The following is a 230,686-nucleotide window of genomic DNA, read 5'->3' on the forward strand; positions in this document are numbered from 1 at the left end:
AGAAAAGAAGTCTGGGAGCCGAAGCAACAGATAAATACGATGAAAACATGGATCAGGAAATGTTTAAAGCTAAAAATGGCAGGACTATAAGCTTATCGGTTAACTACTCATTTTAAGCAAATGTAAAGCTGCTGTACATTTTAAATCAGGCAGATTAAGAAACCGTTAACAATAAAAAAAGCGATGATATTTTGAACTTTGAGAAGCTAATATATATAGTTGTGAGTATTGGATTTCTTTTTGCTTAGTGCATGAAGCAAAAAATAAAAAAATACTTTAATAATGTTCTTTAATAATTTCTTCAAAAGAATAAGAGTACTTGTTTTAATGAAAAAAATTAAAAAGATGGAAAGCAAACCTTTCACTGCGTTAAAAAAAGCCTATGAGTGAAAGAAGGAAAAGTAGGTATAAACCCTGATGGTAAAGCAGGAATTGTTTATTAGAAGATTTTACCAAAAAAGAGAAAGACCTAAGGAAAGATATTTTGCTGCTCTCTCCAAAGGCCTCATTTGTAATAGCAGCAAATATAGTAATAATTAAATTATCATGAAAAAATTATTTATGTTCGCAATGGTAGCTCTGGTTATGGGTTCTTGCCAAAATGATGATGCGTCATCTACGGATTCTTCTTTTTCAATGAAAGCATCCGGTGCTGATTATTCCGGATATCCTGCAACAGTAGAAACTGTAAGTGGTGATATTACAACAAACACTACCTGGACAAGCAACAAAGTTTGGGAGATTGATGGTGTAGTACGTGTAAAATCTGGTGCTACATTAACAATCGAAGCAGGTACTTTTATTAAAGCAAAACCATTAGCTGCCGGAGTTGCTACAGGAGTGCTTGTTATTACTAAAACAGGTAAAATCGATGCTCAGGGTACAGTAAATGCACCGGTTATTTTTACAAGTTATAATTTATTAGATGGCAATGTTAATACCGTTGCTGCTCCTGGTGATTTTGGAGGTGTTGTTATTTTAGGGGATGACCCGGTAAACAATGGTCTTGCTACTAATATTGTTGAAGGATTAGGTGATCAGCCTAATGTATCTGATTTCTATTACGGAGGGACTAGTAATACCCACAATGCCGGGGCATTACATTATGTTCGTATCGAATTTGCAGGACGTGTTTTGTCTAATGATGTCGAAATAAACGGTTTAACTTTTGGTGGAGTTGGTGCACTTACAGTTGTGGATCATATTCAGGTATCGTACGGTAAGGATGATTCTTTTGAGTTTTTTGGAGGAAGAGTAAATGCGACTCATTTAGTTTCCTTTGCAGCTGACGATGATAACTTTGATTTTGATCTTGGTTATACAGGAACAATTACAAAAGCGATTGCAATTGCCAACAGCAGTTCTACGCATAGTACAAGCGGTACTCCTGCAGTTCCGGATTCTAATGGTATTGAATTAGATAATAATCCTGGAGGAACTACTACCACAATTATCACACGTCCGGTTCTTAATCAATTATCTATCATTGGGGTAAGCTCTACTACAGTAGCAGATGTATACGAAAATGCCATACATGTACGCAGATTAGGACAAATTAGCCTTACTGATGCAACCGTTACAGGTTACAACTCTGGTATCAGATGGGATAGCCCATCGTTACCAAGTGGTTCATCATGGACTAGAATTTCTATTCATGGTTTTGATAATCCTGTATTGCCTGCAGGTACTTCAATTGCTGGATTAGGAAACAGTACATCAACTGCAAACCCTGCTACTGCATGGGGCCTTACTCAGCCATTTTTTAATAATGGGACCTTAGATTTTACAGGATCAACAGGTGCATTTAAAACTGAGGCTAACTGGACTAATACCTGGACTAAGTTTACTAATTTTTAATAATTGGTTAATTAATTAAATATTTTAATTCAGCATGGGCAGAATTTCTGCCCATGTTTTAAAAATAAAAAAATGAAAAAAATAATACTTTTTGGCATGTTTACTATAATTTCTGCAATTTCATCGGCACAGACAACGGTATGGGTTGACGATTTTAATGATGCGGATATATCCGACTGGACATTATTGGACAGGGATGAGGATGGAATAAAGTGGATAGCCAGACAAAATGTAAATCTGGATGAAAGTGGCAGTACAGTTGTAGATGGCGATTTTAGTATTTTAGGAAATTACGTAACAGATCTAAATACGCTTGAAACAATTAGTCGTTTTGTAGATAACTGGGCTATTACACCTGCTGTTAATTTATCTCAGCATGCAGGAAAAAAAGTAGAGCTTGTTTTAAATGCACAAACCATGATTTATGATTCCAATCAAAATGTATTGGTATATGGATCTACTTCGACAGATCCGGATACATTTACACTTTTAGGTACAGTTACTTTATTAAGACAAACGGTAGATGAAGAAGAGTTTCAGGATTACACGGTAGATATTTCTCAATTTGCAGGAGAGGCAACAGTTTATATCGCAATAGCAAATGAACCAGCTGAAAATTCTAACTTTTTCGGATTAGAAATAGATAAAGTTACCATAACAGCCGGAGGAACCTTAGGAATAGGAGAGCAAATAGTGGATAAAAATGCTTCGTTCCTGAAACAAAATCCTGTAACAGAAAATTTAGAATTGCAATTAGGCGATCAGTATGAAGCTGGCACCACTTTTGTACAAATTTATAATGCAGGAGGAACTTTGGCAAAGCAAACAGTTTATAATAACGAAAACATTTCTGTAGGCGATTTATCGCAGGGATTATATTTTCTAGTTTTAAAAAACGATACAAAGTCAGAAACAATAAAATTTATTAAAAAATAAAATAGGCAGGACTTTATTTAGCATAAGCTGCCATAATTAAAATTCATGATATGAAATATAGCATTGCAAGAGTATTTTTCTTTTCCCTTATACTGGCTGTTTTAGGAGCCTGTGCAAATGACGAACTGACTCCTTATTACGATCAAAGAACGCAAGAGCCCGGCAAAGTAGTGATACAAGGCTATAATGCCATGATCGATTCTGTTCAGATTGCCGTAAATGGTAAATTTATTGAAATAGGAAAAGCTAAAAACAATACTGCTTTCGTAAAAAAAATAGAAAAAAATTATGAGTTTGTTTTTTTTGAAAACGAAGTAAAAACATTTGTTATTACTAATAAAAGAACCAAAGTGATATTAGGTACTTATCAATTTACGACTCAGGAACCCAACAGTTCACTGTATTTCTATGTCAAAGAAGATTTATGGTTAGATAGTGCAGAATTTTTAAAACCGGGTACATTAAGTCAGTCCGGTTATGCCGGTTTTAAATTTATTTTTCCATCAGTAAATAAATATTCTGCATCGGGATATACCGGTTCGCTTGATGGTATAATTACAAAAAATAATGGTCAGTTATTAGGGGTCGCAGAAAATATCAATAAAAGCACCCCAAGCTCTTTTATTGAATTTCCGTATAGCACTCCTACAGGTATAAAAATGGAGCTCGTTAAGCATGGTACCACAGAATCTTACATCCCTGGCAAAAAAGTGATTGTATCGCTGACTATGACAAATAATAAATCCAAATATATTGTTCTCGAAGAAAAACAAGATCTAAATGGTGCATTCTCCGGTGTAGAAGGGGTGATCAATTTAGCGGACTATTTTAGTTTTTAATTAGCGACCGGATTTACTGAATCAGATATTACTTTGTAACAACGCTTTAAAATGAAATACTCATCTCAGATTCGAATACTTGCTTTTCTTTTCCTGATCCTTTCCATTGTTTCCTGCCAGAGTGATGATAGCCCGGTTTCATACGAAAAGGGAAGCAATCAATACACAAATATGTGGATTTACGAGCAAATGAAAAAATACTATTATTGGAATGATGAGGTGCCATTTTTAACCAATTTATCATTAGGTCCAAAAGAATATTTTCAAAAGCTTTTAAAGACTGATGATGTGTATTCATATGCTTTACACCCTGAACTGCCAGAAACCGTACCACAAAGTTTAAGACAGAAATTTGGATTCGATGTTTCGTTTATGCAATATGAAGGCAGGGTTTATGGGGTAATTTTATATACATTATATGATTCTCCAGCCAAAAATAACGGATTATTTAGAGGTCAGTTGATAACTAAGGTTGATGATGTAGAATTGAATTTAAGTAATTACGATAATATTTACAAAAGTATGAGAGGAGCAGGGCAACTAAATTTACAAGTTGTTTCATATTCAGCTCAATCCGGTTTTTCTAAAGCAAAACAAATTTCTTTATTACAGGGTTTTTCGTTTTCTCAGCCTGTTTTGCATCAGGTAATTACAGAAAATAAAATTAAGATTGGCTATGTAGAAGTTCCACATTTTGATGTGGGTCAGGCAAACCTTTTTAGTCAGATTTTTCAGGAATTAAAAAATCAGCAAATAACAGAACTGGTTTTGGATTTACGTTACAATGGAGGAGGAGATATTTCTTCTGCTACGGCATTAAGTATAATTTTGGCTCCAAATATAAAATCGGGTGATCTTTTTATTCAGTTTGAAGGTAATAAAAATGGCGGTATAGTAAAACAGTCTTTTCAACAGTCTTTGGAAAGTAATGAATCCAGTGTAAGTTTTGATGCCCTTAAAAATGTACACCCCAATATTCAGAGACTATATATTCTTTGCGGAAACCGAACTGCATCAGCCTCAGAAATTATCATTAATAATCTAAAGCCTTTTATGGAAGTTATCACAATAGGAGAGAAGACAGTTGGTAAAAATATGGCGGGGTTTCCTATTGAAGATGACAGACTATTAGGTAAAAGAGGTTGGATTTTATATCCTTCTATCTATAAATTATTCAATTCAAGACATGAAGGGGATTATTCTAAAGGTATAAATCCTTTAGTTAATAGAGATGAACTTCAGAATCCTGAAATTTTTCCCTTGGGAAATCATTCTGAAGTTTTATTAAAAACAGCAATAAATACAATTTCAGAAAATAGTGAAAAAGTAAAAAATACGGTCTCAAAATCGTTACCGTTATCTAAAAATTACACCGATGTCGATCCGTTATTAGTTACTCCATAAAAATTATTTTTTTTTAGAATATCAGAATATATGTTATGCAGGGAATAAACTCAAAAGAGCATCGAATTTTATTGGCAGCATTTCACAAATTTGAATATATGTCAAAAATGGCAGCCGAAAAGATTGAACAGGAAGAAGATGCAGAAACGCGAAAAGCAATGAAAGAACTGGATGCATTATATGATAGATTTCAGGTATTATTTGCCGAATTGGAAAAATGTACCAGAGATTATGAGATCAAAAAAAAATCCGTACGCAGTATGATTAGTAGAAGTATTCGAAAATTAATACAGCAGTGCAAAAGTGACAATGGTATTGTATTATAACCTTTAAAATAAATCACTCCTTTCTGTTGATCTTCCTAAAAGTAAGGTTAATTCTCGGCAGTACCTCTCTCGCAGTTTTAGGGATCTGATGCTGCCAGAAACTGTTTGTATTTCCGGCCATAAGTAAAAAAGAGCCATGATGAAGAGGAATCTCTAATTGTGGGATTTCCTTTCTGAATTTATGACGAAGTCTGAACATTCTGGTTTCCCCAAAAGTGACCGAAGCGATATTCATGTTTTTATTACTGCTCACAGTTTTGTCACTATGCCATCCAACTCCGTCTTTTCCATTTCTGTATAGATTAAGTAATACGGCATTAAATTGTATTTGAGTTTCATTTTCAACACGCTGGCGAATGGTTTGTAGTTCTAATGGCCAGTTTAGATGGGGGTGGCATTCGTCTAAATCATCATCTCTGTACCATGAAACCATTCGGGGGGCGGTAACTATTTTATCGTACATCGGCATATCATATTCTTGCCATTGGGTTTCGTTCAGCAGTTTATCATAATAGTAATCTGATTCTTGTTTCGTGAAAAAATTGTCGATTAACAGTAAGTCAGCATCAGGAACGTCAAATACCTTTTTCCCTCCTGTACCGGTCGAAAATAATTCAGTATCATTAAATAGTCTCATTTTCTTTGTTTTTGAGAGAAACAAAATTAGTTCGGATAATAACAATTTTTAATATATTTGTTGTTATAAATTATAACATAATTAATTATGTCGCTATTTTCAGATAATATTAGAACCTTACGGGTAAAGCAAAAAATTTCACAGGAAAAACTGGCAGAGAATTTAGGGATAACCAGAGGCAGGTATGTTAAATACGAAGATGGAACCTCAGAGGCACCTTATGAAATTTTAAAAAAGATAGCACAGCATTATCATATCAGTATCGACTTATTACTTTCGGTCGATATACGTAAAATTAGCGTAGAAGATTTATTAAAGCTGGAAGACAACAGATTAGTCCTGCCTATACAGGTAGACCAGCAAGGAGAAAATTTCATTGAAGTAGTTACTCAAAAAGTAAAAGCAGGGTATTTAAATGGTTATGCAGATCCTGAATACATCGAAAATCTGCAGCAAATCTCATTGCCATTTTTGGGGCCTGGAAAACACAGAGGGTTTCCTGTAGAAGGAGATTCAATGCCCCCTCATGAAGACGGAAGTATAATTATTGGCCGTTATGTAGAAAGGTTAGGAGAAGTACAGGACGGCAAAACGTACATACTGATTACTAAAAATGAAGGAATGGTATACAAGCGCCTGAACAAAAATAAAAAAAATGCCTTGGTCTTAGAATCCGATAACAGTTTTTATCCTCAATATGAGGTAAAAGTTTCTGATATTATCGAAATTTGGGAATACAGTTGCAGTATCGGTCGTACAGATAAAAAACAGGAATTAAACGAAATAGAAATCATGAAAGAATTACTTCTGGAAGTAAAAAGAGAAGTAATGGAACTGAAAAGTAATAAATCATAAGGTTAGTTCGATATATTGACTTTCTCGAAGTCTCACGACTTTGATTTTTATGAACAGATTAAAATCTTCTGCAAAGAAGTTATTTACTAGAATATAGAAACCAAATAAAATCTATTGATCTGTCAAGTTTATCAAAACATCTTCCTTAATCCATTTAACTTCATCATTTTCTAAAACAACAATCATTTTATCGCCATCTTTCACTTCTCCGGAAATTATTTTCTTGGCCAGTGGTCTTCGTAAATGACTTCTGATGATGCTTTTTATTGGTCTTGCACCATATTTTGCATTATATCCGTTTTCGGCAAGATAAAGTTTAGTTTCCATCGGGATTTCAACTTCGATTTTCATATTTTTGAGTAAATCTGAAAACTCTTTTTTAAGATGGATTTCAAATATTTTTAAAGCATTTTCTTTGCTGATAGGCGCAAAAGGTACAATTTCTGTCAATCGGCCTAAAAATTCAGGTCTGAAATAATTAGCCATGATTTCCATTAGTGAAGATGAACCCGGAATTTGACCATTATTGAACGTTTCTACAATATGATCTGACCCAATATTTGAGGTAAAAAGAATAATAGCATTAGAGAAATCACCTTCTTTTCCAAGTCGGTCATGTAATTTTCCTTCGTCCATAATTTGAAGGAATACATCATAAACAGAGGCATGTGCTTTTTCAATTTCATCAAATAATACAATAGAATACGGTTTTTGTCTTATTTTATTGACCAGCAATCCGCCTTCTTCATAGCCTACATATCCCGGAGGAGCTCCGTAAAGCAATGCTGCCGAATGTTCTTCTTTAAATTCAGACATATCAAAACGAATAATGGCATTTTCATCCTGAAAAAGAAACTCCGCCAGACTTTTGGCTAACTCTGTTTTTCCTGTTCCTGTTGGTCCTAAAAAAAAGAAGGATGCAATAGGTTGTCCCGCTTTGCTTAATCCGGATCTTGATTCTAAAATTGATCCTGCTACTGTTGCAATACAATGATCCTGCCCAATTACTCTGCGGTTTAAAACATCTTCAATATTATTTAGTTTTTGTTTTTCTTCTTCATTTAATTTCCCTGCAGGAATACCTGTTTTTTGAGCAATTATAAGAGATAAATCAAAAGCCTCAATATGAATACGTTTGTCCAGTGCTCTTTCTTCAAGAGTATGGATAAGGTTTTCAATATGTTTAATGATAGCTTCAGAAGTTTCAAAAATTTGTGGCTCATTTTCATCAGCAGCAATCATTAAAAATGTCATTTTACTGATTAAATCAGAAAGGAACCAATGGCATTCTTTTAATAATTGATCTTCAGGCAAATCATTATCATTTTGTTTTAAAATCGATAATTTATCCAAAAGAGACTGCTTTTCCTTTAAATAAGTTTCTCCCGATGTCTTTAAAACTGACATGGTATGATCAATAAGATTAATAGCAGATTCCGGTAGGCTTTTCTCTTTTAAATACCTTCTTGATAATCGTATTGATTCTGTAATGGTTTCATTATCAATTTGTATTTTATGATGCTCCTGATACGGTTTTATCGATTCCCGAATCATTCGGAACAACGTTTCATCATTCGACTCTTCTAATTTTACAATTTCAAACATTCCGGAAAGTCCCTGTTCTTTTTCGATTCTTTTGGAATATTCGTCGATTGTAGAAGTAGCAATGATGTTTAATCCTTTTGCTAATTCCCCTTTCAATACGTTGGATACACCTGAATCTCCTCCGTTTTTATCTAATAGTGTGTGAATTTCTTCGATAATTAATATTGCTTTAGGAAATTGTTTTAATTCCTGAATACAATTTTTTAAGCGGTCTTCGATTTCGCCTTTGTAGGATGCACCGGCTATAAGAGTAGATAAATCCAGTTCAAAAAGCTGTACTTTATTTAAAACCTCAGGAACCTGATTCGCAATTACATTTTGAACAAGCGTATCGATCAATATTGATTTACCGATTCCTCTGTCGCCAATTAATAATACATTGGGTTTAGAAAATCGGCAAAGAATTTCCTTCATCGTATTTAACTCTGTTTCGCGGCCAATCGCCAGAATTCTTTTTTTCTTTTTTTCAGAATTTTTATGGATGCAATATTTACTTAAAAAACCTTTTTTTACTTCTTGATGAGGAATGTTAACGTTAGGCTCAGCGATTGCAAGATTTTCTAATAATTCGTTTCGTGAAATAGGATACGTCTTCATTTGGTCGAAGTTAAAACCTACTCCTGTAGAGCTCAAAGCGACTAATATGGCATAAAGACTAATTTCGTCTTCATTTAAAATTATACGGACCGATTCTGCTTCTTTTATAATTTCATCAATCAGATCACCTGGCTCCGCATCTGAAATATTTGTAGTTTTTGGTTCATCCTCCATGCGGACTTCCGACCATTCATCAAGATAGTAAACATCCTTGCCCATAGCCTCAAGACGTTTTAATAGAGATAAATCCCTGTTAAGGATGGCTTTTAGCAAATGTGATGCAGAGTAAAACTTATTTGAATTGTTTTTGGCAATTTTTTTAGCAATTTCAAGTGCACTGAGTAATTCTGTACTGAAAATATTTTTTTCTTCCATCCTTATTTAATCTTTAGACCAGATCAGGTATTTTTTTACTTTATAACTAATGTTTAATCCCTTAATACAATTGTTTTGTTTGTCTTTGTTAAGACGGATTGATTCGATCCTTATTTTCTTTCCTTTAATGGCGGAGCATAGTTGGGAGAAAGTCAATAAATCACTGTCATTTTTTACAATTGGGATATCTAAATCATCACATAAATATTCAGAAAAATCATCTTTTACCTTGCTTCCTTCAGCTACTTTGTTAAGCAAAATTTCAAATTGGTCTTCAGAAATTTTGGGTGCTTTTTTTATTGGTATAATGCTGTCTTTTTGTGTTTTAGTTTTAGGAGCTACAGGAACATATTGTAACATATCTTCAAGAGGATCTTTTTTTGCGGCGCCTCTTGGCAGTGAAAAGGCTTCTGCTTTCTTTTCGTACTCATAAGAAGTTATATCAAGAGGATTTGTTTTTTTTATTACTTTGGGATGTACATAAATAATCTTCTTGGCTACTAAGCCAAAGTTTCCGTTTACGACAAGTGTAACTGTTTTTTCACCGGGTGTTGAAAATGTATAAACCGGATTAGCAGATGTGTCATCAATCCCTTTGTTCTCTCCAAAAGCCCATTCCCAGGTTTTAGCATCTTCAGAAACAGAATTAAAATAAGTAGGCTGACCAACTGTAATTATTTTTGAAGTAATTATTTTAGGAGTTCCTATTTTATCAATTTGATATTTGTCTGTAAGTATAATCTCTTTGTTATGGATGCATTCTCCGTTTATAGTCAGGGTTATTAAATATTTTCCGGGATTTTTATAAACGTGAAAGGTATGTTTTCTTAAATCAGGTTCTGAACCGTCTCCAAAATCCCATTTCCATGATTTTGCATTTGGCGTCTTATCAAAAAATTCTATAGATTCTTCGGTTCTTGAGTTTTCTGTTAAAACATAAAATCGTACATCTTCGCAATCAACATGATTAAAAAGTTGAATTAAAAAAGCAATAATTCCAATTAATAGTAGGATTACAAAGAAAAATATAACCCTGATATCGATATTTTTTTTATTCATGTTTTTCTAAAGGCTAATATTAAGTAAGATATTTTCTATAAACACGCTGGCAAAAATAGTTTTTATTATTTTATAATTGTAAAAATAATTAGTATAATTTTTATAAATTTCATAACAATTCTTACAGAATAATTTCTTACGTTTGCGACCTCAATGTTTGTGAAGTATAATTCATGAATAAAAAACATAATAACTGATAATACCACTACAGTCAGTTTTTAATCCAAAAGATTAATAGGTTTAAGATGATTTCATCATTGCCATAAAATAAGAATGGCAAAACAATAAGTATTTTTTTATGAATAAAACAATTGTATTAGTACTCATAATGCTTTTAGGCATAGGCTGTGGTAGTAAGAAATATATTTCTCAGGTTCCTTTTAAATATGATTATTCTTTGGAAGCATTGAAAAAACAGGCTAAAATGGAAGAATCAGGCTTGAGCAATAAAACAGTTGTAAATGATAATTCAGAAAATTTGAGCGATGCTGTTTTGGCTTTAAAAGAAAAATATTCGATAGTGCTGGGAGTAGTACCAAACAAGATTACAAATTACAAACTATATTCATATCTGGATCCCTGGGTCAATACGCCTTATAAAGAAAAAAGCTTTTCGGATAAAGGGATTGACTGCTCTTATTTTGTTCAGTCATTGTATAGTGAAGTTTATAAAGTTACACTACCTAAGGATCCTGCCGGAATGTGGAAATCAAAATCGATACAGATTTTTACCGGGCGAAATTTTTTGGCAGAAGGAGATCTGATTTTTTTCAGATACGATAAGGATCATCCTATTTCGGATGTTGGGATTTACCTGCATAACGACAGAATTCTGGCCTGTACAAATAAAGGATTGGCCATTTATAATTTTAATGACGAATATTTTCAGTTACGCTACATAGGAGCAGGAAGAATCAATGAGGATACAAAGAAAAAATAATATGAGTCTTGAAGATCTTGTTCAGGAAATAGCGAATATTTCAGACGACATAAGAGCCGAGGTAATTGCTAATGAGCTTCTGGAGAATACCTCTGTTGCTCAGGATGAAATTATGATTTCTAATCAGGGGCAGTTTTCACGGGCTTTCAGAAGTGATATTTTAGGAGCAGGTATTAAGGATGATAATTACGATAAACGTGAATATCTTAATATACTCTTGTCGAGAGACAGTATTTATGATACCCTGCCTGAAGGATATATACACAGTTTAAAAGAGAACAATGCTGATAAATCTGTTCAGCAGATGATCAGAGAGCATAAACACCAGAAAAAACAGGAAGCAGAAGCGCGTAATTTTTTTAGCCCTTTTGAGAATGAAATTTTTCATTACAAAACTAAAATAGAAGGTGTTGAAAGAGATTTTTTATACAAACTCAATTCAGGTAAGTCGTTAGAGTTTTTCTATGATTTTTGGGGTCTGCCTCATATTTATCCGGCAGTGTTAGTCTCAAAATTCATTCGGCTTTTGCCTTATGCATACAAAATTGTTGGAAATATTGATTTGGCATGTAAGTGTTTATCAACTATTATAGATGAAAAAGTAAGTTTTGAAACGACAACATCAAAAGAACTTAGTGAAGAAAAAGAGCAGATTGTATTAGGCGAAAACAGATTAGGAGTCGATTTTATCAGCGGAAAAAATTATACGGATTATTCTATGAATGTAACCATAGAAATAGGGCCAATAGTTAATCAGCCTTTTCATAATTATATTAACGAAGGAGATATAAAAAAGTTTATAGATTGTTTTTGCGAACATTTTTTTCCGATGGAAGTAGAGGTAAAAATAATTTTATTGATAAATAACGAAATAGAAAAGTTTAATTTTAATAATGAGCCTGTGTTGGGCTATACAACACGACTTTAGAAATGGTAAAAAAGCATTTAGGAGCACTTATTGACGTTAGGCTCATTGTATTTTTGGTTGTAATTATAGCCGTAAGTGTTTTACTTACAATGGTTTTTAGTGATAAAGTAAAAGAATTTGCAGTAAAATATAAAAAGAAATTTTATATCTATATTTTCTCAGCTGTACTTATTTATGCGCTGGTTGGGTTTTTAGGCTACAACAAATTATTTACTGAAATATCTGATGAGTTTCTTTTCTACCAGATCGCTTCCTTACTATTCGGAACGCTGCATGTTTACCTGTACCGCATTTATTTTAATGAATTCAATCAAAAGCTGGTTGCTAATGAATTGCTGTTTGCATGTTTGATAATGCTTTATTCAAGTGTATTGTTCATCATTATTTATACAGCATTAAGTGGTATTGGACTTACTTTTTTAATGTGCTCACACTTTTTGGTTTTTATAGTCCCTACCGGAGTTTATGCAGTGTTCAATTATATGCTGCAGATACCTCCAAAAGAATACGTTACATGGAAAATTCCGGAAAGAGAAGACCCTTTTCCGGTTATAGAGAATGTAGAAATGAAAGACCTTTTACTGATTACTTTATTGATTCAAAAAGATGCTGATAGTGAAACCTACACTTCCCTTAGATCAAAAGGACCGGTAAGAATTGATTTTGGTGCTTTGTTTTACCATACCGTTACGGGTTACAATAAACACAATGCCGAGAGTAAGATACAATTAAAATATAAAGGAGAAAATTGCAACTGGGTATTTTTCCTTCAGCCAAAATGGTATCAGGCAGCCAGATACGTAGATGCAAAATATACATTAGGAATGAATGGTATTACAGAGAACTCGGTTATAATCTGTAAAAGGCAAAAAGAAAAAAAGGTTGAAATAAGCAAAAAAGATAAAACAGAAGATCCGGAATTTGTATATGGTGCAAATGCAGGAATGAATTGATAAAATTTAGATGTATCTGAACAAATGTATTATATAGAAGAGGCAGAAGTTTCATTTCACGGTAGCCACCGTACTTATAAAGTTAAAAAAGGAGATACGCTACAGAGTGTTTCCCTTGAACTTGGTGTTCCTGCCAGTGAACTCAGACGCTATCATAATATATATTGTGACATTCCTGATCTAATCGAAGCAGATTTTAAAAGACATTTAGAGTTTTTGATTTTGGCTCCGGAAAAAAGTGAAGCTTCTAAAAATGATATAATTGATGAAAAACCCAAGGAAGTCACTTTAGGTAAAAATTACAGATTACCCTTTACACCGGAACAAGTCGACCAAAGTTACAAAGTAAAATATACTTATGAAGGTGAAGCTGAGATTGATGTTACAGAAATGCAGATCAATGTAAAATGGATTGCTGCTGATAAAAATAAGTATCATCTGTTTGAAATTAACAGAGCATCTGATATTTATATAAACGGTAAAATTCCGGACACCATGATGGACGGATTGGCAGCTAAAACCGCAGAAGTTTTATATCCGTTAAAAATTGTTGTGGATGAATTTGGTAAATGGATTGATATTTATAACCATGCTGAAATAGAAAGCCGTTGGGGTAAGATTAAAAGTGAAATTTTAGATTATTATGAAGGTGAAGTAGTTGAAAAGTATATAGAGCATGTAGAACGTACACTTGAGAGCTCAGAGAGAGTGTTGAGTTCACTTCGTTCTGATTATTTTTTGAGGGCTTTTTTTAATGGTATTCATGTAGGGTATACAGCTGATTATGAATTTGAGAAAGATTTGTCATTTCCGTTACAAAAAGAAACAGAATCTGTATTTAGAGTACAACATAAAATGGCTCCCAATTTAGATGACGCTGGTTATATTAGAATAGAGCAAAAAGGAAATTATACAGATTCGGGGTTTGGTTTTTTATATGGGCATGCTCATTTGAAAGTGAATTATAATGCCGTTTACTTTCTAAATTCGGATGCTTATACTATAGAAAAAATGAATCTGGAATTCAATATTGATAAAGTTGAACCTGTAAGAACAACGATTGAAATTGACCTTTTGAAAATTGAAAAAGGAACAAAGTAATTGAAAGTTAAATGGAGTAATTTTTTAACATCTAAATAAGGTAAGGTTATGAGTGCAAAACATGTAGTGGTACAGGGAGCGACCGTAAAATGTAAGTTTAGTGTAGAACCTAAGTTAGATAAACTTAAGGTAAAAACACATAGTAAGCATTATGCGAATGACAAAGATGCAGCAAATAAACTCATAGCAACCGATAAAGAAATTGGGCAGACATTAGAGAAAAATACTTTTGGTAAATGTAAAATGCAGCCCAACGGAAGCGGCGATTACCTGCCATGTCAGGCAGTAATTACCAAATGGAGTAGCTTTTATGAAAAAGTTACCTTGTCTAATAAAGGAAAAATATTACTGGAAGACAGCAAAGCCACCTGTCCTATTGGAGGTGCTGATTGTATCACGGTTGACAAACACGGGCAAAAAGCAGAAGTGGGTAAACAGAATGTAAAGAATGCCAAACCCGAAGTCCAAAAGCAAATAAACCCGATGGTAGATATAGAAAATCTATTTGCAAGGGAGCATACAGACGAAGGAATAATATATAGTTAAAAAGTAATTTCATTATTTTCTAAAAACATAGAAATGGCAAAAGGGGTAAAAAAAATAAAGAAGTTATCAAACAGCTCTATATCTGGTGATTATTATAAAAGTGGCGATATAATTTGTATAAATCCAAATCAAGAGGCTTCTTTTGTCGTTGGCGAATGGTTTAATGAAACTACTGAGGAAGAAAGAAGAAATATCAACTGGCTGTGGATGGATCATAATAAGATAAAAAGTTTTAAAGAAACAAGAAAACCAGCAGGAGAACCTTATGGCCTTACCTTTCCTAAAAAACTATGTGGGAGTTATGCCTACTACTTAGAAACCAGTTTATCTGGTGAACATGATCCAAGAAACACTGGGGTATATGTATTTGGTAAATGCGAAAAAAAAATAACTTCTGCCTCTTGGAGTAAAAAACAAAATACAGCAGATAATAGTGAAATAAATTATGGACAGGACTTATTTATTACATTAGAAACAGAGGGTTTAAATGGTGACACATTAAAATTAGAATTGTATAGTCAAAAAGAGTCTAAACTTATAGATACTATAAAAGGAAATTGCACTGATGGGATTTTCAAAGGTAAGTTCAAAACTATATCTTATAGGAAATTTCCAGGGTTGCCTGGAGTTGTAGAAAATTTTTATGTAAAAGTAATTAATATTGAAAATGAGTATATTAAAAATGCAAGTGGAAGTGACAAAATACTTTCGTTTAAAATAATAAAAAGGAACAGTATAATTACAATACCCGTATTTGAAGCACCAACTAATACAGCTCCTTTGACAGTGGATGAAATCCCTGCAGTGGAAGTAGTGAGAACAGAAGGTATTTTTGCTGCTTATTTTGCTAAAGAAGAATTTTCGTTGGAAACTGCAGAGACTGCAGGTCAGCATACATACATATTTAAAAATCCATATACTAGCATTAACAAAGATGTAATTGCTCCAATCATCAAAAAAAGAGTAGATGCAGAAGTAAAAGCAGATAAAAAATATGCCAAACTTGATGATATTAAAAATGCACTTACAACCGGTCCTTATGCAATTGGGGATCCTGTTTCTTTTAATTTGTGCAAGTTAGGAGCAAACTATATAAAAATAAATAATGCCCCACTAGAAGAGGAAGTATATGTTGTTGCAAAAACATTTTTATTAGATGGAAAAGAAGTATCGATTACGATAAAAGAAAAAGAGGCTGTTTTAGGTGAAACCGATGCAGATTTGGCTGTCTTAGAATCAAAAGAAGGAGGTAGCGATATTACCATATTGAAAGCCGTAGTTGAGAATGGAATTGCCAAAGTAAAAATAAAGCTTCGCCCAAAAGCCGATGAAGATTTAAAAGTATGGAAAGAAAAACTGCTTAAAGGAAAAAAAGAAGAATCTTATACCTATACATTTAAAAGTGAAGAAACAACTATTACAGATGACAACAAAAAGGAATTTGCAGCAATAATACTAAAAAATGCAAAAGAAGGAAAACAAGGAAATACCAAGATAGCAGCCGGAAAAACAGCTTTTGTCGACGATGTAGAAAAAGCATTACAAAAGGGAACTTACGGCAGAGGTGCCACAATTAGTTTTGATACCTACAAAACACAAGCCGAAAGCCTTTGGTTAAAAGCAGAATGCCAGGGTGAAACTATAAAACACGAAAAGGAGTTTTTGAAAAGAGATGGGGAGTATTTTGTGATTGGTAAAGGGAAGTGTACTAGATGCGGTGTATTAACACTTGATGAATTAGACCTCATCTTTACTAGCGCAACTAAAGCTAAAAAAGAAGAATTAATGAATGCTTTTAATTTGGCAAGCAGCAAATTTGGGTTAAATACATGTCAACAAAAAGCTCATTTCTTTGCTCAAGTAAGAGAAGAAGTTGGACTAAGTATTGATATAAAAGATGGAGAAGGCCTAAATTATGCTGTTGAAAAACTAACAGAAAACTATGCGCGATTTAGTACAACAGGATTATTAAATGGTCCACCTAATGATTTAGCTTTTACTTATGGGAGAATTGATAGTAATAATATTGCTTTTTTAAGGAACACATACAATAGGCCTAATTTAACTCAGCATTCTGCTAATTTGCAAATGATTGCAAATATTGCTTATTCTAATAGAAATGGAAACGATGATATTGCAAGTGGTGATGGATGGAAATATAGGGGTAGAGGTATTATACAAATTACAGGAAAAGATAAATACATTAAAATAAATAAAAGAATTGATTCTGATTATGTAGATTTTACTACAGATATTGATGCAAATAATATCAATAATATCAATGAAGGAACTGTTGCTAGCATGGCGTATTGGAAAGAATATAAGTGCATGGATGAAGCAAATAATGGATATGAAAAAGGACATTTAGATAAGATAGTAGATATAATAAATAGTAAGACACCTACAAGAAATGCAAGATGGGAAAATCTAAAAAAAATGATTGAAATATTTAAGGTAAAAGAATGTTCTAAAGATACTGCTGCTAATGAATCGACAGAAGGACAATCTGAATATTATATTTATAAAACTGGAAAAGTTAAACTTAAGAAAGGAACCCAAAAAAAACATGCTTATTATGTTGAAAAAACGGAAGGAGAATTTAAACTACTTTATTGTTTAGATGAAAATGAGTATGGGATGGTTCAGATACCAGCTTCAGGCAATGGTTTTAATAGATATTCAGATATAGATGCAGGGGGAACTTCAGGAGGTGAGATAGTAGGACAAGGGGATCATTACTTGCTACCTAAAACAGCATCTGCGTTATTTGGTATTATCAATGATGTTAATGAAAAAGGATGGGAAATTCATTTAGGAGATATGTCTTCGAAAAATGGTAGCGATCCGTGGGAACCTGGTTCGTTTCATCATGCTGGGCATGGTCATAATGGCACTAGGAAAGGTTTAGATTGTGATTTTAGATATTTAAATACCTTAGGGAAAAGCTATCAAGGTTTAAATACCAGCTCAGTTTTCGATGGAGAAAAAAATAAAACGGTTTTTACTTTCGCTTATAAATATGGCTTTAGAAAAAACTTTTGTGCTAATCCAGTTACAGTTTTAGGAAGTACTGTTTCGGGTGTAATACACCAAAGGGATCATGATGATCATGGTCATATAGGATTAACAGATTTAGATTTAGAAGAAGTTTCGTCAATTAATGTAACAACAATATGAAAAGAATTTTGATGCTTTTATGGAGCCTATTCTTAATAGGATGTAGTGGTCAAACAAAGAAAAATAATTTAGACGAGAAAGCTGATATAATTAAATTAAATTTTAAAAATGCATCTGTAGCTCTTGCAGGAATTAATAGTGTAAATGATAATGTTAAAGAAGATTTTAATATTAAAAATGATGGAACGAAAATTTTAATGCAACCTGCATTTTTAGAAAGTGACTTATTGGACGGGAAAGAATTAGAGTTTTCAAATAACAATGTCAAAAATATCAAAATAACGTTTAGTTATGATGCAGTTTTTTATGGTGAAGAAAAAAATAAAACTACACTTGGATTCCAACGAGACACTACAATAGTTTTGAAAATTGAAAATAAAAAAGTTCAAATTCCAATTTTTGAAGACATAAAAAAAACTGTATTTAAGAAATTTGAAAAGAAAGAAATATATGATGTAGCATATTTAGTCAATCGAAATTATTTTAATAAAATAGTTGAAAATTATGAAGTTTATGGAGGTAAAGATTCTCCTGATTATAAATTAGCTGTAGCTTTTTTAAAAAGTAATAAGAAATCTCAAAAATTAGAAGATTTATTCATAAATATTGACTACATAAAATTTAATATTGAGTTTGAAGATAATTCGAAGTTATATTCTTCTATAGTTTTTGATAGAATGTTCCAAAATTATGTTTTTTCAGAAAAAGAAAAAAAGTCAAATATCGATGGAAGAATTCCTAAAGGATTTTATGTTCTAGATAGTACTGTCATTAACTTAAAAAAAAATGGCTTTAAAATATTAGCATTAGAAAAAGATGGAATAAAAAATAAGGACAATGCTCAACACAATTCTAACCCTATAATTATTTTACAAAAAAAAAGTAATCAATATCAAAAAGTAAATGATAATTATAATTTGATTTTTAAATATGATGATAATTGTCCTGCTGATGGATATGGAGGTATTGTAAGTAAAAATAATTATTTTACTGTTCAACAGATATTTTGTGTAGATTTTTTATTTGTTAACTCATATACAACATTTAAAATAGATGAAAATACAGGAAATATAAATCTTCATAAATATGGAGAAGAATACACTGATAGAAGTAATACGATGTTAAAAATTCCTTCAAAAACATGGTCAATAAAAGATTTTGGTATTGTCAAATTTGAAAGCGTAAATGAAGGTTTTTTAATTAATCTTAGAAATAAGAAACCATTAAAATAAATTAATAAATAGAATAAGTTCCTTGAAATATTGAAAAAAAGCCTTAGCTAGCATAGGTGTTATGCTTTTTGTTAGCTGAGGGAATTTTATAAAATGAAAATTTAATATTCCAAGGAGGAATGGAAAAATTATAAAGGTTAAGCTGTAGTGACGGAGCAAAAATTATAATAACTTAAAACGATGTATAAATATTTGATATTTTTATTTTTAATCCTGACTTCATGTAAATTAGAATCTCAAGAAAGTCTTATTTCAATTACTGAATTAAAAACTGCTTATTTAAAAAAGGATGATCTTTTATTTATTAAAAAGTTCCCTAAAAATTATAAACAATTTGTTAGTTATTTTGGTTGGAATGAAAGTCTGGATAAACCTAATCCATTGTATAATGACAGTGAAAAATATATTAATTTATTCTTTTTAATAGTTACAAAGAAAGAAAACAAAGAATCACTAAAACTTATTGTTGATATTGGGATAAATGGGAACTATCAAGCCGATGCGGTTAGTTATTTTAGAAGAAAAACGGAAGAGCTATTTATCCAAACTCCTAATTTAGCATGCAACTTGCTTAAAAATAGAAGCATTCAAGAAGTGGATAGTTTTTGGCATTATTATTTCGACTCCCCTCAACCAACTAAAGTTATTCCAAAATATTTTAGCAATTTAACAAATGAATGTAATTCAATATATAAATCTATAGATAAACAAATCAAACTAATTCAAAACGAAAATATTATTTCAGAAGCTACTAGTATTAGTCAAACTAACAAGTTAAAAAAAATAACAGACTTTATACCAAAAGATTATTTTGTTTTAGACAGCTTGTCTGGGTATATAAATAAAGACAATTTCCAAGATAAAATAATAATATTAGCAAGCGAAAAAGAATACAAGAACAACACTCCAAGAACACTAATTATTCTGATAAATGACGGTATTGGAGGATATGTTTTAAAAATCAAAAATCAAAATGTTATACCATGTTTAAGATGTAGTGGGGGGACTGGAGGAGAAGACTCTTATAATGATTTATTATTCAATAAAAATTTATTTTCTTTTACTCAGTTAAGAATAAATGATTCCGAATTAATTGAAAATAAATATACTTTTCAAATTATTGAAGGAGAAGTTATACTTGATAATGTTATCATAAGTAAATCGGGTCTATACAATGATAAAGTTCCAAAAGAAAGGAAAACAATCAATAATTTAAAGGTAAATATTAGTGATTTTAATTATAATGATTTTAAAAATAATTTTACAATTAGGTTAAAAATCGCTGATCCCGACGGATATACTAATTTAAGAAAAGAAAAGAATTCAACTTCTTTTATTTTGGAAAAAGTAAAAACAGGTGAATTTGTTGAAGTTATTAAACAATCAGGAGACTGGTATTTAGTAAAAACAAAATCGGGTAAAGAAGGATATATTTTTAAAACAAAAGTAGTTTCCGAATAAACCCCGAATAGCATGGATTTGCAATCCGTTCTCACGAGTTACAGATCCATTGTAATTAATGGAAGAAAGGAAAAACATCTCTTCAAATTTAGAAAATATCAAATAAAAAAAAGAATAAGGCTTTTTGAATATGATTAGGATAATTTGCGAATAAATTATTTTTTTTAAGGTTAAACTTGTTTAATTAAAATAATTAACCCAAAAAATCTTTAAATGATACGATTAACATATATAATAACATAAGTAATTTTAATAAAAAAGTATAAATGAAATTTAAATTAGTAATCCCTTTTTTAGCTCTGGTTTTTAGTAATAATGTAGGCGCACAAGATATATCTGTACAGGTATTGTCAGCAGTCGAAAAAGATAAAGTGATTAGTAATGCAGAAGTAATGATTCAGAGAAATGGCGAATCATCGGCAAAAAGTTTGACAAATAATCAGGGTAGAACTACAATTAATAGTGGATTTCCGGATGATTCTAACACATTATTAATTATCAAAAAAGACAACTATTCAAGTTTGGTGGTAAAATGTCCATGTAATGATATGACATATGCGCTGAGTCCGTACATGAAAAATCTGGATGGAATGCGAATAGTGCTGAACTGGGGTAAAAATCCGTACGATTTAGATTCGCATTTAACTTTTCCGGGGAATCACATCTATTTTCAGCATCAAAAAGGAGCTTCCTCAAATCTGGATGTAGACGATACAGATAGTTACGGTCCGGAAACGATAACAATTGAAAATAAAAGGTTTGGAGAGACCTATCATTATTTTGTTCACGATTTTAGCAATAAGGATAATCTCAGTTCAAATAAATTGTCAGCCAGTGGTGCAAAAGTCTTTGTATATGTAGGACAGTCGTTAGTAAAGACCTATTACATTCCTAAAAATAAGACAGGGAATGTCTGGAATTTATTCAAAATAAATGAAAATGGAGAAATTGTCGATATTAACAATGTTATTTCTAAAACTACCCAGGATATAGGAATCAATTACGCTGATAATGACAGAGAGGAAGAAGTATACGTTTCAAATGAAGATAAGAAAAGAGCACTTCAGTTAAACAGAAAAGGGGATCAGGCCTATCAAAATAAAGATGTTGATGCAGCTTTGGAATTTTATAAGCAAGCGATAGAATACTATCCAACATTTGGTCAGGCATACGGAAATTTAGGTCTTATGTATATCAAAAAAGGGTATAAGGCAGAAGCGATTTACGCAAACAGAAAAGCAATAACGTATGCATCGGGCAATTCAATAAACACTACAAAAGCCAGTGCTTATTATAATATTGCTAAAATTTTTGAAAACGAAAATGATTTTGAAGAAGCCTTAAACTACTACAAACTCGCCAAAGAATTAAAAGAAAATACAGTTTATGATAATGCCATTATCAGAGTTAGAAATAAAATAGCACAATAAAGCTTTGTTTAAAATATATACATAAAAGATATGATAGAAAAATTAAATCATTTTCCCGTAAACTGGATTGACGGGATGAAAATAAACAAAAGCCATTTCTTATCCATGCAGGACAATGTTTCTGAATTGGTAAATGATGCAATAGGAATTCATACCACACCTATGAGTTATGGATTACTGGATTCCGGAAATCAAAATAAGGAGGCTACAAAAATCACGCTCGGAATTGACAATCACAAATTACTGCGCGTTAGGGTAGAAGAATGTCATGCCATTACGCCAAACGGTTCAAGAATTGAAATCAGCAGGAGCAGTACAGACACATTAGACCTTCAGGTTCCATATCCGGAGGATACTTATGAAATCAAAGAAGGAGAACAATTGGTATTGCTGGCATGTATATCGGTTAATTCTAAAAAAAGAATTCCGTTTGGAGAGCCCGATCCTGAGGAAGTTCCGCCAAGATATCCATACACGCAACCCGAATATAAACTTCACTTAATTAAAGCAGAGGAGTTTCGTTCCGGAATAGGTTACGGAGGTTTTTATCTGGCTATAGGTAAAGTTTTAATAGGCGATACGACTATCCTTGATGAAAATTATATTCCGCCATCAGTAACTGTTGCCTGCCATCCAAAACTGGTTGATATGCATGCGCAGATTGCACGTATGTTTGGACAGATAGAAATTTACTCGGTTCAGATTTCTCAAAAGATTAATCGTATTCAGCAATCTGGAATTTTGCCTCAGACTGTAATTCAATTGACAGATACAACCAGTTATTATTTAGGAAGTTGTCTTACGCAGTTTCGTTGGTTCTCGCTGCATCAGCATCCTGCCGCAATGCTGACTACCGTTGTATCATTTGCAAGAGTCATCAAAAACTTTATTGATTCAAAATCGGGAGCGGGTAAAGAGGAACTGTTAAATTATTTTGCCGAATGGTGCGATATGTCGCAAGGAGAGTTAGAAATGCTTTTTACATCCCTTATTAACTCCGGATACGATCATGTACATATTGATAAAACGACAACGCTGGTCATGAACTTCCTGATTAAAATTGAGAAGTTGTACGAAACCTTGAATAAACTGGATTACATAGGTAAGAAGAAAGAAAATATCGAATTATTTGTTGCTGAAACAGATCAGAAAGATATTGTTCATACTTCTAAACGACACAGTTTCTTCATTAAAGATTAAAAAATAATTACGAATAATAAATATGGAAGTATTAAATAAACAAGAACGTCAAAAAGCATTTATAGCTTTTTTAATAGCCTTTATCCTCACTTTTTCAGTGATGTTAATTGCAGTATCATTTAATTTTTATATGCCAAAAGCAGAAAATAAATTGCTTAAGGCAGAAAACGAAATGATGAAAAGGGAATACGATTATCAAACCAATTTTTCGGTAAAAATTGACAGTATCAGAATGACTATTGATTCGATCAATTCACCAAAAGTAGATAATGATTTTCAGCAGCGTCTGGCGAATGTTATGATTGCGAATATGTATCAGAAAATTCCAAAAGACACTACAGACAATAAAAAGCTGTATAACAATATTATTCTAGCATACAAGAATATTATCGACTATAAAAAACAGATTAGAAGCCTTACACACAACTCACACCTTATAGACAGTTTGAACCAATCGGCAAAAACGTATAAAGAAGAGTTGGAAAAAGTAAGCAGGGATTTGGACGTCTGCCGTCAGATTTATCAAAATCAATAATTAGAATTTAGAGTAAAAAGAATTAATAGAATAATCACTAAAATTAAAAATTATGTTATCAAATTATGGAATTGGAGGTAATGAAGTAAAATTAGATGCTGATGAAGCAATCATTGCTATCCCTCAAAACAGAACACTTGTTGCTCAGAAATTAACAGTTGATGCACCTATTAAACCAGAATTGGTTGAAGGAATTACAAGTATCGAAAAAGCATTTGAACACTTTAAGCCAGAAGTAAAAGTAAACTTTGAAACTGCTGAAGGTGCAACAAAAGTAGAAGCTTTAAATTTTAAAAACCTGGGAGATTTTGGAATAAAAGGAATTACATCACAAAGTAATTTCCTGTCTGAACTGGAAACAGAAAAAGATCAGTATCAAAAAATCATCCGTCAGTTAAAATCAAACAAAATCCTGAAAGCGGCTTTAGAAGACGGAGAAGCAAAAAAAGCTTTATTAGAAAGTCTTGGAACACTTATCAATGAACTAAAACAAAATAAATAAAATTTTAAAAATACGAAGAGATGTCAAATAAAGAAGCATATAAAAATAACGACAGCGATACTGCAGTATTAGAGCCTAGAGTAATTGCCGGAGCAGGTTCAATTGAAAAAAATGTTGAAAAACTGGCTAAATACGGTGGTTTTGATTTATTGGAAATGTCAATTGAAGGAATTCAGAATCTTAATCCGGAGAGAAAAGCAAGAAGAAAAATTTTCCTTGGAGAAGTAAATAAAGCAAAAGAAAGAGAAACACTTTTAAAGACTTTAGAATTATGGTCTTCAGTTTTAAGCAGCAACGATGCTTTGACTGATATGGTGGCACAAAGTGAAGACAAAAGCAAAGAGTCTGAAGCATTGTTGAAAAAGAACCTGGCGAAAGCAGTTGAGGATACAAGAGAAATCGAGGCAGCTTACAGAACAGTTGCATTGTTCTTCAAAAACACAGAAACTGATAAAGTAAAAAATGTGACGATTGTAAATGCTGATTTAGAGCAATTAAAAGATCTTGACAATACACGTTTTATCGATGCAATTCACTCTGAACTCGTAGATAATTACGATCGTTTAGACCTTAAAAACAACTACGGTATTTTGGTAATTCCTGGTTATTTAGGTTCAAACAAAGTAATCGAAAAATGGGCAAAAATTGCACATGAAAATAAAGTAATGCTGGTTACAGATTTCGAGCACCTTGATGAACCGGATGATGTAATGGAAATGTTTGATGCAGCTTCTTTAACAGGTGGAGATGTGTACCGTTCTAACGTAATTATGACTTGTAACTGGTTAGTAGGACGTGGCAGATTTGACCAGATTGGAGAAAATGAAGATTTACACATAGCACCTTCTGCAGCACTTGCAGGAAAAATTTATAAAACGTTGATGTCTCAGGTTACAGCCGGTAAAAAATTCGGTGGAATCAACGAAGTTGACGGAGTAAAATTTGACCTTAAGAAAAGTGAAATCGCAAACCTTGAAAACTTAGGATTGGTTCCTATGGTAAATGAGTACGGAAAAGTAATGGCTTTCTCTGCCAAAACATTATTCAGCGGTGACAATTTAGGATTGCAGACCTACTCAGTTGTTCGTGTTTTTGATTACGTTACCAAAGTATTAATGGATTTCCTTAACCGTCGTGCTTTCGAAAACTTTACAGCAAAAACGCGTAAAGAAATCATGAATCAGATTGTGGCTTTCCTTGACGGAATCACAGGTCCTGACAAATTGATTGAAAATTTTGAAATCCGCAGATTCGAGCAGGATCCAATTCAAAAAGACAGAATTTATATGGATATCCATATGAAACCTTATTTCCCTGCAAAAAACTTCCTTATCAAAATGGATGGACACAAAGGAGATGACGGAACTGAATGGGATACAGATTACGAACAAAAATAATAGTAATAGCTCTATAAAAAGGAAACATATTTTTATGTTTCCTTTTTAAACAAAACATTGATCTTTTGAATGGTCAAACCAAATAATTCAAATTTATGAACCTACTTAAAATTTTCCTTGCAATCATTGTATTGTTAACAGCTTCAAATTCGGTTAAAGCTCAAAAAATGCCTGTATTAAGTGAAATAAACTGCCCTGTTTCGCAAAATGACTTATTGCTTTCGGGGAAACTTTTTGCAAGTGCACCTCCAATTTTGTTAAGAGTTTTTAATGAAGATTCTGAATACGCAGTATTGCAGCTTGGGAAAAGAAAAAGTAGATTGTATCTATACTTCAAAATATTCACAGATAATGTTTGTGTAAAGCAGGAACAGCCATTAGAACTTTATTTCAAAAATGGAGACATGTATGTTTTAAAGAATTCGTTTGCAGTAAACTGTGACGGTACAGCTGTTATGGAACTCACAGGTGCAGATATAAAAAAGCTTAATGCTAATACGATTAATTCGATAAAATTTTACACTCTTAAAAGAGATTATGAGTTTAGTCCTAGTGCTGCCGATAATCAGAATTTCAAACACTATCTCAATTGTTTAAAAGTGTATAAGATTAGAAAAAAGTAGCGTTAGTTTAAAATTTCAAATAGTTTATGGACAAACTCTTTTTTCAAATAAAATTTAAATTCATCACATAAATAGCTAAAATATGCCATTTCCAGAATTAAATCTTTCATTAGGACTTACAGATAACAAAGGTTCTGTTTTTTATGCAGGCAGCGGAGAAGGCGATGTAGTTGTCAGAACAGATTCGGCTTTAAAGAAGCATACGATAAGTATCATAATTTCAGAGCAGGAAGTGGGAACAGTAAATCTCAAAACATTTTTTGAAAGCTCTGAAATTCCTGTAGAAATTGAAGTTCCAACGTATCAAATGATTGTAACTGATGATAAAACCAATGAAAAAGAAATATATAAAGTTACACGTGATACATTTTTCTATAAAGAGAAAACCACAAAAAAAGGAATTTGGAGTTTTTTTGGACTGAAATTTTTAGCTCCAAAGAATTTTCTTTTTGAAAATATCCCTTTTGAACCTTTAAAAGAAGAAATAGAAGTGTTTGATATTTCAAAATACAGAAAATTAAATGACGAAGAACTCTGTTATACTTTTCAAAAAGAAAATCAAAACATTCAGTTTTTTGCCGGAGACATCAATACACTGAAAATTGAAAAAGGAACGAGCTATTTTATTATTGTTGACGAAAATAAAGGCAAACGTTTTATTGGTGATATTTTGTATCGTGAGAAATTTTTGAAACTTACTCCAAAAGTAACACTTAGTATTATTAAGCGAAAAAAAGTTTCTAAAGCTATAGAAACAGGATATAACGGAAAAACGGACAGGGTAATTTATATTTAAATTGAGGAGAATATGAAAGGAGCTTTTTATAAACTGCCGATAGATTTTAATGCTATCATTCAGAAAAAAGAATTAGAAAAAACATCTATAGAACATTCTATTGCCCAACAAATAATTTTGCTGGCCACGACGACATTTGGAGAATGTAAATTTGATGAAACTTTTGGATCTAAAATATGGGAAATCGATTTTGATTTGCTGATGAATGAAAATACATTGAAAGAAATAATCTCCAAGACGATGAAACAATCCCTGCTGTTTCACGAAGTCAGAATAAAACTTAATGATCTCAGGGTAGAATTGTCAGAAGAAACTTTTTATGTAGATGATATGAGCAGAGCCAAAAAACGGGTCGATATCATCATCGATGCAACAATTAAAAGTACCAACAGAAATTTTGATTTTAGAGGATATTTCTTTGTTGGACCCTTATCTTATAAATAAAAACACAAAGTAAATAAAATTGTATTAAAATGTTTTTAATTGTAAGAATTATTTTTATATTTGCTACATGAATAAATAAATTAATAATTAAAAAATTTTATTATGTCGTTTTTAACATCGTTGTCAGTAGCCGGAAAGGATTACAAAGTATTAAATGTGAGTTATGATTTAGCTCAGGAAACAGATGCTTCAGGGCGTCCATCTACGGTAACACGTGGAGGAAGAATTATGCTTGAAGTAGAATCTACAGGAAGTACTGAATTGTTTGAGTGGATGACCAATAATTTCGAAAGAAAAGATGGTTCTGTAAAATTCATCAAGCGTGATTCTAATGCTACTTTAAAAGAGCTAAAGTTTACAGAGGCTTACATGGTTAAGTACAAAGAAAACTTTGATCATAACAGTGCCACTCCTTTAACGGAGACTTTTATGATCTCAGCACGCAAAATTTCGATGGGCGGAGGAGAATTTGATAATGCATGGGTTTAATCCTTTGGACTTTATCAAACTTTTTTAAGCTTGAAACTATTAAAGGAAGTCCTGCTATGGGACTTCCTTTTTTGTTTAATAAGCACTAAATCTATTTTCATATCTTTTAATAACCTAACAAAATCTAAACATGAGTTTTTTATCTAAATTAAATATAGACGGAGAAGAATATAATGTACTTGAATTCAATGTAAGCTTCAAACAGGAAATTGACAATACGAGCAAACCTACCGGAAATGCCAAAGGCGGAATTATAAAAATGATTATCGAAGCTACTCAAAACAGCAATTTTCTATCCTGGATGTTAAACGGAGATTTAACAAAAGATGGTAAAATCATTTTTTACAGAAGAGATGCCATGAGTAAAATGAAAGAGCTTACGTTTACTAAAGCATTTTGTATTGGTTATGACGAACAATTTACGAGTACTACCGAAGTACCTATGAAAATTACTATAGAATTAGTGGCTAAAGAATTGACTTTTGGTGATGCTAAATTTTCTAACAACTGGATTGCCTTAAGCTAATTGTAAAGAACCAATAAATAGTAGTATTATGGGACATTTTTCAGAACAGGTACATATCAGCATAGGGAGCTTTACCCAAAATGTTGTTTATCATAATTTAGAACTGTCACAAAAGATGGCAGATCATCATCATTTTTCTTTTGTATGGCAGTATACAGGCAAGGCGATCATAAATCCCGCAGATCAGGCAAAGGCATTGCGAACGTATCTTGGAGATGAAGTTATCTTTACCTTTAAAAGCCTCACCGGAATCCGGTTGATGAGCAAAGGAATCATAACAGAATTATCTTCTATAGATCTTCATGGCAGCGCCGAAGGATTACATGTCAAAGGTATCAGCCATACTATCGTTCTGGATGACATGAAAAAATCAAGAACCTACCAGCAAAGAAGTATGAATGATATCGTGTTGGATATTTTAGCCGAAGGTCCTGGAGAATTCTACGAAAGAGATGCTATAAAATCTACCTATCTTCAGGAATTCAAATACATGGCTCAGTATAATGAAACCAATTTTGATTTCTTAAAACGATTGGCAAAACGTTACGGCCAATGGTTCTATTTTGACGGAATGCGAATGCAGTTCGGACAAACCAAAACCAGTAAAATAAAACTCATCAACGGATCTTCGCTGCATGGTTTTAAAATACAGACCAATATGGCTTCTCATAAAATTTCTTTGGGAGGGTATGATTACAATGGTGCAGCCAATATTCGTAATTCGGCAGCAAGAACATCCTCAGGAAGCAAAGACAGTTTCGCAGCCGTTGTGGGGCATAACCAGGGAACTGTTACCCAAAACGATTTGAATACTGGAGCTTATACCACCAATGCCCAAAGCAGTGACGAAATCCAAGAAATGGTAAAACTGCAAACCGCAGGCAGCGATGCCAATAGTGTATATTACAGCGGAATATCATATTTTCCGTTAGGTCTTGGTCAGGTTTTTAGCATTATAAACCAAACCGTAGAGCATGAACTGATTGTGACAGAAGTGACACACCTTTCGCAAGTACACGGAAACTATTCCTGTAATTTCAAAGCCATTCCAGCAGATGTTGCCGCACCATATTATACAGATGTCCATGCCTTTGCCAAAGCCGAAACACAGTCTGCCAAGGTAAAAGACAACAATGATCCAGAAGGATTAGGGCGTGTAAAAGTACAGTTTAACTGGGCAGGCGGAAACAATTCAAGCGAGTGGATTCGAATGATACAGCCGCACTCAGGTTCAGGCAAGGGATTTTATTTTATTCCCGAAATCGGCGAAGAGGTTTGGGTAGGTTTTGAAGGAAGCAATGCGCAGAATCCGTATGTTTTGGGAACGCAATATAATGGAAGTCAATCCAGCGGTTATGCGGATGGTCAAAATAATGTTAAGGCGATTCATACCCGTTCAGGAATCAAATTTATTTTGAATGACGGTGAAGGAAGTATTTTAATTGAAGACCCGAGTGGAAATACTTATCAAATGGATGGAAAAGGCAATATCAATGTTAATGCACCAAATAGAATTTCTTTTAATTGTACTGATATGGATATTAATGTTTCTAATAATTTATCAACTTCGGTAGGTGTTAACAAAACGGAAACTGTGGGTGTAGATGCCATTGAAACAATTGGAGGCATAATGACAGAAGTCGTTACAGGAAATAAAAATAGCACAATTGTGGGTAATTTTATAGAAAGAGTAGAAGGTAATTTAGAATCTCATACAGTCAAGGAACTTATATTTAATGGTGATAAAGATGTCGTGATTTCTTCTGTCGAGGAATTTACAAAGCATTCACAGAAACAGATCATTCATAATAGTTCAGAACCTAGTAATTTCTATTAGTATGAAAGAGAGAAATGTAAGTGGTAAAACACAAATTACTTCCGATGGTAAAATCACTTTTTATTCTAATGGAAGCATTATTACAAATGCAAAAAAAATAAAAACAGTTGGAGAGCAGGACGGTGTTAAACTAGATGTAAAACCAGAGAAATTAAAACTAGAAACCTTTGATAAAGATGATCATGTAAATGTGTATATAGGTATGTTTTTTGACGGTACAGGGAATAATATGGGAAATTCTGATTCCATGTACTATACTAAATTACAAGATGGTATGATCAAATCAAAAGACATACCACAAGAGTCAAAACACAAAGTCACTGTTTTAGAAAATGGCAACACAGTAACAAAAACTATTGATATTACAGACAGGGATAGTTATTGGAATCCTTATTCTAATGTGGCTAAACTGTTTCAGTTGTATCAACAAAAGTCTATGGATTTTGATGATAAATTAGGAGGTAATTATTTAATACTTAAACAATATGTTGAGGGTATTGGTACTAAAGAAGGAGAACCGGATGATATTATGGGATCAGGTTTAGCGAGAGGATCATGGGGTATCTTGGGGAGAGTCGAAGAAGGAATAAAAAAAGTGGTTGAGGAGCAAATTAAAAACAGTGTAAAAGGCAAAAAAGTAAATAAAATTGTCTTTGATGTTTTTGGCTTTAGCCGTGGCGCAGCAGCAGCAAGGCATTTTTGTAATGAAGTCAAAGAAAAAGCACAAATACAGGCGAAAAGAATCAAAGATCCTTATGACTCAAAAGGTGTTATTTTATCGCCTACAGAAACAGAAGTGGTAAAACATGCAGGAGGTTATTTGGGCAGTATGCTTGCAAAAAACAATATCAAACCGGCAGCAGAAACTTATACCATTGAGATTCGTTTTTTAGGTGTCTTCGATACTGTCGTTTCTGATATGGTTGTAAAAGATAACTTAGGTTACAAGGCTTCTGTTATATTCGGCTTGCTACCGGCAATTTTTCAGCTAAGTTTAGATAAGGTAAAAACTAATATTTCAGGTTTAGGTATACAATCTGCTTTCCATATAGTTGCCAATGATGAATGGAGAGAAAATTTTGCTACAACGCCCATGGAGACTGGCTATACTATAAAACTTATAGGGGCTCATTCAGATATAGGGGGAGGCTATGCCGAATTGGATAAGTATGAGCCTGTGATAGATTATTTTGACTTAGCGGTTAATGATAAAACAACCATGTTAGAAAAAGAAAAAATAAGGCAGTTTTATATTAATAACTATTTTTGTAAAGAAGAGGAAATTAAATTTATTAATACTTATGATCATTATGAAAAAACAGTTTTTTTAGGTAAAATGTATGGTGTTTTTCCAATATATGGTAAAATGGAAGTTAGGACAGTTCCTGATTTCTATCACAACAATAAGGCACCACAAATATATGACCCAAAAATAGGGCCGCTTATTATGGATAAAGAATCAGATCATTTTGTCATTAAAGATTCCAGATACATTAGCAACAAATACAGTCTGGTACCCATGAATATGATGCTTGAAAAAGCAATTGAAAATAAAGTGCCGTTTTGTAAAGATGTTAATGAAGCTAAATCAAAAGGTTTAAAAGTATCAGAACCTGAAGAGTATGATTTTTCTTCAGAAAAAATATTGGTTGAATATTTAGACTTGATGAAAAAAGTAATAAAAGAGCAAAAAGGTGGTACTTATCAATTTCCTGGCAATAATATGTTTGCGACTTTAAGAAACAAATACGTTCATCTTTCAGCCCATTATGGAGGATTAAAAAACGATTTTATAGATATTGCAACAGGTGATCATCATATATTAAGTAGTGTAGCTTTTGTAAACCAGCCTGTTAAATACAAGATAGAAGGAGATACAGCAAATTATAAAAGAGAAATATATGCAAACAAATAAAATATGGCTTCTGTTTCTTTTTTTTGGTTTATTAGTTTCCTGCCAGCCCAAAGAAAAATTTGATTGGGAAATTGGTCTTTCAGCACCAAAATTTTATTCAAGTTCTCCTTCTGTACGTTTTTTTTATAAAGGAAAAATGGTTCACAGTGCGGCATCAAATATTGGAATTCAACCTGGATGGGGAGAAACTTCCGGGGGGTATGCAACTGGTAGTGAACCCGATGAAGTTCCCGATAGTTTGCATGTAGAATGGCTTTGTGGAACAGACAGGTACTATTATGAAGGTAATTTTAAACTTCCACGAGAAAAAATGCTTGAATTATTTCGAAACCCTGTTACTGATACTGACGGTACAGTTCGTCCTTACAGTTTAATAATTGTAGGTACTGCTCCGGGGGGTAACATAACCGTTTGGATGCGAGCAGTGAGTGTATTAACAGAAGTTGCAAAATTTAAAGCACAAAATAAAGGGATATGGAAAGAAAATGATCTAAAGTATAATAAGTATTGGGGTGATGAAAAAGAGAATTCAAAATATAAAAATACTGAATATAACATCTTTCATTATTTACACGGTATTCCTTATTTGGTATGGGAAAAAGGAGAAAATGAATATGATTACGATGTTGGTTTTACAAGTGAAGGAGAGGATACAAAACCATTAATTACAACTTTTTGCACAAAAGAAGGAAGCTGGTATCAGTCATTTACTGGAAAAGAAAGTGAATCAACTATTGATTTATTTAAATGGGATGATATACATTTTCTAGATAATAATAATTTAATAAGAAAAAGAAAAATTCCCATACAAATTACTTTAAAATGGAGAGCGAAAAAAACGAATAAGGTATTATTTGCCGAAGTAGTAATGCCGCAAAATTTACAGTCTTTAATGAATTTGGGATATACTGATAGTATTACAGGTAAAAAAGAGTATTACAACAGAATAGTTATAGGAGCTAAAAAAGAGAGTATTAAAGGAATAGTTTGGCTTACTGGAAAGAATAAAAAAACAAAATTATTAGATTTTATCTCAGATGATATTGAAAATAAAAATATAAAAAATCATATTTTATATTCCCTTCCAAAAGTATTCAAGTTTCCAAAATGGGAAGGCAGGGAAAAACTAATAAAACCAGATGTCAAATTTTGGCAGGAGGAATAATGATTATAAAAAGTAAAAATTAAGAGTATTCCGGAAAAGGGTTTTATTTTATTCCCGAAATTGGTGAAGAGGTTTTAGTAGGCTTTGAAGGAAGCAATGCACAGAATCCGTATGTTTTAGGAACACAATATAATGGCAGTGAAACCAGTGGTTATGCGGATGGTCAAAATAATGTAAAGGCGATTCACACGCGTTCAGGAATCAAATTTATTTTGAACGATGGTGAAGGAAGTATTTTGATTGAAGACCCGAGTGGTAATACCTGGAAAATGGATGGTCAGGTAAATATTGATGTAAATGCGCCAAAGAATTTTACTATAAATGCAGGTGGTGATATTTCTATGACAGTTGGAAAAAACATCAATTCATCAGCGGCTATGAATATTTGTGAAAGTGCAGGAGTTGATAAAACTACTATGGTTGGCATGTTGTATTCTACAAATGTTGGTGGTGATCATATGTTGAATGTTACTGGGAATTTTATGGAAAATATTGAAGGTAATTTAGAATCGCATAGTGCCAAAGAACGACAGGAAGTTGCAGTAAAAGGAATTGAGACAAGTAGCGAAGGCGCAATAAATAAACACTCCAAAAAAGAAAGTAGGTTTGTCAATAACAGATTGGGATAAATTAAAAAAACTTAAAGGAATCATAATGTTTAAAGTTTCTGGTTGGGGGAATGCCTCAGGACATTTTACTTTATGGGATGGTAAGAATTTAATATATCCTGGTGGAGCACAACACGATGATCCATTAAGTGAATATTACTATTTTAATATGAAGTATGAGGTATATCATCCTGTTAAGAAAAAAAATATTGTTGTACAAACTGATGAGATAAAATTATGGGAACTAAAACAGAAAAAGCAAATTATATCTTGTTAATATTGTTAATTTCACTAAAATGTCTAGGACAGAATAAGGTTATAGAATTAAAAAAATATGCCTTTAGTAAATGTTTAGATTATAATTATCAGAAAATTGATTCAACTTTTTATAAAATTTATAAAGATGCTTCAGCAGTTCAGATATCAATTGATGGCAATTTTTTAGAAGATGATGAATTAAAGAATAGAATAATAAATTATACTATTTCTGTAACTGAGAAGTATTATTCTCAAAAGAATAATTTACACTTTGAAACAGGTGATAAAAACATTGTTTTTTGTAACTGTATTAATTTTTATGAATCAAAAGAACTAGATAAGTTTATTAAAAAAGTATTAAATAAATAACTGGCTTGTTCCTGATGATGATAAAAAAGTGTATAGAAATGCTATTGTTGGAGAAGTAGATATAAAACACAGAATGACTATCGAACTTTATTTAAACCCAAAAGGATTAGGAAGTGTAAAAGTGCAATTCAACTGGGCAGGCGGAAACAATTCAAGCGAGTGGCTACGAATGATACAGCCACATTCAGGCTCAGGAAAAGGATTTTATTTTATTCCCGAAATTGGTGAAGAGGTTTTAGTAGGTTTTGAAGGAAGCAATGCACAGAATCCGTATGTTTTGGGAACGCAGTATAATGGAAGCCAGTCTAGCGGTTATGCAGATGGTCAAAATAATGTAAAGGCGATTCATACCCGTTCAGGAATCAAATTTATTTTGAATGACGGTGGAGGAAGTATTTTAATTGAAGACCCGAGTGGCAATACCTGGAAAATGGATGGTCAGGGAAATATTGATGTGAATGCGCCAAAGAATTTTACAGTAAATGCCGGAGGTAATTTTACTGTTACTGCAGGTAAGAATATATCGTTAAGTGCAGGAGAAAATATTGATAATTCTGCAAATAAAGATATTTCTCAAACAGCGGGTCACGATATTTCTCAAACAGCAGCTGGAGATTTTACTGAAAGTGCTAATAATAAAACGGAGATTATTGAACAAAAACATATTCGAAGTTCATTAGAATCTACTCAACATGGAGAGAAAGTAAGTGTCTTTAGTACTAAAGAAAATATGCTTCTGGAAAGTAGTCAAAAAACTGTTGAAGTAAACAGTGCAGAAAAATCAAATATGTTTTAATCTTTAAAAAATCATTTTATGGCAATCAATAAAACCGCAAAGAATTTATATGTTAGAATTAAAGGGAACTACATTAGTGAAAGTAAAATCTTTCTGGAAACAGCCGAAAAAGTGGAAATTGTAGCTACAAAAGAAAATTTGAAATTGATTTCAAATAAAAAAAATCAAATGAAAGGTAATAAATAAATACATATGGCAAACGTAGAATTCGGAAAACCTAGATTTCAACCACCAGTAACGAATGGTGAAAATATGTCAGAAGTAACTGCTGTATATTTTGCAAAAAGAATATTAACTCCTGTTTATGAAAATACTGAAGAAATTATTATAGCAAAAAAAGAAGAAAATAAAAAAAGATAAAAGAAAGATTTGTTACAGAACATAAAATAAAGAAGGAGGACTTAGTCAATTATGAAGCCGAAACAACTTTTGAAAAAGCTAACGGAGGAGAAAAAGCAACAATTACTTATAAAAAGAAAGTAAGAGATTCAATTTCATTCAAAAAAATCACAAAAGCCAAGATAAAAGAAAAAGTATGGGTAGTTGCAACTTGCAATGGAACAACAGGAAAGCTATCTGTTGAAATCAATGAAAACAAACTTACGAATACTGAAGCGGTTTGTGATAACCCTGTAAAATTCTTGGTGGAAGAAGAAGAAAAAACAAAAATTGAGTTTGAAATTTACAAGGATATAATTGTTACTCCTAATACTTATGCTAAAGAAATTACGCTTCAACCCAAAAGTAAAGAAGATGTAAAAGCTCTGATAGATAAATTTGATAAACGAACAGATAAAAATGCTTTCCTTTATTTTAAAGCTGAAAATGCTGACCCGGCGTATGAAATAAAAATTTTTGAAGAAAATAAGGAATTTATAAACAAAGATGGGGACAGACTAGAGGTTAAATATTGTAATTGCGGTGAAAAGTATCGAGAAAAAGTTGAATGTACTAGATATGGAAGTGTATATGGACCAGCTTATTGGGGTGAATTACCTTTAAAAGATTTTCCTAAATAGGATGATTTGATAAGAAATAGTAGTGTAACACCAGATGAAAAAGCAATTTTAATAGCAATGTCAGAAAATGAAGGTAAGCTAGATTCTATTCAGTCTTATGATAGTGAAATTCTAACAGCCGGTGCTATGCAAAAGACTATTAATCCTGATGGATATGGTGAATTACCTATTCAATTTTGGGAATTCAAAAAAACATATCCTGATAAATATATATTATATTTAGAAAACTGCAACTGGAAAGTTGTTGAAGAAAAAAAGGAAAAAAAAGACAAAAAGGGAAATGTAATAAGCACTAGTTATAAATACGAAGCGACATATAAAGATTTATCAGGTAAGGAGCTTAAGGATAAAATTCGTGAAGGTTTTCAAAAAAGTAGATTTAAAACAAAAGTTAATTGCGAACCCATAGAACCAATTATAAGTTTAATGAAAGATAATGATTTTCAAACTATACAAATAAAAGATTTTATTAAGCGATTAAATAGTTCATTAGAAAAAAAAACCGGTTGGCTACTCATTAAAAATATCGGCTTTTGTTACTTCTAACTTAGGAAAAGCTTTAGTTTTAGATAACGATGTTAATAGACCTGGACAAGTTGATGATTGTTTTGGAGAAGCTTTAGATTCTTTTTTAAAAAAAAAATCTGAAAGTATCAAAAACACCTTCAGAGTGGGGTGCCAATTTTTCAACTTATGAAGATGAAATATTAGATATTTATGGACCATTAAGAGGTGAAGGGGCTTATACTATGACAAGTGCAACCAAAAGATATAATGATTTAAAATCTAAATTATGATAAAAAAACTTTTTTTTTAACAATATGTTTGTTACTTTCAAATCTTTTATTTTCACAAAAAAAAGATGTAGCTAAATATGTTCTTTCGCAAAGAATAAGTAGTGACTATGAATTAGTCTTCCTTAAATATAATAAAGACTATAATTTGTATTCAAATCCTAGAATATTATACAAAGGCAAATTAAAAACTGTTTCAGGTTTTGATGAAAACAATTATAGTGGAGCAAAAATAAATATTTCAAAAAATAAAAAATACTTTGTTCTGGATAATATCATTAAAGGTTATGCATACGTGCAGAATGATAGTGTTTTACATGAAAATTACAATTGTGTAATTATTGATATTAAAAAATCAAAAATAGTTTATAGAATGCAATCTGATTGTGGGGGGAAATGGAATAAAAAAAATCAATGGGTCTGCAAAAATGAAATTTTATTTTGAAAATTTCGATCCACAAAAAGGAAAAATAGATTTAATAAAACATTATAATGCAGATTTAATTGCCAAACAAGATATACCTGTTGAGGTTAAAACCGAAAAAAAAGATAGTTCTATAGCATTTAAAACAGAATCAAGAAAAAAATTCAACGAAATGCTAAACGCAATTAATCAAGGGACGGATGTTGAAGAAAAGAAAAAAGAGGAAGCTAAACCAATACCAGGAAGTGTCGCTTATTTAGCAACCGTTTCGCATGGATTAAGCCATACCCAATTTTGGAAAGAAGTGGAAGAAAAATTAAGAAGTTCATTTAGTTCAGGTATAAACCTAGGTTATAAACAGAAATAATTATGAAAACGATTTACAAATTAATATTCTATAGTACTCTAATTTTAATCATTTCAGACATAGGTATTACTTATTGGTATATTTCCGATCATCTTTTATCAGATGTATCAGCCATGGATACTCAATCCATTATGAATATTGCAATTAATATCGGAATAGTTGGTGGTTTAATTCCTACTTTTTCATTTTTGATTCTTAATTTTTTAATAAAAAAAATTAAGAATATTTGGTTACTCGCTATTCTAATAATTATTTTAATAGCATTGGTTATAGCTATAGTGTATTGGTTTGTTTTATGTGCGGTATTTCAAGATTCGGATAATCCACAATATTTTTTGTACACGTTTTTAGGCTTGTGATGAACAGAGAAAGAATATTGCAAGTTCAATTATTAATAATCAAGACGAATATTTAATTATATGCTTGCTGATACTCAGTATTATTAGGTTTTGATGAGATAAACTTAATTACATTAGGACAAAGAAGTTTGTGTTTTAACTTAAAAATAGTAAGGTAAACTTAGGAAGGACATTGAATATATTGTTTAATAGCCAGTGATAATATTCAAAAAATAATTAAAAATTAAAGTGCAGATTACAGGTAGGGGTTAGAAAATTATAAAAAATATCAGATTTCAACGAACAATAATGAGACAAGAACGAATAAAAGACAGAGTTTTAAAAAGAGCGGCCAGATCGTGGGGCTTTTCAGATGTTGAGATGGAAACTTCATTTGATCCTGTTGTGTCCATGATGCTAAATGCATTATCGTATGAATTAGAAAAAGTGGCACACGAACTTGAAGATTCTAAAACACGGGTAGTCGAAAGAGTTCTGGAAATTATGTTTCCTGAAGTTGCTGCCGGTGCTAAACCGGCCAGAGCAATCATGTATGCTTTGCCAATAGATAATAATATGAAAATTTCTCTGCAGAACCAAATGACGGTGAGCAGAAGGCTGCACAATATTTATAATCCTTTGGCACCTATTACTAAAGAAATTGTTCTTTCGCCAACCCTGGAAGTAAAATTATCTTCTTGTGAGGTTAGATATGTAGCGTACGAAAGAAATCTGTATGAGGTTTCTAATCTGTTTTATAAAGATGCGGTTAGAGATTACAAACATTCACTGCCCTCCGGAGAGGTATTTTTGGGTATCGAATTAAAAGATGCCAATGTATTTGAGTTAGAGGATTTGATGCTATACATTGATATTAAAAATATCCACCAAAAAGAAATGTTTCATTATTATCTAAAGCAAATGAAATGCTATCATGATGATATAGAAATTAAAGTAAAAGAGGGGTATAATGTTCCGGTAAACAGTCTTGATATCGAAAACATAATAAACCGCAACTATACGCACCTGAGTGAATTGATGCAGGAAGTGAATGAGTTTTATTTTGATAATTTTTATACGCTAAAAGGAGTATTAAAACATAAAAAAATAAACGAATATAATCCTGAATATAAGTTTTTTGAGAATATAACGAAGCATAACGGAAATCCTGTTATTTGGATAAAAATGGTTTTTCCGGAATCTTTAATTCCTCAAATATTAGATAATGTTTCTTTTACGGCAAATTGTTTTCCGGTAATTAATAAAAAGCGTCATGTTATAAACAAAACTCTTGGAGGATTTTTGTCGTACGTAGCATTAGACACAGGCAACGATATTTATCTGGATGTAGATGCGGTTGTGGATACATATGCTAATCATTATGAAATTAAGGATTTTAGTGATGGTGTAATCGAAGAAGGAAATGCAGTATTACGTTCAGGAGGAGTTTCAAGATTTGATTCAAGATCAGCTTCAGAACTGCTTCAGAATGTATTGGATTTATTAAAAGATGAAAGTTCTTCTTTTGCAGGTTTGGGTAAAGATTTTATGAATAGTTCTTTGATAGAAATTAATCAATTGTTGGCCTCTGTTGAACAGCAAGCCAAAGAAAGTAATTTTTCTAAAAACAATGATCCTTATTTAATGATCAAACCTAAAGTGAATGAATCTTCAGGGAAAACATTTACAATCAGTTATTGGTCAACTTGTGCAGAGGACGGTAATGATATTAAAGCCGGGACAGTTTTGGAAGCCAAAGATGATTTGTTTTTTATGAGCAAGGAAACAATATTACTTACCAATACAGTAGGAGGAACAAACAAACAAAACAATAAAGACAGAATTTTAGAATACCGAAATGCTTTATTGACAAGAGGAAGAATAGTGACTTTTGCAGATATAAAAGCATTTAGTTTTAATCATTTTAAAAGTTATATCAATGACGTTAAAATTGAAAAAGGAACCCGAAAAGAGATTTCAAGTAAAGCCGGTTTTAGTCGTACTGTAGATATTCATATAAAAACGAATCAGATAGAAAAAGAATCCTTATCTGTAACAGAATGGGATTATTTGTGTGAAAGCTATATGAAAAACTTAATAAATAAATCTTCAAACGTATTTCCATATAGATTATTTATAGAAAACTAATTTGTAAGTATTAAAAAAAATAAACTGTTGAAAATCCATTTTGCAATTTGTAAAATAGATTTTGTTCTTATAAAAAAAAGCATGATTTAAAAAATCATGCTTTCCGGTTAATTATTGGTTGGTTTTAAAGAGGTTATATTTCATCAAAAGTATTACCTTTTTTAATGTCACCGGTAGTAAATCCTTTTTTAAACCAGTACATTCTTTGTTCAGATGTACCATGGGTAAAAGAATCCGGTACTACATGCCCCTGCATTTTGCTCTGAATGGCATCATCGCCAACAGCGTTAGCAGCACTTAAGGCCTCTTCGATATCGCCGGTATCTAGGTTTTCTTTATTATAATGTGTCCACACCCCCGCGTAAAAATCTGCTTGTAGTTCTAATGCAACAGAAAGTTTATTGGCTTCCGCTTCACTCTTGCCTTCCTGGTCACGACGCATTTGCTCAGAGGTTCCCAGAAGGGTCTGGATATGGTGACCAATTTCATGGGCTATTACATAAGCGATCGCAAAATCTCCACCTTTAGCCCCAAATTTAGTTTTTAACTCTTCAAAAAAAGCAAGATCCATATATACTTTCTGGTCGCCAGGACAATAAAAAGGTCCGGAAGCAGAGGAAGCTCCTCCACAAGCTGTTTGTACAGAGCCTCTAAATAAAACCAGTTTAGGTGCTTTATAGGTCATGCCGTTTTCAGTAAATATTTTCCCCCAGATATCCTCATTATCAGCAAGTATAACGCGAACAAAATTTCCCATTTCTTCATCTTCAGCACTAAGTGGTGCGGCTGTTTCTGTCTGGGGTTGGCCTCCCTGTAGCTGCTCGAGCACTGGAGTAATAAGTTTGGCATTTTCTCCTCCAAAAACATTAACTAATAAAATAATAATACCAATAATACCGCCCCCAACAACTGCTTTGCCGCCCGATATTGAACGTCGGTCTTCAACATTGTCACTTTGTCTTCTGCCTAGCCATTTCATAAAATAATGTATTTAAGTTAATTGGGATTTGGTTAACACGAATTTATATTTTTTTTAAATAAATGGCTAATAAAAACTGCGAATTATTTTAACCATTTTGTTAAGGTCTCCTCAACAGCACCTTTCATGATTGGTTTTGGAATATAATCGTTCATTCCTGATGCGATACATTTATTCCGTTCTTCTTTTTCTGTACCGGCAGTCACAGCAATAATAGGGATTTGTTTCCCTTTTGCAGAGTTTCGTATTGCTAATGTAGTTTCATAACCATTCATGATAGGCATTTGTATGTCCATAAAAATCATGTCGGGATTCATCTTTTCAAATTCTTTTACAGCTTCGTAACCATTTTCACATTCATGGATTGAGGCATTGGAATATAAGTTTTTGATAATCGTTTTTAAGAGCAGCATATTTACCTTATTGTCTTCCACAATTAAAAAAGTAAAGTTGTTTTTTAAAGTGTTGTTTGGTAAAAAGACAGATTGGGCATTCAAAATTCCATAATCAGCGGTGTACTTTTCGATGGTGTTTTTATTACTGGTTTTAAGGGTCAAATCAAAATAAAAATTACTTCCCACATCTATTTTACTTTTAAGCTGAAGACGGCTTTCCATAAGTGCCAGCAACTGGTTGGAAATGGTTAGCCCTAAACCGGTTCCTCCAAATTTTCGGGTTGTAGAGCTGTCTTCTTGCGAAAATGCTTTAAAAATTTTCTTCTGGTTTTCCTTTAAAATTCCAATTCCGGTATCCACTACAGAAAACCTAATGATGCAGATGTCATTCTCTTTTTTTTCTAAAACAGAAACATTAAGTGTAATAGAACCTTGATGTGTGAATTTTACGGCATTAGATAATAAATTAATTAAAATTTGTTTGAGCCTTACAATATCTGTCCAGATGTATTGGGGTACTTCAGGAGTTATCTTTAATTCAAGCTTCAGGTTTTTTAAGTTGGATTCGTATAGGATCAGGTCAAATACCTGCCCTAATATTTTATTAATGTCATATTGGTCAATAAATAAATCTAATTTTCCTGCTTCAATTTTAGAAAAATCAAGAATATCATTTATAATTTCTAATAAAGAATGTGCCGACTGATTAATTGTGGTCATATACTTCTCCTGAATTTCTTCAAGTTCAGTTTTCATAAGCAGGTGCGTAAAACCAATAATGCCATTAAGGGGTGTTCTGATTTCATGTGACATATTAGCAAGAAAATCCGATTTTGATTTATTAGCAGCCTCGGCAAGTTGTTTTGCTTTTATGGCATCTTCTGTTTGCTTTTTATTGGTAATGTCAAAATAAATTCCACCAACAAATTCAATTTCGTCTCCTTTTTTAATAACATCTCCAAATTCTTCAATCCATATATATTCTCCTGTTTTTCGCTTAATTCGATAAGTGTTGTGCAGTGCTTTTCCATTTTTTAAATTTTGAAATTGATTGTCAATAACTTCATCTTTATCATCAGGATGTATGAGGGATAAAAACGAAAGTTTATTTTCAAGGAATTCAGCTTTTGAATAGCCTGTAAGATTGGAAATTTGGTCATTCACAAATATTTTCGTGGAAAATGCATCAAACTTTGACAGATAAACTGTACCGGGAATATTATTAGCTATTAATTTAAACTTTTCTTCGCTTTCGATAATTTTAGTCTGATTACGATTTCTTTCTAAAGCAGATGAAATATTATTGGCAAGGGTTTGGAAAATGTAAATTTCTTCTTCAGACCATCTGTGCTCATTATGGCAGTCATCAAACCCAATGAATCCGCTAAAAACATCATGAACATACAAAGGCAGGATTAATATCGATTTTATATTATTTGTGAGAAGTAAGTTTTTAAAAAAAGTGTTTTCAAGTTGTTTGGTCAGTGTGTTTAGGATTTTCTTGTTTTGTGCTTTTTCAATTATCTCTTGTAGATCAGTTTCTGTAAATTTTTGAAGAATGATGTTTTCATCCGGATCTTCCTGTCTGGACCATTTGTATTTTTGGCTGATAGTATTGGTTTCGAAATCTTTTTCGTAATAGTACATATGGTCTGCATTGGCAACTTTTCCTATAATGTTATAGGTTTCCTGAAACATTTCTTCTGTAGTCTTACTTAATAAAAATTTCTCTGTACAAAGGGCCAATGCAGATAGTGATTGACTTTTGAACTCAAGTTTCCGTTCTGCTTTTAAACGCATTTGCGATGAGATTGCAAGCGATATAACATCTGAAATGGTACGGGCATAATTAATATCCTCATTATCCCATTCTCTTTTTTCTTCAGTGCTCTCAAAACACACTACCCCGGCCAATTTTCCACTAAAAAAAATAGGGACATCCAACATGGAGAGTATTTTGTTTTTGATGAAATAGCCTTTTTGAAACTCAGAGGTTTCCAATTTATTAAAAACATCGCTTGCATTTATGATTGCCTTATTTTTTAAGGTTTCGAAGTAAATGGGATAAGAGGCTTTATCAAGAATGTTTTTATAATAAAAATCGTTTTTATCTTTACTGTAAAGATTTTTACAGACAATGGTATCATTTAAATATTTCCAAAAACTGATTCTGTTTGCTTTTGAAACAGCGGCCTCCTCTATGATAAAATCAATTACGCTGTTTAAGTTGTCATAATGACTAAAGTCGGTGGTAGATAATTTTTTGGTGGAATTGTTGTAAGACTCAATTTTTTCAAGTCTGACTCTTTTTTCATTTTCATTATTCTTCAATTCGGTAATATCCCTTGCTATACCTGCAAAGCCAATAGTTTGTCCTAAATCGTTTTTGCGTATAATTACCTTTTGTGAAATCCATATAGCATCTCCTTTTTTCTTTAGAATAGGAAATTCAATAGTATCATGGTTAAATTCCTTTTCTTCAAGGTTTTTATAAAAATCGGCAACCTTTTTTCGGTAGTCAGGGTGAATGAAGTTAGCATAATGTTTTGAAATGACTTCTTTTTCGGTATATTCTAAAACAGAAAAAGCAAATTCATTTATAAAGGTAAAATTGCCTTCGGTGTCAATTTCAAAAATAATATCTGCCGCTGTTTGAATCAGGTTTTTATACTGGTCCTTTATTTTAACCTGCTCTGTAATATCTTGTCCGATTCCAATAACTAAATCTTCAGAAAAACGTTTGTCTTTCCATTGAATGTATTTGTATTCGCCGTTTTTGCATTTTAATTTTCGGGTGTACAAAATATTATCCTGATAGTCATCAAAAAAAAGATCACCAATAAAATCAGGATCTTCAGTAAGGTTCCAAAACCCCATTCCCATAACTTCTTCGGTTGAATATCCTAATATTTCAGTGATAGATTCACTACAGAAAATCAGTTCACCTTTTTTGTTACAGGCAAGGGTAAGTGAGCTTCCTTTGTGAACTATTTCATTTGTAAATCTGAAATTATCACGAGTATTTAAAAAGATAGCATATTTAACCTGATTAATAACAAAAATCACCAGACAGTAGGTGATGAGTAAAACAGAGGATTTTATAGGAATGAAATCAAAAGCCAGGTTAATGATATGAAAAATGAATGCTCCGGTAATGAAGTACCAATAAATTTTTATTGGTCTCAAAACGCTGTAAGAGAAATAAAAGGTGATCAAAAAGGCAATAATTGGTACAATATCATTAGGATGAATGATAATGTTTCGGGCAATATAGGCTGTGAATAATAAAAATACGGAAATAAAAACGATTGAAATTTTACTTCTTAAATATTCGATCTTAATCGATAAAAAATAAAATAATAATATCGAAAACCCAATTGATAAATTGACATACAAAAGACTCTGCGGTCTTATTTTAAAAATTTCATTAATGATTTCGATTACAATAATAGTAATACTAAAAAACAAAAGATATAGCTGATATTCTTTATGTGAAACTTCTTTTTCTTTGTTTTTTTCGATGAAAGAACCAATTTTGGTTTTGATTTTAAAAAATTGATAAACCAGTAATCCTATAAAAGCAATCAGGCATAACTCTAACATGATTAATTTAGGACTATTGTAGAAAATAAGATTGGATTTAAAAACAATATAGTTTATCCAAAATGATTTCAGGGCACTGCCAATAAAGGTAATCCCCGTAACCGAAAAATGTAAAAAACTATAGCTGGATACCATAGAATTTGAGTATTGGTTTTAAATGATCTTGTTTTATTCCGGATCTGACTGGCCAATTGAATCGATTGAATCGGGACTTTCTATTTCGATAATAGCACTGTATATCGCATATTTTACAGAATAAGTAACGGGAATTGTAAATACAACACCAATACAGCATCCAATAAAACCAATTGCAGAACCTATTCCGGCTACAATAAATAATAAAGCTATAATAAGTGGTTGCTTGCTAACAATCACAATACTTGATTTTATTGCATCTGTTATATTTAAATTTCCAAAAATAATAAGCGGAACTGTCAGGGATGTAAATAATGAAATTAGTATGGCAAAAATACTGTCAATAAATGTAATCCCAATAAAATTGAAAGCCACAGAAATTAGTCCGCTGGTTAAACCAATCAATAAGGTAGAAATAAAAAGACGTCCAAAATAATGAGCTTTGTAATAAGTAAAAACAGTAGAGAAATTAAGCGATTCCTCCTTGTCGGCATTATCTGCCATTTTTAAAAAACCTGCCGTAAAAGGACTCATAATAGCAGTTACAAAAGTGATTGCAAATGTATAAATAAGTAAAGTTGTTCCTTCTGGCTGTTTGTGCTGCAAACTCTCAAAAAATTGTTTGTTGAAATGTTCAGCTCCATATAAAGAAATTAATATTCCTCCACCAAGAAAAAAGCAAATTATAGAAAAGAATAATAAAATAAGCCCTGCATAAACGGCAATTTTTTTATAATTTTCAAAAGCATGATTAAAAACATCTGAAAAATCTAAAGAGTAGCCATTGTTTTTTATGTATTCGATTTGATTGAGTGTGGATTTCATATTTAGCAGAATTGTTTTATACTTTAAGATTTAAGTTAACTATTCAAACGTAAATATAGTATTTTTAATCAATTTCATTTGAAAATCTGCGAAATAGTAAGGACCATTTTGTTTTTTACATCCAGTCTAATAAACGCTTAATGGCTTTTAATTTATCCTTATATGGAGCATAGCGCATAGGAAGATCCAGCCAGTTGGCTTTTTTTACAATTGCTTTATGATGGGAGAAAATATCAAAGCTCAGTTTTCCATGATAAGCGCCCATCCCGCTATGCCCCACACCTCCAAAAGGCAATCTTTTGTTCGAGAAATGAACAACAGTATCGTTGATGGAACCACCTCCAAAGGAATAACGCAAAATCATTTTTTTAATAAAAGAATGATTTTCGCTGAAAACATAAAATGCAAGAGGCTTTTCATATTTACTGATTACAGCATCAATGTCGTTTTCAGATTCATAAACTAAAATAGGCAAAAGAGGACCAAAAATCTCTTCTTTCATTACCAGACTTCCTAATTCAGGTTCATCAATAAGAGTAGGGGAAATGTAAAAATCGCTGGCATCTGATTCTCCGCCAAAAATCAATTTTTCCCCAGCAATCATACCTGTTAAGCGTACCCAGTTTTTACTATTTATGATTCTGGCATAATCAGGAGAGTTTTTTATCTTTTTGCCATAAGCCATAATGATTTCTTCAATCAGGAAAGTTATAAATTTGATCTTCATGTTTTTTTGAACCAGAATGTAATCGGGTGCAATACAGGTTTGTCCGGCATTGATGAATTTTCCCCAGACAATACGTTTTGCGGCAAGTTTTAAATTGGCAGTTTGATCAATAATACAAGGATTTTTACCTCCTAATTCTAAAGTTACAGGAGTGAGGTGTTCAGCAGCAGATTTGGCTACAATTTTGCCAACTGAAACACTTCCGGTAAAGAAAATATAATCCCATCTTTTTGCCAGTACCTCCTCAGAGACCTCAATGCCCCCCTGAACAACCTCTACATGGTTGATATGAAACGATTTTTCGATGATTCTGGCAATGAGTGCAGAAGTATTCGGGGTAAGTTCTGATGGTTTTAAAACAACTTTATTTCCTGCAGCTACAGCAGCAATTAAGGGACATAAAGCCAGTTGGAACGGATAATTCCAGGGAGCAATGACCAAAACATTTCCGTATGGTTCCTTGTAAATAAAATCGGTCGAAGGAAAATTAAGCAGAGAAGGGAAAACTCGTACTGGTTTGGCCCATTTATCAATGTTTTTGATCGTGCTTTTTAATTCTGAAATAACATAATTAGTTTCTGTTAAAACAGCTTCAAATTCAGGTTTTTTAAAATCATCAAACAAGGCATTTACAATTAAATCCTCACTTTTTTGAATATTAAAAAGTAATTTTTTAAGTGTTTCTTTTCTGTACTTTATATCGTTTTTATAGTCCATTTTAGTGAAAACTTAAATTTTGGCTATGCAAGTTAACAGATATAAAATGAAAATCTGACAATTAAATCATAAAAATCATACAGCATTCCAAATCGTTTCATCTGGGGTTGGAGCCGTTATGGTGATATTTTCTTTCGAAACCGGATGGATGAAAACTAATTTTCGTGCATGCAGGTGAATACCTCCGTCAGGATTACTTCTGTCAGCACCATATTTTAAATCCCCTTTTATGGGAGAACCAATAGCAGATAACTGAGCACGTATTTGGTGATGACGGCCCGTATGAAGATTAATCTCTAAGGCGGTATAATTTTGAAGCTCTTTGATGATGGTATAATCCAGACTGGCGAGTTTGCTGTCCGAAACTTCTTTTAAATGTGCTTTTGAAGTATTGTTCTTTTCGTTTCTTTTTAAGTAATGAACTAGTTTGGCAGCAGCTTCCTGAGGTTTTTGCTTTACAACCGCCCAATACGTTTTTTTAGTTTCGCGATTGCTGAACAATTCATTCATTCTTGACAAGGCTTTACTGGTTCTCGCAAATACTACAATCCCTGTTGTTGGGCGATCCAGACGATGAATAACGCCCAGAAAAACATCACCGGGTTTGTTATATTTGTCCTTGATGTATTCTTTTACAATATCAGATAAGGGTTTGTCACCTGTTTTATCGCCCTGTACAATATCTCCCACACGTTTATTGACCACGATGATATGGTTGTCTTCGTGGAGGATTTGGAGATTATTTTTGTTGGAAACAATTTTCATTTAGACTTAATTAGATTTTAGACTGGCTTAGACTTTTTAGATTTAATTTATGGGGATTATAGCAAAGTTGCTCTGAATCTTGAAGTCATTTTAGTTATTTCTTCCAGTAGATTTATTAATTCTATTGTGTTTTCTTCATTAATAAATCCTAAATCAGATGAAATTAAAAGTTGAGTTTCTACTTCGTAAGCAGAACCAATTGCAATTTCTAAGAATCGTGCAAAATCTTTATTAGAATTTCTTGAAGACCCTTCAGCAATGTTTGAAGGAATAGAAACAGTAGCTCTTCGCAATTGATTTGTAATTCCAAACTTTTCTTCATTAGGGAAAGAAGCAGTTACATTGTAAATTTTAGAACAAAACAATCTATTTTTTTTCCAAATTAAAAGTTCTTTAAATTGATGCATATTCTTTTTTAGATTATTAGAATTTTAGATGGGTTAAGACTTCTTAGATTAATTTTAAAATTTAGCATTCAATCTAAGAAGTCTAATGTCTAAGAAGTCTAAAATCTAATCTAGTATTGTTCTCTCTCATTAGGAAAATCCGTCGATTTCACATCAGCGGCATACTGGCCTATTGCTTTGGTCATTTCTTCATACAAATTCAGATAGCGACGAAGGAAACGTGGACTAAATTCATTGTTCATTCCTAACATATCATGAATAACCAAAACCTGTCCGTCTACACCGCCACCAGCTCCAATTCCGATAACCGGGATTGAAATACTTTTGGCTACTTTTTCGGCTAAATCAGCAGGTATTTTTTCAAGAACCACGGCAAAACAGCCCACTTTTTCAAGCATTTTGGCATCTTCAATCAATTTTTCAGCTTCTTCATCTTCTTTGGCACGAACACTGTAAGTTCCAAATTTGTAAATAGACTGAGGTGTTAAACCTAAATGGCCCATTACAGGAATTCCTGCATTTAATATTTTTCGGATTGACTCTTTAATTTCTTTTCCACCTTCAAGTTTCACGGCATGTCCGCCACTTTCTTTCATGATTCTGATAGACGAACGCAAGGCCTCTTTCGGATCAGATTGATAACTTCCAAAAGGCAAATCTACGACAACCAATGCTCTGTCAACAGCACGAACTACGGATGATGCATGATAGATCATTTGGTCCAGCGTAATTGGTAAAGTCGTTTCATGACCTGCCATAACATTCGAAGCAGAATCTCCCACTAAAATTACGTCGACACCTGCGGTATCAACAATTTTTGCCATCGTGTAATCGTAGGCCGTTAGCATAGAGATTTTTTCTCCATGGTTTTTCATTTCGATTAACGACTTTGTAGTGATTCTTTTATAATCTTTTTTTGCTACTGACATTTTTATTTTTTTTTGAATGTAAAAGTATTGAATAAATATAAATTTGGAATCAGCAATAGAAGAATATTTCGATTGCAAATAGCTTTCCATCTCTGAATTCAATTCCAAATTGGCTGTATTCAGTAATGATTGAATAATGGTGTGGAGACTTTATGGAAGCATCAATATAAGTTCCATATTTTTCAATAAATGTTTTTTCGGATATTGAGCGGTCTAATATATGATTTGGGCTGATTATCAATTTATTGTTTTCATTTATAAAAACTTTCACTATTTCGGCTTTATTATTCTTTTCATCTACAGAAACTTCCAAATCCGGATAATAGTAAAATAAGTCGCTTAAATAAATCCCGCAATCATCACTAATAGTTGTTTTTTTAATAGGTTTTCCAAATGTACTGACCAAGGTCTTTTGGGATAAATACAGAGCTTTTGTCATTGTTCCTTTTAAAACAAATTCAGCTTTTTTAGAGAAGGCAATGATTTGTTCAGGTGATTTGTGTTTTGCCAGGCCTTTTGCTAAAGCTATATTTAATTCCGTATCAGTAAGAAGTTTTGGATCGTTTAATTGTTTTACAACTTCATAATATTTTTCATAAGCTGGCGGTAATTTTGAATAATCACTATTCCACGCCAACTCAACAATACGTTCGCTTACCGTTTTACGTTCTGTAATATTATTGAAGTCTAATTTTTCAAAGTTTTTAATTAAAACATTCAAATCAGGTCGTTTGCCGACAAATTTTCTTAGTGTAAACGTGGCATATTCTTCATTAATACTACCGGATATGTTTACCCATTCATCTTCATTTTTTGGAAGATAACCAATAGTAACAGCGTCGCCGGTAAATAAAACTTCCCTTATTTTTGAATTTTTATCAGGTAACGCTCTGGCTTTTAACCCTGCGGCTAAAACAAAAAGGTGATTGCTGCCATGATAATGATCCCCACCATAAATAATAGGATTTTCGTTATCTAAAGTTTTAACATCTCTGGCATTTAATGATTTAGATATGAATTCGCCACGAACATATCCTTCATTAAAATTATCAGCTTGTACTTTATACCAGCCATTTTGATTATCAGATAATAAACGAACTTGTGCACTATATTTAAAATAACCCAAAAATTCAGAAGAAGTATCGGCTGATGTATACAACCTTGTGTCTGAATTGATAAAATAACGATCTTGAGAGTATAATAAAGCAGAGCAAAACAGTAAAGCTATAAAGTAATATTTTTTCATATAATAAGTTTTAGCAATCGGCCATATTTACTGCAATTGCCAGTCCGCCTTCAGAAGTTTCTTTGTATTTTGAATTCATATCCTTTGCTGTTTGCCACATCGTATTGATCACTTTGTCTAATGGTACTTTGGCATTTTTAGAGTCTGTTTCTAAAGCCAGTTCGGCTGCGTTTATGGCTTTTATGGCGCCCATTGTATTTCTTTCGATGCACGGAATCTGAACCAGTCCGCCTATTGGGTCACAGGTTAAACCTAAATGATGCTCCATGGCAATTTCTGCAGCCATCAAAACCTGTGCAGGCGTTCCGCCCATTAATTCGCAAAGCGCTGCAGCAGCCATCGAGGACGAAACACCAATTTCAGCCTGACAGCCACCCATTGCGGCAGAAATTGTAGATCCTTTTTTAAAAATACTTCCAATTTCTCCGGAAACCATCAAAAATTGTTTGATTTCTTTTTCACCGGCATTATGATTTTCAATTACCAGATAGTACATTAATACCGCAGGAATTACACCGGCGCTTCCGTTTGTGGGTGCTGTAACCACACGACCTAAGGATGCGTTAACTTCATTAACAGCAAGTGCAAAACAACTAACCCATTTTAAGATTTGACGAAATTTTACTTCCGTTTTTCTAATTTCTTCCAGCCAGGATTGCGGATCATTATAATTTGATAAGCCAATTAAATTTTGATGCATATCAAAGGCTCTTCTGCGTACATTCAATCCTCCGGGAAGAACCCCTGCTGTATGGCAGCCAATGTACATGCATTCAAGCATAGTATTCCATATACGCATTAATTCCGAATGAATTTCGGTTTCGGGACGCATGGATTTTTCGTTTTCATAAACAATTTCCGAAATCAATTTGTTCTCTGAAATAGTATAATTTAAAAGCTCAACAGCATTTTGAACCGGAAAAGGGAAATCACATTTTATGACTTCTTTTATTTTGGCATTCGTACGTTCCTCTTTAACCACAAAACCTCCACCGATAGAATAAAAAGTAGATTCATATTCAGTATTATCGGTTTTATAAGCAGTAAACTTTAATCCGTTAGCATGAAAAGGAAGAAAGTCTTTGTTGAAAACAATGTCCTGAAGAAAGTAGAACGGAATTGTGAATTGATTGCCCAGAATAATCTCATTTTTGGTTTCTATAGTTTTGATAATTCCGTCTATATTTTCGATTGGGATATATTCAGGATCCTGACCGCTTAATCCCAGCATAACAGCTAAATCAGTTGCGTGGCCCTTTCCGGTTAATGAAAGTGATCCGTATAAGTCAACCTTAACTCGGGTAATTTCTTTTAATACAGACTGGCTTCGTAACTCTTCTAAAAAACGTTCAGCTGCCCGCCACGGTCCTAATGTATGTGAACTAGATGGGCCAACCCCAATTTTAAGCATATCAAAAACAGAGATACATTCTTCCATTGTTCAAATTTTATTAAAACAAAGATAATTGAATAATGCAAAGAAGCTTCGTTTTTGTTTGTTAATGTTGCAGTTTTGTTAAAAAATATATTAAATATTAATGATTTGTCAATGAAATAAAATTAAATGCTTAATATAGGCCTTTAATAGAAAGTTCGGCCTTTTTTTAGGTATTTTTGTAGAAGAAATATTTGTTCAAGAAACTGATCTTTTTAGTTTTTTAATAATCAAAATAAACTGCGACTTTTGGGTGTTTCGCCTTAAATTCTTAAAATATTCTTTTGAGAAACAGATCAACTCACAGTAGCTAAAATTACATTATGATAGAATTCTTCAGGCATTTTATAAACGAATTTGAATTACCGCTTAACAATCCCGTATTGATTTTTTCGTTGATACTTTTCATCATTTTATTATCCCCTATTTTATTAAAAAAAATTAATATTCCCGGAATTATTGGTTTGATTATTTCAGGGGTTATCATTGGCCCGCATGGACTTAATATTTTGGCTAAAAATTCTGCAGTCGATTTGTTCTCTACTATCGGATTACTTTATATCATGTTTATTGCAGGTTTAGAGCTGGATATGAATGAGTTCAAAGCGAATAGAAATAAAAGTTTGCTATTTGGCTTTTTCACTTTTATTTTTCCACTAACAATAGGATTTCCGGTTTGTTTTTATCTTTTGAAATATGATTTTAATGCCAGTTTTTTAACAGCAAGTATGTTTGCAACACATACTTTGGTTGCTTACCCTATTGTGAGTAAATTGGGAATTGCCAAAAATCAGGCTGTTGCTATAACCGTAGGAGGAACGATTCTGACTGATACAGCCGTATTAATTATTCTGGCCGTTATTATGGGTAGCAGTCAGGGAAATTTAAATCAGGCTTTCTGGATAAAATTAGGAGTTTCACTGGCCATTTTCTCTGCGATTATGTTTTTGGTTATCCCGAGAATTGCAAAATGGTTCTTTAAAAAACTGGAAAGTGAAAAACATGCCCATTATATCTTTGTACTTTCAGTGGTTTTCTTCGCCGCATTTTTAGCTGAGGTAGCAGGAGTAGAGCCAATTATTGGGGCTTTCGTGGCAGGTTTGGCTTTAAATCCTTTAATTCCGCACTCATCAGCGTTAATGAACAGGATTGAATTTATTGGTAATTCTTTATTTATTCCGTTTTTCCTAATTTCTGTGGGAATGCTGGTTGATATCAGTGTTATTTTAAGCGGTCCAACAGCCTTAATTGTTGCCGGAACGTTGAGTGTTGTGGCTATTTTTGGAAAATGGATTGCTGCATTTTTTACCCAGATTGTTTTTAAATATACCAAAACTGAAAGACAGTTAATTTTCGGATTGAGCAGTGCACACGCTGCTGCAACTCTAGCTGTAATTTTAGTTGGATTTAAAGCAAAAATTCTCGATGAAAATATATTGAACGGAACTATTATCTTAATATTGGTAACTTGTATTGTAGCTTCTTTTGCTACCGAAAAAGCGGCTAAAAAGATTGCAATCTGCGAGGAAGAGGTTTCTCATGAAGATGCGAATAAAGACCAGATTTTAGATGAACACATTTTGATTCCGTTAGCGAAAACATCAGCTACAGAACCGTTATTGGATTTCGCACTTTTAATAAAAGATAAAAAATCGGCCAATCCCGTAACATTATTAACGATTGTGCCTAACAACGATCAAGCCGAAATCAATATTTTAAAATATAAAAAAGCAGTTGATAAGTTTGTTATTCAGGGATCAGCTTCTGAAATAAAAATTAATACAATTGCCAGGATTGACCATAATCCGGCTAGTGGAATTGCCCGAACTTCCAAAGAGATCATGTCAGATATAGTAATCATAGGCTGGCCAAGAAAAACTGGATTTCTGGATAAAATTTTTGGAGAAAATGTAGATTCAATTATCAATAATGTCGATAAAACCTTGTTCATCTGCAGGTTTCAAAAAACGTTTATTGAAGAGAAAAGATTGGTTTTTATTTGCCCGCCTTTTTCTGAAAGAGGCGTTGGTTTTCATCTCTTATTGCAGAAAATATCCAGATTATCGCAGGAATTAAGTATTCCGATTGTAATTTATGCCGAATATAAAACGCATCAGGCTATTCAGCAAATTGCGAATAGTTTAAAATTGAATGCAAAATTAGGTTTCAAAGGCATTTTAGAATGGGATGATTTTGAAGCTATCTCTGACGAAATTAAACCAACCGATTTGATTGTGTTTAATTTATCCAGAAAGGGCTCTGTATCCTACCAGTCTATTTTTGATAAATTACCTCAGAAATTTGAAAAATCATTCAGTGACAATAACTTGATTTTAGTTTATCCTCAAGACGATAATAAAGTAACTTCTATGGATGCCTACGAAGATTTTAGTGCTACACCGTTAACAAAAGGCCTTGAAGCGATTGAACAAATTGGTAGAGGTTTAGGAAATATTTTGAAGAAGGGATAGAAAGATTTTTCAACTATGAACGAGCATTTGCAATTAATTTTTGACAAATATGATTTCCCTAAAAATAATCAAAACTCTTTTGTCACAATTAGAGAATTGGAGGAATATTCAAATTTAAAGCTCCCTGATGATTATATTTTTTATTTAGAAAATTATACAGGAATTGATCAGTTTGTTGGTGCTGAGTTTATAAAATTTTGGGGTTTAGAAGAAATTATTGAAGCTAATAAAAGTTATAATATTTTTAAAGAATTACAAAGGACTATTGGAATTGGTACAAATGGAAGTGGGGAATTTATTGGAATTGTGTTTGATTCAAATAACGTCGCAAAAATAATTATTTCACCTTTTGTTGATTTGAATGCTAAATATCATACTGAAATTGGAGTTTCATTTACAGATTTCCTTATTCGACTTGATAAAGGAATCGAATGGTTTTTATAAAATGCAATCACTTTTTGAAATTCAACTAAAAATACTTCAGATAAAGATCACACAGATTAATAGTGTTTTTTTCACGCTGATACCAGTCATTATAAACCAATTCAATTTTTTCAACCGTAAATTTTCCAAAATTGTGGTTCCTGAACTTCTCAACGACTTCAATTAGTTTTTTTTGATTTTTTAATTTTTTTTGAAAACGCATCACTGTCGAATGGGCTGTCGTAATACTATAACGGCTGTCGATACTTTGTTTTAAGGAAGAATTTTTGAAATTATCACGAAGCTTGTCACGTAAAATATTTAATGAATCATCAGTCGGAAACCCCTGGATCATTACCGCATCTGGAGATAAGGTTACGCCCCGGTAATCAATTTGAATTTTATTGACATCTACCAGACTTTTTTCAATGATTTCAACATACTTTGATGTAGAAAATTTATCCAGTTTAAATCCTTCGGTGCAAGAAATAATAGACATAGTGGTTACATGAATATCAGAGCTTGGGTAATAATACTGATCCGGCTCTATATTTTTTAATTCTTTCAGAAATTCCTGTACATTGGCCTTAATTTCTTTACTGGGACGGACAAGTAAAGTAACTCCAAATCTTTTATCAGAATCATTATTAATCTTTGGGTCGATGGTATAATTTTCAGATAAAATGAGTTCAGATGATGTTTTGAAAAGCTCATTATAATGTTCAGATAAATTCATATTTGATTATTTATGTTTTACTTTTTCAAGATTTGTACTCTGAATTTTACAATTTTAGTTATTAAATCGAATGGCATGGGCTGATTTAATGGGAATTGTACGTAACCTTTGCCTGATTTGTATTTAGAGAGTGCTTCTTTAAATTGTTCATGACCGCTTGGCAGTGCATAGAGCCCAATATGATTTTTAAAAGCTGCAAATAAACAACGATTCCGTTTTGTTCAAAAGCTGGCATTGAATAACTGATTTTTTCTTTTGCATCAGGTACAGCTTCATGAATTGTCATTCTCACTTTTTCTAAAATTTCCTGTATATCATTTGGAAAACTTCCAATGTATTCATCAATATTAACAGGTTTTGGAATTGCTGCCATAATAATTATTTTTAGAATGATTAACTCAGGCCTTTTGGAAATCTGTCCAACACTAAATTCAACTGTATCTGATGCTCTAAAAAAGCTTTGGCTCCGGCTAAAACCAGTGTAAAACCTTCTGTAGAATTTCGAACCTCAGAAAGTATTTTGTCAGTATCGCCCTTAAAATTAGAATTGGTAATGCTTACAAAAGTTTCTTTTTCATCCAACGAGTTGAAAACCCATTCTATAATCGTTGCTTCTCCGCTATTTCCCCATTCTATGACAATTCGTTTGTTTTAGTCAATTACCTTAGTTAAAACAGTAAGCGAAAAACCATACATTTCCCAGGTCCACACAGTCGATTTCCCTTCTTCTAATTTGTCTGAACCCATGGTAAACCAAAATTTACTCGTTATTTCAGGATTAACAAATGCTTCAAAAACTTCTGAAACGGGTTTTCTGATCAGCATTTCGGCTTTTGCAAAATTATTATTTACTGTTGCCATACTAACGGATTTTGAAATGTTATTTACTGCTAAAAAAAGGTATGTTGTTGTAAATTACGATTTGAAATTGATTACGTCCTGTTTTTTCCTGAATCTGTCTCATAAAACCGGCTTCAACTCTGAAATTCTTGTTGATCACATATCCTAATGCTCCATATAAACGGTCACGATCAAAAGTTGGTGATTCTGCGTTTAGAAATATTTCATTATAAGCGGAAATATAAAATGCATTTTCTTCCATTTTAGGCTTGTTAATTGGAACATTCAAAGCTAGAAAATAGCGGAAACGCATTTGAAAATCATCTTTTAAAAAGCGTTCTTCCACACGATAACGATGTTGCAAATAAAACCTGCCAAAATTTTGACGTGTTATAAACTGCTGATAAATGCGGTGTTCATTACTATGTGCTTTATCATCTGTTCCAGGAATATAATTTTGTGAATTAATAAAACCGTAACCTAATAAAATGTTATTATTGTTTTCAGTAAGATTGTATCCAATTCCGGTTCTTAATAATAATTGTTGTGTATCGCCGGCAAAATTATAATTACGATATTGTACTTCGTTGTGCCAGTTCCATTTTTCATTGATGGCCTGATTTCCAAAATAAATGAACCAGTTTCCGGTATCCGTATCTTGTGCGTTTGTAAAATTTATAGATAAAATAAGGGTGAATAAAAGGTAAAAGGCTTTTAAGTTTTTCATTTTTTAATAAGCGAATTTCAGTTTTTTTTTGAATCACAAGATAAGAAAGTTATTCTGTAAATTATGTTAAAAATAGAAAATCAGGATGTTGAAAAAATTAAACTTCTCGTTTATCAATCCATTTTCCAACGGTTGGCGCTTTATAATTATTCATTTTATTCAATAAATCATCAATATCATCACTCACCAAAAGCATTTGCTGATTAACATCTTTCAATAAACCTTTACTAACCATGACTTCAGTTAATTGTATTAGAGAATCATAAAAACCATTAATATTCAAAATAGCGATTGGTTTTTTGTGTAATCCTAATTGAGCCCATGTGATCATTTCGAAAAGCTCTTCTAACGTTCCAAAACCACCCGGAAGCGCAATAACACCATCACATAAATCATTCATTTTGGTTTTTCTTTCGTGCATGCTTTCCACCAAAATAAGTTCTGTTAAGCCCAGATGCGCAATTTCTTTTGATCGCAAAAAATTGGGTAAAACACCAATTGCTTTTCCGCCGTTATTTAAAACACCATCTGCAACAGCGCCCATTAAACCTACATTAGCGCCGCCGTAAACTAATTCTATATTTTGTTTTGCAAATGTTTCACCAAGTAATGCTGCCTGTTCTTTGTAAATTTTTTCAGTACCAAAACTGGATCCGCAAAAGACTGTAATTCTTTTCATTTTTTTGTTTAAGTTTTAATTTATGAGCAAAGATTATGAATCATAGATCTAATTATTCATTAATTCCTAATTTACGAATTCTTTTTTTAATTCGTATTCAAAGTGAAGTATTCCATCATTAATCGGAAAAGTCATTTCGTTTATTTTTATGGCACCCAGTTTTAGAACTGCTTTTTGCGAACGAAAATTTTCTGCACCGACGTGAAAAAGTATAGAATTTACATTTTGAAAAGCATAATCGATAAGTAATTTTTTTGTAGATCGATTATAGGGTCCGCCCCAAAACTTTCTTCCAATAAAAGTATAACCAATTCCAATATTTGATTTCTCCGGGTTATAATCATAAAATCGGGTAGTGCCAATAACTTCATTTGTTTTTTGGTCTAAAACTAAAAAAGCACCTTTCGAACTCACAGCAGTTTCAAAAAAAGGTTTGAAAACATTTTTTTGATATCGGTCTTTTATGGGATGCTGCTCCCAAATTAAAGGATCGGATGCTACTTCATAAAGAGCTTCAAAATGATCTTCCTGAAGCGGAATTAATTTTATAATTTCATTTTCTAAAATCTCCGGCTGTAAATTGAAATTTGCACTTGTCATTTTTGAAGAGTCTTAAGATTATTGTATCTTTTTGATCTGAACGCAGGAAACATTTTCCATTTTTATTTCATTTCCGGTCTTTTTGAGTAATCCTGTTTTTGGGTTTCTTTTAAAAACAATCACATTACCGGAATTTACATTTGTCGCAATCAAAAATTTCCCCGTTTCATCAATGGCAAAAATTCTGGGATGATTTCCAAAAGTTGATTGATAACCGATATTTTTCAAAATTCCGTTTTTGGCAATAGAGAAAATAGCTATGTTATTTTCTTTTCCACGGTTTGAAGCATATAAAAATTTTCCGTCAGGAGAGATGTGAATGTCAGAGCTTTCTAAAACGCCCTTTGTTTCTCCTGAATATGTATTGATGCGCTGTATTTTTTTCAAACTACCACTTTCATACTGATAAACACTTACGGAACCTGACATTTCTTCAATGCAATACCCGTATTTTTGATTTGGATGAAAAGTAAAATGTCTTGGACCTGCTTCTAAATCAGTTTTTGTAAAAGTAATTTGTGTTTCTGTTAAGGGCTGTTTTTGGGTTTCATCAAAACGATAACATCGTATTTTATCAGCACCTAAATCAGGTAAAAAAAGATAATCAAATTCAGGAGAAAATATAGCAGAATGTACATGGGAGCGGGTTTGTCTTTCTTTATGAACACTTCCGTCAGTATATTGAAAATTTTGAGCAATTGAATCTATTTTTCCATTTTCTAATAAAGGATGAACAGATACGCTGCCTTCTGTATAATTAGCGTTTACAAGCCATTTACCACTTTTATGAACCGAAACATAGACAGGGTTTTCACCACCGCTTCCCTTTTTGTTTAAAAAAGTCAACGATTTATTTTGCGGATTAAATTCAAAACTGCTGACACTTCCTGAATTTGGTGTCTTTGTATCTGTGCAGGCATAAACATATTTTCCGTTTGGAGAAACAGTCAGATAGGATGGATTGATAATATCTTTTGCCGAAGTAATTTTAGTTAAATTTCCATTTAAAGAATCCAACTCATAAACCTGAATTGACTCTGCAGTTTTATCTTTATTGTAAGATCCTAAAAAAACATATGTATTTTGCGAAAAAGCATGAAATGAAGCAAGAAATGCAAGTGAGAAAAAAGTAATTTTTAATTTCATTTTTTTAGTTTCAGATTTTAGTTCAATCTTGTCATTTCAATGACGAAGTAGACGTTTTGCAGTTTCATATTTAACAAAATTATTATTTAACTCCTTTCCACCATTGTGTAAACTCCTGTTTTTCATTTTTCAGTTCGACTATTTCTCCAATCATTGGAGTAATTAACGGAATCGGATTTTCAGACAAACTATTCAATTCGGTTACTTTAATTAAAGGTTCATCCCAGGAATGAAGAGATAAAGGAAATTTTGAGTTATGTACCGGAAAGACTCTTTTTGCTTTTAAGTCTTTCATCGTTTTTATTATATCTTCCGGCAAATTGTGAATATATTTCCATGCCGGATTATATTGTCCATTATCAATAAGTACAATGTCAAAAGGACCATATTTCTCGCCAATTGTTGCATAATGGGAATCGTAACCGCTGTCTCCGCCCAAATACATTTTGAAATCTTGGGTTTCTAAAATAAAAGAGGTCCAAAGTGTATTACAGCGCTGGATGCTTCTGCCGGAAAAATGTCTTGATGGAGCAGTATAAAGCGTTAAATTTTGATTTAATTCTATTTTTTCGTGCCAGTCTTTTTCGATAATATTTTCTATTGAAAAGCCCCAAAATTCAAAATGCGAACCAACGCCAAGTGCCGTGATTACTTTTTTTATTTTTGGTTTCAGTTCCATTATGGTTTTATAATCTAAATGATCATAATGGTCGTGCGTTATCAGCAAATAATCAATTTCAGGAATATCATCATAGGTATAAATATCAGTTCCTTTAAAGGCTTTTGTTGTTCCGTAAATAGGAGAGGCGTTGCCACTGAAAACAGGATCAATTAAAAAACGTTTTCCTTCAAGCTGGATATAATAAGACGAATGCCCAAACCAAACTAAAACATCCTGATGTAAAGAAAGTTCCTTTAAATTCGTTTTTACGGAAGGAATAATATCAGTTGGGGTTTTTCGGTGAACCTTCTTAAATAAAAATTCGGTTAAAACATCATAATAGCCATAACCTTCAGCCAGTTCTGGAGTAAAATTTTCATTTTCGAATTTTCCGTTTTTGTATTGAGGTGATTTTTGTATTAAAGCCAGTCTTTCTCCGGAAGGTTTTTTTCCGAATCGGGGGTGCAGTAAGAAATACAATAGAATTGGAAGTAAAAGAACACTTATTGTGGTAATCATGAGATTTTAATTTGAAGGATATAATTTTTTTAATTCGTTTACAGATGCTGAAATCATTTTTCGGAGTATATCACTATCAATATCTGCCAGTTTTTTGATATAAACACAGCCTTTACCTGCTTTGTGTTTTCCGAATTTTAAAAGTAATTCGTCCTTATTTTCAGATGGTAAATAGAGATAAAGTGAAATTGCTGCTTTTCGTGGTGAGAATCCTGCCAGTGGTGCATCACCTTCATGACCGCTGTCATATTTGTAATGATAGTTTCCAAAACCAATAATGCCTGGGTCCCACATTTTTGGATCAAAACCAGTTACGTTCTGCATTATTTTGATAAGCTCAAAAGCGTCTGCTCTTTTTATGTGATCTTCAACCGTATTGATAAAATCAATTACACTGTATTCGGTTTCTGTGGTTTTATTCTTTGCCATTTTTTGACGGTCTTAGTTTAAAACATTCCGTTTTCATTAATAGTTTTTTTAGGAATTGACTGTCCCAAGTCCCAAAGTTCGACTATTTTCTCCGATTCAAATCTAAAAATATGAACTACAGCAGTACCTAAATCGGCTGAATTTTGTTTGACATGCGAATGAACTGCAACCAAATCACCATCTCTTAAAACATGGTGAATTTCAAAAATCTTATTAGGATTGGTTCTTGCAGATTCTTCCATAGCCAACATCAAAGTGTCTGCATCTCCTTTAAAATAGGCATTATGATGCTTGAAATTTTTGCCTGTGTACAGCCTAAACGCTTCATGTGAATGTCCTGTGGCAGCGAGTTTTAAAAAGTTTCGGGCTATAGATTTCTTAGTCATGATTTATAGCTTTAAAAGAAATCTAAGTTATGAAATTAAAGTGTTCATTCCTTACTTTATCTGCCTAAAAGCAGGAAAGGTAAGGATATATGGATTTCGTTAAAACATAAATGTTGAAGTATCTATGGTTATCAGGGTGTTATATTAAACCCAAATTGCAGGTTGTTGTTAATTTGTGTGGTTTTGTTTTTGTCTGTTGACTACAATTTCATTTAAATCAAAAGCAGCTGCCTAAGGACAAAAACAGAATAGTCAAGAGGTGCTTTTAAGCTTGTTGAAAATATCATTGCTAATGCGAACATTCGTTATTCCTGCCATTTTATTTCAGTTCTTAAGTCATATGAGTTAGTTAATTCGGTATTATCGTAATTATTGTGTAAATATTTTAATGCTTTTTTCATTTGCTAATTCAATTAGTATTATAAAAACGTTTATTTAGTAGTACTTGGCGTGTCGGTAAAAGTTTAGTCGTAACCGTTTTTTTAGCGCAGCGGATTTGCCGTATAGCATAAATATAAAAATGAAAGCCCTGCAACTTTTTGTCGCAAAGCTTTCATTCAAAAATCATTCGTCCGCTACTTCTTTGCAATTAATAAGTTAGAAGAACCTATAAAGATTGAGCTGTCGCGAAGATAAGCTGTAATCCAAATTAATACCAATGGAATTGCCGGATTAAGCATTGAAGCTTCTCTGGATAACTCAGTAGCTATTGCACCAGCAAAATAGCAGCAAAGCAGAATGAAACCTATTTTTATTGTTTTTGGTATAGCAAATAAGATAATAAACGCCATTTCCATTAATCCTAAAATAGTTGGATTATATTTTTCCAAACCTGCTACCGACCAGGGAAGATGAATAAATTTCATAAGACCGCTTACAAATATGATTGTCGTTGTCAATACTGTTAACGATGTGGTAATAATTTTGTTTGTTTTCATTTTTAGTATTATTGATTTAAGGTTCTTGCCTCTATAATCATAAAATAGCCAATTCGGTCTTTTATTAGCCACTTACCATCCTGAAATACATAGTTGTCTTCATATTTTACGCTGTAATCAGTTAATACATCTTGCCCTTCTACTTCTCTTATCATTTTTAATTGGGAAAAGGACAAGCCTGTTGCAGTAGTACCATCGATTTTTACAGTATGCTGTCCATTCATTGTAAAATAGGTTTTTACAAGGGCAGCGTGTACATTAAAGTCTTTTTCCATGTTTTCTCTTCCCGAAACATCGGCCACAAGATTACCTCCCATATATACCTTGTAATTAATATCTTGCGTAAATAAATCCATCACTTCCGGGATTTTTTTTTCATCACCTAAATAGGCGTAAGCATCAATTAAATCTCTTAATTCTTCTTTTGCTCTTAAAGTTTCCAATGTCATAATTTTTTAATATTTTTTGTTTCTATTATTTTCCAAAAGTAATGTACATTTGCTAACAAATTATTAGTTGTTACTTAAAGGTTAGCGACTAACAAAGAGATTAGTTATGTTAAAAGAACAAGAGAATCAAACAGATAGTAAGGGATTTACAGAAGAATGTAATGCTATTTTAAGGGCAGTTTCAGACGCTCAATATGTAATAGGCGGCAAATGGAAATTGATGGTTATCATTTCAATGGCGAGAGGAAACAAGCGATTTACGGAAATTCAAAAACAGGTAAGCGGAATTTCGGCAAGGGTGTTGTCAAGCGAACTTAAAGATTTGGAAATGAATGGTCTTATTGTAAAAAAAGTCGAAAATGGTTATCCTGTAACTATTGAATACGAATTACTGCCTTATAGTCATACGCTGGAAGAAGTTGTGGGAGCGATGACAAAATGGGGAATGCAGCACCGTGAGAAAATTATGTCTGAAAGAAAATCATCGTCTGACAAAATCAACAAAAAATAATAGCTGCTGAATTATGTTTTGTTTATTTTTTTCTTTTATAATTAGAGTGTCGGCAATATGAGGAATATACCCATTAAAGTTATCTCCATAATTTCGATTGACGTATTTATCAATCCCAAACCTATATTAGCCGACGTTCCGTTTTTTCCACAAGCTTCTCATTAATGGTGTTATTCTCCAACAATCTTCCAGGTTTTCATTGTCAAAACATGACCAATAAAATATTGAATGCTCGTGTAGTTGAAAGTTTTCTGAAAGCAATTTTTGAACAATCTCTGAATACTTTACAAAATCATTATCTTTTTCTTGTTCTTCAATTGCTTGAATTATAATTTCCATTAACGCAAATTTATTATCGTCGTCAATTTCGAAATTGTAATGTTTAATATACTTTTCTATGTTCTCTGATTTCCCAACAATAAATTCCCAATCCTGATAATCCTCCAAATCAAATGCAAAATTTAAATCTCTCGTCAATTCTTCAATCGCTTTTTGAGTTACAAATCTCAGTTTTGGTTTTTTCATGATTTTTTTGCTTTTGGATTCGGTTTTTAAGTAATGTTAGTTAACTTCAGTCTAGTACGGCCTGATCTTGTTCAATAATGTAATAAGTACTCTTCACAGACGAGTACCAGATTGGAGAACTATTACTTTTGATTTTGAAGTTTTCTTGTATTAGGATTTAAGTTTCCTTTTAAAGCCTCTTTAATATCGAGCTGCAGCTGAGCAAAGTCAATATCCTCTTTGTATGTGTATGCATAGAGTGTTCCGCTGGATTCGTTTTGAGCGGTTTCGATTTTTTTTGTCAGTACATAATCGAAATTTAAGTTACTCCCATGAAACATTAAAACATGGAATCTATAAAGCTGGTCTTTGTCGTTACCATTTTCGTCTGTGCTGTAAACGTAATATACCACTTTTGTAAACGTACTGCTAAATCTGTCTTTTGGTAATGGATGAAACCATTCGTAAGCCCAAATTTTTTATTTTCGAACCTAAAAAAGTCAAAATTAAAGCTTTCATCTAATCCTTCCGGAAGTTCTTTTTTTTCTTTTGCCTGGTATAATTTTTCTTTCCATTTTTTTCCTTCGTTAAAATCTCCTAAGCCAAAGTTTGACACAACAATGTTTTTGATCATAAAATATTTGCGTTTGGCAAATTCTGCATCAAATAAAGGGATTCCTTTTTCGATAGCTGCTAATGCTTCAATGCCCAATTTTAAAGATTTGTCAAATTTTTCATTGAGTCTGTTTTCGTATTCCAATTGACTTGTAGTCAGTGTGTAATACCACAGGGAGTATTTGTAAAGGGTATCGGTTTTGGGAATTGTCTGTTCTAGTATTTTGAATTTGAAGTATGCCGAATCAATATTGTTAGTTTTTAAAAGAATGTCTGCCTTTTGAAAATCGGATATCAGGCTTTTTTGTGCATTTACACAAAAAGACAGTATAATGATGGCTAAAAAAGTTAATTTTTTGATCATAATTTATTTGTATTTTGAATAGTAGTATTGGGCTTTGTAAAAGTTTCGTAATTTCAATCAACGTATTCTCTGTTTTACGAATATAGAATTTAAAACGATAATTCTACTAAATGTCCACGAAAGCTGTTAGTATTGATATCATTTTACTTCAGCATTCTTTTCAGCTATAATCCTTAGTACGTCAATTAAATTTGGATAAACTGAGTTTACGATTGCGCAGTCCCAGTTATCTCCTGAACACATAGGATAATCTGTTAAACCACCTTTGGAAAGACCAATATTATCTTTGGATAATAAAATTTCATTTGTTTTAGCTGAATACAATTCAATATTTGTCTGTACTTTAAGTTCACCCTTTTCTTTGTAAAACTTCATTTTAGGGAAATTTATAATGAAGAAGTTTTTTTTGTTATTTGCAATCTCTGAATATTGTTTCTTATCTGAGGTTGAGGTTATCGTTGATACCAATATAATTCTTGGTTTTATTTTAAATGGTTTGTAAAGCCTGTATGCAATATATTCCCTAACAATCGTTGCAACATAATTATCAATGGTAAGGCTGTCGTAAAAATTAAGTTCGTTCTCGAACATAACTTTTGTGTAATCAGGCTGTTTGTTAAATTCTTCTATGTTTGCTTGTTTGTCTTTTGTTTTTTGCTCTTTTAGAGCACTGCGATTTTCTAATATTTCTTTTTTTAATTTATTATATTCAGTCAAATAGTTGTCGGCAACCTCTATTTTATATGGTGACAAGACGATTACTTTTAGGGTGTCAATTTGCTGTGCGAATGAATTATTGAAAAATAAAAGCCCAATGATTATCTTGAATGTGTATTTCATAAAATTTTATTGCTAACGTTCTTGTTAGATGTGGTTTATTTAAATGTCTTTTTTTGTCCAAACAAAAGTTGCTTCTGTAACCATTTTATTTAGTTCAAAATGTAAATGGTTATTTACTTATTTCAATTTTATATTCCCAGACTTCAGTAGTGACTCACCCTACAAGGCAAAAGTCTTGTTTTTACTAAAAACGAGTTATTTAAAGCTTCATACAACAACTAATTTTTATCCCGAGAAATTAGCAGCCTAAAAAAAGTGATTCAATATAAGGCTTTATTTGAATTACAGTAGAGTAAAATCTAGAGGTTTTAACTGGAAAAGGAGGTTTTTTCACAGCCTGACGTCTTGGCACTACAGCGGGTTTGGGACTAAATTAAGCCCATTCTTCGGTTTTGCCAAATATTCCAAATACAAGCCCATTTTTCCATTAAGCCAAATACCCAAATCCGTTGTAGTGGCTGTTATAGCCAGTGGTTCTACGCTTATTTTAATTATTTTCACTTTCTCTTTGTAAGTCTTCACATTCATCATCATCCATGTTATCACTCGGGTAAAAGTCAAACCAAACTTGAACTAAATAATCGTGGAAACCCCATCCAATTCCACTTGTGTCATCTACTATTTTTTCTACCCGTTCTTCAAACGCACTTAGAAGATTTTCTTTGTCCATCATTTTCAAAGCATCAACGAATGTTGTTGATAAGCTATTGTAGAATGCTTCATTTACGTCACCAAAGTCATTCGTAAATTTTACACCTGACTCAACATAAAACAGCATAAGGTTGGCTAATAGTTCCGTAGCTGGTTCAAGTTTTTTGAAGTCACTAATTGCTTGTTTGCCGTCTTTGAGTTTATAGCTGTAACCACGTTTAGGGAAAAATGCTTCGAAAACTTTGTTTCGATATTTTTTGAACAGTTCATTCTCGTCAGGACTTACATAAAAATCTAAAAACTCTTTTACCGATTTGTTCTTTTTATACAAGTCAGCAATAAGGTCGATGAGTTTTTCTTTTTCGAGTTTCTTTAGTTCTTTTTTAAGATCTGTAAGTCCCATATTTTGTTATTTATTACAATCGTCCCACCATTGGCTATAACGTCAGTCTGTGAAAAAACTTCCGTTTTGTTGTAAACAAATATAGGGAAGTATTGTTTAAAAACAGGATTTTTCGTATTTTTCGTAATGCAACATATACAAGGAATTTCCCGCCAACAAATGCGTTTTTCAAGTTTAGAAGATGCAATATCTGCCGATAATCAGGTTCGTTTTATAGATGCTTTTGTAACCTTTTTAGATTTGGAAAAACTTGGTTTTGCAGTTACTTCTATTAAATCAGAAGGTCGACCGAGCTATAATATCAAAGTGTTTTTGAAAATCTATTTATACGGCTATCTCAATGGATTAAGAAGTAGCCGCAAACTGGAAAAAGAATGTTTTAGAAACATTGAAATGCAGTGGTTGTTAGAAGACATTCGACCGAACTACCACAGCATATCTGATTTTAGAAAGAACAATCCTGCAGCATTAAAAAACTTGTTCAAACTCTTTGTCGTTTTCTTGAAAGATGCCGATTTAATAGCAGGGGAAACCATTGCTATTGATGGAACTAAAAGCCGAGCGCACAATAGCCGTAAAGCTAATTTCAATCAAAAGAAAATAGATAAACATTTAGAGTATATCGAAATCAAAACCCAGCAATACCTTGATGCTTTGGAAGAAAATGATGCAAAGCATAACCCTGAAAAAATCAAAAACATCAAGCAGAAAATTGAACGTTTAAAACAAAACAAAATCCGCTATGAATTACTGGAAGAAAAACTAGAAGCAAGTGGCGAACCTCAAATAAGCACCACCGATAGTGATGCCAGAGCCCTATTAGTGCAAGGGCAAGTGGTTGAAATCTCATTTAATATGCAGGCTGCAGTCGATGCCAAACACAATCTTGTGGTAGCCACTCATACGATCAACAAGAACGATCGTAGCGCTTTATCTGCCATTGCCATAGAAGCCAAAGAAAATTTAGGAATTGAAACTTATACTGCATTAGTGGACAAAGGCTATCATAATGGCAAACAAATAGAAATCTGCAAAAAAGCGAACATCACTACAATTGTAGCACAGCCCGAACAGGGGAAAAATAAAGAAAGGATAGCTGAGGGTTATTTGATCTCGAAGTTCCAATACGACCAAACCACCGACACCTACACTTGCCCTGAGGGAGAAACGCTTAAAACCACAGGTCACTGGCACAAGAAAACCGATAGCGATAGTTATGAATTCAAGAGATACCGAACATCCAAGTGCAGGGAGTGTTCCGTAAAGCAGTTATGTACCAGCAGAGTGGCTGGACGAGATATAGACCGCAGTCAATATGCTGATGCCGTAGAAGAAAACAACAAACGTTATCACGCAAATCCACAGCTCTACCGCAAGCGTCAGGAAATCAACGAGCATATCTTTGGGACTATCAAACGGCAATGGGGCTATAATCACACTAATTTAACAGGATTGGAAAAAGTAAACGGAGAACACAGCTTAATTATGTTGGTCTATAACATCAAACGCAGTATCAATATACTGGGCGTTCCCGAACTTATTGCAAAACTCCAAAAATGGAATTCACCCTACAAGACAAAAGTCTTGTTTTTAATAAAAAGGAGGTATTTAAAGCTTAATACAACGTATATTTTTTATCCAATGAAATTTGCAGCCTAAAAAAATACCCTTCTCAGAAGGCTTTATTTGAATTGTAGTGTCGTTAATTTTTATGGGAATAATGAAAAAAGGAGGTTTTTTCACAGCCTGACGTTCTGGTACTACAGCGGGTTTGGGACTAAATTAAGCTCATTCTTCGGATTTGCCAAATCATTCCAAATACAAAACCATCTTCCATTAAGCCAATTGCCTAAATCCGTTGTAGCATCTGTTATAGGCGGTTTTTATTTATCTTTTACAAATACTTCTTTTTCAAAATATTGACTTTGAGTAAAAATTGTAGCATCTGCAGAATCGTTTGAAATTAATTTGTAATGCAAATATTTTTCTAGGATTTTTCCTTTTATTTTCATTTTTCCTTTTTTGTATGCGTTAACCCCAAACCAAGGATTAACTCGTCCATTTTTAATATCGTTTCTAAAAGTGTCTTTTTTAATTTCATCTTTCGAATATTTATTATCAATTATAATTAAAATAAAATGAAAATTACGATCTCCTTTTTTATCAGTGAAATATTCGTTTGTATCAATTAAATTTTTACCAATTTTTAGTGTGTCTGGAATTTTGAATTTAAAAAAAGAACTTTTAGAATAATTGATTTTTCCATTTGAGTTATAGAGAATATATTGATTTTTAGATGCACTGTCATTAAGCTCATAATACTCTTCTTCTTTCAATATTTTATTATTTTTATCAAAAACTTTCCACCAATTTTGTCTGTGTCCATTGTAAAAAACACCTTTTTCTCGAACCGAGCCATTTTCGTAATATATAAACACTGAATCGCTTACTATTCCTTTGAAATATTTTCCTTTTCCTTTTAGTTTTCCACTTTCGTAATATTCTTCAAATTCCCCATTTCGGATTCCCTTATTGTCTAAAGCAATTTTTAATTTTAGATTTCCATCTGGGTAAAATTCTTTATAAAACTTTTTATTATTACAAGAGAAATTCAGAATTACTATTATTAGCAGGAGTGTTTTCTTCATCTATATTTTCGTTTGTAAAATGCCTGCTAACGTCAGTCTGTGAAAAAACCTCTTCAAATTTAGAAAGTATTCGGAGAGCTACCGGAGAAAAATCTCAAATATGAGATTCTCAAGACGTTGATTTTAGTTTTTTCACAGCCTGACGTCCCGCAGCTTGGCCTTTACTTTGTAAAGCATAAATTTTGTAAATTTCTCAAAGGAAAGCAGAAGTGAACTACGCGCTTGGCCAGACTCATGATCCATACCTCGCATTAGTCTTCTGCTCCTCCTTGAGTTTTGTTGAATGGCTTCAAATAGAATGATAGACAACGGGTCTAATAAAGGCTTTAAAGCAAATTCAACTTTTTATTTCACTTAAAATCAAATGTATGAAAAAGTATTTATTTTTTGTAGGGATTGATGTTTCTAAGTCAAAATTAGACGTCACTTTTCTTGAGAAGCCATTAGGAAAGAAAATAGTTCACTTTGTGGTAAGTAACGACAACAAAGGAATTAAAGAGATTGTAAAGCAGCTAAACAATCGAAAAATTGCTTTAGAAGAGGTGTTGATCAGCTTTGAAGATACGGGTGTTTATTCACTTCCTTTGGGATGTTATTTGACACGGTACAAGATCGATTATTGGATGATTCCCGCCATTGAAATCAAACGCAGCAAAGGAATCTCCAGAGGGAAAACTGATAAAAATGACTCTAAAGATATTGCATTTTATACCTTAACACATTTGCACAAGTTGCGATTAACACAGCTTCCAGAGTTATCATTAATGGAACTTAAATTACTTTTTACAGAACGTGAAAAACTACTTAAAAGCTTGCGTATCATTGGAAGTACCAGTGAAGGAATCGGTTATATTCCCAAAGAAGCTATGGGTGATGTTTTAAAAATTAATAAAGTAGTTATTAAACAACTTCAAAAAGCAATCGAAAAAGTAGAAAGGAAAATGAAAGAAATCATTCAATCCAATGAGCAGCTCAAATTGCAGAACGAGCTCATTCAAAGTATTCCAGGGGTTGGGCCACAAACTGCCTTGTATATTATCTTAGTTACCAAATCGTTTCAATCCTTCGAAAACTGGCGACAAGTGGCTTGTTATGCTGGAGTGGCTCCATTTCAATACAGTTCTGGAAGTTCTATAAAAGGAAGGACAAAGGTCAATCATCTAGCAGATAAAAAACTAAAATCGTTACTGAATATGTGTGCTTTAAATAGCAAAAAACACGACGCGGAACTCAAACAATATTATGCACGGAAAGTAGGCGAAGGGAAATCGAAAATGTTGGTTTTAAATAATATAAGATGCAAACTATTGGGGCGAATTTTTGCAACTATTAACCGCGGAACACCTTATGTAAACATTCAAAAATTTGCAGCATAATTTTAGCGTTTTTTACTTGGATTTTGCCATAGAATGCGAGGTTGCGAGCTTCGGAATCGATTATTTTCTGTTAAAGATAAAATTTCTTGCGAGAAATAAACGTGAATTCACCACAAAATTCGCAATCTTGCCAAACGCCTGTTAGCCGTTCGGTTTTTTTATTAATTTACCATTTTCATATTTACATTCATTTTTTTCTCCATTTTTGTTTATTGAAAAAACAGTTCCGTTTTTCTTACCATTTGAATAAGAGCAACGATAAATTAAAATTCCATTTTTATAATCTTCTTCAAGAATTTTATTTCCATTTTCATCATAATATTTATTCCAATTTATTTTATGGTCAAGTGAATATCTTATTTTCCTTTCTAAGTTTCCATTTTCATTATAATATTCTTCATCTGAAACAATTTGCTCTTTTCCATTGAAATAAATAATATATTTTCTCAATATTCCGTTTATGTATTCTCTTTCTAAAAGTAAATGATTATTATTTTTAAAACTTTGAGTCTTGCCAGTAAAAAGTTGTGAATTTTCAGTTTTATAAACTAAATTATCTTGTTTAAATACTTCAGAATTTTTCAATACTTCTTGTGAGTAAATTTTACCACATAAAATAAATAATAGGATAATTAAAAATCTCATAAATTGTTTTTTTATTTACTTTTTTTCTCACGCTCCACCAAACTGACGGCTAACGTCAGTCTGTGAAAAAACCTCTTCAAATTTAGAAAGTATTCGGAGAGCTACCGGAGAAAAATCTCAAATATGAGATTCTCAAGACGTTGATTTTAGTTTTTTCACAGCCTGACGTTCCCGCGCTACAGCGGGTTTGGGACTAAAATAGCGTTATTTTTCGGATTAGCCAAATCTCCCAAATACAAAACCAATTTTCCATTAAGCCTATTGCCCAAATCCGTTGTAGCGTGTGTTGGTGGTTCGGCTTTATTTTCGGTTTCGTGTTTCCACCGATATTAAGTAAACACAATTTTAATTTTTATGTTATGGCTTATTTTTTAAAGAATCTATTTCTTTTTTTAAAGAAAGTATTTCAATGCTCTTATCGTTCAGACGTTTTTGAAAACTATCACCACGTTCAGCTTTGTCGGATGCCAATTTATGCAATTCTTTTATATATTCTTTTGAATTATCTGGTTGTGCCAACGTTACTATTCCTCCGATCAATCCACCAATAAAAACATATATTATGTTATACAGAATATCATATTTTAATCTTTTACTTGTTAACTGTTTTATCGTAATATCTAAATCTTTTTCAGAACTATTGTTTGATAAAAATTTTTCAATTCCTCCATCATTAAAAACATATATTGCTTTTTCTGATAGTTCGTACTGCTTACCATTTGTTGAAAGATTTATCAAGTTTAATGCTTTACATAGCCTGATTGATTTTTTTCTTAATTCAGTATTTTCTTTATTGTCAGAACAAGCATTACCTTTTAGTAATTCTGTCAACATAAAGTCAATTTCTGACTTTAATTCTTTTTCTAATTCCATATTTTCGGTATTTCGTTCCTCGAAGCTGACCACCAACGTCAGTCTGTGAAAAAACTTCCGTTTTGTTGTAAACAAATATAGAAAAGTATTGTTTAAAAACAGGATTTTTCGTATTTTTCGTAATGCAACATATACAAGGAATTTCCCGCCAACAAATGCGTTTTTCAAGTTTAGAAGATGCAATATCTGCCGATAATCAAGTACGTTTTATAGATGCTTTTGTAACCTTTTTAGATTTGGAAAAACTTGGTTTTACAGTTACTTCTATTAAATCAGAAGGTCGACCGAGCTATAATATCAAAGTGTTTTTGAAAATCTATTTATACGGCTATCTCAATGGATTAAGAAGTAGCCGCAAACTGGAAAAAGAATGTTTTAGAAACATTGAAATGCAGTGGTTGTTAGAAGACATTCGACCGAACTACCACAGCATATCTGATTTTAGAAAGAACAATCCTGCAGCATTAAAAAACTTGTTCAAACTCTTTGTCGTTTTCTTGAAAGATGCCGATTTAATAGCAGGGGAAACCATTGCTATTGATGGAACTAAAAGCCGAGCGCACAATAGCCGTAAAGCTAATTTCAATCAAAAGAAAATAGATAAACATTTAGAGTATATCGAAATCAAAACCCAGCAATACCTTGATGCTTTGGAAGAAAATGATGCAAAGCATAACCCTGAAAAAATCAAAAACATCAAGCAGAAAATAGAACGTTTAAAACAAAACAAAATCCGCTATGAATTACTGGAAGAAAAACTACAAGCAAGTGGCGAACCTCAAATAAGCACCACCGATAGCGATGCCAGAGCCCTATTAGTGCAAGGGCAAGTGGTTGAAATCTCATTTAATATGCAGGCTGCAGTCGATGCCAAACACAATCTTGTGGTAGCCACTCATACGATCAACAAGAACGATCGTAGCGCTTTATCTGCCATTGCCATAGAAGCCAAAGAAAATTTAGGAATTGAAACTTATACTGCATTAGTGGACAAAGGCTATCATAATGGCAAACAAATAGAAATCTGCAAAAAAGCGAACATCACTACAATTGTAGCACAGCCCGAACAGGGGAAAAATAAAGAAAGGATAGCTGAGGGTTATTTGATCTCGAAGTTCCAATACGACCAAACCACCGACACCTACACTTGCCCTGAGGGAGAAACGCTTAAAACCACAGGTCACTGGCACAAGAAAACCGATAGCGATAGTTATGAATTCAAGAGATACCGAACATCCAAGTGCAGGGAGTGTCCCGTAAAGCAGTTATGTACCAGCAGAGTGGCTGGACGAGATATAGACCGCAGTCAATATGCTGATGCCGTAGAAGAAAACAACAAACGTTATCACGCAAATCCACAGCTCTACCGCAAGCGTCAGGAAATCAACGAGCATATCTTTGGGACTATCAAACGGCAATGGGGCTATAATCACACTAATTTAACAGGATTGGAAAAAGTAAACGGAGAACACAGCTTAATTATGTTGGTCTATAACATCAAACGCAGTATCAATATACTGGGCGTTCCCGAACTTATTGCAAAACTTCAAAAATGGAATTCACCCTACAAGGCAAAAGTCTTGTTTTTAATAAAAAGGAGGTATTTAAAGCTTAATACAACAACTAATTTTTATCCCGAGAAATTTGCAGCCTAAAAAAATACCCTTCTCAGAAGGCTTTATTTGAATTGTAGTGTCGTTAATTTTTATGGGAATAATGAAAAAAGGAGGTTTTTTCACAGCCTGACGTTCCCGCGCTACAAGTAGTTTGGGACTAAATTAAGCCCTATTTTCGGACTTGCCAAATCTTCCAAATACAAACCAATTTTTCCATTAAGCCAAGTACCCAAATTGCTTGTAGCGTGTGTTAGTGGCTGGCTTTTCTGTTTCTTAATGTATTTGTCAATAATGTTTTGCTACTTGGATTGGTCAGGATAAATTCATAATGGGGGTATTTCTTTCCAATTTTGAGCAAACAACATCTTTTAAATTTCTTACCTGAATTGCAAGTGCAGAGGTCATTTCTACCAACATTTTTGTAATCTACAATTTTCGACTCCTTTTGGCTTATTTCTAAATCCCAAATTTCATATGGTGAATTGATCATCTCAAATAAATAATCAAGAGTGTCGTAATTATATTGGTCGATTTGTTCATTTGTCTTTTCGTCTTTTAAAAACATTACAGAAAATTTATTTCCTGGGTTTTCAACAATCGAAATGCCTAATATTTCGCATTCTGTTACAATTCGATGGCACATTTCACCATTATAAATTTCCCCTACAATATGTCCACAAAAATTTCTAATTGAAATTTCTTTATCGCATACACTACATATTTTTTTCTTTTTTAAAATTTCGGAACTTGCAAAAAGTCTATATGGATATAAAATCTGTAGGTTTTTAGTGCATTTTTCTATATGCCATAAAAAATATTGCTCTTTGTTATAGGTAAAATGTTTCTTTAAGCTATGAATCGTTATTTCAATTCTTTCCAATTGACACCAAGCTTGATAGTATGATTTATTTTTAACTAACTCAAATGCATTTCTATAAAGTTTATGAATTTCAAGAATAGTCTGATTAATCCATAATAATTTAGCCTCATCTTGTTTTCCTTCTGCTACAAATATTAGTTTTTGATTTTGTATTTCTTCGTCCAAGTCTTCTATAGAAAAGTTTTGAAGATGAATATTATTCAGTTTGTCTACAATTTCATTATTCTTCATATTTTTTCAATGATTTTAATGCGGTATCAATTTCTGATGCTGGACCTTCATAGCTTATATTTTTTGAAGTTCCTGCGGTATCAACAACTGTGACAGAAAATTTAACATGAGTTGGTTCTAAAAACTTTTTTTCTGTCACTTTACTAACTGGATTATTTATTGTTGTATGTGTAGAATTGTCAATTGTTGTATGTGTAGAATTATTTATTATTTGTATTTGTGGTTGAGAATTGTCTTCTTTTATATAATTATCATAAACATATGAAGATAAAATAGTAACAAAAATTGGAACAGCTACAGCTGTAATAATAAAATTACCAATTCTTTTATAGTCACTATAAAAAGCAAATTCTTGATAATCTTCGTCTGTAATGCAAATGTCAATAAAATGTTCTTGCGGTAATTTTTCTTTAAAATATCTTAGAATTTCTTCTGTCCCAATTGGAAATAGTAAAGGATTTGTTGTCTCTCTAAGATTTTCAAAAGGAACAATTAGAATTGAAGCATTTGAAATTAGTTCTTTCAATTCTTTTGTAACAAATTCTTTATTTAGCCAACTTTCAAAGTTGTCATTTGTATCTGTAATAGTTATTTCCATAATATATCGTGATTTTTTTCTTCTTTTCTTGTCCGCTTGCCACTAACGTGTCGCCGCTTCACGAAGTTGCGGATTTTCAACACTGTTGATTATAAATATAAACAAAATTTAGTTTAAAAAATTACCAATTCTGATAAATCCCAAACCCCGCAATTTCGTGAAACGGCTGTTGTGCGTTCGGTTTTTTATTCAGTCTTTGATAATTCAGAAAAGTTTTCTTTTGAATTCATTTTTTTTGTTTAGTTGACTTTTTAATTTTTGATTAAATTCCAAAAAAATAATTAAAATAACTTTTATTCTGTTCTGTAATTATCTCTTTTCCAACTTCTACATAATTTCCGTTTAAGTCTTTTCTCATTACGATTATTTCATTTAAACTTTTACGAACTACATCTCCAACTTTTATTTCCAAATCTTTACATTCACTGTCGTAAAAATATTTATCATTTTCATAGTATATTTTGTTTCCTCTACCTTCTGTTATTTTTAAAATTTCACCGCTAAAAGTACTGCTTTTAAATTCTTTACTTTTTTCATAATATTCAGATTTGGAGTTATAAACCACAAAACAAAAAATTGAAATTATTATTACAATAGGAATTATTTTTCTCATTTTATTTTAGTTTTCTTTCGGTTTTCTGTCGCTCCAAACTGACGCACAACGTCCCCGCGCTACAAGCAGTTTGGGATTAAATTTTGCCTTATCTTCGGATTTGCCTAATCATTCCAAATACAAAACCGATTTCAAATTAAGCCTAATACCCAAATTGCTTGTAGCGTGTGTTATAGCCAGTTTATTTCGGTTTTAGAACAAGCATTTTATATTTAATTGCAATATTGTCACCATCTCCATCATATATTCTTTTTAGACACCAACCATAAGGAAACAGAGTAGAACCATTCCAATAGAATGGAAAGGTATCTTTACCAATGCTTTTATCATCGCGTTCAAGTTTTCCTTTTCCGTGATTCTTCTCAATAACAGCTACAATGTAAAAACTAAATATAAGTGCAATCCCTCTTAAACCTTCTTCGTTTTTGTTTTTGACATATTCGCTATTTATATCACTGAGAATACTTTCCACATTATTTATTGATTCGTCTGAATAATCTAAAGAAAAGTTATAAGATTTGCCGATTTCAATTGCATTTTGAAGCATTTTTTCTTTAACCTTTTCTAGATTTTGACTTTCTTGAGCATCCATTTGTAACGGAATAAAAATCATGCTAATAATTATAAATATAATGTGCTTCATTTTAGCTGATATTTGTTTAAATTGGCTATAACGTTCCGGCGCTTGGCCTTTACTTTGTAAAGCATAAATTTTGTAAATTTCTCAAAGGAAAGCAGAAGTGAACTACGCGCTTGGCCAGACTCATGATCCATACCTCGCATTAGTCTTCTGCTCCTCCTTGAGTTTTGTTGAATGGCTTCAAATAGAATGATAGACAACGGGTCTAATAAAGGCTTTAAAGCAAATTCAACTTTTTATTTCACTTAAAATCAAATGTATGAAAAAGTATTTATTTTTTGTAGGGATTGATGTTTCTAAGTCAAAATTAGACGTCACTTTTCTTGAGAAGCCATTAGGAAAGAAAATAGTTCACTTTGTGGTAAGTAACGACAACAAAGGAATTAAAGAGATTGTAAAGCAGCTAAACAATCGAAAAATTGCTTTAGAAGAGGTGTTGATCAGCTTTGAAGATACGGGTGTTTATTCACTTCCTTTGGGATGTTATTTGACACGGTACAAGATCGATTATTGGATGATTCCCGCCATTGAAATCAAACGCAGCAAAGGAATCTCCAGAGGGAAAACTGATAAAAATGACTCTAAAGATATTGCATTTTATACCTTAACACATTTGCACAAGTTGCGATTAACACAGCTTCCAGAGTTATCATTAATGGAACTTAAATTACTTTTTACAGAACGTGAAAAACTACTTAAAAGCTTGCGTATCATTGGAAGTACCAGTGAAGGAATCGGTTATATTCCCAAAGAAGCTATGGGTGATGTTTTAAAAATTAATAAAGTAGTTATTAAACAACTTCAAAAAGCAATCGAAAAAGTAGAAAGGAAAATGAAAGAAATCATTCAATCCAATGAGCAGCTCAAATTGCAGAACGAGCTCATTCAAAGTATTCCAGGGGTTGGGCCACAAACTGCCTTGTATATTATCTTAGTTACCAAATCGTTTCAATCCTTCGAAAACTGGCGACAAGTGGCTTGTTATGCTGGAGTGGCTCCATTTCAATACAGTTCTGGAAGTTCTATAAAAGGAAGGACAAAGGTCAATCATCTAGCAGATAAAAAACTAAAATCGTTACTGAATATGTGTGCTTTAAATAGCAAAAAACACGACGCGGAACTCAAACAATATTATGCACGGAAAGTAGGCGAAGGGAAATCGAAAATGTTGGTTTTAAATAATATAAGATGCAAACTATTGGGGCGAATTTTTGCAACTATTAACCGCGGAACACCTTATGTAAACATTCAAAAATTTGCAGCATAATTTTAGCGTTTTTTACTTGGATTTTGCCATAGAATGCGAGGTTGCGAACTTCGGAACCGATTATTTTCTATCAAATATAAAATTTCTTGCGAAATGTAAACGTGTATTTACTACAAAATTCGCAATCTTGCCAAACGCCTGTTACCAACTGGCAAAATTTGTAGTTTTATTATTCCAGTTTTATTATTACCCAAACTTTTTCACGTTTCTACAAATTAGTGTTTTTCGCCGAGTTTATATCAATTTAGGTTTCTCTTGATTTTTGAATTTTCCGCAAACTTAATTAGTTATATTTTTCATTTTCTAGGTAAAGTTTGAATGAAACTTTGTTTTTTATTTTTCCACAAACTTTGAAAGTCTAGTTGTTTTTAAGTCAACTTTGAACGTTTTTTATTTTCTCAAACTTTGAAAGTCTAGTTATTTTTAAATCAACTTTGAACGTTTTTTTATTTTCTCAAACTTTGAAAGTCTAGTTATTTTTAAGTCAACTTTTAATGTGCTTTTGTTTTGTTAGAATACGTTTAATTGACTGAATTCTTGATTCTTGCGTTTTTTTTTATTGCTTGTTGGTAACGTCCCGGCGCTTGGCCTTTACTTTGTAAAGCATAAATTTTGTAAATTTCTCAAAGGAAAGCAGAAGTGAACTACGCGCTTGGCCAGACTCATGATCCATACCTCGCATTAGTCTTCTGCTCCTCCTTGAGTTTTGTTGAATGGCTTCAAATAGAATGATAGACAACGGGTCTAATAAAGGCTTTAAAGCAAATTCAACTTTTTATTTCACTTAAAATCAAATGTATGAAAAAGTATTTATTTTTTGTAGGGATTGATGTTTCTAAGTCAAAATTAGACGTCACTTTTCTTGAGAAGCCATTAGGAAAGAAAATAGTTCACTTTGTGGTAAGTAACGACAACAAAGGAATTAAAGAGATTGTAAAGCAGCTAAACAATCGAAAAATTGCTTTAGAAGAGGTGTTGATCAGCTTTGAAGATACGGGTGTTTATTCACTTCCTTTGGGATGTTATTTGACACGGTACAAGATCGATTATTGGATGATTCCCGCCATTGAAATCAAACGCAGCAAAGGAATCTCCAGAGGGAAAACTGATAAAAATGACTCTAAAGATATTGCATTTTATACCTTAACACATTTGCACAAGTTGCGATTAACACAGCTTCCAGAGTTATCATTAATGGAACTTAAATTACTTTTTACAGAACGTGAAAAACTACTTAAAAGCTTGCGTATCATTGGAAGTACCAGTGAAGGAATCGGTTATATTCCCAAAGAAGCTATGGGTGATGTTTTAAAAATTAATAAAGTAGTTATTAAACAACTTCAAAAAGCAATCGAAAAAGTAGAAAGGAAAATGAAAGAAATCATTCAATCCAATGAGCAGCTCAAATTGCAGAACGAGCTCATTCAAAGTATTCCAGGGGTTGGGCCACAAACTGCCTTGTATATTATCTTAGTTACCAAATCGTTTCAATCCTTCGAAAACTGGCGACAAGTGGCTTGTTATGCTGGAGTGGCTCCATTTCAATACAGTTCTGGAAGTTCTATAAAAGGAAGGACAAAGGTCAATCATCTAGCAGATAAAAAACTAAAATCGTTACTGAATATGTGTGCTTTAAATAGCAAAAAACACGACGCGGAACTCAAACAATATTATGCACGGAAAGTAGGCGAAGGGAAATCGAAAATGTTGGTTTTAAATAATATAAGATGCAAACTATTGGGGCGAATTTTTGCAACTATTAACCGCGGAACACCTTATGTAAACATTCAAAAATTTGCAGCATAATTTTAGCGTTTTTTACTTGGATTTTGCCATAGAATGCGAGGTTGGGGATTAGGGAAGCCTTAATTATCGGTTAAAGACTAAACTTTGCTAGTACAAGACCATCTTTAAATTAAGCCTAAAACCCCAATCTTGCCAAACGCCTGTTACCAGTAGTTGCTATTCAGGATATGTGCCTCCGTTAATAATCCAATTTTCTACTTTTTTCTTTCTAATCATTTTCGATTCATTGTCAACTCCATATCTATAATCAAAATAATTAAAATCTTTTGGAAAGTCTGTTTTTCTTGCGATTATAGAATTTGGAAACCTAACTCTGTATGTATTATATTCTCTAACGTTTTGATTATAATTGTCTAAACTCAAATTTATTTTTTCATTTAGTGTTGAGTTTAAACTGTCCGACATAACGAATTGATTTATTTTGTATTCATTAAATTCAAGTTCTTTTGAACATTCAGTCAAAGTAATAGATTTAGCCTTATTCCAATAAAATTTCAGACTGTCGTTTTTAAAATTCTGCTTTGATAATTCTGCGTTTCTTTCTTTTAAATTTTCTGTATAATTAGTCCAACTCTGTTTTACGTTGCTATTTGAACTTTCCAAGTTATTTATGACACTATTTTTAAATAAAAGATATCCAATGAAACTTATTCCAATAAATATCATCAATGTGATTAAACAACCTTTTAGAAATTTCATTTTATGTTTTTTACGTTTTTTTTCGGTGCAATTACTGGTAACGTTCCTGCGCCTCTAGCTGTTTGCAGCTTATGAAACAGAGTATTTTCGGCTAAACGAAAATAGGAATTAAAAACGATAATTCCACTAAAGTTGCAAATAGCTAGAGACGTATGTTGTGCGAGGTTGCGACACGTAAAGTGAGCAAGTTCTGAAAATCGACAACAGTTCGGTTATGCGGTTTCAATGTTATTTTCTGCTTTCAGATTTCGATTTTCCAGGTTCCAATTTTTCGGCTTTAGTTTGTCAAAATCCAGCTTTAAAGTTCTGATTTTCAGATTCAAAATTTTCAAATTTCGGTTCGTCAAAATCTAGCTTTCAAGTTTCTGCTTTTTAGATTCCAATTTTCCGCTTTCCAATATTTAGTTTTCCAATTTCGGCTGTCAATTAGTTTTCGGTTTTCCGCTTTCCAATTTGGGAGCAATCACGCACAACGTTCCCGCGCTACACGCAGTTTGGGACTAAATTAAGCCCATTATTCGGATTAGCCAAATCTTCCAAATACAAAACCAATTTCAAATTAAGCCTAATACCCAAATTGCTTGTAGCGTGTGTTAAGCGGGGGTTGTTTAGTCGGAATTACTATTAAACCGCATTTTTTTCACGCTTCTGTATTTCGGTTTGCTATTTTCAACTTTCACGTTTGCTTTTAGTTTTCAGTTATTTGGTTCCAATTTTCACGCTTGCTTTTTCCAAGTTTCTATTGTCAGATTCCAATTTTCACGTTTCCAATTTTCACGCTTCTGTTTTCCGAGTTTCTGTTTTTCCACTCCAATTTTCACACTTCTGCTTTTCAGGTTTCAACTTTCCAGCTTCTGTTGGCGCTTCCGTTTTTCACGCTTCAGCTTTGTTAATTTCTTGCGGAAACAAATGCTTGTTTTCTAATGGATTTCTTCTGCGTAATTTCGGCTTTCAACTCCCGCTTAACGTTCTCGCGCTACAGCGGGTTTGGGACTAAATTAAGCCCATTATTCGGATTTGCCAAATCTTCACAAATACAAAACCATTTTTCCATTAAGCCAATTGCCCAAATCCGTTGTAGTGGCTGTTGTGCGTCGCTTTTTTTTATTTTTCTCTTTCTATAAAACTTAAATTCATTATAAATTTCCGAGGAACATTATCGTTCATATTTTTGAAATCCCAATTAGGTGCAGATTTATAATGTTTAAAAAAATCCCAAAATTTTTCGAATTCTTTTTTTTCTACAAATTCTAATTTGTCTTTACTTGATTTGGGAATTATAAAAACAAAAGTTAAAAATGTAAACCTAAATTCGGCAACTGCATACGGTAAATCTGGATCTTCTTCTTTTTGAATATAGACAACTAATTTCGGATGATGTGAAAATAAATCGTATGATTTTAACATTGCAACTTTCGGCAAATTGTCAAAAGATATATCTTGATTAATCCATTTAATTGTTTCAGTGAAATTTTCTAATTGTTTTTTATCAATAACACTTAATGCGTATTTTGCTAATGTTCTATATATGTTTTGAGAAACTAAATCTTGATTAGTTTCAAATCTTACTTTAAAATCATCATGATTTGGGTCATTTTCCTCTTCTTCGTTTAAGTAATGCTTAATTTCAATTGTTCCGTTGTTTTCGATTTCAAAATTTTTCCCTTTCAATTTAGGAATGCCATTTTTCCCTTTTATGCCAAATATATTTCGATATAAATTTAAATAAAGGATTAAATCGTTTTCTATTCCTGTTCCAAATCTTTCATTGCAAGAATCACATTCATCATTTGTTACTATTTTTTTATTACCCAAAGCTTCGGAAATTGAATGTGCAACTTTTCTAAACGTTACTTCTCCATTTGTTTTACCACAAAATCTGCAAACTCTTTTTGATTTATTTGGTTCTCCTATTTTATTTCTAGTGTTTTCATCAAATGCAATTATTTCATATTTTTCTCTTAAAATTCCAAACAAATCATCTATTTTTTTAGTAAGTTCTTCAAAATCTTCATTACTCTCTTTTGCAATCAAGTAATTATAGTATTGAGAACTCTGTTCAGTTGAAATGTTAGTATTCGGAAAAAAGAAAAAGTATTCATCATCTTTTAAATCTTGAAAATATGAATTCAATTGTTGAATTTTTGGTTCACTAGATTTATATTTCTTAACTAAATCATCTATTTTTTGTTTAAATATTTTAGTGTTTTGTTGCAAAGGTTCAATACTAATTTTATAATTGTCATAATCAATTTCTTTAGCAAAAATGTAAATAAAATCACTGATTATTGTGTCCAAATCTGTTTCTGATTTTATTTCTAAATTGGTACTTCGAGATAATGCTAAAAATGTAATTGTAAAATTCTTCATGTATTGGTTATTTCTTGTTTTTTGGTTAAAGTGACGCACAACGTCAGGCTGTGAAAAAACCTCCTTTTCCAGTTAAAACCTCTAGATTTTACTCTACTGTAATTCAAATAAAGCCTTATATTGAATCACTTTTTTTAGGCTGCTAATTTCTCGGGATAAAAATTAGTTGTTGTATGAAGCTTTAAATAACTCGTTTTTAGTAAAAACAAGACTTTTGCCTTGTAGGGTGAGTTCCATTTTTGAAGTTTTGCAATAAGTTCGGGAACGCCCAGTATATTGATACTGCGTTTGATGTTATAGACCAGCATAATTAAGCTGTGTTCTCCATTTACTTTTTCCAATCCTGTTAAATTAGTGTGATTATAGCCCCATTGCCGTTTGATCGTACCAAAGATATGCTCGTTGATTTCCTGTCGCTTGCGGTAGAGCTGTGGATTTGCGTGATAACGTTTGTTGTTTTCTTCTACGGCATCAGCATATTGACTGCGGTCTATATCTCGTCCAGCCACTCTGCTGGTACATAACTGCTTTACGGGACACTCCCTGCACTTGGATGTTCGGTATCTCTTGAATTCATAACTATCGCTATCGGTTTTCTTGTGCCAGTGACCTGTGGTTTTAAGCGTTTCTCCCTCAGGGCAAGTGTAGGTGTCGGTGGTTTGGTCGTATTGGAACTTCGAGATCAAATAACCCTCAGCTATCCTTTCTTTATTTTTCCCCTGTTCGGGCTGTGCTACAATTGTAGTGATGTTCGCTTTTTTGCAGATTTCTATTTGTTTGCCATTATGATAGCCTTTGTCCACTAATGCAGTATAAGTTTCAATTCCTAAATTCTCTTTGGCTTCAAGAGCAATGGCAGATAAAGCACTGCGGTCGTTCTTGTTGATGGTATGAGTGGCTACCACAAGATTGTGTTTGGCATCGACTGCAGCCTGAATGTTAAATGAGATTTCAACCACTTGCCCCTGAACTAATAAGGCTCTGGCATCGCTATCGGTGGTGCTTATTTGAGGTTCGCCACTTGCTTCTAGTTTTTCTTCCAGTAATTCATAGCGGATTTTGTTTTGTTTTAAACGTTCAATTTTTTGCTTGATGTTTTTGATTTTTTCAGGGTTCTGCTTTGCATCATTTTCTTTCAAAGCATCAAGGTATTGCTGGGTTTTGATTTCGATATATTCTAAATGTTTATCTATTTTCTTTTGATTGAAATTAGCTTTACGACTATTGTGCGCCCGGCTTTTAGTTCCATCAATAGCAATGGTTTCCCCTGCTATTAAATCGGCATCTTTCAAGAAAACGACAAAGAGTTTGAACAAGTTTTTTAATGCTGCAGGATTGTTCTTTCTAAAGTCAGAGATACTGTGGTAGTTCGGTCGAATGTCTTCTAACAACCACTGCATTTCAATGTTTCTAAAACATTCTTTTTCCAGCTTGCGGCTACTTCTTAATCCATTGAGATAGCCGTATAAATAGATTTTCAAAAACACTTTGATATTATAGCTCGGTCGACCTTCTGATTTAATAGAAGTAACTGCAAAACCAAGTTTTTCCAAATCTAAAAAGGTTACAAAAGCATCTATAAAACGTACTTGATTATCGGCAGATATTGCATCTTCTAAACTTGAAAAACGCATTTGTTGGCGGGAAATTCCTTGTATATGTTGCATTACGAAAAATACGAAAAATCCTGTTTTTAAACAATACTTTTCTATATTTGTTGCTAATCAACGGAAGTTTTTTCACAGACTGACGTTCTCGCGCTACAGCGGGTTTGGGATTAAATTAAGCCCTATTTTCGGATTTGCCAAATTATCCCAAATACAAAACCAACTTTCCATTAAGCCAATTGCCCAAATCCGTTGTAGCGTGTGTTACCTGCCGTATTTTTCTTTTAGTTCAAGCTTTTTTATTCTCGAGCGAATTGCTCCATCATTTCTTTTCAATATTTCTCCTAATTCTTTTACTTTTTTTCCCTCACAAAACATAATTTCTAATTTTTGATCATCTTCAGTTGTCCATTTTTCGTAGGCATTTCCATTTAGCAATTGTTTGGCAGATTTTGTATATTTTTTTTCGGCTCCACGTTTTCCTTTTATACTATATTTAGGCTGAAATTTGTCGAAAAGTCTTTCTTCTAATTCTTTTCTGCCTAACGACAAAACAATATATGACAAAGTTAGATCCGTTTCGATTTTTTCGTTTAGTAGAATTTCAATTTCTTCACAAAATCCTTTACTTGACGAAGGCTTGTCATAGTTTTCAAATTCGTAAAAATGAGTATTTCCAAAATTTCTTCTGATTGTATGATTTTTTGTATTCAAAATGTCATTCATTCTACCTTTTAAACTACCTGTTTCTCCAACATAACATATTTCGTCATTTTCACGAAATAGATAAACTGCGGATTCATTCGCAAATGAATTTGCCCAATTTCGATTCAAAAAAATTGTATGCCTTTCAGATTCGAAAAGTAATATGTTTTCGATTTTTTCTAAATAGTTTTCAATTTCTGTTTTTGTCATTTTCTTGATTTTTGGTAATATGGCAGGTAACGTCCCCGCGCTACAAGTAGTTTGGGACTAAATTAAGCCCATTATTCGGATTTGCCAAATCTTCCAAATACAAAACCATATTTAAATTAAGCCTAATACCCAAATTGCTTGTAGCGTGTGTTAGCGGTAGTTATTTTTTCTCTTCAATGTCGGGCAGAAAACTTAACTCTTTAGGGTACTTTTTAAAAGATTTTACTTTTTCTTTACCTTGGGCAAAATATTTATCATCAACATAAACCGTATTTAAAACATCCCACTTTTTTTTGACTTCTTTTATTCGCAAATCAATTTCTGTTTCTGTTTGTTCTTTGGTTAATACGATTTCTATGTTATGTCTTATTTTCTCATATTCCAAACCAATTTTTCTGTGATTCTCTGCTTTTTCATTTGGTTTTAAAAAAGTTTGCAAACCGGTAAGTAAAGCAACAACAAGAAGTATAAAAGGTAGTAAATATTCCTTTTTTAAAAAAAAGAAATAAGTATTGAAACAAATATTTTCAACTGCTGGGAACCTATATGAGAAAGCAACTAAAGTTGATAATACAAAAGCAGATATTCCAATTCTTTTTTCAAGTTTACTGTAATACAATGATTGAAAACAATGGGCATATTCTAATTGATGAATTTTTCGCATCCAATCAAGTAACATCGTTTTTTTTTGATCCATTTATTAGTTGTTTAATTGGTTATCTATTTTTTCTAAAAGATATAAAGGATCTATAATCATTTTTCTATTTACTTCTGATACCTCTATTTCTCTAGGACCAATTACAATTGATTTATCTAACCCATCTTTTCCAGTAAATGAAAAAAAGGTTGCTGAAACAAATGGAGAATTTTTATGGCCAGATTTGTGTAATTTACCAGGTTTTATTTCATAATATCCTTTTTCAAAATGAATTTCTTCTGAAGTTTGAAATAATTCTACATTTATCTTTTCATTAATAGCTAGAGAAGTATGCTGATTTACTTCATTTAGCGAATCATTGTATTTGACTTTAAAAAATGAATGTTTAGAATTTTCTGAATGCAAAATATAATCGTATCTATTGTTTATTATTTTACCAGTAATAATCCAGCTTTTTGCAAAAAAGGTATGAGTATGAACTGAAAAATCTTCACATTTTTTTAAATCCATTAATTCATTTAGAGAATCGTCAAAAATATGTAATCTAATAAAATCAAATGTTTCTAAAGTTTCATCGTACTTATACAATGGAATAGATAAAAAACCTTGCGAGCCAATCGAAGAAATATTGTAACAACTAGGGATAATCTTTATTGATTTTGAAATGTATGTCCAAACCTCTTTTATATTAAGGTTTTTATTATCATCTCTACAATGTATAATTTCTTTTACTGCAATTAATCTTAATAGTAAAGATTTAATAGCATTGTCTGTTATTTCATCAATATATTTTTCTAAATCTTCAATTTCAATAATTTCATTATTCTTAAATAAGTTTTTAACTAATTCATCATGTCCTACGATTATATTTTTAAAGTCTTCACTATAACCTTTAATTAGAGAATTATAGAATACGGTAAATTGAGATTTTGATAATTTTGTGCTTTCTGCCATTTTTTTAGTAATGAGAAACGTTCGTTTCACTTTTTTATTTTTTTACAATTCAACAAAGATAAAATTTATCATTTGTTGCGTTAGATTCCTGACTCTGCGGGATAATTACCGCTAACGTTTTGCGGCTACACGAGGTTTGGGACTAAATTAAGACTAATTTTTCGGTTAAACACTAATTTTTCAGATACAAAACCAACTTTAAATTAAGCCTAAAACCCAAATCTCGTGTAACCGCTGTTAGGCGGGGGTTGTTTTGTCGGAATTACTATTAAACTTCTAATTTTTAACGCTTCTATTTTTCAATTTTTTGCTTTTCAGACTCCAACTTTCACGTTTCCGCTTTTCAAGTTTCTACTTTTCAGATTCCAACTTTCACGTTTCCGCTTTTCACGTTTCCACTTTTCAGATTCCAACTTTCACGCTTCCGCTTTTCAAGTTTCTACTTTTCAGATTCCAACTTTCACGTTTCCGCTTTTCACGTTTCTGTTTTTTAGATTCCAACTTTCAACTTTTAGCTTTTCAGATTTTCGTTTCTAAATTCCAACTTTCACGCTTCTGCTTTGTAAACTTCTTGAGGAAACCAATTCATTTTCTAATTGTTTTCATCTGCGTAATTTCGGCGCAACTCACGCCTAACTAATTTATATGCGAATAAATTTAGCCTGTTTTATACTATATTGGCATGTTATGCGCATGTTTTTTTGCGTTTTATTGCATTACAAAAATAAAATTATTTCTTACATATCGAAGGGATTGATGATTTTTTGTAATGAATTGCTTGATACATGTGTGTAAATCATAGTTGTTTTTGGACTGCTATGTCCTAATAAATCCTGAATATATCGTAAATCAGTTCCTGATTCTAACAGGTGAGTTGCAAAACTATGCCGTAAGGTATGCAAACTAATCCGTTTTGTAATTCCCGATTTTCGGGCTGCTATTTGTAAAATGGCTTGTGCGCTTCGGCTGCTATATTGTTCTTTAAACTGACCTTCAAACAAATACAACTGAGGTTTGTATACACTGTAATATTCTCGTAACAAAAGAAGAATTTTATTGGATAATAATGTATAACGGTCTTTTTTCCCTTTCGCATTTTTGATGTGTATTAGCATGCGCTGACTATCAATGTCAGTAAGTTTCATATTGATGGCTTCACTGATTCTAAGTCCGGCAGAATAAATTAATGCCAATAATGTTTTGTGTTTTAGGTTGGTGGTAGAATCGATAATTCGCAATACCTCTTCTTTACTCAAAATGTTGGGTAAAGTTTTTGCATTTTTAGGACGAAAAATTTCTTGAGGGATTATTTTTCGGGATTCAATAATTTTAAAAAATAATTTTAGAGCGTTGATGATTTGATTTTGATAGGAAGCCGAAAGGTTATTTTTTAAAATGTAATCGTTATTATATAGTATGATATGATCATTTGTGATTTCGGAAATGAGAAGTTCCCGATGAAAAACCAAAAAGGACTTTAAGGCCTCAGTATATGTTTTTACAGTATTGTGACTATAACGTCTGGAAGTAAGCCAATTACTAAATTTTTGGATGGCTAAAATCCCTTCCTCTGATGGAAATGATAAATAGGCAGCGGGTATTTTAAAATGAATTCGGTTCTGTTCATTGTCCGGTAAATGCCAGACTTTTAAGGTTTGGCTCCATTTTGCGCCTTCGAATTGTTTGATGCGCGCAATCAATTTTGCTTTTTTTTCAAAGTAAATTGCTATTCGGAGTTCTTTTTTATGGATGATTAATTTGGATGACCAATTCATTTTTTTTAAATTAAAATACGAGGTAAATATAAGAATATTCTGCTTTATTTTAATTTGGATTGATGTTTATAAATTTAATTTTGAAAACCTTTTTGTATTGAAAAGTGAAGCTTATTATGAAACCAACTGCCGCATGAGGGATAGCAGCGGTATCTTTTTGTGAAGAGAAACGGAACAAAAAATTTAGCGAATAGCCCGACCCGCTTTTTCTGCGGGGCATGCTATAAAAAATCCGATCTGCTTATCGCAAATCGGATTTTGAAATAGTGTTTGTTAGTTTTCGCTTACAGTTGTATTTTGCTTTAAATATAAAAACACCGTTACTACGTTAATGACCGCCAGAATCCATAATAAAGGATTGCTGAAAAAGGTCTGATAACTACTTCCTTTTGGAATTTCGATAAGCGGAACCGTTACTAAAACGTTCAGAACCAATGCGGATCCGTTGATGATGATTCCCACGAGAAGCCCAGATTTTTTTGCTGCTTTTTTATAATACAACCACTCGGCAAACCAGGCATAAAACATAATGGTAAAAGCGGCAATGAAGGCCTGAGCTGTCGTCGATTTTTTTAAAAAGGGAATGTATTCCAGAACATAAAAAGTAATCACAACACAAAGCCATGCAATAACGCCCGCCAGGAAAGCTCTTGGATAATTCATGGTGTTTCTGCAAGTTTAGGAGCATCCCAGACTCCTGTTTGCGCCGTTTCTTTTACGTAGTCGGTAAAATCTTTGGCTTTTCGGCCTAAGACTTTTTCAATATCGTGCGTGACGCTGGAATTTCGGCCATCTAACACTTCAGTGAAAAGATAGTTTACCAGCCAAAGTTCATCTTCGGGAATCTGATATTCACGCAACATACCGATGTATTCGTCTACAGAAAGTGACTGAAACTGAATCTCTCTGCCTGTAATCTGGGCTATTTCGGCAACGGCTTGTTCAAAACTGAGTAACCTCGGACCGGTAAGTTCGTATGTTTTTCCGTTGTGTTTTTCGTTTAAAAGTGCTTCTGTTACCACAGCTGCAATATCATCGGCATCGGTAAATGGTTCTGGTGTTTTAGCACGTGCAATGGCTACGTAACCAGCCAGAATAGGTTCTAAAAAGATACTTTCGCTAAAATTCTGACTGAACCAGCTGGCTCTTACAATCGTCCAGTTTTTTGCAGTCGATTTTACAATTTCTTCGCAAACCTGTGCTTCTTTTTCACCTCTTCCGGAAAGGAGTACGATTTTCTGAACGCCGTTTTGTGTGGCCAAAGTAGTGAATTTCTGAATGGTTTCCGGTGCTGACGGAATAGCCAGATCAGGCTGAAAAGTGATATAAACCGTATCAATCCCTTCGATTACCCCAAGCCAGGTTTCGGGATTTTCCCAGTGAAAAGGAGGGATGCCATTTCTGGAACCGACATAAACCTCGGCGTCGCTTATTTCTTTTAACAGTTTCGTTACTCTGCGCCCGGTTTTTCCGTTTCCGCCAAGCACTAAAATTTTCTGATTTTCCATTTTTATATGATTTTAGATTAATGATACTGCAAAGTTGCACAGCTCATAACCAAATCATTTGTCGGAAAAGAATTAAGATTTGTTTGAAAGGAATTGTTTTTTTACTTCGTTGGGTCTTGAATTAAACTTTTTCTGAAAAGCATTGGAAAACGAACTCAGGCTTTCGTATCCGACTTCCCAGGCGGCTTCCTGAACGGTTTTTTCGGTTTGTGAAAGCAATTCATATGCTTTGTTCAGCCGCTCTTCGTGAATGTATTTGTAAATCGGAATCCCAAATAACTCCTTGAAGTTCTTTTTTAATTTGGTACTGTTAAGTCCGATGAGCCTTGACAATTCTGAAATAGTAGGCGGTTTCGAATATTGCGTGCTCACGATGTCTTTTGCCTGAAAAAGTTTCTCTTTGTCCTTGTCGGTCAGTTCCACTTTTTTATTATCAGACAAAAGGGCAAAGTAATGCGACAGTAATTCGTTGACCTGACTTTTTAAAAATAACAGTCTTGTATTGCCGGAGTAGGAGGTATTGAAAATCTTCTGAACGGCCAGCTGCATGTCGAGAGTCATAAAAAAAGTGGGGCCTTTTACAAAATGCTCTTTTGGATTTAATAACTCAGGCAGGTGTTTTTCGAAAATTTCTTTTTCGACCTGTGGCAATGTATGCAGCTTTTTAAGTTTCGTAAAAATACTGATGGATTGTAAGGGTTTGTCGGGTGCAATTTTATGGGCAAATGCTACTTTTTGATTGCCAAAAAATGAAATCGCCAATCCGGTAGTATTGGTTAAATATTTGGTCTGCTTGTTATGTTTGATTTCTAACTCGACATTGCCGGAACCATAAAAAGCAAAACCAACCGCATCACCGTCGATCTCACATTTCTGTACAAAGGTTTTCTCTGCATTAGAATGCTCGATCAGGACGATAAAATTATTTAATTCTATGATGTCGGTGGTCATGTAGCAGTGCGATTTTGTATTGGTAAAATTGTTTTAAATCAAATAATTTTTACTTCTGGTGAATTTCATTAAATTTTACTTCCATTACTTTTGATTTATTATATTGATTATTTTTATCTACTTCAAATAATATTTGTTTATCAGCAATAATGAATTTATCAGTGTTCATATATTCTTTCAAATCCTCATTTATAAATTCATTGGAGTTTTTTTCGATTATTATTGTATCTCCCGAAATATGATATTTTTCATTTAAAATTATTCCTGTTTTACTATTCCCAACATTAATTTCAATATTTGCTTTGTCTAATAAATCTATTTTACAATAGTCTGTTCCATTTCGGTACTCAGCAGATAGTATTTTATTATTTTCCCTTTTCAAGTTTTCTTTAACAGTTTTTGGATCTTTGTGTCCAACAAAATCAATATTTATAAAAAATATATAAAAAGCACCAAAAAATAACAAGAAAATGCCAATTACCGTAATCCCAACTATAGCTGCTCTCTTCATAAATTGATTTCTATTTGTTTGCTATATTTATTCTGGCCTGTAATTGATTTAGATACTCTCAATCACACTGTCCAATAATCTTCTCGATTTTGGCATCACTTCGATTCGGTTAAAATCATCGTCAGCGCCATAACCAACCGCCATAGCAAACAACGGTTTAAAATCAGACATGTTAAGAATTTCTTTGTATTTGTCAGATTCGATACCTTCCATAGCAGTAGAATCAAGACCTAAAGCAATACTGGCAGTCAAACCAACTCCCAGAGCTATGTATACTTGTTGGGACAGCCATATTTTTAAATCCACTTCAGGCTTACTTGCTTTCATTTGGTTGTACCAGTTTCTGCGTGCTTCCGTGAACTGAGTATCTACTATTTGCTGAAAAGCATCAAGATCATCTGCAACACTAAAAACAACTACCAGCTGCGCCTGATTTACTTTTTCCTGATTGTGCATCGAAACCGCTGCTAATTGTGCCTTAACTCCCGTATTTTGAACAAAGGTAAATTTCCATGGCTGTACATTTATAGAAGAAGGGCTTAGGTATAAAATCTCTTTCAAAGCTTCGATTTTTTCCTGCGGAATTACTTTGTCAGCGTTGTACTTCTTAGCAGAGTATCTTTTTTTCATTAATTCCAAAATATTCATAATGCTGTATTTTAACGTTTTTACTTTTATAAACTGCAAAGTTAAGCTGATAAGCTGAATATTTCGGCAATTGTAAGCGCAGTTTTGTAACGGAGTACATTTTATTGTTGTTTTTTAAAACAGCATTATTCGCCGGCACTTAGTTTTCTTTCGTTTTCGGTCTGGGGTTTTCCGCTCGCATTCGGTTCGCCTTTGCCTGTCGTTATCAGTTTTTTTAAGCTATTCTGAATGTAATTGGTCCACGAATCCCTGCAGATATCAAAACATTCGTAGTCGGGAACCAGACCAACGTGTGTAAACCTAAGCTCTGTTTTTGCGTTTTTCTCCGTTATTTCAAAAGTGGGTTTTGTGCCAGTCCATTCGGTTTCATCTTCTGTAAACTTAAAATAGTTTTCTTCCACCAGCCAGACGATTTTCCGGTTCGGAATGACCTCAGTCAATCTAACTTTACAACGGTGAATATCTTCATAATGATAATTGAATTCATCATTGAGTTTTGCCGAATCGCCTTCAATTTCTTCTGACCACCAGCCACGAACGTTTGTTACGGCATTAAAAACGGCTGACGGAGACTGGTCAACCTTTACTACTGTACTAAAATCTGATGCACTCATTTTATGTTTTTTAAAAAGTTACGAAACAAATTTAAAGCTTAAATATCAATAGGTTAGGGGTATAAAAAGACAATTTTAGTATCAATCCGGACAATTTATATGATGAAATTGAGAAGCAGAACTATCCATTTTTATCAGAACCCTTTGTCCTGCTCTGCGCTATATCTCTGCCTGCAAACCCTGCAGCCAGAGGATACCGCTTCGATCAGGGCTAGAGTAGAGGTTTCGTTTTTATAAGAATTTAAAAATGAGAAAAAGTATCATTCTATACGTTCATATTCAGATGTAGAGCAATCAACACACTCTTGTCTTAAATAGAGTTTTTTGCCAATAATTTCAAAAGACTGATCAAGGAAAGCCTCAGCAGTATCTGAATTCCCTTTATCGATTACAATTACTTTTCGCTTGCCGCCAAAAATTGATGGTTTGCTCTGAATTGAAAATTTTTGGGTTTTAGACAGATTGTCATTTATATAAGTTTTTAAAGAAGTACCTGAGAATTCAATAATCATTGTTTGATTTAGCTTTTCAGGAGTTAATGATCCGCCACCAAAACCTCCGGAGGTAAGAATCCAGTTCCATCGGCCGTTTAAACTATTTTTAGACGATACATCTTTATCATCATTACTGCAGGAAATAAGGACTGCGAAAATCAATAGTAAAGTAAACTTTTTCATGGGTTAAAAATTTAGGATAGTTTACTTAAGAGATACAGGTTTTGTTAAAGGGTTGCTTAGTAGTTGATTAAAAAGACTGTCATTAAAATAATCCATGTCAAAATCGGGATCTCTCCAAATTTCAAATCGTTTTGCAGAGGCCTTAAGCTTTTCTTTGTCAAAAGTATTTTCATTCCAGTCTGTTGTTCTGTAATCGGCTATTTCTGCAGCTTCTGTAATGATGATGGCGGAATAAAAAACAGATGTGAATAGAATAAATGTACCATTATTTTCTGTTTAAATCTGTTATTAACAATGGATTGTTTTCCTTTAATTTATTTACAAGTGCTTCTGCTGTTCCGGGATTCTCTAAAAGGGATTCATATTCTGACTTCGTTATGCCTACTATCTGCAAAAATGAAACTTCTCCGTGAGGTGTTAGTTTTTTAGGGATTTCAGGATCTTCAACAAAAACCAAAGCTGTAATATCAGTGTCAGTCTCCAGCCGTATTGGACCATTGGCAGGCATGAAATGATACTCTTCAAACCATTTTCCACTGCTAAAAACGTACTTTGCAATATTCTGCAAAAGCGCAATTGCCCACGAAGGGTTTCCGTTGTCTTTTTCAAAAGGTTTTAATCTAAAGGTGAGTTCAAATCCCCATTTGCTGAATTCGCCTCCTGCTTTTTCTTCATCATAATACAATTCCGAAAATCCATAAGTGACAAAGTGGAAATGGTATGTTTGTTTTTTACTTTCATAAACGCTGACGCCATCAAGCGGATTATCTCCTCCAAGCATATAACTGATTGCCGGGGCATAATGTTTCGGTTCCTGACCTGGATAAAGGCGTTCAAACTCTTTGTCTATTTCGAGCCATCCGACAGCATCGTCTTCTGTAAACTGCTTTTTGTAATCTTCTAATGTCATAATGTAGCTGTATCTGTTTAAAAAAGCGAAATTAAATGTTCCCAGTTTAGTTGTCTGGCAAAATCGAGTGCTGTTTTGCCGTTATTGGTTTTTGCATGAATGTCGGCACCTGATTTTAGCAAAACTTCAACAGACGTTCGGTTTCCGGCAATTGTTTCCCGATGTAAAAAGGTGTAGCCCAATTCATCTTTTGAAGTAAGCTCCATAGGATTGTTTTTGATGAAATCTTCCAGACTTTCTTTCATATTGATGCTCATAGGATGTTCAGTTAAATTTTGAGGGTTTTCCTTTTGTTCATATACAACCAGAATATTATTAAAATCTCCAAAATCCATACCCCAGGCATCGTCATGTTCTTCTTGTTCTGTTTGAGTCATTTCGGAACGCATCGCCTGGATGGAAAATCCTCCATATGTTTTGCCTTGCGTTGCAAATAACCAGTCGCTTATCTGATTGAACGGAATTTCTACTTCGTCGCCATTATTTACATTTGTTAATTCGTTAGGGTCATTAACCAAAATACCATATATTTTTTCGCCATCAAAATTGATGTCATTGATCCACATATGCTCAACGATTGTTTCATTCTCAATATCCTGTGTAAAGGCCAGTTTTACGCAGGCTACTTCTAATGCGGGAATAATGCGCCGATATTCCCAGGATAATTCTCTCCAGAAATATTTAAACGTTTCCTGTGCTTTTTTGAAGGCGTCAATCATTTTCGGGCTTTCGCCGTCTGCAAAAAATATAGGTGTGCTTTCCATAATGTATTTTAAATTTTATTTGATATTGTAAATATATTTTTTTTATTACAAAAAAGCAGTTTACCATTTCTGAAATTTATCAAATTAACAAATAAACCCGTTGGGTGAAATTGATTTAAAAAACTGATTTGATTATAAAAAGTATAAATCGGGAGTAAAACATCATTTATGACTTAAGGAATTGATGTCATCCTGAGCGGAGTCGAAGGCTTTTGAACACGAAAGGGCTTTGACTAAGTTTATCCTGAGCGAAGACGAATGGACTCAGCCTGACACTCATTTTTAATTTCACCAAACGGGTTAAATAAATATAATTATTTCACTATGGCATAAAAAAATCCGACTTACTTTCACAGATCGGATTTGATATCAATAGTAATATTTTACATTACCAACTTATTTACTTTCTTTTTTGTCTCTCACTGTCATCAGGATTGTTGTTAATGCAAAATATTCATGCAAAGCTTCGTCAGAAAGCCCTGGTGTAGTTTTTTGTCTGGCAATTCTTATTTTATCCAGATCTTGTTTATCCAGCATTTTACAGGCTGAACCTGTCAATTCCTTATTTCCGGCAAATCCAAAAAACTCTTTTTCAAAATTATAAGGGACATCGTTTAGTGATTCCAGAATTTCAGAGCGGCTTTTGGATCCTTTTGGCTTAATGATAAAGGTTTTTCGGTCTTTCATTATAAATTGAATCGTGAAATCTTCAAGCTGTTTTCTTTCAATCAATGAATTTAGAAATTGGTCTCCGTTATCTGTCGCCATTAAATTCAGTAGTACAGCAGCATTATGCTTTGCAGTTGAATTGCCACTTGATATAGCTGAAATAAGCGTTTTTTCTGCGGTTTCAGCACTCATATTGTTGAACAAAAAGATACTAGCATCAATAGCATTTAGCGTTAGAAAATGATTAGACAGAAAAATTTTAGCATCCGGAACACTAATTAATTTTGTGGCCAGTTCAGTAATATCTTGTTTCCGATAGTTAAGATAAAAACAAATTTCGAGATAGGTTGAAAGTTGTAAATCATTCAATTCACACTTTTTAAGACCTTTAATTACTGTTGGTAAATAAGTATCAGTACTATCAAGCCTTATTAAAAGTGATGAAGCGTCAAAACAAAAATAAGAATCTGCAGTTTCATTATCAATTAGTGTTTTTAAGCAGGGAGCTGCCTCTTTTGGATTGTTTCTTGCTGTTTTCCAAAACAGGTCGAGATCATTGTTTTTCAGGCTTTTTAAAGTATCAGTCAATTCTGAAGGCTTGAATCCGTATACTTTCTTTTTCAAAAGCTGCAGACTATCGCACGTTTGTGAAAAAGAAATAAGGCTTGTAAAGAGTATTGCAAATAAGAATATTTTTTTCATTAAAATGTATTGGTATTATTTTAAGCTTATTTATTTTCTCACCAAATATATAATAATTGTCTTCATAAATTGAAGTGTTTTGTGAAAACGGTATTAATAAAAAATCCGCTTTGCTTTCACAAAACGGATTAATTTTTGGTTTTAAAAAAGATTTTAGAACTCTACATCATCAGCAATATTTCCGCCTTGTTCTGCGGCGAATTTTGCTGCATATTCTTTTTGTTTTTCCTGCTGGTAATTTGAAAACTCCATAATCTTTTCTGAGTTCCAGTTTTGATTCTGTTCTGTCATCCACTGCATGGCAACCGACTGGAAATCGGCCAGATTGATTCCGTAGTTATCCAGAATCCATTGCGCTCCGTCGATTCCGTATTCGTAAGCAGCCTGTCTTGCTCCGGCAAGTTCTTCATAGAAATAACGATCAGTTTTGATTTTTTCAAGATTTGCCAGACCTTCTTCTGAAACTTCTGCCTTGACATTTTCTAATTGCGGAACGGTAACATTTTCTGCATAATACTGACCAAATAAGGTTGTAACAGTAAATGAAGTGTCTTCGCCCATACGCTGTGGCCAGATCGTATTTAGTTCTTCCCAGATTACAGACTCGATACCCATTGCTCTGCAAACTTCATTATAATCTACTCCGGCGCTAATCTTTAAACACATCGCAGTATAATCTCTCAATGAAATACCGTGTACAGGTTCAAGAAACGGATTGTTATCATCAACTTTTACAAATCCTGAAGTCTGAATGCCGCTGTATTTTAATGAATTAGCATTTTCAAACCGAATCATTTGGTCAGAATCGCAGTCATTCCATTCTTTATAGACTTCTCTTCTGTAATTGGTATAAATGCTTTTAATATCACTGTCTCGTAAATTTTCGCCGCTATCACGTTCGTCTTTAATCCAGGCTTCAGCTCTTGTTTCAACTTCATTATCAAAATCTTCAACATCGTAATGCGTTCCATGCAAAGTTTCAGGATCGTATTCTGTTTCCTGATATTCGTTTTCATACACATTTTCATAATTATCATTTGAAGTTTGTGCATCAATCTGATTTTCTTGTTTGTTGTCTCCGGTTAGGGAACCAAAAAGTTTTTTAAACATTTTTCTGTTTTTAAGGGTTAATAATTTATTGGTATTATGAGTGATTCTGATACATTCTTTCGTTGTGCTCTTTTAAATCGGGTGTAATTTTATTCCACTCGTCATACATGGCTCTTAAATAAACCTGATATAATTTTGGGGCATTTTGGATTACATTTTGCCTGTCGATTTCCAGCTGATCCATTTTGGTGTTCATTTCATTAACGACTTTACTGTCTGTTTCATGTATCTTACTCAGGCTTAATTCATGACGCTGGTGATACAATTCGCGTTCTTTGTTGTTTTCAGTTTCAAAAGCTTCATACAAATGAACTGTTCTTTGTTCTGCAAGACCCCGTGCAATATTTTGTAACATTCTGGCTTGAGTGCTGGGAGCAAAAGTGTTTTGCGATTGACAATAAGGGCATGATATATAAGTTTCTATTAAAAAAATCTTATCAATAGTGATATTTCCTCCACATTGTTTGCAGCTGAATTTATCCTTAATGGTTTCAAATTCATTGAGAATTTTTTGGTACTCAATTTCGAGGTCACGTTCCTGAGTTTTTTCGATTTGATCACTCCAGTGTTCAAATTTTCTTTCAAATTCATTATGTCGGTCGGAGCAGGCTGTTCTAAAATCAGAAAGTAAATCATGATGTTTGCTTAAGACAGAAACCTGAGAATTTAGATCGTAATAAATACGGTTTATTTTTTCTTCGTAAGTATCTCTGGCTTTTTCTCTGATGTTGTTTAATTGGCCTCTAACTCCTGCATATACTCTGCGAAAAGTTCTTTTATAAAGGTCTTCATCTTCTTCTAAAAGCTGTTTCAATTCCGGGATAGCAGCAGTTGTCAGCTCTTCCATTTTGACCTCCAGTTTTTCTAAAAAAGCAAACCATCTTTGCTGTGATTCCTGAAGTTCTGCATACCATTCAGGAGTGGTTTCTTCCTCTTTTTCTTTATTAAATAGTCCGAACACGTTACTTGTTTTTTAAATTGAATTATCTTCTTTTTTAATATAAAATCCGTCTGTAAGTTTGACTTGTATGAATTCATATCCGCAATAGGCGCAATTTGTCAGCCCGTCATGTTTGGCTCTTCCGGCTCCGCAGTTTGGACAATCTTTAAGACTCATTTGGGCATCGGTAATTTCAGTTTCGCCTCCATAATTGGATTGTTTTTGCGCCTTTTCTTTTAGTTTATCCAGAAAGGACATTACTTTTTTCTCTTCCATTATAATTGGCTTAATAATTCCGTTTTCTTGGTTTTAAATTCATCTTCTTCGATTAAACCGGCATCAAACAATGATTTCAGTTTTTGAAGTTTTGAAGTCAAATCGTCCTTCGGTTCTTCTTTTGGAGTTTCTTTGTTTTGTTGCAGCTGGTTTAAAAGAATGCCCATACTTAAGGCATTTTGGGTTGCATCGTGCATTGCGGTTCCTTTTTCACCAATTGCCGTTGCGGTATTGAATTTGGTAAATTTATCCATATCGGTTACCATATTCATGTTCGTTATTTTATCGTAGTGAGCCGTAACTTCTTCTGGTAAGGTTACACTGGTAATGACAAACTGTGCCAATTCAATTCCTAATTGAAGAAAATAAGGTTTTAGATAAGGTTCTATTTTTTGACCTAATTGTGTAATATTTCCGGCAACATCTGTAATGGTGATGTTTTCATTTGCCAGAACTTCTCCAAACTTTGGAGCTACAAAATCCCTTAATTGGTTTTGGAGTTCAAAAATAGTAAGCTGTTCATAAGTACCGGCATATTGACGGAAGAATTTGGCAACATCAATTATCCTGATATCAAAGCTTCCAAAAGCCCTAACCCTGATTTGTCCAAATTGCGGATCATGGAGCAGGATAGGAGCCGGAGTTCCCCATTTGTTGTTGATAAACTGGTGTGTATTAAAAAAGTAAACATCCACTTTAAATGGACTTTCAAATCCGTATTTCCATCCTTTGAGGGTACTCAGGATAGGGATGTTTTCTGTTGAAAGGGTGTGAAGTCCGGGTAAAAATACATCCGCAAGCTGTCCTTCGTTTAACAGCATTGCCTGCTGGCTTTCGCGAACCGTTAGTTTTGCCCCGTTTTTTATTTCTTTGTCTTCATCATGGAATTTCCACATTAACAAATTTGGGTTGCTTGTTGTGGCTTCAATTATTTCTATAAAAGGTAATTTCATACGATATTTTTTGCAGGAATAAAAATAAGAATTTTAATACATCACAAAAGCTTTTTCTATGAAATTTTTAATGATTTTTTGTTAATAAAGAGTGTTGAAAATAAAAAAAAACTTGCTATCGAATTCAAAGATATATCTGAGCATATTAGCTTTTATTCTATTGCTTCTATTTTATTATTTGCTCTCTTTTTAATAATTCAATAAACTTTTCACATTCACTTTTTGTCTCACCATAAATATGTATATAAAAAGAATGTTCATGTAGCCAAATCCCTTTCTTTATTATCAAATTTTGAGTGCTTATCCATTTATTAAATTCATCATTTGAAGAATTATGCATAAAATAGTTTTTAGTTAGTTCTTCAAAACGATTATTTTCTATTAAGTTAAAATAGACAGGACATTCATATTTTTTATTTTGATTTATTAAGTCAATGAAAGCATAACTCTCAATGAATTTCTCAAAAGAAGAATAAATGATATTTACAGTTTCATCATTATTATCATAAGTGCATATTTGTCCTTTTTCACTTATTACAAACCAAAATTGAGCAGTTTCATGGTCACCACAAAAAAAATAATATCTGTTGTTAACTATTAAATAATCAATTACTGCATTTTTTAAAATATTTTCCTTAGAAATTAGAAACGCATTAAATTTTGAAGAGTTTTGATTTTTAATTGTCAGCTCCAGTCCTGAAAAATCCATTTGAAATTCAATGATTTTTTCAAATTCTGGGATATTATGTTTTTTAAAATAATCAACTAATTGCTCGCGACTAACAACAAATTCGTTGTTCCGTTTTAATTTTGCCAGATATTTTGAGGCGTTATGTGAAAATCTCATTTTTATTAAGTTTCTTAAGCGGGTTTGGAATTAAATTAAGCCCATTCTTCGGATTTGCCAAATAATCCCAAATTCAAAACCATTTTTCCATTAAGCCAATTGTCCAAATCAGTTGAAACTGTTATAGATAGTTTTTTATGCTACTTTAGTCTTTATACTGTCACCAATTGCAAGTAGTAGGTTTTTAGTTGAAGCTTTGTAAATACCATTCTGTTTTAAGATAAAAACGATACGAATTAATTGTCCCATTCTTTCTCTGCTCGTATAATAATAGTATTGAGTTTCGTTATCAACTTTGAATGCCTGATAAACATAATTATTATTAGCTTCTCTGTCGTCAATCGGTTCATAACCACCTTCAGTTACAAATTTTTGAAAAAGTTCAAAGGTTTCAGCTTTCAACTCGTCAAGGGTAAAAGGATTTTTTGGGTCTAATGATTTTCCATAATTTGTTATAGAGAAATTGATACTTTTAGTTTTGTTTATAGCCCTAAAACGATCGCTTTTATACTGTGTCCAATCTTCAGGTATATCAATTAGATATACGTTATCAATACCAATGTTTTTAAATTTAGCTTCGTTTTCATTTTGATTTTTACTTTTAAAAATGTCAAATATTCCCATGTCTATTGTTTTATAGTGTTGTTAAAATTGCCTATAACTCATTTATAATAGTTTCAAAATTACTATTAGGCAGCAGCCGACTTAGCTAGTAGTGATAAGTATTATTCTTATAATTCTTTCAAATATATAAATAATGTTTAGAAATTTCTTAAAAGGACTTTATTCTCTCCATCCTCAAATTAAATTATGAAACCCGATGCCCGCATGAGGGATAGCAGCGATATCCTTTTGTGAAGAGAAACGGAACAAAAGATTTAGCGAATAGCCCGACCCGTTTTTTCTGCGGGTCATGCCATAAAAAAATCCGATCTGTTTGCACAAATCGGATTTTTGAAATTGAAATTATATATAACCGTAATTGATATATTACAAGTGAATTACTTCGCCATAAGCATCTGCAACAGCTTCCATAACAGCCTCGCTCATAGTTGGGTGAGGGTGGATCGATTTAAGGATTTCATGACCTGTAGTTTCCAGTTTACGGGCTACAACAGCTTCAGCAATCATGTCTGTAACTCCGGCACCGATCATGTGGCATCCTAACCATTCTCCGTATTTAGCATCGAAGATTACTTTTACGAATCCGTCAGCATTTCCGGCAGCTTTTGCTTTTCCCGAAGCTGAGAATGGGAATTTACCAATTTTTAATTCGTATCCTTTTTCTTTAGCCTGTTTTTCTGTTAAACCTACAGAAGCAATTTCTGGAGTTGCATACGTACAACCCGGAACGTTTCCGTAATCGATTGGGTCTACGTGTAAACCTTTTATTTTCTCCACACAGTTGATTCCTTCTGCAGAAGCTACGTGAGCCAAAGCCTGTCCCGGAGTAACATCTCCAATTGCATAGTAACCAGGAATGTTGGTTGCGTTGTAAGCGTTTACTAAGATTTTATCACGGTCTACAGCAATACCCACTTCTTCTAAACCTATATTTTCGATGTTTGTTTTGATTCCAACCGCAGAAAGTACGATGTCAGCTTCCAAAATTTCTTCTCCTTTTGCTGTTTTTACAGTAGCTTTTACACCAGCTCCTGAAGTATCTAATTTTTCAACAGATGAGTTAGTCATTACTTTGATACCTGCTTTTTTCAAAGATTTTTCAAATTGTTTTGAGATATCTTCGTCTTCTACCGGTACAACGTTTGGCATAAATTCTACAATTGTAACATCAGTTCCCATTGAGTTGTAAAAGTGTGCAAACTCAACTCCAATTGCTCCAGAACCTACAATAATCATAGATTTTGGCTGTGTTGGCAATGTCATCGCCTGACGGTAACCAATTACTTTTACACCATCCTGAGGTAAGTTTGGCAACTCACGAGAGCGGGCTCCTGTAGCAATGATGATATGGTCAGCGCTGTATTCTGTAACTTTATTCTCTTTATCCGTAACGTCCAGTTTTTTTCCCGGTTTAAGTTTTCCGAAACCTTCAATAACGTCGATTTTGTTTTTTTTCATCAGGAAAGTAACCCCTTTGCTCATTCCTTCAGCAACACCACGGCTGCGTTGTACTACAGCAGAGAAATCTTTATCAAACTCAGAAACTGTTAATCCGTAATCAGAAGCATGTTTAAGATAATCAAAAACCTGAGCCGATTTTAATAATGCTTTTGTTGGGATACATCCCCAGTTTAAGCATACACCACCTAAGTTTTCTTTTTCAACTACAGCTACTTTAAAGCCTAATTGTGAGGCTCTGATAGCTGTTACATATCCGCCGGGACCACTTCCTAAAACAATAACGTCGTATTTCATTTTTTGCTTATTTATTTGTTATTTGAAAAAAAATGCAGTCGGCAAAAGCCTCGTGTCATTTTAAATTTTTTTAATTTGTTTTTAATGCTAAAATGCAGTCGCTAACGCTCGTGTCATTTTTTTTGTTTTTTAGTTTTAATATTGAAATTGAGGCTTATTTTCCGAAACTCTTTTCCAATTATTCACGATTATTTTGTGTTTGCGAATTTAAGGATTTATTTTAAAAAATAGTTCAAAAATTTATTTTTACCACTTAAGGTTTTGGTCTTTTCACAGAAATCTAATGAATTGTTAATTGTAAATTGTGAATTATGAACTGTATATTGAAATTTTGAAGATAAATCTGAAAAATGAAGTGTTTCCCAAAAAAAAAGTCCAGGAACTTTGATAGTTCTTAGACTTTGCTCAGCGTAAAATTATTAATAATTGACCATTAACAATTCACAATTCACCATTAAATTTTGACATGTCCCCAGTTTTCACCGCTGGCAATGCGTCTGATCTGCATTTCGCTTACACCAAATTGTTTGGCAATCATCTTAAGGCGTGTTTTTTGTTCAGGGCGGGCTAATATTTTTTTGATAAGCATTACTTTTGTGGTGGTTAACTTTCTACCGTCTGATTTTATATTGTGTTCGATCAGGTTCTTTTTTGCCTGAATGACATGCGGACTTTTACGGCTGTGTGCAATCATTTCTTCTCTTGTAGCCCAGCGAAGATTGTTAACATCGTCATTGTTTCGGATATAATCTAAATGAAGTACGTAAGTTTGCTCTTCGGATTGTTTCGGAATAAAATACTGGGCAACTAATTTGTAGAGAAAAATGTATTTATTGACAATTTTATCATCTTGTCTGACTTTAAACCTAAAGGTAGGATATCCGTCACTCAGACCTCCTTTTAGCAGGCGTCCGTTTTGTATATCATCTGTAAAACTTATCAGTCTTCCTTTGTTTGAAATGGCATATCTAAATTGTAGGGATTCATTAATTTCTATTTCTTTAAATTCCTCATTTGGATAAAATCTAATCTGTTGCATGTTTCTTTTTCATTTGAAATTCTAATATCTCAAAGATACAATTTCAAAGAAAATAATACTATCTGCTTGATTATGAAGTGCGAATTTTATGATTATTATAACGCTATTTTAACTTTTGAAACATTTTTCATCACTTTAGATTCGTTGAAAGGCTCAAATTAACATTAATTCACCTCTTTAAAATTTTTTACTCAGACCTTTTAGGTTAAAAAGGTTCTCAAGCTATTGGTCGAGCCAGTTTTTAAAATTATTTATCTCTTTTTTGCTAAGTATAATGGGATCATTTTCGACTGCCGGAACAGTAAGAATCAATTCGATTTTTTGAGTGGAGTGTTTTACGACCTCTTTTATACTATTTCGGTTTACAATGTATTTTCGGTTAATCTTGAAAAAAATAAACGGATCCAGATTATTTATAATATCGGTTAGTGTATTATTGTACAAATAGCTGCTTCCTGATTTGAGATAGATGAACAAATGTTTTCCGGATGCGGCAAAATAAGTGATTTCGGCTTCGTTTACTGATATTAGTTTATAGCCATAATTGACTAAAAAATGACGTTGTATTTTACTTGTTTCCGGATTTTCAAGCGCAACAAGTGATTGTAAAGTGTTGTCTGAATTAAAGCTATCCTTGATTTTTTTAAATTTGATTAAAGCTTCTAATAATTCTTGTTCTTCAAAAGGCTTTAAAAGATAATCAATCGTAAAATGTTTAAAAACAGATATAGCATAAGAATCATAGGCCGTAATGAATATGACAGGGCAGGAGACAGTTGCTTTTTCGAAAATTTCAAGACTTTTTCCGTCGCCAAGGTGAACGTCCATAAAAGCAAGGTCGACATTGTTTTGGGTAAAAAAGGCAACAGCTTCTTTTACAGATTTTAAAAGCGTAATTTCGGTAATCTGTAAAATATCCTGTTGTTCTAAAATAGATTTCAGATAACTCGAAGCAAGGTATTCGTCTTCAATAATGGCAATTTTCATTTTTCCTTTCAGCTATAATAAAAAGTTTCATTTTTAGGAATGAATCTCTAATTTGATTTTGCAAATATAACGGACTCAGATTTTTTTACAATATGTTTTTTTAGGAGTTTAAAGAATTCTTAATTATTTAAATTTTGTTTAGTCTTAAAAATAAAAAAGACCCAGTTGAAAAACTGGGTCCTTTTACAAAAACAATAGGTATTATAGATTGGGATTGTTTAATCTCGCGTTTGACGGGTAAATAATGGTATAACGAGGATCGTTTTGTATTAATGTATAACTGTCACCGTCAAATGTGTGAACGATTTGTTTTTGAGAAGTTCTTCTCAAATCAAACCAACGGTGCCCTTCAACAGCAAACTCACGATGTCTTTCTTCTAAAATAAAGTTTGTTAAATCTACAGCATTCATCCCATTAACATCGCTTTCAAGCTGCGTGTAAGCAGCTGCTGTGTATCTGTTTTTGATGAAACTTAAAACAGTTGTCTTAGCATCAGAAATGTTATTCAGTTTTAATGAAGTTTCAGCTTTTGTCAGATATAATTCAGAAGTTCTGAAAGAACATTTTTGCTCGTCATTAGCTCCTTTTTGAATTCTGAATCGGCTTCCGCTGGCTACAAAGTAAAGAGGAAAACGTAAATCTGAAGTTTTGTTATAAGAATTGATTAAATCTGATGAAGCATAAGAAGTAAGTTTAAGACCATTGATATATCCGTCTTCAAGAGCTAAAACAGACTCTACAGAATTGTATTTTGTAGCCAAAACCGGAGTTGCTTTTAGGTCAACCAGTGTATTGTTGATTACTAAAGCTTTATTTGCTGCATCAAACGATTTTTGCCATTGCTGCTGGTATAAATAAATACGGCTTTCTAAACTATACAATGCTACTTTGGAAAAACGATAGTTTTTACCAGTTGGCTGTGAATTTAAATTGATTAATTCTTCGGCTTTATTGGTGTCAGAAATAATTTGATTGTAAATTACTTCAACACTTTTAGGAACAAAAACCTGCTCAAGGTCAACTTGTAAGGCTAATGGAACTCCCTTGTCAGAAGCCGCAGTTGTAGCATTATAAGGTTTTCCGAATAGGTTAATTAGGTCAAAATAGGCCAGTGCTCTCAAGGCGTGGGCTTCACCAATTAACTGGTTTTTCTCAGGAGAATCAGCCAATTTAGACGATGCATCATTGATGATTACATTCGTGTAAAAAATTACCGTGTACAAATCCTGATAGTGAAAAGTTATTGTAGAACGATCCGGATTAGCATCTTTCCAGATATAGATATCTTTGAAGAGATTGATTTCATCTCCAAATTCATTCATGGTTAATTCATCAGTACGAACAGCAGTTAATGATTTGTGCTCAGGATAGGCATCATATCCTCTGGTTAAAACTGCACGATATTGGTCTAATGTTTCCGGAATAACTCGTCCAACCGGAGTAATGTCTAGATAATCATCACAGCTGCTTACTGCAATGGCTGCAACGAAAAGTACTATATATTTTGAGAATTTTTTCATCTTTAATGGTATTAGAAAGTTACATTACATCCTAAAGTAAATGACTTAGGAACTGGTTGTGCATAGATGTTTCCGAAAGTTTCCGGGTCAAAGTAACCTTTGTAATCAGAACTAATTACGAATAAGTTTCTTGCCTCAACATTGAATCTGATGCTCGCAATATTGATTTGATCTGTAAATGCTTTAGGGAATGTATAACCTAAACGCATACTGCTTAATCTCATATAACTCATTTCACTGGCCCATGTATCTAAATAATTCATTGTTGGGATTGCATTTCTTCCTGAAAAATACTGATATGCCATCCATGAATCTCCTGTGCCTGATGTTTCACTTGTAATCCCAGGTAAATTAGAAGAAGTATTTGTCGGTGACCATGCATCTAAGATATCTCTACTGTAATTTTGTCCTCTGTCAACCTGAGTTCCATTATAAGGTGGATTTTTTACTACAGTTTGTTTTAAATTAAAAGATGCTGCAATAGTAAGATCAAAATTCTTTACTGTAAACGTATTGGTAATACCACCTGTAAACTTAGGATCTCTGTCTCCTAAATAAACAAATAAATCTCTAAATTCAGCCGCAGTTAATTTTGTATCAGAGAATGCTCCAGGGAAAAAATCTGCCCAGACATCATATAATCCGAAGAAAGTCTGTGCATTTACTGTTTCTCCTTGTTTGTTTACAAATAGAGGATATCCACTTTCGTCAATTCCTTTTGTTCTAAATCCAAATACAGCATTTACAGGACGTCCTTCTCTGTCTGGCATATAGTCACTATCGCGTACTTGTACGCGGTCTATGTTACTCTTGTTGTGAGAAAAGTTGATGCTTGTATTCCATTTAAAGTTTGGAAGTTCAATATTCTTTGTAGACAAAGTGATTTCGTAACCTTTATTGCTTACCTGTGCCCAGTTCATGTTGGTGAATTCAAAACCGTTCTCTAACGGAAGTGCTCTTGAACCAATTAAATCTGTACTTTTTCTTCCGTAGAAATCTGTTACAATGCTGATACGATTGTTAAAAAGACCTACATCTGCACCTAAGTTAACATTGGAAGTTTTTTCCCAACGTAGTTTATCGTTTGGAGGGCTGGTTACCGAAATAGTAGGCTCTGATTGTCCCGGAAGAATAATTGCTGTACCGTTAGTACCTACTACATATGGCGACGTATTTTTATCTATGTTTCCTTGTAAACCGTAAGAAGCACGAAGTCTTAGGTTTGAAAGTGTTAAGTTTTCTTTTAAGAAGTCTTCTTCAGAAACTGTCCATGAAGCAGAAGTTGACCAAAGTGGCAAATATCTATATTTTGGATCCACTCCAAATAAATCTGAACCATCGTATCTGACACTTCCAAATATACTGTACTTTCTATCGTATGTGTAAGATGCTGTTGCAAAGAAAGAAGCAAAAGCATTTTCATTTTTAGCTTTAGCGTATGCTATCCAATCTGATTCTTTTGCGAAACCTGCATTTGGGAAAACAATTTGTTGTGTTGTTAAATTCTTTTCGTCAAAACCAAACCCTCTAGTTGCAATAGATGTTGAATAATTTCTTCTTAACTCATTACCAACCATTGCTTCGATTTCGTGTTTTTCGCCTATTTTTTTAGAGAAATTCGCCATTGTTTTCAGGTTGTATTGAAAAAAATCTGTATTTAAATTTTGAATAACACCACCAACCGGAAGGAAATACAGCTGATTTCCACCACTAAAATAGCTCGATTTTTCTCTTAGGTTTCGGGTATAATAAGTGTCTTTACCAGCAAATTTTTCGCTAGCTGAATTATCTAATTGTAAACCTAACTGAGAAGTTAATTTTAAATCCGGAGTAATTTTGTACTCAGCATCCAATAAGGCTTTTATAGCTCTTGTCTTTAATTCGTGAGAAGTATTTTCTCTTTCTTCTAAAAAGTTAAAAGGTACTTTACGCTCTGAATAACCTACAATATCATCATCGTATTTATAACTTCCGTCAGCATTATATGGAGTTAAATATGGATTTACGTTTCTGGAATAAGTTGAAGGGCTTGTAAATGCATAAGAATCTGTTAGGTAAGAAGTATTTTTGCTTTCAGAACCAAAAATACCAACACCAACTTTGAATTTGTCTGTTATTTCAAAGTTATTTTTTAAGGTTAAGTTGTAACGTTTGAAACCAGTTCCAACCGTTGTTCCTTTTTCGTCATAGTATCCTAACGAAAAATAGTAATCAGACTTTTCTCCACCGCCTGATAAGCTCAAACCGTGCTGCGTATTCACTGCATTTTGGTATAATAAGTTACCCCAGTTTGTATTGTTATTTCTTAAATCATTGATAGATTGTTGTGTAGCAGGACTCAAAGAAGAGAATCCGCCTGATCTGAAAGCTGCTAATTCATTTGATCTGTTAAGGATACGCGCGATCTCTCCTCCTGAGTCTCTGTAATTCAAATCAGAACGGCTCGCCATGTTAAGTTCTAAATCAACTTTTTCACTTGCATTCATTAAGTTTAATTTAGCAAAGTCAGGTCTTTGTGTAATAAATACGTTGGTGTTAAAATTAACAACCATTTTACCCGCTCTACCTTTTTTAGTAGTAACAACAATTACCCCATTTGCAGCACGTGCACCATAAATAGCTGTTGCAGCGGCATCTTTTAAAATGGTAATATCTTTAATGTCATCAGGGTTTAAACCAGAAATAGAGTAGTTGTTTAGTACATCGATGTTATCTTTGTCAAAGTTTTTAGGAACTTCATTTCCTTCTAATGGCAATCCGTCAAGTACCCATAACGGATCTTGTGTACCGCTAAGAGAAGCTGTACCCCTGATTCTGATTCTGGCAGGCGCTCCAGGCGCTCCGGATGGTGTACTTACAGCAACACCGGCAATTTGTCCCACCAATAACTGGTCAATACTCGAAACCCCTGTTTGCTGAATCGCGGCCATATCAATTTTGGTAACGGCAGCAGTAAGTTTTCTTTTCTCGATTTTTTGATAACCGGTTACTACAACCTCCTGAAGTTTTGCTGTTTCAGATTTTAAATTGATAGTATAATCTTTTTGGGCAGAAAGATCTAAAGTGTAAGAAACATATCCCATAAAAGTTACTCTCAGGGAAGTTACATTTTTTGCTATTCTTAATTGAAATTTACCGTCAAAATCAGTAGTAGTTCCGATAGTGGAACTCTCGATAATTCCAGCCATTGAAGTTTTGTTGGAAATCGAATTGTTTTCGACAAAAATAGAAGCTCCCGGAATAGGGGACTTATCACTCTCGTCCAGTATTATTCCCGTAATGGTTCGGGTTTCCTGCGAGTATCCTGCGATGGCCAGGAACAGCAGTAAGGCATGTAAAATTTTTTTCATGTTTTTGGATTGGTATTTATTAAAAGGTTGTATTATTCAGGGCTTTTTCGATTCGTTGTATCAAATCGAGGTAATGGTTTTGGGTGGATAGATCTCCTGTACTCTTTTTTAGTTTTACTAACTGTAGCACTTTTGTTAATTCTCCTTTTTTATCTGAAGTTACTTCTGTAACTCTTTTTAAGAAAGAATTATTAATGTTTCTCGCCATATGTGCATCATTTAAAGAACATAAATGAGGCATTTGTAATGTTTCTTGTATTTGGATTGTTTTTTTAGCATCCGTTTTTTCAAATAATTTATTTGTCGAAACAATTAAAACATCTACATAATTCTTTTGTGTCATACGCTCCAGAATAGTAAGTGATTTGTTTTGGATAGTTCCTAAAAATACATTCTGATGCATTTTTTTAAACAACTCATTTACGGTAAAAACTTTCTCATTGGTTTTATTTCGCTGGTATAACTCATTTTCTGTCATTCGAAGCAAACGATCATCACTGAATAAACTATAGATAACATCATATTGTAATCCTCTTGACAGTGTGTATGGCGTGTACTCATAAGGCCCAAGAGGAGAATCTTTCAGAGGATTTGTTTTGTCTGTAATGTCATTGAAAAACAACCACTGCGGAATCGTAAGTACATTTTTAGCTAAATAATCGGCTGCTCTTTTTTGCATTGCTGCAGGAACCGGAACATAACTTTGTTTGTTATCGCCGTGAACAGTTGTGTTTAAGTAAATACCGCCAATATTGGTCAATACATGACCATTGTACGTTTGCCATTGTCCGATAGCTTCAATATATAGTTTACCGGTTTCGTAGTAAGACTGATCTTTATCGTAGGTCCAGTTTAAGATATTATCTACAACACGTTTTAAGTTTTTCAAACCGTATTCGCTTGCTTTTACAGCATCGTTTCCTAAATCTTCAGACTGTGAACGAGGGTCAATTGCAGCACCTTGCTGCTCACCATAAAAATAAATCGGGTCGTTTTGATGTTTTGTAATAGCTTCGTTTAGTCTTGCCGTTTCATTTTCGTTCGGACCGTACCATCTGTAGCCCCATTCGATTGCATACTTGTCGTACTCACCAATTTTTGGGGTAATTACAGTGACGTTATCTTCCGGCTGTGCTACATAATTGTATCGGGCATAATCCATGATAGAAGGAGCAGTGCCGCCCATTTTTGCCGTAAATTCTTTAGAACGTAAAGACTCAACATCATAAGCAAAAGAAGCACCCATATTGTGTTTTAAACCAAATGTGTGTCCAACTTCGTGAGACGATACAAAACGAATCGCTTCACCCATGTGTTCATCACTAAATTTGTTTCCTCTTGCTTTTGGGTCGATTGCCCCAGTCTGAATACGCATCCAGCTGTGAAGCGAAGTCATAACATTGTGCCACCAGATAATATCGGCCTCGATAATTTCACCGCTTCTTGGATCAACTACAGATGGTCCCATAGCATTCGCTTTTGGAGATGCGGCATACGTAATAACCGAATAACGTACATCATCAACGTCAAAATCTAAATCTTGCTTAGTAGGTTCTTTTGCTGTGATAGCATTTTTAAAACCGGCTCTTTCAAAAGCGGCCTGCCAATCGTGAACTCCATCAATAATGTATTGTCTCCATTGTTTTGGAGTAGACGGATCGATATAGTAAACGATTGGTTTTTTCGGCTCTACTAATTCACCTTTCAAATAACGTTCTTCATCTTCTTTCTTTGGTTCTAAACGCCAGCGGGTAATCAATTCTTTTTCAAGCATTGCCTGCTGTGCATCGGAAAAATACCAATGCTTTTCGGTAAAGAAGCCAATTCTGTTATCAGAAAAACGTGGTTTCATTGGAGTTTTATCCAATAAAATAATATTACTTGTCACACCAAGCGTAATCGGTAATGCCGGTCCGCCATCACTGATTGAAGTTGTAAGCTGCGATTTTACAACAATGTTTTTAGGAAAAGATTTTAATGCTTCGATATAGGAAAGTTCAGATTTAACAGAACTGCTAAGACCAATGTTGTTCAAAACATCGTTGAAACTTTTTTGTTTTCCGTCGAAAATCTTGTTTACTTTAATAACGACTGCACTCGAATCGTTGTTTTTGGTTTCAATGTCAAAAACTTCGATTATAGATTCAGAGAAATTATCAATTACAGATGCTGTGATGGCATCTTCTTTAGGAGAAGAAACTTTAGGAACATACGATTTAACCCAAACTTTCTTTGCAATAGTATCTTTATAAAAGGAAATGACTTTATTTTCGTAATTCATTCCTTTGTTTAATCCGGATTCGTTGATTTGAAAAGGAACCTGAGATAATTTGTTTACAACCAGGAATTCTCTTTTAAATAAACTATCCTGAATTTCAAAATAGACATCGGTTTTAACCTGAATAATATTGAATAGTCCTTTTTTAATTGTACCCTTTTTTATAAGGTCACTGTATTTTTTTCCTTTTTTTGAGTCAGTAGAATCTTTTTTTATGAGTTCTGTCTCTGCGTCTTTTTTCTTTTTCTTTTGTGAAAGAACCGTCACAGGAATGAACAATAATAAAATTAATAAACAGAATAATTTTACATGATGCAGGAATGCCTTTTCCCTCATTTGTTGTTAATTTTAGGTTAATTTTAGCGCGAAAATATTTCTTTCGTACTCAAATAAAAAAGGAAAGGGAGTGAATGGCTTATTTTTCGGAGTGAATGGATATTAATGGCAGAATACATACGAAATTGCCGTCTTTTTCTGAGGTTTCAAAATTGGTTCTGGAATAAAATGTATAGACACTCGACAGGTATTTTAAGCCAAAATTAGCGCTGGGTTCACTGTGAACCTTTTTTTGAAGATTGTTACTAATAATAACCTGATCTTTCTGAATTAAAATATGTGTAGTCAAAGGATTTTCCTGTGTTGCCATATTATGCTTAATAGCGTTTTCGACCACTACCTGAAAAGCCAGATACGGAATAAATTTTTCCAAAGCCGGTTCGTCTTCAATTTTTATAGAAAAAAACAATTCTTCTTTAAAACGGGTTTGCTGTAAAAAGATATATTTTTCGATAAATAATAATTCATCTTTTAACCTTACTATGTTTTTGGCAGGAGGGTCAATTAAGTAGCGGTAAATGCGGGATAAATTCAGGGTGAATTTCTGCGCGGTTTTAACATCGCTTACCATTAGCATATATAATGAATTGAGCGAATTAAACAAAAAATGCGGATTGATCTGCTCCTTTAATTGCTGAAGCTGGATCAGAGCTTTTTCTTTTACAATTTTTTCGTTCTCAACAAGCAGTCTGTTTTTTTCTTTAATGGCGATTCCTTTTTCCCTGTAGGCACGTCTGTTGGCATAAGAGAATAAATAAAATATTAGCAAAAGCATTACAGTTGTAATCGAATAAATCCAAGTCGAATATTTTTTTATCAGCGTCACATTTTCGTCAATAACATTTTTTGGAAAATTAACGCATATAAACCAATTTGAATTTTTAAGATCTAGTTTTTTTGTAAATCGTATAACATGCAGTCCTAAATATTCAGACATCGTAACTCTTTTTACAAAATCCTGCTTTTTATTAAAAATGGTGTCAATTGATCTGGTAGAAGAAATCTCATAAATATTTTTTCCTATAAAGTTAGATTCCGGGTGATAAATACATCTTCCTGATTTATCAAAAATGAAAGCATAATTTGTTGCCGACCTGGACTTGTCTATTTTAGAAAAATAATCGTGAAGTTTTTTTAAATTGATATCACAACCATAACGAACTACTTTGTTCTTGGAAGTGAGTTTAAAATAAATTCTCCAAACCCATTCTTTTCCCTGCAGAAAAACAGTATTAATATGATGAGTGTTTTTGTTGTTAAGGATAAAGTTTTCGACATCTTTTTTTTCAGTATCAGAAATAGAATCAGTTGCGAGCTGAATTTTTTCATTGTTAATCTGAAACCAGTTATTCACTATCAAAGAATTGGTCGTCTGTACCGAGGATAAAACCTTTAAGTTAGAAGATAAATTCTCCGGATTACTAATTTTTAAAACACGCTTTATTCGGTTTTCCTGCTCCAGCAGTTTTGAAAACTCCTGCGAAAAGAATTCCTGTTTTTTAAGGAAGTTACGCTGCGCTGTCTCTTCATTTGCTTTTTCGGTAAGATCAGTAATCAAATTACTCAATATATACACAGAAGAGACCGTAATAAGAATAGAGACGACTAAGTAAATTACGAAAGCACGTCTGGATGTTATTTTTTTTAATTTAAATTTCAAAAGAAGTATATATAGGAGTGTTCTAATTTGCAACCGAAAATTGCGAGTCGTACAGGTTTTTATAATAACCATTAGCTTTAGTTAATAACTCCTGATGTGTGCCTTGTTCTACAATCATCCCTTTGTCCATAACAACAATTTTATCTGCATTAACAATAGTTGCCAGACGGTGGGCAATAACAATAGAAGTCCGGCCTTTGGTAATGGTTTCTGTAGCGCGCTGAATCAATTCTTCAGAATAGGTGTCGATTGAAGAGGTAGCTTCATCCAAAATCAAAATACTCGGGTTACTCACATACGAACGCAAAAACGCAATTAGCTGCCTTTGTCCGGATGAAAGCATTACACCGCGTTCCTTTACATCAAAATCATAATTATCCGGCAGGCTCATAATAAAATCGTGAACGCCAATTTTTTTGGCAGCATCCAGAACCTGCTCACGGGTAATTTCCGGATTATGCAAAGTAATATTATTATAGATAGTATCAGCAAACAAAAATACATCCTGCAAAACCACAGCAATTTGTTTACGTAAAGATGCCAAGGTATAATTTTCAATATTTTCCCCATCAATAAAAATCGTTCCGCTATTAATTTCGTAAAAGCGATTCAACAGATTTATTATAGTTGATTTTCCGGCTCCGGTCGATCCTACAATGGCAACAGTTTGTCCGGAAGCTACAGACAAATCAATACCTTTTATAACTTCTTCTTCCGGAATATAGCTAAAACGAACTTTCTTAAATTCAATACTGCCTTCAAAAATAGGAGCTTCCAAAGTTCCTGTGTCCTGAATATGATCCTGCGTATCGATAATATCAAAAACACGATTGGCAGCAATCATTCCTAATTGCATCTCATTGAATTTATCCGCAATCTGACGTAACGGATTAAAAAGCATACCTATAAACATGGTATAAGAAAATAAATCTCCAAAAGTGGTAAAATGATCTCCGTTTAAAATTTTAAAACCCCCAAAAACCACAACGAGACCTAAAGCAATCGACGAAATAATATCGGCAATCGGAAAGAAGATTGAGTTGTACAAGATTGTTTTAATCCACGCAACTCTGTGTTTGTCATTTATAGCTCTGAAATTTTCCGCTTCAATTTTCTCCCGGTTAAATAGCTGAACGATTTTCATTCCCGTTACACGTTCCTGAACAAATGAATTCATGTTGGCAATCTGCGTTCTTACTTCCTCAAAAGCTACTTGCATTTTACGCTGAAAAATTCGGGTAACATACACCAGAATCGGCATAGCAACCACAACAATCCAAGTAAGTTTCCAGTTCATATAAAACATAAAAATCAGTACAACAAGCATTTTCATCAAATCACTTATAATCATAAATAATCCCTGACTGAAAATACGCGCAATTGATTCAATATCCGAAACAGATCTGGTAACCAGTTGACCCACAGGGACCAAATCAAAATATTTCATTCTAAAGCTTAAAATGTGTTTGAAAAGCTTATTTCGAATATCTTTTACAATATCCTGTCCCAGCCAATTAGCCCAAAAAACAAAATAAAACTGTGAAAAAACCTCCATCAAAAGTACAGCACCCATTAAAATTATGTATAGAAGCAAGCCCTGCTTATCATGCGTTTTGATATAGCCATCTACAGTTTGTTTCAGTAAATAGGGGCGAAGCGCCGCAAAAACCGACAGCGAAACCGCAAAAATAATAACGCCGTAATAACGCCATTTATAAGGTTTGGTATATTTTAAAATCCGTTTGAATAATCCGGTATCAAATGCTTTTGCTTTCATTTATTTTTAAGCTTTAGGCTTTAAGTTTTAGGCTTTAGGCATAAAGTTGAAGCTTATTGCCTAAAGCCTACAGCTTAAAGCTATATATAGTCGTAATAAATATCAGTTAAATATAATCCATGTGCCGGAACTGAAAAACCGGCTTTTTCTCTGCTTTTGCTGGCAATGATATTTTCAAAATCTGCCAGTGTAATTTTATGTAAACCTATATTAATTAAAGTTCCGACAATCGCCCGAACCATATTTCGTAAAAACCGATTCGCCGAAATGGTAAAAACCAGTTTGCTTTTTTCCTGCTTCCAGTACGCTTCAAAAACCGTGCAATCAAATGTGTTAACATCGGTATTTACTTTCGAAAAACACTGAAAATCGGTATGTTTCAGTAAAATCTGTGCAGCCTCATTCATTAAATCCACATCCAGTTTCTGATTTACATACCAGCTTAATCCTTCTAAAAATGGATTTTTAACCGTATTGATATGATATTCGTAGGTTCTTTTAGTGGCATCAAATCGGCAATGCGCATCATCATGCAGCAATATAATGTCAAAAATTGCAATATCCTTGGGTAAATACGAATTGAGTTTGTGCACCAAAAGCGGAACTTCAATAGGATTTTCAAAATCAAAATGGCCATACATTTCAGAAGCATGAACTCCCGTATCTGTTCTTCCGGCGCCCATTACATTTATTGTAGAATTCAGTAAAACAGAAAGCCCTTTGTTTAAAGTTTCCTGTACTGAAGGGGCATTGGGCTGAAACTGCCATCCATGATAATGGGTGCCGTTATAAGCAAATTGAATAAAATATCTCATTTTAAGGTAGAGGTTCTGAGGTGCAAAGGTACAAAGGTTTTTTCTTTTTAGAGGACAAAGATGCAAAGGTTCAGAGATGCAAAGGTTTTTCGTCTCGTTTATTTTGTAGAGGAGTACAGTAGTGTGTCTAACCCCAGATTAGAAAATCACACTTATATAGGTATAATATTTTGATATAAATGAAAAAATAGATTAATATCAATCAGAATCAAATCCAAAAACAAAAATGGATAGCCATAGTATTTTAGAATCTCATAAACTTTGTTAAAATCCTTTAAAACCTAAAATGCAAATCATAGTTTGTTTGGCTAAAAATCGTGTCAGAAATTGACAATTCCAACGATATAATTAAAACCATTTTTTAACATTTTTAAGCATAAAACGCCAAATGTTAATTTTAAAATTTTTTAATTTTAACAGGAAATATTTCTGTTATGTTTGTAGTCTAAATAACTAATAATCATGAATGAAATTACTTCTTACTGGTGGATAATTTTAATTTTATTTGCCATTGTTTTTTACAAATTTATTTTGCGTGTTTTCTTCGGAATGGTTATCGTTCCAGAAGACAGAATTGGTTTAGTGACCAAAAAATTCGTTCTGTTTGGTGCAGACAAATCATTGCCGGATGGCCGTATAATTGCCACAAAAGGCGAAGCGGGTTATCAGGCACAAACATTGGCTCCGGGTTTGTACTGGGGAATGTGGATCTGGCAATATTCAATCGATATGACCGGATTTACACTTATTCCGGAAGGTAAAATCGGATTGGTTTTAAGTAAAGACGGAAAGGAAATTCCAACCGGACGAATCCTGGCCAGAAAAGTAGAAAGTGACAATTTTCAGGATGCTACAGCTTTCCTGAACAATGGAGGTCAAAAAGGGCGTCAGACGGCTTTTATTACCACAGGGTCATATCGTATTAATACTTTCCTGTTCGAAATTGTAATTGCAGATCAAATCAAGATTTACGAAAACATGATTGGTATCGTAACGGCACTTGATGGAGAGCCGATCCCGCAAGGGCAGATTGCGGGTAAATTTGTCGAAGGACATAATAACTTTCAGGATTTTGATAAGTTTCTTGAACATGGCGGAAATCGTGGTTTACAGCCTCAGGTTATGCTGGCAGGTTCTTATTACATCAATACCTGGGGAATTTTAATTGAGCAAAACCCAATGACTGATGTGCCGATTGGTTATGTTGGTGTAGTGATTTCATATATTGGTGAAGATGGTCAGGATGTTACCGGGGACACTTTCAAACACGGAAATATTGTTTCAAAAGGGCAGCGAGGTGTCTGGATGGAACCTTTTGGACCGGGAAAATATGCCTTGAATAAATATACCACAAAGCTGGAGCCGGTTCCGACAACAAATTTGGTTCTAAACTGGGCAAACGCACGAAGCGAATCGCATGATTTAGACAAAAATCTTTCTACAATTACGGTTCGTTCAAAAGACGGTTTCCCTTTTAATCTGGATGTAGCACAAATTATCCACGTTCCTGCAGCTGAAGCACCAAAAGTAATTGCGCGTTTTGGAAGCATGAATAATCTGGTTTCTCAGGTTCTGGAGCCTACTATTGGTAACTATTTTAGAAATTCGGCTCAGGACAGCGATGTGATTTCGTTCCTGACAACCAGAAAAGAGCGTCAGGAATCTGCTAAAAACCATATAAAATTAGTACTTGATGAATATAACGTAAATGCAGTTGATACCTTAATTGGAGACATAGTTCCGCCAGATTCGTTGATGAAGACTTTGACGGATAGAAAACTAGCCGAAGAAGAACAAAAGACGTATCAAACCCAAAAAATGGCACAGGAACAGCGTCAGGGTATGGAAAAAGAAACTGCGATTGCAGATATGCAGAAAGAGATTGTTCGTGCTTCTCAGAGTGTCGAAATCGCACAAAGAACTGCCGATGCAACCGTGAAAAAAGCAGAAGGGGATGCAACCAGTTTGAAACTGAATGTAAACGCTGAAGCCGAAGCTACAAAAATGCGTGCAAATGCTGAAGCCGAGGCTACAAAAGCCAGAGCAGGAGCACAGGCCGAAGCAACTAAACTAAATGCCAGTGCAGAAGCCGAAAGAATCTCAAAAACAGGTTTAGCTGAAGCCGAAAAGATTATGGCAATTGGAAAATCAACAGCTGAAGCGTATCAGCTTCAGGTGAGTGCAATGGGTGGAGATAACTTTACCCGTTATAAAGTGACCGAAGAAATTGGTAAAGGAAACATCAAAGTAATTCCGGACGTATTAATTTCCGGAAGCGGAGGATCTGATGGTTCTATCAGCGGTTTATTGGGTTTGAAACTAATGGAAATGATGGATACTAAAGACACGAAAGATCTGAAAGACGTTAAAAAGCCAAAGTCCTAAAAAGCAATAATTTATTTTAGGATATAATGTAGAGATGTAAAGCAGTAAGCCTAATTGAATCGTCCTATAAATATAAAAATCCGATTGTAAAAGCAATCGGATTTTTTTGTTGAATAACATAGTATTGAAAATCTCAGTATCTTAGTACCCCAGAATCTTAGTTTCTCAGAATGAAAAAAATCCTCCTTCTTTCCGATACGCACAGTCATATTGATGATACTATTTTAAAATATGTCGCCCAAGCCGATGAAGTATGGCATGCGGGAGATATTGGTGATTTGCATGTTACAGATACCATAAAAAAAATAAAACCGCTGCGCTGCGTTTATGGTAATATCGATGATGCACAGGCACGGTTAGAATTTCCGCTCCACAATCGTTTTCTCTGCGAAGAAGTTTCGGTTTGGATTACGCACATAGGAGGATATCCCGGAAAATATAATCCTGCTATTAAGGAAGAAATGCAAAACAATCCTCCCAAATTATTCATTTGCGGGCATTCGCATATTTTAAAAGTAATGTTTGACAAAAAAAATAATCTGTTACACATGAATCCGGGAGCAGCTGGAAAAAGTGGTTTTCATCAGGTAAGAACGATGCTGCGTTTTGTAATTGAAGGAGACAAAATAAAAGATCTTGAAATTATAGAGATTGATAAGAGAGTTTAACTCAAAACACTAGTTTTTATTACTAATTAATGGGAATCGTTATTTTAATAGAGGTCCCTTCGTTTATTTTTGATTTTACATTAAAATGCCCATTCAGATTGTTTATTCTGGCTTTTATCTGATTAAGGCCAAATCCTTCAACAAAATTAAAATCCTTAATATCAAAACCTTTTCCGTTATCAGTAATTTTAATAACTAATTCATTAGGTTTTTCCGATAACGAAACTTCAGCCCTAGTAGCATCACTATGTTTGATAATATTATTGAGAAGTTCTGAAATGATAAAATAAAGTCTCGTTTCAAAAGTTTCGGTATATCTTTTTTTGTTTGAAATAGTATTAAGGTATTCAAAGTGCAAATTCGAATTTGAGTATTTTTCACATAAATCGTCCAAGGCATATAACAAACCGAAACGAACCAAAAGTGTAGGCAGGAGATCATGGGATAGGTCCCTTACCTTGTCATGTGTTTCGTCCAGGATAAACTTAGTTTTTATGATTTCATCAGGGACAACGCCATTTTGGGATAAAAACACATTTAAGTGCATTCCTGCTGATGATAAGGAGGCACTGATGGTGTCGTGCAAAAACAAGGCAATTTTTTTACGTTCACTTTCCTGTCCGTCTATACTGGCATTAATTATATTTTGGTGTATTTTATTTTGGATATTTTTTATCCTGTTTTTTTGTTTCAGTTTTGTATATTGATAAAAAAAGTAAAAAAGAACCGTTATAATAAGAAATAAAACAACAATTATGGTGAAAATTTTTTTATGACGGGACTGTTCTTCCTGCAATAATTTTTGTTTGTTTTTGTATTCTGTTTCTATTTTATCAACTTCTCGTTTAAATTCGTCTAATTCAAGGTTGACCCCAATCAATTTTGTTTTTTTCTGTTTTGCTAAATCAGTAATTTCATTGGTAAGACGATTAAACTCTAATATGTTTTCATAAGCTTTTTTGTAGTTTTTGTTTTTAAACAAAAAAGCAGCATATTTTTTATGTGTTATGGATAAATCAAATTTTTCATGATTCTTATTGCCTGATTCAATCCCTTTTAAAAAGTATGAATTTGCTTTTACAGTATCATTTATATGATCATTATATACTCCGTTTAGCATGTTTAACGTAACCTCTGTAGATTCATTCCCATATTGTTTAAATTGATTTAGGAATTTTAAATATTGAAATCCCCTGTTAAAATTATTAATCTCAAAGTAGGCCCAGGTAATATTAAGTTTTCTAAAATAAATTACAGATGTGTCAGATGAAATATTGCTGTGCTCAAGAGCTTTTTCATAATGGTATATACCTTTGCTGTATTGTTTTCTGTCGAAAAAATAAATATTCGCCAGATTATTGTTAATCTTAGCTTTATATATATTGTTGTCTGTTTTATTAATATAATATAACGCTTTAACGTAAAATCCTAATGCTTTATCAAGCATGAATAAATCATCAAAATTCGCTCCTATTAAATTGTAACTTCGTCCTATTAAATTATTATCATTGATTTTGATGGCATACTTTAATGCACTTCTCGATTTTGTCAAAGACTTCTCGTAGTTTTTAAGCTTAAAATTTTGGGTAGCATCGTTTAATAAGTTTTCAATACCATCTTTGGATAGCTGTTTATCTTGAGAATAAGTGCTGGTACTGAAACAAATTAGTATAATAATCAATGAAATAATTCGGGTAATATACATTTATGATAGTTTGAAGTGCATTTTTTTAACATTTGTTCAAATGTAATAATAAATTTATTCTTACTAAAAAAAAGTTGTTTTTGTGTAACTATTTAATATTATATTTGTTATAGAAGGTTTTGATTCAAGGTGTTTTTAAACTTAAAAAAAATGATTCAGAAGTATTAACTAAATTTAAACCAAAAATTATGTCAAAGAGATTTTTAGAAGTAGACGAAGTAAGTGATTCCTTCAAGTCAGAAGAAATAATTTTTCTTTTTGCAGATGAAGATGCTGAGGAAAAAAAGAATACAGAAGAAGAAAATGAAGAGGAAACAAAAATTGATAAAGGAGGAAAAGTTGATGTCTAAAATTATATCAGTTAATGTTCCTGCAAGGTCTCAAAAAAGATCTTGCAGGTATCTTATCATCAGTATTCATAACTACAAGGTTCAAAAATCCTTACAGGATATATAATAAATAACAAGTTATTGAATAATCGAACTCAGGTCGAAAAGTATTTTTTTTTTAGTTTTTAAGAATGTGTAAAAATATGAATTCAGTTTTTTGCCATTTCAACAATATATGAACCGGAAAAGAGATTCGTTTAAGCATTTACAGGAACATTAATCATAACAGAAGTTCCTTCATTGATTTTTGATTTTACATCAAATTGGCCATTCAAATTATTTATCCTTGCTTTAATTTGATTAAGACCAAATCCTTCAACAAAATTAAATTTGTTAATATCAAATCCTTTTCCGTTATCAGTAATTTCAATAATCATTTCATTATTATTCTCAATCAATGAAACCTTAGCTTTACTGGCCTCACTGTGTTTTATGATGTTATTTAAAAGTTCTGAAATGATAAAATAGAGTCTTGTTTCGAATTTTTCAGTATATCTTTTCTTTATTGGGATAGTATTGAGGTATTCAAAATGTAAAGTTGAATTTGAGTATTTTTCACATAAATCATCAAGAGCATATAATAATCCAAAACGTGCCAATAATGTAGGGATAAGATCATGTGAAAGGTCTCTGACTTTATCATGTGTTTCGTCTAAAATTAATTTTGTTTTAGTAATTTCAGGAGGAAGGCCGTTGTGTTGGGATAAAAAAACATTTAAGTGCATTCCTGCCGATGATAAAGAAGCACTAATGGTGTCATGTAAAAACAAAGCAATCTTTTTTCGTTCGTTTTCTTGTCCGTCGATACTGGCATTGATTATATTTTGATGTATTTTATTCTGAATATCCTTAATTCTGTTTTTTTGTTTAAGTTTTGTATTTTGATAAAAAAAGTAAAATAATATAAGACTGATTAGAAACAAGGATAAGATGATAGTTGTCATCTTGTTTTTACGGGCGCTTTCAGAATGGAATAATTTTTCTCTTTTTTTGCTTTCAATCCCCATCTTGTCAATTTCACGTTTATATTCATCGATTTCAAGATTAATTCCTGCAATTTTTGCTTTTCTGGCTTTTTCTTCAAGACTGATTTCTTCAGTTATTCGCTGATAAGAACTTAGATTTTTGTAGGCAGTTTCAAAATTTTTATTTTTGAATAAAAATTTTGAATATTCCTGATGTATAAAAGATAAGTCGGTTTTTTCATCATATTTTATGGCATTCTTTATCCCTTTTTTAAAATAGTAATCCGCTTTTAGATTATCTTTTTTATAAGAATAATACATCGCATTAAGCATATCAGTAACGGCAATAGTTGTTTTCATGCCGTATTTATTCTTGTACTTATTGATGTAATTTAGATAAGGATATCCCTGAGCGAAGCGCCCGATGTCAAAATAAGCCCAGGCAATATTAAGTTTGGTAAAAAAAACCTGTGAGGAATCCTTAATTGCCCTGCTGTAGTATAATGATCGTATGTAATAAGAAACTCCTTTTTCATATTTCTTTTTGTCAAAGCAATAAATATTACCAATATTATTGTAAAGCCAGTTTTGAAGTTCTAAATCATTAGATTTTTCTGCATATATTAGGCTTTTTTGATAATAAAACAAGGCTTTTTCAGGTTCGGATATCCCGTCAAAATTAGCGGCAATTATATTATACGCTTTTCCAATTAAATTGTTATCATGTGATAGAAGTGAATGATTTAAAAGTAATCTGGCTTGTATTAACGATTTTTCGTAATTTTCTTTATGAAGGTTGCTAGTAGCTTCGTTATAAAGTTTTAGTAGTTCAATTTTTGTAAAACTCTTTTTTTGGCTTGTAACAGGAATACAAAAAAGTAATATCAGGAAGGCAGTTATAAAATTGCGAAAAACCAACATATTAAAAAATTAGGGGATAAAAATACTGTTTATAAATTTTAAAATCAAGTTACCAAATAATTTAGTGAATTGCTTTCTGAATAATAAACTGATTTTTATTTTAATCTATAAAATTAACTGTGTTCTGATGAATGTTTTTGATTTTGTTATACCTTGAAAAGTGAAGGATTGTATGATTAAGAAATAATTTAAGACTTAATTAAATTATTTTTGATAGCATATTTAACCAGTCCAATAGTATTTTTTGTCTGTAGCTTTTTCATGATGTTTTTACGATGTGTTTCTACAGTATTGGTGCTGATAAACAATTGTTCACTAATTTCCTTTCCGCTGTATTCAAGTGAAATTAGAGTTACAATTTCTAATTCACGTGATGTTAAAATGGAATTTTGAGTGATAAAAGTTTTGTTTAATTTAGGATTGTTTTCTGTAAAAGTGTTGAAGATTTTTTCTCGTACTGAATTGCAAAAATATTCTTCTCCCTGATTAACCACTTCAATGGCTTCAATTATATTTTCGCCTGCACATTTTTTTGTAAGATACCCGCTGGCACCTAAATTCATTACCTCCCTGATAATTTTTAAATCATCATAGCTGGATAAAATGATAACCTTGCAAGGGTATCCTTTTTGATGAAACTCTTTTAAGACTTCTATACCGTCTTTTTCGGGCATACTCAGATCCAGTACCAGGATGTGCGCATTATTAGCTGTTACTTCATCAAAAATATTCAACCCGTTAGAGGATGAGCCTACAATTTCGAATTCAGAAACAGTACTTAATAAATTTGTCAATCCATCAATAAGTACTAAATGGTCATCAGCTAAGTGTATTTTTATTTTATGTGTCATAAATAAATTGAAATAACAAATGCTAAATTATGAAAATTCTACTTATAATATCGAATTTCTGAAATTTATTTTCTTTGTTTGATAGTAAATGTAGCGAATTTTACACAAAAAAACCCGAATCATACAATTCGGGTTCTCTTCGCGCAATAAACTAAGTTTATAGGTTTATCTCAAACGGTCTACAGATTTTACAAGATCTTCGTCCTTTTTGATGGCCTTATTAGCTAGAACTAATAACACGATAGCAACAATAGGAAGAAACATCCCAATACCTTTCTCAGAAGCAGTAGCTGCTTCTCCAGATAAATTTAGTGAACGGTAAACAAATAATCCTAATAAAATTAAATTTAATATGATGTTCAGTCTGCCCATAACAAACTGATTTTGTCTTTTTTTGTATGATATAATACTGATAATGGTTAACATAGTACTTAGGCCTAATAATACAGTATAAACCTGATCCTGCATAAAATAAAACGGCTTCCCATTTATTGTCCAAAGAGGAACAAAAAAAAGTAAAACTCCGGTTACCAAAAAGGTGAGTAGTAAATATATGGTTTGAATTCGTTGTATCATGACCTAAAATTGTTTTACAAAAATATATTTTCTTTTTTATAAATACTATTGTATGATAAAATTTTATTCGTATTATTGCATCATAATACCGTAAGCACTTCATACTGCGGTCAATTCAAAATAATTATCTACCTATTCTTTATTACAGTATTTTCCTTTAAAATAATTAAATTCATAGAACATTCATGTTTGATATTTCTGCATTAAAAGAAATGAAGCTTTCTGAGCTTCAAGAAATAGCTAAGTTAGCTAAAACTATAAAGTTTAATGGTGTCAAAAAAGATACTTTGATCAGTCAGATTTTAGCGCATCAGGAAACGACTTCAGAGCCGCCTGTGCCAGCTGTTGCACATGCAGAAATAGTTGATGAAAAACCAAAGAGAGCAAGAATTGCCCCTGTTAAAAAGGCAGCATCCAGCAGAAATGCTCCTGTTTTAGAGTTTGATAAAGTGGAAGAACCACGTGAGGAGATACAACCTGAGGCTGTTTCAAAACCAAATACTAAAATTCAACCGAAACCAAAAGTTGAGGAAGTTGCTGAAAACAAAGAAGTAGAGAAAAAGGAACCAAAAATCGTTAAGTTTAATAAATCAGCATACGAGAAAAAGGTTGCTTTGCAGAAAGAGAAAGAAACAGTAAAAGAAGAAAGTACTGAAGAAGCGGAAGAAACAGAAATAACTGTTCAGACTTCAACTCCCGAAGCTGAAAAAGCTGAAGGAACTGCTCCGATTAAAAAGATTAATCCTAATCAGAATAAAAAACAAAATCCGAACCAAAATCAGAATCCAAATCAAAACGGGAATGGTAATGGAAATAACGGAAACCAAAATCCAAATCATAAAAACAAAAAGAATAATAACTTCAGGGATTCAGACTTTGAATTTGACGGAATTATAGAAAGTGAAGGTGTTCTTGAAATGATGCCCGACGGATATGGATTCTTACGTTCGTCAGATTATAATTATCTAGCCTCTCCTGATGATATTTATTTGTCAACTTCGCAAATCAGATTATTTGGTCTTAAAACGGGAGATACCGTAAAGGGAGTTGTTCGTCCTCCAAAAGAAGGCGAGAAATTTTTCCCTTTGGTTCGTGTTCTTAAAATTAATGGTCACGATCCGCAGGTAGTTCGCGACAGAGTTTCGTTTGAACACCTGACACCGGTTTTCCCTTCAGAAAAATTTAAATTAGCCGAAAAAGGCAGTTCTATATCAACCCGAATTATCGATTTATTTTCTCCAATTGGAAAAGGGCAGCGTGGTATGATAGTCGCACAGCCAAAAACGGGTAAAACAATGTTGTTAAAAGACATTGCCAATGCGATTGCTGCGAATCATCCTGAAGTTTATCTAATCGTTCTTTTGATTGATGAGCGTCCGGAGGAGGTTACAGATATGCAAAGAAGTGTACGTGGAGAAGTTATCGCTTCTACTTTTGACAGAGAACCACAGGAACACGTAAAAATTGCCAATATCGTACTTGAAAAAGCTAAGCGTCTGGTAGAATGCGGACATGATGTCGTGATTCTTCTTGATTCGATTACACGTTTGGCGAGAGCTTATAATACTGTTCAGCCAGCGTCCGGAAAAGTATTAAGTGGAGGTGTTGATGCCAATGCGCTTCAAAAACCAAAACGTTTCTTCGGAGCAGCAAGAAATGTTGAAAACGGCGGTTCGTTGAGTATCATCGCGACAGCATTGACAGAAACCGGTTCTAAAATGGATGAGGTTATCTTTGAAGAATTTAAAGGTACCGGTAATATGGAACTTCAACTGGATCGTAAAATTGCCAACAAACGTATTTTCCCAGCCATCGATCTTACATCATCAAGTACGCGTCGCGACGATTTATTATTAGACGAGAAAACATTACAGAGAATGTGGATTATGCGTAAATATCTGTCAGATATGAATCCGGTAGAATCTATGGATTTTGTAAACGACCGTTTCAAGAAAACCAGAAATAACGAAGAGTTTTTGATTTCGATGAATGATTGATAAAGTTACTGAGGTTCTGAGATGCTAAGTTTCTAAGTTTTTTTAGCATTTGAGTAATTGGAATAAAAAATATAAAACAAAAAAAGATGAGTTTTACTCATCTTTTTTGTAATCATTCCTAAGGGAAAAACTTAGAAACCTTAGCATCTCAGTTTCTTAGAATCTTTTTTTTAACTATCTCTTATCCACAACCGGTCTGTTTTCTCTATTGGCCAGTTCCCAGGCAACGACGAAAGCTAATTTTGTTCTTTTAGTTAAAGCATCGTATTCGATTTTTTCTGCTATGTCGTCTTTACCATGGTAATCTTCGTGAACGCCATTAAAGAAGAAAACCGCCGGAATACCATGTTTGGCAAAGTTATAATGGTCAGAACGCTCATAAAAGTGATTTGGGTCTTTTGGATCGTTGAATTTAAAATCTAAATCTATTTTGATGTATTTTTCATTTTGTGACACTACAGCATTATGTAAATCAGATGATAATCTGTTCGCTCCAATAACATACACATAATTGTTTGTTTTGGCGTGTTCAACATCACGACGACCAATCATATCAATATTAATGTCGGCAATTGTGCTGGCAATTGGAAACAAAGGATGTTCAGAATAATAGCGAGAACCGTGCAGGCCGTGCTCTTCGCCAGTTACATGCAGGAATAAAATAGAACGTTTTGGTCCATGTCCTTCTTTTTTGGCTTTTGCAAAAGCTTTCGCCATTTCCAATAAAGCTACCGTTCCGGAACCATCATCATCAGCACCATTATAAACTTCACCGTTTTGAATACCCACATGATCGTAATGAGCTGAGAGTACCAATATCTCATCTGGTTTTTCAGAGCCTTCAATGTATGCCCAGATGTTTTCTGAATCCTGTAAGTTTTCATTGCGTCTGGCATTCAAATAAGATGCCGGAATGTGCTGGTAATAATCTGTAGCACCTTTTGGAAAAGGGATTCCATTTTTTTTGTATTGCTCTATCATGTAAAGCCCTGCTTTCTTTTGTCCCTTCGAACCGGTTTCACGGCCTTCCATTTCATCAGAAGCAACAGTATAAAGCATTGTTTTTAAATCTTTTTCCGAAATTTTTCCAATGTATTTAGAAGGATCTGAATTGTCTTTGGAGGTAATATTCTGGGTGTTTTTACACGAAAATGCAGAAACAATTAATAATAGAAATGCAATTTTTTTCATTATTAGTTTTTAATGTATATTGATGAATGTATAGAGAACATAAACAGTTAGTAAAAATAGAATAAAAAGAGAGTTTATAATGAATAACAATACACTTTTAACAAAAGAAACTATTCTTGATTCGCCATAAAAGCGATGATGAGCTGGATAAAAATAATAACACATCCAGATTGTTCCAACAATGCTGGTAATTGTGGAAATAACATTCAGTGGACTATCTTCACCAAAAAGTCCGACAACACGGTCAATGATAAACATTACAAGGAAAATTAATAATAAAAATGAAAAATAGTGAAGTGTAAAAATGCCGTGATCAAAATAATAACATTTTTTTTTATTGTGAAAAAGCCATAAGAAAAAAGCAAAAAATGGCATGATAATAAATAAAATTTTAGGAAGGTTGTGAAAGAAAGATTCTGTAAATTTTATAAAAATTTCTTTTTTGGTGTATTTCTCACTAATATGTATTGCTTTTTCAGCGAACCAGTAGCTGGTAGCATTAAGTTTGTCTTCTTCTTTTCCATGTTTCTGAATAGAATCAATTTTCTTCATGTTTGAGAAATGGAAGTATTTATTGTCTTCTTTTTTAATATTCAATTCTTGTGTAGTTTTTGCGATTTCCTTATTTATTTCCTTTTCGCTTTTATTATTTTCGTTGACTTTAACTGGAAGCATAGCAATTAATAAGAACGTAATGAAACTTATGAAAATATATAAACGAACCGGAGCCAAATAGGAAAGTCTTTTTCCCGAAAGATATTCTTTGGTTAAAGTTGCCGGCTTAAAAAGCAGATTTCGTATCGTTTTCCAAAAAGCATTTTCATAATGTGTAAGATCTTCAAAAAAGTGGACAAACAAGTGATGAAATGTTTTTCTGCTGTCTGAATTCTCTTGTCCGCAATTGGGACAAAATTTCTGCTCTACTACGTGGCGGCAGTTGAGGCAGGTTTTATCTTCTCTGATTTTATTATGGGACATTGGTTTGGGTTTAGTTTTGGTTAATTAATTTGGTTACTTTTTAAGTACCTCGTTTAGAAAAAGCTTTAAATGTTCAAAAGAACGTTTTGCAGCAACAGCATTGTAGGCAGCTCCTTTTGAGTTGTCGTTTCCGGCTTCCGGGTTTGTGAATGAGTGTACCGAATTTGCATAATAAATCATTTGCCAGTCAGCTTTCGTATCACGCATTTCCTGCTGAAAAGCAGCTATTTCTTCCTTTGAAACAAATGGATCATCAGCACCATGACAGGCTAAGACTTTAGTTGTGATAGTTTCAGAAGGTCTTGCAGCATCTTTGCCTAAACCGCCATGAAAAGAAACGACACCTTTTACATTCAGATGTCCGCGGCCAGCTTCTAAAACCCCGGTTCCGCCAAAACAATACCCAATAGCAACAATATTATCGGCATTTGCACCGGATTTGATTAATTGATCTAACGCTAACTGAATACGTTTTTGATACGCTTCATAATTTTTTTTGTAGTATCCGGCCTGCTTACCTGCTTCTGAAGTGTTTGTTGGATAATTTCCTTCTCCATAAATATCAGCTATGAAAACCGTGTAGCCCAGTTTTGATAAGTTTTCGGCTATTTCTTTTGAGGCATTGTCAATTCCAAGCCAGGCTGGCAAAAGCAAAATACCTGGATTTTGACTGCTTTTTTTGGCAGCTTTTATGGATAATCCATTTAAAACCTGATCTCCGTCGTTGTATTTTACGGCTTTTAATTGGGCGTTCATAATGCTGAAAAATAAGAAAATAACTAAAATAAATAAGGCTGATTTTTTCATGATTTTTTATAATTTATAACAAATATCTGAAATATAATCGTACAAAAAAACCTCAAAAGCTTTTTCTTTTGAGGTTTTAGCAAAGAATTTAAAATATTGAAAATTATAAGTTTATAGATTATTTGTAAAGTTTTAAAGTGTAATATTTCTTTTAAAAGCGCAACCCAATTCTACAATAGAATCGGTTTTGGCAATCCCGGAAATTCGGTCTATTTTTTCGTAAAGAACATTTCGCATGTGTTCGTGGTTTTTGGCTATGATTTTTATGTAAAGGGTAAAGGAACCTGTAACATAATAACACTCCGTAATTTCCGGAATGGCTTTTAAAGCCTCAATAATTCTTTCTGAATCCGAATCTTTATTGAGCGTAATTCCGGTAAAGGAAGCCCAGTCGTAGCCAATTTTTTTTTCGTTAACCGAAGGTTTGATCCCTGAAATGATACCTTGCTCTGTTAAGCGATTCACTCGCTGATGTACCATTGTATTTGAGATTTTCAAATTTGCTGCGATTGTAGAAAAAGCCATTCTCCCATCTTTTTCCAGTTCCTTGATAATTTTGATGTCAAATTGGTCTAATGAGTCCATTTTTATATTGTTTAAAATTAATATTGACTTTTATTTTGGCTTTTTTTTTAATATTGACTTTTAATTGCTTTATTTAAGTCAAAAGTATTGATTTTTATTGTAAAATAAAATAATATAATTAATTTTGAAAAAGATAAAAAACTGAAAATCATGGAACAGACAAAACAAATTCTTTCGTCTAAATCAGAAGTTTTAATAGAGAAAGAAAACAAATACGGAGCTCATAATTATCATCCGCTTCCTGTAGTTTTAGACAGGGGAGAAGGTGTCTATGTCTGGGATGTGGACGGAAAGAAATATTATGATTTCCTTTCGGCTTATTCTGCCGTAAACCAAGGACATTGCCATCCTAAAATTGTTGGAGCAATGGTAGAGCAGGCGCAAAAGCTGACTTTGACTTCCCGTGCTTTTTACAATGATAAATTAGGGAATTACGAAGAATATGTAACCAATTATTTTGGTTTTGATAAGGTTCTTCCAATGAACACGGGTGCAGAAGCAGTAGAGACAGCTTTGAAATTGTGCAGAAAGTGGGCTTATGAAGTAAAAGGAATCCATGAAAATCTTGCCCAGATTATTGTTTGTGAGAATAATTTTCACGGAAGAACCACAACCATCATTTCGTTTTCGAATGATGAAAGTGCCCGTAAGAGTTTCGGTCCTTTTACAGAAGGCTTTATAAAAATTGAATATGACAATCTGGAGGCTTTGGAAAAAGTACTGGAATCATCAAAAAATATAGCCGGTTTTCTGGTGGAACCAATTCAGGGAGAAGCCGGAGTATATGTTCCGTCTGAAGGTTATTTAGCGAAAGCAAAAGCACTTTGCGAAAAACATAATGTATTGTTTATTGCAGATGAAGTTCAAACCGGAATTGCACGTACAGGGAAACTTTTAGCGGTTCATCACGAAGACGTGCAGCCTGATATTTTGATTTTAGGAAAGGCAATTTCAGGAGGTGTTTATCCTGTTTCGGCGGTTTTAGCAAATAACGAAATAATGAATGTAATAAAACCCGGACAACACGGATCTACTTTTGGAGGAAATCCGGTTGCGGCAGCTGTTGCAATTGCGGCTCTTGAAGTGGTAAAAGACGAAAAACTGGCTGAAAATGCAGAACGTTTAGGAATCATTTTAAGAAAAGGATTAAACGAAATTGCTGAACGTAACGATTTGATTACACTGGTTCGCGGTAAAGGTTTACTTAACGCCATCGTAATTAATTGTGATGAAGAATCAGATTTGGCTTGGGAAATCTGCCTGAAATTCAGAGATAACGGATTATTGGCAAAACCAACTCACGGAAACAAAATTCGTCTGGCTCCGCCTTTGGTTATTACCGAAGATCAAATTAAACAATGCCTTGCTATTATTGAGAAATCATTGAATCATTTCAAAAATTAAAAATTTATTTTCTATCATAATAGGTTAAAAACAGCTGCGATTACTTTATTTTTCGCAGCTTTTTTATTTCATCAAATTGAAATTATATAATGTAACTGTAACAATTATATAAATTTTTAAACCGAGAATCGGAGTAGTTTTGGAAGACTTTAAAACAAGACCTGAAAATTTGTTTAACCTTATAAAATTACTTCAGAATGGCTTACGCAAATAATGATTTAACACGCTTTTTAGATGCACAGAACAAACTTTATCTAACAGCTTACTCAGAACTAAAAAAAGGGAAGAAGGAAACGCATTGGATGTGGTTTATTTTTCCGCAGCTAAAAGGTTTGGGCAAAAGCACACTAGCGAAATATTATGCTCTTGCTGATCTTAAAGAAGCAGAAGATTTTCTAAATCATCCTATCTTAGCGAAACATTTAATTGAAATTTGCAAAGTTCTTTTAGAATATAAAACCAAATCAATAGAGGCTATTCTTGGGGAATTAGATGCGAGAAAACTTCGTTCTTCCATGACTCTTTTTACTCAGGTAGAAAATACAGATCCAGTATTTCAGGAAATACTGGATGTTTTTTTCTTAGGATATTCAGATCCGATTACTTTGTCAAACATAGCAGTGCCATTAGAAATTGCTATGGCATCCTGAATTTTACATTTTTACTTTATTTATATAAATCAAAAAGCGATTGTCCGAAAACAATCGCTTTTTTTATTGCTTAAATGTCGTATGCAGTTTTAAACTCTTTTTCAAAAGAAAAAATCCGTAATAAAAGAAAATGATTTTGATTCAAATCGATGTATCTCTGCTATTTTTAGATCGGTTTTATGATTTTTAGATATACCCTTCAAAATCTCTTTTTTGTTCATTTTCTATATCTTTTTTCAACCATATTATTTTTTGCTCCAAATATTTTATGTGGTCTACATAATCGAGGAGATTAGGTAATAATTTTACCATCGAAGCTATTTCACCACAAAAATCAATTTCTTTCTGAATATAGGGTACTCTGCTTCCAGTTGTAACACTAGATGTTTCTAACCATATATACTTAAAAAGTTCTATGTCTTTATTTAAAAAACCAAACCGATTTTCACAAAAACTTCTGTAGAAAGTGCAGAGCGAAACCATTCCGGCAGTTTGAAGAAATTGCCAATTACCAGACTAAAAATTACGGCTTCTAAATTGAGCCCTTTTATAAAAGTATTTCCGGCTATTATCAAAGCTAAAATAGTCAGCAGATATACGACTGGAAATCCCAATAAAAAGTTTTTTACCGATTTACCAATTAAAAAAGCAGCAATACTTCCGATAGCAGTCAGGTAAATAAACTGAACCAACAGAACTTGCAGATTTCCGACAGCAAATACATCTGCCAGTAAGTCGGAACCATTGGACCATTTGAATACCGGGACTTCAGGAAGAAATACAAACAGTGAAATTCCGATGATTAAGAAACCTAAAAGTACGACTGTCCAGTCTTCATGAAGGCTAAGTTGTTTTGTTTTAATTGACATTGGTTTTAATGAATTGAATTGTTTTTTAAGATTTGGTTGAGTTGAGGCTTGTTTGTGTTTTTTTAAACAGGTAAAACGACTTTTTTGCATTTAAAGAGTATGCTTCTATGTATTTAAACTTTACAAATCGACAAAGTATTTTTGAGAGCCAAAATTGAATTCATAGTAAGTTAAATTAGGCCATAACGGTTTTATGAGTCCTTTTTCCCAGTCTTTTAAAGCTGTCTGAAGTTCTTTTACTTTTGCCGGATTTTTTTGTGCCAGATCAGTAGTTTCAGATTTGTCTTTTGATAAGTCATAAAGCCATTTTTCATGTGTTTTTCCACTGATGATTAGTTTCCAGTCTCCGCTTCTGATGGCTTTGGCATCACCGGAACGCCAGTATAAATTTTGGTGCGCAATTTTATTGTTATTGACTATGTTAATTAAATCAACCCCGTCATAAACCCTGTCTTTTGGCAAACCAGAATGCGTTACTGCTGCAATGGTACTGAAAATATCTAGTGAACTCACCGGTGTTTTGTAAACGGTATGTGGTTTTATTTTTCCTTTCCACGAAAGTGCAAACGGGACATTGATTCCGCCTTCAAAATGGGAGAATTTCCCTCCTTTAAGCGGTGCGTTGGTAGTAGCAAACGTATAATCGGCACCTCCATTGTCACTGGCAAAAATAATCAGGGTATTTTCTTCCAGACCTTCTTTTTTTATTTTGGCCCTGATTCTTCCAATGGCATCATCCAAAGCGCTGATCATGGCAAAATACACCTGTTTGTTTTCGTCTTTTACATTCGGAAAACGGTCGTAATATTTCTTGCGGACCTGAAAAGGGGTGTGTGGTGCATTAAACGGAACATACAGTAAAAATGGTTTTGTTTTATTTTTGTCAATGAAAGCTTCGGCTTCATCCGTAAATTTTTCAGTCAAATAGGCTTTTTCCTCAACAATGGTAGTATCCCTGCGAATTTTTCCAATTCCGACACGGCCCTTTCCCCAAATTACTTTATCTGTAAAATCCTTATGATGATGGTTGATAATATCCGGATTATCATCTTCGGGAGCAAAAAGCGAAAACGCCTGATAAAACCCGTAATGATAGTCGAAACCTCTGTCCAGTGGAAAAAAACCTTTGGTATGCCCCAAGTGCCATTTACCAATAATACCAGTATTGTAACCTTGTTTTTTAGCCAGATCGGCAAAGGTAATTTCAGACTGGGGCAAACCCTGGGTAGCGATTGAAGTATCATTTGGATATTCAATTTTTGGGTTTAATCTCCAGCTATCGGTATTAATCAGATATTTGAAGGCATAATATTCCAGATTGTTTTTTGGATATCGGTCTCCGGGTTGATATTCATGTCCAAATCGTTCCTGATAGCGGCCTGTAAGTAAACCTGCTCGCGAAGGAGAACAAATGGATGAGGAAACATAACCGTCTGTAAATGTCACTCCCGATGCAGCCAAAGAATCTATTTGAGGTGTTGGGGTTGATTTTCCTCCGTACAGCGAAATGTCATATTTGCCCAAATCATCAGCAAGGAGAATGATAATGTTTGGTTTTTTTTCTGAAGTTTTGGAAGTGTCTTTTTGAGACAGAAATGTAGCTTTTCCTTCAGCTAATTTTTCGTCAGGCTTAATCAGTGTTCCGTCTGTGTTGATGGGCCAAAACAAAAAAACGGAAGCAATAAGGAGTAGAATCAAAATGGTAAAAACGATTTTTTTAGTTTTTTTGGATATTGCCATATTGTGGTATTTAAAACAGGAATGGTTTTTTATATTGCAGTTTTTGAAAGTTTTAAATTGATAAACCTGCAAGGTTGGGACACCCTGCAGGATAGCAAACAAACAAACAAACAAACAAACAAACTTCATTACCTTATGTTGTTAATGAATTAAAACAATTGTCAGGCTGACCGGAGTTGAAGCTCTTTACAACTAAAAGGTTTCGACTCCGCCCAGGGTGATATTCATCTCTGATTTCTTTCTTATTAATTATTCTGAGCCAAAATGACATCAACATCTTTTTTCAAATCTGAGAATCCCTCTTTTTTGAAAACAATCTGACCGTTTTGATATAAAATCAGGGTAGGGAATACTTTTACAGTTTTCAGATCGGCAATTACCTGCGGACTTTCTTCCAGTTCAATTTCGACAATTTTTACCTTATCTCCGTATTCAGCTTTGATGGTTTCCAGAACAGGCTTTACTTTTTTGCACGGAGCACAATATTTAGAACCAATATCTACCAAAACGGTATTATTATCAGCGATGATTTTATTGTATTCATCCAGTGTTAATTTGCTTTTGGAGTTGACATAAAAAGGCTTTCCGTTGCCAATCCAGTTGGCAATTCCACCCTCTAAACTATAGGCTTCCTTAAAACCTTTTTTTAATAAATCATCTGCCAGCCACACACTTCTTCCGGCTCCGATAGAATAGGTAAATACGGGTCTTGTTTTATCTAATTTTGCTATTTGCTTGGCATAATCTTTTGACTCCAGATTGAAATTTACCGCTCCGTTAATGTGGTTAAGGGCAAATTCTTCAGGCCCTCTAGCATCAATTATCTGTGGGTTTTTCTCATTTTGAATTTTACTGTAATAAAGATCCAGCGAGATTGTATTTGAACTTTTATTTTGTGCAAAACCAATAATTGTTACAAAAAGGGTTAGGGCAGAGATGCTGTTTTTAAATATTTTATTTTTCATGATATCAGGATTGAACGGTTTCTAGTACAGGCTGATTTTCAACAACCGGAGTTTGTTTTAAGGGTACAGAAAGAACTCCTTCTGCCAGTGCGCTTCCTTCTTTTTTAGATTTGAATATCGGCCAAAGAAACTGTGCGTACCATTCTTCCTGCTTGTAGGATTTGATTCCATATGATTTTGGAAATTGTCTGGTAATTAAACCTGTTCCGAAGATGACATCCCAGATAAAAAACATGTTTCCGAAGTTGCCTTTAAAATGACCAACACCGTCTCCGCTTGTATCTGCATGATGCGCGTGGTGTGTAGCCGGAGTCGAAATTAAACGTTCTAAAACCCATGCAATCGGATGTAAAACTTTGTATTTGTAAAACGGTTTGTCCCAGGCAATACTGGAGTGTGCCGTTAATGTGATGATGCTTTTTATAACCAATACAAACAAAGCAGGAAGCCCTAAACCTAAGAAGGTTAAAGTGGCTGTTAAGTAAATCTGAGAGAAAAAGATCGTGTAAATAAAGTTTTGTCTCGAAAGCATCGCCATTCCCATGTACGGAGCTGAATGATGCGTTCTGTGAAAACGCCATAAAAAGGGAACCTGATGGTGCAGACGATGGTACCAGTACTGTGTTAAATCATCCGCAACAGCGATTAAGAAAAAGCCTCCCCAAAACGGCACCCACGAAAGTGCGTTTTCAAGATTCGGAATCAAAACCGGTAAAACCTTTAAGCTGAAAAAAGAAATAACTGCAGGTAAAATTAATTTTGGAGCCAGGAAACTTACGATGTCAATTTTGCGTTCTTCACCTGTCCATTCATCATCATATAAACCTGCCGTAAATTCGATAATTCCCAACACAATCATAAAAACGGTTAATCCCCAGGTTCTGATGTTTTCGAAAGCAGGTTTTGCAAATTCCAGAAAAGCCGGTAATGCAATGTGCGATTCACTTACAATGTTGTTACTCAATTTAAAATATAGGTAAATTGCCAACACAGGCAGCGTGTAAATAAAAAGACTGATACTTAAATCTCTTATCAGATTTTTGTTTGAATTTTGAACTGTTGCCATGATTTCTTATTTTAAAAATTGATTGATTAATGTTAAACCGCCTGCCAAAATCACAAGCGGAATCAAAAAAAGAATCGCCCCAACGACAATCTTTTTGCCTATAATTTGATAATCTACTAGTTTCATGTGTCTCAATTTTTTTGTTTAATACTTTATTTTGTTTTATAAATTGGGATTAATTTCCTTGAAAATCAGAATGATAAATTTAAAATTAAAACTAATAATTATATAGATTTAGTAGAATTTTATTTTGTGAAATTTTTTAATGAAAGGCTTCTACTAATTTTATCCGGAGCTAAGTCGAATGGACTCAGCCAGACAGCAGAATGTTTGTTTTACTTTTCTGTTATATCAAAAGTTTTTCATTGTTTACCTTTTGAAAATTCAGGTCTTTATTTGGTAGTAAAGACCTGAATCCAACTTTTTACTAATGCGAACTTCCGCTTCCACCTTTTGTTGCTTCTTTAATCAACTCCTGAAGGTTTTTGCCTTTGTCAGCTCCGCTATTGTGAATTTTTCTGCCCAGTACATCCTGCCAGTCAATTAACGGATACACATTATTTTCTTTGGCTTGTTCATCAAACAGTTTTTTAAGTTCTTCTAATTTTTCAGGATACTTTTTGGCCAGGTTATTACGTTCATTAAAATCTTCGTTTAAGTTATATAATTCCCAAACATCATTATCAAAACTGTTTGCTGCAGCAGTCTGATTTTTACCTGCAGTTTTCAATAAGGTAAAAGGATCCGGATGTGCTGCGGCTGCTTTCCATCCATCTTTGTATATGGCTCTGTTTCCAAAAATATAATAGTATTGTACTTTGTGTAATGACTCTGCTTTGGCATTATTTAAAGAAGTGTATAAAGAAGAACCTTGGATGATATCCTGCTTAATTCCTTTGATATATTCCGGAGCTTTAATTCCTGCAATATCAAGCGTAGTAGGCAGAATATCGTTTACATGGCTGTATTGATTTCTGATTCCGCCCTTATCTTTAATTCCGTTTGGATAATGAATAATCAAAGGATTACGGGTTCCACCTTCTGACTGAGCATCCTGTTTCCAGTTTTTAAACGGTGCATTAGTTGCTTGTGCCCAGCCTAAAGGGTAATTTGTATTAAGTCCCTGAGGAGTTCCAATTTCGCCGATGTTGGCTAAATTATCCTGAAGATTTTTTTCGTCAGATGTTCCCTGAGCAAAAAGGCTTTGGTTGATAGTACCTACCAGACTGCCTTCTTTACTGGCTCCGTTATCTCCAATGGCAACAAAAATTACAGTGTTGTCAAATTGATTGGTTTCTTTAAGGTAATTAACCACTCTTCCAATTTCAGCATCGGTATACGTCAGAAATCCTGCGTACACTTCCATGAATCTGGCATATACCTTCTTTTGATCCGGAGTTAATTTTTTCCATTCCCCAATTAGCGGATTACGTTCTGGTAAAACGGCATTGGCAGGAATTACACCCAGTTTCTTTTGGTTTGCCAAAACTCTTTCACGATATACATCCCAGCCTTCATCGAATTTCCCTTTGTATTTATCGCTCCATTCTTTTGCAACCTGATGAGGTGCATGAGCTGCTCCGGGTGCATAATATAAAAAGAACGGTTTTCCTGGAGCCGCTTTTTGTTGTTTCTGAAGATAACTAATTGCCTTATCTGTAATTAATTCGTTCAGATGGCGTCCGTCTCCTTTTATATGCGTCTGATCTTCTACCAAATCAGGGTTGTACTGATCGGTTTGTGATCCTAAGAAGCCATAGAAATGATCGAAACCTTTTCCGGTTGGCCATCTGTGAAATGGACCTGCATCCGTAGCATCTTCATCCGGAGTTACACCATATTTCCCTACTGCAAAAGTGTTGTAACCGTTTTCACGTAAAATCTCAGCAACTGTTCCTTTATCAGATGGAATTCTACCATCCCAACCCGGGAAACCTGCAGATAAAATAGTGTGAGAAAAGCCGCTAACGTGAACTCTTCCTGAATTTCTTCCCGTCAATAAAGCGGCACGGGTAGGTGCGCAAATAGCGGTTGTATGAAAATTGGTATAACGTAATCCGTTATTTGCCAAAGCATCAAAAGTAGGGGTCTCTATTAATCCGCCAAAAGCACTTGAAGCACCAAATCCTACATCATCCAGTAAAATCCAGACTACATTGGGAGCGCCTTTTGGAGCTTTTACAGGCTCAGGCCAATATTCTTTTGAGTCCGCCAATGTTTTACCAACGACTCCTTTAAATTCTGCATTTTGCTGTTCCTGGGCAAAGCCAAACTGAGCAACAAGCAATGCTGTAATCAAAAGCCCTTTTTTAGGACTTTTGATGGTACTGTTATTTTTAAATTTTTTCATTTTTTTATATTTTAAGCGATTAATTGATAATTCATTATTTCTATGTATTTGGTATTGTTTATTGTTGTAGTTTTTTTAATAAAGTATAAAGTCAGGAATTAGGAATAACTGTTATTTATTTTATCGTATTCCAGTCTTTAACGCCAACTTTTGCTGACCATTGTCGATGTAATTCAATCAGATTTTGGAGGATTTTTGATTCTGATTTTGCCAGGTTCTTTGTTTCGGTTCGGTCTGCAGAAAGATTGTACAATTCCCAGGGCTGATTGTTTTCGGCTACTGCTTTCCATTGTCCTTTTCGTACTGCTTTACTGCCTTCATGTTCCCAAAATAAAGCTTCATGTGCATTAGATCGTTGCCCTTCAAATTCCTTTTTTAAACTAATACCTTCTAATGGTGTGAGTTTTTTTTCCTGAAAAGAATCCGGATATTGAAAACCGGCATACTCCAGAAAAGTTGGGAAAACATCAATCAAATGACTTACCCTATTGCTTAATGTGCCAGCCTTAATATGTTTTGGATAATAAGCAATAAAAGGAGAAGTAATACCGCCTTCGTGGGTGTTCTTTTTGAACAATTGAAAAGGCGTGTTGCTCACATTTCCCCACGGACTTTCGTAACTGTCAATGGAAGCAACTGAACCTGGTGTTCCATTTTTTTGTGTAACATAATTCCAGTTTTTTACATCATCGGCACTTCCGCCATTATCAGAAAGAAAAAGAATAAGTGTATTATCTTCTTGACCCAAAGACTTTACTTTCTGAAGGATTTCTCCAATTCCTGCATCCATTCGGTCGATCATGGCGGCGTAAATTGCCATGCGGGTGTCCCATTTGTCTTTTTCTTCAGTACTTAATTTTTCCCAATCCGGCACTTTTTCAAAACGATTGGATAAGTCCCAGTTTTTATCAATAATTCCTTGTTCTTTTAATTTTTTAAAACGGCTTGCTCTCAATTTATCCCAGCCTTCGAGGTATTTTCCTTTGTATTTTGCAATATCTTCCGTTAATGCCTGAATGGGCCAATGTGGCGCATTATAAGCAACATACAGAAAAAAAGGCTTTTGTTCATGGCGATGTTTTTCTAAAGAATTAATGGCAAAATTGGTTATTTCCTGAGTCAGATAAGTCGAAGTATCCGTGCGAATAATTTCTTTGTCTCCTTTCAAAAAAGTCACTGTTCTTCCGTCATTATACAAAGGTTGCGAGTTGAAATAACTGCTTCCATTGTTTTGTAACGTAAATGAATCATCAAATCCTCTATTAACCGCCCAGGCTGACGGAACCAAACCAACGTGCCATTTTCCGGAAACGATAGTGTTGTAACCTGCCTGTTTGAGTGCCTGTCCAATCGTGATGCAATGCTCGTTTAAATACCCCTGATAGGCAGGAAACCCTTTGTCCTGAACCATGTCCCCAACACCTGCCTGATGCGGATATAAACCTGTGAGCAATGAAGCGCGTGAAGGACAGCAACGCCCGGCATTGTAAAATTGCTTTAGAATAAGTCCGTTTTTAGCAAGCTTATCCAGGTTTGGAGTTTTAATTTCTGAGCCAAAAGCACCAATATCTGAGAAACCTAAATCATCCGCCAGAATGACGATGATGTTAGGTTGCTTTTTCTGCGCAGACAGCTGTAATTGTGCAACAACCAATAGGGCGATAATAAACAGTTTTTTAATCATTTTATATACTAGTATGTAATCCTTTTATTAATAGCCTGGATTTTGCGGTAGTCCTACTGGGTCAATATTTCTTTCGCTTTGCGGAATTGGATACAGATTATTACGCTCTGAAACTGAGTTTTTTGCAGTTACCTTCTTGATTTCGGTAACCAAAGTTCCCCAACGAACCAAATCGAACCATCTTTGCCCTTCCTGAACAAACTCTTTTTTGCGCTCTTCCTGAATCGCAGCTCTAAAAGAGGTTTGGTTTAATCCAACTAAATCTACAGTTGCGTCTGGCGTTGTGATTGGTTTTCCAAAAGCTCTTCTTCTTACCTGATTAATCAATTCATAAGCTTCAGTAGTTGGCGCTCCCTGTTCATTTATGGCTTCTGCCAGGGACAATAAGATGTCTGCGTAGCGAATAACCGGAAAATTAATGGCTACGTTTGAAGGAGTAGCTAGATTGGTCAGGTCAAGATATTTGCTGAAAATTGGTTTTGGAAAAGTATAAAGTGTTCCGGTTGCCGGATTCAATAATTGTTTTTTATAACTAACATCTCTTCTTACATCTCCTTCTGCATAAATATCATAAAACAAAGCTACATCCGAAATAATATCTGCCGGTTCAGTAGCAGTAAATCCGGTAAATGAAGTTGCTTGAAAAGTACTTCCGCTAGAACCGTTTCCTGCCTGATTTGGCTCAAACTGAACAGAGAAAATATGCTCTTTTCCGTTCTTTTTTTCCTTTGCGAATATATCTCCAAAGTTTTCAAAAAGGGCATATCCGTAACCACCATTAATAACTTCTTTAGCTTTAAGGATCGCATTTGGATAATCTTTTCTTGTAAGATATACTTTTGCTAAAATTGCTTTTGCAGCTCCTGATGTAGCACGTCCAAGGTTAGTTGAAGTATAAGCAGCAGGTAAACCTTCTGCATCTTTTAAGTCTGAAATAATTTGCGCATAGACTTCATCGACAGTTGCTCTTTTTGATTTTAAGCTTTCTATTTGAATAGAAGTCGGTTCATGTAAAACAATTGGAACACCGCCCCAAAGACGTACTGCCTGAAAGTATAATAATCCTCTGATGAATTTTGCTTCTAAAATCAATCGGTTTTTAATTTCTTCTGTTCCAACGACTTTCGGAATATTATCAATGGCAACATTGGCTCTGTTAATTCCGGCATAAATTTGACGCCACGCAACCTGAACACGATCTGACGTCGCATCATGGGTTAAACTGCTCAAAGCTCTTACCTGTGGATTGGTTGCTGAAACTCCTGCTGCGGCATAATCAGTAGCCATATCTGTCAGGAAATAAAGATTTCTTCCAAATAAACTCTGCTCTCCCGGATCAAGACTCAAAGAAGCATAAACAGCCGTTACACTTGCAATAGCATCATCCTGAGTGTTAAAGTAATTTTCTTCGGTTACAAAAGAGGTTGGTGTTACCTCTAATTCTGTGCACGATACAAATAGTCCGGCACTTAATAATAATGTTATAATACTCTTTTTCATTTTATATTTTTTACTTAGAAAGTTATATTCAGACCCGAAATGAATGTTTTAGAGTTTGGATAAGAACCAAAATCAATTCCCGGATATAAGTTGTTTTGTTCGTATGAACTTACCTCAGGATCATATCCGGTGTATTTTGTCCATGTAATTAAGTTTTCGGCAGATACGTAAAATTTAACACTCTTTGTTCCCAATTTTTTAGAAATGCTTTTAGGTAGTGTATATCCTAAAGTGATTAATTTTAGTCTCAGGAAAGAAGCATCTTCTACATAACGTTCAGAAACTATTCCTACTGGAGAACTAGATGCTCTCGGAATTTCATTACTTGGATTTGTTGGTGTCCAGCGATCATTAAGAGTAGCATTAGCATTTGTTCCCAGTGTTGAAATTTCTAATTGCTGATTTAAAGCATTGAATATTTTTCCGCCATATGATCCCTGGAAAGAGAAATTCAAATCAAAATCATTATAAGAAATTGTATTGCTGAAACTTCCAACAAATTTTGGCTGTGAAGTTCCAAGATTTCCTTTGTCAAGAGCTGTAATTACACCATCACCGTTGCTATCTACATATTTTCTGTCACCAACTTTTGTATTGGCAAGGCTGTTTATTTTTGGCTGTGTATTCACTTCTTCCTGAGTCTGGAAAATACCATTGGTTCTGTACCCCCAAAAAGTTCCTAAAGGCAGTCCAACTTTTACCGTTACAGGTTGCTGTTGTAATAAGGATCCGTTTGGAACAATCGGGAAAAATTGGTCAACACCATTTCCAATTGCAAGTACCTTGTTTCTATTAACAGAGAAAACGAAGTTAGAATTCCATGAAAAGTTTTCTGTTTTTATATTTTCTGTTATCAGACCAATCTCGATACCTTTATTTTCAACACCTCCAATGTTTTGAAGTATTGTAGCATATCCTGAAGTAAGCGGCACAGGGACACTTATAAGCAAATCGTTTGTTTTTTTGTAGTAAACATCAAAAACAAAATTGATTTTTCTGTCTAATAATGATAAGTCTAAACCAATGTTATATTGGTTTGTTTTCTCCCATCTCAAATCCGGATTTGCCAATCGGGTAGGGGCAAGTCCTGTATATAATGTACCTCCAAAGGCGTAATTAACAGAGCCCATCTGAGCCAGGGAAAGATAATTTCCAATTTCCTGATTCCCGGTAGTTCCGGCTGTTATTCTAAGTTTGGCTTCGGTTAGACCTTTAATGTTGTTGGCAAATTCTTCATCAGTAATATTCCATGAAAATCCAGCCGAAGGAAAGTAACCCCAAAGTGATTCTGAACCAAATCTTGAAGATCCGTCTGCACGTGCAGAGACCGTAAAGTTATATTTTCCTTTATAAGAATAATTTACTCTGGCTAACCACGATTTTAACACACTTTCGAATGCATCACTATAGGGTTTTATCGGAACACCATCTTGTAATGAATTGTAAGTATTTGCATCATTTATAAAAGTATTTGCACCCGCATTAACAACTTCACCTTTTGTGTATTGAAGTGTATATCCCCCTAAAGCCGAAAATTTATGGTCATCACCAAAGTTAGTATTGTAGTTCAGTGTATTTTCATTCAGTATAGAACTTACCAACCTGTTTCCGACTGATCCTAAGCCTTTTGTTCCGGCTCCCGTTGTTGTAGTTGCCGGAGCATAATAATTTTGTTTGGTATCAATAACGTCACCGCTTACGGCCACTTTTGCGGTCAGTTTTTTGGTTATTTTGTATTCACCAAATAAGCTGGTTAGAATTCTGTTGATTTTGGTTTCGTTTGTTGTGCTAACCAAATCATTAATTGGATTTGCAATAACGCCATTAACTGCAGTTGCATAAGGATTATTAGTTAAATTATAACTTCCGTCTGCATTTTTAATAGGAACAACTGGTGGCTGATACAGGGCAACAACCAATGGATTAGGCTGTCTTCCGGCAGAAGAACCTCCATTGGTTCCTATACCATTTGCGACAGAGTTACTATAATTCGCGTTCACACCAAATTTAAAATTTTGTGAATAATTCCTTTCGTAGTTGACACGAAGCGAAATTCTTTTAAAATCCGATGCAATTACAATCCCGTCTTGTTGAAAATAACCTGCCGAAATTGCATAACGCGAACGTTCGTCTCCTCCTGAAAAAGACAACTGATGATTCTGAATTGGTGCAGCAGTTCTAAAAACAGCTGACTGCCAGTCGTAACCTCCCGATGTTTTAAGCGCTTCTATTTGAGCTGGTGTAAACGATGGTGACTGACCAATACTTGCCTGAACATCATTACGCAGACTTGCCCATTGGCTTGCATTTAACAAATCTAATTTTTTAGAAACATTCTGAACCCCCAAATAACCCTGATATGAAATATTGTCTTGTCCTTTCGTTCCTTTTTTAGTCGTAATAATTACAACTCCATTAGCACCACGTGATCCGTAAATTGCTGTTGCAGAGGCATCTTTCAGGACTTCAATTGATTCAATATCTCCTGGATTAATAGTAGATAATACATTTACAGATGCACCCGCATAAGTTACTCCTGCAGTACTGTTATTGTTATCATTATAAATTAAAATTCCGTCAACTACATAAAGAGGTTCATTGCCAGCCGTTATAGAGTTTCCTCCTCTAATGCGAACACTGGAAGAAGCTCCCGGACGCCCGGAACTTTGTGTAACAACCACTCCGGAAATAGCACCTCTCAATAAGTTATCTGCAGATGAGGTAACCTGAGAAAGATTTGCTTTTGGAACGGATGATACTGAACCGGTAATGTCTTTTCTCTTTTGAGAACCATATCCAACAACGACTAACTCATCCAGTTCCTGACGTTCTTCTTTTAAACTGATAGTGACAGGATTTTTGTCTACAATAATTTCAGTTTTTTTATATCCGATATAGGTTATTATTAAAGTATAAGGTAATTTCTGACCAGTCTGAAAATAAAATTTCCCTTCAGTATCTGTCTGAACTCCGTGTGTTGTTCCTTTAATAATAACTGAAGCTCCAATAATTGGCTGGTTTGTAATATCATCTACTACCGTTCCGTCTAGTTTAGACTGTATAAGAGGTGTTGTATTTTGTGCATTTATTCCTGATGTTAAAAACAGGAAAAATAATAATGTGTAAACATTTATATTTTTTTTCATTTCTTTGTATTGGTTTAAGTAATTAACAAGGAGTCCTGAAAGTTGATTTTTCAACTCTCTCGTGTTTCCTTTATTTAGCGATAAATTTTCTTTAAGCCTCGCCATTTCTGTTGCCGCAGAAATGGCTTTTTTGTTTATTTACAGCAGCTGTTGCGCATCTTTTTCATTTTATTGTTTTTTAGTTTTTATTCATTTTCTTAGTTTATAGGTATAGTTTCAACAGTCTTTTCAATACAATTTGATGTATCAAATAGATTATAGAATGGTAAGTAAGATTTACTTATGTGTTTTTATAGGGTTTGTTTAAAGTCAATTTATTTTATGAAGAAGAGTTGACTATAAACAGAGAATTATTGCTGTGAGGTTTAGCAACAGAAGCACATACAATAGTTAGTGTTATAAGTATATTTTTTTTGAAGATTGTAAAACGATATGCTTTCGGTTGTTTTCAAAATTTAGTGTTTTATGGTTTTAAATACTATCTCAAACTATACTAATTCTATAGACAAAGTTAATTTTAATATAATAAAAACCAAAAAAATGATGATTTTTTTTTGGCAATAATTAAATAAATATAATTTTAAGAAAGAATTTTTATTGTAATTAATTGATTGTTAGTTGTTTGTTATTCTTGTTGATTTAAATAAATGTTAAAAATATATTTTAGGTGATATTAAAATGTAGTATTTTATACTTAATTTATTCTTTTTTATTTATCAATTTTAATAATACAAGACGTCAAATATGACTGAAAAGTATCTGCTGGTATTCAAAAAACAGAATTTTAAACCAAAAACTAGATTCAATTTAAACCATGATTTTAAATAAATTAGAGTAATTTTATAGGTAGAAAAATAAATTATTTTTTTTTAATCACACTAGTAAAAAATACTTATATTTGTATTAAGTATTTTTACTTAGTCTTATATTTTATTAAATGATACAAGTAAATGAAGCTTTAACAATCGTAGCTGAAAACAGTTCAAAAATGCCATTTCAAAAAATAGCAGTGAAAAAAGCACTGGGATATGTTTTGGCAGAAACGGTTTATTCGCCAATTGCAATGCCGCCGTTTCGTCAGTCAGCAATGGATGGCTATGCTTTCATTCACAGCAGAAAACATCAATACGATGTAGTAAGCAGTTCACAAGCAGGGGATCATTCTAATATAAAACTGAAAGAAAATGAAGCAGTAAGGATTTTTACCGGAGCTTTTGTTCCGGACGATGCTGATACAGTGGTGATGCAGGAACATGTGATGGCGAATGAAAATTCGATTTTAATCGCCCAAATGCCGGAGCAGTTTGCAAATGTTCGCGCAAAAGGGGAGCAGATCAATAAAGGCGAAATAGTTTTTGAATCTAATATAGTAATCACGCCCGCTGCAATTGGTTTTCTGGCTTGTTTGGGAATCACAGAAATTACCGTTTACAAAAAGCCAAAAGTTGCCATTTTGGTAACCGGAAATGAATTGGTAAAACCGGGTAAGAAATTACCCAAAGGTAAAATTTACGAAAGTAATTCAGCAATGCTGGAGGCTGCGCTTCAAACGATTGGTGTAAATAAAACAAAGGTTTTTAACGTAAAAGATAATCTAAAAGCAACGAAGGAAGCCTTAAAAGACATTCTGAAAAAATATGATGTGGTTTTAGTTTCGGGCGGAATTTCAGTTGGGGATTATGATTTTGTTAAAGAAGCATTACTGAAAAATGGAGTAGAAGAACTTTTTTATAAAATCAATCAGAAACCGGGAAAACCAATGTTTTTCGGCTCTAAAAAAGAAACTTTAGTTTTTGCTTTACCCGGAAATCCGGCTTCGTCACTGACTAATTTTTATGTGTATGTGTATCCGGCCATTAGAAACCGAATGGGATTTTCGGATATTCATTTACCAAAATTGGTTAGAAAATTAAATGATGGGATTTCTAATAATTCGGGAAAAACATTGTTCTTAAAAGCTTTGTATGATGAAACCCATGTAACGGTTTTAGACGGTCAGAGTTCAGCAATGCTTAACACTTTTGCAACAGCAAATTGTTTATTAATTGTACCGAATGATGTCGAAAACCTTAAAAAAGAGCAGCTGGTAACATTATTGCCGATTGATTAGAATAAAGAATAAAGAATTTCAGTTTTAAAACGCAGTGTGTAAAAAGAAACATATAGCGTAACGTGAAACAAAGAAAACCTGAAACAAAATGAATTTACTTACTTCCGAAAATATAATTTTATTCAGCTTCGCATTGATTGTGATTGCGTTTTTATACGCAAGTGTAGGACATGGCGGGGCATCGGGTTACTTGGCTTTAATGACCATTTTCGCTTTTCCGGTGGCGATTATGAAACCTTCTGCTTTGTTGCTGAATTTATTTGTTTCGAGTATTTCGTTCTTGTTTTATTACAGAATGAATTATTTCAAACCAAAACTCTTTTATCCGTTTGCGATAGCTTCTGTACCGGCAGCTTTTATCGGCGGATTTATTACGCTGGATAATACAATTTATAAAGTTATTTTAGGAATTGTTCTGGTATTTGCGGCTTTAAGACTGTTCGGAATATTTAATTTTAAGGAAAAAGAAGCCGTTAAGATTCAATTGCCTTTTGCATTAGCAATCGGATTCGTAATTGGATTGCTTTCAGGAATGCTGGGGATTGGAGGCGGTATTATTTTAAGTCCGATTTTATTGTTCCTGGGATGGGCTTCTGTAAAAGAATCGGCGGCTATTTCAAGCCTGTTCATATTTGTCAATTCATTTGCCGGAATGCTGGGATTTCTTTTGGGAGGAAAAATTATTCCGACAGAAAGTTTTTATCTGGTTCCGATTGCAGTGATAGGCGGAATGTTAGGCGGATTTTACGGAAGCGGTTATTTTTCGAACAAGACCTTAAAAATTGTATTAGGGACAGTGATTTTGATGGCAAGTATAAAATTGATTTTTCCATAAAAAGAAAAATTAAACACTCAGAAACAAGGGTTTTCTATTTTTGGAAAAGGAAAGATTGGCAAAACATAAAACTTTAAACCTGAAACCTGACTCGAGGTTGAAAGCTGAACAGACGAAGTAAACAAAATAAATTAATCATGGAAAAACTAACAGCATTTATTCTTTGCGGAGGGAAAAGTTCCCGAATGAAGTCTGAGAAAGGATTGGTTCTGTTTCAGGGAAAACCATTTATTGAACATATTATTCAGGCTGTTTTGCCTATTACAGAAAAAATTGAGTTCATAACAAATACTAAGGAATACGATTATTTGCCATACAAGAAGTCTGCTGATATAGTGAAAGATAAAGGCCCTTTGGGTGGAATTTATACAGCACTGGAAAATTCTGAAACCGAATTCAACCTGATTCTAAGTTGTGATATTCCGTTAATTTCTTCGGAATTGTTAGCTGAATTAATTGCAAAACACAATCAGGAAGCTCAAATTACTGTTTTTGCGACAGAAAGCAGGATTCATCCTTTAATCGGAATTTATTCGAAAAAAATAGTTCCGGTTATAAAAGAAGCGATTGACAATAATGAACTGAAAATGATGGATTTTCTCTCGAAAGTGCCGCATCAGATTATAAAAATAGAAGAAAGCGAAAACTTTCCTTTAACCAATATTAATTCGGCCGACGAATTAAACGACCTGAATATCAATTTAAGTTAATAGATTATGCAAAACTCAAAAACACCAATGTTAACAGTAGTAGGCGCAGGCCCGGGAGATGTTGAACTGATCACGCTAAAAGCAATTAAAGCGCTAGAAAATGCCGACGTAGTTTTGTATGATGCGCTTGTCAATGAAGAATTACTGCAATACGCAACGCAGGCAGAGATTGTTTTTGTGGGGAAACGTCTTGGGTGTCATGCTTACACACAAGATCAGATTAACGAATTGATTGTTTCGATGGCAAATCGTTACGGACATGTGGTTCGTTTGAAAGGCGGAGATCCGTTTGTTTTTGGGCGCGGAAGTGAAGAAATTGAATTTGCAGAAAAATTTGGTCTGGAAACTGCTGTAGTTCCCGGAATTTCATCAGCATTGGGTGTACCTGCTTCAGCGGGAATCAGTCTGACACAACGAAAAGTAGCTGAAAGTTTTTGGGTAATTACAGGTACAACTTCCAGTCATGAATTGTCAAAAGATGTACATTTGGCATCCCAATCGGCTGCAACAGTGGTAATTTTGATGGGAATGCACAAGTTGGATGAAATCATTTCGATTTATCAGGAAAACAGAACTGACGATTTACCAATTGCCATTATCCAAAACGGAACTAAAAATTCAGAACAAAAAGTAGTAGGAAACATTAGTTCAATTGCTAATTTAGTTGCCGAAAAAAACATTTCATCACCGGCAATTATTGTGATTGGAGAAGTGGTAAAAAATACTTCAAAACTGACCTCTTATTTTCAGGAACATTTTGAAGACGAATTTATATTTCAGAATTTAAATTTATAATAATGATTGAAGTTAAATATTTTGGAGCTGTTGCCGAAAAAACACAATGCACTTTTGAAAATGTGGTTTCTTCGAATATTTCACTGCAGGATTTATTGCAGGATTTAGAAGAGAAATACAAGTTCGAATCGCTTTCTTTCAGCGTTGCCGTCAATCAGAAAATAGTTTCAAAAACAACAGATTATGCCTTGAAAACAAGCGATATTGTTGCTTTATTGCCTCCTTTTGCCGGAGGATAATTTACAATTTATGAATGCATCTTCCCGTTATACCCGACAAATGATTCTTCCTGAAATAGGAGAAGAAGGCCAGCAGAAATTGTCTGGATCAAAAGTTCTGGTTATTGGTGCCGGAGGTTTGGGCGCTGCGATCCTGCCATACCTTGCAGCAGCAGGAGTTGGTGAAATTGGAATTGTTGATGATGATGTTATTGAGATTTCAAACCTGCACCGTCAGGTGATTTATAAAAGTTCGGCTGTCGGGAAATCCAAAGCAAAAGAAGCCAGAGAAATGCTTTTGGAATTGAATCCGCAGCTAAAAGTAAATGCGTTTTCTTTGAAATTATCAGGGGAAAATGTTCTTACTTTATTTGAAAACTACACTATTGTGGTCGATGCAACAGATAGTATTTCAATTAAATATCTCATAAATGATGCCTGTCTGATTACGAATAAACCAATGGTTTACGGATCAATTTTCAGGTTTCAGGGGCAGGTTTCGGTTTTTAATTATCAAAATGGTCCAACTTACAGATGTTTATATCCTGATGAAAACAGTTCGTCTGTGAATTGTACGGATGCGGGAGTTATCGGAATTTCGGTCGGAATTATTGGAATGCTGCAGGCCAATGAAGTCATAAAAATGATTTTGGAAACAGGAGAAGTTTTGAGCGGAAAAATATTGGTTTATAATGTTCTGAATAATGAACAGCAGAAATATGATTTTGAAAAAAATGATTCTTTTGTAATGAACAGAAATATTTTTGATGAAAAATATTCTCAGAAAGAAAATACTGTCGAAGAAATTTCAGCTGAAGCAGTTTTGAATCAAATAGATAATGAAGAAGTTCTATTTTTAGATGTTCGTAATACAGATGAACTTCCAAAAATAGCTTTTAAAAATAGCCTTCAGATTCCGTTAATGAATCTGGAAAATGAAATAGAAAAACTTGATTTAAATCAAACGATTTATGTTTTCTGCCAATCCGGAATTCGAAGCAAAATGGCTGCTGAATTGCTTCATAAAAAAGAGTTTAAAGATGTGAAAAGTGTTGAAGGCGGTGCGTTGGCAATGAAAGAATTATTAAAAAAAGAAATAAAAATATAGTCAAAGATTAAAAGACACAATTGTCTGCACAGTTTGTCATTCTGAGGAACGAAGAATCTTCACAAGTAACTCGGTATAGAATGGCGTCAATGTTTGTAAAGTTTCTTACGAGGATTTCTCCTCCGTCGAAATGACAATATCGCGATTATTCTTTTTGTAGAATTAAATAGTGAAAATTCGTATAATTTGTGGCAAATAAAACTTTTAATCTGTGAAATCTTTGATATAAAAATAAAAAAAATGAGTAAAAATGTATTTGTAGAAGGACCAATTTCTCCGGAATTTATTGCGGAGTCGATTGCCAAGCATCAATCCAAACATACAATTGGGGCACACAATATTTTTCTAGGCCAGGTTCGCGCCGATGTGATTCACGATAATACGGTTGTTGCTATTGATTATTCAGCCTACACCGATATGGCAAACGAAGCCCTGCATGCGATTAGAGAAAAAGCATTTGCCAAATTCGATTTGACCTGCATGCATATTTATCACAGTTTAGGTGTAGTAAAAGCAGGCGAGATTTGTCTGTTTGTTTTTGTTTCTGCAACGAGACGTAAGCAGGTTTATGAAGCTACAGAAGCCATCGTAAACTGGATTAAAACAGATGTACCTATTTTTGGAAAGGAAATGTTTGAAAACGATACATTCACCTGGAAACAAAACATCTAAAATGGTAGATATTACGCATAAAATAAGCACCTTAAGAAAAGCAACAGCCACAGCAATTGTCAAAGTAAGCAAACAGGAAACAATTGATGCAGTGGTCAATAATCTGGTGCCAAAAGGGAATGTGCTCGAAATGGCCAAAACAGCCGGATTATTTGCAGTAAAAAATACGCATTTGTCGATTCCGGATTGTCATCCGCTTCCAATTGAATATACGTCGGTTGAATATAAAATTGAGGATTTAACGATTCAGATTATTTTTAATGTAAAAACAGTTTACAAAACCGGAGTAGAGGTAGAGGCCATGCATGGAGCTTCAATTGTAGCGCTTACGATGTACGATATGCTGAAACCAATCGACAAGGAAATAGAAATTTCGACCATCAAATTAATCAATAAAGAAGGCGGAAAATCATCTTTCAAAAATAAATTTCCATACGCGATAAAAGCAGCGGTTTTTGTTTGCTCCGACTCTATATTTGACGGTGATAAAGAAGACCGATCCGGAAAAATAATTATAGAAAAGTTAGAGTCTTATGGTGTTGAAACGTCTCATTATGAGATTATTCCTGATGAATTAGAAATTATTCAGGAAAAAACGAAGGCTTTCGCCAAAGAGAATCAACTGGTTATTTTTACAGGCGGAACCGGATTATCGCCAAGGGATGTGACACCTGAAGCGCTTTCACCGATATTAGAAAGCAGAATTCCGGGAATCGAAGAAACCATTCGCGATTACGGACAACAGCGTATGCCGTATGCGATGTTATCCAGAACAGTTGCAGGAATATTAGGAAAAAGTCTGGTTTTGGCGCTCCCGGGATCAACTAACGGAGCAAGAGAATCCATGGATGCTGTTTTTCCGCATGTGATGCACGTTTTTCATATTTTAAAAGGAAAAAATCATGACACCCTCTAAAACCATTTTAACGGATGATTTTGGGCGAAAACACAATTACTTGCGTATTTCGTTGCTGGAGAAATGTAATTTGCGTTGTACGTATTGCATGCCTGCTGACGGAATTACATTGTCTCCAAAAGCCAGTTTAATGACGGCCGATGAGATTTTTGCAATTGCCCAGACTTTCGTGGAAAATGGTGTCGATAAAATCAGGCTGACGGGAGGCGAACCCTTATTAAGAAAAGATTTTCCTGAAATTATTTCGAAATTATCAACTTTAGAAACTTCACTTTCAATCACTACAAACGGTATTTTAATCGACCGTCATATTGATGTTTTAAAACAGGCTGGTGTTAAAAAAATCAACCTGAGTTTAGATACTTTGGTAGCCTCAAAATTTCATTCGATAACACTTCGAAATCAGTTTGAGAAAGTGATTGATAATCTGCATTTACTGCTGAATAACAATTTTCAGGTGAAAGTAAATGTTGTTTTAATAAAAGGTTTTAATGATAACGAAATTGTAGATTTTATCAACTTAACGGAATCATTACCCATTTCGGTGCGTTTTATTGAATTTATGCCTTTTGCCGGAAATGAGTGGGACAGAATCAAAATGGTGTCACAAAATGAAATTTTATCGCAGGTTGAAACCTGTTTTACTTTGTATAAAATTCAAAAGTTGGAAGATGAAAAAAACTTCACGGCGAGAACCTATAAAATAAAAGGTTTTCAGGGCGATTTCGGAATCATAAGTTCGATTACGAATCCGTTTTGTGACAGCTGTAACCGAATACGCCTGACGGCAAACGGAAAAATCAAAAATTGCCTATTCTCGAATTCTGAAACTGATTTGCTAACGGCTTTTAGAAACGGAGAATCGATTACGGAATTGATTTCTCAATCTGTTCAAAATAAAAAGAAAGTTCGTGCCGGAATGGTGACCATTTCTGAAATGGATGATCCTGCTAAACATCTTGACAATCGAAGTATGATTGCGATTGGGGGGTGAATTTATGAAGATTTTAGTCATTGCGAGGAACGAAGCAATCACATTCAGAAGATCCACAATATATTTCTCAATGCTAATGAGGCTGCTTCGTTCCTCGCAATGACAAGTATGAGAACAAAAAAAAGGTTCAACTTTATTCAAGTCAAACCTTTCTTCTGAAATTATTTTTTCTTTTTAGCTTTTGCTTTCTTTTTAGACTTCGCTTTCTTTTTGGCTATTTTTTTAGCTTTCGCTTTTTCTTTCGCTTTTTTCGCTTTTTCTTTTTTCTTGGCTGCAGCTTTTAGTTTTGCTTTTTTAGCTTTTTCTTTCTTTTTGTCTTTTTTAGCATCCTCTTTTTTCTTCGCTAATTTCTTTTTTGCTTTGTCTTTTTCTTTGTCTTTCACTTTTTTCTTCTTTTTATCGGATTTATTTTTTGAAGGTTCTGCATCAGCAGTTTCATTTGTAGTTTCAGTAACAGGAGTTTCAGCAGCAATTTCTGCTGGTTGTACAGGTGTTGGTACTGTATTTTTTGCAGGAGCTTTTTTTATTGCTGTTGGTTTAGCAGTTGCTGCAGGTTTTACCGGTGTTTTTGTTGTAGCCGTTTTTACTGTTGCAGCTGTAGCTGCCTTAACAGGTGCTCTGCGGACAGGCTTTTTTATTTCCGGTTGATTTTCGTTTTCTGCTGTCGGCTGAATATTTTCAGTTTTTGGAGAATCAATATTCTCGGGAGTAGTTTCTTCGGTCTTGTTTTCCATATTATTGATGCATTTATATGATGATTATCTTTGTATGTAACTAAATTGTTAACTCAGAGTTAAGTAAAGATAATTATAAAACAAGCTTTCTAATGTTAAGTTTTTAGTAAATAAAAAGGGGTAAGTTGTTGATAAAGAATTGTTTGAATTTTTGCTTAAAAATAAAAATCAAATTTTCTTAACAATTCTACATGAAAAATGAGGTAAATTACTTTGTAAATTACATTTCTAAAAATTTCTAAAATGTATTATCAACGCAACACTAGCCCAGATGGGAACGGCATCCTTTTATGGTCTCGTTCCAAAACGAGACCATAAAAGATATAGTGTACAGCTGGAATAAGCTCCTGATTGTTAAAAGTAAAACTATTCTAATTCCTTAGGATCTTCATTATCATCCTCAATAAAATCGAGTTCCAGGGCACGAACGGTCTGAACTGCATTTCCGGCAATTCCACGAATTGAACCGTACATTCCTAAGGTATTGTGAACTACTTTTTCTATTTGTTTTTCACGCTGTTTCCAAATTCGCTGCATGGCTCTTTTTTCGGCATCCAGATCGCTTTGCATTTGGGTGAAACCTTCTACGATTCCTTCAATCTGTAAACGGAATTCGTTGCTGGTTAAGAAATCGTACAACATCGACATTTTATCACCTTTGTTTTCCTGCGCCTGAACGGCCTGACTAACCTGAATGATTGACTGACGCAGAACAGCGCTCAAACCTTTAAACTCATCATACGTACAAATCCAGATGCCGTCTCGCATGCCCATTCGTTCCATTCCGGTCGGCATTACTTCGGTAACTAAAACACCGATATTGGCTCTTTTGGTTCGGATATCGTTTTTGAATTTTTCAATCCAGGATGGCTGGAAAGCTTTTGTACGTTTGCTTTCGTAATAAATAGAACCACAGTTTTGCTGTTCTCTGGTGTTTACAATCTGAAGGCAATCTGCTCCGTTGGCGCCTTTTTTGACTTCGTCAATACTGTCCAGCGGAAAATTATTGGCTAACCATTCTTCTATGGCTAATTCCATTACTTCGCCCTGCAATTGCATGGATCCTTGTTCCTGCTTGCGTTTCATTTCTTCAGTCAGCTTTTTTTGTTCTTCGAGCTGTTTCTGAAGTTCTTTGAATTTCAATTCGTTTTTATCGTCTTCCTGTTTTCTGATTTTTTCGCGCTCTAAGGCTAATTGCACATTCAATTGCTTTTCTGCTTCGGCCTGGATAGCATCTTTCATTTCCAGTTTTTCACGCTGTAGTTTGGCAATTTCACCTTCCATTTTATTCAATTCTCTGATTTTTTCAGACTTTTCAGAAAGTTCTTTTTCCATCAATAATAAACGGTCTTTGTTTTCTTCTTCAAGCTTGGTTTTCAGTTTTTCGCCAATTTCTTTTTCCGCTGCTTTTTTTTCACGCTCCAAACGCTCGGCAAAAAGTTCGTTTTCCTGCTTTTTCTTCGCTTCAAATTCGGCTTTGGCTTTTTCGAATTGTTCGTTTTTAAGCTCTAATTCACGGTTTTGAATATTTGCTTTTTGTTGAAATTCTTTACGGATGCTATCTTCCAATTGATGTTTCAAAATATCATTTACATCGATAGTGGTTCCGCAGTTTGGACACTGAATAGAAGATTGCTCAGCCATTTTTATTTGATTTTATTGAGTAGAATTATAATTTGCTAAGATATTTAAAAGTTATCTCTTAAGCGAGAAGTAAGGTGTGATAAATTGTAACGTTTTTTCGCTACGAATTATACGAATTTTTTCAAGCTTTGTTTTTAATTATCCTATTACGGATATTCAAATCCAAATTCATATTTTTCTAATTTATCTTTCCAAAGTTTATAACTCGCATAATATATCGGCATATTATTTTGTTCTAATAATTTTGTTTTGGTATCTTCTGGAGATTCAATTCTGTAATAAAGTTCAATATAACCATCGGTACTATCAATTGGAGCGTAGCAATTTCCAAGTTTTTGGAGTATTTGTTTTTTATTCATTCCTAACTTTATTCCTTTTTCTGATTTGAAAGAATCGAATTTTAATTGTCTGTATCCTAAAGATTCTTTACTAGACTTTTCTACTTTAAAAATTGAAACTTGGAATTTACCATCACCTGGATGCTGGGTTAAAGTTAAGGTTTCACTTTCAAAATTTGAATAATAGTGATAGTTATTGAATTGATCAATTTTGTCATTATTCCCAATAATTGAAATGGTGCTTTCTGAATTTCTTAATTGAATTCCACAAACTGAAACATCAGGATTTTCTAATATACAATTTGAATTTTTCAACTTTTGAATTTCTTCGTATTTTAATCTTTCATCTTCATCTGGCTCAGGAATCAATTCAATTCGGTTATTTTCTGATTTTTTTTTAGCTGAATTATTGCAACTGATTAAAAGTAAAATAGAGATAATTGGAACTAATATTTTTTTCATTTTATATTTGAATTTTAACTAAGATTTTATTTATTAGTAACTTAAGTAATAATTTTGTCACGTTTTAAATTTCAATAAAAACTCAACCGCCGATTTTGTAATTTCAGAATCATCTTCTCTTAAAGTAATTAAGGAAACATCCGTGAACAGATTAACTTTTTTCAATTCAATAAAACCAATTTCTGTATTAGAATTATTCTTAGCAATATTGGATGGGACTATTGAAATCCCCAATCCATTTTTAACTAATTGGACAATAGAATTAATGTTGTTTGCTTCATGAATGATTTTCGGTGTAAAGCCATAAAAAGCACAAAGTTCCAGTAAAACTTCATGATAATGCGGTGCGTAATCTTTATTGAAAAACACAAATGTTTCGTCTTTCAGTTTTAAAATCTCGTTTTCTGATTTTATCTGAACGGTATTTTTATTGTAAACCAATGAAAATCCATCTTTAAACCATAAATGCGATTTTATTTTGGGCGAATGAATAGGTGATCGAATGATTCCCATCTCGATTTTTCCCTTTTCTAAAGCAGCGATTTGTTTGGTAGTTGATACTTCAAAAAGTTTGAAATTTACGTATGGAAATTGCGCTTTCAGATGTTTTATCAAATCGGAAATGACAGATGAATAAATCGAATTGATATAAGCGATTCTGAATTCGCCCGAAACGTTCTCTGCTATCTTTTTTGTTTTCATAGCAATTCGTTCCAGATGCTGAAAAAGTGCTGTTACTTCTTCCTTAAAATATTTTCCAGCTTCGGTCATTTCAACTTTTTTGTTGTTTCGAATAAAAAGTTTTGCCTGAAGTTCTTCTTCTAGTTCCGCTATTTGTCGGCTTAAAGGTGGCTGGGAAATAAACAGTTTTTCTGAGGCTTTGGTGAAGTTCAGTTCTTCGGCAACAGCCAGGAAATATTTTAGATGACGTAATTCCATGATACTTTTAAAGTATTGTTAATTGATAAAAATAGTATTTTTAAAGTATTTATGAAAGAGGTAGTTTTGAAAATGAAAAAATAACTCTCTTGTAGATTGGGCAGATATGGCAGATTATGAATTTAGATAAAATCATCTTAATCACAATATCCCGATCAATATTAGCAAAAAGATCCTCTTAATCTGCTTATTCTGCGAGAGATTAAAAAGTAAAAACTATGAAAAAATCAACTACACAAGAAATCAAAGAACGATTTGACAATGATGTCGAACGATTTTCAAATTTAGAAACAGGACAGGTTGCAACTATCGATGCTACGATTTCTTTGGAATTAATTACCGAAACTTCAAAACGTATTGTTCCTGATGCGAAGAATGTTTTGGATATTGGCTGTGGAGCAGGAAATTACACTTTAATGATGTTGTCTGAAGTGCCGAACTTAAACTGTACTTTGGTCGATTTGAGTTTACCGATGTTGGATCGTGCTTTTGAGAGGGTTTCGGCTGTAACAACCGGAAAAGTCGAAATTAAGCAAGGTGATATTCGCGAAGTAGATTTAGAGGAAAATAGTTTTGATATTATTTTGGCCGGTGCTGTTTTGCATCATTTACGCGATGATAATGATTGGGAGACAACTTTTACAAAATTATTTAGATTATTGAAATCAGGTGGATGTTTGATGATTTCTGACTTGATCACACAAGACACGGATTTGTTGAATGAATATACATGGCAGCGCTATGGAGATTATTTAGAAGGAATAGGAGGGGCAGAGTACCGCCGGAAAGTTTTGGATTATATTGAAAAAGAGGATTCGCCAAGATCTATGAATTACCAATTGGATTTGATGAAGAAAGTTGGTTTCTCAAAAGTCGAAATTTTACATAAGAATATGTGTTTTGGCGCTTTTGGTGGGATCAAGTAGTTTTATTTGCCACGAATAGGCGAAACAATTCGTGGCGAATAAAAATTTATGCGTCAATTGGCATCGGGTATTTGTTTCTAAGGTCGAAAACGAATTCTGAAGGGCCGTTTTTTTGTAGGTAATCTAATTTTTCTACAGCTTCGTCAAGAGTTGGTATATGTCCTTCGGGAATCCACCACATGGCGGTGTGGGCTTTTCCGAATTTTAAAAACCATTCTTTACGACGTTTTAAAAATTCGCTGTGAAAAGTTTTGTACATATAATGCTCTAATGTCTCGATGCTTTCCCAAACTGATACGTTGATGATAATCTGTTCATCGTTGTACGGATTCAGACTTGTAGCATTGTAACTGTCTGTATCATCTTTTAATCTCCAGATAAAACCTTCGCTCTCTTCGGCTAAAGTGTTTACAGTGTCTAAATTATCTACAAATTCTTTCATTATCGGGTCGTTGATGTCGACTCCTTTCATTTTGGCAATATTAATTTCTGCAAGATGATAGTTACTCATGTTATCAAGTAGATTTTTCTGGTGCTATTTATTCTTTTATAAAATCTGGTTCGTTTTATAAACCTGAATCGGATCTGAAACGAGATCTCTGATTTGAGAAATAAAATCGGCTAAATAGGGTTGTGAATTGTGAATATCAAGTCCAGGCTGGTCTTTCCATTCTTCCCAAATGATGAATACATTTTCGGCTTTATGTAAATCGTAGCGAACACAGGCTTCTTCTTTTCTGGTTTCGGTAACGAGATGGTGCAGCATCTTTTGTATTTGGTCGTTATGTTCCGGTTTACCTTTAAAGATGGCAGTAATTGAAATCATGATTATAAAGTTTTAAAAATTTCTTTTAAATGATTGGTGTAATTTTCTTTAAATATAAGAATATTTTCAGGTGTTGCGCCTTTTTCAACATCATGAAAATGAAATCCGTCTACGCGTTCCATTCCTGTGAATTTGTTCATTTTATGGAAACCAAACATTACGCCATCATCAACAGAAGTTTCGTCGAAGAATTCCCCCGCAAGCGTAAAAGCTGTTGCAGGCGCGTTCCAGCTTGTGGTAAGCATGTATTTGCGTCCGTGTAAAAGTCCGCCGGTTCCGTAATTGATGTCGGGATTTACGCGGCTTCTTCCGTCGCTTTTGTAGATTCCGTTGTTGTGTCCTTGTGTAAAAACATCATCGATGTATTTTTTAAAAAGGTTTGGTACCTGAAACCACCAAATTGGTGTGTGATAAATAACTAAATCTGCCCAGACGAATTTTTCTACTTCCTGCTGAAGATTGATTTCGTTCTCGATATGGGTTGTTTTTATTTCGTAATCGTTGTTTTTAGAAAGAAATTCAACTGTCCAGTCCTGAACGGTTTGATTGAATTGTCCTCCTGAATGTGCGAATTTTTGTCCTCCGTTAATTATAAATATTTTTTTCATTTTAATTGTTCTTATGAAAACGGATGGGTGAGGGATAGAGGCGGTATCCTTTTACGAAATGAAATGAAGCAAAAGATAAAGCCGAAAGCCCGACCCGTAGGGACACACCCAAATTGTTTTAATTGGTTGAGATTTTTATACACATAGAAACATAGGTTTTAAAAACTAGTTTTTCGCATAAAGTTCTCAAAGTTTGTCATTCCGAGGAACGAGGAATCTCCGTAAGTAGCTCCGCATAGAGAGTCGCTAATCTTTGTAGAGTTTCTGGCGAAGATTCCTCGTTCTTCGGAATGACAAGATTGAGCAGACTATGTTTGTTTACAAGGAAATTCTATGTTTCTATGTGTTTAAAAACTATTTTATTTTAGCAATTGCCTGATTAATAAACTCTAATTCCGACACTGATAAATCGAAATCCATTGTTTTGGCGTTTGAAATGGCTTGCTCTGCGTTTCTGGCTCCGGCTAAAACTATTGAGATTCCTTTTTGTAAAGTGGTCCAGCGTAAAACCAACTGCGAAATTGAAATGTGTTTAGAATGGGCTAACGAACTCAATTCCTCGATTAAGGTTTTTACCTGCTGAAGGTCAAATTTGCCGAAATAACCGTTTCTATGATCGTTTTCCTTTAATTTACTATCTAAGAAATATTTCCCGGTCAATAAACCTCTTTCCATTGGGCTGTAAGCAATGATTCCGATGTTTTCTGAGATAGTGAATGGAATTAGTTCTTCTTCGATTTTACGGTTCAGCATACTGTATGCAACCTGATCAGAAACTACCTGAACTGTTTTTTGTGCTTCCTGAATTTGTGCAACATTATAATTACTTACTCCGAATGCTCTGATTTTTCCCTGCTGGATTAACGTTTCAACGGCTTCCATTGTTTCAGAAATTGGGGTTGTAACATTTGGCCAGTGAATTTGTAGTAAATCGATATAATCCGTCTGAAGACGTTTTAGGCTTTCTTCAACTTCTTTTATTACGCTTGCTTTGGATGAATATTTGTAGATCGGCACTTTTTTACCGTTGTCATCAGCGTCAAAAAAGTAATCGCCTTTTCCGTTGTTGCTGCCGTCCCAAACCAAACCGAATTTAGTCAATAACTGAACTTTTAAACGATCGTGGCTTTTGACAGCTTCTCCGACCATTTCTTCGCTTAAACCAAATCCGTAGAAAGGAGCGGTGTCAATCGTTGTAACACCGTGGTCGATTGAAGCATGAATGGAGTCGATTGAATCTTTTTTATCTGTTCCTGCCCACATGGTTCCGCCAATAGCAAAAGCACCGTAAGTGATTGTTGATAATTCAAGTTCAGAGCTGCCTAATTTTCTATATTCCATGATTATGATTTTTTCTATTTAAAATTGATGAGGCAAAATTATACTGTTTTTATGATTCTTATTTGGTATAATTTTGTCTTTTTTAGGTATATTTGCACCTTCAAATAAATTGAATTATGAAAAAAGAAAATCTATACGAGCCTTTTACAGTTTCTTTTGAAACGCTGAGTGAATATCCGGATGTAGGAGATCGTCATAATTTTTTTGAGCTGGTTTATATTTTGGAAGGGACGGGTTCGCAGTGTATCAACAAAAATATTTTTAGGTATGACCCGGGGCATTTGTTTTTATTGACGCCCGAAGACTGTCATAATTTCACAATCGAAACCGAAACGAAATTTTTCTTTTTGAGGTTTAATGATATTTATTTGAAAAATTCAAGTCTGCAAAATGAAAATATTCAGCGACTGGAATATATCCTTCAAAATGCGAATCATCAGCCGGGCTGTATTTTGAAAAATGATCCTGATAAATGTTTGGTAAAGGTTATGATCGAAGCCATTTGCCGGGAAAAGAAAGATAAGGATATTTACAATCAGGAGTTGATTCAGCAATTGGTTAATACGCTGATTATTATTGTAGCAAGAAACATTGCAAAATACCTTCCGGAACAGGTTAATATTGATACAGAGGCAAAAGCGATGGATATTTTGCAATATATTCAGAACAATATTTACTATCCGGAGAAAATAAAAGCAGAATCTATAAGTGATTATTTCGGAATTTCTAATACCTATTTAGGGCGTTACTTTAAGAAACATGCCAGCGAAACGATGCAGCAATATATCAGTAATTATAAAACCAAATTAATTGAACATCGTCTGCAGTTCAGTGATAAGCGTATTAATGAAATTGCGTATGAATTTGGTTTTACGGATGAAAGCCACTTTAATAAGTTTTTTAGAAAACAAAAGGGGTATAGTCCTTCTGAGTTTAGAAAGACGATTCGGTTGAGTGCGTAGTACATTTATAAAAGAAGGAACAAAAGTTAGATGGAAAGATTTGAAGCCAAAAAGATAATTGCAATTAATGAATTGAAACAAATGTCTGAGAAAGATAAATTGGATGTTTTGGAACATAATTATTGGTTTTTTGGAGATAAAGAAGGAATAAGAGAGGCTATAAAAGAGGGCTCTTATCCTGAAATCTCAGAAAATATGATCGGAGTAATTGATAAAACACCAAATCCTTTTCTTAATGATGAATCAGAAGTTTTGTTGGTTGATTATCAGTTGAACAGATTAAAATTTGTTACTAATTTATATATTCAAACTAAGTTAAAAGCTGTAGATCCGAATTTTAAAGATGAGGTTTTTGGAGAAGTAGAAAAAGCCGGTTTGTGCCCGTGTTGTGAATATTTTTCAATTGATTATGGAGAAGATGGTTTGTGGGATATTTGTTCTGTATGTTTTTGGGAAAATGGAGGAGAGGGACCAAATCATATATCTTTGGGAGAAGCTAAATTGAATTTCAAAAAATTTGGCGCGATGAACGAAAGATCGTTAAAATATATAGATATAGAGGGAGTAAAGAAATATTCTAAAAATAAATAAATCTGCTCCCGATAGTTGGCGAGACTGTGACAGAAAAAAAAATCTGTATAAATAATATATTGAAAAGGAGTATAAACAATAAAACCCACTAAAATAGCGGGTTTTATTGCGAACGCTGAAACTTTCAGCAGACTCTTTTTATCGTATTTGTGATGTAAATACATTATCATTTAAGTAAAAGCAAACTCAATATTTAAAAGTAATTTTGAAAAGGCATATTGCTTTTTAGATTCCAATATTCTAAATTATTAGCGTTTTGATTTTAAATTTATTTTACCTTTCTGAAGTCCTTGACCTGTTACTTCCAACTGGATGGCCCCTGCAGTTTCGATTGCTTTAACTAAAACAACCAATTTACCGCTGAAAAGCTTCATGTGATCCTGATGAAATACCTCTAATGATGTCGCATCACCGTTACATGCAGCTCTGTAAGTTGCAGCACCGGTTACTTTAAACTGTAATTCATTATCGGCTAAAGGACATGGAATTCCGTTTTTATCAACTACCGAAACCGTTACAAAGGAGATATCCTCACCATTTGCTTTAATTGTTTTGCGATCTGCATTCAGTACAATTTTATATGGATCTCCGGCTGTTTTAACCTCATTTTTGGCAGCTATTTTTCCATTGGAATCAAATGCTACAACTTTTACCGTTCCAGGCTCATATTTAACATCATTCCACATTAAACGATAGCGGTTTTGCGGAGTTGCATTATTTTTCTTCTGAACTCCCATGCTTTTTCCGTTTATAAAAAGCTCTGCACTTTCGTAATTCGTGTAAACGAAAACCGGAGTAATTTCTCCTTCTCTTCCTTTCCAGTTCCAATGTGGCAATATGTGAAGTGTTTTGTCTTCCTTATTCCATCTGCTTCTGTAAAGATAAAAACGGTCTTTAGGAAGTCCGGCTAAATCTGAAATTCCAAAATAAGAACTTCTTGAAGGCCATTTTTCATCATAAGGGGTAGGCTCTCCTAAATAATCGAAGCCTGTCCAGACAAATTCTCCAATAACCCAGGGTTTGTCGTCCTGCAATACAAAATCTTCGTCAGGAACATTGGACCAGCTACAGGCTTCAAGATCATAAGAAGAACTTTGAAAATCAGGGTATTGCTTATTCTTTTCCTGAACCACAGGGAATTTATAAATTCCTCTTGAACTTACTGTAGAAGCAGTTTCTGAACCTAATATAAATCCTTGCGGAAATGTTTTATACGCTTCTTCATAAAGATGAACTCTGTAATTTAATCCAGGAATATCCAGCAAAGCTCCAAAACCAGATTCCATAGTTGCTTTTACCTGATCCATACCAACAGTCACAGGTCTTGTAGGATCTTCACGATGAAAAATATCCTGCAGCCATTGGGCACGTTTTACACCTTCAGCTCCCCATTGATCCGGAACTTCGTTTCCTGAACTCCACATTACGATACAAGGATGATTTCGTGTGGCTCTCACAAGATTCACAATGTCTTTTTCTGCATATTCTTTAAAAAAATGATTGTATCCGTTTTCTACTTTTGGCTTTGCCCATTCATCAAAGCTTTCGGCCAGGAACATAAATCCCATTTCGTCAGCCAATTCAAGCTGTTCAAAAGAAGGCATGTTGTGAGAACTACGGATGGCGTTACATCCCATGTCTTTTAGAATCGTAAGCTGTCTTCGAAGTCCTGCTTTGTTTACAGCCGCCCCAAGTGGTCCTAAATCATGGTGAAGACAAACACCTTTGAATTTTGTGACTTTACCATTCAGGCTAAATCCTATTTTAGGCTCGTATTTTATAAACCGGATACCAAACTTAATGTTTTGTTCGTCTTTTAAAGTTCCGTCGGCTGCGTATAATTTGGTTACTGCGGTGTATAAATAAGGTGTCTCAGGACTCCACAAATGAGGTTTTGCAACTTCCACTATCTGATGAAATTTCCCTTCTTTCGTTTCTGTACTTTTTTGTGTAGCAATAACCTTGTTATTAGCATCTTTTATTTGGGTTACCATTGACACATTACTGCCATGAAACTCAGCTTTAATATCAACAACAGCATTATTTGCTTTTATATCAGGAGTTGTGATAAAAGTTCCCCACTGTGCAAAACTTTCTTCCTCCTTTACTACAATACTAACTTTTCTGTAAAGACCTGCTCCGGGATACCATCTCGAAGAAAAAGGCTCATTGGTCAATTTAACAGCTAATGTGTTTTTTGCTCCTTCTATAATATCTTTTGAAATATCGATGAAAAAATAACTGTACCCATAGCCCCATTGTCCCACTTTTTTCCCGTTTAAATAAACCTGAGGTTCACTCATGGCGCCTTCAAAGATAAGAAGTGCTTTTTTCCCTTTTTTAAACTCCGGAATAGTAAATGTATTGCGGTACCAACCCGTTCCAATATGTGGCAATGCTCCGGTACGCCCTGTTTTTTCAGTTGCTTCTTTTTCACCGTTTTGTTCAATGATACCGGTCTGGATGTCCCATTTTTTATCAAAAGGACCGTAAATAGCCCAATCGTGAGGCACACTGACTTTCTCCCATTTCGAAGCGTCAAAATCTACAGCAAAGGCATCTTCTTTTACCTCTTTAGAAAAACTCCAATTGTCTTTTAAAACAACAGTAGTGGATTGTGACCACATTTTTCCGGATGAAAAAACTAGCAGAAATAAGAATACTATTGATTTAAAAATTAATTTCATTTTCGTTTTGTTCGTTTACCATTAAGAAATTAAGCTTTAACCCTAATGGTAAAACTTAATTGTTTATTTAATTTTTGAAAGCATCCAGTGCCGGTGAAGGTTTTCCGTTTTCCAGCCATGCATTTAGTTGATAACCGCTCCAGCTTTTTGCACCCTGAGGTTCCCAGTAAATAACGCCTAAACCTTTATTGTCAGGTACGTTTTTTACAGCTTTTATAGTGGCTTCAAGCATTTCTTTGGTGTTTTGTTCTAATGTGTAATCACCGCCAACTTCGACCACCATGACTTCTTTATTGTAGCGGGAAGCCATGTCTTTTAGATTATTTTCTAAATCGGCAATGTTTTCTTTATAATCCGTTTTTAGCCAAAACGGGTAGTACGAAAGACCAATTACGTCGTATTTTACATTCAGTTGTGTAGCTTTGTCAAAAAACCATCTGAATTTTTCGTTTTTATTGCCTTCGTCTAAGTGTACTATCACCTTAATTTTTGAATCTATTGCTTTTGTAGCCTCATATCCTTTATTAAGTAATTGTGCCAGTTGAGGAAAGTTGTCTGTATGCCCATCTGGCCAAAGCATACCGCTTGGAATTTCATTTCCAACCTGAACCCATTCTGGTGTAACTCCGGCTTTTTTCAACAATTTTAATACATCATAGGTATGATTGTAAACATCGTTCAACAATTCAGGAAAAGAATGTTGTGCCCAGGCTGCCGGTTTATTTTGTTTGCCGGGATCAGCCCACGAATCGCTGTAATGAAAATCGATCATGATACGCATTCCAATCTTTTGCGCGCGAACCGCCATGACAACTGTTTCTTGGGGGCTACAGTGCCCACTGGCTTTATCATTATTGGGGTTTACCCAAACGCGCAAACGAATGGAATTGATTCCTCTGTCTTTTAATAATTGCAGGCAGTCTTTTTCAGAACCGTCTGCATCATAAAATTTATAACCTGTGGCTTCCATCTGTGGCAGCCAACCCACATCGGCTCCTTTAGAAAAAGAACCTTCTTTACTTGCCATTTTTGTTTTACATGAAGTAAATACAAGTGCTATGACAAGCAAAAAAGGTACTATTTTAAAATGCTTTTTCATGCTTTATTATCTGGCGAAAGCCTGCATTACTGATAAAGCATTATTGTCAAAACTATATAAAGCCTGATTTTCATAAGTAGAACCGAATGCAGATTGTTTCCCTCTAAAAGCAACCCATTCGCCACCCCAGTAAGCAAATCCCTGTCCGTGTGCTGACGCTTCAACAGAAGCTCTGACAGCAAGAACGAAAGCCTTTTGCCCAGCCGGAGTTGCCGGATATGCCGGTATTAATTGGTCATTTGATCCTAGATTGTTGTTTGTGAAATCATTATACAACAATGTAAAAGCGTAAGATGTTTCTGCAATCACGACTTTTTTACCATATTTTTCTCCAAGGGCATTAATTGTAGAGGTTATTTCAGTCACTTCTTTTCCGTGATGCATAGGGTAGTACGATAATCCGATATAATCATAATCAATACTATTCATTTTGTTGAAAAACCAATCAGTTTTCTCACCATCTATACCTGCATAGTGGATCATGATTTTTGTATTTGATGATTTTGCACGAACTGCCTTGCTTGCAGCTGTCAATAAAGCAATGCATTGTTGTTCATTGTCGATTAAATTTCCTTTTGGAAAAAGTAATCCACTGTTGATTTCGTTTCCTATCTGAATAATATCAGGATTGATTTCTTTGATAATTGTTTCTGTGTAGGTAGTTACAGCTTTTCTCAGGTCCTCAAAAGATAATTTTTCCCATTCTTTAGGAGTTACCTGTTTTCCCGGATCTGCCCAGCTATCAGAATAATGAACCGTTAACCAAACTCTAAGGCCTGCTCTTCTTGACTTTTCTGCCAGTTCTTTTACTTCTGCCATACCTGAACGACCATTTGCGGGATTTTTCCATAAGCGGATTCGAACTGTATTACAACCTGCATTTTTAAGTGTTGTAAGCATGTTTTCTTCCTTGCCATTATTGTAGAACTTAGTTCCAACAGATTCCATTTCAGGAAGATATGAAATATCAGAACCTCTGATAAAAGTATCGTCTGCAGGTGGTTGAGGAACATTTGTTCCTTTGTCATCGTCGCCTGAACAAGCAAATTGAACTGCTGCTATTGCAAGCAATCCAAGAAATTTTATATGTTTTTTCATATATAAGTTTTTTATCGATCTATATGTAAAGTAGTTATTAAAAATTAAACATTTTAAAGTAACACACCAGTACCTATAGTTTTTTGTTTTTTTAAATATAATTTTAAAAAAGAGGAATAAGAAGCCTCAAATAATAGGATTTGAGGCTTACTTCTTTTATTTATTATTGTACTTTGATAAAAGTATAACGACCATCTAAATCGCTGAACCAAATATCGTATTTTCCTTCTTTTTCAACAATGATGTCTGGTCCCCATTCTTGTTTCCATTGATTATCAGCGTAAAAAAGCATTTTTCCTGCTTTTAAAGTTTGAGCTGAAGCTTTCCAGATGTGAGGATCAAATGTTGACTTCGTTAAAGTAACTTCCGTATTCCAGCCTGAATCATCTCCTGTTATTACTGAACCTTTATAGGCAATTTTATTGTAGGTAGTTGTTGTTGATCCAGTGTACTCAGGAAGTTTGTATGTTAAATCCTTAATATTGATTTCGAGAGTATAATAACCAGCAGTGGCAATGTAGAAATTACCATCTTGTGCATCAGAAGTATTCATAAATACTTTATCACCCACATAAGTAGGATAATAAGCAGGAAACCACTGACCAGGTTTTTCGATTAGCTTAAATTGACCTACATTAAAGTATCCTGTGTAATAATGTTTTGTATTATCATTAGGATCTGTAAAAATTGGCATGTTGTTGCTGTTATTCCAACCATCAGCAGGAGTAGCAGCAGAAGTAGCAGGGCCTACTAAGTACAAAGTAACAACTGGTGTTTCTAAACTTCCGTATGGTGTTACTGAAATGGTGATAACATCGGAGAATTTTGGTTGCGCATTTGCTACTCCGGTAGTTGCTTTAATTCTTACATCAAGAGTACCTTCAACATTTGGTGCTAATCCAAGTTCCAAAGCTCTTGTATTAAGTTCCTTTACATCTATGGTAGAATAAGTCGAAGTTGAAGATGTAACATCAACAGGTGCTGCAAATTCAGTATCAGCAGCTGCAAGTTGAACGGTGTAAGTTACAACAGTTGGAGCTCCGTAACTTACTTTTTCCCAGGTTACAGTAAGGGCAGTATTGGCTGGAGTAGCTTCATTAAGAATAATTTCAGAACCGCCTTCTGGTGTAATGATTGAGAAAGCTGCTTCCTGTGGCTCTAAAATCATTAAATTTTCTTCGTTTTCACAAGACCATAATCCTGTAAGTATCGCTACAGCAATAAAAATTTTATAAATATTTTTCATTTTTTTATCTTTTATATTGTTAAAAAAGGATTGTTTAGTAACCTGTATTTTGAGTTAAGTTTTTATTAGCTCCCAATGCTGCCTGAGGAATTGGAAAGAGTCTTCTGAAAGAAGGAATTGAAATTCCTCTGGCAGCATTTCCTTTCCATGCCCAGTTGTAAGTTCCTCCGCTATATAAACCAAAACGGATTAAATCCTGTCTTCTGTGACCTTCCCAGTGCAGCTCACGTGCTCTTTCATCAATTATTAATTGTAGGTTTAATTCGCCCGCTCCAATGTTTGCTGTTGTAGCGTTATTATTGGCTCTTTCTCTCAAATTATTTACATAAACAAGTGATTGTGCGATTGTACCATTTCCTCCTCTTAAGGTAGCTTCTGCGTACATTAGGTAAACATCTGCCAACCTAAACAAAGGAAAATCAGTATCTGCAAAATCAAAGTTTTTTCCGTTTACTCCTGCAGAAGTTTTATTAGAGAATTTAGATAAAATATATCCTTGTGATTTTACACTAATATCGGCAATATCTATTGTTCTTTGTTGTGTTGCAGTACCTGTTCCAATAGTATTTCTGTCATCCTGGCTGAATCTTGTACCATCAAATTTTTGTACAAATTGTTTTCTGATACGAAGTGCACCTGTCCATCCTTTAATTCCAAAATCAGCAGCATTATTTTCCCATTCTCCAATTTGACCATTGATTAAAAAGGTTGTACCTCCCCAGTTTTGAGTAAGAATTCCATCTGACTGAATTGTAAAAATCATTTCTTCAGAGGTATGGTTATCAGCCATAAAGTTTTCCAGATATTTTGGTTTAAGCGTATATCCTCCTGCAATGATTTCGTTACACATTGTAACACAATCATTAAATCGGTCAGTTTGTGTATATACCTGAGCATTCAAATATATTTTAGCCAGAATCATACGTGCAACAGCCTGATCTACTCTTCCGTATACATTGGTTCTTGCAGGTTTTAAGTCTGGTAAAACCTCTTTTAATTCGGCTTCAATAAATTCAAATAATTGCTTTCTGTCATATTCAGGACCTGAAAAATTTAACGGATCATTTTCTGTATACATAGCTGCTTTTCCAAAAAGGTCCATCATGTTGTAATATGCATATGCTCTTAAAACACGAACTTCTTTTCTGTAAAGTTCAATTTCGGCTACAGTTTCAGCATTTGTAATGTTTCTTCCTTTTAATTTTTCAGGTGTACTTTCACGCAAAAAATCATTGGCATAGGCAACAGAAGCCATCGTACGGCTGTACATTCCTAAAATAACAGGATTCGCAGCTGTCCAAATATTTCGTTGTAATTCTGCAGTTCCTTCGTCATTTTCATAACTCCAGATCATTTCGTCTGTTGTTAATTCCTGTAGGTTCAACAAACATCTTACATATTGGCTTGTTCCGGCTGCTAAACCTTCTAATGAAGAAAAAACGGGTCCTTGAGTACCTGTCAGGGTTAGATTTCCGTATACGCCTGCCAGTGCTTTTTTATACCCTTCCGGAGTAGAAAACAGAACATCAGCTGAAAGTACGTCATCATCTTCAGAAACTACATTCAGATCATCTGTACAAGAATGAAAAACGGTGGTTAATGCTATAACAGCTATTATTATATATTTTTTCATTTTTATTAAAATTTAAGGTTGGCACCAAACAAGAAAGTGCGTTGTCTTGGATAAATCGTTTTGTCAACACCGTTATTTGTAATTTCAGGATCTAAACCACTATATTTGGTAATTACAAAAACGTTTTGTACTCCTGTTGATAATCTTAAAGAAACTTTTTCATTAATAACTTTATCGAAAGTGTATCCTAAAGAAATATTGTCCATTTTTAAGAAAGAAGCATTCTCTACATAAATATCTGACATTACAACATTCTCAGTAGTTTGAAAGTTAGTTTCTTTTACCTGAGTAGGTATATTATTTAAAGTTCCGGCATTTATCAAAGAACTGTACTGCGCTCTTGAAGCATCCATTCCATTAAAAATATTGTTGCCAATACTTGCTCTTAAATTGAAAGAGAAATCAAATTTCTTGTAATTCATATTAGATGCAAATCCTAAAGTAACATCCGGATCAGGATTATTATAGATGTATTTGTCAGCATCATTTTTGATATTATCACCGTTCAAATCAGCAAAAGCACCATCAATTGGTTTTCCTGCAGTATCATATAATTGTTTGTAAACGTAGAAAGAATATGGTGTGTATCCTTCTCTGAAAATTTGAGAAGTACTTCCGTTTCCGGTAATATTGTCTCCTAAAAAGATATCTGCATTATAAGCTAATTCACTAATTCTTCTTTCAAATTTAGCCGCATTGAAGTTAACATTCCAAGAGAAGTTTTCAGTTTTAATGGCACTTGCATTAACTGTAAATTCAACCCCTTTTGTAGTAAAGCTACCAATGTTTTGATATACTCTGTTAGAAAAATTACTTCCGTCAGATATAGCGACATTTGCTAATAAATCTTTAGAGTCTTTGTAGTACATATCTAAACTGGCAGAGATACGGTTTTCTAAAAACCCAAAATCTATACCGGCATTGTAAGTCGTTGTTTCTTCCCATTTCAAACCATTTGTTAGTTTGTATGGAAGTGCGATTGTAACCGGATCAGTTCCAAAATAATATTGTGAGTTTCCTGTTCCCAATTCGTATTTTTTAAGATAACCGTTAGGTTCAGGAATATCCTGCTGACCTGTAATACCATAACTCAATCTTAATTTTAAATCAGATAGCGTTTTGTTATCTTTAAATAAATCTTCTTTAAGTTTCCATGCAAAAGCCACAGAAGGGAAATTACCCCAACGATTTTCTTTATCAAATCTTGAAGAACCATCTCTTCTGTAAGATAAAGTCAGTAAATATTTATCTTTGAAGTTTAAGTTTGTTCTCGCAAAAAAACCAATTAAGACAGTTTCAGTATCTAAAGTAGTCTCAGGGAATGTTGACGCTAGATTTGGATCTAAAATATTACCGGTCTCAAATCTTGAACTTTCAAATCTTTGATAAGAATAACCACCGGTTAATTCAAAATTTAATTCGTCAAAAGTCTTATTGTAAACTAAATAGGCATCTAATAGTTTATTTTGTCTTTTTGCATCAGTGTATTCATTGGCACCGTAAGGGAAGTTGTTAAGTGTTGGACCTGAACCTGCATTTGGGTTAACCTTTCTTGTTCTTTCTCCATTAGATTCATCAAAACCTACATTCACAACCGCTCTTACGTCCGGGAAAAAGTACAGTTTATAATCTACTTCGATATTTCCGAAGAATCGGTTACTTTTTGCAATATCCCTTGTATTAAGCAATTGCGAAACAGGGTTTCTGGCTGCATTTGGATTCAGGGGATAGTTTCCATCTCCATCAGCTGCACTAAGATATTCAAAAAAACCATCATATGGTGCGCCTTCTACTCGTATAGGCTGAGTAGGGTCAAAACCAATAGCAGTTCCTTCTACAGCATCTGTAAATCTGTTTCTTTCGTGAGCATAATTAGCAGATAATTTTACTTTTAAGCTGTTTTCAAAGAAGGTAGGATTCATTACCAATCCAACAGTATTTCTTTTAAACTCATTTGTGATACGTAAACCTTCCTGATTTGTATTTCCTAAAGTAAGACTCGTAGGGATAATATCAAACAAACTTCCTCTAACCGCCACACTCTGATCAAAAGATCCTGTGTTTCTGTAAATCGCTTTTTGCCAGTCTGTATTTGCTGTACCTAACTTACCTGAATCCTGAGGTCTTCTGTCTGCGATAAGTTTTCTGAACTCATCTGCACTAAAAACATCAACTGTTTTAGTAAGTTTTCCTGCAGCATATTGTGCATTATAATCAACTGATAATTTACTGCTTCCTTTTTTTGTTGTAATGATGATTACACCATTTGAAGCTCGTGAACCATAAATTGCAGTAGCAGATGCATCTTTTAAGACTGTCATCGATTCAACTGTAGCTGGGTTTAAAGAAGCCAAAAATGAGGCAGAACCAGTATTAGTTGTATTTTCTAATGGTAATCCGTCAACAACGATCAACGGGTTGTTGCTTGCAAAAAGAGAACTACCACCCCTGATTCTTATTTCAGATAAAGAACCCGGAGCTCCAGAAGAATTAATAGACAAACCAGCAACACGTCCGTTAAGAAGGTTTTCAGTGGTAATATTGTTACCTTTATTAAAGTCTTTTGTTGTAAGTGCCACTACAGAACCTGTTGCATCCTTCTTTTTTACAGAACCGTATCCGACCTGTACTACAACTTCCTGAAGCAGGTTAGGATCTTCCTCAAGGGTAACAGTGATATCTCTCTGTGTACCAACAGTAATAGTCTGAGTTGTGAAACCTGTAAATGAAAAAGTAATTTGAGTTTGTTCTTTCAGACCATTAAACTGGAATTTACCGTCAAAATCCGTAGTCATGCTTAAATTACCTTGTGATACTTTTATGTTTACCCCTGGTATTGGTTGTCCGGTGATTTTGTCCAGAACAATCCCTTTTACTGTGCTCTGAGCGAAAACACAAAAAGGAAGCAGTAATAATAAAAGTAAAAATTTGTTGTAAATTTTTTTCATACTTTTTTAGTTTTTTTGTTTGAGTTGGGTTTTGTGATTAGTGTGCTTTAAACGAAAAATAAAACATAATTATTCAAACATTCTAGCTTATCAACTCACGGTGCAAAATTAAGGATACTGTATGCTCTAAAGACAGGGAAAAATTCGTTTATAAAGGGGGGCAATTTCGTAAAAACACCAATACAGCACTTCATGAAAAATATGTTTTTTGTTTTTTAGTCCTAAAAAAATGACAAAACAAGTAATCAATTATTTTAATAATATATTAATAATCAATAAGGTTGTGGTTTTTAATTGATAATTTCTAAATATTTGCTTAAAAGAACCTTAAATATTAATCTTTTATAGGAGAAAAACATATAAAACACAACTTATAAATAATCTAAAAAACAGGATGTATTTTATCAATATATAATAAATCCTTATTTTCGCAAAGTAGGCAGATTTCGCCATAATCATATAAAAAATGATCCCGTTTTAGATCTCATTTCTTCTATTTTTCGTATATGAAAGAACAGCTTTTAAAAAAATCTATGAATAAACTAAAGTCTTTTCTTCTTCTTATTATTATACTTGTTACTCTAAATATATTTGGACAGAATTCCCCAATAAAGCATCTCAATATTTCATCAGGACTTTCTAATAATTCTGTTGCGTCAATATATCAGGATCAAAATGGCTATATGTGGTTTGGAACTTTTGACGGCCTTAACAGATATGATGGAAATGATTTTAAAATTTACCGCCATATCCATACCGATCCAAATTCTATTCAGGGAAATGCTATTAGCTGTATAGAAGGTGACTTTGAAAATAATTTATGGATAGGAACAACTGCAGGGCCTGTAATTTTTAATGCAGAACGATCTGCTTTTAGTCCGTTGCAATATTATGATACAGACAAAAAAATCAAACCTTTAAACGTTACGACCTACGAAATAATTGCTGTATATCCTCTGCATCTAATTCTTGTGGCTACAAAAGGGGCAATCGTACTTTTTAAGGAAGGAGAGAAAACCGGAACGGCCATACCTTTTAACGGAAAATTAAATTATATCGCAAGATCCATATCTTATAATGCAAAAAAACAAATTTTCTATGTTTTTATAACCGGAACCGGTCTTTGTAAGTACGATATTAAATCCAAAAAACTAACGCTTCTTACTAATTCAATTACAGGAGCAAATTGCATTAAACTGACTCATGAAGGACTCTGGATCGGATCAGACGAAGGTGCGTACTTATATGATGACAGGCTGAATACCTATTCTAAAAACTACTTTCAGAAAAAAACAGTCGTACGCGATTTTTTTCAGCAGGAAGACAGACTCTGGATCGCTACTGACGGAGCTGGTCTTTATACCATTACAAAAAATCAGACTACTCCTGTTTTATACCGTGCCAGCGGTCCTGTTTCATTACTAAACAGTAAATCGCTGTATGATATATTTCAAAGCAAAAACGGAGAAATGTGGTTCGGAACCCTTCGTGGGGGTGTAAGCATGATGGGGAAAAAACCGCTTGATTTTAATCATTTTAAAATCAAGGATCCGCTCACCAATAAAGAAGATGAAGATCCTGCAGCAAACTTCATGCAGTCTTTCTGTGAAGATGAAAATAAAAACATCTGGATTGGTACTGATGGTGCCGGAATGCGATATTGGAACAGAAAACAAAATACTTATGACGTTTACTCGACCACATCAGCTGCCGGCAGAAAAATCCAGAGCGATTTTGTGACCAGTATCGTAAGGGATTCTGATAATGCCATTTGGGTTGCGATGTGGAAAGGCGGTGTTTGTCGTATTGATCCTAAATCAAAAGCAATCCAGCATTTTTCAATTTACAATCAATTCACAAAAAAAACCGAACAGGAATCCTGGCTGTTGTATTTAGATTCGAAAAAAACGTTGTGGCTTGCTGTTACGAATAACGGAGCATTATATCAATTTGACAGAAAACAAAATAAATTTATCTGCTACAGTAATACCCTACGCGATGTTACTTCTCTCTACGAAACCAAAGACGGAAAAATTTGGGGCGGAACTTTTAATTCGTTTTTTGAAATAGAACCAAAAACAAAAAAAATAAAAAGCTATCACTCTGATTATACAATCAGATGTATCACGGAAGATCAAAACAAAAATCTTTGGATTGGGACTGTTGAAGGCGGTTTGCTTTTATACAACCGAAAAAAAGGCACTTTCAAAAACTTTACCACACAAAACGGTCTTTCAAGCAACACCATACTTCGCCTTTTAGAAGACAAAAAAGGAAATTTATGGATGAGTACATACCATGGGATTTCCAGATTGAATACTAAAAATAATACTTTTAGAAACTTTGGGGTCTCTGACGGACTTCAGGGCACTCAGTTTAGTTGGAATTCCGGCTCCAAACTTTCGACAGGAGAGTTTATTTTTGGCGGTATAAACGGATTCAATATTTTTAATCCTGATAATATAAAAGACAAAAAAAATACGGGCAAATTTTTATTAAATGATTTACTGGTAAACAATCAGTCCTTAAAACTCGATAGTCCTTATATCACAGAAAAGAAACTCGAAATGATAAGCGAAGCCGAACTTCCTTATGAAAAATCAGCATTGAGTTTTGATTTTGTTTATCTGGATTATGTTAATTCCGAAAAAATCAATACCGCTTATTTCCTCGAAGGATGGGACAAAGACTGGAACTATAACTCAAAGAACAACAGGGCAAATTATTCCAGACTGACAGAAGGAACCTATGTTTTTAAGGTAAAAACAACCGATGTTTTTGGAAACTGGACCAATGAGGTAAAACTCGCGACGGTAAAAATCCTTCCGCCATGGTACAGAACATGGTGGGCTTATACATTTTATCTAATCGCTGTTGCCGGGGCCATTTATGCCTATATAGAGTATCACAAAAATAAGGAAAGGCTTCGCTACGAAATTAAACTTACGCGTATGGAGCACAAAAAAGACAGGGAACATGCCGAAAAACAGTTTTCTATGTTTACCTATATAGCTCATGAATTGCGCACTCCACTGTCTTTAATTATAAATCCGTTAAAAAGTACCATTGACAGAAAAAATGCTCCTGAAGATGATTTTGACCTAAGGCTAGCCTATAAAAATGCCAAAAGGTTATTGAGTCTTACGGATCAGTTATTGCTATTCAGAAAAGCAGAAACGGATCTTGATGAACTCAAAATTTCCAAGATTAATTTAAACAGTCTGTGCCGTGATATCTATGAAAGTTTTACGCAGATGGCAGCTGTTAAAAGTTTAAATTATCAGTTTATCGAAGAAAAAACACCTGCTGAAATCTATGGTGATTATGAAAAAATAGAGATTACGCTGTTTAATTTAATATCAAATGCTTTCAAGTTTACACCCAATAAAGGAAGTATAAGTATTCAGATAATTGAAAAAACTGATGATGTTTCTATTATTATATCGGATACCGGCAGCGGAATTCATGAGAATGATATTGATACTATTTTTGAAAAGTTCAAGCAAATTCAGTCTAAAAGCAGCAATGGGTTTGGAATAGGTCTTTATGTGGTTAAATATTTTGTGAATAAACATCATGGACAAATAACATGTACAAGTAAAGTAGGGAAGGGTACTTCGTTTACTATTGTGTTGCCAAAAGGAAGAAGTCATTTTTCGGAAATTAGTATCAATGAGAATCATCCTCAAATGTCGCCTCTTGTAGGTGAACTTCTTGAAGGACTGCCGACATATAACCAAAATACTCCTGAAAGCGACAATCAGCAATCAACCCCTGAAAACATAGAGTCAGCATTAATTAGTACAAAAAAAGTATTGCTAATTGTGGAAGACAATACCGCAATGAATCATTATCTGGTACAGCTTTTCTCTAAAAACTATATTGTTTATTCGGCAACAAATGGACTCGAAGGACTGAAACTTGTTCAAAAACACATGCCTGATATTGTACTGAGCGATATTTCTATGGAAGGTATGAACGGTTTGGATTTATGCAAAGAAATCAAACAAAATGATGGTTCAAGCCATATTCCGGTGATACTTCTCACAGCTACAACCAGCAATGACATTCATTTGCAGAGTATTACTGAAGGCGCAGATGATTATGTTACCAAACCTTTTGATAACAATATACTTTTAGCACGCGTTGATGCTGTTCTTCGAAACAGAGGGCAATTGCGCAGGTATTTCCTGGACAGCATAACACTTCGTGAAAATGTGAATAAGGTTCCACTTGAATACAAAGAATTTCTGGATAAATGTATCGAAATAGTAGAAGCTAATCTTGAAAACAGCGAATTTAATCTAAAGAGTTTCTCTACTGCCATGGGAATGAGTCATTCAAGTCTTTATAAAAAGATTAAAGCAATTTCAGGACAAACCGTAAATGGTTTTATCAGGTCTATCAGAATCCGAAGAGCCGCAGTAATTATGCTTACTGAAAACATTAATATCGCACAGGTTGGACCTCAGGTTGGTATAGAAGATCAGCGCTATTTTCGCCAACAGTTCGTAAAATTGTTTGGGATGAAACCTTCAGAGTATATCAAAAAATACAGAAATTCTTTTAATAAGGAATTGAATATCATTCAGAAGGGGGATATTTAATTGGAACCTTTAAAGAATAGAGATATTCAAAAGATCTAAATAAACATTGCCACAAGAGGTATTGCATTGATTCTAAATAATTAATTGCAAAATCATAGATTGATGCAAATATAAAAGGTGTAATCAAAAATGGTTACACCTTAAGTAAACTTAGAGTTAAGTAGCAATTCTTTTGAATTAATTACAGCGATTTAAAATACTTGTCAATATATCGATTTGAAAATACACAGTGACATCAACTGTAAGACTGTCTGTATTCCAATGGAGTTATATCCATTTTGCTTTTAAATAATTTACTGAAGGATTGAGGATACTCAAACCCTAGTTTAAAAGCGATCTCACTAACCGATAAATTGGTGGTGGCCAGATTTTCTTTTGCTTTCTCAATCAGTTTTTCATGAATATGATGTTGTGTATTTTGGCCTGTCAGGGTACGCAGCATATCACTCAGATAGCTCGATGAAATTCCCATTTCTGATGCCAGGCTGTAAACCGTCGGTAAGCCTGTAATTGCATCATCTTCAAAATGCTTATTTAAAGCCATCTCAAATCTGGTCAGCACATCGTTATTTGCCATTTTTCTGGTAATGAATTGTCGGCTGTAAAAACGGTTACAATAGTTTAAAAGCAATTCCAGATTTGAAACAATCACATCCGCACTGAGGTTGTCGATTCGAGACTCATATTCTGTAACGATATTACTAACCAGACCTTCGATCAGTTGTTCCTCATTATCTGATAAATGAAGCGCTTCATTGACCTCATAGGAAAAAAAACCGTAGTTCTTAATATTTTTTCCCAAAGGATAGTTCCTGATGAGATCCGGATGAAATAGTAAAGACCAGCCTTCATTATCCTTTTCGTCTCCCTGATCGACAGAAATAACCTGTTGAGGTGCAGAAAAGGTCATCGTCCCCTTGTCAAAATCATAATAATTTCGTCCGTATTTGAATTGGCCTTTGAAATTCCTTTTAATACAGATCTGGTAAAAATTCAAAACTAACCGCTCCACCGTTTGGTCTTGTGGTACTTCATCCTTATGATTAATCAGCGATATCAGTGTGTTCTTTGGGGGAGGCAACTTCAGCATTCGGTGCAGTTCTGATACTGAATTGATGATGGTCACCGATTTTTCTTCTTTAGCCATAATACATTATTTTTTTGAAATTACAAACTTACACACGATTTCTTTGTATACGATCAAAATGTTAAGTTAATCATTTATTTGTAACCACCGGAAACTTCCACCATCTGTCCGGTAATTACCGTAGATTCGTCAGATGCAAAAAACACGGCCATCTTACCTATATCTTCAGGCTTTGCCATCCGGCCTAATGCACTTCTGTTTATTGTTCCTTTTATTACTTCGGAATCACTATCTACTCCTAATTTTGCCACCCCTTCTGTTAGAACACCTCCAGGTCTGATAGAATTGACCCTGATGTTTTTAGGTCCCAACTCCTGTGACATTGAAATGGTCAGTGCGTCTGCAGCAGCTTTTGACGATCCATACACGATAGAATAAGGATCAGGTCTTGTTCCTGCATAAGAAGTAATGTTTACAATACTTCCTCCCTGGTTACCAAAAGCTCTAACAGCTTCCTGGGAAGTGAGAAGTATCCCTAAAACGTTAATGTCGAACATTCGTCTGTATGATTCTTCAGTAATCGCTTCTAGTGGCGCAAATTCATATACTCCTGCGTTATTGATCACTGCGTCGACCTTGCTGTAAGTATCTTCTGCGGCTTTAAAAAGTTTCTGCACATCCTCTTTTTTAGACATATCACCCTGTACGCTAATAGCCTGACCTCCTTGGTTTGTGATTTCATCAACAACCGCATTAGCATCTTCTCTGCTGGATGCATAATTAACCACAACTTTAGCTCCTGCAGCTCCGGCTGCGCGAGCTATCCCGGCACCAATTCCTTTTGACGCACCTGTTACGATGACAACTTTATCTTTTAATATTTGACCCATTGTTATTATTTTAAATTTTATGATTACAAATTTCCAGGTTTTATAAATACAATACGTATCCAAAGCAAAGCAGGTTGTATCCAAAATGAGTGTGACCGCATCTAATAAATAAAAAAATAGAAAGCCTTGACAGATACAATCTTAAAAATAAGTTCGGGAGTAGGATAATGTTACTGTTGCTGTCTGAAAAATATGAATGTCATAGGGAATATCATAACAGCAGGGATAATTTAGGAATATATAATTTTATTATAAGAAAGTTCAATTGTAAGTTGAGAACTTTACACATGATCCGATTTCAAGAGCTGGGATGCAGAATAAAAAAAAGCCACTCGATTTGAGTGGTTTGTTAAAGATTCCATTTTATACAATTTAGAATAATTGATTATAAAAATACGATTCTAAATCTATAAACGAGATAAGTTAGTAGAAAATCGCAAACAATAAATCAATCATGATTGTATATAACAAAAAAGCCACTCGATTTGAGTGGCTTTTGTTGTGATCCCAGAAGGATTCGAACCTTCGACCTACGCATTAGAAGTGCGTTGCTCTATCCAGCTGAGCTATGGAACCATTTGTTTTAAAACTTTATGGCAAAGTTTCTGTCGGGGTGGCAGGATTCGAACCTGCGGCCTCCTGCTCCCAAAGCAGGCGCGATAACCGGGCTACGCTACACCCCGAAGGCAAAATTTAAGCGGAGAGTAAGGGATTCGAACCCTTGGTACAGTTCCCCATACGCTTGTTTAGCAAACAAGTCCTTTCGGCCACTCAGGCAACTCTCCAAGCTCAAGGATATGTCCTATTTTGCGGTTGCAAATGTAAGACAACATTCGATATCTCACAACTATTTTTATGCTTTTTTCAATCTTTTTTCAATCTTTTTTTTAAAACACTTCACAATCAAACAAATAGAATTAATAAAAAAATGATCTTAAATTTAAAATTCATTCGAATTGATTCAAAATTTGAATTTGTATAAATAAAGATTAAATTTGCTAGAATAACTAATAATTACAGAACAATGAACAAAAGAGTTGTTATCGTTTCTGCCGTTAGAACACCTATCGGAAGTTTCATGGGAGGATTGTCTACTGTACCGGCACAAAAATTAGGTGCGGCTGCTATAAAAGGAGCACTCCAAAAAATTAATCTTGATCCAAAGTTTGTGGATGAAGTTTTCATGGGTAATGTTATTCAGGCCGGAGTTGGACAGGCTCCTGCACGTCAGGCAGCACTTTTTGCCGGATTATCGGAAGAAGTAGTCGCTACAACTGTAAATAAAGTTTGTGCTTCCGGAATGAAAGCCGTAATGTTAGCTGCTCAGGCAATTACCTGCGGAGATGCTGAAATTGTTGTGGCTGGTGGAATGGAAAGCATGAGTTTAATTCCGCACTACGTACAAATGCGTTCCGGAAATAAATTTGGTCCTGCGACTCTGCTAGACGGAATGCAAAAAGATGGTTTGACAGATGCTTACGATAACAACGCAATGGGAGTTTGCGCTGATTTATGTGCCACTGAATACAACATCAGCCGTGAAGAGCAGGATAATTTTGCTATTCAGTCGTACGAAAGAAGTGCAAAAGCATGGGACGCCGGAAAATTTGATAATGAAGTTGTGCCTGTAGAGGTTCCACAAAAACGTGGAGAACCTATTATCGTTTCAAAAGATGAAGAATATACGAATGTAAAACTAGACAAAATACCTTCTTTAAGTGCTGTTTTTACCAAAGACGGAACTGTTACAGCAGCAAATGCCTCTACTATTAATGATGGAGCTGCAGCATTAATTTTAATGTCTGAAGAAAAAGCAACTGAATTAGGATTAAAACCTTTGGCTTATATAAAAGGTTATGCTGATGCCGCTCAGGAACCAAAATGGTTTACTACAAGTCCCGCAAAAGCACTGCCTAAAGCTTTGGAAAAAGCAGGAATCGGAATTGGGGATGTTGATTATTTCGAATTCAACGAGGCTTTTTCTGTAGTGGGTTTAGCCAATTCCAAAATCCTTAATTTAGATAACGATAAAGTAAACGTAAATGGCGGAGCAGTTTCTTTAGGACATCCTCTTGGAGCATCAGGAGCCCGAATTATTGTTACTTTGTTAAATGTTTTAGAACAAAACAATGCTAAAACAGGAGCTGCTGCAATTTGCAATGGCGGTGGTGGTGCTTCGGCTATTGTTATCGAAAAAGCTTAAATAAATATTCTATTTTAGGAGTTATTGAATTCAAATGCTCCTAATTTTAAACTTATAAATTACCTTAAATGTTCGGAATCTGCAATCTTGCCATAGTACCCGTTCGAGCTGAAGCTAGTGACAGAAGTGAAATTGTTACACAGCTCTTGTTTGGTGAACATATCGAAATATTAGAACGCCAAAATCAATGGGCGCGAATAAGAATTCAGTTCGATGATTATGAGGGCTGGGTAGATTCTAAACAATATCAGGTAATTTCTAAGGAGCATTTTAATCAATTAAGCAAAGAAGCTATTATTTTAAATGCTGATTTGATTGATTATATCAGTGCACCGGATAATTTATTACTTCCAATTCCGCTTGGCGCTTCATTGTCTTTTCTGAACAATAGTGAAATTAATACTTCAAACTTTGATTTTGAAGGCACAAAAACCAGTGGAATTAAACCTAAAAGTGCATTAATCAGTACAGCATTTATGTATTTAAATGCTCCTTACCTCTGGGGCGGAAAAACACCTTTTGGAATTGATTGTTCGGGTTTTACACAAATGGTTTATAAATTAAACGGTTACAGAATTCATCGTGATGCCTCTCAGCAGGCACTCGAGGGCGAACCTTTAAGCTTTATCGAAGAAAGTGAAGTGGGTGATTTAGCCTTTTTTGATAATGACGAAGGAAACATTATTCACGTCGGAATTATAATGGAAAACAACTACATCATTCACGCAAGTGGAAAAGTACGCGTTGACCGTTTGGACCATTTAGGAATCTATAATCCTGAATTAAAAAAACACACTCATAAGCTTCGTGTGATCAAGAAGATTATATAATTTTCAATAAATATCTAAAGATAAAATTTTGAATTAAATAAGTTTTAATGTTTTGATATTTAGTATGTTATTTTTAATTGGAATATTAATATCAACCATGTTACAAACATATTTTAGAGCGTTAGATTTTTAAGTTTTTCTTACTAATCCTTCTGCATTCAAACTTAAGCCTCTTTTATTTCATTTTTTTGTATTTCCACAAAACCTTTTGCAGTACTTTACAATCCTCCCAATCCACTTTGAAAAACGTTGTTGGTCGAAATAGTATGAAATATAATATTGATTTACTGTAAATTTATATTTTAATTAGTCTTACTAACAAAAAACATTAATTTCTGACCCAATGAAGAACATATTTTTATTACTTATTCTTTTTTTAATAGGAACACCGGTTTTTTCTCAGGAATTGGTAAAATCTCCCGAACCTTTTGGTCCGCTTCCGACACAAAAACAAATCGACTGGCAGGAAATGGAGTTTTATGCTTTTGTGCATTTTTCGTTAAATACTTTTACCAATAAAGAGTGGGGTTATGGCGATGAGTCACCGCAATTATTTAATCCAACGAATTTAGATGTTCGACAATGGGCGCGCATTGTAAAAGCTGCCGGAATGAAAGGAATTATTTTGGTGGCCAAGCATCACGATGGTTTTTGTTTGTGGCCGTCAGCGTATACAGAACGCTCTGTGAAAAATTCTCCATGGAAAAATGGAAAAGGAGATGTAGTAAAAGAATTGGCTGAAGCATGCAAAGAGTATAATTTAAAATTAGGATTGTATCTTTCTCCATGGGACAGAAACCACGCTGCATACGGCAAACCTGAATATATAACCTATTTCAGAAATCAGTTAAAAGAATTATTGACGAATTATGGCGATGTATTCGAAATGTGGTTTGATGGTGCCAATGGAGGAGATGGTTATTATGGCGGAGCCAACGAAATAAGAAAAATTAATACACTGGAATATTACAATTGGGACGAAACTTATAAATTAATTTACAAAACCGCGCCTAAAACTCTCGTTTGGGGAGTTGGTCCGTCTGAAGCAAGATGGATTGGAAATGAAGAAGGACGTGCCGGCAAAACGAATTGGTCGCTTTTACGTCAGAAAGATGAATTGGCAGGCAAAGTTCATTATTCCGAATTTATGTCGGGGCATGAAGATGGAGAGAAATGGGTTCCTGGCGAAGCCGATGTTTCCATCAGACCGGGATGGTTTTATCATAAAGTTGAAGACGATAAAGTACGATCACTGGACGAGATGGTTGATATTTATTATGAATCAATTGGCCGTAATGCTACTTTATTATTGAATCTTCCGGTTGACAGAAGAGGTTTGGTTCATGAAAATGATGAAGCCCGATTAAAAGAGTTAGTTTCGACTATAAAAGCCGATTTTAAAACCGAATTATTAGCCGGAACAAAAGTTTCTGCTGATAATATAAGAGGAAACAGCACTTTATTTTCGGCAAAAAATGTAACAGACGGAGATAAAAATACCTACTGGGCAACAGACGACAATTTAAAAACAGCTTCAATTACTTTTGAATTTGATAAACCAACTGATGTTAATCGTATTCTGTTACAAGAAAACATAGCACTTGGACAACGTGTAAAAGCTTTTAATGTTGAAGTTAAAGTGGATGGAAACTGGAAAGCGGTTGCTAATGAAACAACTATTGGCTATAAAAGAATTCTAAGAATCGAAAGAGTTAAAGCATCGGTATTAAGAATTAATATAACCGATTCAAAAGCCAATATTGTTATTTCAAATATTCAGGCTTATAATGCACCAACTTATGTACGTATGCCAGAAATCATCCGTGATAAAAATGGCAATTTAACCATAAAATCTGAAGACGGAAATCCTGTTTATTATTCGCTTGAAGGAAAAAATCCAACGAAAAAAAGTATTTTGTATAAAGGAACATTTCAGTATAAGAAGGCAGGTCAGATAAAAGCTGTTGCTATAAATACACAAGAGAATGTAAGCAGTGCTGTAAAAACAGCAAAATTCGGTGTATCAAAAGAAAACTGGAAAATTGTTACCGCTTCAAGTGGCGATTTAAAACTGGCCGACAGAATTATAGATGGAAATCCAAATACAGACTGGAGTTTTGGAAATGATTCTAATAAACTGCCTCAGGAAATCACAATCGATATGGGTGGTGTTTTAAGTCTAAAAGGTTTCACTTATCTGCCACAACAGGTTGGAAATAATCTCAATTTGATTTCGAACTATGAATTCTATTCCAGTATGGATAATGTAAAATGGACCTTAGAGTCACAAGGCGAATTTTCGAATATAAAACACAATCCGATTGAGCAAATTAAGACATTTAAGAAAAGGAAAGCCCGATATATTCGTTTCGTTGCTAAGTCGGCAGTAGGAAAAGGGGCAACTGTTTCTATTGCAGAAATAAATATCATTGAACAGTAATTGTCCTTTAATTTGTTTAAAGTTTCAAACTATGTTTTCTAACGAAGTTAACAGGTTATTAGTCGAATTTTTGATTTATTAGATTATGTAATACTTAATTTTATACTAATAAATTAGAACATCAGGGAAATGATTAAAGAAAGTATAAATTTCAAAGAAGCGGGAAAGTTTGAAGAAACTCGTTTTGAGAAGATTCATAATGTAATTTTCGATTCATCTCACGAGGCATCTGTATTGGTAGCACAGGAGATAGCGAATATAATTCAGAGAAAAGAAGAGTTAAACGAACCTTGCGTTTTAGGATTAGCAACCGGATCATCACCAATAAAAGTATACGAAGAATTAGTAAGGCTTCATAAAGAAGAGGGCTTAAGTTTTGAAAATGTAGTGACTTTTAACTTAGATGAATATTATCCGATGGATAAAAACAATATTCAGAGTTACTGGTACTTTATGCATGAGCATCTTTTTAATCATGTGAACATTTTGCCTCAAAATATTAATATTCCTAATGGAAACATCAGCAATGAAGATCTGCAGCAATATTGTATTGATTACGAAATGAAAATTAAATCATACGGCGGATTGGATTTTCAGCTTTTAGGAATTGGAAGAACAGGTCATATTGGTTTTAACGAACCGGGATCTCATGTTAATTCAGGCACCAGAAGTATTACACTCGATCACTTAACAAGAGTAGATGCGGCATCATCATTTTTAGGAATTGACAATGTACCTAAAAAAGCGATTACAATGGGAATTGGTACTGTAAAAAATGCCAAAAGAATTGTACTTCTTGGATGGGGAATCAGTAAAGCAGAAATTATTAAGAAAACCATTGAAGGTGAAATTTCATCTCGTGTTCCGGCTACGTATTTGCAGCAGCACAGCAACACAACATTTGTTTTAGATACAGAAGCTTCATCAGAATTAACGAGAGTAAAAACACCCTGGTTGGTAAAATCGGTAATCTGGACAGAAGAATTAAAACTGAAAGCAGTGGTTTGGTTAAGTGAACTGACTAAAAAACCTTTCCTTAAACTGACAGACAAAGATTATAATGATAACGGAATGTCAAGCGTGTTGTCTGAAGAAGGAACTGCCTACGATTTGAATATTAAAATGTTCAACAAAATGCAGCAAACCATCACAGGATGGCCGGGAGGAAAACCAAATGCCGATGACACTTACAGACCGGAACGTGCAACTCCGGAGAAAAAAAGAATTATCATTTTTAGTCCACACCCGGATGACGACGTTATCTCGATGGGAGGCACTTTTGACAGATTGGTAGAGCAGGGGCATGAAGTGCATATTGCGTATCAGACTTCAGGAAATATTGCCGTTTCAAACGAAGAGGCATTGAAATTTGCTGAAATTACAAAAGCATTAAATCCTGATTCTGCTGAAGCTGAAACTATTATCAACTTTTTAAAAAATAAAAACAGCAACGATATTGATTTAGTCGAAGTGAGAAAACTGAAAGGTTTGATCAGAAGAAGTGAATCTTTAGGAGCAACCAGATATTTAAGTGTCCCGGATTCTAATGTAAACTTCCTTGACCTTCCATTTTATGAAACAGGAACGGTAAAGAAAAATAATTTAGGAGAAGCTGATATTCAGATTATGTGCGATATCATCGAAAGAATCAAACCACACCAAATTTACGCAGCCGGAGATTTAGCAGATCCGCACGGGACGCACAAAGTTTGTCTGGATAGTTTATTCGAAGCTTTGAAGAGATTAAAACACAAAAGTTTCATGGATGACTGTTGGGTTTGGTTGTACAGAGGTGCATGGCACGAATGGGAATCGTATCAAATTGAAATGGCGGTTCCAATGAGTCCGGATCAGGTGCTTAAAAAGCGTCATGCTATTTTCTTCCACCAGTCTCAAAAAGATGGTGTGATGTTTCAGGGTGATGACAGTAGAGAATTCTGGATCAGAGCAGAAGACAGAAACAGATTAACTGCAGAAAAATATCATGCTTTAGGATTGGCAGATTATTCAGCAATCGAAGCTTTCAAGAGGTATTTCTTCTAAGAAAATCTTTAAAATAGAATAAACTATTTCATGTAGTTTATTTTGGTTAGTTAGTTACCAAGTTTTGAAAATGCAGCCGTGGTTGGCTGCATTTTTTGTATTTTTTATTTTCTGATATTTAACACCTTAACAGTTTTGCCGCAAAGTTCGAAAACCTTAACGCAAAGTTTTTTGTTACCCTGAGCGAAGTCGAAGGCTACAAAGCTATTCCTTATTTTTTGTCAGAAATTACAAACTAAAGCTTAATTAAAAAGAAAAAACCTTTGTCAATTTCAAATTGACAAAGGTTTCATTTTAAATAAAAGTCTTCGACTCAGACAGGCAATTGTTTAAATCGAAGAATTCAAAATTCGCTGTTTCACATGATCGATGTACGATCTTCCAATAACATATCTCAGTCCTTCGATCTCGATACTGTTTCCTTCAACGGCATCGATTTTGTCAATTGCAATCGTGTATGATCGGTGTATTCTCAGGAAGTTTTTTTCGGGTAATAAATCGGTAAAATCAGACAAGGTACTGTGAATTATGTATTTGCCTGTTAAAGTGTTTATTTTTAGATAATCTTTAAGGCTTTCGATCACCAGAATTTCGTTAAAGAAAATTTTCTTCATTCTCTTTTTGTCAATTTTAACGAATATAAAAGGGCTGTCCGGATGGCTGTCCGGACTTGAATTGTCCTTTTTCTCAATCCTCTTGCTTATTTTATTTAACGTCTTCATCAATCTTGGAAACTCAATGGGTTTCACTAAATAATCTAAAACATCAAGTTCATAAGTTTCTATTGCAAACTGGCTATAGGCGCTTGTGATTACAATTAAAGGAGGATTTTCGAGACTTTTTATAAAATTAATTCCATCGAGAACAGGCATGTTTATGTCCAGAAAAATAACATCGACATTATTATTTTTAATAAAATTCAGGCCTTCAATCGGATTACTGAAAGTATTTGTTACCTCAAAATTTTCAAGTGGCTCTAAGTAATTTTTAATAATATTAATTGCCAATGGCTCATCGTCTATAATCAAACAATTTATTTTCATTTCTATAATCTTAGTTATTTGAGCGAAATAATTTTGCAGGTGAAATCAATAAGGGGAGTATTTGTTTTAGGTGACTTTAATCACAAGCTTTACGACAAAAATATTCTTTTTATTTTTAAAAGAAAGCTTGTAGTCATTTTTATTATAGCCTAATTCAAGTCTTTTTTTGACATTTTCGAGACCTATACCACTTGACTTGTTAAAATTGTCTTTATGCCCTGTAATTTGGGGTTTTGGATTTGAAATTGTAAAATGAAGAAAGTCTTCTTTAACTTTAAAAGTTATATCAATTTTGACCTTTCCTGTGTTTTTATTTACACCATGTTTAAAGGCATTTTCAATAAAAGTAAGTAATATCACCGGAGAGATTTCTTTATCATGTATATCACCGGAAACTGCCATGTTTATTTCCAGTCTTTCATCATTTCTAATTCGCTCCAGATCAAGGTAATTTTGGATGCATAAAATTTCGTTTTCTAAAGACTGTTTTTTACCCTTCGTATCGTAAAGCATATACCGCATCAGTTCAGAAAGTTTAAGTACAATTTTTGGGGTTTTGTTTGATTTTTCTACAGATAACGAATAAATATTATTCAGTGTATTAAAAAAGAAATGAGGCGAAATTTGAGATTTAAGAAAAAGCAATTCTGTTTCCAGTTGTGATTTCTCTAAATCGGTTACTCTTTTTTGTTCTTTCTTGAAATCTAAAGTTATTTTAATTGCAGTTACAAAAGTCATCACATACAATTCGCCCATCATCATGTCAATGGTATAATTGAGGGTGAGTTTTTGAATAGTTTCAGGGCCTTCAGGCCACACTTGGTGCGTAATTAATAAATAGGTAAGATTGAATTTAATAACGACCATTAAAAAAATGGTTGCTAATACAGACAATACATACAGAATATATTTTTTTCGATAAACCAAAAAAGGCATAAAAACCAGTATATTCAGATAACACAAAGTCATATGAATAGGAAAACCTAATAAATTTGTTTTTAATGAATAGCTGTAATTGTTAAAATAACTTCCCCATCTAAAAGTATTAAACAAGAAATAAGTCAGCCAGAAAAACACATGATAACGCAATGGTATCCGATATAATTTGTTAGAATTGAAATTCATAATAAAAGTGCATTTTGTGACTTTTTTTGATGTTTATCTAAGTTTATGTGTTGTCCGTCTAAATTAGTTTTAACAAAAGTCAAATTTATTTAAATTTAAAGTTAAATTAAGGTTGTATTATATGAAGAATTTTTTACTATGTCTTTTATTTGTAATTCTGGTTGCAAGTTGTAAAATAAATGTAAACAAAAATAATAATCCGAAAGATATTTTTGTAAGCCAGGTTGATCCTTTCATAGGCACTGGAGGACATGGACATACGTATCCGGGAGCGACTCTTCCTTTTGGAATGCTTCAGGTAAGTCCTGACAACGGTATTTCGGGCTGGGACTGGTGTTCAGGTTATCATTATTCAGATTCTGTTGTGGCTGGTTTTGGTCATTTGCATTTAAGCGGAACCGGAATTGGAGATTTGGCAGACATATTATTTATGCCGACAAACAAAAAAGTCGATTTAACACTCAAAACAACTTCACGAGATCAATTACCTTATAAATCAGCTTACAGTCATGCTAACGAAAAAGCAACACCGGGTTCTTACCAGGTTTTTCTTGAGGATCCTAAGATTAATGTAGTATTAACGTCTTCACAAAGAACAGCTTATCATAAATATACATTTGCTAAAAACGACAAGCAATCCGTAGTTGTCGATTTAGGATTTGCCATAAATTGGGATAAAGCCCTAAAAACCGGAATTACAATTGAAGACGATTATACTATAAGCGGTTACCGTTACAGTAAAGGCTGGGCATTAAACCAGAAAGTGTTTTTTGTAGCAAAGTTTTCAAAACCTATTTCAGAATCAGTTTTAACGGCTGATAAACAAATTGTTAATGCTAAAAAAGCAGAAGGAGAAAATACTTCGTTACAATTGTTTTTTGACCCGAAAAACGCAACTGAATTGTTTGTAAAAGTAGCGCTCTCATCTGTAAGTGTAGCAAATGCAAAAGACAATTTAGACGATCCAAAAGTTAATTTCGATGAAACGAAAGCAAATGCATCTTCAATTTGGAATGTAGCTTTAGGCAAAATAAAAGTTGAAACACCGGTAGATTCATTAAAAACAATTTTTTATACCGCAATGTATCACGCACAAGTTGCGCCTGTAACTTATAGTGATAAAAATGGGCAGTATAGGAGAGAGGACGATCAGATTGTTATGGCAAAAGATCATACTGCCTATTCAACTTTATCACTATGGGATACTTTTAGAGCCGAAAATCCTTTATTGACTTTATTAGCGCCTGAGAAAGCTTCGGACATTGTAAATTCAATGTTAGCGTATTACGATACCAAAAAAATATTACCGGTCTGGACACTTTACGCCAACGAAACCAATACGATGACAGGCTATCATTCTGTTCCTGTAATTGTCGATGCGTATTTAAAAGGTATAAAAGGTTTTGATGCCGAAAAAGCATTCGAGGCAATGAAAACCACCATGATGCAGGATGAAAGAGGACTGAATTTCTACAAAAAATACGGTTACATTCCTTATAATTTATTAGACGAATCGGTAACCATTACTTTAGAATATGCTTATGATGACTGGTGTGTGGCACAGATGGCGAAAGCTTTGGGCAAAAATGAAGATTACCAGTTTTTCTTAAAACGTTCTCAGGCGTATCGATATTTATTTGATCCGAAAACGGGTTTCATGAGAGGAAAATCCGAAGATGGAAAATCATGGAACGAACCTTTCGATCCAAAACATTCGAACCACAGGGAACATACAGATTATACCGAAGGAAATGCATGGCAGCACAGTTGGTTCGTACCTCATAATGTGAAGGATGTTATTTCGCTTCACGGAAGTAACGAAATCTTCACCAAACGTTTAGAGCAATTGTTTACAGAGAGCTCAGAGATTACAGGAAACAATGTTTCGGCAGATATATCTGGATTAATTGGCCAGTATGCACACGGAAACGAACCAAGCCACCACATTGCTTATATGTTTAATGCGGCAGGTCAGCCATGGAGAACGCAATATTGGGTTCGTCATATTTTAGATACGCAATACAACACAACACCAAACGGATTAAGCGGTAACGAAGACTGCGGACAAATGTCGGCCTGGTACGTTTTCAGTTCAATGGGATTGTATCCAATGAACCCTGCTTCAGGCGAATATGAAATTGGAAGCCCGATTTTCGAAAAAGCAACCATCAATCTTGAAGGAGGCAAAACGTTCGTAATTGAAGCCGAAAATGTTTCAGATAAAAATTTTTACATCCAGTCAGCAACTTTAAACGGAGTTGAATTCAATCAAACAGCAATCAAACATCAACAGATTTTAAAAGGAGGGACTTTACATTTTGTAATGGGAGCACAGCCAAATACAAACTGGGGAATCCAAAAATAAATACATAAAACAAAACTAACCTAACAACAAAAAATTAATGGATATTATTGACGTATCAATCATCGTAGCTTATATTCTGCTCTCGGTAGGTATAGGAATTTGGATTTCAAGAAAAGCATCAAAAGGATTAGACGATTATTTCCTCGGAGGTAAAACAATCAAATGGTACTTTCTGGGTCTTAGTAATGGATCCGGAATGTTTGATGTTTCGGGAACCTCATGGATGATTGGAGTTTTATTTCTGTACGGCGTAAAAAGCTTTATGTTTATGTGGCTGTGGCCGATATGGAACCAGATTTTCGTCATGATGTTCCTTGCCGTCTGGATCAGAAGATCAAAAGTTATGACGGGTTCTGAATGGATTCTGACTCGTTTTGGAAGCGACAGAGCCGGAAAAGCATCTCATATTATTGTAGCTATTTTTGCCATTATCTCAACAATTGGTTTCATTGCGTATTTCTTCGAAGGAATCGGAAAATTTGTAACCATCATCCTTCCTTGGGATTTGACGCTTCACTACGGTGATATGATTTTATTGACATCAGAGCGTTCTTATGCCTTGTTAATCATTTTTTTAACGACAATTTATACCGTAAAAGGCGGAATGTTCTCAGTAGTCGCAACAGAAGTTGTACAATATTTAATTATGATTATAGCCGGAGTTTTAATCGCAGGTTATGCCTTCATTAATTATACAGATATTCAGATTAATGCAGTTATTACAGAGGAATGGAAAAATGTCTTTTTCGGATGGCAGTTTGAAACCCAATGGACAGATAAATTTCAAACCTTCAATAATTTAATTGATTCAGAGGGGTACAAAATGTTTGGCGCTTTCATCGGAATGACCTTATTCAAAGGTTTCTTTGCGAGTGTTGCAGGGCCAACGCCTAGTTATGATTTACAAAGGGTTCTTTCAACCAAATCAGTCAAAGAAGCCGCTTATATGAGTGGTTTTACCAACCTGATTTTATTCATCCCGAGATATTTATTAATCACCGGAATCGTGGTAATCGCTTTGGTAAACTTAGCACCTGAATTAAATGCAAACACAGGATTAACCGGAGCCGATTTAGAATTATTGATGCCAAAAGTCGTTAATTTATATATTCCCGTTGGAATCAAAGGTATTTTACTGGCAGGTTTATTAGCCGCTTTTATGTCAGGATTCTCTGCATTCGTAAATGCAGGACCAGCGTATATCGTAAATGATATTTACAAAAAATACTTCAAACCGGTAGCATCCAATGCACATTATATCAAAGTAAGCCAGATTTCGTCTTTCCTTGTTGTTGGTTTAGGCGTTTTTATGGGATTCTTCGCAGATTCGATCAATTCATTGACTTTATGGATTACAAGTGCATTATACGGAGGTTACGTAGCAGCCAACTTTCTGAAATGGATTTGGTGGCGTTTTAACGGCTGGGGTTATTTCTGGGGAATGTTCTCCGGACTAGTTGTTGCTTCTCTACAATTTGCTTTAGGTCAGGCCAAAGGAGGCTTGTCAGAAGGATCATTTTTATATGATTTGGCACAAGTACAAGCTATTTACCTGTTCCCATTAATATTTGGATTCTCAATTTTAGGTTGTCTCTTAGGAACATATTTGAGCAAACCAACAGATATGGAAGTTTTAAAATCCTTTTATTCAAACGTAAGGCCGTGGGGATTTTGGAGTCCAGTTTATAAATTGTTAAAAGCCGAAGATCTGGCTTTCGAAAAAAACAATGATTTCTGGAGAGATATGATGAATTGTGCTATCGGGATTGTATGGCAGTCGAGTATGATTTTGCTTCCGATATTCTTTATTATCAGGGATTATCCAAAGGCGATTACAGCATTAATCGTGTTTTTAATAACAACAACAATATTGAAATTTACATGGTTGGATAAAGTTCGTAGAATAGAAGATTAGAGAATTAGAAAATATAAAATGCAGGACAGCTTTGTCAAAGTCTTAAACGTTCATTTTGTCATTTCGATAGAGGAGAAATCACACGCGTAACTCGACAAAGATTGACGTCACAGTTTGTCATTCTGAGAAACGAAGAATCTTCACGAGAAACTCTACAAAGATTGGCGAATTTCTGAGAGGAGTCGCTTACGAAGATCCTTCCTTCGTCAGGATGACAAAACAGACAGAATAAAAATAAAAAACAATAAAAAAAACAAAAAAATGAGCAGTATTCCATGGCAAGACAGACCCGAAAACAGTAAAGATGTAATGTGGAGATATTCTGAGAATCCAATTATTGACAGATATGCGATTCCATCATCAAACAGTATTTTTAATAGTGCTGTTGTACCTTTTGGCGATGGTTATGCAGGTGTTTTCAGATGTGATAACAAGGCCGTTCAAATGAATATTTTTGCCGGTTTTAGTAAAAACGGAATCGATTGGGATATTAATCATGAACCAATTGTAATGCAGTCCGGTAATACAGAAATGATCGAATCAGCCTATAAATATGACCCGCGTGTGGTTTTTATAGAAGACCGTTACTGGATTACCTGGTGTAATGGCTATAATGGCCCAACAATCGGAATTGGTTATACTTTTGATTTTAAAGAGTTTTTTCAGTGCGAAAATGCCTTTTTGCCGTTCAACAGAAATGGCGTTTTATTTCCACAAAAAATAAACGGAAAATACGCCATGTTAAGCCGCCCGAGTGATAACGGACATACGCCTTTTGGTGATATCTGGATCAGTTACAGTCCAGATATGAAATACTGGGGTGAGCACAGATTAGTTATGAAACCAACTCCTTTTGAAGACAGTGCCTGGCAGTGTACAAAAGTAGGGGCAGGGCCAATCCCTATTTTAACCAACGAAGGATGGTTGATGATTTACCACGGTGTTATCAATACCTGCAACGGTTTTCGTTATGCAATGGGATCAGCGCTTTTAGAAGTTAATTCACCGGATAAAGTAAAATTCAGAACACAACCGTATTTATTAGGACCGGCAGAGATTTATGAAATGGTTGGAGATGTTCCAAATGTAGTTTTCCCATGTGCAGCTTTGCATGATACTGAAGAAGATAAATTAACCGTTTATTATGGTGCAGCAGATACGGCAGTAGCAATAGCTTTTGGAAAATTGAGTGAAGTGATTCAGTTTACAAAAGATAATAGTTTATAAAAAATAAGCATGCTTTTAAAAAATCAATGGTTAACAATTGTTTTAGTTTTTTCTTCGATTGCTGTGTTATCACAATCGAAGAAAAATACTATTGTACCTAAAACCTATACAGCGAATAAAATTACAAAACCAATTTTAATTGACGGAGATGAATCAGATCCGGCTTGGAAAAATGCAGACTGGACAGCTCTTTTCGAAGATATCGAAAACGATATTAAACCTAAATATGCAACAAAAGTTAAAATGCTCTGGGATGAAACCAATTTTTATATTTTAGCAAAAATTGAGGAGCCGCATGTTTGGGCAAATTTAAAACAGCGTGACACTATTATTTTTTACAACAACGATTTTGAAGTTTTTATTGATCCCGACGGCGACACTTTTAATTATTATGAATTAGAGATAAATGCATTAAATACAGCCTGGGACCTGTTTTTATCAAAGCCTTACAGAGAAAATGATAATGTAGTTTTAAACGACTGGAATATTCCGGGTCTGAAATCAGCGGTAAAAATCAACGGAACGCTTAATAACCCAAATGATACTGATGAAGGATGGGGTTTAGAAATGGCAATTCCCTGGGCATCTTATAAAAAATCTTACAACGAAAATAATGTGCCGGCAGATAAATTCTGGCGCGTTAATTTTTCAAGAGTAAACTGGCAGCATTCACTGGCTGATGGTAAATACGAACGAAAAAAAGATGCTGACGGAAAATTTCTGCCTGAGTACAACTGGGTTTGGTCGCCAATGGGCGTAATCAATATGCATGAACCTGAAAAGTGGGGGTATGTTTATTTTTCTTCAAAGGAGGAAAAAGACACTTTTACAATTCCGCAGGATGAAAAAGTAAAATGGGAGCTCTACAATTTATATCGGGCTCAAAAAGAATATTATCAAAAAAATAAAGTCTGGGCAAAAGCATTAACGGATTTAACGAAAGAAACGATCAAAGTCGATGGTAAAGTTTTAAAACCTATCTTAGAAAATCATTTTTCGGGATATAATATTTTTGTAAAAAGTCCTTTTTCAAACCAAACGTTTACCATAAAAGAAGACGGTCAGTTTTTAAAGTAAAAAAACAATTAGACAATTTATCAGTAATGATTCATTATAAACAACATCATATGGCAATTAAATCAGTTTTTTCATTTCTGATTATCAGTGCATTTTTTGCTTGTTCTTCATTAGAAAGAAAACAAAATCAATCCAAAGAGGATTTTAAAATAATTGGATACGTTGCCGGCTATGAGAATTTTGATCCCACAAAAATTGATGCGGGCAAGTTGACTCACCTTAATTATGCCTTTGCTAATATTGTTGATGGTAATGTTCAGTTTGAGCTGGCTACTGATAAAGCGAAAATAGAAAACGTAATGGCGCTTAAAAAGCAAAATCCCGGTTTAAAAATAGTGTATTCTATTGGCGGCTGGGTTTGGTCAGATCAGTTTTCAAATATAGCAGCTTATGCCCAATCAAGAGAAAAATTTGCTAAAAGCGCTGTAAAACTAATGAAATCTTATGGCTTTGACGGAATTGATATCGATTGGGAATTTCCTGGACAACGCGCGGAGGACAATATTTTCAGACCTTCTGACAAAGAAAATTTTACCTTATTATTAGGCGAATTGCGCAAACAATTAGAAATTCAGACTAAAATAGATAATCAGCATTATTTGCTCACTATTGCAGCTGCAGCAGATCAGGAATATATTAAACATACTGATTTGAAAGAAGCACATCAATATCTTGATTTTATAAATCTGATGTGTTACGATTTTTACAATGGCTGGTTTTATCAAACAGGACATCACGCTAATTTATATCCTTCAAAAGAAGAAAAATTTGGAGGGAACAGTATTAGTGAGTCGGTAGACGCATTCTTCAAAGAAGGTGTGCCTGCTCACAAGCTTATTTTAGGAATCCCTTTTTATGGAAGAAAGTGGGAAAAAGTAACACCCGAAAATAATGGTTTATACCAGTCAGCCTTAACAGGAAGTGCTATTATGGCATCCTGGGAAATTGCTGCAGCATTAAAATCAGGAAAATTTCAAGAATTATATGATGATTCGGCAAAAGCATCTTATTTATGGAATGCCCAGGACAATATTTTTATTTCTTATGAAACTCCAAAAGAAATTGCTTTAAAAGCAGCGTTTATTAAACAGAAAAAATTAGGCGGTGCTATGTTTTGGGAATATAGTTTAGACAATAATCAGGAATTATTAAACAAACTGTACCAAAGTGCAAGTCTAACAAAACAAAGAAATTAAGTATGAAACTACCAAAACTATTACTTTTTTTATTGGCACTTAGTATTTTTTCATGTGCAAAAAAAGAAGAACAAACCACTTTTAAATTTGGAGTCTGGACATCTGCAGATGCCAAAAAATCAGATGCAGACTATACAAAAGAGTTCAAAAAATACAAAGATGCCGGAATCGATGAAGTATTAATTAATACAGGAGCAGATCCAAAACTTTTAAAAAGAGTAGTGACTTTAGCCACAAATGAAGGTTTAAAAGTGCATGCCTGGATTATGGCAATGAACAGACCCGGAGACTCCATTGCATTGCAGCATCCGGAATGGTATCAGGTAAGCAAAGAAGGAAAATCATGCTTTGACAATCGTCCTTATGTTGATTATTACCAATGGTTATGTCCAACCAGAAAAGAATCCAGAGAACACGTTTTACATTTAGTGGAAGAACTGGCAAAAGTAGAAGGGATCGAAAGTGTTCATTTAGATTATATCCGCTTTCCGGACATCTTTTTACCAATCAGTTTATTACCAAAATACAACCTGGTTCAGGATGTAGAATTACCTCAATTTGATTTTTGTTATTGTGACGAATGTATCAAAGCATTTGAAAAAATCCATCATAAAAATCCAAAAGAAAGTCATAATACTTCGATCGATATGGAGTGGAAAAACTTCAGATTAAATGCAATAAAAGCCGTTGTTGATGATGCCTATAAAATTGCGCACAAACACAACAAACAATTAACTGCGGCCGTTTTTCCTTATCCTGAAATGGCAGACCACATGGTACGCCAGCGTTGGGACAAATGGAATATCGATGAGGTTTATCCCATGATTTATCATAGTTTTTATGATGAAGAAATTGACTGGGTGGGTTATGCTACAAAACAGGGCGTTGCTGATTTAGAGCATAAAAAAACAAAAATTAATACAGGAATTTATATTCCGGGATTGAAAAATGATAAGGAACTTAAAGAAGCTATTTTACTGGCAAAAGAAAATGGAGCCGTAGGAGTTACTTTCTTCGACGGAAATGCATTGTCTGATAGTAATTTAAAGACCATTAAAGAAACAAAAGCAAGTTTAAAGTAATATCTTTTAAACACATAGAAACATAGGTTTTAAGTATGAATAAAAAGAATACAAAAAGAAACTAGTTTCTAACACATAGCTATGTTTTTTAACGCAAGTGAAACGCCTTTTATACGGTTTCAAAAACTATGTTCCTATGTGTTTAAATATAAATAAAAGTAAAAAGCATGTCAAATAGAAGAGATTTTATCAAAAAAGCAGCTTTAGGGGCAGCAGCGGTAACTTCTGTTGTTGGCCTTAGCGGATTTGTGAAGAAGGAAGATGAAAAAGGAGGCGCATTAGAATTTCCTTCAAAAAATCAAAAAAAGCCAGTCGTAATTTCTACATGGAATCATGGTTTACCGGCAAACAAAGAAACCTGGAAACAATTAAAAGACGGGAAATCAGCTTTGGACGCAATCGAAGCGGGAATGAAAATACCAGAAGCTGACCCAGCTGTAAGAAGTGTCGGTTACGGAGGATACCCGGATCGCGAAGGAAAAGTGACGCTGGATGCCTGTATAATGGATCATAACAGCAATTGCGGTTCTGTATGTTTTTTACAAGGAATCATGCATCCAATTTCTGTGGCAAAAAGAGTATTACAAAACACGCCTCACGTAATGCTGGCAGGACAAGGCGCTTTACAATTTGCTTTATCAGAGGGATTTAAAGAAGAAAATTTACTAACTCCGGAATCTGAAAAAGACTGGAAAAAATGGCTGGAAGATTCTAAATATAAACCAGTTATCAATATAGAAAATCACGATACCATAAGCATGCTAATGTTAGATCAGGATGGAAATCTTGCCGGAGGCTGTACAACAAGCGGCGCCGCCTGGAAAATGCACGGCCGCGTCGGTGACTCCCCAATAATCGGCGCGGGGCTTTTTCTGGATAACGAAGTAGGAGCGGCTGCAGCAACGGGTTTAGGGGAAGCCGTTATCAGAACTGCCGGAAGCGCAATGGTGGTCGAATTAATGCGTCAGGGAAAATCTCCTTATGATGCCTGTAAAGAAATTACAGAGCGTATTTACAACAAACATATAAATCACAAAGACATGGAATACCTGCAGGTTGGTTTTATTGCTTTGAATAAAAATGGTGAATACGCAGGATACAGTTTAAGATCAGGATTTAATTTTGCCGTTTCAGATGATGAAAAAGGTCACAGAATGGAGGATGCAAAATTTAAAATGTCGTGGGATAAGTAATTGTGACAAAGTTTTGTCATTCCGAGGAACGAGGAATCACACTCGGGATTCGACACAGATTGGAATATACGCAATATTTGTCATTTCGACGAAGGAGAAATCTCCGCAAGAGACTCTACAAAGATTGACGAGTTACGTTGAGGAGCTACTAACGAAGATTTACTTCGTCTGTTCGCTATCGCTCGGGTCTCCTTCGTCGAAATGACAAAACTGTGACAAAAATTAAAACATAAAAAATGTAAACAGTTTCTATGTGTATTCATGCAAATTGAAACGCCTTTTTAAGCTTTAAAAAACTATGTCTCTATGTGTTTAAAAAAATAACCACGCAGAGAACCCAAAAAACAAAGAATGAAAAAAGTACTATTCCTATTAACCTTGATCACTTCAATTTTCTCGGCTAACGCGCAGAAAGTTTACACGGAAAATGATATTCGTATCATTCCAAAACCGAGTCAGACTCTTATTAAAACTGGTGTTTTTGAATTTACAAAAGATACAAAGTTTGTAGTAAACGGTGATTTCCAAAAAGATGCTGCAAATGCTTTGGCTTCTAAATTTGAAGTTGCTGCAGGATGGAAACCAGAAACGACAACAAAAGCGCCAGTAAGCAATTTTGTTCAGTTTAAAGTTGATCTGAACTTAAAAAATGAAGCTTACGTTTTAGATGTAAATTCGACGAGCATTGTTATTGCTGCTAAAGGGAATGTTGGTTTCATGTATGGTTTAGAAAGCGTGAGACAATTACTTCCAGAAGCGATTGAAAGTAAATTTGCAATCACTACTGCAAAATGGGAGATTCCAAGTTTAACGATTACAGATGAACCTCGTTTTAAATGGAGAGGTTTAATGCTGGATTTATCACGTCATTTTTTTGATAAAAATTACATTCTGGCTACAATCGATCGTTTGGCAATGCATAAAATGAATGTTTTGCATTTGCATTTGGTTGATGACCAAGGCTGGAGAATCGAAATTAAAAAATATCCAAAACTAACAGAAGTTGGTGCTTGGCGAGTAGATCAGGAAAACTTATCCTGGAATGCAAGACTTCCGGTAACAGCAGATCAAAAAGGAACTTACGGAGGCTTTTTTACTCAGGAAGAGTTAAAAGAAATTGTAAAATATGCCGCATCAAAAAACATTGAAGTAATCCCGGAAATCGAAATGCCGGCACACGTAAGCAGTGCCATTGCCGCGTATCCTGAACTGGCATGTTTTGATCAGAAAATTGGTGTTCCGTCAGGCGGAGTTTGGCCTTTGACGGATATTTATTGTGCAGGAAAAGAAACGACTTTTGAATTTTTGCAAAATGTAATTGATGAAGTAATAACTATTTTCCCTTCAAAATACATTCATATTGGTGGCGATGAAGCGACTAAAACCAATTGGGCAAAATGTTCGCACTGCCAGAAAAGAATCAAAGACAATAACCTTAAAAGTGTAGAAGAATTACAAAGTTATTTTGTAAAACGACTTGAAAAATACATCAATTCAAAAGGAAAAAGAGTAATTGGCTGGGATGAAATTTTAGAAGGTGGTTTGGCTCCAGATGCAACGGTAATGAGCTGGAGAGGAATGAAAGGCGGCATCGAAGCAGCAGATCAAGGTCACGATGTGATTATGACTCCAGAAACACCTTGTTATTTCAACTTTTACCAAGGACCGCAAAACGAAGAACCTTTAGCTTTTGATGCTTATAATCCGTTAAGCGAAGTGTATAAATTTGATCCTGTAGTTGCAACTATGACACCTCAGGAAGCAGCACATGTTTTAGGAGGACAAGCGAATTTATGGGCAGAACATTTAGCATTACCAAAAGATTCTGAATACATGATTTTCCCGAGATTGGCAGCTTTATCAGAAACTTTATGGAGTCCGAAAGAGAAACGCAATTGGAATGATTTTACAACGAGATTATTTTCATTATTCAAACGTTACGATTATTTAGGAATAAATTATGCGAAAAGTGCTTATTTGGTTACTGCTTCTTCTACAGCAGATTTGGCTAATAAACAAATCAAAGTAGAATTGAAAAACGAGTTTCCTAATCCAGATATCCGTTACGTTTTAGGAGATAAAAGCATCGATCATCATGCTGTAAAATATACTGCTCCAATTGAAATCAAAGAAACGACTGTTTTAAAAGCTTCTTTATTTCAAGATGACAAACCAGTAGGAAAAACGTATACTGATACCCTTGTTTTTCATAAAGGATTTGCGAAAAAAGTGAAATACTTAACACCTTACAATTCGAATTACAAAGGAGATGCGAACACAATGGTCAACACGATTCGCGGAAGCAAAAATTTCCATGACGGACAATGGCAAGCTTGGTTGGTTAACGATATGGAATTGGTAATTGACCTTGAAAAAGTTGAAAGTATAGAGCAGGTAAGTGTTGGTGCTTTAGAAAGTCAAGGCGCAGGAGTTAATTTCCCAATTGAAGTAAAAGTATTCATTTCTGACGACGGATTTAATTACAGACAAGTTGGAAAAATAACACGTCCGTATGCTGTAAACGCAGTTCCGGAATTGAAAGATTTTAAAATTAATTTCCAAAAACAAAATGCACGTTTTGTAAAAGTAATCGGCGGTAACCTGAAGAAAAGTCCGAAAGGAGAAAGTTCTTGGCTGTTTGTAGATGAGATTGTGGTGAATTAATCTTTAACTATTGCCTCAATAGTTTTATAAAGTAGAATTATTAAAGAATAACTCTCTGTAGTATTTGATTATTTAAGTCGTTTACTACTTTAAGATTGCAATTTTTTAAGTTTATAAATTTATAATCTGAAAAAAAAAATGAATAAGATATTATTTAAGCTCGGAGTATTATTGATTTGCTTGATGCCGTTTTTTACTACGGCGCAAACCAAAGGATTTTCTATATCTAATGGAGAATTTCAAAAAGATGGGAAAATTATAAAAATACATTCAGGAGAAATGCACTATGAACGTATTCCTAAAGAATATTGGAGACATAGGCTGCAAATGCTTAAAGCTATGGGATTGAATACCGTAGCGACTTATGTGTTTTGGAATTACCACGAAATAGAGCCAGGTGTATGGGATTTTAAAACAGGAAATAAAGATTTAGCTGAGTTTTTACGTATCGCTAAAAGTGAAGGATTATATGTGATTCTTAGGCCAGGTCCGTATGCATGTGGGGAATGGGAATTTGGAGGCTACCCTTGGTGGTTGCAAAATAATCCAGATTTAGTAATTCGTACCAATAACAAAGCATTTTTGGAAGCTTGCAAAACGTATCTGGAACATTTGTATGCAGTGGTAAAAGGAAATTTTGCTAATCAGGGAGGACCAATTATTATGGTTCAGGCAGAAAATGAATTTGGTTCTTATGTTTCTCAAAGAACCGATATTAGTGCTGAAGATCATAAAGCATACAAAACTGCAATTTACAATATGCTTAAAGAAACTGGGTTTCCAGAGCCTTTTTTTACTTCTGACGGTACTTGGTTGTTTGAAGGCGGTGCTGTTGAAGGCGTATTACCGACTGCAAATGGGGAATCAAATATAGAGAATTTAAAAAAGCAGGTTGATAAATACCATAAACGGCAAGGACCATACATGGTTGCAGAGTTTTATTCTGGCTGGCTGGATCATTGGGCAGAACCATTTATTAAAATTGGATCTGAGGAGATTGCAAGTCAAACTAAAAAGTACCTTGATTCAGGTGTTTCTTTTAATTATTATATGGTACACGGCGGTACTAATTTCGGATTTACCTCTGGAGCAAATTATAATGAAGAAAGTGATATTCAGCCGGACATTACAAGCTATGATTATGATGCTCCTATTAGCGAAGCAGGTTGGGCAACACTAAAATTCATGGCTATTCGTGAAGTAATGCAAAAGTATTCTAAGACAAAATTAGCACCGATTCCAGAGAAAATACCAGTTACAAAATATCCTAATCAGCTTATCAAATCGAGTATGGATGTTTTAAGCTGGATCAAAAAAGAAAAAGCTGTTGTCAATGACCAGCCATTAACATTTGAAAAATTAGGTCAGGGAAATGGATATGTTTTATATCGTAAACGATTTACACAGCCAATTTCAGGCAAATTAAAAATAGAGGGATTGAGAGACTTTGCTACAGTTTATGTAAACGGAGTTAAAGCGGGTGAATTGAATAGAGTTTTCAAAAATTACGAGTTGACAGTTTCTATTCCTTTTAACGGTATTTTAGAAATTTTAGTTGAAAATATGGGGCGTATTAATTACGGAGCCGAAATAGTACATAATACGAAAGGTATTATTTCTCCGGTTTTCATTAATGAATATGAAATTAGCGGTGGATGGGAAATGTATAAAATGCCGATGAATGAAGTTCCAGTTCTTAAAAATGAAACGATAAAACCTGGACGTCCAGTTTTATATGAATCTACAGTAAACATAGAGAAACCAGCCGATACTTTTCTTGATATGACCAATTGGGGAAAAGGAATTGTATTTGTCAACGGACACAATCTTGGACGCTACTGGAAAGTAGGACCGCAGCAAACGCTTTATGTTCCAGGCTGTTGGTTGAAAACTGGTGCAAATAATTTTGTTGTATTCGAGCAGCTTAATGAAAATACCCAAAAAGAATTAATTTTTACAGATCAACCTATACTTGATAAACTAAACGAAAAAACAAAAGAATAAATAAAACGCAATAAACAGATAAAGATGAAAAAAGGAATATTCATAATCGCCCTTTTATTTTCAGCTCAGATTTTCGCTCAGGCTATTTATGAAGATGAAAGATACGTACCGGAAACAGATCCGTTAGTGTTGAAGAACTTAGACGAATGGCAAGGCAAAAAATTTGGTCTGCTAATGCACTGGGGGACTTACAGCCAATGGGGAATTGTAGAGTCTTGGTCTATCTGCCCTGAAGATTACGGCTGGTGTGAACGTAAAAAAGGAAGTAATCCGTCTAATTATAATGATTATATTAAAGATTATGAAGGATTAAGAAAAACATTTAATCCTGTGAAATTCGATCCTGCAAAATGGGCTAAAGCAGCTAAATATGCGGGAATGAAGTACATGGTTTTCACTACAAAACACCATGACGGATTTAATATGTATGATACTAAATACTCTGATTACAAGATAACTAGTAAAGACGTTCCTTTTCATACCAACCCAAAAGCAGATGTTTTAAAAGAAATTTTCAACTCTTTTAGAGGTGAAGGTATTTCAACTGGAGCTTATTTTTCTAAACCAGACTGGCACAACGAAAACTATTGGGATCCTTATTTCCCTCCTTTCGACAGAAACGTAAACTACGATCCGTCTTTATACCCTGAAAAATGGCAGAAATATGTTGATTTCACGCACAACCAAATCTTAGAAATTTTAACGAACTACGGAAAAGTAGACATTTTATGGCTTGACGGAGGTTGGGTTAGAAAAAGAGATCAGGTGAACATCAAAGAAAACTATGACGAGAAGTTTACAGAAAACGAATCTAAAAATGGTTTCATCAAACACAGAGTAGTAAATCAGGATCCAAAAATGGATGAATTGGTTGTAAAAGCGCGTGCAAAACAACCGGGATTAATTGTTGTTGACAGAGCAGTTCATGGTAAAAACCAAAACTACTTAACGCCGGAAGGACGTGTTCCTGCTAAAACGTTGCCTTACCCATGGGAGTCTTGTATTCCGGCAGGTGGAGGATGGTCATATTCGCCAGGTGCTGAATACATGAATGGAAGACAAGGAATTCATATGTTAGTCGATATTGTAGCAAAAGGCGGTAACTTATTATTGAATATTGCTCCTGGTCCGGAAGGAGAATGGGACAAAGGGGCTTACGATTTATTACAAGCTTACGGAGATTGGATGAAAGTAAACAGCACAGCGATTTACAACACCAAACCAATCGAGCCTTACAAAGAAGATAACATCTGTTTTACACAAAATAAGGCAGGAAATGTATTTGCATTTTACTTAGCAAAAGAAGGAGAAGATAAAATTCCTGCTCAAGTTACAGTAAAATATATCAGCCCTAAAAAAGGAACAAAAATTACAATGTTAGGTTCTAAAACTTCTTTAAAATGGACAAAAGAAGGAAACGGATTTAAAGTAGTTATTCCGGAAAACTTAAGAAATAATTTACCATGTAAAGAAGCCTGGACTTTAAAAATGGAAGCTATTTAACAGATAAAAGTATGTTTTCAATATCAAAAAAAATAATATCAAAAACAGCATGTATTTTGTATATGCTGTTTTTTAGCATCCTTATTTTTGCACAGAAAGAACCCGCAGATTTTGTAAATCCGTTTATTGGAACTTCCAATTACGGAGCCACTTTTCCAGGGCCAACTGCACCAAGAGGAATGGCGAGTATTAGTCCGTTTAATGTTGCGGGAAAACAAAATAAATTAGAAAAAGACAGTCAGTGGCTTTCTAATCCGTATGTAAACGAAAATACTTTTTTAACCGGATTTAGTCAGGTTAATATAAGCGGTGTGGGCTGTCCTGAATTAGGCGTTTTAATATTAATGCCAACAACGGGAGCTGTCGAAACCAATCATTTAAAATACGGTTCAACTTATAAAAATGAAGTAGCAAAAGCGGCGTATTATAGCGTAGACATTGACAAATACAATATAAAAGCAGAGTTTACGGCATCAAAAAGAGTGGGGTTCAGCAAATTTACTTTTCCAAAAGGACAATCTAATATTTTACTGAATCTTGGCTTAGGTTTAACCAATGAAGAAGGCGCGATGGTAAAAGTGGTTTCGCCAACAGAAATTGAAGGAATGCGAAGCGTTGGTTCATTTTGTTACAACAGTCCGGAAGATGCTTATCCGGTTTATTTCGTTGCCAAATTTTCTAAACCAGCATACAAATTCGGTGTTTGGAAAAAGCCATCAAAATACGAAGGCACAGAAGCACAATGGATGACGTATAATGGCAAAACCAGAATGATGGATAATAGCATCAAAACGGTTGTTGGTGACAGCATTGGAACTTATTTTACGTATAAATTTGATAAGCAGGAAACCGTTGAGGTTAAAATTGGAATTTCGTATGTAAGCATTGCAAATGCCCGTGAGAACTTAGAAAAAGAAACCGGAAATAAATCGTTCGAAACCGTTTATAATGACACTTATAAGGAATGGAATGATGAGCTTTCTAAAATTTTGGTTGAAGGAGGTTCAAAAGATGATAATACGATTTTTTATACCGCATTATACCACACTTTAATTCATCCAAATACTTTAAATGATGTCAATGGAGAATATCCGGTGATAAAAAGAAGTAAGATTGCAAAAACCGAAGGCACTCGTTATACCACGTTTTCATTGTGGGATACCTATCGAAATATGCATCCGTTAACGTCTTTGGTTTATCCTAAGCAACAATCGGATATGATAAAAAGTATGTTGGAAATGTATGATGAAAACGGCTGGCTGCCCAAATGGGAATTAAATTCAACAGAAACCTTTACAATGGTAGGAGATCCCGCAAGTATAGTGATAGTTGACGCGTGTTTAAAAGGAATTCAGGATTTTGATTTTTACAAAGCCTACTATGCCATGTTAAAAGGTGCTGATCAAATTGAAAAGAATCCGTTGCGTCCTGGACTTAAAGAATATATCGAAAAAGGATATGTATCAACAAATTATCGCGGTCCCGTTTCTACAACACTGGAATATAATACTTCAGATTATGCGATTTCACTTTTAGCAAAAGCTTTAGGCGAAAAAGAAGATTATAAGCGTTTTACGAAGCGTTCATTATCCTACCGAAAATTATATGATAAAGATTTAAAATTACTTAGGCCAATAACAGCTAACGGAAAATGGTATGAACCTTTTGATCCTGAATCGGGATCTAATTTTCAGGAAAATGTTGGTTTTATTGAAGGCAATGCATGGCAATATGCTTTTATGGTGCCGCATGATATTAGAGGATTAATCAAACTTATGGGCGGTGATAAACCTTTTTCAGATCAGTTGCAAAAGGTTTTTGACAGCAAACAATTTGATATGGCAAACGAGCCGGATATTGCTTATCCTTATTTATTCAATTATATAAAAGGAGAAGAATGGAAAAGTCAGGAAATGGTAAAAAAATTGGTGAAAGAATATTTCCAAAACAAACCAAAAGGATTACCCGGAAATGATGATACAGGAACAATGTCTGCCTGGCTGGTATATTCCATGATGGGAATTTATCCAATTTCTCCGGGTGACCCAATTTATACCATCACAGCACCATTGTTTCATAGAATAACGATCAAATTAGATCCAAGATATTATAAAAAAGAAAGCATTGTAATTGAAAGACAAATCAATAATGACGGAAAAATCAATTCGATTGAACTAAACGGAAAATCACTTAACAGCTTTTTTATTTCGCATGACGATTTTGTGAATGGAACAATGCTAAAAGTGATTCAAAATTAAAAACACACCACTATGTTACAAGTAAGAATTAAAAAGGCAGCCATTATCCTCGTAATGGCTGTAGGTTTTTTTAACCAGAACTATGCACAGAAAAAATACCCGTATCAGGATGCAAAAATGCCGGTAGAAGACAGGGTAAAAGACTTGTTAAGCAGAATGACACTTGAAGAGAAGGTACGCCAAATGGATATGTACAAAGGCGAATTTTTTAAAGATGAAGAGAATTTTTCTAAATCTAAATCGACTGCTAAAATCGGTAAATTAGGAATTGGAGCTATTCATGACATTTATCCGCGTTCGGCAAAAATGATTAACGATCTTCAATCTGAGATTATTAAAGGAAACCGTTGGGGAATTCCTGCTTTAATTATGTGCGAGATGCTTCATGGTTATTTGGATGAAGGAAGTACGGCTTTTCCAATGAATATTGGACTTGGAGCTACTTGGGACACAAAAATAATAGATAAGGTTGGAAAAGTAATCGCTACAGAAGCAAGAGCACACGGTGTACATTTTGGCTTAGGCCCGAATTTAGATTTAGGACGTGAACCACGCTGGGGAAGAGTTGCAGAAACTTTCGGAGAAGATGCTTTCTTAAACAGCGAAATCGGTTTGGCATTCATCAAAGGATTACAAGGAGATGATTTAAAATCGGATCGTTCTATTATTGCAGAACCAAAACACTTTGCTGTTCACGGTATTCCACAAGCGGGAGGAAATTCTTCTCCAATTTTAGTGGGAGAACGTTCAGCGAGAGAAGATCATTTACCTTCTTTCCAAAAAGCATTTATGAAAGGGGGGGCTTTAGGAACCATGTGTGCCTATTCTGAGTTAGATGGAATTCCTTGTGCTGCAAATCACTGGTTATTGACAGATGTTTTAAGAAAGGAATGGGGTTTCAGAGGAATTGTAGTTTCAGATTTAGGAGCTATTAAATACATTCAAACCACTCATAAAGTTTCTGATTCTCCAAAAGAAAGTATCAGAGAAGCAGTTTCTGCAGGAGTTGATATGCAGTTTTACGATTTCACAAACGAATTTTGGCAAAATACTATTGTAGAATTAGTAAATGAAAAGAAACTGACAATGGAGCAGATTGACCGCGCTGCCGGAGCAGTTTTAAGATTGAAATTTTTATTAGGATTATTTGAAAATCCGTACACCGATAAAAATCTGATTAAAGAGCGTTTTCATACCAAAGAAAACCAGGCTGTTGCTTTAGAAGCGGCTCAGAAATCGATGGTTTTATTGAAGAATGACAATACTATTTTGCCATTAAGCAAAAATCTTAAAAATATTGCCGTTATCGGACCCAATGCAAATGCTTCAAGACTTGGAGGTTATGCTCCTAAAAACAGTGCTGGAATGACAGTTTTCGAAGGTGTGCAGCAATTGGTTGGAAAAACGGCTAATGTTGTTTATGAAGAAGGTGTACCGCTGATTGTAAAAGGACAAATCATTCCGTCTAAATATTTATTTACTCCGGATGAATCTCAAAACGGATTAAAAGGAGAATATTTCAATAACAGAAATGTAGAAGGAGCTCCAGTATTGACTCGTATTGACAATCAGTTAGAATTTGACTGGCCCTGGTCTCCGGGAACAGGTGTTACAGATGACGATTTCTCTATTCGTTGGACAGGTTACATTAAATCGGACAAATCATTTGATGGATGGTTAGGCTTAAGTTCTGATGACGGAATCAGAATGTGGATTGATGATCAATTGGTTATTGATAACTGGACAAAAGGAGCTACCAGTATCGTTACAACTCCAAAAAATATAGAAGCAGGAAAAAAATACAAAGTCCGCATTGAAATGTGGGAAGGTGGCTGGGGAGCCAGAGCGCACTTACGTTGGAATTTAGAAAAAGTAAACTTACAGCCGGCCATTGATGCTGCTAAAAAAGCTGATGTTGCGATTGTAGTTTTAGGAGAATCTAACGAATTGGTTGAAGAAAACAGAGATGTTGCAACTTTAGACTTACACGGAATGCAGCAGGAATTGATTGAAGCGATTCAAAAAACCGGAACTCCGGTTGTTTGTGTATTATTAAACGGACGTCCACTTTCTGTAAACTGGATTGCCGAAAATATTCCGGCAGTTTTAGAAGGATGGTTCCCGGGGGAATTAGGAGGAAGAGCTGTAGCAGATGTTTTATTTGGAGATTACAACCCAGGTGGAAGATTACCAATTACAGTTCCAAAATCAGTAGGGCAGTTACCTATATATTATAACCAAAAACCATCTGCAATACACAGATATGTTTCTGAAAGTGAAAATCCATTATACACATTCGGTTACGGTTTAAGTTATACCAAGTTTGAATATTCAAATTTTGCCATCAATACCAAAGAAATTAAAGCAGATGGAGAATTGAAAGTTAGCGTAAATGTTAAAAATATTGGGAATTATGATGGAGATGAAGTGGTGCAATTGTACATCAATGATGTTTACAGTAGCGTAACCACTCCAAGAAAAACATTAAAAGGTTTTAAAAGGTTATTCATCGAAAAAGGAGAAACAAAAAAGGTTGAGTTTACATTGACGGCTGATGAACTATCACTCTGGAACAGAGATATGAAGCGAGTGGTTGAGCCTGGCGATTTTGAGGTTATGATTGGAGGGAATTCTGCAGATTTACAAAAGTTAAGTTTTAAAGTTCTGTAGTAACCCATTGTTTGGTGTAGAATTGAAAAATATTTAGTGTTTTGGATGTTTTGGTTAGAATTCTTTTATCAATTTAACAAATAGCCAATTTTAATAATGTTTAATGCTGGAAAATGTAAAGATTTTGAAAGGAAATACGTTGTTTTTAGTTAAATTTTAACCAACACCTTTTGAAAGCTGTCATTTGTCGAAATAATGATTTAGTTAACAAAACAGATTCATAAATTTAACATCATATTAACTCAAAAAACAATTTAAACTATGAATCAAAACGTACTAAAATTACTGTTCTTGTTTTTCCTGTTCGGGTTTCAGAACCTTCAGGCTCAAACAGCGACAGTAACAGGAACAATCACAGATGCTGAAGGAATGCCAATTCCAGGAGTAAATGTGAATGTTAAAGGAACTAAAACCAATACATCGTCAGACTTTGATGGTAAATACAGCATCTCTGTTCCCAATCAATCAGCAATTTTGATATTTTCTTATGTAGGTTCTGCTACAAAAGAAGTTCCTGTTTCAGGACAGACGACTGTTAATGTAGCTTTAAGTGCAGACAGTCAGCAATTAGGAGAAGTTGTTGTAACTGCACTTGGTCAGTCTAAAGAGAAAAAGGCTTTAGGGTATGCTACCAGTGTGATTAAGTCTGAGGCAATTGTTAAGACAGGTTCACCTACCGTTGCTAATGCGCTATATGGTAAAGCACCTGGTGTGCGTATTACTTCTACTCCTGGAGGAGCCGGAAACATCAATATTAATATTCGTGGTGTCAACTCTATTACGGGTAAAAACCAACCGCTTATTATTATGGATGGTGTGCCAATTCGCGATGGAGCGGCTACAAACAATGATTATTGGGGTGATCAGCGTATTAGAAGTAATGGTCTGGCAGATATCAATCCGGAAGATATTGAGAGTATCTCCATACTTAAAGGAGCTTCGGCGGCTGCCTTATATGGTTCTGAAGCTGTAAACGGGGTGGTATTAATTACATCTAAATCCGGTAAAGGAAAAAAAGGATTAGGTGTAGATTTTAGTACGAGTTACTCCAGTAACTCAATAGCGTATTTGCCAAGATTTCAATATGAAAGAGGTCCGGGCTGGACAAATGCAAATTATTCTACTGGATACTTAGCTCCTGATGGTTTCGCTCATTATGATACAAATAATGATGGAATTGCTGATACCAGAGGTGTTTCGGCCAGTACTAATAACTTTGGGCCATGGTTCGATGGTCAGCCAATTATGTCATGGGATGGTGTTGTTCGTCCTTATTCAGCTCAAAAAGACGGCTACAAAAATATGTTCCAAGATTCATGGGATGGCGTAACAAACATTGCACTTTCTAATAATACGGATAATAGCAGTATTCGTTTTTCTTACACACACAATGAATCAAAAGGGTTGAGTATGGGGAACATGAATAAAAAAAATACCCTTAACCTGAATGCATCGTTCAAAACAAGTGAAAAATTGAAAACAGATGTCATCGTGAGTTATATGAACCAGAATGTTCACAACCGTGCTGTTGGTACAGATCGATTGATAAACAACTTTACAGGTATGATAAGCCCGTTTGATAATGGAGACTGGTATAAGGCTAAATATAAAACCAGTTTAGGATACAAATATGTGACGGGTTCAAATAATAGTTTGACTCCGGATGAAAATATTATCCGTAATGGTTTCAAGGCAGATGTAGGTGATTATTTCTGGAATACGAATGCAAATCAGCAGGACGAAATTACAAACCGTTTGATTGCCAGTGTTACTGAAACCTATACTATTTACCAAGATTTGAAGCTGCGTGGTCGTGCTTCTACAGATTTAACTTCGATAAATGTAGAAACTAAAAATCCGGTTGAAAGACCTTTGGTTTATGGATTTGGTACTGGTTCATTTCAAATAGATTCTAAAGATTATAATATTCTTTATGGGGATTTAATGTTAATTTATAACAAAAAAATTAATGATAAGTTTGACATTGGAGCTACAGTTGGTTATACAGCATCAAAAGAAACTGGTTTGAGTTTGTCACAATTTACAGATGGAGGGTTGAGTGTTGAAGGCTGGTACGATTTGAATTCTTCAGTAAACAATCTAAAAGTTACCAATAAAAGAGATAAAGTTGTAAAAGATGCTGTATTTGGAACTCTGACCGGAAACTATAAAAACTATTTGTTCCTCGAAGGAACAATAAGAAGGGATCGTACTTCAACTATGCATCCTGATAACAATGCTTTTACGTATCCTTCAGTCAATTCTTCTTTCATAGTGTCTGATGCGTTTACATTACCGGAAGTAATCAGTTATGCAAAACTTCGTGCTTCATGGGGAATTGTGGGTAACTATGCAGAGATGTACAGGGGTAACGTAGCTTTCAACCAAACCACATTAGGAAATCAAGGAACAGCTAGTCCAGTATTGATTACTACTTCGATGGATAAGTATGGTAATGAAAGTTTAAAACCTGAGATGAAAAACGAATATGAGCTTGGTTTTGAAACTAAATTCTTTGGAAATAGACTAGGATTAGATGTTTCTTACTACAATGCACAAGTTAAGGATCAAATTTTAGATTTAGATTTAGCACAAACAACTGGAGCAGGGAAAATAATAGCTAATGTTGGAGAATTGAGAAACCAGGGGATTGAAATCGCTTTGACCGCGACTCCTGTAAAAACAACATCCTTCTCTTGGGACCTTACTTTGAACTGGTCTAAAAACGCAAACAAAGTGGTGAAATTAGCTAATGGTGCATCTGAATTATTACATGCTGACTTTGACGGTTCTGCTGCTCAATTGAAATCAGTTGTAGGAGACCCAATTGGAGGTATTTATGCACATCCTGTTAAGACAGATGACAATGGAAATAAAATGGTTGACTCTGATGGATTTTATATGATTGATGGCGATAAATGGCAAAAATACGGGACAGCAATACCTAAAGGTGTGGGAGGTTTATTGAACACATTTAATTATAAAAATTTCACTTTAGATGTTAATATTGATTATTCTTATGGAGGTTCTTTGATGCCAACAGGTATTAACTGGATGACTTCGAGAGGATTGACAGAAGAGAGTTTGAACTACAGTACTAATGAGCGTGGCGGTTTAACTTATTATATGGATGCTAATGGTAAGGGGGTTCAGGTTCCTAATAGTGCTACTTCCGGACCAGGTGGTCAAACCTTATATCGTGATGGTATGTTGATGAATGGTGTGACAGCAGATGGTGCAACAAATACGAATGTAATCTCTCAGGCGGGTTACTATAATATGACTTATAACTGGGGAGGTCCTCAATACAGCAGCTCACGTTATGAATTGTATATCAAGGAAAACAACTATGTAAAATTGAGAGAAGTCTCATTAACTTATAGTTTACCAACTAACTGGGCTGCTAAAATTGGTGCTTCAAAATTAAATTTTTCAGCTTACGGACGTAATTTGTTCTTCATCTACAGATCAATTAAGGATATGGACCCAGAAGGAACTACAGCAGGTTCTAAATGGTATCAAAACATAAATAATGCGGGAACGAATCCGGCTACCAGAAGTATTGGATGTATGTTAAGAGCCTCTTTTTAATTTGATATTTCTAATTTTAAAAAATATAACATGAGAAAATTATTATATATATCGCTAACAACTGCAGCAGTTTTTTTGAGCTCTTGTTCAAAAGACGATTTTGCAGATGCGTATGCAAATCCCTCTACGGTTGAAACCACTACTGTACCTAAACAGTTTGCCGGATTCATGAAAATTAACTTTGAGGATGTAATTCCTTCTTATTGGAATTACTATACCGTTCTAAAATCTACTTCTCTTAGCTACACGCAGGCACATGGATTTATGAACTCATCCGGTCGCTATGTTTCAGGAGCTGCACCAGTTAACAGATGGGATAGATTTTATAAGTTTATGGCTCAATATAGAGAGTTGGAAAAAGTGATGGCTTCTTTGCCTGCTGCTATGCAGACTGAAAATAGAATCTATACCATTACTTCAACTATTTATTTATACGATCATACTCAAAAAATGATTGATAACTATGGAGATATTCCTTTTTCTCAGGCAGGTAAAATTAGTTTAACGGGAGGTAATTATGGTGCTGCATTAGCAAAGTATGATAACCAAACAGAACTATATACCCTTATGTTGGATCAATTGAAAGCTTTTTCTACTGAGTTGAATTCGATTACTTTGTCTGCTGGTGTGGCAACAGAATTCAAAAATCAGGATTTGATCAACAAAGGAGACCTGGTAAGCTGGAAAAACTATTGTAATTCCTTGCGCTTAAAAATCTTGAATAGAGTTTCTGCAGTCCCTGCTTTTACAACAAGAGCAAATACTGAAATGGCGGAAATCATTGCTGAAGGGCAAATTGTAGATGAAAATTCTGAAAATATTGCTTTCAGGGTTTATACTCAGGATGGGGATTTAGATACTTCAGGCTTTATTAATGCTTTAGAAGATGATTTAAATAATCTTGCCCCAAAACCAATGATTGATCACATGAATGCGAATAATGATCCTCGTGAACCATGGCTGTTTGAAAAAGGATCACGCGTAGTAAACAACGTGATAATAGTGGCTCCTACTTATGAAGGACTGGATCCAACGTTGGCATCCGGCGCTCAGACACAATTAATAACAGATGGTAAAATTGCTGTTTACAATCGTTCGGTTCTCAGTAGAAATAAATGGTTGCCGGGAACATTAATAAATGCTCCTGAAGTAAACCTTATTCTTGCCGAGTACTATTCAAGAAATGGTAATGGTGCTACAGCTAAAACTTATTTTGAGAAAGCAATCAGACAATCAGTAGAGTATTATGTGAGATTAGGTGATAAAGCTGATGTTTTGACATGGAAACCAACTGTAGAGCCTACAACACTTGAAGTGGATGCTTATATTGCTGCTATTAACTTTGCAGGAGCTACAACACCAGCAGCTCAATTGGAATTAATTGCTTTTCAAAAGTACATTCATTACAATATCATGCAGGCTGATGAATCCTGGGCTGAACAAAGAAGATTGAAACTTCCCGCTCTTACATTCCGTGAAGATGAAACAAGCAGTGTGAGAAAAACACCGCCAACACGCTGGACATATCCAACTTCAGAGAGTGTTTATAATCCGGATAATTATAATGCTGTAAAAGCAAATGATAATTTAAGCACCAAAATATTCTGGGATATAAAGTAAAATTTCAATAATAATGTGCAATTAAAGCACCTATAAGTTTAAACAGAGGTAAGATGTAATTCTTACCTCTGTTTTTTCCAGTTTAATATTTGTCAAAAATTAGATAATAAATGATTTGTAAATACATGATAAAATTTTTCAATACCATATTATTGTTGTTTTCTTTAGTACTCGTTGCTCAAACCAAATCAGAGGTATATAAAATTAAGTATGATAAATTTGAAAACGGAAAAAAAACAGGCGAGAATATCGCAATTTATGTATACAATCAAATGGTTTTTTTATCAAAACCAACAGATAAAATACAACAATACATCGATTTAAAAAACAATTATAACGTTACCACCATCAAGGATGGAAATATTGTTTTCAAAAAAATAATTCCATTTGACAGCTTGCCTGTTCCTAAAAAAGAAAATGATACCCGTGTCATACTTGGATATAATTGTCAGCATGTTTCTTTTTCTTATTTTTCAAATAGAATTGATATCTGGTATACTGAAAAGGCTGCCGTAAAAGGAACTCCTAACAGTAATTATTTACCTAGTAAAAATGCACTTGTACTGGAAATGGTTTATAATGGAAATCAGACTTTGACAGCCAATTCGATAACTAAAGTTAAAAATTATGAGCCATTTATTAATTATGATGAGAAGACAGTAGTAGTTGATAAATCAGAATTTGAAGAAATTCTCATTAACTCCAGATATACTAAATTGCATATTTTTGAGAATGAAAATATAAACTTCGATCCTAATTCAATAATTCCAAACGAAAAAGACTTTCTTACAGACAAGGTTTATCATTTTTCTAAAGGAAGTGTAGTTTTGAAAAAGATAAAAATTACTCCCGAATTAAAAAACAGTAGTGCCATTTTTGCAAAACTAACTTGTAAATCTAATGGGGATGCGTATGACAGGACTGGTTCAGTATTTATTATTCCAGCAAAAAAAAAGGAAAACATCACAACACTATTAGATGCATATTTATATGGATTGGAGAAATTACCAATTTATACAGATAATAAAAAAAACAAATATCAGGGAATTAAAAAAGAAAAAGACTATACGCCGGCAATAGAAATACTAAGGTTTTTTACGCCATTTGGAGTTAATTATTTTAATGATAAACGAAAAATAAATAATTATAACTGGGCAAAAGACGTTGTTTATAAAGAAGATGTCACTTCTCTTATTCCTACTGATGAAGATGAAATCTGGATTGGTGTTTTTATTGGCAATTATGATGCTGGTGGTCATACCATAAGTCTGGAACTCAATGTTTATCCATCAATGAAAAATAACGAAGAGAAACCAAATAAGAAAAAGTATGTAGCACCTTTATTTTCAACAGTAAATACGATGGAAATGTCAGGTCAGAATTACGGAGGTCTTTTTGCGAATGATACTTTAAAAGTAAATTTTGAAATTAAAGAAAATCTACAAAATTTACAGCTTTTGTATACCACAACTGGTCATGGAGGCTGGGGAAATGGAGATGAGTTTGTACCAAGAATGAATAAAGTGTTTGTTGATGGTCAGGAGGTTTTTAAAATTATTCCGTGGCGAACTGATTGTGCAACCTATCGATTATCTAATCCGGCTTCGGGGAATTTCTCTGATGGTCTATCTTCCAGTGATTTAAGTAGGTCAAATTGGTGTCCGGGAACATTAACTCCTCCTTATATTATTCCGCTGAACAAACTGTCAAAGGGCAATCATATAATAGAAGTTGTTATAGAACAAGGCCCCAATGAAGGTCCGAGTACAAACCATTGGAATGTTTCAGGAGTTTTGGTGGGCGAATTGAAAGATTAATTGTGAAATGAAAATAATTTTAAAATTTAATTCTGTAATCCTGCTATTAGTACTAACTGTTTTTTCCTGCAGTTCATTACAAACTAATCCGGAAGCAGTTAATATCACTCAAAATTATATTGCAGAAAATCCTGTTACAACAGCGAGCCATGCCTCAACATTGGTTGAAATAGAGCCTAACGTTCTTTTGGCTGCCTGGTTTGGCGGAAAACATGAAGGTGCAAAAGATGTGAGTATTTATATTTCTTCTTATAGAGAAAAAAAATGGTCAGCGCCTAAAAAAATTATTGAGCCACTAATTAAAGATGGCGATACGTTGCCTTGCTGGAATCCGGTTTTATTTAAAAGTAAGGCTCAAAATTTATATTTGTTTTATAAAGTCGGCAAGAACCCGAGAGAATGGTTTGGTGCTATGATAGTTTCTAAAGATAACGGAAACACCTGGAGTGAGGCAAAATATCTTCCAAAAGGAATATTAGGGCCAATTCGAAATAAACCAATTGAAACTACCCCAGGAGTTATTTTATGCGGAAGCAGCACCGAGAGTATCGATGATAATAAATGGAGAGTATTTATAGAAACTTATAGAGAATCTACAGACAGCTGGACAATAACGGATATTAATGACAGGAAAAATTTCGACATTATCCAGCCCACTTTTTTAGTTCATTCGGCTAAAGAGATTCAGATTTTATCACGAAGCAGACACAATAAATTAATTTCAAGCTGGTCTAAAGATAATGGTAAAACCTGGCAGAAAACAGACAGTATCAACGTTGTTAATTCGAATTCGGGAATTGATGCAGTGACCTTATCCAATAAAGCATTTTTATTGGTTAATAATCCTTTAAAAATGGGTAAAGACTGGTTTAACGGTAGAAATGTACTGGATGTAGAATATTCTAAAGATGGCTTGTCCTGGAGCAAATTATTTGATTTAGAAAACCAAAAAGAAGGCGAATTCAGTTACCCGGCCATTATTCGGACCTCAGATAAAAAAGTACATGTTTTATATACTTATAATCGTAAATTTATTAAACACACAATTTTTGATTTAAAATAAAAAAAGATGCAAAAATTTTGCCTGGCTCTTGACTTAAAAAATGATCCGGATTTAATTGCCGAATATATAGAATTTCATAAAAACGTCTGGCCCGAAATACAGCAGAGCATTTTAGATTCCGGAATTATCAGTCTTGAAATTTATAATGTTGCCGACCGTTTGTTTATGATTATTGAGGCCAATTCTGATTTTTCATTCCAAGAAAAAGCAAAACGGGATGCAGAAAACCCAAAAGTTCAGGAATGGGAAACTTTGATGTGGCAATTTCAAAAAGCACTTCCTCAGGCAAAAACCGGAGAAAAATGGCTTTTAATGGATAAAATTTTTGAACTTAAGTAATTTATATAAACGATGCTATTTTTAAGAAACTTAAAATATCAACTCTTTTTCATTAGTGTATTATTTTTTAACAGCACTATAAATGCCCAGAACGGTATCAATGCCAAAACATTTTACAAACATGATAAATATCTTTCTTCAGATAAGTTAGAAGGACGTTTTCCGGGAACCAAAGGCAATAATGACGCTGCTGCCTATATCAAAAAGTATTTTAAAAAATACGGGTTGAAAAAATTTGATAACAATTATTACCAGCCTTTTACACTTTTTGTGAAAGAAGGAATAAACAAGATGAAATCAGATAGTGTTTCGACCCAGAATGTTGTAGGATATCTTGAAGGTTCTGATGAAAAACTTAAGAACGAATATATAGTAATAGGAGCTCATTATGATCATTGGGGATGGGGAGGACAAAACTCAGGCAGTAAAAAGAAAGAAGCTTTCGCTATTCATAACGGAGCAGATGACAATGCTTCCGGAGTTTCGGCTCTGCTATGCATATTGCAGGAATTATCAAATGCTAAAGTCAAGCCTAAAAGAAGTATTATTTTTATCTCTTTTAGTGGAGAAGAGGAAGGACTTTTAGGTTCTAAATATTTTGTGTCCCATTTACCGGTTCAAAAAGAGGCTGTAAAAGTAATGTTGAATATGGATATGGTGGGAAGGTTAAATGAAGAGAAGCAAATTTACATGGGAGGCGCAGGAACGTTTCCAGATGGAGTAGAATTGATGAAAAAATTAGGAGAAAACAGTTCCCTTAATCCGGTTGTACATGCTGGCGAAGTGGGAGGCTCTGATCATGTCTCGTTTTATAAAGCCGGTATATCCGCTGTGGGATTTCATACCGGAGGCCACTCGCAATACCATACACCCGAAGATGATATTGATTTAATAAATATTGAAGGAGGTGCTTTGGTAGCTCAATATATTTATAATGCATTAGTAGCAATTGCAAATGACCCGCAACAACTGTATTTTATTAATCAGGATTAGGGAATCTATAAGTATCTATATCCAGAATTTATATAAATAAAAAGTCCCACCGAAGCTGGGCTAAAGGTTTTCATTCTATATAAAAAGTAAATCCCACGGAGTACGCGGGATTTTAGATTTCTACGGCATATAGCCTTATTGTGATAAGATTAAAGATTAGAAATTTTAATCAGTAACAAATATATAGAAAAAATAAATTGTTTTGAATGATGAAAACCATAATTGAGTTAATTTTTTTTGTGGTAGATTTCGTGCGTATTAAATTTTAAAAATTATGGCAAAGATTTTAGGATTAGATTTAGGCACAAATAGCGTAGGATGGGCGATTGTGGATAAGGATGGGAATAATTTTTCTCTTGTAGATAAAGGGGTTAGAATATTTTCAGAAGGTGTGAATATTGAAGCCAAAACCAATAGCGAAAGTTCAAAAGCAGCAAAAAGGACAGAGTACAGAAGTGCTAGAAAATTAAAATATAGACGAAAGATTAGAAAAATAGAATTACTTAAGGTTTTATCTGATAATAATTTGTGTCCAAAATTATCTGATGAAGAACTTAATGATTGGCGATATAAAAAGATTTATCCACAAAATGATGAATTCAGAATTTGGCTAAGTACAGATAATCAAGAAGATGAAGAAGAAAGGAAAAAGCAAAACAAAAACCCGTATTCATATCGATATAAGTCAGCCAAAGAAACACTTAACTTAAATGATAAGGAAGACAGATATATTTTAGGAAGGGCTTTTTATCATATTGCCCAAAGACGTGGTTTTTTGAGTAATAGACTAGATAGTTCCGATAATTCAATTATTGAAGAAAAGAAAAATGAAATAACAGCTGTAATAAATGATGCAACTTCAATTGCGGAATTTTTAGAGTTATTTTCAGAATTTGTGTCAAGTTTTGATAAAGACGAAACTAGTAATAAACCATTGTTTACACTTTCAAGAGCTTTCAATTCAATTTTCAAAGAAAATTCAGCATTGGTCTATAATGATTTAAAAGAAAAGTTGCTCGAACGTTTAAATAAAAAAGAATTTCTTGGACCTGTTAAGAGAGCAATAAGTGATTTGTCTGAGAAAATTGAACAAGAAAGATGTTCGACTTTAGGCCAGTATTTTTACACGTTATATCAAAAAGGTAAAAAAATAAGAGGTGAATATACTCATAGAATTGATCATTATTTAACAGAATTCAATTATATCTGTGACAAGCAAAATGTTTTAGCTGAAGCAAAAGAAAAAATTGAAAAAGCAATATTTTTTCAAAGGCCTTTAAAATCCCAAAAAGGTTTAGTTGCCAAATGTCCATTGGAAAATATTAAAACATGTGTGCCAATTTCTCATCCAGATTTTGAAGAATTCAGAATGTTGAGTTATTTGAATAACGTAAAAATTAAATTGCCTACTGATGAGAAATTAAGATTACTAAATGAAGATGAAAGAGAACAAATTGGATCTTTATTTTTCAGAAAGTCCAAAGCCAATTTTGATTTCTCTGAAATTGCAAAAAAACTTACACCAAAAAGCTTAAAATTTGGATATTACAAAGACAAAAACGTTGCTGAATATGATGTATTATTCAATTATAATTTAGGAAGCAATGTTTCAGGTTGCTCAACAATTGCAAATTTAATAGATGTTTTCGGTACGAAATGGAAGGAATATTTGTTTTCAAATTTTGTAAAAAACACTAAAACAGAAAACAATATAAAAGTTCAAAAGTCAATAGATGATATTATCGATGATATTTGGCATGTATTATTTCGTTTTGATAATGAAGAACTTTTGAAGCAATTTGCTATTGATAATCTTAATTGTAATGATAAAACGGCAATAAAGTTTTCTAAAATAAAACTAAAACAGGACTATGGTTCTTTGAGTCTAAAGGCGATTAGAAATATTCTACCTTACTTGAGACAAAATCTTATTTACTCACACGCTGTTTTCTTGGCTAATATGAAAAATATTTTATCAACAGAAATTTGGAATGATGAAGAAAACAGAAATGTTATCAACCAAGAAATTAAGTTAATTATTGAAAATTATAAAGTATATAGTAATAAAATTGAGATAGTTAACGGATTGATTAAAAATGCAAAAAAAGAAAATGGTACCTGGAGTTCTGATAATAAATTTGTTGCAGAAGCTTATAGAAACGGATTAGAAAAACAAGTTAAAGACTTTTTTGGAACAAAAAAATGGAATGAAACACCAGAAAACTATCAAAATGAAATTTTGTCGGAATGTTTTGAACTTTTTTCAAATCAAATGAAACTTAATTCTGGTCGAGGAGAATTCGTTAAAAAACAAACTATTGATGAAATATTAAAAACATTCTTGAGTGATAATTTTAATATCGATGAAGATAGTTTAAAAAAATTATATCATCCGTCAGCCATTGAAGTATATAAAAAAGCAAAACGGAGTGAAGAAGATGGGAAGAAATATTTAGGAAGCCCATTAATTTCATCTATAAAAAATCCAATGGCAATGAGATCGTTGCATCAATTGAAAAGAGTAGTTAATCAATTAATTAAAGATGATATGATTGATGAAGATACTTTTATTCATATCGAAATGCCAAGGGAATTAAACTCTGCCAACGAACGAGTTGCAATAAGGCAATGGAATGAAAATTTAAAAAGCAGAAGAGATAAATATACTGAGGAAATTAAGTCAATTTTTAGAGGTGAAACTAACATTGAAGGTTGCAATGATGTAAATGCAAGTTACAACGATTATGAACCAACGGAAACAGATATTTTAAAATATCAACTGTGGATAGAACAACAAAAAGTTTGTCTTTACACAGGAAAAACTATTTGTTTATCTGATTTTATTGGAAATAATCCAAAATTTGATATTGAACACACCATTCCAAGAAGTAGAAGCTTAGATAATTCTCAGCTTAATAAAACATTATGTTGTGCCATTTATAATCGTCAGACTAAAAAAAACAAAATACCTTTTGAATGTTCTAATCACGATGAGATTTTACCAAGAATAAAACATTGGTATGCAAAATACAAATCCATAGAAGAACAAATAAAAGATTTATCCAAAAAAGTAAAAGCAGCTTCTACTAAAGAAAAAAGAGATAAATACATTATTGACAGAACAAAATTACGTTTTGAATACTCTTATTACTTCAAAAAATATAAATCATTCATTATGGAAGAAGTTCCGGAAGGATTTAAAAATAGTCAATCGGTAGATATTGGAATTATTAGTAAGTATGGTAATTTATTTTTAAAAACTGCATTCAATAAAGTATATCCTATTAAAGGGAAAACCACTGCTAATTTGCGACAAATGTGGGGACTAAATGAGAAATCAAGAGATAATCATGCACATCATGCGAAAGATGCTGTTGTAGTAGCTTGTTGTACTAGAGATATTAATGATGCTTTGGCAAATTATTATTACGAATTAGAACAATTTGAATATTATGGAAAACCAAAACCATCATTTTCACATAGAATTCCGTGGGAAGGTTTTCACAAAGATGTTGATGATTTTGACAGTAATACTTTAATAAGCCATTACACACCAGATAATCTACCTGTTCAAAGTAAAAAAGCAATTCGTAAAAGAGGAATTATTCAAAGAAATGAAAAAGGCGAAATCAAATACAAACAAGGCGATACAGTAAGAGGCGCTTTGCATAAAGAAAGTTTTTATGGTGCAATTTTAAGAGAAGAAGTTGATAAAAAAACAGGTAAAACCGAAGAAGTTGTAAAATACGTAAAGCGTCAATCTATTGATTTATTTAAAGATACAGATTTAAAAAATATTGTTGATGATAAAATCAAAGAGATTGTCTCAAGTGGAAGAGAACAAGAAAAACAAATTAAGAAAGAAATTGAGGAATTAAAAAAGCAATTAAAAAATCTAAAACAAGAAGAGGAGCAACCAGCGAAGGATGCCATACAAATTCTTGAAAATCAAATTAAAAATGAATTGTATGTTTTGCCAAACAAAAATGGAAAACCAGTTCCAATAAACAAAATTCGTTATTATACAAGCGATGTAACCAATCCGTTATTTATTAAAAAACATCGAGATGTTTCAAGACACGAGCACAAACAATTTTATCATGCAAAGAATGATGGGAATTACTGCATGGCTATATATGAAGGAATTGATAAAAAAGGGAAAATATCGAGAAGTAATCAATTAATAAATATTATCGATGCAGGTAAATATTTTAGATTAAGTAATAATGATAAAAAAGTATATCCAATTGCTCCAGAAAAAGATGAAAATTTAAACCCATTGAAATACATTTTAACGAAAGGCAAAATGGTTTTAATATATGATAAATCTCCAAAGGAATTATTTGAAATGTCAGAAGAAAAATTATTAGAACGATTATTTGAAATAACTCAAATGGATGTTGAGAAATCAGCTGAAATTAAGTTATTACACCATTCAGAAGCAAGAGATAAGAAAAGAATAACTGAATTTATGGGCTTAAAAACAGGAATGAAGGGAGGAAAAAATATTGGTGATCACAAAAAATATCCATGGATAAAGATTGGTGTAAATTCTTTTGACTGTTTAGTAGAGGGGTATGAGTTTAGTTTGTCACCAACGGGCAAAATAGTATTTTTGTAAATTAATGAAGGTTCTTTGACATAATTTTTCAAACTCTTAATCATCTCAAACCACAACTGAAAGGTATAGCATCCACCCATTAGGGATGCAATAGCTTTCAGTTGTGGTTTGATTAAAGATTAGAAAACACGATATTGGACTTGTTAAAACACTTGCTACTACAGCTGTTGTGGTTTGATTAAAGATTAGAAAACACGATATTAATGCACTGCCAAGTAAAGCACCTCTTAAAGTTGTGGTTTGATTAAAGATTAGAAAACACGATATTAAATTGAAAACAATTGTTGCATCAGGAGTTGTTGTGGTTTGATTAAAGATTAGAAAACACGATATTAAGGAGTTCTGGGATGAAGAAATAATAAAAGTTGTGGTTTGATTAAAGATTAGAAAACACGATATTTAAAGAAATTTACAACCCAGCATTAGAAAAGTTGTGGTTTGATTAAAGATTAGAAAACACGATATTTGTCGGAAACTATTCAGAATCTATAAAAGAGTTGTGGTTTGATTAAAGATTAGAAAACACGATATTAAATAAATGAAAAACTAAATTCCCGTTGTGTTGTGGTTTGATTAAAGATTAGAAAACACGATATTAGAACCGTCCGCAAAAGGAAGAATCCTAATGTTGTGGTTTGATTAAAGATTAGAAAACACGATATTCAAAAAAACCAACAATTGGTTTCGGAACAGTTGTGGTTTGATTAAAGATTAGAAAACACGATATTCTATTCTTTCAATTATACCAGTAATCAAAAGTTGTGGTTTGATTAAAGATTAGAAAACACGATATTTTTAAATGTAGAATTAGAGCAGCATAAGGTGTTGTGGTTTGATTAAAGATTAGAAAACACGATATTTAAATTGAAAAAGAACCGGGACAACCGAGGGTTGTGGTTTGATTAAAGATTAGAAAACACGATATTCGAACCATCAAAAAAGAAAGCCAACTCAGAGTTGTGGTTTGATTAAAGATTAGAAAACACGATATTGAAGCTTTAGTTTGGTTTCTTTGATTGCGTGTTGTGGTTTGATTAAAGATTAGAAAACACGATATTGCATAGCGTTGCTCATTTTCAAGCCTGATAGTTGTGGTTTGATTAAAGATTAGAAAACACGATATTCCTACACCTGTAGATAATGCGCGGTCGGCTGTTGTGGTTTGATTAAAGATTAGAAAACACGATATTTTCACGATTGAACGTAATTCCCATTGAACAGTTGTGGTTTGATTAAAGATTAGAAAACACGATATTTTTACGTTAAACATTTGTTTGTACTCATCTGTTGTGGTTTGATTAAAGATTAGAAAACACGATATTATTCAATTAAAACCTCAGAACCACGCCCAAGTTGTGGTTTGATTAAAGATTAGAAAACACGATATTGTCGTGATTCGTGGTTGTTGTGGGCAGATTGTTGTGGTTTGATTAAAGATTAGAAAACACGATATTATTTAGCCAATCCTAAACTATCTACTATTGTTGTGGTTTGATTAAAGATTAGAAAACACGATATTCGTTGTAGCTTTGAATGCTGTGAAATTCAAGTTGTGGTTTGATTAAAGATTAGAAAACACGATATTTATAATTGTATTCAGGGTGAAAACTACTAAGTTGTGGTTTGATTAAAGATTAGAAAACACGATATTTTTATATTATAATTCATAACTTACTGTTTAGTTGTGGTTTGATTAAAGATTAGAAAACACGATATTACAGTTATTCGCTTATTTGATTTACCAGAAGTTGTGGTTTGATTAAAGATTAGAAAACACGATATTTCTATATTTTTTATAAACAATAAATCTTCAGTTGTGGTTTGATTAAAGATTAGAAAACACGATATTATTACAGCATTACTTAATTGATTAAAACCAGTTGTGGTTTGATTAAAGATTAGAAAACACGATATTCTATACCATCAGATGAAGTTTGCCAGTTAAGTTGTGGTTTGATTAAAGATTAGAAAACACGATATTTTTGATCCGTTTGCTGTGTTTCTATTAAAAGTTGTGGTTTGATTAAAGATTAGAAAACACGATATTAATGATGTTTCATAACTGATGTTTTGAGTAGTTGTGGTTTGATTAAAGATTAGAAAACACGATATTTAACGCATTAACATCTAATGGCATATACTGGTTGTGGTTTGATTAAAGATTAGAAAACACGATATTTCAATTGTAACTTTTCGTTTAGCATCTTCTGTTGTGGTTTGATTAAAGATTAGAAAACACGATATTAATGCATTATTAAAAGTTAACTGTCCGTAAGTTGTGGTTTGATTAAAGATTAGAAAACACGATATTCCCTAAATTAACATTATCCTGTAGTTTAAGTTGTGGTTTGATTAAAGATTAGAAAACACGATATTTTATATACACAATGCGTTGCTAAAGCAGGAGTTGTGGTTTGATTAAAGATTAGAAAACACGATATTATGCACGGAATTATATGGACAGATGAAAGAGTTGTGGTTTGATTAAAGATTAGAAAACACGATATTCGAAGTAAGGGAAGCACTAGACGAATTAAAGTTGTGGTTTGATTAAAGATTAGAAAACACGATATTAAAAGACCCCAGAGCATAAAACGCATTCGGTTGTGGTTTGATTAAAGATTAGAAAACACGATATTAAACAACCAAGTTGGATAAACTATCAGACAGTTGTGGTTTGATTAAAGATTAGAAAACACGATATTGGAAACAGAATTTTTTAACTATAAAATACAGTTGTGGTTTGATTAAAGATTAGAAAACACGATATTATTAAAGACTAATTTTACAGGTACAAAACTGTTGTGGTTTGATTAAAGATTAGAAAACACGATATTCCGATCGACTTTGTAACATTTAATTCTGGAGTTGTGGTTTGATTAAAGATTAGAAAACACGATATTAAAAGCAGTACAGGAATCAATAAATAATTGTTGTGGTTTGATTAAAGATTAGAAAACACGATATTTTTGATTTGAAGAATTACTTTGATAACCGTGTTGTGGTTTGATTAAAGATTAGAAAACACGATATTGATAAAACTGAAAACCATCATCAGGATCAGTTGTGGTTTGATTAAAGATTAGAAAACACGATATTATTAAAAGCTTATTGCCAGTTAAATGGATAGTT

Annotated in this window: 192 protein-coding genes, 3 tRNA genes, 1 pseudogene and 1 CRISPR repeat array (2 of these 197 cut by a window edge); of the genes and pseudogenes, 90 read left to right on the top strand and 106 right to left on the bottom strand. The window is 33.8% G+C overall.

Translation table 11 applies throughout. The features are described 5' to 3' along the window. From BXU10_RS05705 to BXU10_RS05730, 6 genes are all read left to right on the top strand, one after another. A protein-coding gene (locus tag BXU10_RS05705; protein ID WP_078226497.1) for a TonB-dependent receptor crosses the window boundary here: on the top strand, positions 1-116 show its end. The gene continues 3,118 nt to the left of window position 1, outside the view; only the last 116 of its 3,234 coding nucleotides appear in the window; the start codon falls outside the window, past its left edge; it ends in the stop codon at positions 114-116. 430 nt (positions 117-546) lie between these two features. Then, a complete protein-coding gene (locus tag BXU10_RS05710; RefSeq protein WP_078226498.1) occupies positions 547-1,857 on the top strand; it encodes a hypothetical protein in 1,311 nt (436 codons plus the stop codon). 72 nt (positions 1,858-1,929) lie between these two features. Beyond that, positions 1,930-2,793, top strand: a complete 864-nt coding sequence (locus BXU10_RS05715; protein ID WP_078226499.1) for a choice-of-anchor J domain-containing protein — start codon at positions 1,930-1,932, stop codon at positions 2,791-2,793. A gap of 50 nt (positions 2,794-2,843) precedes the next feature. Next, positions 2,844-3,632: a hypothetical protein gene (locus BXU10_RS05720; RefSeq protein WP_223255390.1), complete on the top strand. Its 789-nt coding sequence runs from the start codon at positions 2,844-2,846 to the stop codon at positions 3,630-3,632. A gap of 51 nt (positions 3,633-3,683) precedes the next feature. Continuing rightward, complete coding sequence (locus tag BXU10_RS05725) at positions 3,684-5,036, top strand: S41 family peptidase (protein WP_078226501.1); 1,353 nt, start codon at positions 3,684-3,686, stop codon at positions 5,034-5,036. Positions 5,037-5,071: 35 nt separating this feature from the next. Next, entirely contained in the window at positions 5,072-5,362 is a 291-nt protein-coding gene (locus tag BXU10_RS05730) for a hypothetical protein (protein WP_051872979.1), read from the top strand. A 13-nt stretch (positions 5,363-5,375) separates the two neighbouring features. On the opposite strand, the gene BXU10_RS05735 is transcribed toward BXU10_RS05730, so the two are convergent. Beyond that, a complete protein-coding gene (locus tag BXU10_RS05735) occupies positions 5,376-5,999 on the bottom strand; it encodes an alpha-ketoglutarate-dependent dioxygenase AlkB (RefSeq protein ID WP_078226502.1) in 624 nt (207 codons plus the stop codon). Positions 6,000-6,086: 87 nt separating this feature from the next. Between BXU10_RS05735 and BXU10_RS05740 the strand changes: the two genes are divergently transcribed. After that, positions 6,087-6,854, top strand: coding sequence for a LexA family transcriptional regulator (locus tag BXU10_RS05740; protein WP_078226503.1), 768 nt, complete (start codon positions 6,087-6,089; stop codon positions 6,852-6,854). 111 nt (positions 6,855-6,965) lie between these two features. Here the strand turns inward: BXU10_RS05740 and BXU10_RS05745 are convergent, their stop codons facing one another. Together BXU10_RS05745 and BXU10_RS05750 are read right to left on the bottom strand one after the other, a co-directional pair. Then, a complete protein-coding gene (locus tag BXU10_RS05745) occupies positions 6,966-9,431 on the bottom strand; it encodes an AAA family ATPase (RefSeq protein ID WP_078226504.1) in 2,466 nt (821 codons plus the stop codon). A 6-nt stretch (positions 9,432-9,437) separates the two neighbouring features. Continuing rightward, positions 9,438-10,490, bottom strand: coding sequence for a PKD domain-containing protein (locus tag BXU10_RS05750; protein WP_078226505.1), 1,053 nt, complete (start codon positions 10,488-10,490; stop codon positions 9,438-9,440). Between the two features lie 298 nt (positions 10,491-10,788). Between BXU10_RS05750 and BXU10_RS05755 the strand changes: the two genes are divergently transcribed. From BXU10_RS05755 to BXU10_RS05910, 33 genes are all read left to right on the top strand, one after another. Then, on the top strand, positions 10,789-11,430 hold the full coding sequence (locus BXU10_RS05755; RefSeq protein WP_031457429.1) for a C40 family peptidase: 642 nt from the start codon (positions 10,789-10,791) through the stop codon (positions 11,428-11,430). A gap of 1 nt (position 11,431) precedes the next feature. After that, positions 11,432-12,358: a type VI secretion system baseplate subunit TssG gene (locus BXU10_RS05760; protein WP_223255391.1), complete on the top strand. Its 927-nt coding sequence runs from the start codon at positions 11,432-11,434 to the stop codon at positions 12,356-12,358. 2 nt (positions 12,359-12,360) lie between these two features. Next, entirely contained in the window at positions 12,361-13,311 is a 951-nt protein-coding gene (locus BXU10_RS05765) for a TssN family type VI secretion system protein (protein ID WP_078226507.1), read from the top strand. Positions 13,312-13,335: 24 nt separating this feature from the next. Then, positions 13,336-14,412, top strand: a complete 1,077-nt coding sequence (locus BXU10_RS05770) for a LysM peptidoglycan-binding domain-containing protein (protein ID WP_078226508.1) — start codon at positions 13,336-13,338, stop codon at positions 14,410-14,412. A 48-nt stretch (positions 14,413-14,460) separates the two neighbouring features. After that, positions 14,461-14,958 (top strand): DUF4280 domain-containing protein, encoded by a 498-nt coding sequence (locus BXU10_RS05775; protein WP_078226509.1) that lies wholly within the window; start codon positions 14,461-14,463, stop codon positions 14,956-14,958. Positions 14,959-14,991: 33 nt separating this feature from the next. Further along, entirely contained in the window at positions 14,992-18,135 is a 3,144-nt protein-coding gene (locus BXU10_RS05780; protein ID WP_078226510.1) for a hypothetical protein, read from the top strand. Continuing rightward, positions 18,132-19,367 (top strand): hypothetical protein, encoded by a 1,236-nt coding sequence (locus tag BXU10_RS05785; RefSeq protein ID WP_078226511.1) that lies wholly within the window; start codon positions 18,132-18,134, stop codon positions 19,365-19,367. Before BXU10_RS05780 ends, BXU10_RS05785 begins: the two co-directional genes overlap by 4 nt. Positions 19,368-19,547: 180 nt before the next feature. Beyond that, a complete protein-coding gene (locus BXU10_RS05790) occupies positions 19,548-20,828 on the top strand; it encodes an SH3 domain-containing protein (RefSeq protein WP_078226512.1) in 1,281 nt (426 codons plus the stop codon). A gap of 266 nt (positions 20,829-21,094) precedes the next feature. Then, on the top strand, positions 21,095-22,258 hold the full coding sequence (locus BXU10_RS05795) for a tetratricopeptide repeat protein (protein ID WP_078226513.1): 1,164 nt from the start codon (positions 21,095-21,097) through the stop codon (positions 22,256-22,258). Positions 22,259-22,288: 30 nt separating this feature from the next. After that, positions 22,289-23,458 (top strand): hypothetical protein, encoded by a 1,170-nt coding sequence (locus tag BXU10_RS05800; RefSeq protein WP_031457440.1) that lies wholly within the window; start codon positions 22,289-22,291, stop codon positions 23,456-23,458. 22 nt (positions 23,459-23,480) lie between these two features. Continuing rightward, the gene (gene tssO, locus BXU10_RS05805) at positions 23,481-23,993 is read left to right on the top strand and encodes a type VI secretion system TssO (protein WP_031457441.1); all 513 of its coding nucleotides are present in this window, start codon (positions 23,481-23,483) and stop codon (positions 23,991-23,993) included. Between the two features lie 52 nt (positions 23,994-24,045). Next, complete coding sequence (locus BXU10_RS05810) at positions 24,046-24,495, top strand: hypothetical protein (protein ID WP_031457442.1); 450 nt, start codon at positions 24,046-24,048, stop codon at positions 24,493-24,495. Positions 24,496-24,515: 20 nt separating this feature from the next. Continuing rightward, complete coding sequence (locus BXU10_RS05815; RefSeq protein ID WP_031457443.1) at positions 24,516-25,892, top strand: DUF5458 family protein; 1,377 nt, start codon at positions 24,516-24,518, stop codon at positions 25,890-25,892. A 95-nt stretch (positions 25,893-25,987) separates the two neighbouring features. Then, the gene (locus BXU10_RS05820) at positions 25,988-26,515 is read left to right on the top strand and encodes a hypothetical protein (protein WP_031457444.1); all 528 of its coding nucleotides are present in this window, start codon (positions 25,988-25,990) and stop codon (positions 26,513-26,515) included. 82 nt (positions 26,516-26,597) lie between these two features. Continuing rightward, on the top strand, positions 26,598-27,311 hold the full coding sequence (locus BXU10_RS05825) for a hypothetical protein (RefSeq protein WP_078226514.1): 714 nt from the start codon (positions 26,598-26,600) through the stop codon (positions 27,309-27,311). A gap of 12 nt (positions 27,312-27,323) precedes the next feature. Next, the gene (locus BXU10_RS05830) at positions 27,324-27,755 is read left to right on the top strand and encodes a GPW/gp25 family protein (protein ID WP_031457446.1); all 432 of its coding nucleotides are present in this window, start codon (positions 27,324-27,326) and stop codon (positions 27,753-27,755) included. 102 nt (positions 27,756-27,857) lie between these two features. Further along, positions 27,858-28,244: a type VI secretion system tube protein TssD gene (tssD, locus tag BXU10_RS05835; RefSeq protein ID WP_031457447.1), complete on the top strand. Its 387-nt coding sequence runs from the start codon at positions 27,858-27,860 to the stop codon at positions 28,242-28,244. Between the two features lie 130 nt (positions 28,245-28,374). Further along, entirely contained in the window at positions 28,375-28,770 is a 396-nt protein-coding gene (tssD, locus tag BXU10_RS05840; RefSeq protein ID WP_031457448.1) for a type VI secretion system tube protein TssD, read from the top strand. Between the two features lie 28 nt (positions 28,771-28,798). Beyond that, positions 28,799-30,607 (top strand): type VI secretion system Vgr family protein, encoded by a 1,809-nt coding sequence (locus BXU10_RS05845; RefSeq protein ID WP_078226515.1) that lies wholly within the window; start codon positions 28,799-28,801, stop codon positions 30,605-30,607. A gap of 1 nt (position 30,608) precedes the next feature. Then, entirely contained in the window at positions 30,609-32,522 is a 1,914-nt protein-coding gene (locus tag BXU10_RS05850; RefSeq protein ID WP_078226516.1) for a DUF2235 domain-containing protein, read from the top strand. Continuing rightward, positions 32,509-33,687 carry a DUF2931 family protein gene (locus tag BXU10_RS05855; RefSeq protein ID WP_078226517.1) on the top strand — a complete coding sequence of 393 codons (1,179 nt, stop codon included), beginning with the start codon at positions 32,509-32,511 and terminating at the stop codon, positions 33,685-33,687. The genes BXU10_RS05850 and BXU10_RS05855 overlap by 14 nt, the downstream gene beginning before the upstream one ends. Before the next feature lie 212 nt (positions 33,688-33,899). Next, a complete protein-coding gene (locus tag BXU10_RS05860; protein ID WP_078226518.1) occupies positions 33,900-34,316 on the top strand; it encodes a hypothetical protein in 417 nt (138 codons plus the stop codon). Continuing rightward, a complete protein-coding gene (locus tag BXU10_RS05865) occupies positions 34,294-34,572 on the top strand; it encodes a T6SS effector amidase Tae4 family protein (protein ID WP_223255392.1) in 279 nt (92 codons plus the stop codon). Before BXU10_RS05860 ends, BXU10_RS05865 begins: the two co-directional genes overlap by 23 nt. Next, complete coding sequence (locus BXU10_RS05870; protein WP_078226520.1) at positions 34,533-34,922, top strand: hypothetical protein; 390 nt, start codon at positions 34,533-34,535, stop codon at positions 34,920-34,922. The genes BXU10_RS05865 and BXU10_RS05870 overlap by 40 nt, the downstream gene beginning before the upstream one ends. Before the next feature lie 28 nt (positions 34,923-34,950). Beyond that, a complete protein-coding gene (locus tag BXU10_RS05875) occupies positions 34,951-35,718 on the top strand; it encodes a phage baseplate assembly protein V (RefSeq protein ID WP_078226521.1) in 768 nt (255 codons plus the stop codon). 18 nt (positions 35,719-35,736) lie between these two features. Further along, on the top strand, positions 35,737-35,904 hold the full coding sequence (locus tag BXU10_RS24955; protein ID WP_189328060.1) for a hypothetical protein: 168 nt from the start codon (positions 35,737-35,739) through the stop codon (positions 35,902-35,904). Positions 35,905-35,910: 6 nt separating this feature from the next. Beyond that, entirely contained in the window at positions 35,911-36,078 is a 168-nt protein-coding gene (locus BXU10_RS24960) for a hypothetical protein (protein WP_189328061.1), read from the top strand. A gap of 284 nt (positions 36,079-36,362) precedes the next feature. Beyond that, positions 36,363-36,737, top strand: coding sequence for a hypothetical protein (locus BXU10_RS05880; protein ID WP_123921957.1), 375 nt, complete (start codon positions 36,363-36,365; stop codon positions 36,735-36,737). Positions 36,738-36,743: 6 nt separating this feature from the next. Beyond that, a complete protein-coding gene (locus tag BXU10_RS05885; protein ID WP_078226523.1) occupies positions 36,744-37,283 on the top strand; it encodes a hypothetical protein in 540 nt (179 codons plus the stop codon). Positions 37,284-37,562: 279 nt separating this feature from the next. Beyond that, positions 37,563-37,976 (top strand): hypothetical protein, encoded by a 414-nt coding sequence (locus tag BXU10_RS05895; protein ID WP_078226525.1) that lies wholly within the window; start codon positions 37,563-37,565, stop codon positions 37,974-37,976. After that, the gene (locus BXU10_RS05900) at positions 37,960-38,322 is read left to right on the top strand and encodes a hypothetical protein (RefSeq protein WP_078226526.1); all 363 of its coding nucleotides are present in this window, start codon (positions 37,960-37,962) and stop codon (positions 38,320-38,322) included. Before BXU10_RS05895 ends, BXU10_RS05900 begins: the two co-directional genes overlap by 17 nt. A 2-nt stretch (positions 38,323-38,324) precedes the next feature. After that, on the top strand, positions 38,325-38,681 hold the full coding sequence (locus tag BXU10_RS05905; RefSeq protein WP_078226527.1) for a hypothetical protein: 357 nt from the start codon (positions 38,325-38,327) through the stop codon (positions 38,679-38,681). A gap of 288 nt (positions 38,682-38,969) precedes the next feature. Beyond that, positions 38,970-40,808 carry a type VI secretion system baseplate subunit TssF gene (locus BXU10_RS05910; RefSeq protein WP_078226528.1) on the top strand — a complete coding sequence of 613 codons (1,839 nt, stop codon included), beginning with the start codon at positions 38,970-38,972 and terminating at the stop codon, positions 40,806-40,808. A gap of 133 nt (positions 40,809-40,941) precedes the next feature. Here the strand turns inward: BXU10_RS05910 and BXU10_RS05915 are convergent, their stop codons facing one another. From BXU10_RS05915 to BXU10_RS05955, 9 genes are all read right to left on the bottom strand, one after another. After that, positions 40,942-41,787, bottom strand: a complete 846-nt coding sequence (locus BXU10_RS05915) for a neutral zinc metallopeptidase (protein WP_078226529.1) — start codon at positions 41,785-41,787, stop codon at positions 40,942-40,944. An 83-nt stretch (positions 41,788-41,870) separates the two neighbouring features. Continuing rightward, positions 41,871-45,920 (bottom strand): PAS domain S-box protein, encoded by a 4,050-nt coding sequence (locus BXU10_RS05920; protein WP_078226530.1) that lies wholly within the window; start codon positions 45,918-45,920, stop codon positions 41,871-41,873. Between the two features lie 33 nt (positions 45,921-45,953). After that, the gene (locus BXU10_RS05925; RefSeq protein ID WP_078226531.1) at positions 45,954-46,745 is read right to left on the bottom strand and encodes a hypothetical protein; all 792 of its coding nucleotides are present in this window, start codon (positions 46,743-46,745) and stop codon (positions 45,954-45,956) included. 115 nt (positions 46,746-46,860) lie between these two features. Further along, complete coding sequence (locus tag BXU10_RS05930) at positions 46,861-48,189, bottom strand: aldehyde dehydrogenase (protein ID WP_078226532.1); 1,329 nt, start codon at positions 48,187-48,189, stop codon at positions 46,861-46,863. A gap of 75 nt (positions 48,190-48,264) precedes the next feature. Further along, positions 48,265-48,954 (bottom strand): RluA family pseudouridine synthase, encoded by a 690-nt coding sequence (locus BXU10_RS05935; RefSeq protein ID WP_078226533.1) that lies wholly within the window; start codon positions 48,952-48,954, stop codon positions 48,265-48,267. A gap of 56 nt (positions 48,955-49,010) precedes the next feature. Continuing rightward, a complete protein-coding gene (locus BXU10_RS05940) occupies positions 49,011-49,361 on the bottom strand; it encodes a four helix bundle protein (RefSeq protein ID WP_078226534.1) in 351 nt (116 codons plus the stop codon). 110 nt (positions 49,362-49,471) lie between these two features. Then, the gene (gene panB, locus BXU10_RS05945; RefSeq protein ID WP_078227918.1) at positions 49,472-50,290 is read right to left on the bottom strand and encodes a 3-methyl-2-oxobutanoate hydroxymethyltransferase; all 819 of its coding nucleotides are present in this window, start codon (positions 50,288-50,290) and stop codon (positions 49,472-49,474) included. Between the two features lie 49 nt (positions 50,291-50,339). Then, positions 50,340-51,536, bottom strand: a complete 1,197-nt coding sequence (locus tag BXU10_RS05950; RefSeq protein ID WP_078226535.1) for an SH3 domain-containing protein — start codon at positions 51,534-51,536, stop codon at positions 50,340-50,342. 10 nt (positions 51,537-51,546) lie between these two features. Beyond that, positions 51,547-52,974: an L-serine ammonia-lyase gene (locus tag BXU10_RS05955; RefSeq protein ID WP_078226536.1), complete on the bottom strand. Its 1,428-nt coding sequence runs from the start codon at positions 52,972-52,974 to the stop codon at positions 51,547-51,549. 320 nt (positions 52,975-53,294) lie between these two features. On the opposite strand from BXU10_RS05955, the gene BXU10_RS05960 reads away from it, so the two are divergent. Both BXU10_RS05960 and BXU10_RS05965 read left to right on the top strand, forming a co-directional pair. After that, positions 53,295-55,442 (top strand): cation:proton antiporter, encoded by a 2,148-nt coding sequence (locus tag BXU10_RS05960; RefSeq protein ID WP_078226537.1) that lies wholly within the window; start codon positions 53,295-53,297, stop codon positions 55,440-55,442. Positions 55,443-55,457: 15 nt separating this feature from the next. Continuing rightward, complete coding sequence (locus BXU10_RS05965) at positions 55,458-55,886, top strand: SMI1/KNR4 family protein (protein ID WP_078226539.1); 429 nt, start codon at positions 55,458-55,460, stop codon at positions 55,884-55,886. Between the two features lie 25 nt (positions 55,887-55,911). Here BXU10_RS05965 and BXU10_RS05970 read toward each other — a convergent pair whose 3' ends face one another. The 13 genes and pseudogenes from BXU10_RS05970 to BXU10_RS06025 form a co-directional block, all read right to left on the bottom strand. Next, a complete protein-coding gene (locus BXU10_RS05970) occupies positions 55,912-56,601 on the bottom strand; it encodes a 2'-5' RNA ligase family protein (RefSeq protein WP_078226541.1) in 690 nt (229 codons plus the stop codon). Positions 56,602-56,618: 17 nt separating this feature from the next. Beyond that, positions 56,619-56,974: pseudogene (locus tag BXU10_RS05975) on the bottom strand (iron chaperone). A gap of 20 nt (positions 56,975-56,994) precedes the next feature. Then, the gene (locus BXU10_RS25175) at positions 56,995-57,183 is read right to left on the bottom strand and encodes a hypothetical protein (RefSeq protein ID WP_223255394.1); all 189 of its coding nucleotides are present in this window, start codon (positions 57,181-57,183) and stop codon (positions 56,995-56,997) included. 69 nt (positions 57,184-57,252) lie between these two features. Continuing rightward, positions 57,253-57,462 (bottom strand): hypothetical protein, encoded by a 210-nt coding sequence (locus tag BXU10_RS25180; RefSeq protein ID WP_223255395.1) that lies wholly within the window; start codon positions 57,460-57,462, stop codon positions 57,253-57,255. Between the two features lie 19 nt (positions 57,463-57,481). Further along, complete coding sequence (locus BXU10_RS05985; protein ID WP_078226543.1) at positions 57,482-58,168, bottom strand: DUF2490 domain-containing protein; 687 nt, start codon at positions 58,166-58,168, stop codon at positions 57,482-57,484. A gap of 97 nt (positions 58,169-58,265) precedes the next feature. Further along, a complete protein-coding gene (locus BXU10_RS05990; RefSeq protein WP_078226545.1) occupies positions 58,266-58,847 on the bottom strand; it encodes a TIGR00730 family Rossman fold protein in 582 nt (193 codons plus the stop codon). Between the two features lie 66 nt (positions 58,848-58,913). Continuing rightward, positions 58,914-59,447, bottom strand: coding sequence for a GNAT family N-acetyltransferase (locus BXU10_RS05995; protein ID WP_078226547.1), 534 nt, complete (start codon positions 59,445-59,447; stop codon positions 58,914-58,916). 18 nt (positions 59,448-59,465) lie between these two features. After that, positions 59,466-60,593 carry a lactonase family protein gene (locus tag BXU10_RS06000; RefSeq protein ID WP_078226549.1) on the bottom strand — a complete coding sequence of 376 codons (1,128 nt, stop codon included), beginning with the start codon at positions 60,591-60,593 and terminating at the stop codon, positions 59,466-59,468. 82 nt (positions 60,594-60,675) lie between these two features. After that, positions 60,676-61,773 carry an MBL fold metallo-hydrolase gene (locus tag BXU10_RS06005; RefSeq protein WP_078226551.1) on the bottom strand — a complete coding sequence of 366 codons (1,098 nt, stop codon included), beginning with the start codon at positions 61,771-61,773 and terminating at the stop codon, positions 60,676-60,678. A gap of 6 nt (positions 61,774-61,779) precedes the next feature. Next, positions 61,780-62,202: a DUF1801 domain-containing protein gene (locus tag BXU10_RS06010; RefSeq protein ID WP_078226553.1), complete on the bottom strand. Its 423-nt coding sequence runs from the start codon at positions 62,200-62,202 to the stop codon at positions 61,780-61,782. Between the two features lie 17 nt (positions 62,203-62,219). Continuing rightward, on the bottom strand, positions 62,220-62,588 hold the full coding sequence (locus BXU10_RS06015; protein ID WP_078226555.1) for a nuclear transport factor 2 family protein: 369 nt from the start codon (positions 62,586-62,588) through the stop codon (positions 62,220-62,222). A gap of 575 nt (positions 62,589-63,163) precedes the next feature. After that, entirely contained in the window at positions 63,164-63,526 is a 363-nt protein-coding gene (locus BXU10_RS06020) for a DoxX family protein (protein ID WP_078226557.1), read from the bottom strand. Positions 63,527-63,534: 8 nt separating this feature from the next. After that, the gene (locus BXU10_RS06025; protein WP_078226558.1) at positions 63,535-63,975 is read right to left on the bottom strand and encodes a nuclear transport factor 2 family protein; all 441 of its coding nucleotides are present in this window, start codon (positions 63,973-63,975) and stop codon (positions 63,535-63,537) included. Positions 63,976-64,081: 106 nt separating this feature from the next. Here BXU10_RS06025 and BXU10_RS06030 point away from each other — a divergent pair, with 106 nt between their 5' ends. Continuing rightward, a complete protein-coding gene (locus tag BXU10_RS06030) occupies positions 64,082-64,486 on the top strand; it encodes a helix-turn-helix domain-containing protein (protein WP_078226559.1) in 405 nt (134 codons plus the stop codon). 126 nt (positions 64,487-64,612) lie between these two features. On the opposite strand, the gene BXU10_RS06035 is transcribed toward BXU10_RS06030, so the two are convergent. The 5 genes from BXU10_RS06035 to BXU10_RS06055 form a co-directional block, all read right to left on the bottom strand. Further along, positions 64,613-65,011 (bottom strand): hypothetical protein, encoded by a 399-nt coding sequence (locus BXU10_RS06035; RefSeq protein ID WP_078226561.1) that lies wholly within the window; start codon positions 65,009-65,011, stop codon positions 64,613-64,615. A gap of 122 nt (positions 65,012-65,133) precedes the next feature. After that, positions 65,134-65,331 carry a hypothetical protein gene (locus BXU10_RS06040; protein WP_078226563.1) on the bottom strand — a complete coding sequence of 66 codons (198 nt, stop codon included), beginning with the start codon at positions 65,329-65,331 and terminating at the stop codon, positions 65,134-65,136. Continuing rightward, entirely contained in the window at positions 65,331-65,969 is a 639-nt protein-coding gene (locus BXU10_RS06045; RefSeq protein ID WP_078226565.1) for a hypothetical protein, read from the bottom strand. The genes BXU10_RS06040 and BXU10_RS06045 overlap by 1 nt, the downstream gene beginning before the upstream one ends. 138 nt (positions 65,970-66,107) lie before the next feature. Then, positions 66,108-66,809 (bottom strand): hypothetical protein, encoded by a 702-nt coding sequence (locus tag BXU10_RS06050; protein ID WP_078226566.1) that lies wholly within the window; start codon positions 66,807-66,809, stop codon positions 66,108-66,110. Between the two features lie 487 nt (positions 66,810-67,296). Next, a complete protein-coding gene (locus BXU10_RS06055; RefSeq protein ID WP_078226568.1) occupies positions 67,297-67,863 on the bottom strand; it encodes a DUF6155 family protein in 567 nt (188 codons plus the stop codon). 126 nt (positions 67,864-67,989) lie between these two features. Between BXU10_RS06055 and BXU10_RS06060 the strand changes: the two genes are divergently transcribed. Further along, positions 67,990-69,522 carry an IS1182 family transposase gene (locus BXU10_RS06060; RefSeq protein WP_223255396.1) on the top strand — a complete coding sequence of 511 codons (1,533 nt, stop codon included), beginning with the start codon at positions 67,990-67,992 and terminating at the stop codon, positions 69,520-69,522. A gap of 224 nt (positions 69,523-69,746) precedes the next feature. Here BXU10_RS06060 and BXU10_RS06065 read toward each other — a convergent pair whose 3' ends face one another. Beyond that, the gene (locus BXU10_RS06065) at positions 69,747-70,511 is read right to left on the bottom strand and encodes a toxin-antitoxin system YwqK family antitoxin (RefSeq protein WP_078226569.1); all 765 of its coding nucleotides are present in this window, start codon (positions 70,509-70,511) and stop codon (positions 69,747-69,749) included. Between the two features lie 368 nt (positions 70,512-70,879). Between BXU10_RS06065 and BXU10_RS06070 the strand changes: the two genes are divergently transcribed. Further along, positions 70,880-71,887 carry a transposase gene (locus tag BXU10_RS06070; protein ID WP_078225959.1) on the top strand — a complete coding sequence of 336 codons (1,008 nt, stop codon included), beginning with the start codon at positions 70,880-70,882 and terminating at the stop codon, positions 71,885-71,887. A 141-nt stretch (positions 71,888-72,028) separates the two neighbouring features. On the opposite strand, the gene BXU10_RS06075 is transcribed toward BXU10_RS06070, so the two are convergent. Together BXU10_RS06075 and BXU10_RS06080 are read right to left on the bottom strand one after the other, a co-directional pair. Then, on the bottom strand, positions 72,029-72,532 hold the full coding sequence (locus tag BXU10_RS06075) for a hypothetical protein (protein ID WP_123921958.1): 504 nt from the start codon (positions 72,530-72,532) through the stop codon (positions 72,029-72,031). A gap of 357 nt (positions 72,533-72,889) precedes the next feature. Then, positions 72,890-73,405: a hypothetical protein gene (locus BXU10_RS06080; protein ID WP_123921959.1), complete on the bottom strand. Its 516-nt coding sequence runs from the start codon at positions 73,403-73,405 to the stop codon at positions 72,890-72,892. Between the two features lie 122 nt (positions 73,406-73,527). On the opposite strand from BXU10_RS06080, the gene BXU10_RS06085 reads away from it, so the two are divergent. Continuing rightward, positions 73,528-75,060 (top strand): IS1182 family transposase, encoded by a 1,533-nt coding sequence (locus BXU10_RS06085; RefSeq protein WP_223255397.1) that lies wholly within the window; start codon positions 73,528-73,530, stop codon positions 75,058-75,060. A 211-nt stretch (positions 75,061-75,271) separates the two neighbouring features. Here BXU10_RS06085 and BXU10_RS06090 read toward each other — a convergent pair whose 3' ends face one another. From BXU10_RS06090 to BXU10_RS06105, 4 genes are all read right to left on the bottom strand, one after another. Beyond that, positions 75,272-76,132, bottom strand: coding sequence for a YecA family protein (locus tag BXU10_RS06090; RefSeq protein WP_078226573.1), 861 nt, complete (start codon positions 76,130-76,132; stop codon positions 75,272-75,274). Next, positions 76,122-76,730 (bottom strand): hypothetical protein, encoded by a 609-nt coding sequence (locus tag BXU10_RS06095; protein WP_078226575.1) that lies wholly within the window; start codon positions 76,728-76,730, stop codon positions 76,122-76,124. The genes BXU10_RS06090 and BXU10_RS06095 overlap by 11 nt, the downstream gene beginning before the upstream one ends. 262 nt (positions 76,731-76,992) lie before the next feature. After that, complete coding sequence (locus BXU10_RS06100) at positions 76,993-77,343, bottom strand: hypothetical protein (protein ID WP_078226577.1); 351 nt, start codon at positions 77,341-77,343, stop codon at positions 76,993-76,995. A gap of 181 nt (positions 77,344-77,524) precedes the next feature. Further along, a complete protein-coding gene (locus BXU10_RS06105; protein ID WP_123921960.1) occupies positions 77,525-77,986 on the bottom strand; it encodes a hypothetical protein in 462 nt (153 codons plus the stop codon). A 256-nt stretch (positions 77,987-78,242) separates the two neighbouring features. On the opposite strand from BXU10_RS06105, the gene BXU10_RS06110 reads away from it, so the two are divergent. Continuing rightward, positions 78,243-79,250, top strand: coding sequence for a transposase (locus tag BXU10_RS06110; protein WP_078225959.1), 1,008 nt, complete (start codon positions 78,243-78,245; stop codon positions 79,248-79,250). 798 nt (positions 79,251-80,048) lie between these two features. Continuing rightward, the gene (locus tag BXU10_RS06115; RefSeq protein ID WP_078225959.1) at positions 80,049-81,056 is read left to right on the top strand and encodes a transposase; all 1,008 of its coding nucleotides are present in this window, start codon (positions 80,049-80,051) and stop codon (positions 81,054-81,056) included. A 156-nt stretch (positions 81,057-81,212) separates the two neighbouring features. Here the strand turns inward: BXU10_RS06115 and BXU10_RS06120 are convergent, their stop codons facing one another. The 32 genes from BXU10_RS06120 to truA all read right to left on the bottom strand — a co-directional run bounded on the left by BXU10_RS06120 (position 81,213) and on the right by truA (position 118,256). Beyond that, the gene (locus BXU10_RS06120; RefSeq protein ID WP_078226581.1) at positions 81,213-81,755 is read right to left on the bottom strand and encodes a LemA family protein; all 543 of its coding nucleotides are present in this window, start codon (positions 81,753-81,755) and stop codon (positions 81,213-81,215) included. Positions 81,756-82,859: 1,104 nt separating this feature from the next. Continuing rightward, the gene (locus tag BXU10_RS06125) at positions 82,860-84,125 is read right to left on the bottom strand and encodes an HNH endonuclease (protein ID WP_078226582.1); all 1,266 of its coding nucleotides are present in this window, start codon (positions 84,123-84,125) and stop codon (positions 82,860-82,862) included. Positions 84,126-84,259: 134 nt separating this feature from the next. After that, a complete protein-coding gene (locus BXU10_RS06130; protein WP_078226584.1) occupies positions 84,260-85,792 on the bottom strand; it encodes an IS1182 family transposase in 1,533 nt (510 codons plus the stop codon). A gap of 204 nt (positions 85,793-85,996) precedes the next feature. Beyond that, on the bottom strand, positions 85,997-86,647 hold the full coding sequence (locus tag BXU10_RS06135; protein WP_078226586.1) for a GIY-YIG nuclease family protein: 651 nt from the start codon (positions 86,645-86,647) through the stop codon (positions 85,997-85,999). A gap of 160 nt (positions 86,648-86,807) precedes the next feature. Then, complete coding sequence (locus BXU10_RS06140) at positions 86,808-87,344, bottom strand: SLATT domain-containing protein (RefSeq protein ID WP_078226587.1); 537 nt, start codon at positions 87,342-87,344, stop codon at positions 86,808-86,810. A 3-nt stretch (positions 87,345-87,347) separates the two neighbouring features. Beyond that, the gene (locus BXU10_RS06145; RefSeq protein WP_189328062.1) at positions 87,348-88,259 is read right to left on the bottom strand and encodes a hypothetical protein; all 912 of its coding nucleotides are present in this window, start codon (positions 88,257-88,259) and stop codon (positions 87,348-87,350) included. Positions 88,260-88,996: 737 nt separating this feature from the next. Next, positions 88,997-90,034, bottom strand: a complete 1,038-nt coding sequence (locus BXU10_RS06150; RefSeq protein WP_078226588.1) for a site-specific integrase — start codon at positions 90,032-90,034, stop codon at positions 88,997-88,999. Positions 90,035-90,307: 273 nt separating this feature from the next. Next, a complete protein-coding gene (locus tag BXU10_RS06155; protein ID WP_078226590.1) occupies positions 90,308-90,697 on the bottom strand; it encodes a DUF5367 family protein in 390 nt (129 codons plus the stop codon). Beyond that, the gene (locus tag BXU10_RS06160; RefSeq protein ID WP_078226592.1) at positions 90,694-91,542 is read right to left on the bottom strand and encodes an NmrA family transcriptional regulator; all 849 of its coding nucleotides are present in this window, start codon (positions 91,540-91,542) and stop codon (positions 90,694-90,696) included. The genes BXU10_RS06155 and BXU10_RS06160 overlap by 4 nt, the downstream gene beginning before the upstream one ends. A gap of 72 nt (positions 91,543-91,614) precedes the next feature. Then, positions 91,615-92,493, bottom strand: coding sequence for an AraC family transcriptional regulator (locus tag BXU10_RS06165; protein WP_078226593.1), 879 nt, complete (start codon positions 92,491-92,493; stop codon positions 91,615-91,617). A 49-nt stretch (positions 92,494-92,542) separates the two neighbouring features. Beyond that, positions 92,543-93,004, bottom strand: coding sequence for a hypothetical protein (locus BXU10_RS06170; RefSeq protein WP_078226595.1), 462 nt, complete (start codon positions 93,002-93,004; stop codon positions 92,543-92,545). 48 nt (positions 93,005-93,052) lie between these two features. Further along, positions 93,053-93,652 carry a nitroreductase family protein gene (locus tag BXU10_RS06175; protein ID WP_078226597.1) on the bottom strand — a complete coding sequence of 200 codons (600 nt, stop codon included), beginning with the start codon at positions 93,650-93,652 and terminating at the stop codon, positions 93,053-93,055. Between the two features lie 125 nt (positions 93,653-93,777). Beyond that, the gene (locus BXU10_RS06180) at positions 93,778-94,266 is read right to left on the bottom strand and encodes an SRPBCC domain-containing protein (RefSeq protein ID WP_078226598.1); all 489 of its coding nucleotides are present in this window, start codon (positions 94,264-94,266) and stop codon (positions 93,778-93,780) included. A gap of 260 nt (positions 94,267-94,526) precedes the next feature. Further along, positions 94,527-94,943, bottom strand: a complete 417-nt coding sequence (locus BXU10_RS06185; protein ID WP_078226599.1) for a hypothetical protein — start codon at positions 94,941-94,943, stop codon at positions 94,527-94,529. A gap of 265 nt (positions 94,944-95,208) precedes the next feature. Continuing rightward, positions 95,209-95,853: a suppressor of fused domain protein gene (locus BXU10_RS06190; RefSeq protein ID WP_078226601.1), complete on the bottom strand. Its 645-nt coding sequence runs from the start codon at positions 95,851-95,853 to the stop codon at positions 95,209-95,211. A gap of 17 nt (positions 95,854-95,870) precedes the next feature. Continuing rightward, a complete protein-coding gene (locus BXU10_RS06195) occupies positions 95,871-96,617 on the bottom strand; it encodes a YegJ family protein (protein WP_078226602.1) in 747 nt (248 codons plus the stop codon). Between the two features lie 396 nt (positions 96,618-97,013). Continuing rightward, positions 97,014-97,988 (bottom strand): hypothetical protein, encoded by a 975-nt coding sequence (locus BXU10_RS06200; protein ID WP_123921961.1) that lies wholly within the window; start codon positions 97,986-97,988, stop codon positions 97,014-97,016. A gap of 153 nt (positions 97,989-98,141) precedes the next feature. Continuing rightward, entirely contained in the window at positions 98,142-99,098 is a 957-nt protein-coding gene (locus tag BXU10_RS06205) for a DUF6620 family protein (RefSeq protein WP_078226604.1), read from the bottom strand. 34 nt (positions 99,099-99,132) lie between these two features. Next, a complete protein-coding gene (locus tag BXU10_RS06210) occupies positions 99,133-100,059 on the bottom strand; it encodes a hypothetical protein (RefSeq protein ID WP_078226605.1) in 927 nt (308 codons plus the stop codon). Positions 100,060-100,071: 12 nt separating this feature from the next. After that, the gene (locus tag BXU10_RS06215; RefSeq protein ID WP_078226606.1) at positions 100,072-100,314 is read right to left on the bottom strand and encodes a hypothetical protein; all 243 of its coding nucleotides are present in this window, start codon (positions 100,312-100,314) and stop codon (positions 100,072-100,074) included. Further along, positions 100,314-101,267, bottom strand: coding sequence for an SPFH domain-containing protein (locus tag BXU10_RS06220; protein WP_078226607.1), 954 nt, complete (start codon positions 101,265-101,267; stop codon positions 100,314-100,316). The genes BXU10_RS06215 and BXU10_RS06220 overlap by 1 nt, the downstream gene beginning before the upstream one ends. A 166-nt stretch (positions 101,268-101,433) precedes the next feature. Then, the gene (locus tag BXU10_RS06225) at positions 101,434-102,114 is read right to left on the bottom strand and encodes a hypothetical protein (RefSeq protein WP_078226608.1); all 681 of its coding nucleotides are present in this window, start codon (positions 102,112-102,114) and stop codon (positions 101,434-101,436) included. Positions 102,115-102,249: 135 nt separating this feature from the next. Further along, entirely contained in the window at positions 102,250-102,738 is a 489-nt protein-coding gene (locus BXU10_RS06230) for a hypothetical protein (protein WP_078226609.1), read from the bottom strand. Between the two features lie 366 nt (positions 102,739-103,104). After that, positions 103,105-104,493 (bottom strand): dihydrolipoyl dehydrogenase, encoded by a 1,389-nt coding sequence (gene lpdA, locus BXU10_RS06235; protein ID WP_078226610.1) that lies wholly within the window; start codon positions 104,491-104,493, stop codon positions 103,105-103,107. A 454-nt stretch (positions 104,494-104,947) separates the two neighbouring features. Next, a complete protein-coding gene (locus BXU10_RS06240) occupies positions 104,948-105,532 on the bottom strand; it encodes an NUMOD4 domain-containing protein (protein ID WP_078226611.1) in 585 nt (194 codons plus the stop codon). A 222-nt stretch (positions 105,533-105,754) separates the two neighbouring features. Beyond that, on the bottom strand, positions 105,755-106,519 hold the full coding sequence (locus BXU10_RS06245) for a LytTR family DNA-binding domain-containing protein (protein ID WP_078226612.1): 765 nt from the start codon (positions 106,517-106,519) through the stop codon (positions 105,755-105,757). 201 nt (positions 106,520-106,720) lie between these two features. Continuing rightward, positions 106,721-108,040: a RagB/SusD family nutrient uptake outer membrane protein gene (locus tag BXU10_RS06250; RefSeq protein WP_078226613.1), complete on the bottom strand. Its 1,320-nt coding sequence runs from the start codon at positions 108,038-108,040 to the stop codon at positions 106,721-106,723. Positions 108,041-108,051: 11 nt separating this feature from the next. Further along, a complete protein-coding gene (locus tag BXU10_RS06255) occupies positions 108,052-111,390 on the bottom strand; it encodes a SusC/RagA family TonB-linked outer membrane protein (RefSeq protein WP_078226614.1) in 3,339 nt (1,112 codons plus the stop codon). Between the two features lie 19 nt (positions 111,391-111,409). Beyond that, a complete protein-coding gene (locus BXU10_RS06260) occupies positions 111,410-114,004 on the bottom strand; it encodes a zinc-dependent metalloprotease (protein ID WP_078226615.1) in 2,595 nt (864 codons plus the stop codon). A 79-nt stretch (positions 114,005-114,083) separates the two neighbouring features. Further along, a complete protein-coding gene (locus BXU10_RS06265) occupies positions 114,084-115,664 on the bottom strand; it encodes a histidine kinase (RefSeq protein ID WP_078226616.1) in 1,581 nt (526 codons plus the stop codon). 22 nt (positions 115,665-115,686) lie between these two features. After that, positions 115,687-117,441, bottom strand: coding sequence for an ABC transporter ATP-binding protein (locus BXU10_RS06270; RefSeq protein WP_078226617.1), 1,755 nt, complete (start codon positions 117,439-117,441; stop codon positions 115,687-115,689). Between the two features lie 80 nt (positions 117,442-117,521). Next, positions 117,522-118,256 carry a tRNA pseudouridine(38-40) synthase TruA gene (gene truA / locus BXU10_RS06275; RefSeq protein ID WP_078226618.1) on the bottom strand — a complete coding sequence of 245 codons (735 nt, stop codon included), beginning with the start codon at positions 118,254-118,256 and terminating at the stop codon, positions 117,522-117,524. Positions 118,257-118,718: 462 nt separating this feature from the next. Between truA and BXU10_RS06280 the strand changes: the two genes are divergently transcribed. Beyond that, on the top strand, positions 118,719-120,641 hold the full coding sequence (locus tag BXU10_RS06280; RefSeq protein WP_078226619.1) for an SPFH domain-containing protein: 1,923 nt from the start codon (positions 118,719-118,721) through the stop codon (positions 120,639-120,641). A 170-nt stretch (positions 120,642-120,811) separates the two neighbouring features. Further along, entirely contained in the window at positions 120,812-121,309 is a 498-nt protein-coding gene (locus BXU10_RS06285) for a metallophosphoesterase (RefSeq protein WP_031455748.1), read from the top strand. Between the two features lie 22 nt (positions 121,310-121,331). On the opposite strand, the gene BXU10_RS06290 is transcribed toward BXU10_RS06285, so the two are convergent. Next, positions 121,332-123,014: an ATP-binding protein gene (locus BXU10_RS06290; RefSeq protein ID WP_078226620.1), complete on the bottom strand. Its 1,683-nt coding sequence runs from the start codon at positions 123,012-123,014 to the stop codon at positions 121,332-121,334. Between the two features lie 188 nt (positions 123,015-123,202). Between BXU10_RS06290 and BXU10_RS24965 the strand changes: the two genes are divergently transcribed. Further along, entirely contained in the window at positions 123,203-123,364 is a 162-nt protein-coding gene (locus BXU10_RS24965; RefSeq protein WP_180909304.1) for a hypothetical protein, read from the top strand. 236 nt (positions 123,365-123,600) lie between these two features. Here the strand turns inward: BXU10_RS24965 and BXU10_RS06300 are convergent, their stop codons facing one another. The 3 genes from BXU10_RS06300 to BXU10_RS06310 form a co-directional block, all read right to left on the bottom strand. Then, positions 123,601-125,289 (bottom strand): ATP-binding protein, encoded by a 1,689-nt coding sequence (locus tag BXU10_RS06300; RefSeq protein WP_078226622.1) that lies wholly within the window; start codon positions 125,287-125,289, stop codon positions 123,601-123,603. 188 nt (positions 125,290-125,477) lie between these two features. Next, on the bottom strand, positions 125,478-126,140 hold the full coding sequence (locus tag BXU10_RS06305) for a response regulator transcription factor (RefSeq protein ID WP_031455751.1): 663 nt from the start codon (positions 126,138-126,140) through the stop codon (positions 125,478-125,480). 165 nt (positions 126,141-126,305) lie between these two features. Continuing rightward, the gene (locus BXU10_RS06310; protein WP_031455752.1) at positions 126,306-126,716 is read right to left on the bottom strand and encodes a DUF4293 domain-containing protein; all 411 of its coding nucleotides are present in this window, start codon (positions 126,714-126,716) and stop codon (positions 126,306-126,308) included. Positions 126,717-126,901: 185 nt separating this feature from the next. Here BXU10_RS06310 and rho point away from each other — a divergent pair, with 185 nt between their 5' ends. After that, positions 126,902-128,713: a transcription termination factor Rho gene (rho, locus tag BXU10_RS06315; RefSeq protein WP_078226623.1), complete on the top strand. Its 1,812-nt coding sequence runs from the start codon at positions 126,902-126,904 to the stop codon at positions 128,711-128,713. Between the two features lie 174 nt (positions 128,714-128,887). Here the strand turns inward: rho and BXU10_RS06320 are convergent, their stop codons facing one another. The 4 genes from BXU10_RS06320 to BXU10_RS06335 all read right to left on the bottom strand — a co-directional run bounded on the left by BXU10_RS06320 (position 128,888) and on the right by BXU10_RS06335 (position 132,274). Beyond that, positions 128,888-129,904 carry a M28 family peptidase gene (locus tag BXU10_RS06320; RefSeq protein WP_078226624.1) on the bottom strand — a complete coding sequence of 339 codons (1,017 nt, stop codon included), beginning with the start codon at positions 129,902-129,904 and terminating at the stop codon, positions 128,888-128,890. 9 nt (positions 129,905-129,913) lie between these two features. Further along, on the bottom strand, positions 129,914-130,882 hold the full coding sequence (locus BXU10_RS06325; RefSeq protein WP_078226625.1) for a DUF3667 domain-containing protein: 969 nt from the start codon (positions 130,880-130,882) through the stop codon (positions 129,914-129,916). Positions 130,883-130,915: 33 nt separating this feature from the next. After that, positions 130,916-131,689 (bottom strand): dienelactone hydrolase family protein, encoded by a 774-nt coding sequence (locus BXU10_RS06330; RefSeq protein WP_078226626.1) that lies wholly within the window; start codon positions 131,687-131,689, stop codon positions 130,916-130,918. Positions 131,690-131,821: 132 nt separating this feature from the next. Beyond that, positions 131,822-132,274 carry an Lrp/AsnC family transcriptional regulator gene (locus tag BXU10_RS06335; protein ID WP_078226627.1) on the bottom strand — a complete coding sequence of 151 codons (453 nt, stop codon included), beginning with the start codon at positions 132,272-132,274 and terminating at the stop codon, positions 131,822-131,824. A 150-nt stretch (positions 132,275-132,424) separates the two neighbouring features. Between BXU10_RS06335 and rocD the strand changes: the two genes are divergently transcribed. Further along, positions 132,425-133,678, top strand: coding sequence for an ornithine--oxo-acid transaminase (gene rocD / locus BXU10_RS06340; RefSeq protein WP_078226628.1), 1,254 nt, complete (start codon positions 132,425-132,427; stop codon positions 133,676-133,678). 197 nt (positions 133,679-133,875) lie between these two features. After that, positions 133,876-134,328 (top strand): DUF1810 domain-containing protein, encoded by a 453-nt coding sequence (locus BXU10_RS06345; protein WP_078226629.1) that lies wholly within the window; start codon positions 133,876-133,878, stop codon positions 134,326-134,328. Positions 134,329-134,753: 425 nt separating this feature from the next. Here BXU10_RS06345 and BXU10_RS06350 read toward each other — a convergent pair whose 3' ends face one another. The 8 genes from BXU10_RS06350 to BXU10_RS06385 all read right to left on the bottom strand — a co-directional run bounded on the left by BXU10_RS06350 (position 134,754) and on the right by BXU10_RS06385 (position 147,648). Then, positions 134,754-135,197: a hypothetical protein gene (locus tag BXU10_RS06350; RefSeq protein ID WP_223255398.1), complete on the bottom strand. Its 444-nt coding sequence runs from the start codon at positions 135,195-135,197 to the stop codon at positions 134,754-134,756. A 120-nt stretch (positions 135,198-135,317) separates the two neighbouring features. After that, positions 135,318-136,937: a sulfatase-like hydrolase/transferase gene (locus tag BXU10_RS06355; protein ID WP_078226630.1), complete on the bottom strand. Its 1,620-nt coding sequence runs from the start codon at positions 136,935-136,937 to the stop codon at positions 135,318-135,320. A 245-nt stretch (positions 136,938-137,182) separates the two neighbouring features. Then, positions 137,183-137,902: a thioredoxin domain-containing protein gene (locus tag BXU10_RS06360; RefSeq protein WP_078226631.1), complete on the bottom strand. Its 720-nt coding sequence runs from the start codon at positions 137,900-137,902 to the stop codon at positions 137,183-137,185. Positions 137,903-137,906: 4 nt separating this feature from the next. After that, a complete protein-coding gene (locus BXU10_RS06365) occupies positions 137,907-138,968 on the bottom strand; it encodes a sterol desaturase family protein (protein WP_078226632.1) in 1,062 nt (353 codons plus the stop codon). A gap of 427 nt (positions 138,969-139,395) precedes the next feature. Continuing rightward, positions 139,396-141,318, bottom strand: coding sequence for an arylsulfatase (locus tag BXU10_RS06370; RefSeq protein WP_078226633.1), 1,923 nt, complete (start codon positions 141,316-141,318; stop codon positions 139,396-139,398). Positions 141,319-141,433: 115 nt separating this feature from the next. Continuing rightward, entirely contained in the window at positions 141,434-143,002 is a 1,569-nt protein-coding gene (locus tag BXU10_RS06375) for an arylsulfatase (RefSeq protein ID WP_078226634.1), read from the bottom strand. 27 nt (positions 143,003-143,029) lie between these two features. Then, positions 143,030-144,502, bottom strand: coding sequence for a RagB/SusD family nutrient uptake outer membrane protein (locus BXU10_RS06380; RefSeq protein ID WP_078226635.1), 1,473 nt, complete (start codon positions 144,500-144,502; stop codon positions 143,030-143,032). Between the two features lie 14 nt (positions 144,503-144,516). Then, entirely contained in the window at positions 144,517-147,648 is a 3,132-nt protein-coding gene (locus tag BXU10_RS06385) for a TonB-dependent receptor (RefSeq protein WP_078227920.1), read from the bottom strand. A gap of 937 nt (positions 147,649-148,585) precedes the next feature. Here BXU10_RS06385 and glp point away from each other — a divergent pair. From glp to moaA, 9 genes are all read left to right on the top strand, one after another. Continuing rightward, the gene (gene glp, locus BXU10_RS06390; protein WP_078226636.1) at positions 148,586-149,758 is read left to right on the top strand and encodes a gephyrin-like molybdotransferase Glp; all 1,173 of its coding nucleotides are present in this window, start codon (positions 148,586-148,588) and stop codon (positions 149,756-149,758) included. A gap of 88 nt (positions 149,759-149,846) precedes the next feature. Next, positions 149,847-150,593, top strand: coding sequence for a sulfite exporter TauE/SafE family protein (locus BXU10_RS06395; RefSeq protein ID WP_078226637.1), 747 nt, complete (start codon positions 149,847-149,849; stop codon positions 150,591-150,593). A gap of 137 nt (positions 150,594-150,730) precedes the next feature. Then, on the top strand, positions 150,731-151,303 hold the full coding sequence (locus BXU10_RS06400) for a molybdenum cofactor guanylyltransferase (protein ID WP_078226638.1): 573 nt from the start codon (positions 150,731-150,733) through the stop codon (positions 151,301-151,303). 6 nt (positions 151,304-151,309) lie between these two features. Further along, positions 151,310-152,098, top strand: a complete 789-nt coding sequence (gene cobA / locus BXU10_RS06405; protein ID WP_078226639.1) for a uroporphyrinogen-III C-methyltransferase — start codon at positions 151,310-151,312, stop codon at positions 152,096-152,098. A gap of 2 nt (positions 152,099-152,100) precedes the next feature. After that, positions 152,101-152,337 (top strand): MoaD/ThiS family protein, encoded by a 237-nt coding sequence (locus tag BXU10_RS06410; protein ID WP_078226640.1) that lies wholly within the window; start codon positions 152,101-152,103, stop codon positions 152,335-152,337. Between the two features lie 10 nt (positions 152,338-152,347). Continuing rightward, positions 152,348-153,424 carry a HesA/MoeB/ThiF family protein gene (locus BXU10_RS06415; RefSeq protein WP_078226641.1) on the top strand — a complete coding sequence of 359 codons (1,077 nt, stop codon included), beginning with the start codon at positions 152,348-152,350 and terminating at the stop codon, positions 153,422-153,424. A 240-nt stretch (positions 153,425-153,664) separates the two neighbouring features. Continuing rightward, positions 153,665-154,096 carry a molybdenum cofactor biosynthesis protein MoaE gene (locus tag BXU10_RS06420; RefSeq protein ID WP_078227921.1) on the top strand — a complete coding sequence of 144 codons (432 nt, stop codon included), beginning with the start codon at positions 153,665-153,667 and terminating at the stop codon, positions 154,094-154,096. A gap of 1 nt (position 154,097) precedes the next feature. Then, entirely contained in the window at positions 154,098-155,012 is a 915-nt protein-coding gene (gene moaCB / locus BXU10_RS06425; protein ID WP_078226642.1) for a bifunctional molybdenum cofactor biosynthesis protein MoaC/MoaB, read from the top strand. After that, the gene (gene moaA, locus BXU10_RS06430; RefSeq protein ID WP_078226643.1) at positions 154,999-156,006 is read left to right on the top strand and encodes a GTP 3',8-cyclase MoaA; all 1,008 of its coding nucleotides are present in this window, start codon (positions 154,999-155,001) and stop codon (positions 156,004-156,006) included. The genes moaCB and moaA overlap by 14 nt, the downstream gene beginning before the upstream one ends. Positions 156,007-156,167: 161 nt before the next feature. On the opposite strand, the gene BXU10_RS06435 is transcribed toward moaA, so the two are convergent. The 4 genes from BXU10_RS06435 to BXU10_RS06450 form a co-directional block, all read right to left on the bottom strand. Beyond that, on the bottom strand, positions 156,168-156,740 hold the full coding sequence (locus BXU10_RS06435) for a hypothetical protein (RefSeq protein ID WP_078226644.1): 573 nt from the start codon (positions 156,738-156,740) through the stop codon (positions 156,168-156,170). A gap of 366 nt (positions 156,741-157,106) precedes the next feature. Beyond that, entirely contained in the window at positions 157,107-158,384 is a 1,278-nt protein-coding gene (locus tag BXU10_RS06440; RefSeq protein ID WP_078226645.1) for a DUF2130 domain-containing protein, read from the bottom strand. A 146-nt stretch (positions 158,385-158,530) separates the two neighbouring features. After that, positions 158,531-159,184 carry a hypothetical protein gene (locus BXU10_RS06445; RefSeq protein WP_078226646.1) on the bottom strand — a complete coding sequence of 218 codons (654 nt, stop codon included), beginning with the start codon at positions 159,182-159,184 and terminating at the stop codon, positions 158,531-158,533. A 57-nt stretch (positions 159,185-159,241) separates the two neighbouring features. Beyond that, complete coding sequence (locus tag BXU10_RS06450) at positions 159,242-160,123, bottom strand: LysR family transcriptional regulator (protein WP_078226647.1); 882 nt, start codon at positions 160,121-160,123, stop codon at positions 159,242-159,244. A gap of 218 nt (positions 160,124-160,341) precedes the next feature. On the opposite strand from BXU10_RS06450, the gene BXU10_RS06455 reads away from it, so the two are divergent. Continuing rightward, entirely contained in the window at positions 160,342-161,049 is a 708-nt protein-coding gene (locus BXU10_RS06455; RefSeq protein WP_078226648.1) for a class I SAM-dependent methyltransferase, read from the top strand. A 46-nt stretch (positions 161,050-161,095) separates the two neighbouring features. Here BXU10_RS06455 and BXU10_RS06460 read toward each other — a convergent pair whose 3' ends face one another. From BXU10_RS06460 to BXU10_RS06475, 4 genes are all read right to left on the bottom strand, one after another. Next, complete coding sequence (locus BXU10_RS06460; protein ID WP_078226649.1) at positions 161,096-161,560, bottom strand: DUF3291 domain-containing protein; 465 nt, start codon at positions 161,558-161,560, stop codon at positions 161,096-161,098. A gap of 36 nt (positions 161,561-161,596) precedes the next feature. Then, positions 161,597-161,875: a putative quinol monooxygenase gene (locus BXU10_RS06465; protein WP_078226650.1), complete on the bottom strand. Its 279-nt coding sequence runs from the start codon at positions 161,873-161,875 to the stop codon at positions 161,597-161,599. Between the two features lie 2 nt (positions 161,876-161,877). Beyond that, entirely contained in the window at positions 161,878-162,483 is a 606-nt protein-coding gene (locus BXU10_RS06470; protein WP_078226651.1) for an NAD(P)H-dependent oxidoreductase, read from the bottom strand. A 354-nt stretch (positions 162,484-162,837) separates the two neighbouring features. Next, positions 162,838-163,824, bottom strand: coding sequence for an aldo/keto reductase (locus BXU10_RS06475; protein ID WP_078226652.1), 987 nt, complete (start codon positions 163,822-163,824; stop codon positions 162,838-162,840). A gap of 116 nt (positions 163,825-163,940) precedes the next feature. Here BXU10_RS06475 and BXU10_RS06480 point away from each other — a divergent pair, with 116 nt between their 5' ends. Then, positions 163,941-164,786, top strand: coding sequence for an AraC family transcriptional regulator (locus tag BXU10_RS06480; protein ID WP_078226653.1), 846 nt, complete (start codon positions 163,941-163,943; stop codon positions 164,784-164,786). A gap of 30 nt (positions 164,787-164,816) precedes the next feature. Next, on the top strand, positions 164,817-165,377 hold the full coding sequence (locus tag BXU10_RS06485) for a CPCC family cysteine-rich protein (protein WP_219634106.1): 561 nt from the start codon (positions 164,817-164,819) through the stop codon (positions 165,375-165,377). A 248-nt stretch (positions 165,378-165,625) separates the two neighbouring features. Here the strand turns inward: BXU10_RS06485 and BXU10_RS06490 are convergent, their stop codons facing one another. From BXU10_RS06490 to BXU10_RS06515, 6 genes are all read right to left on the bottom strand, one after another. Then, positions 165,626-168,064 carry a DUF4982 domain-containing protein gene (locus BXU10_RS06490; protein ID WP_078226654.1) on the bottom strand — a complete coding sequence of 813 codons (2,439 nt, stop codon included), beginning with the start codon at positions 168,062-168,064 and terminating at the stop codon, positions 165,626-165,628. Between the two features lie 67 nt (positions 168,065-168,131). Further along, on the bottom strand, positions 168,132-169,091 hold the full coding sequence (locus BXU10_RS06495; protein WP_189328063.1) for a glycosyl hydrolase 53 family protein: 960 nt from the start codon (positions 169,089-169,091) through the stop codon (positions 168,132-168,134). Positions 169,092-169,169: 78 nt separating this feature from the next. Then, positions 169,170-170,261, bottom strand: coding sequence for a glycosyl hydrolase 53 family protein (locus tag BXU10_RS06500; protein WP_078226656.1), 1,092 nt, complete (start codon positions 170,259-170,261; stop codon positions 169,170-169,172). Between the two features lie 163 nt (positions 170,262-170,424). Next, a complete protein-coding gene (locus BXU10_RS06505; protein ID WP_078226657.1) occupies positions 170,425-171,507 on the bottom strand; it encodes a SusE domain-containing protein in 1,083 nt (360 codons plus the stop codon). A gap of 34 nt (positions 171,508-171,541) precedes the next feature. Further along, a complete protein-coding gene (locus BXU10_RS06510; RefSeq protein WP_078226658.1) occupies positions 171,542-173,140 on the bottom strand; it encodes a RagB/SusD family nutrient uptake outer membrane protein in 1,599 nt (532 codons plus the stop codon). Positions 173,141-173,145: 5 nt separating this feature from the next. Continuing rightward, positions 173,146-176,088: a SusC/RagA family TonB-linked outer membrane protein gene (locus tag BXU10_RS06515; RefSeq protein ID WP_078226659.1), complete on the bottom strand. Its 2,943-nt coding sequence runs from the start codon at positions 176,086-176,088 to the stop codon at positions 173,146-173,148. A 533-nt stretch (positions 176,089-176,621) separates the two neighbouring features. On the opposite strand from BXU10_RS06515, the gene BXU10_RS06520 reads away from it, so the two are divergent. After that, positions 176,622-180,695 (top strand): two-component regulator propeller domain-containing protein, encoded by a 4,074-nt coding sequence (locus BXU10_RS06520; RefSeq protein ID WP_078227923.1) that lies wholly within the window; start codon positions 176,622-176,624, stop codon positions 180,693-180,695. 235 nt (positions 180,696-180,930) lie between these two features. On the opposite strand, the gene BXU10_RS06525 is transcribed toward BXU10_RS06520, so the two are convergent. The 5 genes from BXU10_RS06525 to BXU10_RS06545 all read right to left on the bottom strand — a co-directional run bounded on the left by BXU10_RS06525 (position 180,931) and on the right by BXU10_RS06545 (position 183,457). Further along, positions 180,931-181,785, bottom strand: a complete 855-nt coding sequence (locus BXU10_RS06525) for an AraC family transcriptional regulator (protein WP_223255399.1) — start codon at positions 181,783-181,785, stop codon at positions 180,931-180,933. Positions 181,786-181,916: 131 nt separating this feature from the next. Further along, positions 181,917-182,672, bottom strand: coding sequence for an SDR family NAD(P)-dependent oxidoreductase (locus BXU10_RS06530; RefSeq protein WP_078227924.1), 756 nt, complete (start codon positions 182,670-182,672; stop codon positions 181,917-181,919). A gap of 502 nt (positions 182,673-183,174) precedes the next feature. After that, positions 183,175-183,248: transfer RNA gene (locus tag BXU10_RS06535), tRNA-Arg, on the bottom strand. A 32-nt stretch (positions 183,249-183,280) separates the two neighbouring features. Beyond that, positions 183,281-183,355, bottom strand: a tRNA-Pro gene (locus BXU10_RS06540). Positions 183,356-183,370: 15 nt separating this feature from the next. After that, positions 183,371-183,457: transfer RNA gene (locus tag BXU10_RS06545), tRNA-Ser, on the bottom strand. 239 nt (positions 183,458-183,696) lie between these two features. Here BXU10_RS06545 and BXU10_RS06550 point away from each other — a divergent pair. From BXU10_RS06550 to nagB, 4 genes are all read left to right on the top strand, one after another. After that, positions 183,697-184,875, top strand: a complete 1,179-nt coding sequence (locus BXU10_RS06550) for an acetyl-CoA C-acyltransferase (RefSeq protein ID WP_078226661.1) — start codon at positions 183,697-183,699, stop codon at positions 184,873-184,875. Between the two features lie 68 nt (positions 184,876-184,943). Then, complete coding sequence (locus tag BXU10_RS06555) at positions 184,944-185,705, top strand: C40 family peptidase (protein WP_031455804.1); 762 nt, start codon at positions 184,944-184,946, stop codon at positions 185,703-185,705. 343 nt (positions 185,706-186,048) lie between these two features. Then, positions 186,049-188,145 carry an alpha-L-fucosidase gene (locus BXU10_RS06560; protein WP_078226662.1) on the top strand — a complete coding sequence of 699 codons (2,097 nt, stop codon included), beginning with the start codon at positions 186,049-186,051 and terminating at the stop codon, positions 188,143-188,145. Positions 188,146-188,274: 129 nt separating this feature from the next. Then, on the top strand, positions 188,275-190,188 hold the full coding sequence (gene nagB, locus BXU10_RS06565; protein ID WP_078226663.1) for a glucosamine-6-phosphate deaminase: 1,914 nt from the start codon (positions 188,275-188,277) through the stop codon (positions 190,186-190,188). Positions 190,189-190,517: 329 nt separating this feature from the next. Here the strand turns inward: nagB and BXU10_RS06570 are convergent, their stop codons facing one another. Beyond that, positions 190,518-191,231, bottom strand: coding sequence for a LytTR family DNA-binding domain-containing protein (locus tag BXU10_RS06570; RefSeq protein WP_078226664.1), 714 nt, complete (start codon positions 191,229-191,231; stop codon positions 190,518-190,520). A 66-nt stretch (positions 191,232-191,297) separates the two neighbouring features. After that, complete coding sequence (locus BXU10_RS06575; protein ID WP_078226665.1) at positions 191,298-192,356, bottom strand: sensor histidine kinase; 1,059 nt, start codon at positions 192,354-192,356, stop codon at positions 191,298-191,300. 121 nt (positions 192,357-192,477) lie between these two features. Here BXU10_RS06575 and BXU10_RS06580 point away from each other — a divergent pair, with 121 nt between their 5' ends. From BXU10_RS06580 to cas9, 19 genes are all read left to right on the top strand, one after another. Then, positions 192,478-194,721, top strand: coding sequence for a GH92 family glycosyl hydrolase (locus BXU10_RS06580; RefSeq protein WP_078226666.1), 2,244 nt, complete (start codon positions 192,478-192,480; stop codon positions 194,719-194,721). A 37-nt stretch (positions 194,722-194,758) separates the two neighbouring features. Continuing rightward, positions 194,759-196,636 (top strand): sodium:solute symporter family protein, encoded by a 1,878-nt coding sequence (locus tag BXU10_RS06585; RefSeq protein ID WP_078226667.1) that lies wholly within the window; start codon positions 194,759-194,761, stop codon positions 196,634-196,636. Positions 196,637-196,897: 261 nt separating this feature from the next. After that, positions 196,898-197,863 (top strand): glycoside hydrolase family 130 protein, encoded by a 966-nt coding sequence (locus BXU10_RS06590; RefSeq protein WP_078226668.1) that lies wholly within the window; start codon positions 196,898-196,900, stop codon positions 197,861-197,863. A gap of 9 nt (positions 197,864-197,872) precedes the next feature. After that, entirely contained in the window at positions 197,873-198,940 is a 1,068-nt protein-coding gene (locus BXU10_RS06595; protein ID WP_078226669.1) for a carbohydrate-binding family 9-like protein, read from the top strand. A gap of 50 nt (positions 198,941-198,990) precedes the next feature. After that, a complete protein-coding gene (locus BXU10_RS06600; RefSeq protein WP_223255400.1) occupies positions 198,991-200,136 on the top strand; it encodes a glycoside hydrolase family 18 protein in 1,146 nt (381 codons plus the stop codon). A gap of 2 nt (positions 200,137-200,138) precedes the next feature. Beyond that, positions 200,139-201,218 carry a putative glycoside hydrolase gene (locus BXU10_RS06605; RefSeq protein ID WP_078226671.1) on the top strand — a complete coding sequence of 360 codons (1,080 nt, stop codon included), beginning with the start codon at positions 200,139-200,141 and terminating at the stop codon, positions 201,216-201,218. Between the two features lie 167 nt (positions 201,219-201,385). Next, positions 201,386-202,411, top strand: a complete 1,026-nt coding sequence (locus tag BXU10_RS06610; protein ID WP_078226672.1) for an isoaspartyl peptidase/L-asparaginase family protein — start codon at positions 201,386-201,388, stop codon at positions 202,409-202,411. Between the two features lie 351 nt (positions 202,412-202,762). Continuing rightward, entirely contained in the window at positions 202,763-205,075 is a 2,313-nt protein-coding gene (locus BXU10_RS06615) for a beta-N-acetylhexosaminidase (RefSeq protein WP_078226673.1), read from the top strand. A 138-nt stretch (positions 205,076-205,213) separates the two neighbouring features. Continuing rightward, a complete protein-coding gene (locus tag BXU10_RS06620) occupies positions 205,214-207,079 on the top strand; it encodes a beta-galactosidase (RefSeq protein WP_078226674.1) in 1,866 nt (621 codons plus the stop codon). A 24-nt stretch (positions 207,080-207,103) separates the two neighbouring features. After that, complete coding sequence (locus tag BXU10_RS06625) at positions 207,104-208,582, top strand: alpha-L-fucosidase (RefSeq protein ID WP_078226675.1); 1,479 nt, start codon at positions 207,104-207,106, stop codon at positions 208,580-208,582. Positions 208,583-208,593: 11 nt separating this feature from the next. Continuing rightward, positions 208,594-210,840 carry a GH92 family glycosyl hydrolase gene (locus BXU10_RS06630; protein WP_078226676.1) on the top strand — a complete coding sequence of 749 codons (2,247 nt, stop codon included), beginning with the start codon at positions 208,594-208,596 and terminating at the stop codon, positions 210,838-210,840. A 12-nt stretch (positions 210,841-210,852) separates the two neighbouring features. Further along, positions 210,853-213,510: a glycoside hydrolase family 3 N-terminal domain-containing protein gene (locus BXU10_RS06635; RefSeq protein ID WP_078226677.1), complete on the top strand. Its 2,658-nt coding sequence runs from the start codon at positions 210,853-210,855 to the stop codon at positions 213,508-213,510. A 261-nt stretch (positions 213,511-213,771) separates the two neighbouring features. Next, complete coding sequence (locus tag BXU10_RS06640; protein WP_078226678.1) at positions 213,772-217,101, top strand: SusC/RagA family TonB-linked outer membrane protein; 3,330 nt, start codon at positions 213,772-213,774, stop codon at positions 217,099-217,101. 30 nt (positions 217,102-217,131) lie between these two features. After that, positions 217,132-218,721, top strand: a complete 1,590-nt coding sequence (locus tag BXU10_RS06645) for a SusD/RagB family nutrient-binding outer membrane lipoprotein (RefSeq protein WP_078226679.1) — start codon at positions 217,132-217,134, stop codon at positions 218,719-218,721. Positions 218,722-218,846: 125 nt separating this feature from the next. Next, positions 218,847-220,538, top strand: a complete 1,692-nt coding sequence (locus BXU10_RS06650; protein ID WP_189328064.1) for a PNGase F N-terminal domain-containing protein — start codon at positions 218,847-218,849, stop codon at positions 220,536-220,538. A 7-nt stretch (positions 220,539-220,545) separates the two neighbouring features. Next, positions 220,546-221,601, top strand: a complete 1,056-nt coding sequence (locus BXU10_RS06655; RefSeq protein ID WP_078226681.1) for an exo-alpha-sialidase — start codon at positions 220,546-220,548, stop codon at positions 221,599-221,601. Between the two features lie 6 nt (positions 221,602-221,607). Continuing rightward, positions 221,608-221,940, top strand: coding sequence for an L-rhamnose mutarotase (locus tag BXU10_RS06660; RefSeq protein ID WP_078226682.1), 333 nt, complete (start codon positions 221,608-221,610; stop codon positions 221,938-221,940). 12 nt (positions 221,941-221,952) lie between these two features. Beyond that, positions 221,953-222,933 (top strand): M20/M25/M40 family metallo-hydrolase, encoded by a 981-nt coding sequence (locus BXU10_RS06665; RefSeq protein WP_078226683.1) that lies wholly within the window; start codon positions 221,953-221,955, stop codon positions 222,931-222,933. Positions 222,934-223,207: 274 nt separating this feature from the next. After that, on the top strand, positions 223,208-227,554 hold the full coding sequence (gene cas9, locus BXU10_RS06670) for a type II CRISPR RNA-guided endonuclease Cas9 (protein WP_078226684.1): 4,347 nt from the start codon (positions 223,208-223,210) through the stop codon (positions 227,552-227,554). A gap of 100 nt (positions 227,555-227,654) precedes the next feature. Beyond that, positions 227,655-230,686: a CRISPR direct-repeat array (repeat unit 36 nt; unit sequence GTTGTGGTTTGATTAAAGATTAGAAAACACGATATT) (it continues 1,088 nt past the right edge of the window).

Origin of the sequence: Flavobacterium sp. LM4 (assembly GCF_002017935.1) — a bacterium.
GTDB classification, from domain to species: Bacteria; Bacteroidota; Bacteroidia; order Flavobacteriales; family Flavobacteriaceae; genus Flavobacterium; species Flavobacterium chungangense.

Coding starts and splice junctions, on each gene's coding strand:
- BXU10_RS05710 (WP_078226498.1), top strand. CDS start 547: ATGAAAAAATTATTTATGTTCGCAATGGTAGCTCTGGTTATGGGTTCT.
- BXU10_RS05715 (WP_078226499.1), top strand. CDS start 1,930: ATGAAAAAAATAATACTTTTTGGCATGTTTACTATAATTTCTGCAATT.
- BXU10_RS05720 (WP_223255390.1), top strand. CDS start 2,844: ATGAAATATAGCATTGCAAGAGTATTTTTCTTTTCCCTTATACTGGCT.
- BXU10_RS05725 (WP_078226501.1), top strand. CDS start 3,684: ATGAAATACTCATCTCAGATTCGAATACTTGCTTTTCTTTTCCTGATC.
- BXU10_RS05730 (WP_051872979.1), top strand. CDS start 5,072: ATGCAGGGAATAAACTCAAAAGAGCATCGAATTTTATTGGCAGCATTT.
- BXU10_RS05735 (WP_078226502.1), bottom strand. CDS start 5,999: ATGAGACTATTTAATGATACTGAATTATTTTCGACCGGTACAGGAGGG.
- BXU10_RS05740 (WP_078226503.1), top strand. CDS start 6,087: ATGTCGCTATTTTCAGATAATATTAGAACCTTACGGGTAAAGCAAAAA.
- BXU10_RS05745 (WP_078226504.1), bottom strand. CDS start 9,431: ATGGAAGAAAAAAATATTTTCAGTACAGAATTACTCAGTGCACTTGAA.
- BXU10_RS05750 (WP_078226505.1), bottom strand. CDS start 10,490: ATGAATAAAAAAAATATCGATATCAGGGTTATATTTTTCTTTGTAATC.
- BXU10_RS05755 (WP_031457429.1), top strand. CDS start 10,789: ATGAATAAAACAATTGTATTAGTACTCATAATGCTTTTAGGCATAGGC.
- BXU10_RS05760 (WP_223255391.1), top strand. CDS start 11,432: ATGAGTCTTGAAGATCTTGTTCAGGAAATAGCGAATATTTCAGACGAC.
- BXU10_RS05765 (WP_078226507.1), top strand. CDS start 12,361: ATGGTAAAAAAGCATTTAGGAGCACTTATTGACGTTAGGCTCATTGTA.
- BXU10_RS05770 (WP_078226508.1), top strand. CDS start 13,336: ATGTATTATATAGAAGAGGCAGAAGTTTCATTTCACGGTAGCCACCGT.
- BXU10_RS05775 (WP_078226509.1), top strand. CDS start 14,461: ATGAGTGCAAAACATGTAGTGGTACAGGGAGCGACCGTAAAATGTAAG.
- BXU10_RS05780 (WP_078226510.1), top strand. CDS start 14,992: ATGGCAAAAGGGGTAAAAAAAATAAAGAAGTTATCAAACAGCTCTATA.
- BXU10_RS05785 (WP_078226511.1), top strand. CDS start 18,132: ATGAAAAGAATTTTGATGCTTTTATGGAGCCTATTCTTAATAGGATGT.
- BXU10_RS05790 (WP_078226512.1), top strand. CDS start 19,548: ATGTATAAATATTTGATATTTTTATTTTTAATCCTGACTTCATGTAAA.
- BXU10_RS05795 (WP_078226513.1), top strand. CDS start 21,095: ATGAAATTTAAATTAGTAATCCCTTTTTTAGCTCTGGTTTTTAGTAAT.
- BXU10_RS05800 (WP_031457440.1), top strand. CDS start 22,289: ATGATAGAAAAATTAAATCATTTTCCCGTAAACTGGATTGACGGGATG.
- tssO (WP_031457441.1), top strand. CDS start 23,481: ATGGAAGTATTAAATAAACAAGAACGTCAAAAAGCATTTATAGCTTTT.
- BXU10_RS05810 (WP_031457442.1), top strand. CDS start 24,046: ATGTTATCAAATTATGGAATTGGAGGTAATGAAGTAAAATTAGATGCT.
- BXU10_RS05815 (WP_031457443.1), top strand. CDS start 24,516: ATGTCAAATAAAGAAGCATATAAAAATAACGACAGCGATACTGCAGTA.
- BXU10_RS05820 (WP_031457444.1), top strand. CDS start 25,988: ATGAACCTACTTAAAATTTTCCTTGCAATCATTGTATTGTTAACAGCT.
- BXU10_RS05825 (WP_078226514.1), top strand. CDS start 26,598: ATGCCATTTCCAGAATTAAATCTTTCATTAGGACTTACAGATAACAAA.
- BXU10_RS05830 (WP_031457446.1), top strand. CDS start 27,324: ATGAAAGGAGCTTTTTATAAACTGCCGATAGATTTTAATGCTATCATT.
- tssD (WP_031457447.1), top strand. CDS start 27,858: ATGTCGTTTTTAACATCGTTGTCAGTAGCCGGAAAGGATTACAAAGTA.
- tssD (WP_031457448.1), top strand. CDS start 28,375: ATGAGTTTTTTATCTAAATTAAATATAGACGGAGAAGAATATAATGTA.
- BXU10_RS05845 (WP_078226515.1), top strand. CDS start 28,799: ATGGGACATTTTTCAGAACAGGTACATATCAGCATAGGGAGCTTTACC.
- BXU10_RS05850 (WP_078226516.1), top strand. CDS start 30,609: ATGAAAGAGAGAAATGTAAGTGGTAAAACACAAATTACTTCCGATGGT.
- BXU10_RS05855 (WP_078226517.1), top strand. CDS start 32,509: ATGCAAACAAATAAAATATGGCTTCTGTTTCTTTTTTTTGGTTTATTA.
- BXU10_RS05870 (WP_078226520.1), top strand. CDS start 34,533: ATGGGAACTAAAACAGAAAAAGCAAATTATATCTTGTTAATATTGTTA.
- BXU10_RS24955 (WP_189328060.1), top strand. CDS start 35,737: ATGGCAATCAATAAAACCGCAAAGAATTTATATGTTAGAATTAAAGGG.
- BXU10_RS24960 (WP_189328061.1), top strand. CDS start 35,911: ATGGCAAACGTAGAATTCGGAAAACCTAGATTTCAACCACCAGTAACG.
- BXU10_RS05900 (WP_078226526.1), top strand. CDS start 37,960: ATGAAATTTTATTTTGAAAATTTCGATCCACAAAAAGGAAAAATAGAT.
- BXU10_RS05905 (WP_078226527.1), top strand. CDS start 38,325: ATGAAAACGATTTACAAATTAATATTCTATAGTACTCTAATTTTAATC.
- BXU10_RS05910 (WP_078226528.1), top strand. CDS start 38,970: ATGAGACAAGAACGAATAAAAGACAGAGTTTTAAAAAGAGCGGCCAGA.
- BXU10_RS05915 (WP_078226529.1), bottom strand. CDS start 41,787: ATGAAATGGCTAGGCAGAAGACAAAGTGACAATGTTGAAGACCGACGT.
- BXU10_RS05920 (WP_078226530.1), bottom strand. CDS start 45,920: ATGGTATCCAGCTATAGTTTTTTACATTTTTCGGTTACGGGGATTACC.
- BXU10_RS05925 (WP_078226531.1), bottom strand. CDS start 46,745: ATGAAATCCACACTCAATCAAATCGAATACATAAAAAACAATGGCTAC.
- BXU10_RS05930 (WP_078226532.1), bottom strand. CDS start 48,189: ATGGACTATAAAAACGATATAAAGTACAGAAAAGAAACACTTAAAAAA.
- BXU10_RS05935 (WP_078226533.1), bottom strand. CDS start 48,954: ATGAAAATTGTTTCCAACAAAAATAATCTCCAAATCCTCCACGAAGAC.
- BXU10_RS05940 (WP_078226534.1), bottom strand. CDS start 49,361: ATGCATCAATTTAAAGAACTTTTAATTTGGAAAAAAAATAGATTGTTT.
- panB (WP_078227918.1), bottom strand. CDS start 50,290: ATGTCAGTAGCAAAAAAAGATTATAAAAGAATCACTACAAAGTCGTTA.
- BXU10_RS05950 (WP_078226535.1), bottom strand. CDS start 51,536: ATGAAAAAATATTACTTTATAGCTTTACTGTTTTGCTCTGCTTTATTA.
- BXU10_RS05955 (WP_078226536.1), bottom strand. CDS start 52,974: ATGGAAGAATGTATCTCTGTTTTTGATATGCTTAAAATTGGGGTTGGC.
- BXU10_RS05960 (WP_078226537.1), top strand. CDS start 53,295: ATGATAGAATTCTTCAGGCATTTTATAAACGAATTTGAATTACCGCTT.
- BXU10_RS05965 (WP_078226539.1), top strand. CDS start 55,458: ATGAACGAGCATTTGCAATTAATTTTTGACAAATATGATTTCCCTAAA.
- BXU10_RS05970 (WP_078226541.1), bottom strand. CDS start 56,601: ATGAATTTATCTGAACATTATAATGAGCTTTTCAAAACATCATCTGAA.
- BXU10_RS25180 (WP_223255395.1), bottom strand. CDS start 57,462: ATGGCAACAGTAAATAATAATTTTGCAAAAGCCGAAATGCTGATCAGA.
- BXU10_RS05985 (WP_078226543.1), bottom strand. CDS start 58,168: ATGAAAAACTTAAAAGCCTTTTACCTTTTATTCACCCTTATTTTATCT.
- BXU10_RS05990 (WP_078226545.1), bottom strand. CDS start 58,847: ATGAAAAGAATTACAGTCTTTTGCGGATCCAGTTTTGGTACTGAAAAA.
- BXU10_RS05995 (WP_078226547.1), bottom strand. CDS start 59,447: ATGACAAGTGCAAATTTCAATTTACAGCCGGAGATTTTAGAAAATGAA.
- BXU10_RS06000 (WP_078226549.1), bottom strand. CDS start 60,593: ATGAAATTAAAAATTACTTTTTTCTCACTTGCATTTCTTGCTTCATTT.
- BXU10_RS06005 (WP_078226551.1), bottom strand. CDS start 61,773: ATGATTACCACAATAAGTGTTCTTTTACTTCCAATTCTATTGTATTTC.
- BXU10_RS06010 (WP_078226553.1), bottom strand. CDS start 62,202: ATGGCAAAGAATAAAACCACAGAAACCGAATACAGTGTAATTGATTTT.
- BXU10_RS06015 (WP_078226555.1), bottom strand. CDS start 62,588: ATGACTAAGAAATCTATAGCCCGAAACTTTTTAAAACTCGCTGCCACA.
- BXU10_RS06020 (WP_078226557.1), bottom strand. CDS start 63,526: ATGAAAACAAACAAAATTATTACCACATCGTTAACAGTATTGACAACG.
- BXU10_RS06025 (WP_078226558.1), bottom strand. CDS start 63,975: ATGACATTGGAAACTTTAAGAGCAAAAGAAGAATTAAGAGATTTAATT.
- BXU10_RS06030 (WP_078226559.1), top strand. CDS start 64,082: ATGTTAAAAGAACAAGAGAATCAAACAGATAGTAAGGGATTTACAGAA.
- BXU10_RS06035 (WP_078226561.1), bottom strand. CDS start 65,011: ATGAAAAAACCAAAACTGAGATTTGTAACTCAAAAAGCGATTGAAGAA.
- BXU10_RS06040 (WP_078226563.1), bottom strand. CDS start 65,331: ATGTTTCATGGGAGTAACTTAAATTTCGATTATGTACTGACAAAAAAA.
- BXU10_RS06045 (WP_078226565.1), bottom strand. CDS start 65,969: ATGATCAAAAAATTAACTTTTTTAGCCATCATTATACTGTCTTTTTGT.
- BXU10_RS06050 (WP_078226566.1), bottom strand. CDS start 66,809: ATGAAATACACATTCAAGATAATCATTGGGCTTTTATTTTTCAATAAT.
- BXU10_RS06055 (WP_078226568.1), bottom strand. CDS start 67,863: ATGGGACTTACAGATCTTAAAAAAGAACTAAAGAAACTCGAAAAAGAA.
- BXU10_RS06060 (WP_223255396.1), top strand. CDS start 67,990: ATGCAACATATACAAGGAATTTCCCGCCAACAAATGCGTTTTTCAAGT.
- BXU10_RS06065 (WP_078226569.1), bottom strand. CDS start 70,511: ATGAAGAAAACACTCCTGCTAATAATAGTAATTCTGAATTTCTCTTGT.
- BXU10_RS06070 (WP_078225959.1), top strand. CDS start 70,880: ATGAAAAAGTATTTATTTTTTGTAGGGATTGATGTTTCTAAGTCAAAA.
- BXU10_RS06075 (WP_123921958.1), bottom strand. CDS start 72,532: ATGAGATTTTTAATTATCCTATTATTTATTTTATGTGGTAAAATTTAC.
- BXU10_RS06080 (WP_123921959.1), bottom strand. CDS start 73,405: ATGGAATTAGAAAAAGAATTAAAGTCAGAAATTGACTTTATGTTGACA.
- BXU10_RS06085 (WP_223255397.1), top strand. CDS start 73,528: ATGCAACATATACAAGGAATTTCCCGCCAACAAATGCGTTTTTCAAGT.
- BXU10_RS06090 (WP_078226573.1), bottom strand. CDS start 76,132: ATGAAGAATAATGAAATTGTAGACAAACTGAATAATATTCATCTTCAA.
- BXU10_RS06095 (WP_078226575.1), bottom strand. CDS start 76,730: ATGGAAATAACTATTACAGATACAAATGACAACTTTGAAAGTTGGCTA.
- BXU10_RS06100 (WP_078226577.1), bottom strand. CDS start 77,343: ATGAGAAAAATAATTCCTATTGTAATAATAATTTCAATTTTTTGTTTT.
- BXU10_RS06105 (WP_123921960.1), bottom strand. CDS start 77,986: ATGAAGCACATTATATTTATAATTATTAGCATGATTTTTATTCCGTTA.
- BXU10_RS06110 (WP_078225959.1), top strand. CDS start 78,243: ATGAAAAAGTATTTATTTTTTGTAGGGATTGATGTTTCTAAGTCAAAA.
- BXU10_RS06115 (WP_078225959.1), top strand. CDS start 80,049: ATGAAAAAGTATTTATTTTTTGTAGGGATTGATGTTTCTAAGTCAAAA.
- BXU10_RS06120 (WP_078226581.1), bottom strand. CDS start 81,755: ATGAAATTTCTAAAAGGTTGTTTAATCACATTGATGATATTTATTGGA.
- BXU10_RS06125 (WP_078226582.1), bottom strand. CDS start 84,125: ATGAAGAATTTTACAATTACATTTTTAGCATTATCTCGAAGTACCAAT.
- BXU10_RS06130 (WP_078226584.1), bottom strand. CDS start 85,792: ATGCAACATATACAAGGAATTTCCCGCCAACAAATGCGTTTTTCAAGT.
- BXU10_RS06135 (WP_078226586.1), bottom strand. CDS start 86,647: ATGACAAAAACAGAAATTGAAAACTATTTAGAAAAAATCGAAAACATA.
- BXU10_RS06140 (WP_078226587.1), bottom strand. CDS start 87,344: ATGGATCAAAAAAAAACGATGTTACTTGATTGGATGCGAAAAATTCAT.
- BXU10_RS06145 (WP_189328062.1), bottom strand. CDS start 88,259: ATGGCAGAAAGCACAAAATTATCAAAATCTCAATTTACCGTATTCTAT.
- BXU10_RS06150 (WP_078226588.1), bottom strand. CDS start 90,034: ATGAATTGGTCATCCAAATTAATCATCCATAAAAAAGAACTCCGAATA.
- BXU10_RS06155 (WP_078226590.1), bottom strand. CDS start 90,697: ATGAATTATCCAAGAGCTTTCCTGGCGGGCGTTATTGCATGGCTTTGT.
- BXU10_RS06160 (WP_078226592.1), bottom strand. CDS start 91,542: ATGGAAAATCAGAAAATTTTAGTGCTTGGCGGAAACGGAAAAACCGGG.
- BXU10_RS06165 (WP_078226593.1), bottom strand. CDS start 92,493: ATGACCACCGACATCATAGAATTAAATAATTTTATCGTCCTGATCGAG.
- BXU10_RS06170 (WP_078226595.1), bottom strand. CDS start 93,004: ATGAAGAGAGCAGCTATAGTTGGGATTACGGTAATTGGCATTTTCTTG.
- BXU10_RS06175 (WP_078226597.1), bottom strand. CDS start 93,652: ATGAATATTTTGGAATTAATGAAAAAAAGATACTCTGCTAAGAAGTAC.
- BXU10_RS06180 (WP_078226598.1), bottom strand. CDS start 94,266: ATGAGTGCATCAGATTTTAGTACAGTAGTAAAGGTTGACCAGTCTCCG.
- BXU10_RS06185 (WP_078226599.1), bottom strand. CDS start 94,943: ATGAAAAAGTTTACTTTACTATTGATTTTCGCAGTCCTTATTTCCTGC.
- BXU10_RS06190 (WP_078226601.1), bottom strand. CDS start 95,853: ATGACATTAGAAGATTACAAAAAGCAGTTTACAGAAGACGATGCTGTC.
- BXU10_RS06195 (WP_078226602.1), bottom strand. CDS start 96,617: ATGGAAAGCACACCTATATTTTTTGCAGACGGCGAAAGCCCGAAAATG.
- BXU10_RS06200 (WP_123921961.1), bottom strand. CDS start 97,988: ATGAAAAAAATATTCTTATTTGCAATACTCTTTACAAGCCTTATTTCT.
- BXU10_RS06205 (WP_078226604.1), bottom strand. CDS start 99,098: ATGTTTAAAAAACTTTTTGGTTCCCTAACCGGAGACAACAAACAAGAA.
- BXU10_RS06215 (WP_078226606.1), bottom strand. CDS start 100,314: ATGGAAGAGAAAAAAGTAATGTCCTTTCTGGATAAACTAAAAGAAAAG.
- BXU10_RS06220 (WP_078226607.1), bottom strand. CDS start 101,267: ATGAAATTACCTTTTATAGAAATAATTGAAGCCACAACAAGCAACCCA.
- BXU10_RS06225 (WP_078226608.1), bottom strand. CDS start 102,114: ATGAGATTTTCACATAACGCCTCAAAATATCTGGCAAAATTAAAACGG.
- BXU10_RS06230 (WP_078226609.1), bottom strand. CDS start 102,738: ATGGGAATATTTGACATTTTTAAAAGTAAAAATCAAAATGAAAACGAA.
- lpdA (WP_078226610.1), bottom strand. CDS start 104,493: ATGAAATACGACGTTATTGTTTTAGGAAGTGGTCCCGGCGGATATGTA.
- BXU10_RS06240 (WP_078226611.1), bottom strand. CDS start 105,532: ATGCAACAGATTAGATTTTATCCAAATGAGGAATTTAAAGAAATAGAA.
- BXU10_RS06245 (WP_078226612.1), bottom strand. CDS start 106,519: ATGAAAATTGCCATTATTGAAGACGAATACCTTGCTTCGAGTTATCTG.
- BXU10_RS06250 (WP_078226613.1), bottom strand. CDS start 108,040: ATGAAAAAATTCTCAAAATATATAGTACTTTTCGTTGCAGCCATTGCA.
- BXU10_RS06255 (WP_078226614.1), bottom strand. CDS start 111,390: ATGAAAAAAATTTTACATGCCTTACTGCTGTTCCTGGCCATCGCAGGA.
- BXU10_RS06260 (WP_078226615.1), bottom strand. CDS start 114,004: ATGAGGGAAAAGGCATTCCTGCATCATGTAAAATTATTCTGTTTATTA.
- BXU10_RS06270 (WP_078226617.1), bottom strand. CDS start 117,441: ATGAAAGCAAAAGCATTTGATACCGGATTATTCAAACGGATTTTAAAA.
- truA (WP_078226618.1), bottom strand. CDS start 118,256: ATGAGATATTTTATTCAATTTGCTTATAACGGCACCCATTATCATGGA.
- BXU10_RS06280 (WP_078226619.1), top strand. CDS start 118,719: ATGAATGAAATTACTTCTTACTGGTGGATAATTTTAATTTTATTTGCC.
- BXU10_RS06285 (WP_031455748.1), top strand. CDS start 120,812: ATGAAAAAAATCCTCCTTCTTTCCGATACGCACAGTCATATTGATGAT.
- BXU10_RS06290 (WP_078226620.1), bottom strand. CDS start 123,014: ATGTATATTACCCGAATTATTTCATTGATTATTATACTAATTTGTTTC.
- BXU10_RS24965 (WP_180909304.1), top strand. CDS start 123,203: ATGTCAAAGAGATTTTTAGAAGTAGACGAAGTAAGTGATTCCTTCAAG.
- BXU10_RS06300 (WP_078226622.1), bottom strand. CDS start 125,289: ATGTTGGTTTTTCGCAATTTTATAACTGCCTTCCTGATATTACTTTTT.
- BXU10_RS06305 (WP_031455751.1), bottom strand. CDS start 126,140: ATGACACATAAAATAAAAATACACTTAGCTGATGACCATTTAGTACTT.
- BXU10_RS06310 (WP_031455752.1), bottom strand. CDS start 126,716: ATGATACAACGAATTCAAACCATATATTTACTACTCACCTTTTTGGTA.
- rho (WP_078226623.1), top strand. CDS start 126,902: ATGTTTGATATTTCTGCATTAAAAGAAATGAAGCTTTCTGAGCTTCAA.
- BXU10_RS06320 (WP_078226624.1), bottom strand. CDS start 129,904: ATGAAAAAAATTGCATTTCTATTATTAATTGTTTCTGCATTTTCGTGT.
- BXU10_RS06325 (WP_078226625.1), bottom strand. CDS start 130,882: ATGTCCCATAATAAAATCAGAGAAGATAAAACCTGCCTCAACTGCCGC.
- BXU10_RS06330 (WP_078226626.1), bottom strand. CDS start 131,689: ATGAAAAAATCAGCCTTATTTATTTTAGTTATTTTCTTATTTTTCAGC.
- BXU10_RS06335 (WP_078226627.1), bottom strand. CDS start 132,274: ATGGACTCATTAGACCAATTTGACATCAAAATTATCAAGGAACTGGAA.
- rocD (WP_078226628.1), top strand. CDS start 132,425: ATGGAACAGACAAAACAAATTCTTTCGTCTAAATCAGAAGTTTTAATA.
- BXU10_RS06345 (WP_078226629.1), top strand. CDS start 133,876: ATGGCTTACGCAAATAATGATTTAACACGCTTTTTAGATGCACAGAAC.
- BXU10_RS06350 (WP_223255398.1), bottom strand. CDS start 135,197: ATGTCAATTAAAACAAAACAACTTAGCCTTCATGAAGACTGGACAGTC.
- BXU10_RS06355 (WP_078226630.1), bottom strand. CDS start 136,937: ATGGCAATATCCAAAAAAACTAAAAAAATCGTTTTTACCATTTTGATT.
- BXU10_RS06360 (WP_078226631.1), bottom strand. CDS start 137,902: ATGAAAAATAAAATATTTAAAAACAGCATCTCTGCCCTAACCCTTTTT.
- BXU10_RS06365 (WP_078226632.1), bottom strand. CDS start 138,968: ATGGCAACAGTTCAAAATTCAAACAAAAATCTGATAAGAGATTTAAGT.
- BXU10_RS06370 (WP_078226633.1), bottom strand. CDS start 141,318: ATGAAAAAATTTAAAAATAACAGTACCATCAAAAGTCCTAAAAAAGGG.
- BXU10_RS06375 (WP_078226634.1), bottom strand. CDS start 143,002: ATGATTAAAAAACTGTTTATTATCGCCCTATTGGTTGTTGCACAATTA.
- BXU10_RS06380 (WP_078226635.1), bottom strand. CDS start 144,502: ATGAAAAAGAGTATTATAACATTATTATTAAGTGCCGGACTATTTGTA.
- BXU10_RS06385 (WP_078227920.1), bottom strand. CDS start 147,648: ATGAAAAAAAATATAAATGTTTACACATTATTATTTTTCCTGTTTTTA.
- glp (WP_078226636.1), top strand. CDS start 148,586: ATGATACAAGTAAATGAAGCTTTAACAATCGTAGCTGAAAACAGTTCA.
- BXU10_RS06395 (WP_078226637.1), top strand. CDS start 149,847: ATGAATTTACTTACTTCCGAAAATATAATTTTATTCAGCTTCGCATTG.
- BXU10_RS06400 (WP_078226638.1), top strand. CDS start 150,731: ATGGAAAAACTAACAGCATTTATTCTTTGCGGAGGGAAAAGTTCCCGA.
- cobA (WP_078226639.1), top strand. CDS start 151,310: ATGCAAAACTCAAAAACACCAATGTTAACAGTAGTAGGCGCAGGCCCG.
- BXU10_RS06410 (WP_078226640.1), top strand. CDS start 152,101: ATGATTGAAGTTAAATATTTTGGAGCTGTTGCCGAAAAAACACAATGC.
- BXU10_RS06415 (WP_078226641.1), top strand. CDS start 152,348: ATGAATGCATCTTCCCGTTATACCCGACAAATGATTCTTCCTGAAATA.
- BXU10_RS06420 (WP_078227921.1), top strand. CDS start 153,665: ATGAGTAAAAATGTATTTGTAGAAGGACCAATTTCTCCGGAATTTATT.
- moaCB (WP_078226642.1), top strand. CDS start 154,098: ATGGTAGATATTACGCATAAAATAAGCACCTTAAGAAAAGCAACAGCC.
- moaA (WP_078226643.1), top strand. CDS start 154,999: ATGACACCCTCTAAAACCATTTTAACGGATGATTTTGGGCGAAAACAC.
- BXU10_RS06435 (WP_078226644.1), bottom strand. CDS start 156,740: ATGGAAAACAAGACCGAAGAAACTACTCCCGAGAATATTGATTCTCCA.
- BXU10_RS06440 (WP_078226645.1), bottom strand. CDS start 158,384: ATGGCTGAGCAATCTTCTATTCAGTGTCCAAACTGCGGAACCACTATC.
- BXU10_RS06445 (WP_078226646.1), bottom strand. CDS start 159,184: ATGAAAAAAATATTAGTTCCAATTATCTCTATTTTACTTTTAATCAGT.
- BXU10_RS06450 (WP_078226647.1), bottom strand. CDS start 160,123: ATGGAATTACGTCATCTAAAATATTTCCTGGCTGTTGCCGAAGAACTG.
- BXU10_RS06455 (WP_078226648.1), top strand. CDS start 160,342: ATGAAAAAATCAACTACACAAGAAATCAAAGAACGATTTGACAATGAT.
- BXU10_RS06460 (WP_078226649.1), bottom strand. CDS start 161,560: ATGAGTAACTATCATCTTGCAGAAATTAATATTGCCAAAATGAAAGGA.
- BXU10_RS06465 (WP_078226650.1), bottom strand. CDS start 161,875: ATGATTTCAATTACTGCCATCTTTAAAGGTAAACCGGAACATAACGAC.
- BXU10_RS06470 (WP_078226651.1), bottom strand. CDS start 162,483: ATGAAAAAAATATTTATAATTAACGGAGGACAAAAATTCGCACATTCA.
- BXU10_RS06475 (WP_078226652.1), bottom strand. CDS start 163,824: ATGGAATATAGAAAATTAGGCAGCTCTGAACTTGAATTATCAACAATC.
- BXU10_RS06480 (WP_078226653.1), top strand. CDS start 163,941: ATGAAAAAAGAAAATCTATACGAGCCTTTTACAGTTTCTTTTGAAACG.
- BXU10_RS06485 (WP_219634106.1), top strand. CDS start 164,817: ATGGAAAGATTTGAAGCCAAAAAGATAATTGCAATTAATGAATTGAAA.
- BXU10_RS06490 (WP_078226654.1), bottom strand. CDS start 168,064: ATGAAATTAATTTTTAAATCAATAGTATTCTTATTTCTGCTAGTTTTT.
- BXU10_RS06495 (WP_189328063.1), bottom strand. CDS start 169,091: ATGGCAAGTAAAGAAGGTTCTTTTTCTAAAGGAGCCGATGTGGGTTGG.
- BXU10_RS06500 (WP_078226656.1), bottom strand. CDS start 170,261: ATGAAAAAACATATAAAATTTCTTGGATTGCTTGCAATAGCAGCAGTT.
- BXU10_RS06505 (WP_078226657.1), bottom strand. CDS start 171,507: ATGAAAAATATTTATAAAATTTTTATTGCTGTAGCGATACTTACAGGA.
- BXU10_RS06510 (WP_078226658.1), bottom strand. CDS start 173,140: ATGAAAAAATATATAATAATAGCTGTTATAGCATTAACCACCGTTTTT.
- BXU10_RS06515 (WP_078226659.1), bottom strand. CDS start 176,088: ATGAAAAAAATTTACAACAAATTTTTACTTTTATTATTACTGCTTCCT.
- BXU10_RS06520 (WP_078227923.1), top strand. CDS start 176,622: ATGAATAAACTAAAGTCTTTTCTTCTTCTTATTATTATACTTGTTACT.
- BXU10_RS06525 (WP_223255399.1), bottom strand. CDS start 181,785: ATGCTGAAGTTGCCTCCCCCAAAGAACACACTGATATCGCTGATTAAT.
- BXU10_RS06530 (WP_078227924.1), bottom strand. CDS start 182,672: ATGGGTCAAATATTAAAAGATAAAGTTGTCATCGTAACAGGTGCGTCA.
- BXU10_RS06550 (WP_078226661.1), top strand. CDS start 183,697: ATGAACAAAAGAGTTGTTATCGTTTCTGCCGTTAGAACACCTATCGGA.
- BXU10_RS06555 (WP_031455804.1), top strand. CDS start 184,944: ATGTTCGGAATCTGCAATCTTGCCATAGTACCCGTTCGAGCTGAAGCT.
- BXU10_RS06560 (WP_078226662.1), top strand. CDS start 186,049: ATGAAGAACATATTTTTATTACTTATTCTTTTTTTAATAGGAACACCG.
- nagB (WP_078226663.1), top strand. CDS start 188,275: ATGATTAAAGAAAGTATAAATTTCAAAGAAGCGGGAAAGTTTGAAGAA.
- BXU10_RS06570 (WP_078226664.1), bottom strand. CDS start 191,231: ATGAAAATAAATTGTTTGATTATAGACGATGAGCCATTGGCAATTAAT.
- BXU10_RS06575 (WP_078226665.1), bottom strand. CDS start 192,356: ATGAATTTCAATTCTAACAAATTATATCGGATACCATTGCGTTATCAT.
- BXU10_RS06580 (WP_078226666.1), top strand. CDS start 192,478: ATGAAGAATTTTTTACTATGTCTTTTATTTGTAATTCTGGTTGCAAGT.
- BXU10_RS06585 (WP_078226667.1), top strand. CDS start 194,759: ATGGATATTATTGACGTATCAATCATCGTAGCTTATATTCTGCTCTCG.
- BXU10_RS06590 (WP_078226668.1), top strand. CDS start 196,898: ATGAGCAGTATTCCATGGCAAGACAGACCCGAAAACAGTAAAGATGTA.
- BXU10_RS06595 (WP_078226669.1), top strand. CDS start 197,873: ATGCTTTTAAAAAATCAATGGTTAACAATTGTTTTAGTTTTTTCTTCG.
- BXU10_RS06600 (WP_223255400.1), top strand. CDS start 198,991: ATGGCAATTAAATCAGTTTTTTCATTTCTGATTATCAGTGCATTTTTT.
- BXU10_RS06605 (WP_078226671.1), top strand. CDS start 200,139: ATGAAACTACCAAAACTATTACTTTTTTTATTGGCACTTAGTATTTTT.
- BXU10_RS06610 (WP_078226672.1), top strand. CDS start 201,386: ATGTCAAATAGAAGAGATTTTATCAAAAAAGCAGCTTTAGGGGCAGCA.
- BXU10_RS06615 (WP_078226673.1), top strand. CDS start 202,763: ATGAAAAAAGTACTATTCCTATTAACCTTGATCACTTCAATTTTCTCG.
- BXU10_RS06620 (WP_078226674.1), top strand. CDS start 205,214: ATGAATAAGATATTATTTAAGCTCGGAGTATTATTGATTTGCTTGATG.
- BXU10_RS06625 (WP_078226675.1), top strand. CDS start 207,104: ATGAAAAAAGGAATATTCATAATCGCCCTTTTATTTTCAGCTCAGATT.
- BXU10_RS06630 (WP_078226676.1), top strand. CDS start 208,594: ATGTTTTCAATATCAAAAAAAATAATATCAAAAACAGCATGTATTTTG.
- BXU10_RS06635 (WP_078226677.1), top strand. CDS start 210,853: ATGTTACAAGTAAGAATTAAAAAGGCAGCCATTATCCTCGTAATGGCT.
- BXU10_RS06640 (WP_078226678.1), top strand. CDS start 213,772: ATGAATCAAAACGTACTAAAATTACTGTTCTTGTTTTTCCTGTTCGGG.
- BXU10_RS06645 (WP_078226679.1), top strand. CDS start 217,132: ATGAGAAAATTATTATATATATCGCTAACAACTGCAGCAGTTTTTTTG.
- BXU10_RS06650 (WP_189328064.1), top strand. CDS start 218,847: ATGATAAAATTTTTCAATACCATATTATTGTTGTTTTCTTTAGTACTC.
- BXU10_RS06655 (WP_078226681.1), top strand. CDS start 220,546: ATGAAAATAATTTTAAAATTTAATTCTGTAATCCTGCTATTAGTACTA.
- BXU10_RS06660 (WP_078226682.1), top strand. CDS start 221,608: ATGCAAAAATTTTGCCTGGCTCTTGACTTAAAAAATGATCCGGATTTA.
- BXU10_RS06665 (WP_078226683.1), top strand. CDS start 221,953: ATGCTATTTTTAAGAAACTTAAAATATCAACTCTTTTTCATTAGTGTA.
- cas9 (WP_078226684.1), top strand. CDS start 223,208: ATGGCAAAGATTTTAGGATTAGATTTAGGCACAAATAGCGTAGGATGG.